The sequence below is a fragment of the Streptomyces sp. NBC_01142 genome (genome assembly GCF_026341125.1).
Lineage (GTDB): Bacteria > Actinomycetota > Actinomycetes > Streptomycetales > Streptomycetaceae > Streptomyces.
This window is the reverse complement of the sequence record NZ_JAPEOR010000002.1, coordinates 1,888,068-2,115,907: the sequence shown is the minus strand read 5'-3', so window position 1 is coordinate 2,115,907 and position 227,840 is coordinate 1,888,068. Positions and strand designations below refer to the sequence as shown.

Here is a 227,840-nt window from a genome sequence, read left to right as displayed (position 1 = left end):
CCCACGGACAAGCCGACCGGCAAGCCGACGGACAAGCCCACGGGCAAGCCGACGGACAAGCCGACCGGCAAGCCGACGGACAAGCCGACGGACCCGACCGAGGACCCGGACCCCACGGACCCGACCGAGGACCCGGACCCGACCGACCCCGGTAACGGTGCCGGCGGCAATGACAACGACGCCGACGGCGACGTCGGCACCTGCACCGTCGACCTCGACGGCGCCGAGTGCGCGGACAACACCGACACCGACAGCGCCGGCTCCAAGCCGGTCGAGCAGGGCAAGGCCAAGGAGGAGCTGGCGGAGACCGGCGCCGCCGAGACCACCTTCCTGCTGATCGGTGCCGCGACGATGATCGCCGGTGGCATCGGCTTCCGTATGCTGCCGCGTCTCGTCGGTGGCGGTCGCACCGTCGCCTAAGCGACAGCGCAAGCGATCGCAACAGCGACACAGCACGTGAAGGAGGGCCCCGGGTGCGCCAGCACCCGGGGCCCTCCTTCACGTGTGTTCGTTCTACGCGGTCTGGTGAGCCGCCAGCAGTGCCACTGCCGCTATCAGCACCACCAGCAGGGCCAGCAGTGCCACCGGGCTCAGTCCGGCCAGGGGGCCCTCCTGCTGCAGCCGCGCGCGGTTGGCCCGGCAGACCGGGCAGCGGCCCTGATTGACAGGGGCCGCGCAGTTGGCGCACACCAATCGGTCATAGGTCATGCGCTCTCCTCCTCCCGCGCGCCGGTAGCCGCAGATGCGGACCGTAAGCACAGTTCTCTCCCGACAACGCCCAGGGAAACGCAACTGTTCCCCTACCACTGTGCCAGCTCGCGCGCGTTTCGGCGCGCCCCGCCGGATTAACCCGTTCAGGGACCGGACAAAAGACGCAACCCCGGACGCCGACTGCGCGCGCCAGTCGGGTTCGCGTAAGGTCACGCACACCTACTCCCGGCCGACCGTGGTGCACCCGTGATCCGATTCGACAACGTCTCCAAGAGCTACCCCAAGCAGAACCGCCCTGCCCTGCGCGACGTCTCTCTCGAGATCGAGAAGGGGGAGTTCGTCTTCCTCGTGGGCTCGTCCGGTTCCGGCAAGTCGACCTTTCTGCGACTGGTGCTGCGCGAGGAGCGCGCCAGCCAGGGCATGGTCCACGTCCTCGGCAAGGACCTGGCCCGGCTGTCCAACTGGAAGGTGCCGCAGATGCGCCGCCAGCTCGGCACGGTCTTCCAGGACTTCCGCCTCCTCCCCAACAAGACCGTCGCCGAGAACGTGGCCTTCGCGCAGGAGGTCATCGGCAAGCCGCGCGGTGAGATCCGCAAGGCCGTGCCCCAGGTCCTCGACCTCGTCGGCCTCGGCGGCAAGGAGGACCGGATGCCCGGCGAGCTCTCCGGTGGTGAGCAGCAGCGCGTCGCGATCGCGCGGGCCTTCGTCAACCGCCCCATGCTGCTGATCGCGGACGAGCCGACCGGCAACCTGGACCCGCAGACCTCCGTCGGCATCATGAAGCTGCTGGACCGGATCAACCGGACCGGCACCACCGTGATCATGGCGACGCACGACCAGAACATCGTCGACCAGATGCGCAAGCGCGTCATCGAGCTCGAGAAGGGCCGTCTCGTACGCGACCAGGCACGCGGCGTCTACGGCTACCAGCACTGAGCCCGTACAGACTGAAAGGCTGAAAGCACGCCATGCGCGCCCAGTTCGTCCTGTCGGAGATCGGCGTCGGTCTCCGCCGCAATCTCACGATGACCTTCGCCGTCATCGTTTCCGTAGCCCTCTCACTCGCCCTGTTCGGCGGTGCGCTGCTCATGCGCGAGCAGGTCAGCACGATGAAGGACTTCTGGTACGACAAGGTCAACGTCTCGATCTTCCTCTGCAACAAGAACGACGCGGCGACCTCTCCCAAGTGCGCCAAGGGCGCTGTCACCGCCCAGCAGAAAGAGCAGATCGAAGGCGATCTCAAGAAGATGGACGTGGTCGACACCGTCCATCACGAGACGGCCGACCAGGCGTACAAGCACTACCGGGAGCAGTACGGCGACACGCCCATCGCCTCCACCATCACCCCGGACCAGATGCAGGAGTCGTTCCGCGTCAAGCTCGACGACCCCGAGAAGTACAAGGTCGTGGCGACCGCCTTCGCCGGCCGGGACGGCGTGCAGTCCGTCCAGGACCAGCGCAACATCCTGGAGAACCTCTTCTCCCTGATGAACGGCATGAATGTTGCCGCGCTCTTCGTGATGGCGCTGATGCTGGTGATTGCGCTGATGCTGATCGTCAACACGGTGCGCGTCTCGGCGTTCAGCCGCAGGCGTGAGACCGGCATCATGCGGCTGGTCGGAGCGTCCAGCTTCTACATCCAGATGCCGTTCATCATGGAAGCCGCCTTCGCCGGTCTGCTCGGCGGCGTGGTCGCCTCGGGAATGCTGCTGGTGGGCAGGTATTTCCTGATCGACCACGGTCTGGCGCTCTCCGAGAAGATGCAGCTGGTCAATTTCATCGGCTGGGACGCGGTGATCACCAAGCTGCCGCTGGTGATCGCGATCGGGCTGTTGATGCCTGCCATGGCCGCTTTCGTCGCATTGCGCAAGTACCTCAAGGTGTGACGCGCGTCCCGGGCGCCGTACGGCCAACGGCCGTACGGCGCCCTTTGCTTGTCCTAGAGTGGGCGCCATGCCGGGCCCGGAGTTCTGTCCTCGGCCCCGCCGCATTCGCCGCGGGGCGGCCCTGACGTTGGTCTTTGCGACCGTCCTCGCCACCGCGGCCGCCACCCACGCTCTGCCGCACGACGAGGAGAACACCCCCCGCCCGCTGTCCGCCCGCGTCGCCGGTGCAACCGCCGACAAGGAAGCTGTCGCCCGTGCCGCCGCCGAGGCGATGGCCGACGGAAAGTCCGGTACGGCAGCGGCCGAGGAGGTCGTCAGCCGCAGCGGGGACCGCTGGGGCGCGGTGTACGACCCGCGTGAGTACGAGGAGTTCGAGCAGGCCCTCGACGGCGAGTACACCGGTGTCGGTCTCTGGGCGAGACGCAGGGGCGACGGGCACGTCGAGGTGGCCAGGGTCCAGCCCGGCGGCCCCGCCGACAGGGCGGGCATCCGGACCGGCGACCGGCTCCGTACGATCGACGGCCGCCAGGTCGACAAGCGGCCCGTCACCGAGGTCGTGGCCCTGCTGCGCGGCGGGGATCGTACGAGCGTCGCCCTGGGCCTCGAGCGGGCCGGCCGCACCTGGACCCAGAACCTGCGCCGCGCCCGGCTGACCACCGAGGCCGTCACCGTCGACCGCCTCGACGGCGGGGCGGTCATGATCAGGGTCGCCTCCTTCACCAAGGGCTCGGGACGGCAGGTACGGGACGCGGTACGGGACGCCCCGGCGGGCGTCGGCGTCCTGCTCGACCTGCGGGGCAACGCCGGCGGCCTGGTCACCGAGGCCGTCACCGCCGCCTCCGCCTTTCTGGACGGCGGCCTGGTCGCCACCTACGACGTGCGGGGCGAGCAGCGCGCGCTGTACGCCGAGCCCGGCGGCGACACCGACCGGCCCGTCGTCGCGCTCGTCGACGCGGGCACCATGAGCGCCGCCGAGCTGGTCACCGGGGCGCTCAAGGACCGCGGCCGCGCGATCACGGTCGGCTCGCGCACCTTCGGCAAGGGTTCGGTCCAGATGCCCAGCCGGCTCCCGGACGGTTCGGTCGCGGAGCTGACTGTCGGCCACTACCGCACTCCGTCCGGTCACAGCGTCGACGGGCGGGGCATCGCGCCGGACCTCGCCACGAGCGAAAAGGCCGAGGAACGGGCGCAGACAGTATTGGGTGGCCTCGGAGGTGGGTCGTAGTGCGAAAATGACCGCACTATGGCTAAGGAAACAGGGCGCAAGATGATCGCGCAGAACAAGAAGGCGCGGCACGACTACCTCATCCTCGACACCTACGAGTGCGGTCTCGTGCTGACGGGTACCGAGGTGAAGTCGCTGCGTCAGGGGCGGGCCTCGCTGGCGGACGGCTTCGTCCAGATCGACGGTAACGAGGCGTGGCTGCACAACGTGCACATCCCCGAGTACAGCCAGGGGACGTGGACCAACCACAGCGCGCGGCGGAAGCGGAAGCTGCTGATGCACCGGGTGGAGATCGACAAGCTCGAGTCGAAGACGCAGGAGGCGGGTCACACGATCGTGCCGCTGTCCCTGTACTTCAAGGACGGCCGTGCCAAGGTCGAGATCGCACTGGCGAAGGGCAAGAAGGAGTACGACAAGCGGCAGACGCTGCGGGAGAAGCAGGACAGGCGCGAGACGGACCGGGCGGTCGCGGCGGCGAAGCGGCGGCAGCGGGCCTGAGGCCCGGCCTGCCGGTCAGGAATGCGCTGGCCACGTCGTGCGTTGGTCACGTACGATGGCAACCGCACCCCACGGGGTGTGGGTACCACCTTGAAAAATCAACATGGGGATGATCGGTTTCGACAGCGGATGTCGAAGCAGGGGAAGCGAGCCGAGGAAGCGACAATGATCTCGTTAACCATATGTCGCAAACAATAATCGCCACTTCTAAGCGCGATTCCTCCGCCTTCGCCCTCGCTGCCTAATAAGCAGCTAGCGAAGACTCTGCGGAGTGTCAGCCCGGGGCTGTTCCCGACCCGGATCCTGGCATCAACTAGGGAACTAAACCTCTAGACCCGGTCACGGGGTCGAGAGGGAAACCAAACAGTGACTGAGCCCGTCGGAGACTTGTTCGTGTGATCTCCGGGGCCGAGAAAATCGCAGCGAACTGCGCTCGGAGAAGCCCTGGTTCTGCACCGTTGGACGCGGGTTCGATTCCCGCCATCTCCACAATTCCCATGTGAGGCGAAGGCCCGGCTGTTTCGACAGCCGGGCCTTTGTCGTGTTCCCCGCCGGTCAGGCCGTCGGCTGGTATCCGGGGGCGAGCAGGCCGAGCATGTGGTCCATCTCGGTACGCCACATACGGTGCACGTTCATCCGGGTCGGCTGCGGCCTGCCGGGCAGCTGGAGGTGGAACGAGCTCCAGATGGTGTTGCGCCTGATGTCGTCGACCATGCCCACGACCTGGGCCGGCGGCAGGGCGAAGGCGATCTCCTGCGGACGGTTGCTCATCCGGCCCGCCTTGTGGACGACCACGGCCTGCTCGGTCACGGTGATGAAGTAGTACGTCAGAAAGGCCTGGCCTATCAGGCCGAGCATGCTCATCAGCCACACGCTGGGGCCTGCGACGGCCTGGATGGTGACAATCGGCCGGTCGGCCGGGTTGGTCTCTGCGATGGCGGTGGCCACCTGCTGCTGGATGGTTGCCTTCTTGATGGCCATGGGCCCTCCCCTGAGCGGAATACACGCCCCCGCTTCGGGGGCGGTGCAGCGTACCGTCCTGGCCGCAGCCGTATCCGCCCGGGGGTGGGCAGCGGTTTCAGGACAGCCGGGCCCTTGCCGCCGCCGAGAGCAGCAGTGCGGTGGCGGCGGCCGAGACGGGCACCAGGTATCCATACGCCGTGCTCGCGTGCTCCACCGTCCAGCCGCCCATTGCCGCGCCGGCCGCTATGCCGCCCAGCAGCGCGGTGACCGCGAGCGTCATGCCCTCGTTCAGCCGGCCCTCAGGGGTGAGGCGCTGGATCAGGGTCATGCCGGTGACCATGGTCGGGGCCGTTGCCATGCCCGCGATGAGCAGGGCACCGGCGACGGCGACCAGCGAACCCGTGGTGGCGGCCAGTAGCGGCAGGGACATCAGCGCGGTCATCGTGGCGACGCAGATCAGCAGACGGCGCGTGAGGCTGCCGGCCGGGCGGATCCTGCCGTACGCCAGACCCGCCATGCCCGATCCCGCCGCCTGGAGTGCGAGCACCGCGCCCCCGGCACTGGCGTGTCCACGGTCGTCCGCGAAGGCGATCGTGACGACCTCCATCGACCCGAACACCGCGCCCGTGGCGAGGAAGGTGGCAAGCAGGCCGGCCATCGGGGGCGTACGGAGGAGGGAGCGGGCGGCCGTGCCCGCCGCACGGGGGGCGACGGGCGGCTCCGTGGAGCGCTGGGCCGCGAAGATCAGCACGCCGGTCAGCAGAAGTATCGCGCCGGTCAGGGTGCCCGCCTCCGGGAAGAGCGCGGAGCACAGGAACGCCGCGAGCACCGGCCCGAGCATGAAGCACAGCTCGTCGGCGGCCTGTTCGAAGGAGTTCGCGGTGTGCAGGACGGCCGGGTCGCCCTTGTGGAGATGGGTCCAGCGAGCCCGGGACATGCCGCCGGTGTTGGGGGTGGTGGCGGTCGCGGCGTACGCGGCGAACAGCGTCCAGTCCGGCGCGTCGAAGCGTACGCACAGCAGCAGCGCCAGCGAGCCGAGCGCGGCGAGCGCCGTGGCGGGCACGGCGATACGGGCCTGCCCGTGCCGGTCCACGAGCCGCGCGGTCCACGGCGCGACCAGCGCGGTGACGGCGAGACCGGTCGCGGTGACCGCTCCGGCGAGGGCGTACGAGCCGCGCGACCCGGCGATCATGATGATGGCGCTCACGCTGAACATGCCCATCGGGAGACGGGCGAGGAGGTTGCCGGCGGTGAAGGCCCAGGCGCCTCGCGGCTCGAAGAGCTGACGGTAGGGGGCGAGGGCGCCGGACCTGCCGGGGTTCCGCCCCGGGGCGCTCCCCCTGCGCTCCGACGTGCGTGGGGAGACACCCGCCTCGATCGCCGGAGGGGCTTGAATTTCCGGCCGGTCGGGCGACCGAGGACCTCGGGAAGGGGCGGGGTGGGGAACAGGCCCGCCGCAGGCGTCGGCGGCAGTGGTGTGCGTCGAGTGGGGTGAATGCGGCATGGGTCAAACCGTCGCAGGGGAGTCCTCGCACGGTCCAACACCTGCTCCGGCGCCATTTACGCACCTGTGTTGTAAATTCGGGGGCGTGCCCCAGGACATCGACCCCCGGCTCCTCCGCGCCTTCGTCGCCGTCGCCGACGAGCTGCACTTCACCCGTGCCGCCGCCCGGCTGTATGTCGCGCAGCAGGCCCTCAGCCGCGACATCCGCCGACTGGAGAGGGAGCTGGGCGTCGAGCTGTTCGTACGGACCACCCGGCAGGTGACCCTCACGGCCGACGGCGAGCGGCTGGTGCCGTACGCCCGGCGGGCGCTCCAGGCCCAGGACGAGCTCGTGGCCGCCCGCCTCGGGAGCTTCTCGGCCGCTCCTGGTCGACCTCAACAGCGAGGGCATGGCGTCCGGCCGGGTGCTGGCGCGGGCGCGTGAGCTCGCTCCGGAGTGCGAGCTGATGGCCCGTTTCGAGAGCGGGCTGACCGGCGCGGCCGCCGAGATCGTCGCCGGGCGGCTCGATGTCTCCTTCGGGCGTTTCGCCGGGATCGAACCCGCCGTGCGCGCCCTGCTGTCCCACCAGCCCGTGCGGTACGAGCCGATGGCGGTACTGCTGCCGCACGACCATCCGCTCGGGAGGCTTACGCACATCCCGTTGAACGCGCTCGCGGGCGAGTCCGTATATGCCGGTGCGGGCAATCCGCGGACCCTGGAGTGGACGGATCTGGCGCGGCGGCTCTTCGCCGGGCGGGGGATGGACGTCGCGCCGCCCGCGCCCGTCGCGGTGGGCTTCGAGGAGTTCCGGAGGGTCATGGCCAAGACGCGCAACCCGGTTCTGGTCGTGGTGGACTTTCCGGCGATGCCGGACACCGTGCTGCGCCCGATCGTCGATCCCGTACCGCTGTCACCGCTCTCGATGGTGTGGCGCAAAGGGATGCGGCATCCGGGAGTGGAGGCGCTGCGAGCAGCGGCGTCCGAACTCGCTGTGCAGGAGAGGTGGCTGGAACGTGACCCATCCGCATGGTTGCCGGAATGTGACATGTCGCTGATGTGTGACAACCACTGACACAGGAGCGCGGGTGCCATCGGCGTGCGCTACATTCGTTGCTCGGGTGCGGTGGGGTTAGAGGACGTTCGGCTTGGTTGGGGATCCGGTCGGGCGGTATCCAGTCACTCTTGCGCGCAGTCGAATTCAGCCAGTGGGGGAAGTGCGTGCAGCTGTGAACAATTGGCAAGATGATGCCCAGATCGGGCATACGCATGAGCCGAACGAAGTGACAATCCAACTCGACGGAGCCGGCCGGAAATTGGCGGAACTGTCTGCTGATTCCGCTGCCCACGACGGCTCCGACGGACCGGTCTTCGTCGATGAGAGCGGTCGCCGCAGCAAGAAGTTCCGCCGTCTCGGCTGGGTCCTGGCCATCGCCTGCGCCTGCTACGCCGTGACCCTCGTCGCCGCACTCGTCGGCGGCAACTCCACCGCGCCCTGGCTGCCGGGCATAGGGCAGTCGGGCGAGAAACAGACCGACAAGGTCGAGATACAGCCCGCGCCCAGCGACCCCGCTGCCGTGGTGGCCACCCCCGGCGGCACGCCCGGCACTCCGGCGCCCACCGACTCCACCGGTGCCCTGCTGCCGCAGCCGTCCGCCGGTGCGCCGAGCGGCGCCGCGGGCGGACTGCCGGCCGAACCCGGGCCCGCCGCCTCCGGTTCCGCCTCCGCCAAACCGCCGGCCGACGGTGGCAAACCGGACCCCGGACCGCCCCCTGCCTCCACCGCCCCGGGCGGCGGCGGAAGCGCCCCCGGGCCCGACCCCGAGCCGGAGCCGAGTTCCCCCGCTCCCGAACCCTCCGACCCCGGCCCGACCGACATACCCACCGAGCCGACAGTGCAAGAAGGCGCGCGTTAGATGACACTCCCCGGCAGCATGGCCCCGCGGCAGCGGCGGAGGCCCCGGCGCGGCGTACGGCGCCGACTGCCCATGCGCTATCTGCTGCCTGTTCTCTTCCTCGTCGCGCTGCTCGCGATGCTGATGCTGCGCGGCTATGTGCACAGCGAGATACTCGCCGACCATCGCGTACGCCCCCCGGCCCCCACGGACCAGGTCCCCAAGGCGATACTCGCGGGCGGACCGGTCATCGACGCGCGCGACGAGTCCGCCCCCAAGGCGCTGAGTGTCCCCGACAAGAAGCTGGTGCTGACCTTCGACGACGGTCCGGACCCCGTCTGGACGCCGAAAGTCCTCGACAAGCTGAAGCAGTACGACGCTCACGGCGTGTTCTTCGTCACCGGGACCATGGCCTCCCGCTACCCCGAACTGGTGGAACGGATGGTGCGGGAGGGGCACGAGATCGGTCTGCACACCTTCAACCACCCGGACCTCTCGTTCCAGTCGACCTCCCGCATAGACCGTGAGCTCTCGCAGAACCAGCTGGCGATCGCGGGCGCGGCCGGTATCCGCACCTCCCTCTTCCGGCCGCCGTACTCCTCCTTCTCCGACGCCCTGGACAACAAGTCCTGGCCGGTCACCCAGTACATCGGCAGCCGCGGCTACATCACCGCCTTCAACAACACCGACTCCGAGGACTGGAAGCGCCCCGGCGTCGACGCGATCATCAAGCGGGCCACGCCCCAGGGCACCAAGGGCTCGATCGTGCTGATGCACGACTCCGGCGGTGACCGCTCGCAGACCGTCGCGGCCCTGGACCGGCTGCTGCCGCAGATGGAGGCCCGGGGCTATCAGTTCACCCACCTGACCGGGGCACTCGGCGCGCCCAGCGCCCACACCAAGGTCACCGGCCCCCAGCTGTGGAAGGGCAAGGCGTGGGTGGGCGCCGTCGCCGTCTCGGAGAACACCACCAGCGCCCTGGTCGCCGGCCTCGCCGTGATCGGTGTGCTGGTCTTCCTCCGCTTCGGGCTGATGCTGCTGCTCTCCTTCGCGCACGCCCGCAAGGTGCGCAGGGCCGGCTTCAGCTGGGGCGCGCCGGTCACCGAACCGGTGTCGGTGCTGGTCCCCGCGTACAACGAACGCGAATGCATCGCCAACACGGTGCACTCCCTGATGACCAGCGACCATCCCATCGAGATCATCGTCATCGACGACGGCTCCACGGACGGTACGGCCGACATCGTCGAGGAGCTGCGGCTGCCGAACGTCCGTGTCGTACGCCAGCCCAACTCCGGCAAGCCCGCGGCCCTCAACAACGGCATCCGGCACGCCCGTTACGACATCGTCGTGATGATGGACGGCGACACCGTCTTCGAGCCGGCCACCGTGGGCGAGCTGGTCCAGCCCTTCGGCGACATGCGCGTCGGCGCGGTCGCGGGCAACGCCAAGGTCGGCAACCGCGACAGCCTGATCGGAGCCTGGCAGCACATCGAGTACGTCATGGGCTTCAACCTCGACCGCCGGATGTACGAGGTGCTGGGCTGCATGCCCACCATCCCCGGCGCGGTCGGCGCCTTCCGCCGCGAGGCCCTGGACCGCGTCGGCGGGATGAGCGAGGACACCCTCGCCGAGGACACCGACATCACGATGGCCATGCACCGCGACGGCTGGCGGGTCGTCTACGCGGAGCGCGCCCGTGCCTGGACCGAGGCCCCCGAGTCCGTGCAGCAGCTGTGGTCGCAGCGCTACCGGTGGTCGTACGGCACCATGCAGGCGATGTGGAAGCACCGCCGCGCCGTGATCGAGCGCGGCCCTTCGGGCCGCTTCGGCCGCGTGGGTCTGCCGCTGGTCTCCCTGTTCATGGTGCTGTTCCCGCTGCTGGCCCCGCTGATCGACGTCTTTCTGCTGTACGGGCTGTTCTTCGGCCCCACCCAGAAGACGATCATGGCCTGGCTCGGCGTCCTGGCGATCCAGGCGGTCTGTGCCGCGTACGCCTTCCGGCTCGACCGCGAACGCATGGTCCATCTGATCTCGCTGCCGCTCCAGCAGATCCTCTACCGGCAGCTGATGTACGTCGTGCTGCTCCAGTCCTGGATCACCGCGCTGACCGGCGGCCGGCTGCGCTGGCAGAAGCTGCGGCGTACGGGAGTGGTGGAGGCGCCCGGCGTCATCCCGCCCCAGCGGCGCCCCAGCGATGAGCGCAGGCCCGTCGGATGAGCCACACCTCCGCCTCCGCGTCCGTCTCCGCTTCTGCGTCCGCTCCCGGCCCCGTCGCCGCCTCGGTGGCGACGGACCGGGCATCCGCCCGGCCGGCTTCGCCCCCCGGCCGCGACCGCTATCTCGACCTGCTGCGTTCCCTCGCACTGGTCCGCGTCGTCGTCTACCACATCTTCGGCTGGGCCTGGCTAACGATCATCTTCCCGTCCATGGGCGTGATGTTCGCGCTCGCGGGCTCGCTGATGGCGCGCTCGCTGTCGAGGCCCGCGCTCGGGGTGATCCGCGGCCGTATCCGCAGGCTGCTGCCACCGCTGTGGGCGTTCGCGGCGTTCCTCGTGCCGATGATGTTCCTGGCCGGCTGGAGCGCCGACAAGGAGCAGGGTCTGTGGTGGTGGGCGGACCTCCTCAACTACCTCGTCCCGGTCGGTGCCCCGCCGTTCCCCTGGTCCCTCGGCGACCAGGCCGGCCTGGTGGAGCAGACCTGGGCCGCGCAGGCCGGTATGCCGCTCTGGTACCTGCGCACCTACCTCTGGTTCGTGATCGCCTCCCCGCTGCTGCTGTGGGCCTTCCGCAAGGTGCCGTGGGTGACGCTGCTCGCCCCGCTGGCCCTGGTCGCCGTCGTGGGCACGGACCTGGTGAAGATCCCGGGCGAGCTGGGCAACGCCGTCGTCGACTTCGCGACCTTCGGCGCCTGCTGGGTTCTCGGCTTCGCCCACCAGGAGGGCCTGCTGCAGCGGATCCCGCGCCATCTCGTGGTGTCCTGCTCCGCCCTCGCGATGGCCTTCGGCCTCTGGTGGGCCTCGGGCCACCTCGGCCCGGACGGCTGGGACCTGAACGACATCCCGCTGGCCCAGGCCACCTGGTCCTTCGGGTTCGTGGTGATCCTGCTGCTGTACTCCCCGTCCTGGCAGGAACTGCCGGGCAGGCTCGCCCGGTTCGACAAGTACGTCACGCTGTCCAACAACCGGGCGGTGACGATCTACCTCTGGCACAACACGCTGATCATGGCGACCATCCCGCTGATCGACCTGCTCTGGCACATCCCGTTCGTGGAGACACAGTTCGGCGGCGTGCTCGAAGCGACGTACACGCTGTGGATGTTCGTACTGATCTGGCCGCTGATCGGGTTGATGATCATTGCTGTCGGCTGGATCGAGGACCTGGCCGCGAAACGGAGTCCGCGGTTGTGGCCGAACGGCAGCCGGAAGACGGTGAACGGCTCACACCGGCGCTGACGGCCGGGTGAGAGCAAGGTTTCGCTCCGGTCACCTCACACCACCGGGGCCGAAACGCGCCGTACATACCGTCGCTTCCACGACCCGAGGACCGTGGAGGCACGTGATGGCTGGCCGGTGGATCGAACAGTGGGACCCAGAGGACGAGACGTTCTGGGAGGCAGGGGGCGAGCGGATCGCCCGGCGCAATCTGATCTTCTCGGTCCTCTCCGAGCACATCGGGTTCTCGATCTGGACCCTGTGGTCCGTCCTGGTCCTGTTCATGGGACCGGAGTACGGGATCGACCCGGCCGGGAAGTTCTTCCTGGTGGCCATGGCCACCGTGGTGGGCGCCTTCATCCGGGTCCCGTACACCTTCGCGGTCGCCCGCTTCGGCGGCCGCAACTGGACGATCATCGCGGCGTCGATGCTGCTGCTGCCCACCGTCGCCGCGTTCGCGGTGATGGAGCCCGGGACGTCGTACACCACCTTCATGCTGGTCGCGATGCTCACGGGCGTGGGCGGCGGTAACTTCGCCTCCTCCATGACCAACATCAACTCCTTCTTCCCGCTGCGGAAGAAGGGCTGGGCACTCGGACTGAACGCGGGCGGCGGCAACATCGGGGTGCCCGTCGTGCAGCTGGTCGGGCTCGCGGTCATCGGGGCAGCAGGCGGACCGCGCCTGCTGCTGGGGATCTACGCCCCGCTCATCGCGGTCTCCGCGATCTGCGCCGCGCTGTTCATGGACAACCTCGCCCCGGTCAGGAACGACACCGGAGCGGCGAAGGAAGCCGCGCGCGATCCGCACACCTGGATCATGTCCTTCCTCTACATCGGCACCTTCGGGTCGTTCATCGGCTACAGCTTCGCGTTCGGTCTGGTCCTGCAGACGCAGTTCGGGCGTACGCCCCTGCAGGCCGCGTCCATCACCTTCATCGGACCGCTGCTCGGCTCGCTGATCCGGCCGGTCGGTGGCCGGCTCGCCGACCGCTACGGCGGCGCGCGCATCACCATGTGGAACTTCCTCGGGATGGGAGCGGCCACGACGGTCGTCGTGCTCGCCTCGGTAAAGGAGTCGCTGGCGCTGTTCACCACCGCCTTCATCGTGCTGTTCGTGCTGACCGGGCTCGGCAACGGCTCGACGTACAAGATGATCCCCGGCATCTTCCAGGCCAAGGCGCTGGCCAAGGGCATGACGGGCGAGGCGGCGGCCGCGTACGGGCGGCGGCTCTCCGGCGCCTCCATGGGGCTGATCGGCGCGGTGGGCGCGCTCGGCGGGCTCGGCATCAACCTCGCCTTCCGCCAGTCCTTCCTGACCGCGGGCACCGGCACCTCGGCGTTCGTCGCCTTCCTCGCCTTCTACGCGGCCTGCTTCACGGTGACCTGGGCGGTATACCTTCGCCGGCCCGCCACCTCCGCACAGCCCGTCACAGAGGCGAAGCCGCAACTCAGCTACGCAGAGGTGTAACACCGGGGAAATCTTGGCGAACCGAGCCTGTCACGCCCCCTTGGCAGGCTCGGTCGTCACATCCGTACAGGGTGGGACAGAGTAGGGACGATCACATGCAAGACCGCCAGCACGGACCTCTTGCCGGATTCACTGTCGGCGTCACCGCGGCCCGCCGCGCCGACGAGCTCGGCGCGCTCCTCTGCCGACGGGGCGCCGCCGTCCTCCATGCCCCCGCCCTGCGCATCGTCCCGCTCGCCGACGACACGGAACTCCTGGCCGCCACCAAGGAACTGATCGACCACGTGCCCGACGTGGTGGTCGCCACGACCGCGATCGGTTTCCGCGGCTGGGTGGAGGCCGCCGACGGGTGGGGGTACGGGGAGGAACTGCTGGCCCGGCTGCGCGGCGTGGAGCTGCTGGCGCGCGGGCCGAAGGTCAAGGGCGCCATCCGCGCCGCCGGGCTCACCGAGGAGTGGTCCCCGGCCTCCGAGTCCATGGCCGAGGTTCTCGGCCGGCTGCTGAACGAGGGCGTCGACGGCCGCCGTATCGCGCTCCAGCTGCACGGTGAGCCGCTGCCCGGGTTCGTCGAGTCGCTGCGGGCCGGGGGCGCGGATGTCGTCGTCGTACCCGTCTACCGGTGGATGGCGCCGGAGGACCTCACCCCGCTCGACCGGCTGCTGGACGCGACCCTCGCCCGCGGACTGGACGCCGTCACCTTCACCAGTGCCCCGGCCGCCGCCTCGCTGCTCTCCCGGGCCGAGACCCGGGGGCTGCTCCCCGAGCTGCTGCGCGCACTGGACCACGAGGTGCTGGCCGCCTGTGTGGGGCCGGTCACCGCGCTGCCGCTGCAGGCCCACGGCGTCACCACGGTGCAGCCCGAGCGCTTCCGGCTCGGCCCGCTCGTCCAGCTGCTCGGCCAGGAACTGCCCTCCCGCGCCCGTACCCTCCCGATCGCCGGCCGCCGTATGGAGATCCGCGGCCACGCGGTCCTGCTCGACGACGAACTGCGTCCCGTGCCGCCCGCCGGAATGTCCCTGCTGCGCGCGCTGTCGCGGCGCCCCGGCTGGGTCGTCTCCCGAGCCGACCTGCTGGGCGTGCTGCCGGGTGCGGGCCGCGACGAGCACGCCGTCGAGACGGCCATGGCCCGGCTGCGTACCGCTCTGGGCGCACCCAAGCTGATCCAGACCGTCGTCAAGCGGGGCTACCGGCTGGCGCTGGACCCGGCGGCCGACACGAAGTACGCCGACGCCTGACGCGTACGGACACCTGCCTGCCACAGGCACACCAGTGCCGCCGTCGACAGCACCCCGCGCACCACGTTCCAGGCCACCCACGGGTCCTCGAACTTCTCCCGGACGCCCGCCGGATCGGCGATCCGCGCCGGGTTCCCGGCCGCTGCCAGCTCGTCGTTGAGCGGCACGCTCACCGCCGCGGTCACCAGGAACACGGCGGAACACAGCACCAGCGCCGCAACCACCCACCAGCGCGCGCCGGTCCGGCGCTGCTGCCATGCCGCGATCGCCGTCAACGCCGGCGCGCCGAGGAACGCCGCGAAGAAGACGGGGCTCTCGATCACGTCGTTGATGTTCTGCATGACCTCGATGAAGGTCCGGTCGTCACTGCGCCCGAGCGCCGGCATCACGGAGCACGCGTAGGCGTACCAGACGCCCGCGATCAGACCCATCGTCACTGTCGCCGCCCCGAGGACCGCCCGGGCACCCCTGTTTCTGTGTCATGTCGCCCGTTGAACGCGGCCTGTTGGCGATCACCATGGGCGGGGGTCTCACGAGCATGTCCGAACGTCTTTGCAGCGGCCGGTCGATGGGCACGGCCGATGCCGACGCCGTGGGAAACACGCCCGAACTTTCCGCCCACGCATGCAACCTGACGGATCTCCGGTGCGTATATGCCATGTCCTGCGCCGTATACGCGGCGCGGCTCGTACCGGAACGGAGAAGATCCACATGGTCTCAGGCATGGTGGGCAGGGGCACGGCGCTGGGCGCGCTCCTGCTGTCCTTCCTCGCAGTACCCGCTCAGGCGTTACCCGCTCAGGCCGCACCCGCTCAGGCCTCACCCGCTCAGGCCGCACCCGCCGTCGCGGCCGGTGGGAGAGCGCCGGCCATCGCGAGAGCCGAGGGGGCGCCGGCACCCGACCTGGCCGCGCTGCGCCAGGTTCTGCGTACGGCGGTGGCCAAGGGTGCTCCGGGCGCGATGGCGCGGATCGACGACCACGGCACCGTGCACCGCATCGCCGAGGGCGTCGCGGACCGGGGCACCGGACGGGCCATCAGCACCGAGGACCGCTTCCGGGCCGGCAGCGTGACCAAGAGCTTCTCCTCGGTGGTGCTGCTGCAGCTGGTCGAGGAGGGCAGCGTCGACCTGGACGCCCCCGTCAACACCTATCTGCCCGGACTGCTCCCCGACGACCGCATCACGGTGCGCCATCTACTGAGCCATCGCAGCGGTCTGTACGACTACACCGACGACATGTTCGCGCAGACCGTGCCGGGCTTCGAGTCCGTCCGCAACAAGGTGTTCACCTTCCAGGAGTTGCTGGACCTGTCGCTCGCGCACCCGCCGACCGGCGTACCGGGCACCGCCTACCGCTACTCCAACACCAACTTCGTGGTGGTGGGACAGCTCATCGAGAAGGTCACCGGCCGCTCCGTGCACGACGAGTACCGCGACCGGATCATCGAACCCCTGAAGCTGCGCGACACCTCCTATGTGCACCCCGGCACCGCCCTTCCGGGCCGGCACACCAAGGGCTACCTCAGGCCCGACGAGGCCGGTGCGCCGCTGGTCGACTCCACCCGGCAGACCGCCTCCTGGGCGCAGAGCGCCGGCGCGATGATTTCCAGCACACGGGATCTGGACACATTCTTCTCCGCCCTCCTCCGCGGCCGGCTGCTCCCCGCCGGCCTGCTGACGCAGATGCGGCAGTGGGCGCCGGTGAACAGCACCCAGGGGTACGGGCTCGGCCTGCGCCGCCGCGATCTGTCCTGCGGCGTCTCCGTCCAGGGCCACACGGGCACCGTCCAGGGCTACTACACGTACTCCTTCACCTCGGAGAACGGCATGCGGAGCATCACCGCGGTGGCGAACACCTCGAACAACACCGATGTGTTGAATGTCATGTCCGGCACGCTCGAAGCGGCGTTCTGCGGGAAGCCGCCGGCCGCGCCCACCGCACGCGGCACGGCACGCGGCACGGCGCCGGCCGAGCGGCACGAGGACATCGCACCGGGCATCGCCCGCGACTGACATTCGCCGGTGCGGCCGGACCGGGCAGGAGGAGGGGGTTCCGGCCGCACCCGTCGCGGGGCACTCTGGTGGTGACACCCGACGGTGACCCCGAGGCGGTGACAGAGGCGTGGCAGCGGGCATGGGCGCGTACGAGTGGCGGTTCGACTCCGGGCGCGTCTGTCTGGACCTGGTGGCGACCTCGGAGGCGGTCTGCGGCGTGCCCGATCCGCTGGCAGGTGCCGGCCGGCTCGGGCGGTGGCTGACGGGTGCGGGGCTGCTGCCCGCGGGGACGCCGCTCCTGGACATCGACGACCGGTGGACGCCGCGCTTCATCGAACTGCGTGACTGCGTGGGTCAGTTGGTACGGGCCGAGATCGACGGCCGGTACGCCGAGTCCGCGCTGGAGCGGGTCAATGCCTTCGCTGCGGACCCGCCGCCCGGCATCAGAGCCGTACGTGACGACAGCGGCTCACTGGTACGGGCGCTGAGTGCCGGGCCCGAGTGCGCGGCGCTGATCGCGGCCGTGGCGAGGGACGCCGTGGAGCTGCTGACCGACCCGGCGGCCCGGGCCCGGCTGCGGCAGTGCGAGGGCGACAACTGCCGACGCGTCTACCTGGACACCTCCCGCGGACGGCGGCGCCGCTGGTGCTCGAGCGAGGTGTGCGGCAACCGCGAACGGGTCGCCAGGCACCGGCGCAGGGCCGCTGTCGCACGGGCCTGAGACGGCGCCGGGGGCGGTGAGGGGATCCCCCGTAAAAGATCTTGAAAGTTTTTCGGCGGATGTTGAATGATCCTCCGGCGGCCCCCGTAGTGATGGGAGAGAAGCCGTCAGCCGAAAACAGGGTCTCGACCGGGAGGTTCAGGTGCGCAAGGATGCCGCCGTGGCCGATGACCGTCCGCAAAGGGCCCGCCATCGAAGCGAGAAGCCACGCAACGACACCTCCGTACCTGACGAGGAGTTGATGCGCGCGCTGTATCGCGAACATGCGGGGCCTTTGCTTGCCTATGTACTGCGCCTTGTCGCCGGCGATCGCCAGCGCGCCGAGGACGTCGTACAGGAGACGCTCATCCGTGCCTGGAAGAACGCCGGTCAGCTCAACCGAGCGACCGGCTCTGTCCGACCCTGGCTGGTGACGGTCGCACGCCGCATCGTCATCGACGGTCACCGCAGCCGGCAGGCCCGGCCGCAGGAGGTCGATCCGTCGCCGCTGGAGGTCATGCCCGCGGAGGACGAGATCGACAAGGCGTTGTGGCTGATGACGCTCTCAGATGCGCTCGATGATTTGACGCCCGCTCACCGGGAAGTGTTGGTCGAGACGTATTTCAAGGGGCGCACGGTCAATGAGGCGGCCGAAACGCTGGGCATACCCAGCGGGACGGTGCGGTCCCGGGTGTTCTACGCACTCCGTTCCATGAAGCTCGCTCTGGAGGAGAGGGGGGTCACGGCATGACCATGTATGAGCAGGAATCCGTACACGATGCGGTCGGCGCATACGTGCTCGGCATTCTGGACGATGCGGACGCCTCCGCCTTCGAGGCGCATCTGGCGGGCTGCGACATCTGCGCCGTCCACCTCGAGGAGTTCTCCGGGATGGAGCCGATGCTGGCCATGCTGGCGGAGGCCCCGGCACCCGCTCCGGTGCGGCAGTCGAATGTGCTGAACATGCCCCAAATGCCCGGCATGGCATCCTTCCCGCCGTCCAAGCCCGTTCCTGTGGTGCCCACGGCCCCCAGCCCGCGGCTGCTCGGCGGCCTTCTCGACGAGGTCGCCGTCAAGCGGGCGGCCAAGCGCAGGCGGGGGATGTACATGGTCGCGGCCGCCGCGGCCCTGATCATCGGCGGGCCGGCCGTCGCGGTGGTCGTCACGGCGGACGGCACCGGTGGCAGCAGCAACCAGGCCCTTCCGCACCCCACCAGTCCCGCCGAGGACGCCTTCCTGCATCACATGGAGGAGAAGGTCCAGGGCACGGACGCGACGACCCAGGTCAGCGCGACCGTCGGCATGGAGAAGAAGGGCTGGGGCACCCACACCGTTCTCGAACTGAAGAACGTCAAGGGTCCGCAGAAGTGCAACCTGATCGCCGTCTCCAAGACCGGCGAGGAGGAGGTCGTGACCTCCTGGGCGGTACCGAAGTGGGGATACGGCATCCCGGACAGCCCCAACGCGATGGCCAAGAAGCCGCTCTATGTCCACGGTGGCGCGGCGATGGACCGGAACGACATCGACCACTTCGAGGTCCGTACGTTCGACGGCAAGCGATTGGTGGAGGTCGAAGCCTGACAGATACGCCCCCTTCGCGTACGGTTGACGGCTGCCCAGTGCACGTCAGAAGGGGGCCTCGGTGGCCGCGCAGGATGCCGCTGTTCATTCCGTGGTCGATACCGCCGTCGATACGGTCCGGGACCGCGAAATCGGTGTCGAGCAGGAACATCTCGACCAGGTGTACCGCCGTCTCGAGGAGAAGATCCACGAGGCGGAGTTCCTCATGAACGATGCCGCCAAACGGGGCCAGGTCGGCACGCCCGGCGCGCTCGCGGAGCGGGACGCCCAGGTCTTCCGGGCGGGTGTCCACCTCAATCGCCTGAACAACGAGTTCGAGGACTTCCTCTTCGGGCGGATCGACCTGCTCTACGGCAAGGACGGCAAGAAGGGCCCGGACGGTGCCTACACCTCCGTCGAGCCTGCCGACGACGCCGTCCGCACCGACGGAACCCGCCAGGTCGCCGAGATCGGCGAGACCCTGCACATCGGCCGCATCGGAGTCCTCGACTCCGACTACGCACCGCTGGTCATCGACTGGCGCGCCCCGGCCGCCGCGCCCTTCTACCGCTCCACCCCGGTCGATCCGGGCCGGGTGGTACGCCGCCGGGTCATCCGCTCCAAGGGCCGCAGGGTCCTGGGCGTCGAGGACGATCTGATGCGCCCGGAGCTGACCGCCACGCTGGCGGGCGAGGAGCTCCCGGTCATCGGCGACGGCGCCCTGATGGCGGCGCTCGGGCAGGCCCGTAGCCACACGATGCGGGACATCGTCGCCTCCATCCAGGCCGAGCAGGACCTGGTGATCCGCGCCCCCGCCGCCTCCGTCACCTATGTCGAGGGCGGTCCGGGGACCGGCAAGACCGCGGTGGCCCTGCACCGGGCGGCGTATCTGCTCTACCAGGACCGGCGGCGGTACGCGGGCGGCATCCTGATCGTCTCGCCGACCCCGCTGCTCGTCGCGTACACCGAGGGCGTGCTGCCGTCGCTGGGCGAGGAGGGGCAGGTCGCCATCCGCGCGGTCGGCCATCTGGTCGACGGGGCGGAGGCCACGGCGTACGACGAACCGGCGGTGGCCCGCATCAAGGGCTCCTCCCGGATGCTCAAGGTGCTCCGCCACGCCGCACGGGGTGCGCTGGACCTCTCCGGGCCTCCGCCGGTGCGGGGCGTCCAGGCGGCGGGCGGCCGGCAGGCGGACGGCCAGCTGGCCTTCGGCGAGGAGCCCGAGGCCGCCTCCGGGCCGCCGACCCGGCTGCGGGTCGTGGCCTTCGGCCGCCGGATCGAGATCGAGGCCGACGAGCTCAGACGCATCCGCCACAACGTCCTCGGCGGCACGACACCGGTCAATCTGCTGCGTCCGCGGGCCCGCAGAATGCTGCTGGACGCCCTCTGGTCGAAGTCCGGCTCCGCGGGACGTGCTCTGGGGGACCCGGAGCTCGCCGCCGAGCTGCGTTCCTCCTTCGACGAGGACATCACCGCCGAGGACAGCTTCATCACCTTCCTGGACGCGTGGTGGCCCGAGCTGACCCCGCGCGGCGTCCTGACGTCCATGTCCGACGAGCGGCGGCTGGGCCGCTGGGCGCGCCGCGTGCTCAACCCGGGTGAGGTGCGACGTCTCGCCCGCTCCCTCAGGCGCGACGCCCTCTCCGTGCACGACGTGGCGCTCCTTGACGAGCTGGGGACGCTGCTCGGCACCCCTGCCCGGCCCAGGAAGAGACGCGAGTACGACCCGCTCGACGCGCTCACGGGTCTCGAGGAGCTGATGCCGCACCGCGAGGAGACCCAGCGCGAGCGGGCGGAACGGCTGGCCCAGGAACGTACCGAGTACGCGCATGTCATCGTCGACGAGGCGCAGGACCTCACCCCGATGCAGTGGCGGATGGTCGGCCGCCGCGGCCGGACCGCCACCTGGACGGTCGTCGGCGACCCGGCGCAGTCGTCCTGGTCCACGCCGGACGAGGCCGCCGAGGCGCGCGACGAGGCGCTGGGAAGCCGCCCGCGCCGCCGCTTCCAGCTCACCGTCAACTACCGCAACCCCGCCGAGATCGCCGAGCTGGCGGCCAAGGTGCTCGCGCTCGCGATGCCCGGTATGGAGTCCCCGTCTGCGGTCCGCTCCACGGGCGTGCGTCCCCGTTTCGCGGTCGTACGGGACGGGGACCTGGGCGGGGCCGTACGTGCCGAGGCGCAGCGTCTGCTGGACCGCGTGGACGGCACGGTCGGCGTCGTCGTCGCGATGAACCGGCGCGAGCAGGCGGCGCGTTGGCTGGCCGGGCTCGGCGAGCGGGTGGTGGCGCTCGGCTCGCTGGAGGCGAAGGGACTGGAGTACGACGCGACGGTCGTCGTCTCGCCGGCGGAGATCGCGGACGAGTCCCCGGCGGGGCTGCGGGTGCTGTACGTGGCGCTCACGCGGGCGACGCAGCAGCTCACGGTGGTCTCGGACCGACGTGACGAGCCGGATGCGGACGGTGTGCCGGACCTGCTGAGGGACTGACCGGACGCGGCCGGTTCCAGGGCCATCCGGGCTGATTGCGAGTCAACCTGCGGTGCGGGATTCACTTACCGGGGCGGTTTGTTAGCCTGGTGGTGGCACCGGCTCGATCCAAGCCCCCGGGCCCAACCTTCGTCGCTCAGAGCGACCACTTGCCGCGAGGCGAGCATGGCGGGTCGGTGCCACTTACGTGTACGAGAGACAGGTCCGCGCCACCGGAAGGTGGCGCGGACCTGTTTTTTGCGGCGCTCGGCAGTGAGGGCTTCCACCGGGGACAGGGCATCTCGTATGGTGGAAAACACTTTCCGAAAACTAAATGACCACTATTACCTGCTACCCGCAGGTAGGTGCGAACATCGGAAAGCGTTGCCGGGCAGCAGCCACGGCCGCATGGCATTGAAGCTAGGGAAAGCAGAGGAACCCGGTCATGGCAACGGCGCCCAGCGTCTCGTACTCGATGACGGTCCGGCTGGAGGTGCCCGCGAGCGGAACCGCGGTCTCTCAGCTCACCACGGCCGTGGAGTCCTCCGGCGGCTCTGTGACAGGCCTGGACGTGACCGCTTCCGGCCACGAGAAGCTGCGGATCGACGTCACGATCGCGGCCAGCTCGACCACGCACGCCGACGAGATCGTCGAGGAGCTGCGCAAGATCGAGGGTGTCGTCCTCGGCAAGGTCTCCGACCGTACGTTCCTGATGCACCTCGGCGGCAAGATCGAGATGCAGTCCAAGCACCCCATCCGTAACCGTGACGATCTCTCGATGATCTACACGCCGGGTGTGGCGCGGGTCTGCATGGCCATCGCCGAGAACCCCGAGGACGCCCGCCGCCTCACCATCAAGCGCAACTCCGTTGCAGTGGTGACCGACGGTTCCGCCGTCCTCGGCCTCGGCAACATCGGCCCCATGGCCGCGCTCCCGGTCATGGAGGGCAAGGCGGCCCTCTTCAAGCGCTTCGCCGGCATCGACGCCTGGCCGATCTGCCTCGACACGCAGGACACGGATGCCATCGTCGAGATCGTCAAGGCGATCGCCCCCGGCTTCGCGGGCATCAACCTCGAGGACATCTCCGCGCCCCGCTGCTTCGAGATCGAGGCGCGGCTGCGCGAGGCCCTGGACATTCCGGTCTTCCACGACGACCAGCACGGCACCGCGATCGTCGTCCTCGCCTCGCTGACCAACGCGCTGCGCGTGGTCGGCAAGGGCATCGGTGACGTACGGGTCGTCATGTCCGGCGCCGGCGCGGCCGGCACGGCCATCCTGAAGCTGCTCATCGCGGCGGGCGTCAAGCACGCCGTCGTCGCCGACATCCACGGCGTGGTGCACGCGGGCCGCGGGGACCTGGTCGACGCCGCGCCCGAGTCGGCGCTGCGCTGGATCGCCGACAACACCAACCCCGAGGGTGCCACCGGCACGCTCAAGCAGGCGGTCGTCGGCGCGGACGTCTTCATCGGTGTCTCCGCCCCGAACGTGCTGGGCGCGCAGGATGTGGCCGCGATGGCGGACGGCGCGATCGTATTCGCGCTCGCGAACCCCGACCCGGAGGTCGACCCGGCAATCGCCCGCCAGACGGCCGCAGTTGTCGCCACGGGCCGCTCGGACTTCCCCAACCAGATCAACAACGTGCTGGTCTTCCCGGGCGTCTTCCGCGGCCTGCTGGACGCGCACTCCCGGACCGTCAACACCGAGATGATGCTCGCGGCGGCGGCCGCTCTCGCTGATGTCGTCACCGAGGACGAACTCAACCCGAACTACATCATCCCGTCGGTCTTCAACGACAGGGTCGCGGGAGCGGTCGCCGGAGCGGTCCGCAACGCCGCCACGGCGGCCGGCACGGCTGTGACAGGCCCCACGTCGGGCTGATACCCGGCGCGTCGCGGGTCGCGGGGCCGCGACTGCCGCTCTAGGGTGGCGGACCATGAGCCCCGCGCTCGAGGCTCTGCGGCTGCGCGGAGTCTCCAGGAAGTGGACGGAACGTCACCACGACGAGGCAGTGGCGCTTTTCGTGTGACTCCGGAGGGTGCCGGATTGGCTTTCCCGCCGCTGGTGGGGGCAGGATGCGTATTCGGGCGCGAGGGTCTGACAGCAGACCCGGGTCCGGGGACTGTCCGAGGGCCCTGGCAGCATCGGCTTCGATCTCACGCCTCACAGGCAAGAAGAACACGGGAGTAACAACATGAACCGCAGTGAGCTGGTGGCCGCGCTGGCCGACCGCGCCGAGGTGACTCGCAAGGACGCCGACGCCGTTCTGGCCGCTCTCGCCGAGACCGTCGGCGAGGTCGTCGCCAAGGGCGACGAGAAGGTCACCATCCCCGGCTTCCTGACCTTCGAGCGCACCCACCGTGCCGCTCGCACCGCTCGTAACCCGCAGACCGGCGACCCGATCCAGATCCCGGCCGGCTACAGCGTGAAGGTCTCCGCGGGCTCCAAGCTCAAGGAAGCCGCCAAGGGCAAGTAACCCCAAGGCACAGCAGTGAGGGCGGCCACCCCCTTCCGGGGAGTGGCCGCCCTTTCGCGTGTGTACGGGCCCTGGAGGGGCCGCCGGGCCCCTTGCCGGGGGCTTTTGGCCCCCAGGCTCCGTCCGCCCCTGGGGAGTCCCCCTGCGCCCGTACGGCGCAGGGGGAGTGTCCCCGATCGCCGGACGGGCGGCTTTCGGCCTCCCGGGGGTCCCCCCGGACGACGTCCGGGGGACCGGGGCGCGGGGCCGGGGCGGAAGCCCGGGTACGGGACGTGCGCCCCGGTCAGACGAGCTTGCGGCCCGGGAGTTCGACCTTCGCGCCGAGCTTCTCGAGCTTCTCCATGAAGTTCTCGTAGCCACGGTTGATCAGGTCGATGCCGTGGACCCGGGAGGTTCCCTGCGCCGCCAGCGCCGCGATCAGGTAGGAGAAGCCGCCGCGCAGGTCCGGGATGACCAGGTCCGCGCCCTGGAGCTTCGTCGGGCCCGACACGACCGCCGAGTGCAGGAAGTTGCGCTGGCCGAAGCGGCAGTCGGAACCGCCCAGGCACTCGCGGTAGAGCTGAATGTGTGCACCCATCTGGTTGAGCGCGGAGGTGAAGCCCAGCCGCGACTCGTACACCGTCTCGTGGACGATGGACAGGCCCGCCGCCTGGGTCAGCGCCACCACCAGCGGCTGCTGCCAGTCGGTCTGGAAACCGGGGTGCACGTCCGTCTCCAGGGCGATCGCGTTGAGCGAACCGCCCGGGTGCCAGAAGCGGATGCCCTCGTCGTCGATCTCGAAGGCACCGCCCACCTTCCGGTAGGTGTTGAGGAACGTCATCATCGAGCGCTGCTGGGCTCCGCGCACATAGATGTTGCCCTCGGTCGCCAGCGCCGCCGACGCCCAGGAGGCCGCCTCCAGGCGGTCCGGGAGCGCCCGGTGGGTGTAGCCGCCGAGCTTGTCGACACCGGTGATCCGGATGGTCCGGTCGGTGTCCATGGAGATGATCGCGCCCATCTTCTGCAGTACGCAGATGAGGTCCTCGATCTCCGGCTCCACCGCGGCGTTCGAGAGCTCGGTGACACCCTCGGCCAGCACGGCCGTCAGCAGCACCTGCTCCGTCGAGCCCACCGAGGGGTACGGCAGCCGGATCTTGCATCCGCGAAGCCGCTGCGGGGCCTCCAGGTACTGACCGTCCTCCCGCTTCTCGATCGTCGCGCCGAACTGGCGCAGCACCTCGAAGTGGAAGTCGATCGGCCGGCCGCCGATGTCGCAGCCGCCCAGGCCCGGGATGAAGGCGTGGCCGAGCCGGTGCAGCAACGGGCCGCAGAAGAGGATCGGGATGCGAGAGGAGCCCGCGTGGGCATCGATGTCAGCCACGTTCGCGCTCTCGACGTGCGACGGGTCGAGCACCAGCTCGCCCGGCTCCTCGCCGGGACGGACCGTCACACCGTGCAGCTGCAGCAGTCCGCGTACGACGCGCACATCACGGATGTCGGGCACATTGCGCAGCCGGCTCGGTTCGCTGCCGAGCAGGGCGGCGACCATCGCCTTGGGCACGAGGTTCTTCGCGCCGCGGACGCGGATCTCGCCCTCCAGCGGGGTTCCGCCGTGGACAAGCAGTACATCGTCTGTGCCGGTCATGAATCTCGCGTTCCGGTCGGGGTCCCCCCAGCGACGCGAGGGGGAGGTCGGACAGGGGGCCAGGGAAAAGGGTAAGGGGCTTCTGCCCCTGTTACGTAGGGCCAGGGGCCGTTCACAGGCGTAATGAATGCGGCACAACACGCTCAGCTCGCGCACTGTCGCCGACCGTCACCGCGGCTTGCTCTCGCCACGGATGCCCACGGCGCGCTCTGAGCTGCACTCGATCACACTGAGCCGTGTGCTCCCCGCGGAGGGCGAAGATGCGGGATCATGTCTCGCATGACCGAGGTGTCCTCGCTCACAGGGCGGCTGCTCGTCGCCACCCCCGCCCTCGTGGACCCGAACTTCGACCGGGCGGTGATTCTGCTGCTCGATCACGACGACGAGGGCTCGCTCGGCGTCGTCCTCAACCGGCCCACCCCCGTGGTCGTCGGCGACATCCTGGAGTCCTGGGCCGACCTCGCGGGCGAACCCGGCGTGGTCTTCCAGGGCGGTCCCGTCTCCCTCGACTCGGCGCTCGGCGTAGCCGTGATCCCCGGCGACGAAGGGCCGCTGGGCTGGCGGCGGGTGTACGGAGCGATCGGCCTGGTCGACCTGGAGGCGCCGCCTGAGCTGCTCGGCGGGGCGCTGGGATCGCTGCGGATCTTCGCCGGGTACGCGGGCTGGGGGCCGGGCCAGCTCGAGGACGAACTGGGCGACGGGGCCTGGTACGTGGTGGAGTCGGAGCCCGGCGATGTGTCGTCGCCGCGGCCGGAGAGTCTGTGGCGGGCGGTGCTGCGGCGCCAGCGCAGCGAGCTCGCGATGTTCGCGACCTATCCGGACGACCCGTCGCTCAACTGACCTCCGGGGCGGCCGGGCGCCCTGTCGCGTCGGCGCCCTCCACGATCAGCCGGCGGCTGACGGCTGACGGCCGGGGCGACCATGGCCGCGCGCGCGGCCACCACCCGTACCGAGGCGAGCAATTCGGCGGGCGGCGCGTCCTTGGGCAGGAAGCCGCCGGCGTCGGCGCGTGCTTCGCGGTGACGCTGCCCACCGCTTTCGCCGCCTTCGCCGGGGCCCGGACGGCGAGCGATGTCTGTGTCCGGGCGGGCCCATGGCCGACGGTACGCCGTCGGCGTGAGTACCCTTGGAGCTCATGAGCACTCTTGAGCCCGAGCGCGGGACAGGCACGGGGACCCTCGTAGAGCCGACGCCACAGGTGTCGCACGGCGACGGCGACCACGAGCGCTACGCCCATTACGTCCAGAAGGACAAGATCATGGCGAGCGCCCTCGAAGGCACTCCCGTGGTGGCACTGTGCGGGAAGGTCTGGGTACCGGGACGCGATCCCAAGAAGTATCCGGTCTGCCCGATGTGCAAGGAGATCTACGAGTCCATGGGCCCGGGTGGCGACAAGGACAAGGGCAAGGGCGGCAAGGACAAGAAGTAGGGCGTCGGCTCCGGTACACGCCGGAACTGTCGGTACCCGCCGGGACGGCCCCCGGGATGTGCATTCGTGCGCACCCCGGGGGCCGTTCGCGTTCTCTCCCGGGCCTCTGCCGGCCGTCTCCCGACTCTCTCCCGGGTCTGTGCCGGGTCTGTCCCGCGGTCTCCGGGCGTTGCACGGGGTGCGGCGGCTGGTCACAGAGTGGTTGAGACCTCTTGTCCGGCTCGTGTGCGCGGCTCTAGCCTCCTGCGTGTTGTGCATTACGAAACGCACGTTGCGCATGTTGCAACGCCTACTCGTAGTCTACTCGTAGGGGACCCCGCATGAAGCTGCTGACCGCCCGAATTGCCGCCCCGGCCGCGGCACTTGTGCTGGCGGGCCTCACCGCCGCCTGCGCCCCCCAGACCTCCGACAACAGCGCGAAGAAGGACGAGAAGAGCGGCACCCTGCGCGTCTGGCTCTTCCAGGAGGTCAACAACAAGCCCAAGGAGCAGGTCGTCGACGCCGCCGTCGCCGCGTTCCGCAAGGAGCACAAGGATGCGAAGGTCGAGATCGAGTACATACCGGTCGAGACCCGCGCCCAGAAGATCAAGGCCGCGTTCAACGACCCGAAGAGCGCGCCGGATCTGATCGAGTACGGCAACACCGACACTGCCGGTTACGTCAAGGACGGCGGACTCGCCGACGTCGGCGCGGAGTTCAACGCCTGGGACGAGGCGAAGGACACCGACCCGACCGCCAGGCAGTCGGTCACGGTCGACGGCAGGATCTACGGTGCACCGCTCTTCGTCGGCGTACGTGCGCTCTACTACCGCACCGATGTCTTCAAGGACCTGGGGATCGAGCCGCCCAAGACCCAGGACGAGCTGATCGCCACCGCCAAGAAGATCCACAAGGAGAAGCCGGATCTGTACGGGCTCGCGGTCGGCGGTGCGTACACCTATGGCGCGATGCCCTTCATCTGGGCGAACGGCGGCGAACTGGCCGAGGAGAGCGGCGGCTCGTACACGTCCGCGATCAACAGTACGGCCGCCCGGAAGGGCATCAAGGCGTACACCTCGCTCTTCGGTGACGACAACTGCCCGGCCGCCAAATGTGCCTCGATGGGCGGCAACGCCACGGTCACCGCCTTCGCCTCGGGCAAGGCGGCGATGGCGATCGGCGGCGACTTCAGCCACCAGGCGGTGGAGGCGGGCTCGGTGAAGGGCAAGTACGCGGTTGTACCGCTGCCGGGTCTGAAGGTGGGCGATACGGCCCCGGCCTTCGCGGGCGGCAACAACATCGGCGTACTGAAGAGCAGTTCGCACCGCACCCTCGCGGTGGACCTGATGAAGGAGTTCACCGGCAAGGAGACGCAGCGGGCGCTGTTCGACGCGATGGGCTTCCTGCCGACGTACACGGATGTGCGGTCGGAGGTGGCGAAGAAGGAGCCGTTCGTCGGCCCGTTCGTCACGACGCTGGGCGCGGGAGCGAAGTTCGTACCGGCCTCGCCGGGCTGGGGCCAGATCGACGCGTCACTGGTCCTGCCGACGATGTTCCAGGAGATCGTCAGCGGCAAGAAGGACGTGGCGGCGGCGTCGGACGACGCCGCGAAGAAGATGAACGCGGCGTTCGCCGACGCGAGCTGACCGGGATGACACACGGTACGAACCGTGGGCCGGAACCCCCCGAGCCCTCGGGCCACCGGGGCGAGGCGCGCGTCCGACACGGCCTGGGCGCCGGCGGCGGGGCGGGCGCTCACGACGGCCCCGGTACTCCCGGCGGGGCGGGCGTTCCCCGCCGCTCGGGCGTCAGTGGCTGCCCCGGCCCCGGCGGCGAGGCGGGCATTCCCGAGGGTCCGGGTACTCCCGGCAGCCCGGGTACCCCCGGCGGCCCGGGTACCCCCGGCGGCCCCGGTGGCGGTGGTACCCGCGTCGGCGGGGCAGGTGCGCCCGCGGTGGCCCCCGTTGCCGTCCGCGTGGGGGAGCGGCCCGCCGAACGGCCGACGCGCGTTCCCCGCGCCCGGAAGGTGCCCGGCGCTTCGCCGGGCGTCGCTCGCAGTCCCAGGCGCCCCCCGGGCCGCGGGGGCCGGACGGCCTGGCTCTATCTCGCGCCGGCGCTCGTCGTGCTGGCCGCGCTGCTCGTCTACCCCGTCTACCAGCTCGGCCTGATCTCCTTCCTCGAGTACACCCAGGCCCAGGTCAGCGGCGGCGAACCGACCACCTTTCAGGGCCTGGGCAACTACCGCACGCTCTTCGCCGACAACCAGTTCTGGCAGGTGCTGCTGGCGACCGTCGTCTTCGCGGCCGCCTGCGTCATCGCCACCCTCGCCGTCGGCTGCGCGCTCGCCGTCCTCCTGACGCGCGTACGGGCCGTACCGCGGCTCGCCCTGATGATGGCCGCGCTCGGCGCATGGGCGACCCCGGCCATCACCGGATCCACGGTCTGGGTCTTCCTCTTCGACCCGGACTTCGGGCCGGTCAACCGGCTGCTGGGGCTCGGTGACTTCTCGTGGACGTACGGGCGCTACAGCGCCTTCGCGCTGGTGCTCCTCGAGGTGGTGTGGTGCTCGTTCCCGTTTGTGATGGTGACGGTCTACGCAGGCGTCAAGGCGATCCCCGGTGAAGTGCTGGAGGCAGCCTCGCTGGACGGCGCGTCACAGTGGCGGATCTGGCGCTCCGTCACCGCCCCGATGCTCCGCCCCATTCTGGTGGTCGTCACCATTCAGTCGATCATCTGGGACTTCAAGGTCTTCACGCAGATCTATGTGATGACGAACGGCGGAGGCATCGCCGGCCAGAATCTCGTGCTCAATGTGTACGCCTATCAGAAGGCCTTCGCGTCCTCCCAGTACAGCCTGGGCTCGGCGATCGGCGTGGTCATGCTGCTGATTCTGCTGGCGGTCACACTCGTGTATCTGCGACTGCTGCGACGCCAGGGAGAAGAACTGTGAGCCACGTGCGCATCCGTCGTCCCTGGCGGCTGGCCGCCGAGGCATCGGCGCTCGTCGTCGCGGTCGTCGTTGCCTTTCCGCTGTACTGGATGGTGCTCTCCGCCTTCAAACCGGCGGGCGAGGTCCAGTCGACCGACGCCCGGCCATGGACGCTTTCCCCGTCCCTGGACTCCTTCCGCCGCGTTTTCGAGCAGGAGGAATTCGGCACCTATTTCCTCAACAGCCTGGTGGTGGCGGGCACGGTCGTGATCGCGTCCGCGCTGATCGCCTTCCTGGCCGCGACGGCGGTCACCCGATTCCGTTTCAGGTTCCGTACCACCCTGCTGATCATGTTTCTGGTCGCGCAGATGGTGCCCATCGAGGCACTGACGATTCCGCTGTTCTTCCTGATGCGGGACTTCGGCCAGCTGAACACCCTCGGCTCGCTGATCCTGCCGCACATCGCCTTCTCGTTGCCGTTCGCGATCTGGATGCTGCGCGGCTTCGTCAAGGCGGTCCCCGAGGCGCTGGAGGAGGCGGCGTACATCGACGGCGCGAGCCGGACGCGGTTCCTGTGGCAGATCCTGTTCCCGCTGGTCTTCCCGGGGCTGGTGGCGACGAGCGTCTTCTCGTTCATCTCGACGTGGAACGACTTCCTGTTCGCCAAGTCCTTCATCATCAGCGACACCTCGCAGTCGACGCTGCCGATGGCGCTGCTCGTCTTCTTCAAGCCGGACGAGAACGACTGGGGCGGGATCATGGCAGCGTCCACCGTGATGACCGTCCCGGTGCTGGTCTTCTTCGTACTCGTACAGCGACGCCTGGTCTCCGGCCTCGGCGGCGCGGTGAAGGACTGACGTGATGGATCTGATTCCGGCTCCGAAGAGCTTCTCCTGGGTGCCTCCCCCCGGTTACGTCCCGCTCGACGCGGAGACGCTGCTCGAGGCCCAGCCGGGTACCGAGGGCGTCGCGCGCTGGCTGCGCGCAACGGTCGGCGCAGCCACCGGTCTGCCCCTGGCGGACGGCAGGTGCGGCGACAACCGCGTGGTGCTGAGCATCGCGTCCGGCCTTGCCCCCGAGGGATATCGCATCGTCGTCGACGGGTACGCCCACCGCATCGAGGGCGGCAGCCCGGCCGGCGTCTTCTGGGGGGCCCAGACCTTCCGGCAACTGCTCGGCCCCGAGGCGTTCCGGCGGGCGCCCCTCACACCGGGCCAGGAGTGGGACCTTCCGATGGTCACCATCCAGGACAGCCCCCGCTTCGCCTGGCGCGGCCTCATGCTCGACGTATCACGGCACTTCCTCCCCAAGGACGACGTGCTGCGCTACCTCGACCTCCTCGCCGCCCACAAGCTCAACGTCTTCCACTTCCACCTCACCGACGACCAGGGCTGGCGCATCGAGATCAAGCGCTACCCGAAGCTGACGGAGGTCGGCGCCTGGCGGTCCCGCACCAAGTACGGCCACCGCGCCTCCGAGCTCTGGGACGAGACGCCGCACGGCGGTTACTACACCCAGGACGACATCCGCGAGATCGTCGCGTACGCCGCCGAGCGGCATATCACCGTCGTCCCCGAGATCGACATCCCCGGCCACTCGCAGGCAGCCATCGCCGCGTACCCGGAACTGGGCAACACCGACGTCACCAACACCGCCGCCGGGTCCGCCGACGCCACCCCCGCATCGGTCAAGGGGAGCGCCCGCCTCTCCGTCTGGGACAACTGGGGCGTCAGCCCGAACGTGCTCGCCCCCACTGACCACACCCTCCGCTTCTACGAGGGCGTCTTCGAGGAGCTCCTCGACCTCTTCCCCTCCACCTTCGTCCACGTCGGCGGCGACGAGTGCCCGAAGGGCCAGTGGAAGGCGTCCCCGGCCGCCCAGGCCCGTATCAAGGAACTCGGCCTGGCCGACGAGGACGAGCTGCAGTCCTGGTTCGTCCGGCACTTCGACACCTGGCTCGCCGAGCGCGGCCGCCGTCTCATCGGCTGGGACGAGATCCTCGAGGGCGGTCTCGCACCGGGCGCCGCAGTCTCCTCCTGGCGTGGCTACCAGGGCGGTGTCACCGCCGCCGAGGCCGGTCACGACGTCGTCATGTGCCCCCAGCAGCAGGTGTACTTGGACCATCGCCAGGACGGCGGCGCCGACGAGCCGATGCCCATCGGGTACGTACGCACCCTGGAGGACATCTACCGCTTCGAGCCCGTGCCCCCGTCGCTGCCGCCCGAGGCCGCCGCGCACGTCCTGGGCACCCAGGCCAACGTCTGGACCGAGGTGATGCAGGACCGCTCCCGCGTCGACTACCAGGTCTTCCCGCGCCTCGCCGCCTTCGCCGAGGTCGCCTGGTCCGCGCTGCCCGCCCCCGCCGAGCGGGACTTCGAGGACTTCGAGCGCCGAATGACCGCCCACTACGCGCGGCTTGACGCGCTCGGCGTCGACTACCGGCGCCCCGGTGGCCCGTTGCCGTGGCAGAAACGACCCGGAGTGCTCGGACGCCCGATCGAGGGGGCGCCCCCAAACGTGTGAGCCGGACGGAAACAACGGTGCCGTGCGCCCGGGACCCTGGGACTGTGGAAGACCGCAGGGGAATAAGTCGTACAAGGATCGCCGAAGAGTGGCAATCCGCATGTGGCGGTGACCGTATGCGAAATCGGACCATCGGCACGAGAAGGGGCATCCGGTACGGATGCGTCCTTCGCGGACCCTCTCGTCGGTCGGCTCGGAAGATGTGCCAGAGTTGCCACGTCCGGGCTGTGAGCACGTACGGTACGGCAACACAGGCGGGACAGCCGGGACACCGGGAAGGGGCAGCTGGGTGACCACGCACGCACCGCAGGCGGCGCAGTCGGTGACGCTGCCGGCCTCGCTCGACGAGGCCGTGGCGGCTCTCACCGCCATGTCCGCCGCCGTGCCCGTCGCCGGCGGTACGGACCTCATGGCCGCCGTCAACAAGGGCCAACTCCGCCCCGCGGGCCTCGTCGGCCTCGGCCGCATCAGCGAGATCCGCGGCTGGCGCTACCAGGACGGCCACGCGCTGCTCGGCGCCGGACTCACCCACGCCCGGATGGGACGGCCCGACTTCGCGGCCCTCATCCCCGCGCTGGCCGCTTCCGCGCGCGCCGCGGGCCCGCCCCAGATCCGAAACGCCGGCACGCTCGGCGGCAATATCGCCACCGCCGCCCCGACGGGCGATGCCCTGCCCGTGCTGGCCGCCCTGGAGGCGGACCTGGTGATCGCCGGCCCCGACGGCGCCCGCCGCGAGATTCCCGTCTCCCATCTGCTGGCCGGCCGCGAGATGCTCGGCCCCGCCGAACTCATCGGCTTCGTACGCGTACCCCTGCTGCACGCCCCGCAGGTCTTCCTGAAGGCGACCGGCCGCACAGGTCCGGGCCGCGCCGGCGCATCCGTCGCCGTCGTCCTCGACCCGGCACGTCGCGGGGTGCGCTGCGCGGTCGGGGCGATCGCGCCCATGCCGCTGCGCCCGCTGGAGGCCGAGCGCTGGATCGCCTCCCTGATCGACTGGGACGGCGAGCGGGGGCTGACGGGCGAGGCGCTCGCGGCCTTCGGCGAGTACGTCGCGGCGGCCTGCATCCCGGATCCGGATCCGGCCGCGCCCGGCGAGGAGCAGGCCGTGCTGCCGCCCGCCGTACTGCATCTGCGGCGCACCGTCGCCGCGCTGGCCCGACGTGCACTCGGGAGGGCGCTGTCGTGAGAAACGAGGAGAACCCGGAGAACCCGGAGAACCCGCAGGAGTACAACCCGCAGGAGTACGGGGGCTGGCAACCGACGCCTCAAGGCGGCGAGTACGACGCCGAGGCCACCGCGTTCCTGCAGTTGCCGCCCGAGGGCGCACTGGACGCCGCGCCGCTCGAGGCACCGGGCCACGGCTACGTACCTCCGATGATCACGCCACTGACGCCGACTGCCGCGTCCGATCCGTCGGCGACGGGCACCTGGGTGGTGCCGCAACAGGCGGGGGAGCCGACGATGGAGTCGGCGGCGTCGGCGGCGTCGGCGGCGCACTGGCCGGAGCCCGCGGCGGCCGACCCGCAGGCGACGGGTCAGTGGACCTTCCCGGATGTCGGGCAGGCGCCGGTCACGGGTGCCTTCCCCGGCCCCTTCGACCCCTCGGCCCCGTCCGGCCCTTCCTCTCCCTCCGGCCCTTCCGCTTCCTCCGAGTCTGCGGAGATGACCGGCCAGTGGGCGGTTCCGGTGGCGGACGGCGATCTGCCGGACGAGTCGGGGGAGTTCACCACGTCCTCGCTGCGGGAGCAGTGGGGCGGTACGACCCCGCCGGCGACGCTTCCGGGTGGCGCACCGGCCCCGTGGGCAACGCTTCCGGGTGGCGCTCCGGCGCCCTGGGCGACAGGGCCCGAGGAGCCGGCCCCCGAGCCGCAGCCGAGGGAAGAGGCGGCCGAGGCAGTCCCCCTCCCGGAGGACATTCCGGCCCAGGCCCCCGAGGAGGAAGCCCCCGCCCCCACCTCCTCCACGGGCAGCGCCGAACACCCGCCCACCTCCTACGTCCTGCGGGTCAACGGCACAGACCGCCCCGTCACCGACGCCTGGCTCGGCGAGTCCCTCCTCTACGTGCTGCGCGAGCGTCTCGGCCTCGCCGGCGCCAAGGACGGCTGCTCGCAGGGCGAGTGCGGCGCGTGCAACGTCCAGGTCGACGGCCGTCTCGTCGCCTCCTGCCTGGTCCCCGCCGCGACCGCCGCCGGCTCCGAGGTCCGTACGGTCGAAGGCCTCGCCACCGACGGCGAACCGTCCGACGTACAGCGCGCCCTGGCCGGCTGTGGCGCGGTCCAGTGCGGCTTCTGCATCCCCGGCATGGCCATGACCGTCCACGACCTCCTCGAGGGCAACCACGCCCCCACCGAGCTCCAGACCCGCCAGGCGCTCTGCGGCAACCTCTGCCGCTGCTCCGGCTACCGGGGCGTTCTCGACGCCGTACGCGAAGTGGTCGCCGAACGCGGAGCGAGCGCCGCGGCCGCGGCGGAGGCGAGCGAGGAAGCCCGCATCCCGCACCAGGCGCCCCCCGGCGCAGGTAGTGTGCAGCCCCACCCGCACGACGGAGGCATGGCGTGAGCAACGACGCGGCCACCACGACGACGCCCCAGGCGGTCGACGGCCCCCAGCCGGAGGCGCCCGCCCACGGTCTCGGCGCGTCCCTGCCCCCGGCCGACGCCCGAGCCAAGACCGAGGGGACGTTTCCGTACGCCGCCGATCTGTGGGCCGAGGGCCTGCTGTGGGCGGCGATCCTGCGCTCCCCGCACCCTCATGCCCGGATCGGCTCGATCGACACCTCGGCGGCGCTGGAGATGCCGGGCGTACGAGCCGTGGTCACACACCAGGACATTACGGGTGATTCCGCTTACGGCAGGCGTATTGCCGACCGTCCCGTCTTCGCCTCCGAGATCGTCCGCCATCACGGCGAGGCGATCGCGGCGGTCGCCGCGGACCACCCCGACACGGCCCGCCTGGCCGCTGCGGCCATCGCGGTCGAGTACGAACCCCTGGAACCGGTCACCGACCCGGAGAAGGCCTTCGCCGCCGAACCCCTGCACCCCGACGGCAACCTGATCCGCCACATCCCGCTCCGCTACGGCGACCCGGACGCGACGGGCGACGTGATCGTCGAGGGCCTCTACCGCATCGGCCGCCAGGACCCGGCCCCCATCGGTGCCGAGGCAGGTCTCGCCGTGCCGCGCCCGGACGGCGGTGTGGAGCTGTACGTCGCCTCCACCGACCCCCACACGGACCGTGACCTCGCGGCGGCATGCTTCGGCCTGGAGCCGGACCGGGTGAAGATCGTGGTCACCGGAGTCCCGGGCGCGACGGGCGACCGCGAGGACCCCGGTTTCCAGCTCCCCCTGGGCATGCTGGCGCTGAAGACGGGCTGCCCGGTCAAGCTGACGGCGACCCGCGAGGAGTCCTTCCTGGGCCACGCCCACCGCCACCCGACGCTGCTGCGCTACCGCCACCACGCGGACGCGGAGGGCCACCTGGTCAAGGTCGAGGCCCAACTGCTGCTGGACGCGGGCGCGTACGCCGACGCCTCCTCCGAGTCGCTGGCCGCGGCGGTCGCGTTCGCCTGCGGCCCGTACGTCGTCCCGCACGCCTTCATCGAGGGCTGGGCGGTCCGTACGAACAACCCTCCCTCGGGCCACGTCCGGGGCGAGGGCGCGATGCAGGTCTGTGCGGCGTACGAGGCCCAGATGGACAAACTGTCCGTGAAGCTCGGCCTGGACCCCACCGAACTTCGACTGCGCAACGCACTGGCGACCGGCGACATCCTCCCGACGGGCCAGACCGTCACCTGTCCTGCCCCGGTCGCCGAACTCCTCTGCGCGGTCCGTGACTTCCCGCTCCCTTCCCTCCCCAAGGACACCCCCGAGAACGACTGGCTGCTCCCCGGCGGCCCGGAAGGCGCCGGCGAACCGGGAGCGGTGCGGCGCGGCGTCGGCTACGCACTGGGCATGGTCCACATGCTGGGCGCCGAAGGCACCGACGAAGTCTCCACGGCGACCGTCAAGGTCCACGACGGCATCGCGACCGTCATCTGCGCCGCCGTCGAGACCGGCCAGGGCTTCTCCACCCTCGCCCGCCAGATCGTCCAGGAGACGCTGGGCATCGACGAGGTCCACGTCGCCTCCGTCGACACGGACCAGCCCCCGGCGGGCCCGGCGGCCCACGGCCGCCACACCTGGGTCTCGGGCGGCGCGGTGGAGCGCGCGGCCAAGATGGTCCGTACGCAGCTTCTCCAGCCCCTGGCCCACAAGTTCGGCATGTCCACCGAGCTGCTCCAGATCACCGACGGCAAGATCACGTCGTACGACGGCGTGCTCTCCACCACGGTCACCGAGGCGATGGACGGCAAGGAACTGTGGGCCACGGCCCAGTGCCGCCCCCACCCCACGGAGCCCCTCGACGAGGAGGGCCAGGGCGACGCGTTCGTGGGCATGGCGTTCTGCGCGATCCGCGCGGTGGTCGATGTCGACATCGAGCTCGGCTCGATCCGCGTGGTCGAAATGGCGGTGGCCCAGGATGTGGGCCGCGTCCTGAACCCGGCCCAACTGGCCACCCGCATCGAGGCGGGCATCACCCAGGGCGTCGGCACGGCCCTGACGGAGAACCTCCGCACGGCCCGCGGCCTGATCCGCCACCCGGACCTGACGGGCTACGCACTCCCGACATCCCTGGACGCCCCGGACATTCGCATCGTGAAACTGATCGAGGAACGCGACGTGGTGGCCCCCTTCGGTGCAAAGGCGGCGAGCGCGGTCCCGGTGGTCACTTCCCCGGCGGCGGTGGCTTCGGCGGTACGCGCGGCAACGGGCCGCCCGATCAACCGCCTCCCGATCAGGCCTCAGGCGGCGGTTGCGGTTCCCAACTCGTAACTGTGTGATGCTCATTGCATGTGCAATCCGGGGGTGCGGACTGTCACTCCGCCTCGGTACAGTGATCCCTGTAGACGTGTGTAAACGGGGAGGCGTACGTGGTACAGGACGGTGGCAGCGGCGGGGGAATGTCGAGCGACGAGCGGCAGTTGCGCATGGTCAACCCAGTGATGGCCGCGATGCTGTACGACCCTGAGTCGATGGGGGAGTTCAAGAAGCGGGTCGACAAGCTCGTTCTCGATCTCAATGGCTCGCCGGCCGGACCCAAGAAGATCGGCGACGACGCGATCGACCGCACGCAGTTCGGGGGCGGAGGCAACGGCTGGGTCGAAGCGTCCGGCCTCTTCAATGCGTACGACACCGTCATCACCCAGCTGAAGCAGCTCTCGCAGCTGCTTGCGGACTGCATGGAAGGCATGGGCATCGCTGTCGTCGCGTCCAAGGACGGCTATCAGGGCATGGACGACGACATCCGTAGGCGCATGCTGACCATCAGGCAGCGTACTGAGAGCAAGTACGACTACGAGAAGGACACCGTGGCCCAGGAGCTGGCCAGGGAACGGGCGAAGGAGCAGGCCGAGAAGAACAAGGCCCAGCAGCCCAGCGGTGAGGCGCAACAGCCGGGCGACACGGCCGGCGTCGGGAACACCCAGTAACGGCCACTGGGAACCACGGGGATAGAGGCGGGATAATGGAACCCAAGGAAAGCGGAAGCGGCGGCGGCACGACACCCTTCCACAGCATGTCTCACGAGGAAATGCTGGCGTGGCTCGACCAGGCCAGCAGCGTCCAGGTGCAGGCAGCCGCGGACCGGCTGTCCAGCGCCTACGTTGAGATAGGGAAGATCGCGCAGCAGCTGAAGTTCCGCCCAGAACGCGTGGAGTGGAAGGGCGAAGGCTTCCAGGCCTTCGTCGAATGGGGCGAGAGCCTGGCGAGCGCGACGCAGCGGCTGGCGGACTACAGCCAGAGTGCGTCGGAGTGGATGAGCAGGGCCGCCGAGGATATTGCCACCACACAGAAGGCGATCCCGAGGTACACCTCCAAGGAGCAGGCCTCGGCCAACTTGGAGGCGGCCAAGTCGGCGCCGAACGACACTGACTCGAAGACTGTGGCAGCGAATGCGACGGCTGCGCTGGCTGCGACCGAGGAGAAGAACCGGGTCGAAGCCGCTGACATGATGAGAGAACTGGCGGGTTCGTACAAGACGTCGTATGTGGAGATCGGCAAGCTAGAGGTCCCGACTTTCCAGCCGCCGCCGGATCAGTTCGTGCCTGACGGCGGGCGGGTGTCTGGTGGAGGGTCTCAGGATCTCGCGCGTTCAGGCAGTGACGGTAGCTCGTCCTCGGCGGAGCGCGCGTATGCGCCCGCTCAGGAGCGCACCGTGGCTCGTGACGAGGTGTCGCAGGCCAGAGTCGACACCGGAGCCGGTACGGGCGGAATCAGTGCGGGCGCATCGCGGCCGGTGGAAGGCCCTGTGGACATGGGGATCGACAGCGTTGCCACGCTGCCCGACCCGGCGCCCACCGCGCCCCCCGGAACGCCTGGCCCGCCGACCAGCAGGCCTGACGGGCTGGGCCCCGTCACGCCGGGCCCAGTCCTGCCGGGAAGGATCCCGCCTACGTTCGGCGGCAACCCTGCGGTACCCAATACCGGTGGACCCGGTGGTAAGACACCTCAGGGTGGGCGGAGTGTTGTCCCGTCCGGGCAAGCCGGCACCAACCCCAGGATGCCGCGCGAAAGTGGCATCGCCGGTGGCCGCCCTGTACCGCCGAGCACGGGCCGCTCCACTGGCGGAATTCCCCGTGGCACGGTAGTCGGCAACGAAGCCACCACTGCCCGCGGGCCAATGGGCCGCGGCGGCATGCCCGGCATGCCAGGGATGCCTGGCGGCGGACCTATGGGGGGCGCGAGTCAGGGCGGTATCTCCGGCGGGCGTCGCCTGGGATCCGAGATGGGTGGCATTGTCGGCGGTCGGCCTCAACAGCCTGGGCAGAACAGCGCCCGGCCCTTCACGCCCGGTGGATCAGGGCTGGTTCGAGGCGTGGACCCCAGCTCCACCGGTGGAGCAAACGCCGGACAGGCCGGCCGAACCGGAGCGGTGCCTCCAGGGTCGCAAGGTGCCAACTCTCGTCGTGACGACCGGAACGGCGAGCGTCCGGACTACCTGTCGGAGGACGAAGAGACCTGGCAGCAGGGCAACCGACGTGTAGTCCCGCCAGTCATCGACTAGTCCAGACCGAACCGTCAGAGGGAAGAGATGCGAGCCCCCAGCAGCAAGCGACTTGTCCGGCCTACTGTCGTTGCGTCGGCTGTGGGATTGCTGCTGGTGGGCATCGCAGCAACTCCAGCACATGCCGAGACGATCCGGTCCCAGCAATGGCACCTGGATGCCATGGGGGCTGAGAAGATCTGGCAGACCAGCACCGGGAAGGGCGTCACAGTTGCTGTCATTGACACCGGTGTCGACGCAACGAACCCAGACCTTCGGGGGCAGGTACTCAGGGGCAGCGATTTGGCACCGGACGAGCGGGGCGACGAGCAGACGGATTATGACGGTCACGGCACAGGCATGGCCGGGCTGATCGCAGGGACAGGCAAGAGCGGCGGGGGGGACGGTGCCTTCGGGCTTGCGCCGGGTGCCAAGATCCTTCCCATTCGAATGCCCAGGTCTGGTGATGAGAGCAATCGAGCTGAGGGCGACGAGGAGTTCAATAGATCCGCGCCGGAGGCCATTCGCTATGCAGTCGACGCGGGTGCCAAGGTAATCAATATTTCGATGGGCACGGAAAGCGGCAAACAGCGAATGTCGGATGCTGTGAGGTATGCCATCGAGAAGGGTTCGTTGATCTTTGCTGCAACAGGCAACGACGGTAGCCCAGCGCTCGACTATCCCGCTGGCACTCCCGGAGTTGTCGGCGTCGGTGCCTTCGGTAAGAATCTCAAGAAGACCAAAGAGTCCCAGTACGGCCCCCAAGTGGACGTAGCGGCACCTGGTGAGGAGATGGTCCACGCCTGTGGTGGCAAGACCGGCCTCTGCAACTCGCACGGAACCAGTGACGCCAGCGCAATCGCTTCCGCCTCCGCCGCCCTGATCTGGTCCAAGCACCCCGAGTGGACCAACAATCAAGTTCTGCGGGTCATGCTCAACACAGTCAGCGGCCCGACGAGCGGCAACAAGCGCAACGACTACGTAGGCTACGGCGCGGTGCGTCCCCTCCGCGCGCTGAGGACCCCGGGCGACCCCGGCCCCGCCGACGAATTTCCGCTCCCCGACCTCGCGGCCGCCGCCCCCAAGTCGCCCTCCCCCGAAGCCTCCAAGGACACGGCAGGCAGCGAGAGCAACGCGAAGGACGACAAGCCGGCCGTCGGCTCGTCCAGTGACGACAGCAACACCGGCCTCTGGATCGCACTCGGCGTCGGCGCGGCCGCCCTCCTCGGCGCCGCAGTCGCCGTCGTGGTCATCCGCTCCCGCCGCAGCAACGCGGCCCTTGCGTCGTCGACGCCTGCCTACGGATCCACGCCGCAACAGCAGCCATACCCGGCCTACGGTCCACCGCAGACCGGTCAGAGCCCGAACCCTGCCTACCCCCCGGGTCCGCCCGGCCCCGGCCCCGGCCAGCCCGGATGAGTCAGGGTCTCACCGTGATGTGAAACAGCCGCAGCACCGCTGCTCGTCAGCCTCCTGACACTGATGTCGCGCTCTCCCCCTGGAGCAGGAAGAGCTGATTGCGATCCGCCGTCAGTTTCAGGGACTTGGAGCGGTGCTGCTCGTGGCCCCAGGCGCGCTTGCCTGTTTCCTTGTGGATGGCCACCGCGTCGAAAGACTTGCCCTTGACTGTGATCCCACAGACAACCGAGTCGAGCACTGCCGGGGGTGTGTTGGCAACGTGGAACGTCTTCAGGTCGTACGCCCAGAGCTTCGCGCCGTTGCTCAGCTCACGACAGTGGAGCACCGTGTTGTCGACTGCGTAGACGCGTCTCCCGTCGACCGATGCCGAGCCCCATCCGAACGACTCGAGACCGGATTGGGAGGGCACGGACCACACGTCTTTGCCGTCGTCGAGCCCGACAGCCTTCAGCGAGTTGCCGCCGACAATGACGTTGTCGCCATGAACCGCCGGTATCGCGGTGTACGTGGCCAGGCCACGGCGTTCCCAGAGCTTCTTGCCCGAGCCGGTATCGAGGGCGCTGACGTCGCCGGTGTCGGTGTGGAGGACCAGGTGCCTCTTGCCGGCCGTTCCGTAGCCGGAGCCAAATGGTGAGGTGACAGTCCACAACGGCTTGCGCGTCTTTGTGTCGAGGGCGCGGATCTTCTTGTCCCGCGTCATGAGGAAGAGGGCGTCATCGTTCGCCGCGAGCAGTACTACGGCGTCCACATCCGCGGTCCACTGCTGTTTACCGGTGGACGGGGTGAAGGCGTGAACCGTCCCGCCGGCGTCCGCGGCCACGAGCAGGCCATCGGGCAGCGCGAGGAACTCGGAGGACGGGGTGATGTTGAGGGCTTCCCATTTCTTCTTGCCGTCGACCGCGCCGTGGACCACCAGGCCGCCGTCCTTGCCGCCGAAGACCACATTGCCGTCGATGACGAGTGCGGGAGGGCTCCAGGGGTCCGCAATCATGAGCGGGCCCCACATGCGTTTCCCGGCAGCGGGTACCGCGCCGTTCTTCGCCTGCGGCGAGGTTTTCTTCGCGCGGTCGCCGGATTCGTCGTCGCCCAGCAGCCAGGCGGCTGCCCCTCCTCCGGCCGCCAGTACCGCTGCCCCTGTCGCGATCCCGGTCAGGAACCGGCGTCGGTTCGGCGGCGCTGACACGACCGTTCCGGGGAGGGTGGTCAACTGCTTCGCGCCGACCTCGCGTTGTTTGATGTCGGTGGCCAGGGGGCCGTGCTGCCAAATGCGTTCGGCCCCCCGCGGCGGCGCGAAGGCAGTACGGATCTGGTCGGGGGAGGGCCTGAAGGCGGGATCCTTGGCCAGGCACGGACCGATGAGCGTCCGCAATTGCTCCGGTACCTGGCTCAGGTCCGGCTCCCCATGCACCACTTCGTACTGCACCGCGGCCACGTGGGCGCCGTCGTACGCTCGTCGGCCGCTCGCCGCATACGCCAGCACGGCGCCCAGTGAGAAGATGTCAGCTGCCGGACCGACGCGCTGGCCCAGTACCTGTTCCGGTGCGCCATAGCCGGGCGTCACCGGCACCTGTCCCGTAGTGGTCAGGGTGAGTCCGTGTTCGGGCCGCGCGATACCGAAGTCGATGATCCGAGGACCGTTCGACGTCAGAACGATGTTCTCCGGCTTGAGGTCCCGGTGGATCAGACCGACAGCGTGGATGTTCTGGAGCGCCTGGGCGAGAGACGCGGCCAGCGCGCGAACGGCCTGCTCGGAGAAGAGTCCGTGCGCCGAGACAGCCTGGTCCAGAGTGGGTCCCGCCAGGAACTCGGAGGCGATCCAGGGTCGGCCCCCCTCGGTCTGCGCCGCGAGGACGTGTGCGACACCCGGGCCGGTGACGGCACGCGCCGCTTCGGCCTCGCGGAGGAATCGCTGCACCAGGTGCTGGTCATGAGCCAGTTGGGGCAGGAGGACCTTGATGGCCGCAGCTCGTCCCTGACTGTCGTGGCCGAAGTACACCTTGCCCATGCCGCCGGCACCGAGCACGCCTGCAAGCCGGTACGGGCCGAGCCGGAGTGGGTCGCCGGGGCCGAGGGGATTCATCCTGAGTGTCCTTCTTGTTGAATTCTTAGAATGTGATGTCGAGGCGGATGGCTCTGGCCTGCTTACCGTCCGACATGATGAGGCGTTTGGCGCTTGCATGCAGGGCGAGGCTGGACGAGTGGGGTGTGAAGGACCAGGCCTGAGAACGCTTGGCGAGTTCAACCGCGCGCACGCTCGTGGCGGCCATGCAGAATGCGTAGTCCTTGTTGACGACAGGCGGGATTCGGAGGTCGGGGCTGTCACCCGTCTCGGCGATCCAGCGCAGCTCCCCGTCACCTGCGTCCACCACAACGATGCCCTTGTCCTTCTCGGCTGCGTACACCTTTCCGTCCCTCACGGCCGGCGTGCCGTATCTGCGTGGGCCGCTGCCCTCACCGAACGTCCAGGCGATGGAGCCGTCGGTGAGCCGGAACGCCTGGATGCGACCGGACCCGAAGTAGACGTGTTTGTCGTCCAGGGCGAGCCCGCCCGGCGTGAGCGGAGAGGAGTCGTCGCTGCCCTTGGCCACGGTCGCCTTCCACAGCTGGGCCCCCGAGCGTGCATCTCTGGCGCTGACTTCGAGGTCGTTGCTGCTCGTGGCCTTCCGGCACAGGATCAGACGTTTTCCGGCAAGGGCGGCGAGGATGACATCACCGGGAGCCTCGAAGTCGTACGACCGAATCGGCTCGCTCCACAGCTCCTCACCGGTGCGGCGGCTGACTGCCAATACGCACCAGCTTGCCGCTTTCACCTGGGAGGAGTCGTTCGGTGACCCCTTCCTGGCGGCCAAATAGACCGCATTGTCGGCGACATGGAGGAGTGCGGCCTGCTGCAGGGGCTTGTCGAATGTGCCGAATGAGACGGACGGGCTCGTCCGGCCGCCGACAGGGTCGACTGTATGGAGTGACAGCTGATGGCCGTGTGAGCCGCCGGGCAGCAGTGCGTAGATCTGCTTCCCGTCCGAATGGACATGCCGGGGCTGCTTCACCGTATCCACGAGCCAGCGACGCTCTCCACTCAGGGCGGCCAGACCGAGCAGTCCCTCGTCGGTCATCAGCACGGCAGTGTCACCCACCGGCATCGGCGTGAGCTGGAGGCCGCTGCTCTTGACGCTCTTGGCCCAGACCTGTCGTTTGTCCGCAGGCGTTGTCGACGGGTCCGTCGGCGACAGGTCTGCCGCGGACGGCGTGCTTGGTTTGGTGTCCGCTCCGGTGGCTTGGCCACCGGGGTTCTTGAACCATGACCACCCGCCCGCTCCAGCAGCCACTGCCGCGAGTGCTGAACCGCCCGAGATGGCCAGCAACTTGCGGCGGGACATGCCGGACGGAGCGGCGTCAGGGGTGGTCGAGGCCAGCGTGAAGTCGGTCGGAGCGGGAAGTCGGTGGGGCTGGTGTTGCCAGACTTCTGCTGCGCGGCGGGCTATTTCTGCGAGGAGGGTGTCGGGGAGGTGGTCGGCGAATTGGCCGTGGCCGTCGTGGAGTTGGGATGTCAGCTCGGTCGTGGTCGGTCGGTGTGTCGGGTCTTTGGCGAGGCAGCGGGTGAGGAGGGGGGTCAGGGTGTCGGGGAGGCCGGTGAGGTCGGGGTCGGCGTAGCGGACGCGGTAGATGAGGTCGGCGGGTTGGCCGGTGCCGAAGGGGCCGTGGCCTGTGGCGGCGAAGACGAGGACGCCTGCCAGGGCGAAGACGTCGCCTGCTGGGGTGTGTTCCTGTCCGGTGGCCTGCTCGGGGGACATGAAGGCGGGGGTGCCGGCGGCTGCTCCGGTGCGGGTGAGGCGGTCGTCTCCTGCTGCGTGGGCGATGCCGAAGTCGATGATTTTGGGGCCGTAGGCCGTGATCATCACGTTGGAGGGTTTGAGGTCGCGGTGGACGACGTCGGAGGCGTGGAGCTGGGCGAGGGCTCCGGCGAGTGCCGCGCCCAGTGCGCGGACGGAGGTTTCGGGCAGGGGGCCGGAGAGGGTGATCGCGTCGTCGAGGGGCGGGCCGAGGACGTATTCCGTTGCCAGCCAGGGGGTTTCGGAGATCGGGTCGGCGTCGACGACGGTGGCGCCGTGGTGGCCGCCGATGATTCGGGCGGCGTCGGTTTCCAGGCGGAAACGGGTGCGGGAGGCCGGGTCGGATGCGATGGCCGCGTGCATGGTTTTGAGTGCGACGGTGCGGCCGCCGGCGGAGCGGGCGAGGTAGACGGTGCCCATGCCGCCGCTGCCCAGGCGGGCGGTCAGGCGGTAGGCGCCGATCTCGGCGGGGTCGTCGTGGGTCAGGGGAGAAAGCACCGGTCAGATCCCGGGAGAGAGCGGGAGGCGGAGCTCCGCGGCGAGTACTTCCGCCGACTGGCGAGCCACCGCCGCCACGACGCGGCCCGGCAGCCAGCCGGGGGTGAGCAGCGATGCGGTCGAGTCGAGGACCGTGGCTGTCGGGGCGGCGGAGGGAGGCGGGAGCGCGCGCAGGGCCTCGGCAGCCGTGGGGCGGCCCGCGGGGTCCCGCGTCAGGCAGGCGGAGATCAACGAGCTCAGGGAGGCGGGGAGTTCCGAGCGCTCCGGGACCGTGTGGCCCGTCGACGCGTACGCAAGGACCGCTCCCAGTGCGTAGATGTCGCCCGGCGGGCGCGGGCGGCCGCCCGAAGCCTGTTCCGGGGCCAGGCTGCCCGACTCCAGGCCCGGGAGGCCGGTGCGCTGTTCGCCGTCGGGGGCTGCTGCGCGTACCGCGCCGAAGCACGTCAGGCGCGGGCCGTCCCCGGCCAGGAGTACGGCCGAGGGGGACAGGCCCGCATGCGTGATCCCCGTGGCGTGTGCGCCCGCGAGGGTCTCGGCCAGGGCCGCGCCCAGGGCCCGCACGGTGCGCTCGGGCAGCGGGCCGCCATGGACGGCCAGGGCCACGGGGAGCGGCAGCGCAGGGAGGTAGGGGGAGGCGTACCAGGGGGTCGAGGACGGCGGCGGGAGTTCGGTGACCGGGGACACCCAGGGGCCCAGCAGTCGGCGGGCAGCGTCCGCCTCGACCAGGAAGCGGCCGGGGTCGGTGGAGTCGAGCGGTGCACTGATCAGCACCGTACGGTCGCCGTCCGCGCTGCGCGCGATGAAGCGGCGCTGGGGGACGGGCGGGAAGCCCGGGCCGGTCGGATCGAGGCGGGTGATCAGGTGGTACGGGCCGATCTGGCGGGGTGTGTCCGCACGCGGCCGTTCCGTGTGTACTCGTTCCATCTGCGAATCCCCCGGGCTGGTCTGGAATGACAGGAGCCTACTCAAACAGCGGGGCCTGCCCGGAGGGCGGTCAGCTTGCGGTCGCGATCCCGGCAGCCACGGTGAGGGGACAGGGTCGGCGACCAAGCAGAGAAGGGCCGGGCGGGCGTGGGCGCGAACGCCCCCGTCACTCCGCCCGCCGTCTCGGGGTCGGATGCCGGAGCCCGCTACCGGAGGCGATGGCCGAGGCGTGGGCCGCCCCGACGGCCGAGGCGACGGCCGAGTACGAAGTTCCGGCCCCTCGTGGCCAGTTGTGCATCGACGTACCGCGGGACCCCGGTCGCGTAAGAGATGCGCAAGTGTTCGGTTCCAGTGCGTGCCTCGGACGTGTTCGCCTTCGTAACGTGTGCGGGTCCAGTAGTGATCACGGGCTCGGAACGGGGAGTGGCGCAGATGTCGTTCGAGCAGGAATGGGCCGCATTACGAGCAGAGTCCGCGACGCGGATCAACAGCGCCGGGCCTGGAGGCGCCGGTGGAGCCGGACCGGCCGGGGAGGCCGATCTGAAGACGGATCCGACGGGGACGGCCGTTGCTGTCAGGGCCTTGGAGGAGGTCGTCCAGCCGGGGACCAGGAAGGCCGGCGCCGCTGCGGACGACACCACGGGCAGCACCGTGCGCGAGTTCACCGGATGGCAGACCGGCACCGGGCTGAAGGACGCCCACGAGGAGTGGGGCCTGGGGGTCAAGTCGCTGGAGGCGCGCCTTGCGAACGACAAGGCCGCGTTGCAGGGGACCGCCAAGGACTTCGGGAACTACAACCAGCAGCTCACGGGCAGATGGGCGGCTCTGCTGCCGCAGGGCTCGGCCAGCCAGTAGGCGCCGGCGGGGGAATCATGCTTACTTATCAAGATGTCGTGACCGTCAAGGTGGATGCGCTCAGCACGGCGGCCGGCATGTGGGACGAGATGGCCTCGGGATTCGACGATCTCGAGGACGTCTACAAGGCCACGGTGCAGAGCGTCACATACGAGGACGGCTGGGCCGGCCTGAGCGCAGCTGCCGCTGCGGCTCAGTTCGCCGCGACGCGCAAGCAGTTCGCGGGCGCACAGGTGGAGGCGCGGGCGATCGCCTCGCTGCTGCGGGACGCGTACACGCAGTTCGCGAGGCTTGTGAAGGCCGTGAAGGACCTGGCCGCGGACGCGAAGGCGGACCACATGGCCGTGGACACGCAGGGAAAGGCGACGTACGACCTCACCCAGCTGGACGCGGGCCGGAAGGACACCGACTACAACAACGCCGTGCAGGAGCGGAGAGCCGCCGAGGCGGAATGGACCCGGAAGATCAAGAACGCGGTCCAGGCCGTGGACGACGCCGACCAGGGCGTCAAACTCGCGCTGCACGAGGCCGCAGGCGTCAAGGGCTTCTTCGACCGGATGCTGGACCCGTTCAACACGCACGACTTCAATGACCGGGCCGTGGGCGACATCGAGGTGTACGAGGCCCGGGAGGCGAAGCGGTACGCGGACCGGATGCTCGAAGGGGACAAGCTGTCGCCGGACGAGCGGGCCGAGTGGGTGCGGCTCAACCGGGACAACGCGGACGACAAGGCGTACAGCCGGACGTTCCTCAGCTCGCTCGGGCCCGAGGACACATTGAAGCTGAGCAACAAGTTCAATGATCTGGCGTACTTCGACGACACCCAGAACAGAAAGGACTATCTGGCGCTCGAGCGTGGGCTGGCCAATACGGTGGCCGGCGGCACCCGCGTACCGGATTTCAAGGACGCGAACGGCAAGAAACTTCCGTTCGGCAGCACGGGATACCGAGCGGCGTACGAGCAGTGGTCGAAGAGTCCCGACGCGAACTTCTACAACAGCTGGCGCGAGGGACTGCAGAAGGCCGGTGTGGAGAAATACGACCTCGATGTGACCGGCGACAAGATCGCGGTCGGCACGGGGCACGGCCAGGAGGCGCGCGGATACCAAAGTCTTGTGACGCTCTTGAAGCAGGGCGATGCCGACTACTCCCCGCAGTTCATGGCCGACATCACGGACGACATGATCGCAGCGGAGAAGAGGGATCCCGACATCTGGGATCTGCACGGGAAGTTCGAAGGCAAGGAAGACGGCTGGTTCGCCAACGATCCTGTGGATGGCGCCCTGAAGGTCATGAGCAAGGATGCCGAGACGGCCACCGGATACCTCGACCCCGGCGCCGGCGGAAAAGACGCTGAGAACCGTGGCAACGACCGGCTCCACTACCTGCTCAAAGAGCGGGATTGGGACTCCACCAACACCACGGAGTGGCGCGGGAACATCGAAACGACCGGCGACGACAAGGCGGACTCGGACGCCCGGGACGGACTGGGCGACGCCATCGCCGCCGCTTCGACGGGTACGGCCTCTGGAGACACGCAGACCCAGAGCGACGGCAAGCACACCGTCGAGCAGGCCCGCGTCATGCAGGACACCATCGCGCTTCTCGACAAGGGCGCCAAGGGGGACAGCATCGACGGAAACCTTCAGGACGGTTTGGCCAGGGCCCTGACCGACTACGCCCCGGACACGCACGGCATTCTCACCGACGACCAGCGGTTCGCGTACAACGGGGGCGGCGATGTGTTCCCCGACAAGGACGGCGCGCACATCAACGTCGACAGGACCAGCCTGACCCGGTTGCTCCGCGGCGCTGCCGACGAACCGGCGAACTTCGCGATGATGTATGAGGCCGAACGCGCCCAGGCGGCGCAGGGGCTGGCCGCGGCCGGTGCGAGCCCGGGACACGGTACCGAGAACTGGGACAACCCCGCACGTCGGGCCGGGATAGGAACGGGCACCTTCAACGCCATCGGCACCGACGTCATTCTCGACGACCGGGACGCCAAGAAGGGCTGGGCCGACGACGTGGCCAAGTACACCTACCACGCGGGTGGAACGCCCATCACGCTCATTCCCGGAGTCGGCGACGCCGCGCAGCGCCTGCTGGACACCGCGACCTACGAGTGGTCGAAGGACGTGAAGGCGGAGGCGGACCAGTTCGCGAAGGAAGGCGCTTCGAAGGATCTCGGAGCCAAGAACCAGGCGGCCCACGACCTGATCAACAGCTGGGCCGGGGGACGGGGATTGGACTACCGGAACGACCAGATGGTCATCAACATGCGTGATGAGTCGTCCCAGTCCTACATCACCTCCCGCACATCGGCGTTGGCGGCCCTGGGCAGGGACTGACAGGACCGGCAGGACCGGCAGGGCAGGCAGGACTGCCGGGATGCAGGCATCGAAGGTAAGGACTGGAGCATGGGCGGCAGCCAGGCATGGCGTCGTAAAGCGATGATCTCCGCGGCGGTGGTCCTCGGACTCGCCGTCGCGGGCGGGGGGATCGCCTACGGCACCGGGGCGTACGACGAATGGCAGGACGGCCGCTCGCTGTCCTCCGCGTGCGACGGTTTGCTGGACGGGGAGCAGGCGAAGGACCTGCTGGGCGCGGAACGGCTGCGGGGCAAGGAGGCGGGCTGGAACGGCTGTACCGCCTTCGAGCCCGGCCGCGGCAAGGCGTCCATGGTCGTACGGGTACAGCAGGGCTCGGATTCGGCGCGCATGCTCTCGCAGCTGGCCCGGATCGAGACCCATTGGAGCGGCCAGCTGGTGGGTCCGGTGGGCGGGGGCTGGCCGGCCGTGATCAGTCCGCGCGGCTACCTTGCGTACGCCGGGGCGTATCTGCCCTGCGGCAAGGGCCCCGGCGACGACCTGATCGTGAGCATCGCCGCCCACCGGGACGCGTCCGTTCCGTCCTTCGACGACCGCACCCAGCAGACGCGGCTGGCCCGGATCGTGACGCAGACGCTCACGAAGGCCGCGGAGAAGCAGGGATGCGAACTGCCGGACGGCGCGGACGTGAGCCAGGCGCCCGACGGCACGTTCAAGACCCTCAAGCGGGCGGCGGAGACGAAGGGCACCTGCCGGGGGACCGGCTCGGCCGGATATGAGGCGGCGGCGGACGGGGCGGCGCCGATCGAGGACTGCCTCCTCGCGGACGCGCAGGGCAAGAAGCTCTTCCGGCTGGCCGCCTACTACGGCCCGTATGTGAAGAGCGCCCGGCTGGAGACCCTCCGGGGCAAGACCTACCTCGGCCGCTCCGGCGGATCGCAGGGCGTGTACTGGACGACGGTCTCGTGCCCGTCCGGCGACGCTCTCTATGCGATCGAACCGCTTGACGACGGCGAGCGGTTCGCGACCGCCGATCCGGAGCTGGAGCGGCGGGCGCTGAAGGTGTTCGCCGCTGGGTCGGCGCAGCGGCATGGGTGCGGTGCCGTCGCTGACGCTCCCCGGAAGGCGGGTGGTGGGGAATGAGTACGGGTGCTCAGCCGCAGGACTGGCCCGGGCAGTACGGGCAGCCGGGACCGCAGGATGCGCGGCCGGGTTCGCCACGAATACCTCGGCAATACCTGAACCCGCCCAGGGGCCGGCCTCTCGGTAGCTGTGCTGGGTGTGTGGAAAGTTGGACTGATGAGCAATAGCCGTCGAACCCGGTCGGGGGTGATCGTCGCCGCCGTCACGGTGGTTCTGGCCCTCGTCGCGGCGGCGGTCGTCTTCTTCGGGGGCGGGTACGAACGGTGGCAGGACGGCCGTTCAGTGGCGCGCGCATGCGGAGGAGTCGTCCCCGGTGAAGCAGTGCGGAGCCTTCTCCGATCCAACAGCGCTTACGTGGACCGGGATTCGGAGGAGCATTCGGTCTTCGCAGGCGATGCGGGCTGGCTCGAGACCTGCGCGGTTACAGCCCGTGGCGCGGACGGCGGATCGGTCTCTCTCGGCGTCGGCCGGGCAGGGGAAGTCCGCGGGATCCTCGCCGGCCTCGGTCGGCAGAACCTGTTGCAGAGCCCGCTGCCGACGACGCCTGTCGGGTCCGGCTGGTCGGGGGTGGTCAGTTGGGTCGGCCCCCTGCGCAACGCGGTGGTGCAGTTGGACTGCAGGCGTACGGGGGTCCCGGATCTCGTCGTCAGGGCGAGTGCCCTGACGGACGGTGAGCAGGACTCCGCCGAGGCTGCCGCCGGCCTCACGAGGATCGCGCGCGTGGTCACCGAGACTGCGGGCCGGGCGAACGACAAGTGGGGGTGCGAGGCGGCTCTCGGGAAAACGGTCACCTCTCTCGCTGGACCGAAGCCGGGGAGGACGGAGGTGAAGGCCGTGGCGGAGGCCCATGGGACGTGCCGGGCGCTGACTGCTGTGCTGAGCGGTCTCTCCAGCCGCCGCGGCGCCTCTTCCGTGGGCGGCGTGGTCGAAGCCCCGGTGGACGCCGCGCCCCTCGAGGACTGCCAGATCGTCGACAAGGGAGGGGAGCCGCTGTTCCAGTTGACCGCGCTGTACGGGGCCCTCTCCGGCGATGTGCTCAGCACCCGTACGGGACGGGTCTTCGCGTCCGACGGACGCAGCGAAGGCGAGTGGGCCGATGCCTGGGCCTCTGCCAGGTGTGAGCAGCGGACAGAGCCGGCGCGCTACCTCGTTGCTGCCGCCGATCCGGCGAAGGGCCGTGACGCCGCGACCCGGGAGTTGGAGCGGCTGCTGCTGCGGGCGTTCGCGGCGGAGTCGGCAGAGCGGCACGGCTGCGGTGCCGTAGTGGACAACCGGACCAAGTAGACGGTCCGTTGGCCCTGTGGGCCGCAGCGTTCGGGCGATCAGTAACACTTGGCGCGGTCGCTTTCCCCGGAAGGCGGGCGGTGGCGAATGAGTGCGGGTGCTCAGGGCAAGTAGTGATCCATGCTCATCCGGGCCCGTGCCGGGACCGGCAGGGTTCGTACGAGATCCCCCCACGTGCGGGCGGCATGCCCGTGGAACGAGGTGCACTCCGATGAGTCAGCCGCCGTATCAGGGTCCGCAGGACTGGCCCGGGCAGTACGGTCAGCCGGGACCGCAGGATGCGCAGCCGGGTCCGCCGGTTCCCCCTCCGCCGCCGGCACAGCCGCCCCAGGCTCCTCAAGCTCCGCAGTATCCGCCGAATCAGCCACCGCAGTACGGGCAGTCGGGTCCGTACGCACAGCCGGGGCCTTACCCGCAGCCTGGGCCGTACCCGCAGCAGCCTTCGCCGTACGGCGGCTATCCGCCCCCGTCCCCGCCGCAGCGGGGCGGTCGGAAGACCCCCCTCGTCGTCGCCGCCGCGGTCGTGGCGGTCGCTGTTGTCGGGGGCGGGGTCTGGTTCGCCACGAATGGCACGGACAGCGACGACAAGAAGCCCTCGGCCGCCGGGAGTTCACCGGCCAGTGTGACTCCGTCCGCCGGCGTGCCGGAGAGCGGACAGCCGACGGCCGAGCAGCCGACGGCCGGGGCCGACGCGACTCCGAGTGAGGAGGAGTCCGACGGTATTGGGGCCGAGCCCACCGGGACCGGCCTGGTGGGTATGTGGAGGTCCGACTCCGGCGGCGGGATCCTCGGTCTGAAGGAGAGCGCGGACACCGACAAGCCGGACACGTTCTCGGTCATCCTGGTATCCAGTGGGCTCGAGTGCCGGGGTGCGCGGAAGGTCGAGGAGCCCGGCAAGAAGTACAAGGTCGCGTTGCTCTGCGAGCGGGGCGGCAAGCGGGTCGAGAACGAGGACCGCGGCGGGGACCTCTCGTTCGGCGGCGGGGACTCCCTTACCGTCAGGTGGTTCAACGGCAAGAGCGGTACGGAGACGTTCGCCCGCTATTCGGACTGGTCCGAGGGCTCGGACTGAGGGCTCGGACTGAGGAGTACAGACACGTATGACCGGCATGACCATGGGCATTTTCCTCGCGGCGGCCCTCTTCGTCGCTCTGGGCCTTGTCAACCAGCGCAGGCTCTACCGGCGTCTGTCCTCGTGGCGCTACCGCAACCCCGCAGCCCATGAGCCCTCCGACGCGGCGTACGCCTTCGGGCGCGTCGCCGCGCTCGCCCTCGCCGGTCTTCTGGTCTTCCACGGGTGCTCGGAACTCGAGGTCGCGGACAAAACCTCTTGGAACAAGAGTGAGTTCCGCGACGCCGTGCAGAGTGCGGCCGCCTCCCTGGAGGAGGAGCCGCACCTCGAGGATCCCTACGGCGACTACTCCCTCCTCATCGAGTCGGAGGTCAGCGATGCGGGCGAGGGGCAGGGGCCTTCGTACGCGGTCGATGTCGAGGCGGCCGGCGGGAGCGACGACGACGCCTACGAGATCACCGCGCGCGGCGAGGACTTCGCCTTCTGTATGCGCATCACCCGGGCGAAGTCGGACGAGGGCGGCCTCGCCGCCCCGCGAGCGGACGGGACGAGCACGATCGTGCCCAAGTACGACCTGACGGCCACTGCCGACGAGGGCGCCTGCTGACGACCTGTTGCTGGCGGCCAGCGTCGACGAGGGCGTCTGCTGACGACCTGTTGCTGGCGGCCGCCGTCGACGAAGGGTGTCTGTTGACGGCCGCTGCCGACGGCCAGCGTCGACGAGCGTGCTGCTGACGGCGTCCTGTGGACGACCGCGCATGGCCCGGGTTCCGGCCGGCCGGAACCCGAGGCGGTCGTTCCGGCCGGCGGGCGATGAGTTTTGTCCGCCCGCCGGGTCTACCCGACTGAGGCACTCACTCCCGGCCGGCAAGGAGAACGCGTCATGCAGAAGATCAAGACCTTCCTGTGGTTCGACGACCAGGCGGAAGAGGCCGCGCAGCACTACACGTCGATCTTCGACGACTCCCGCGTCGTCGACGTCCAGCGGTACGGAGAGGCCGGGCCGGGGAAGCCGGGAACGGCCATGACCGTCAGCTTCGAGCTCGCGGGGCAGCAGTTCATCGCGCTCAACGGCGGCCCGCAGTTCACGTTCACCGAAGCCATCTCGCTCTCTGTGGACTGTGCGTCGCAGGAAGAGGTGGACACGCTCTGGGCGAAGCTCAGCGACGGCGGGGAGGAAGGGCCGTGCGGCTGGCTCAAGGACAAGTTCGGGTTGTCCTGGCAGATCGTCCCCAGGCAGCTGCCCGAGCTGCTGAGTGACCCCGACCCGGTCAAGTCCCAGCGGGTCATGAAGGCCATGCTCGGGATGAAGAAGATCGACATCCAGGGTCTGAAGGACGCCTACGCGCAGTGAACGAAGAGCGGTGAGTGAACCAAGAGCTGAACTCCGCAGTTGTACGCGTCATCGGCCTCACCAGCGTCACCGGCGTCATGGCCTCCGGGTAGTCCACCGCCGCCCAGGCCCTCGCCGAGCGGCTGCCCCGGGCCGCACATGTCCGGGGCGATGCCTTCCGGCGGATGATGGTGCGCGGTGGACCGTCGGGGCGCTGGATCGGGTGCTGCGGGAGGAGAGGCCGCGGACAGGACTCTGGCAGGACTCGTCCGCCCAGGCCCCGGACGAGACGGTGGACGCGATTCTCGCGGGGTCGGCGCGGGCGAGGGTTCGAGGGGCGAGGGGCGAGGGGCGAGGGTTCAAGGCTGACGAACGTGACCTCCGCGCCCTGGCCACCCGGTGCCACGGTCCGGCCGGTCGTGGCTACCGTGCCTTGGTGATAGCGGGATCGATCCACACCCCGCGCCCGCCCGGCTCGGAGTAGGAGCAGCCGTCGATTCCCAGGCTGACGCGGAAGGCGCCGTCCAGGTCGACGTTCATGGTGTCCACACCGTCGCCGGGACCTTTGGTCATCTCTTTCTTACGGGTGCCGTCCACGTCGATGTAGAAGGTGAACGTCCGACCGGAAGGGGCGTCGTCACTGACCCCGAAACGAGTGGTCAGCGTCTTGTAGTCGCGGTCCAGCTGCCAGGTGCTCTTGCCGCACAGGGCGTTCAGCGTCGTGGGATGACTTCGGCCGTCGACCTTCTGCGACCCTGTGACGTAGTCGGTATAAGGGGCGCTTTCAAAGGGGATCAGGTCACGCACAAGGGAGAAGGGGCCGGCTGCGGACGCGGAGGGTGGCGGCACGGCGCTGCTGGTGGATCCCGGACCTGGCGTCGCGGCCGCCGGGTCCGGCGTGGCCGTGACGGTGACGGTTGCCTCGACCGTTTTCGTCACGGTCCTGGCTGTCGGTGAGTTCACGAAGGTGGGAAGCCCGAAGAACCCGAGGATGAGGCCGAACACGGCAGTGATCGCCGACACCAGGGCGGCCACTTCGCCCAAGCGCCTTACCGGCGCAGGAGATCCGGGCCCGCCACCCGGCCCGCCGGGACCGGGGCCCGGAGCCGGCACGGGTGGCCCCCCGGGACCAGGATCGGGGCGCGGAGCGGGCACCGGCGGCTCCCCGGGCGGTCGAGGGCTCCCCGATCCCGGTGGTGTGGCTCCAGCCATGGACTGCTCCTCCTGGATCTCGCCTGCACCGCCACAAGTACCGTGAACTCGCCCTGTGCACAGGCGTATTGATGTATTCAACGCGATCTCGTCCCGCGCCACCAGACGGGGAAGAGGGTGAGCAGAGGGCCTCGGATCTCCAGCGAGCCGTCATGCGCCGCGTGGGTGGTCGTCCAGCTCCATGGACGCGCGCCGTCGCGAAGCCGGAGGGAGACGGGCCGGACGGCGGTGGACGAAGGGTTCGCCGGAGCCGTCGTACGGGCAACCGGGACGCCGACTGAGACGAAAGATCACAAGGGGCGGTCCCGTTCGGGACCGCCCCTTGTCTTTGGGCAGTTCAGCCCTCTGCGGGCTTGGAGGCCGTGATCGGAATCGAACCGACGTAACTCGCTTTGCAGGCGAGTCCCTCAACCACTCGGGCACACGGCCGTGTGACTCCAGTTCCTCGACCGTAGGCGGGGCGGAAGCGGGCCTCAAGGGCGCGGCGCGGGCTGCAACGCGACTGCCATACGCCGTTCATGGTCGTACGACCAAGGGACCAGTCGGCACCCGACCGGCGACAGGTTCCAATTGGATGTATGCCCCTTACTCTGGGGCCCATGACCGCCCTCGAACCGCGTGACGCCGGGCTCACGCCGCCGTCCGACGACGTACCCGGAGCCTCGGACGCCGACGGGGGCGGAGTCCTCGCCAGGACGCATCGCGCGCTCAGTATCGGCATGGTCTCCGTCGTCGTGCTGATCGCCTTCGAGGCGACCGCCGTCGGCACCGCGATGCCGGTGGCGGCGCGGGAGTTGCGCGGTATCCCGCTGTACGCCTTCGCCTTCTCGGCGTACTTCACCACCAGCCTCTTCGCGATGGTGCTCTCCGGGCAGTGGGCCGACCGGAGCGGGCCGCTGCGGCCGCTCGCCGCCGGGATATCGGCCTTCGGTGCCGGGCTGCTGCTGTCCGGGACCGCGGGCACGATGTGGCTGTTCATCCTCGGCCGGGCGGTCCAGGGCCTCGGCGGCGGGCTGGTGATCGTCGCGCTGTACGTGGTCGTCAGCCGCGCCTACTCGGAACGGCTGCGGCCGGCGATCATGGCCGCGTTCGCCGCGAGCTGGGTGGTCCCCTCGGTCGTGGGCCCGCTCGCCTCCGGGACCGTCACCGAACACCTCGGCTGGCGCTGGGTGTTCATCGGCATCCCGGTGCTGGTCGTCTTCCCGCTGGCACTCGCGCTGCCCGCCATACGGCGGATGGCCTCCGGGCCCGCCGATCCCTCCGTGCCGCCGCAGCCCTTCGACGGGCGGCGGATCCGGCTGGCGCTGGGCATCTCGCTGGGGGCGGGACTGCTGCAGTACGCGGGCCAGGATCTGAGGTGGTTCTCGCTGCTCCCGGCGGCGGCGGGCGCGGCGCTGCTGGTGCCCGCCGCGCTCGGGCTGCTGCCGCGGGGGACCTGTCGCGCGGCCCGCGGGCTGCCGTCCGTCGTACTGCTGCGAGGAATCGCGGCCGGGTCCTTCATCGCAGCGGAATCCTTTGTACCGCTGATGCTGGTCACCCAGCGCGGGCTGTCCCCGACACAGGCCGGTCTGTCGCTGGCGGTCGGCGGGGCGACGTGGGCGCTGGGGTCGTACGTACAGTCCCGGCCGCGCCTGGAGCCGCACCGGGAGCGGATGATGGCGCTGGGCATGACGATGGTTGCGGCCGCCATCGCCACCGCGCCGAGTGTGCTGATCGCGGCGGTCCCGGTGTGGATTGTCGGGGTCGCGTGGGGCGTGGGCTGCTTCGGTATGGGCATGGTGATCGCCTCGACGAGCGTGCTGCTGCTGAAGCTCTCGGCGCCGGGGGAGGCGGGCACGAACTCGGCCGCGCTGCAGATCTCGGACGGGCTGTCGAACGTCCTGCTGCTCGCGGCGGGCGGCGCGGCGTTCGCCGCGCTGGGCGGCGGCGGGGTGGGCGCGGCCCACGAGGTGGCGGGCGCGTCGGGCTCGCACCCGGGGGCGTTCGCGGCGGTGTTCCTGCCGATGGCGGCGGTGGCGCTGGTGGGGGCGTGGGTAGGGACGAGGCTGCGGGCGCGGGACACCTAGTTCGGCTGGTTCGGCTGGTTCGGCATGGAGGCTCACACCGATCTCTTCGAGAAGGCCGCCGCTCTGCTCCCATCGCTGACCGTGAACCGTCCCCCGGTGGACGGAAACAAGCGGATGGCGTGGACGTCCACGGTCGTGTTCCTCGACTTCAACAGCACCGAAATGGTCGGCGCCGATCAGGACGAGTCGTACAGGTACAGAGATGAGTCGTACAAAGATGAGTCGTACAAAGTGGTCATCGAGGTGGCCACGTGCAGCCTCGATGACCCGGGCCGGATCGCTGGGCGTCTGCGCGCCTTGCACGAAGCGATGTGAGCTGAGTCGCACCCTGGGCGGACCCGGCCTCGTTTGGCCGGGCCCGCCCGCCGCTCACCGGTAGGGTGGCCCGGTTGTCGTATCTGAACCCGTGCTGCCGAGAGCTTTGAACCGGAGACCGTGACTACTACCGCCTCCCACCACCTCTCACCCGCCTTCCCCGGGCGTGCCCCCTGGGGTACCGCCAACAAGCTGCGTGCCTGGCAGCAGGGCGCCATGGAGCGATATCTCCAGGAACAGCCACGCGACTTCCTCGCCGTCGCCACCCCCGGCGCCGGCAAGACCACCTTCGCGCTCACCCTCGCCTCCTGGCTGCTGCACCACCATGTCGTGCAGCAGGTGACCGTCGTCGCGCCCACCGAGCACCTGAAGAAGCAGTGGGCGGCCGCGGCGGCGCGGATAGGGATCAAGCTCGACCCGGAGTACAGCGCCGGGCCGCTGAGCAAGGAGTACCACGGCGTGGCGGTGACGTACGCCGGCGTCGGCGTACGGCCCATGCTGCACCGCAACCGCTGCGAGCAGCGCAAGACCCTCGTCATCCTCGACGAGATCCACCACGCCGGTGACTCCAAGTCCTGGGGCGAGGCCTGCCTGGAGGCCTTCGACCCGGCGACCCGCCGGCTCGCGCTGACCGGTACGCCGTTCCGCTCCGACACCAACCCGATCCCCTTCGTCGCGTACGAAGAGGGCAACGACGGCATCCGGCGGTCCGCCGCGGACTATACGTACGGATACGGCAACGCCCTCGGCGACGGGGTCGTACGGCCCGTCATCTTCCTCTCCTACAGCGGCAATATGCGCTGGCGCACCAAGGCCGGCGACGAGATCGCGGCGCGCCTCGGCGAGCCGATGACCAAGGACGCCATCTCCCAGGCCTGGCGCACGGCGCTCGACCCGCGCGGCGACTGGATGCCCAATGTGCTGCGCGCCGCCGACAAGCGGCTGACGGAGGTCAGGAAGGGCATCCCGGACGCGGGCGGGCTCGTGATCGCCGCCGACCAGGACTCGGCGCGCGCCTACGCCAAGCTGATCCGCGAGATCACCGGCACCAAGGCGACGATCGTGCTCTCCGACGAGGCGGCGTCCTCCCAGCGGATCGAGGAGTTCAGCGAGAACGAGGACCGCTGGATGGTTGCGGTCCGCATGGTGTCGGAGGGCGTCGACGTGCCGCGCCTCGCCGTCGGCGTGTACGCCACGACGATCTCGACGCCGTTGTTCTTCGCGCAGGCCGTCGGCCGTTTCGTACGGTCCCGTCGCCGTGGCGAGACCGCGTCCGTCTTCCTGCCGACCATCCCGAACCTCCTCGGCTTCGCGAGCGAGATGGAGGTCGAGCGCGACCACGTCCTCGACAAGCCGAAGAAGGACGGGGACGAGGACCCGTACGCCGAATCCGAGAAGGAGATGGCGGAGGCCGAGCGCGAGCAGGACGAGGACACCGGTGAGCAGGACATGCTCCCCTTCGAGGCCCTCGAGTCCGACGCGGTCTTCGACCGGGTGCTGTACGACGGTGCCGAGTTCGGCATGCAGGCGCACCCGGGAAGCGAGGAGGAGCAGGACTACCTCGGCATTCCGGGGCTGCTCGAACCCGACCAGGTGCAGTTGCTGCTCCAGAAGCGGCAGGCGCGGCAGATCGCGCACAGCCGCAAGAAGCCGGACGACGAGGCCGACCTGCTGGAGCTGCCGGCCGAGCGGCGTCCCGTGGTGTCCCACAAGGAACTGCTGGAGCTGCGCAAGCAGCTGAACACGATGGTCGGCGCGTACGTCCACCAGAGCGGCAAGCCGCACGGGGTCATCCACACGGAGCTGCGGCGGGTGTGCGGCGGGCCGCCGAGCGCGGAGGCCACGGCCGGGCAGATCCGGGAGCGGATCAAGAAGGTTCAGGAGTGGGCCACCCGGATGCGGTGACCAGCGGGTGTGGTGACCAGCGGGTGTGGTGAGCCGCAGATGTGCTGCTCCGCAGATGTGCTGAGCAGTGCATGGGGTGAGCAGCGGTGCGGTGAGCGGGGCCCGGGTGCGTGTGCGCCCGGGCCCCGCTCGTACCGGGCGGGTGCGTGCATCCCCTCTGTACCGGGGGGACATATCTGCTCATTACCGGGCGGGGCGGCCCTGCTCGTACCCGGCGGGGTGGCCCGGCTCGCACCGCAGTCCGGACCCGGTTGTCCCGCTGTCCGGACGCACGTCCCGAACGGGGAGCAAGCGGCCGTCGGCGCCGCCGCCGCGCCCGGATTCTGGACGAGGTCTTCCGCTGAGCGGAGCCTGTCGCTACTGTCCCCCGCATTGCATACGCCCCGTGGCAGCGCCGCCGCGGAGCGCAGCCGGTGTGCCATCGCCTGCCGGCGGCCTCTGGGTGCGTCGCCGATGGGACCGGTGCCGCGGGTGCCTTGTGAGGACCGCCGTCACTCACTCCGAAGGAGAGGGCGTCGTGACCGCGGAGACTTCCCAGACGCTCGACCGGGGACTACGTGTCCTCAAGCTGCTCGCCGACACCGACCACGGGCTGACCGTCACCGAGTTGTCCAACAAACTCGGCGTCAACCGCACGGTCGTCTACCGACTGCTCGCCACTCTTGAGCAGCACGCTCTCGTCCGCCGCGACCTGGGCGGCCGCGCCCGCGTGGGCCTCGGCGTGCTCCGCCTCGGCCGGCAGGTGCACCCGCTGGTGCGGGAGGCGGCGATGCCGGCACTGCGCTCGCTCGCCGAGGACATAGGCGCGACGGCCCACCTCACGCTGGTCGACGGCGCGGAGGCCCTCGCGGTCGCCGTCGTCGAGCCGACCTGGACGGACTATCACGTCGCGTACCGGGCCGGATTCCGCCACCCGCTGGACCGGGGCGCGGCCGGCAGGGCGATCCTGGCGGCCCGTCAGGGCAAGCTCGACGAGACGGCCTACACACTCACCCACGGCGAACTGGAGGCGGGCGCGAGCGGCGCGGCCGCGGCGCTCGTCGGTGTGACGGGGATAGAGGGGAGCGTGGGCGTGGTGATGCTCGCGGACGCTGTGCCGGAGAGGGTGGGCCAGCGGGTGGTGGACGCGGCCCGCGAGGTGGCGGACGCACTGAGCTGAAGCGTGCGCTGAGCCGCACCGGCTCCTCCACAGCACCGGCCCTTCCACCGGCCCTTCCACCGGTCCTTCCACCGGCGCGGCAAACCCGCCGGGGTCCCGGTCCGGGCGCCCGGTCGGGGCCGGCGCGGCAACAGCGCCCAGATAGATTGACACCGTGCTCTCCAGTCTCACGCGCCCCCGTGCCCTCGCACTCTGCGCCCTCCCCGTCGTCGCTCTGCTCGTCGTCGCCGGGCTCGCGCCGCTGCCGTACTCCGTGGCGCAGCCCGGGTCGACCGCGAACGTGCTCGGCGAGGACAAGGACAGGCAGGTCATCACCATCACCGGTGCGCCCACACGTCCCACCAAGGGCGAGCTGCGGATGACGACCATCGTGGCGACCGGACCGTCCGTCGACATCGACTTCGGCGATGTGGCCGACGCGTGGTTCAGGACGGACAGCGCGGTCCTGCCGCGCGACTCCCTCTATCCGCCGGGCAAGTCCGACGAGGAAGTCTCCAAGCGCAACCTCGAGGACATGGAGAAGTCGCAGGACGTCGCCACCCGCGCCGCCCTCTCCTACCTCGGCGAGGACCCGGCGAAGGTGAAGGTCACCCTCAATCTCGCCGATGTCGGCGGCCCCAGCGCCGGGCTGCTCTTCTCGCTCGGCATCATCGACAAGCTCGAAGGCAACGGGGCAGGCGGCGACCTCACCGGTGGCCGCAATATCGCCGGTACGGGAACGATCACCGCCGACGGCCGGATCGGCGAGGTCGGCGGGGTCTCCCTGAAGACCCAGGCCGCCAAACGCGACGGCTCGACCGTCTTCCTGGTCCCCGAGGGGGAGTGCTCCGACGCGCAGGCCGAACTTCCCGTGGGGATGCAGCTGATCCCCGTCACGACGCTGAAGGGTGCGGTGGAGTCGCTCCATGCGCTGGAGAAGGGCGGGAAGGTTCCGAGCTGCTGACCACCCCGATCGCCACGCCGACTGACCGCGTCTGCTCACGGTGCCGTCCGCCGGCGCGGCCCTCCCCCGGCCGGCACCGGAGGACACCCTTCGCGGTCCTCAGCCTTCCCTGATGAATCCCTCCCGGATCAGCCAGTCCTTCGCCACCTCGTGCGGGTCCTCGCCCTTCACATCCACCCTCGCGTTGAGCTCCTGTGCGATCCGCGTCGTCAGCCTCGCGCTCAGCGGGTTCAGCAGCTTTGCGATGGCCGGCCATTTGTCGATCGTGGCGCTGTGGATCTCCGGTGCCGCGTTGTAGTTCGGGAAGAAGTGCCTGTCGTCCGCGAGCGTGTCCAGATCCATCGCCTTGATCCGGCCGTCGGTGGTGAACGCCTCGCCCAGCAGGCAGGAGTCGGACTTCGACACCTGGGTGTAGATGATCCCGGCGTCCATCTTCTTGATGTTCCCGGCCGGGATCTTCATCCCGTACGCCTTCTGCATACCGGGCAGCCCGTCGTCGCGCGACGCGAACTCGTTCTCCACACAGATCGTCACGGCCGACGGGTCTTCGTTCGCCAGCTTCGCGACGTCCGACATGGTTCTGAGCTTGTACTTCGCGTTGTTCTTCTTGCTGATCGCCAGCGTGTAGGTGTTGTTGAGGGTGGACTGCGGCAGCCAGGTGACGCCGTTCTGCAGATCCGTGTCGCGCACCGCCTGCCACTGCTTCTGCGGATTGACGATCGGCTTCTCGTGGCCCAGATAGGTGATCCAGGCGGTGCCGGTGTACTCGTACATCGCATCGGCGTCGCCGCCCACGATCGCCTCGCGCGCACTGATCGAGCCGGGCAGATTCGTCCGGTCCAGCACCTCCGCCCCCGCCGCCGTGAAGATCAGGCCGATCATGTGGCCCAGGATGATGTTCTCGCTGAAGTTCTTCGAGGTGACCGTCAGCGAGGCGCCCTTGAGCGGCTCGCCCTTGCCGACCGAGCCGGGCACCACGTTGTCCACCATCGGCGAACCGCTCTTGAGCCCGCAGCCGCTCATGCCGGCCATGCCGGTCAGCGTCAGAGTCAGCACGACCGCCCCGCTCAGGACCGTTCGCACGGTACGTGTCCGCACGTCACGCGTTCGCACGTCACGCGTTCGCACGTCACGCGTTCGCACGTCACGCGTTCGCACGTCACGCGTTCGCGCCTTGCGCCTTCGTACATCACGCATCACCCCGCCTCCAGTCCGCGCGGCGTCAGCAGCAGCTCTGCCAGCGAGGCAAGCCAGTCCACCAATAGCGCCAGCGCCACGGTGAGCACCGAGCCGACCACCAGGACGGGCATCCGCTGTGTCTGGATGCCCGAGGTGATCAGGTCGCCCAGGCCCCCGCCGCCGCCGAAGGTGGCCAGCGTGGCGGTGCCGACGTTGAGGACCAGGGCCGTACGCACACCCGCCAGGATCAGCGGTACGGCCAGTGGCAGTTCGACCTTCCTCAGCGTCCCCAGCGGCGACATGCCGATGCCGCGCGAGGCCTCCACCAGCTGCGGGTCGATCGCCTTCAGACCGGCCACCGTGTTGGAGAGCACCGGCAGCACCGCGTAGATCACCATGCCGACGATCGCGGTCGACGGGCCGATGCCCAGCCAGATCACCAGCAGCGCCAGCAGACCGATCGCCGGGGTCGCCTGGCCGATGTTGGCGACGGCGGTGACCGGCGGCGCGGCCCTGCGCATGCCTCGCCGGGTCAGCACGATGCCCAGCGGGATCGCGATGATCAGCACCCAGAAGGTGGAGATCACGGTGAGCTGGATGTGCTGCCAGAGCCGCAGCTGGACGTTGCCGCCGGACAGGGAGTTCTCGGCGATCGAGTCGAGAGGGATGCTGGAGATCCACAGGAAGGTCACCAGCAGGACGACTGCGAGAACGGACGGCAGCACCACCAGTTTCTGCCAGGTGATCCGCGGCTTCGGCGCGGCGGGCGGCGGAGCGGGCTCCTCCTCCTCGTCCCGGAAGGCATGGCCCAGGACATCGTGCTCGCCCGGCGGACGCTCGGGGGCCGTACTCATCCGTCCGCACCGCCCTCCAGCTCCACCTCGGTCCGGTGGTGGCGCAACTCCTCCAGGTCGTGCTGGTGCTCGATGGCGGCGAGCCGGTCGGCCTCGAGCATCTCGTGCACGGAGTTCATCAGCGTCTCCATGTCGACGACGCCGATGTACTCGCCGCGCCGCCCGGTCACCGCGACCCGACCGCTGGAGTCGGTGAGCACCGCCTCCAGCGCGTCGTGCAGGGTCGCGTCCCGGGTCACCGTGTCGTGCACCAGCTGCCCGGCCCGGGCCAGTGATCCCTTGGCGAGCATCAGATCGCCGCGTCGCAGCCATTTGTACGGGCGGTTCCTGCGGTCCAGCATCAGCAGCTCGTTGTGCCGCCCCTCGCGCAGCTTGTCGAAGATGGACTGGAGCGGGTCGTCCACCGTCACCGTCTGGAAGTCGGCGATCTCGACGTCTCGTACGCGGGTGAGATTGAGGCGCTTGAGTGCCGCCCCCGCGCCCACGAAGCCCGACACGAAGTCGTCCGTGGGATTGGTGAGGATCGCCTCCGGAGTGTCGAACTGCGCGATGTGCGAATGCTCCCGCAGCACGGCGATCCGGTCCCCGAGTTTGATCGCCTCGTCGAAGTCGTGCGTGACGAAGACGATCGTCTTGTGCAACTCGTGCTGGAGCCGGATCAGTTCGTCCTGGAGATGGTCCCGGGTGATCGGGTCGACGGCTCCGAACGGCTCGTCCATCAGCAGTACGGGAGGGTCGGCGGCGAGCGCCCGCGCGACGCCCACCCGCTGCTGCTGTCCGCCCGAGAGCTGTCGCGGATAGCGGCCGTGGAACTCCCGCGGGTCCATGCCGACCAGATCGAGCATCTCCTCGACCCGGTCCTTCACCCTCGACTTCGACCAGCCGACCATCTTCGGTACGAGGGCAATGTTCTCCGCGACCGTCATGTGCGGGAAGAGACCGGACGACTGGATCGCGTACCCGATCTTCCGCCGCAGCTTCACCGGGTCGATGTCGGTGACGTCCTCGTCGTCGATTCTGATCCGTCCGGACGACGGCTCGATCAGGCGGTTGATCATCTTCAGTGTGGTCGACTTCCCGCAGCCGGACGGACCCACGAAGATCACCGTCTCGCCGGGCCTGATCTCCAGCGAGACATTGTCCACCGCGGGGTTCGGACTGCCCGGATAGCGCTTGGTGAGATTCTCCAACTGGATCCGGGCGCCGGAGGCGGCAGCCCTCCCGGCCCCCGCCCCGCCCTCAACCTCGGACCCTGGCCCGGCCGCGATGTCGCTCTCAGTCACGGATCCCCCTGGAGATGGTCAGCCGTCCGATCAGGACGTACGCGGCGTCGAAGAGCAGGGCGAGAATGACGATGCCGATGGTGCCCGCCAGGACCTGGTTGATCGCATTGGCGCTGCCCAGCGAGGCGATGCCACGGAAGATCTCGTTGCCCAGGCCGGGACCGGAGGCGTACGCGGCGATGGCGGCGATGCCCATCAGCATCTGGGTGGAGACCCGGATCCCGGTCAGGATCGGCGGCCAGGCGAGCGGCAGCTCGACCTTGAACAGCCGGGCGGCACGCGACATCCCGATGCCCGTGGCGGCATCCACGAGCGAGGGGTCCACGCCGCGCAGCCCGACGATGGAGTTACGGACGATGGGCAGCAGCCCGTACAGGGTCAGCGCGATCACGCTGGGCGCCACACCCAGGCCCACCAGCGGGATCAGCAGACCGATCAAGGCGAGGGAGGGCACGGTGAGGAAGGTGGCGGTGGAGGTGATGGCCAGGCTTCCGCCCCAGGTGCTGCGGTAGCTCACCACGCCGATGAGGATGCCCAGCAGGGTGGCGACCACCATGCACTGGAAGACGGCGCTGGCGTGCTGGTAGGCGTCGGTGAGGAGTTGCTGGTGCCGGGTGGAGAGATACTCCAAGAAGCTCACAGCGAGTCACCTCAGACGTTTTCGTCCTCCGCAGCCTGCTCCACCAGCGGGATGATCCGCAAGGGCACCGGGTTCTCCATGACGATTGCGGTGGAGGCCCGCACGATGCCATCAAAACCGACAACGCGGTCGATCACCCGCTGGAGATCGGCGTTGGAACGGGCGACGAGGCGGCAGAGCATGTCGCCGTGACCGGTGGTGGTGTGCAGCTCGAGTACCTCGGGGACGCCGCTCAAATGGGTCCGTACATCCGCTCCTTGTCCTTGCTTGATCTCCAGGGTGGCGAAGGCGGTGACGGGATAGCCGAGTGCCGCCGGATCGACGTCCGGGCCGAATCCCCGGATGACTCCATTGGACTGAAGGCGGTCCAGGCGGGCCTGCGCGGTCCCACGGGCCACGCCGAGGCGGCGGGACGCCTCAAGAACCCCAATACGCGGCTCCCGTGCCAGCAGCACGATGAGCCGGCCGTCCAGATGATCGATCGCCATTGCGTCTCCCGGATGGTCATCATGTACAGATAGCCCCGCCATAGTCCCCAATTGCTGTGCAGTTTGCCCAGTGAAAAGGCGAACTATTGCGCACCTTGTGGATCGGGGAGAGTCTGCAGTTATGACTGAGACCATTGATCACACCCCGTCCACCGCGCGTAAGGCAGACCCCTTCCCGGTGAAGGGAATGGACGCGGTCGTCTTCGCTGTCGGCAACGCCAAGCAGGCCGCGCACTTCTACTCCACCGCCTTCGGCATGAAGCTGGTGGCCTACTCCGGACCGGAGAACGGCAGTCGCGAGACGGCGAGTTACGTCCTCACCAACGGCGCCGCCCGCTTCGTCCTCACCTCCGTGATCAAGCCTGCCACCGACTGGGGCCGTTTCCTCGCCGACCATGTCGCCGAGCACGGCGACGGCGTCGTCGACCTGGCCATCGAGGTGCCGGACGCGCGGGCCGCGTACAAGTACGCCACCGAGCACGGGGCCCGCGGCATCACCGAGCCGTACGAGATCAAGGACGACCACGGGATCGTCGTCCTCGCCGCCATCGCCACGTACGGCAAGACCCGCCACACCCTCGTCGACCGGTCCGGCTACGACGGCCCCTACCTGCCCGGCTACGTCGCCGCGGACCCGATCGTCGAGCCCCCGGCCAAGCGCACCTTCCAGGCCATCGACCACTGCGTCGGCAATGTCGAACTCGGCAGGATGAACGAGTGGGTGGCCTTCTACAACAAGGTCATGGGCTTCACCAACATGAAGGAGTTCGTGGGCGACGACATCGCCACCGAGTACTCCGCCCTCATGTCGAAGGTCGTCGCCGACGGCACGCTGAAGGTCAAGTTCCCGATCAACGAGCCGGCGATAGCGAAGAAGAAGTCGCAGATCGACGAGTACCTGGAGTTCTACGGCGGGGCAGGTGTCCAGCACATCGCGCTCGCCACGAACGACATCGTCGCGACCGTGCGGAGCATGCGGGCGGCGGGAATTTCGTTCCTGGACACGCCCGACTCGTACTACGACACGCTCGGCGAGTGGGCGGGCGAGACCCGCGTGCCCGTCGAGACGCTGCGCGAGCTGAAGATCCTCGTCGACCGTGACGAGGACGGCTATCTGCTGCAGATCTTCACCAAGCCGGTTCAGGACCGGCCCACCGTCTTCTTCGAAATGATCGAGCGGCACGGTTCGATGGGCTTCGGCAAGGGCAACTTCAAGGCTCTGTTCGAGGCGATCGAGCGCGAGCAGGAGAAGCGCGGCAACCTGTAGCACCGCGCCTGGAGAGTGCCCGGTTTCCTGCGGCCCCACGGATCCTGACCCGTGGGGCCGCAGGACTGCCGACGGTCGGCGGCGAACCTGCTCGGGAGCCTTCGACGAACAGGGCAGGCCACCCGGAGGACAACCTCGTCGTCCGCGCCTCCCTGCGCTCACGTCCGCGCCACCCTGCGCTGACGTCCTGCGGCACCCTGCGCTGACGTCCGCGCCGGACGCGCCGGACGTGCCGGACGTGCCGCGGCGCACTAGTGTGCCGCCATGGCCAGGATGAACGATGTGGGCGGCATGGAGGGCTTCGGCCCGATCGACACCACGGACGACACCGAGCCCTTCCACGCCGACTGGGAAGCCAGGGTGTTCGCCCTCAACCGCGCACTCATCGCCGAGAAGGTCTTCAACCTCGACGAGTTCCGCGACGCGATCGAATCCATGCCGCCCTCGGAGTACTTGGCGGCGTCCTACTACGAGCGCTGGTTCCACGCGATCGTCACCCTCCTGGAGCGCAAGGGCGTCATCGAGGCGGGCGAGCTCGATGCCTGACCGCTTCGCGCCCGGCGCGGCGGTCAGGACCGTGCACCACGACCCGCCGCACCACACCCGGCTTCCGCGGTACGCCCGCGGCAAGCGCGGCACGGTCGTCGAACCCGAGGGGCCGGCGCCCCTCGCGGACATCCGCTCCCAGGGACGCGAGGACGCCCCCGTCGAGCAGGTCTACGCCGTGCGGTTCGCGGCCCGGGACCTGTGGGGCGACGGTGACCACCATGTCGTACTGGACCTGTTCGAAAGCTACTTGGAGGACGACCAGCCGTGACCGGATCCCACGCCGACGCCCTGATCTCCCGCCGGGTACGCCGCCTGGAGACCCTCCTGGAGGAGCGCGGCCTCGTCGCGGGCGCCGCGCTGGACGAGGCCATCGACGCCTTCCTGACAGGCGCGTCCCCCGCGAACGGGGCCCGGGTGGTCGCCAGGGCCTGGACCGATCCGGACTTCCGCGCCCGGCTGCTGGCGGACGGAACCGCCGCCGTCGCGGAACTCGGACTGTCGGCCGGGGGAGTCCAGCCGCAGCGGCTGCGCGTCGTGGAGAACACCGAGCACACGCACAACGTGATCGTCTGCACGCTCTGCTCCTGCTACCCGATCCGTCTCCTCGGCCCGTCCCCGAGCTGGTACAAGAGTGAGGCCTACCGCTCCCGGGTGGTGCGCGACCCCCGCGCGGTGCTCGAGGAGTTCGGCCTAAGCCTGCCGGCGGACACCGGGATCACGGTCTGGGACTCCACCTCGGAGACCCGCTACATGGTGCTGCCGCGACGCCCTGTGGGCACGGAAGCCCTGCCGGAGCCGGACCTGGCTGCACTGGTGACGCGCAATGCGCTGATCGGCACGGCGGCGGTCTGACGGGCGCGGGCGGCTCACCGGGAGTGCGGGAGTGCAGCGTGCCCCCACGCTCCCGCCTCTCATCCGGCCGGCTTCCATACCGTCGGCGTCGGCATGGGCGGCGGTGCAGGCTGCGGCACTGCCGGCTGCGCAGCCGTACGCTGCGGCACACTCACGGAACCGGAACCGGAGCCGGAACCGGAGCCGGAACCTGAGCCCGTACCTGTACCTGAGCCCGTACCCGTGCCCGTACCTGAGCCCGTACCCGTACCTGTACCCGTGCCCGTACCTGAGCCCGTACCTGTACCTGAGCCCGTGCCCGAACCCGTACCCGTACCCGTGCCCGTACCCGTGCCCGTACCCGCCCCCACGCCGCTCTCCGGCGCATCGGCCTCCGCCGGCACGTCCCCGTTCAGCCCCTGAGGGCCGCCCGCCGGTGGCTCCCCGAGCGTGTTCAGCGACTCCCGTGCCACCACGGCCAGCAGCGGTGAGAAGCGCGGATTCGTCCGCAGCGCCTCGGTGAGGTGCCTGCGCGCCGGACCGTGCATCCCCAGCGCACGCTCGATCTCGCCCCGGTGGTACGCGAACAGCGCGCTCCGCAGCCCCTGGTCCATCGCCTTCTTCGCGAACGGCAGCGCCGCCTGCGCCCTCCCCGCCCGGTACAGCGCCCACCCCATCGCGTCCGCGACGTACATGCTGCGGTGGCCCCGGCGCCATTCGCGCTGCAGCCGCCGTACCGCCACCGCCGCATCCCCGTGGTCCGCCTCGAAGCGAGCCAGCACGAGCTCCTCGTTCACCCCGTGCGACTCCGCCCGCACCACATGCTCGCGCAGCAGCTCGTACTGGGTGAGGGCGTCCCCGTCCAGCCCCAGCGACTCGTACAACTCGCCCGCCTCCAGGTAGTACTCGGGCAGTGGCACCTGTCCGAGCGCCGCCTGGTAGTCGTGGAAGGCCTCGTCATTACGCCCCAGCGCCGCCAGTGCCCGCGCCCGCCCCACCAGCGAGGGATGGTGATCGCTCGCCGCCCGCAACGCCGCGTCGTACTGGCCCACGGCCTCGGCCGGCTCACCCCGCTCCCAGGCCAGTTCACCCAGCCGGTGCAGCGCGGACGCCTTCTCCGTGGGTGCGTCGGCGTGCGACATCGCGTCGTACGCCATCGCCGCCGCGTCCTCGCGCCAGCCCTTGTCCCGGTAGACCTCCGCCGCCCGCCCCAGGACCGGCGGGAGCGAGTTCAGCTTCAGGAGCCTGTCCATCGCCCTGCTCACGGCCTTGTGGTCGCCGAGTCCGCTGTACGCGTCGATCAGTACCGGATACACCGTCCACCGCTTCGGCTTCTGCTTCATCGCGCTCTCACCGAAGGTGCGGGCCCTGGTGAAGTCGTGCCGGGCGTTGGCCAGCGCCGCAAGACCCACCAGCGCGTCGACGTTGCCGTCCTCGGCGGGGAGCACGTTCAGCGACCGCCGCAGCGCGTCCTCCGCCTTGGGGTAGTACGTCGTGTCCGCGAGCCGGCTGCCCCGTTCCACGTACGCCGATCCGAGCACCGCCCATGACTCCTCGTCACGAGGGTGCGCCCGCAACCACCTCTCCCGGTCCCCGATGAGCGCGGCCAGCTCGGCCAGGGAAGCCGGCGCCCCCGAGCCCGCCGCCGCGACCGCCCGCGCGGCCGGTCCCGGCGCGGGCGGCGGGGCCTGATCCCCCCATCCGGGCGCAAGGAAGATCACGCCGGTGACCAGCGTCGCGCCGACCAGTGAGCTGACCGCAGCGTTCTTCAGGGTTTCGCTCTTCATGGCGCTCACTGTGCGTCAGCGCGCAGTCAATACGAAGAAAGGGCTCGGCCCTGCGACGCGGAAGCCGGACGGGTTCACACCGATGGCCCCCGGTGCGACGCTGGGATCATGCTGCATCTTCCCGGGGAACAGCCCCCGGACCCCCGACGCCTCCTTGAGCGGCTGAGCGCCGGACTGCCGGCCGAAGCCTTGATCACCGACCCGGACGTCACGGCTTCCTACGCGAACGACATGGCGAGCTTCTGCGAGGCGGGCACCCCCGCCGTGGTCGTCCTGCCGCGCACCGTCGAACAGGTGCAGCACGTCATGCGCACAGCGACGGCGCTGCGCGTCCCCGTCGTCCCGCAGGGTGCCCGCACCGGCCTGTCCGGCGCCGCCAACGCCTCCGACGGCTGCATCGTGCTGTCGCTGACCAAGATGGACCGGATCCTGGAGATCAGCCCGGTCGACCGGATCGCCGTGGTCGAGCCGGGTGTCATCAACGCGGTGCTGTCCCGCGCCGTGGGCGAGCACGGCCTCTACTACCCGCCGGACCCCTCCAGCTGGGAGATGTGCACCATCGGCGGGAACATTGGCACCGCGTCGGGCGGCCTGTGCTGTGTGAAGTACGGCGTGACGGCGGAGTACGTGCTGGGCCTGGACGTCGTCCTCGCCGACGGACGTCTCCTCAGCACCGGCCGCCGCACCGCCAAGGGCGTCGCGGGCTACGACCTGACCCGGCTCTTCGTCGGCTCGGAGGGCAGCCTCGGCATCGTCGTCAAGGCCGTGCTCGCGCTCAGGCCGCAGCCGCCCGCGCAGCTCGTCCTCGCCGCCGAGTTCGATTCCGCGGCCGCCGCCTGCGAGGCCGTCTGCGCGATCATGGAGCGCGGCCACACCCCGTCGCTCCTCGAGATCATGGACCGTACGACCGTCCGGGCCGTGAACGCCATGGCGAACATGGGGCTGCCGGACACCACCGAGGCGCTGCTGCTGGCCGCCTTCGACACCCCGGACCCGGCCGCCGACCTGGCCGCCGTCGGCGAGTTGTGCAGCGCGGCCGGCGCCACGCAGGTCGTCCCGGCGGACACGGTCGCCGAGTCCGAACTCCTCCTCCAGGCGCGGAGGATGTCGCTCACCGCGCTGGAGACCGTCAAGTCGGCCACGATGATCGACGACGTCTGTGTGCCGCGCTCGAAGCTTGCCGCGATGATCGACGGTACGGCCGCCGTCGCGGAGAAGTACGACCTGACCATCGGCGTCTGCGCGCATGCCGGCGACGGCAACACCCATCCCGTCGTCTGCTTCGACCACACCGACCCCGACGAATCCCGGCGCGCCCGCGAATCCTTCGACGAGATCATGGCGCTCGGCCTGGAGCTCGGCGGCACGATCACCGGCGAACACGGCGTCGGCGTGCTGAAGAAGGAGTGGCTGGCGCGCGAACTCGGCCCGGTGGGCGTGGAGTTGCAGCGAGGCATCAAGCAGACCTTCGACCCGCTCGGCCTGCTCAACCCCGGCAAGATCTTCTGAGTCTCCATCCCGGACCCCGGACCTGAACCCCGGACCCGGACCTGAACCCCGGACCCCGGGCCCCGGACCTGGCTCGAAACCGCTGGGTCCTCAGGCGTACGGCGAAAGCCCGATGGTACGGGCACGGCAGCCCGCCTAGCGTGAAAGGTGCAGATCAACCAGAAACCGCCTCACTTCAGAGGAGGAGCCGTGCCCGCACGTCTTGATCACACCATCGTCCACAGCCGTGACCGCTTCGCCGGCGCCCGCTTTCTCGCCGAGCTGATCGGGGGGCCCGAGCCCAAGCCGTTCGGCCCCTTCGCCAGCCTCCCGCTGGAGGGCGGCGTCACCCTCGACTACCTCGACGCGGACGCCGCCATCACCTCGCAGCACCTGGCCTTCCTGGTTTCGGAGGACGAGTTCGACGAGATCTTCGGCCGGATAACCGATCGCGAACTCCCGTACTGGGCCGACCCGATGCATGCCAGGCCGCAGCAGATCAACCACCACTTCGGAGGCCGCGGGGTGTACATCGACGACCCCGACGGGCACTCCATCGAATTCATCACGCATACGTACGTCACCGACTGACATCAGCGGGCCACCGCTCAGCTGTCACCGTCCGCGGACTCGTCCGACGGCCAGGGGTCCCGCAGCCACAGATCGTCGGCCGGGGCGGGCGCGAGCAGCTCGGCGAGGCCGTCGTCGATGGCGAGCCGCTCGGACTCGGAGCCCGGAGGGACCACCCGTAGTGTCCGCTCCAGCCACGCGGACACCACCGCGGACGACGCCTCCAGCAGGGCGTCGCCCTCCGGGGAGCTGAGCGCGATCATGACCACGCTCCGGCCCTCCAGCTTGGTCGGCCAGATCCGGACATCTCCGTGCCCGCCGGGCCGGAACACTCCTTCGACCAGAACTTCGCGGGCGAAGGTCCATTTGACGGGGTAGTCCGAGCCGACATGAAAGGTGATCTGCACGGCATACGGATCGTCTGTGCGGTAGGTCAGCCTGGCGGGGACAGGGATGCTGAGTTCGGGCGACAGCACCAGCTTGAGCTCCAGCTCGCGTTCCACCACGGTGTGCATGAGAGTGCTCTCCTTTCTTGTGCGAGGCCCTGTGAGCGGGCCGCACAGGGAGAGAGCGCCTTCCCCGCCGGCTATGACGCGACTTTCGCCGATAACTTTTCGCTACTTTCTGTGCGGTGACAGTGACCGGATAGTGGTCGTTAACGCAGGACCGGCCCAGGGGGGCGCGAGGGTCTGATAGATGTGGTGCCTTGAATTGAGGCCTCGAGCAGATACGGGACCACGGTGATGAGCGCCCCAACCCCGGCAACCGGTGACGGCAGCCCCACGCCCGGCTATTACCCCGATCCGTCCATTCCTGGATATGTCCGGTACTGGAACGGTGCGGCGTGGGTGCCCGGTACGAGCCGGCCTGCGCCCACGTCGGGCGAGGCGATGCCCCCGGCGCCCCACTCGGGGGCGTCCGCCCCCGTTCCACCCCCTTCCCCGCTGGAGGAGACAGGACCCGTCTTCCTCGACGAGGAGCCGTTCGACGCGCCGTCCCGCCCGGAGGCGGCCACCGCCTGGCAGGCCGACACCTCGCGCCAGACCGGGTTCGGCGGCGAGCGGGACCATCTGGTCTCCTGGGGCGGTGGCGGCCAGGACCCGCGCACGCCCGCCCGGACGGATACGTCGGGTGCATCGGGTGTAGCGGGTACGTCCGGTGCGCCGGCCGATCCGCGCCGCCCGGCCAACCCTGCCGACCCGACGGGCGGCGCCCTGCCCGGCGTCCGCTCGCTGGGACCGGCCGGCGCGGGCGAGCCTCCCGTGGACGGCACCGTCGCGATCCGCGCGCTGCGCCGCCCCGGCAGTGCGTCTTCCGCTGCCGGCGCGTCGGACGCCGCACCGGCCCCCGGGGGTGAGAGCCCCGGCCGTCGTCACCCCCAGCCGCAGGGGCAACCGCAGCCTCCGACCGAGGGCACCGCCGCCATCCGTGTCCCGCGGGCCGGTCGCGGCGCACCCGCCGAGCAGGCCGAGGGCACCATGACGATCCGGTCGCTGGCTCCGGGCGGCCCCAAGGCAGCCGCAGCACCTGCGGCACCCTCCGCGCCCGCGCAGCCCCAGCCCCAGCCGCAGGCCCCGGCTCAGCGCCAACCGCAGCCCCAGGCGCCCGCCCAGCCTCAGCAGCCCCAACCCCAGCAGCCCCATGTGCCCGACCCGTCCCAGCAGCCCGTCACCAACGGCCCCGGCGGCGGCGCGGCTTCCTGGCCGCAGCAGGTGCGCCAGCTGGCCCAGAGCCCACAGTCCGGCGCCGAGGCCGAGCAGCCCGTCGTGCCCTGGAAGCCGCCGGTCAACGATCCCTTCCTGCAGGCCGCCCAGGCCCAGGCGGCGGCCAGGCCCGCATCCCTCGGCAAGCGGCTCGCCGCCCGGCTCATCGACACCGTGCTGCTCGGCGTGCTCGTCGCCGCCGCCGCCGTACCGGTCGTGTCCCAGGCGCGTGCCCATATCGACGAGAAGATCGAGGCGGCCAAGCAGTCGGGCGAGACGGTCACCGTCTGGCTGGTCGACGGCACCACCGCCGGCCACCTCGGCATCATCCTCGGTGCTCTGCTGGTCCTCGGTGTGCTGTACGAAGCCCTGCCGACCGCCAAGTGGGGCCGCACCCTCGGCAAGAAGCTCTGCGGCCTGACCGTCTGGGGCATCGAGTCCCGCGAGCCCCCGTCCTTCGGGGCCGCGCTGCGCCGCTGGCTCGTCTACGGCGTGCTGGGCATCCTGGCCGTCGGAGTGCTCAACGTGCTGTGGTGCCTGTTCGACCGCCCGTGGCGGCAGTGCTGGCACGACAAGGCGGCGCACACCTTCGTGGCCGGCTGACAGGGCCGACCGGGGGTCCCCCGAACGGCGTGCGAGCCGTTGCGGGGCCCCTCGGGGCGGGATGCACTGCCCCCATGAGCAACGACCAGCCGACGCCCGGCGAGCCGCCAGAGAACGACCCGTTCCGCAAGAAGCCGCAGCAGCCCCCGCCGGCGTCGGCGGGCGGCCCTCAGGAGCCTCCCCAGGAACCCCCGCAGGGTCCACCATCGGGCTCGCCGTACGGCTCTCCCTACGGCGGCGGTGGCAGCTCGGATCCGTACGGCGGTAGTGGCGGCCAGCCCCCTCCGTACGATCCGAACGCCTTCGGCGGGGGGTACGGCGGCGCCGACCCGCTCGCCGGGATGCCGCCGCTCGCGGACTTCGGCAAGCGGTTCCTCGCCCGAGTCATGGACGCGCTGATCGTCTTCGTGCCGCTCTTCCTGATCTCGCTGCTCTTCGGCGGCTGGGGCGTCGCGACCAACGGCGACGACAGCTGGGACGACATCACCGACCAGATGAACACCGGCAGACAGTGGCTCTGGTCGCTGCTCTCCCTGATCGCGTACGTCGGCTACGACACGATCATGGTCAAGCGGAGCGGTCAGACGGTCGGCAAGCGTGTGATGAAGCTGCGGGTCGCGATGCTCAACGACGGCAGCGTGCCGGACACCAGCTCCTCGCTGATGCGTGCCGCGGTGCTGTGGGTGCCCGCACTGGTGTGCTGCTTCTGCATCTGGTGGCTCGTCATCATCGTGACGATCCTGACCGACAAGCCGTACAAGCAGGGGCTGCACGACAAGGCGGGCAAGACGGTGGTGGTCTCAGCGGCGTAGTGAGTGCTCGCCGATCCTGACCTCGGCGCCCGCGTGTGCGCGGACTGTGGGCACCCGGGTGGTGAGGCCGTCGGAGGAGGCGGCGGAGGCGACAGTGCTCTCGGCGGCGGCACGGTTCGTACGGACCGTGTGCGCCGCTTTCGCTGTCCGGGCGCCGTACGCGGTCCGGCCCATGGGCAGAGCGACCGCGACCAGCAGGCCGAGCGCCATTGAGGCAACTCCGACGGCGGCGACTCCTGCGCTGTGGGTGGTGCGGGTGAGCAGCAGCAGGGCGAGGGTCGAGAAGACCACGGTGGCCGAACCGTAGGCAAGCTGTGCGGCAGTCGGACGCGGCATGACGGTATCCGTCCTCGGGACGTGGTCAGGGGGTGTCTCTCAACTCGGTCGCACTGTCAAATAACTCTACGACGGTGGATGCCCGAGAGGAACCGCCGGTAAGCGTGACCTAACCCACGGTGCCGGAGCATCGGGGGCGCACGGATTCATGGTGTCCACCAAGTGGTCGCTCGAATGCGCCCGTTGTCCGGTTTGACCGCGTCCTCGGTGGCCCTCCGTGACGTCCGGATACCGGAACTGAGCTCCTGCATAGTGCAGTTGGTCTGTTCAAGTCAAGGTCTGTCTTTTCTCCCGCGACTCCGGTCGAATGTCGTCACTTGTGACGCGTCACCGCGCGCGGACGAACCCCACATCCGGTCCGCTGCGACGGAGCGCCGGGGAGGACTGCATCAAGTGACCACCAAGCGACGGACGATCAGAGCATCTGCGGTGCTCGTGGCTCTGGCCACGACCACCGCGACGGCCGCGGCGTTCACCAGCGCCCAGGCCGACAACCAGGGGACGTCGGATCCGGCCGGTATCGAGCGCCATGATCCGGCTCCGGGCAAGGGCCATGTCGAGCACGACCTCGAGGGTCCGTTCAGCAAGCAGCAGGAACAGCAGCGCCAGGCGGCGCTGGAGCAGGTCATAGCCGGCGACGCGACCGTGCAGCAGCGCGGCGCGTCCAAGGTCGTCAAACTCGACAACAAGAAGTACGTCGAGCTCGGCCGGGAGAAGACGGACAAGATCTTCACGATCCTGGTGGAGTTCGGCGACAAGGTCGACGACACCACGATGTTCGACCCGGACGGTCCGGAAGGACCCGAGGCGCCGGTCAAGAAGTACGCCGGTACGCCCGGCCCGCTGCACAACAAGATCGCCAAGCCGGACCGCAAGACGGACAACTCCACGGCCTGGCAGGCGGACTACAACCAGAAGCACTTCCAGGACCTCTACTTTGGCACCGGCAAGGACAAGAAGGGCAAGCCGAAGGAGTCGCTGAAGACCTACTACGAGAAGACCTCCTCGGGCCGGTACTCGGTCGAGGGCAAGGTCTCCGACTGGGTCAAGGTCGACTACAACGAGGCCCGCTACGGCTCCAACTACTGCGGCGACACCAACTGCTCCAACGTCTGGGACACGGTCAAGGACGGCGTGACCGCCTGGGCCGCCGACCAGAAGGCCAAGGGCCGTACGGACGCGCAGATCAAGGCGGACCTGTCCGCGTACGACCAGTGGGACCGCTACGACTTCGACAACGACGGCAACTTCAACGAGCCCGACGGCTACATCGACCACTTCCAGATCGTCCACGCGGGCGAGGACGAGTCGGCCGGCGGCGGTGCCCAGGGCACCAACGCGCTGTGGGCGCACCGCTGGTACGCGTACGGCACGGACGCCGGCAACACCGGCCCGGCGAACAACAAGTCCGGCGGTACCCAGATCGGCTCCACCGGCATCTGGGTCGGCGACTACACCATGCAGCCCGAGAACGGCGGCCTCGGTGTCTTCGCCCACGAGTACGGTCACGACCTGGGTCTGCCCGACCTGTACGACACCTCGGGCAAGGGCGAGAACTCGACCGGCTACTGGTCCCTGATGTCGGCCGGCTCCTGGCTCGGCACCGGCAAGGACTCCATCGGCGACCTGCCGGGCGACATGACCGCCTGGGACAAGCTGCAGCTGGGCTGGCTCAACTACAGCAAGGGCAAGGCGGCGACGAAGTCCACCCACAAGCTGGGTGTGGCGGAGTACAACACCAAGAACCCGCAGGCGCTCGTCGTCGAGCTGCCGAAGAAGCCGGTCACCACGACTGTCGTGAAGCCCGCAGAGGGCTCCAAGCAGTGGTGGAGCGACATGGGTGACGACCTCAAGAACACCCTGTCCCGCCCGGTGGACCTGACCGGCAAGGCGAAGGCGTCCCTGGAGCTCTCGGGCTGGTGGGACATCGAGGCCAACTACGACTACCTCTACGCAGAGGTGTCGACGGACGGCGGCGCCAACTGGACGCCGGTGGACGGCACGGCCGACGGCAAGCCGGTCACCCGTGACGCGGGCGACAAGCCGGCACTGACCGGTGCGTCGGGTGCGTACAAGAAGCTGGCGTACCCGCTGGACGCGTACGCAGGCAAGAAGGTCGACGTCCGCTTCCGCTACCAGACGGACGGCGGCGCGGGCGGCAAGGGCTTCGCGGCGGACGCGCTGAGCGTGGTCGCGGACGGCAAGCCGCTCTTCAGCGACAACGCCGAGGGTGACGACGCGGGGTGGACGTCGAAGGGCTTCTCCCGCATCGGCGAGTCCTTCACCAAGGAGTACGAGCAGTACTACCTGGCCGAGAACCGTCAGTACGTGTCGTACGACAAGACCCTCAAGGTCGGTCCGTACAACTTCGGCTTCAAGGCGCCCAAGGACGGCTGGGTCGAGCACTACCCGTACCAGAACGGCCTGATGGTCTGGCTGTGGGACACCTCCCAGAAGGACAACAACACCAGCGCCCACCCGGGCCAGGGTCTGATCCTTCCGGTCGATGCCCACGCCAAGCCGCTGAAGTGGGCGGACGGCAAGCTGATGCGGAACAAGATCCAGTCGTTCGACTCGCCGTTCAGCCGGTACCGGACGGACGGCTTCACGCTGCACAACGCGGACACGGCACTGCGGATCAAGCCGCAGTCGGGCAACCCGGTCTTCGACGACCGCAAGGGCGTGTACTGGGACGCGGAGAACCCGACCGCGAGTGTGAAGGTAACTGACACCAACACCAAGATCTCGATCGTGAACGAGCCGGCGAGCGGCCAGACGATCACGGTCAAGGTTGGTCCATCGGTCAAGTAATTCGTGTTATCGCAGGTCAGACCATGATCGGCCGTCGCCCTCTAGCGGGCGGCGGCCGATCGTGTTTAGGTGCGTCTACGAGGTCCTTATTGACATGCCATCTCACGGGGGAGTGGTTCAGCATGCCCGGCGGAGGTTTCAGCAAGTTGCCGAACGGCAGTGTGGTGGTCGCGCTCAGCCTGCCCAGCCCGGTCGGCGACGGCGCGACGGCGCGGTTCCTGGTGCATGCCGTGAACCGGGCGAGGGCGCTGACGCGGCTGCGGAATCTGGGCATGCGGGCGGTGTATCTGCGGGGCAACGCGGAGCCGCCGACGCCGGACGAGATCACGGCGGTGCTGCACCATCCGGACGGCCTGCTGTGGCGCACGCAGCCGGAGGAACTCTGGCACCCGATAGGCGCACTGCTCCGCCCGGCTCCCCAGCCCCAGCCCTGACCCGGGCCCGTGGCGCGGGGTCCTGTCCGGTGCGGGCACCCGGTTCGGGAAGGGCCGGGGTGAGGACCCCGGTCACACCACCGGCTTGCCGGTGAGCTCCACACCCGCGCGCCGCATCTCCTCCAGTGCCCTCTCCGTCGTCTCCACCGACACCCCCGCCGTCAGGTCCAGCAGGACATGCGTCGTGAAGCCCTCCCGCGCCGCGTCCAGCGCCGTCGCCCGCACGCAGTGGTCCGTCGCGATGCCGACCACGTCGACCTCGGTGACCTTCCGCTCCCGCAGCCACTGCGCCAGCGTGGAGCCGTTCTCGTCCGAGCCCTCGAAGCTGCTGTACGCGCCCGTGTACGCCCCCTTGTCGAAGACCGCGTCGACCGCGCCGGACGCGACCGCCGGCGCGAAGTTCGGGTGGAAGCCCACTCCCTCCGTACCGGCGACGCAGTGGGGCGGCCAGGAGCGGACGTAGTCCGGGTTGTCGGAGAAGTGGTCGCCCGGCTCGACGTGGTGGTCGCGGGTGGCCACCACATGGCTGTAGCCGGGCTGGGCCTGTCCGATCAGGTCCGTGATGGCGGCAGCGACATCGGCACCCCCCGACACCGCGAGGCTGCCGCCTTCGCAGAAGTCGTTCTGAACGTCCACGACGATCAAGGCGCGGTGCATGGCGGGTGTCCTTAGGTGGGGAGAGACCGGCGGGCGGCGAGCGATTGTATGAGCGTAGAGACTGGGGCGGCCGTGCGGGAGAGGGCTTCGGGCGCGTTCATACATACTCCGTGGGGATGACCGGCTCGCCCTTGGAGAGCTGGATCGCCGACATGGGCAGCCCGGCGAGCGCCGCGATGTGGCGCTCGCGCGCCGCGTCCAGCGACTCCCGGGCGACGACCTCGCCGCCCTTGACCAGCTCCACCAGCAGCTGCTGGTCCACAAGCCCGGACGGGACGGTGTCGACACCGATCACCTCGGCCTCGGCGACCCCGTACGCGTCCGGGCGCCGCGCCGCCCACTTGCGGCCCCCCACCGAGGTCTTCGCGCCCAGCGACTTCTTCGCCACCGGCTGAAGCGGCGCCTTCGGGTCTGTCGACCGTGCGCGGGCGACCAGCTTGTAGACCATCGAGCAGGTGGGGTGCCCGCTGCCGGTGACCAGCTGTGTCCCCACGCCGTACGCGTCCACCGGCGCCGCGGCGAGCGAGGCGATCGCGTACTCGTCCAGGTCCGAGGTCACCACGATCTTGGTGTTCACCGCGCCGAGTTCGTCCAGCTGCTGCCGCACCCGGTGCGCGACCAGCAGCAGGTCCCCGGAGTCGATGCGTACGGCTCCGAGCTCGGTCCCCGTGATCTCCACGGCGGTGCGGACGGCCTCGGCCACGTCATAGGTGTCGACGAGCAGCGTTGTCCCTCGTCCGAGTGAGTTCACCTGCGCCTGGAAGGCGTCGCGCTCGCTGTCGTGGAGCAGGGTGAAGGCGTGCGCGCTGGTGCCCACCGTCGGGATGGCGTAGCGGAATCCGGCGGCCAGGTCCGAGGTGGAGTGGAAGCCGCCGACGTACGCGGCGCGCGAGGAGGCGACCGCGGCGAGTTCGTGTGTGCGCCGGGCGCCCATCTCGATCAGCCTGCGCCCGCCCGCCGCGGCCGACATCCGCGAGGCCGCCGCGGCGATGGCCGAGTCGTGGTTGAGGATCGACAGGATCACGGTCTCGAGCAGCACACACTCGGCGAAGGAACCCTCGACGCGCAGGATCGGCGAGCCCGGGAAGTACACCTCGCCCTCGGGGTAGCCCCAGATGTCGCCGTTGAAGCGGTACGACGCGAGCCACTGCAGCGTCGGCTCGTCGACGATCTGCTGCTCGCGCAGAAAGGCCAGTACGCCGGCGTCGAAGCGGAAGTTCTCGACGGCGTCGAGCACCCGGCCGGTGCCCGCCACGACGCCGTAACGACGTCCCTCGGGCAGCCTGCGCGTGAAGACCTCGAAGACGGAGCGCCGGTCCGCGGTGCCCGACTGCAGGGCGGCCCGCAGCATCGTGAGCTCGTACTGGTCCGTGAAGAGCGCTGTCGAGGGAACATCCACCGGCAGGCCCAGGTCCGCAGTGTTCATGGCGAGGATGCTACTCCACATCTCGTCAGACTGACGAGATGTGAGGGTCGTTTGTGCGATGCGCCCTCCCGGGTGGCAGCATGGACCAGGTGAGTGTTGCTCCCGTAGAGATCGAACGCCCCGAGTCGGCCGAGGAGACCTTTGCCGTACCCGAGCCGGATGTGCCCTGGGTGACGCTCGTCCACAACGACCCGGTCAATCTGATGAGCTACGTCACCTATGTCTTCCAGGCCTACTTCGGCTACTCCAAGGACAAGGCGCACAAGCTGATGCTCGACGTTCATCACAAGGGGCGCGCCGTCGTCTCCAGCGGCAGCCGCGAGGAGATGGAGCGTGACGTGCAGGCGATGCACGGATACGGACTGTGGGCGACGCTCTCCCAGGACCGCAACTGATGTCCGGGCACTTCGAGCAGATCCCCGGCGGCGGCGCTGCCGTCGCGCTCGACGACGTCGAGATCTCCATCCTGCGCTCGCTCGCCGTCCAGCTGCTCGAGCTGATCGGGCCCGGCGACGAGCGGGTCGAGGGCGAGGACCCGCTCGCCGCGCTGTTCACCGAGGGCCCCAGCGAGCCGCCGTCCGATCCGGCGCTGGCCCGGCTGTTCCCGGAGGCGTACGGCGGCCCGGACGCCGATGCGGAGGACGACGAACTGCGCGCCGCCTCCGCGGAGTTCAGGCGCTTCACCGAAACCGACCTGCGCTCCCGCAAGCGGGATGACGCGCTCGCGGTCGTCCGCACCCTGGACTCGACGACCGCCGCGGGCGAGGGCGGTGCCGTCCTCAAGCTGACCGCCGACGACTGCCTGCACTGGCTCGGTGCGCTCAACGACCTGCGGCTGACCATCGGTACCCGCCTCGAGGTCAGCGACGAGGACGAGAGCGGCGATCTCTACCGGCTGCCGGACTCGGACCCGCGCAAACCGATGGTGATGGCCTACCTCTGGCTCGGTGCGCTCCAGGAGACGCTCGTCGAGACCCTGATGTCCTGAGAGACGTCAGAGATGTCGGAGTCGTCAGAGACGTCCCGGGACGTCTCCCGAGAGGCCTCCCGGAGATGTCCTGAGACCGACGTCCCGGTGTCCTGAAGTGTTCGCTCAACGGACACTCAAATCCGGATAACGATCCCGTCACCACAACGGCATGGTTTGCGATGCCGAGAGCCCTTTGTCCGCTTCTTTCTGTGGCGTACGCCACATCGCCCCCCGTGGATCATGTGACGGCCGTGATAAATCTTCACGACCGCCGGGGACGCCACCCATGTTCCTGGGGGCGCTTGGGCCGGCAGACCGCCGGTAGCACTCCATTCACATCCGGGGGGATCAGGACCTGGTCCGCAGTCGCGCGGCAGATGCAGCGGACGCGGATCGGCATGGAGAAAGGGCGCATCACCATGACCTCACTGCAGGTCGACAAGCACGACGGCAATGAGGCCGCGGGGTCCGCGGCAGGCGCGGACGAGGGTTACCAGCGCGGACTGGGTGCTCGTCAGATCCAGATGATCGCGATCGGCGGCGCCATCGGCACCGGCCTCTTCCTCGGCGCGGGCAAGGGCATCTCCAAGGCCGGCCCCAGCCTCATCCTGGCCTACGCCATTGCGGGCCTGGTCATCTTCTTCATCATGCGGGCCCTGGGCGAGCTGCTCATGTACCGCCCCGTCTCGGGATCCTTCGCCGAGTACGCGCGTGAGTTCGTCGGTCCCTTCGCGGGCTTCGTCACCGGCTGGACGTACTGGCTCTTCTGGGTCGTCACCGGCATCACCGAAGTCACCGCGGCCGCCACGTACATGACGTACTGGTGGGACATTCCGCAATGGCTCTCCGCGCTGGTCTTCACCATCATCCTGTACGGCGCGAACCTCATCTCCGTGAAGCTCTTCGGTGAGCTGGAGTTCTGGTTCTCGATGGTCAAGGTGACGGCCATCATCGGCATGATCCTGATCTGCGCCGGTGTGCTCACGATCGGCTTCTCCGACGCCGGTGACACCGCGTCCGTCACCCACCTGTGGGCCGACGGCGGCTTCTTCCCCAAGGGCATCGGCGGCACGCTGATGACCCTGCAGCTCGTGATGTTCGCCTTCCTCGCGGTCGAGCTGGTCGGCGTCACCGCCGGCGAGTCCAAGGACCCGGAGAAGACCCTCCCCAAGGCCATCAACACCGTTCCGTGGCGTATCGCCGTCTTCTACGTCGGCGCGCTGATCATGATCCTGTCGGTGGTGCCCTGGACCCACTTCCAGCCGGGCATCTCGCCGTTCGTCGCCGCCTTCGAGAAGATGGGCCTCGGCATCGGCGCCGCGATCGTCAACTTCGTCGTGCTGACGGCCGCACTCTCCTCCTGCAACTCCGGTATGTACTCCACCGGCCGCATGCTGCGTGACCTGGCGCTCAACGGGCAGGGCCCGAGGGCCTTCACCAAGCTGACGAAGAACGGCCTGCCGCTGATCGGCACGACCTTCTCCGCCGCGCTGATGCTGGTCGGCGTCTGGATCAACTACAAGGCTCCGGGCGAGGCGTTCAACTACGTCGTCTCCTTCGCGACCATCTCCGGCATGTGGGCCTGGATCATGATCCTGGTCAGCCAGATCCGCTACCGGGCCAAGGCGGACCGCGGTGAGCTGCCGCAGTCGACCTTCAAGGCGCCCGGCGCCCCGTACACCAGCTGGTTCGCACTGCTCTTCATCGGCATGGTCATCGTGATGATGGGCATCGACAAGGACGCGCGGATCTCGCTGTACTGCGCGCCGCTGTGGGGCCTGCTCCTCGCCGTGTCGTACCTGGTCCTGAAGAAGCGCAACCCGCAGGGCGCGGCTTTCGCCAAGCGCTGACGCGTAAGCGTCCCGTCCAGCATTCGGGCCGGTCCGTACCACTCCTCGGTACGGGCCGGCCCTTCTGTTTATCCTGATCCCCATGCTGACCCTCACCCAGGCCCTGTTCGACCAGATCGTCGCGCACTCCCGCGCCGACCACCCCGACGAGGCCTGCGGCATGGTCGCGGGCCCCGAGGGCAGCGGCCGGCCCGAACGCTTCATCCCCATGCTGAACGCGGCCCGCTCACCCACGTTCTACGAGTTCGACTCCACGGACCTGCTGAAGCTCTACCGCGAGCTGGACGACCGCGACGAAGAGCCGGTGATCATCTACCACTCGCACACCGCGACCGAGGCGTACCCGTCCCGTACGGACATCAGCTACGCCAACGAGCCGGGCGCCCACTACGTCCTGGTCTCCACCGCCGACACCGATGACGCGGGCCCCTTCCAGTTCCGCTCGTTCCGCATCGTGGACGGCGAAGTCACCGAGGAAGAGGTCAAGGTCGTAGAGGCATACTGAGCACGACCTTTGAGGCGGCAGGACCCAGGAAGCCGGTGTGAATCCGGCACGGTCCCGCCACTGTGACCGGGCGCTGCCCGGAAGCCAGGAACTGGCCTGCCGCCTTTTCTTCCACCACCCAGGGGACGCGGAAATCCCCGGAGGAGGCCACGCCATGTCCAGGCGTCATGCTGCGCTCATAGCCGTCACACTCTTCCCGCTCGCCGCCTGCGGCGGCACCACCACGGAGGCGAAGCCCGACGCGAAGGCCGCGCCCGGCTTCCCGTACACCGTCTCCAACTGTGGGGTGAAGACGACCTACCAGGCCCCGCCCGAGCGGGTCGTCACCATGAACCAGCACGTCACCGAGGTCATGCTCGAACTGGGCCTGGCGAAGTCCCTGGTCGGCACGGCCTATCTCGACGACCGTGTGCTGCCGCGCTACGAGAAGGCGTACAAGAGCGTCCCCGTGCTCGCCAAGGAGTACCCCGCCAAGGAGAAGCTCCTGGCCGCCAACCCCGACTTCGTCTACGGCGGTTACGCCAGCGCCTTCGACGCCAAGGACGGCCGCAGCCGCGACGACCTCAAGGCCGCCGGCATCAACACCCGCCTCAACCTGGAGAACTGCGCCAACGGCAGCACCTCCATGGACGACGTCTACCAGGAGGTCGCGGAGGCCGGCCGCACCTTCGGCGTTCCCGACCGCGCCGGGAAGTGGATCGCCGCGGCCCGTGGGACCGTCGCGGCCACCGCCACCGAGCTCAAGGACGTCAAGCCGGTCTCCGTCTTCGTCTACGACAGCGGCGACAAGACCGCCTTCACCGCGGGCGGCAAGGGCATCGGCAACGAGATGATCAACCGCGCCGGGGGCCGCAACGTCTTCGCCGACATCGACAAGTCGTTCGGCGACGCCACCTGGGAGCAGGTCGTCGCCCGCAAGCCCGAGACCATCGTCATCTACGACTACGGCTCCACCACCGTCGAGCAGAAGAAGCAGCGGCTGCTGGACGACCCGGTGCTCAAGGACGTACCCGCGATCAAGAACAAGCGCTTCGCGGTGCTGCCGCTGTCCGACGCGGTGCTGGGGGTACGGGCCCCGGCCGCCATCGCAAAGCTGGCGCAGCAGATCCACCCCGAGCTGAAGAAGTAGCGCCCGCCGTGGGCCGCGCGACCCCGCCCGCACGCGGGCGGCTCCGCTACACCCTTGTCCTGGGCGGGCTGGCTCTCGCTCTCGCCGCCGCCGTCGTCGCCGGTCTCGCACTCGGATCCGTACGCATCCCGCCCGCCGACGTCCTCACCATCCTCACCGGCGGCGCGGACCCGAGCCCCTTCCGCACGATCGTGCTGGACGTACGGCTGCCGCGCGTGCTGCTCGGCGCGGTCGTCGGCGCCGGGCTCGCCGTCGTCGGCACGGTCCTCCAGGCGCTCGTACGCAACCGGCTCGCCGACCCCTTCCTGCTCGGCATCTCGTCGGGGGCCTCGGTCGGTGCGGTGCTGGTGCTCGTCCTCGGCATCGGCGGCGGGATCACCACCACGGTCGCCATGCCGGCCGCGGCGTTCGTCGGCGCGCTCCTTGCGATGGTGCTCGTCTACACCCTGTCCCGCACCGGCGGCACGATCACCGGCGGCCGGCTCGTGCTGGCCGGGGTCGCCGTCTCGTACATCCTCTCCGCGCTCACCACCCTCGTACTGGTCGTCTCCGGCCGCCCTGAGCACTTCCAGGAGGCGATGTTCTGGACGCTCGGCGGACTCGGCAGCGCCCGCTGGGAAAGCCTGCTGGTGCCCGCCGCCGTACTCGCCGTCGGCATCACCCTGCTCACCGCGCTCGCCAGGCCGCTGGATCTGCTGCTGGTGGGGGAGGAGGGCGCGACGGTCCTCGGCCTGGACACCTCACGCTTCCGCGCCGCCGTCTTCGTCCTCGCCTCGCTGCTCACCGCGGTGATGGTGGCGGTGAGCGGGGCCGTCGGCTTCGTCGGGCTCATGGTGCCGCACGCGGCCCGGATGGCGGTCGGGGCCGGTCATCGCACGCTGCTGCCCGTGGCCGCGCTCGGCGGGGCGGTGGCCCTGGTGGTGGCCGACCTCGCCGCCCGTACGGTCGCGGCCCCGCAGGACATCCCGGTCGGCGTGCTCACCGCGCTGACCGGCGGCCCGCTGTTCCTGTGGCTGATGCGCCGCCGCCCGGAAGGATCCCTCGTATGACCTCCCGTACGACTGCTCGCACGACCGCCGGGCTCTCCGCCGGGCTCTCCGCCGGGCTCTCGGCCGAGGCGGCCGCCGGGCCGACCGCCGCCCTGAGTGTCGAAGGCCTGTCGTACGGGATCGACGGTCGCACCCTCGTCGACTCCGCCGACCTGACGGCGGCCCCCGGCGAGACGGTGGGCCTGGTCGGTCCCAACGGCAGCGGCAAAACGACACTGCTGCGCTGCGTGTACGGCACCTTGCGCCCCACCCGCGGCCGCGCCCTCCTCGACGGTGACGATCTCCACACCATGGGCCCCAAGGCCCGCGCCCGGCGTATCGCGACCGTCCCGCAGGAAGGGCAGGCGGAGTTCGAGCTGACCGTCCGCGAGGTCGTCGCCATGGGCCGCTCCCCGCACAAACGCTTCTGGGAGGCTGACACGGCGACGGACGCGGATCTGGTGAGCAAAGCCCTCGCCCGGGTCGGCATCGAGCCCGCCGTGGCCGACCGCGCTTTCCGCTCACTCTCCGGCGGGGAGCGGCAACGGGCCCTGGTGGCACGGGCGTTGGTGCAGGACCCCGCCCTCGTCGTCCTCGACGAGCCGACGAACCATCTCGACATCCGCTACCAGCTCGAGATCCTCACCCTGATCCGCACCCTGGGCACGACGAGTCTGCTGGCGCTGCACGATCTGAACCTCGCGGCGTACTACTGCGACCGTCTGTATGTGCTGCGGGCCGGCCGGATCGTCGCCTCGGGCACTCCCGCAGACGTCCTCACGCCGGAGCTGCTGTCGGCCGTCTACGAGGTCAACGCCGAGGTCACCACGCATCCGACGACGGGCTGCCCCTCGATCACCTATCTCCCGTAGTCCAGCTGGTGAGCATGAGATGTCCACCATGCGGGATCACATTCCGGAACACGGACCGGGAATCGATACGATGACCGCATGGTTTTCCACGACGTGAGCGACAAGACGCCGAGCACTGTGCTGCTCGTGGCGCGGCTGCACGTCGACCTGTGCCGCCTCGCCAGCGCCATGTGTACGTGCCCCGCCGCGTTCTGACCACGGACGGCCCGAGCGCACCACCGCACCACCCCTCGCGCGGGGGTCCCAGAGCCGCGCGCCCCTCATGCCCCCGCCACACGCCCGACAGGAGCCCATGCCATGGCCATCGAGGTCCGCATCCCGACCATCCTCCGCACCTACACCGACGGCGCCAAGGCCGTCGAGGGCAGCGGTGACACCCTCGCTGATCTCTTCGCCGACCTCGAGTCCCGCCACACCGGCATCCGGGAGCGCATCGTCGACGGCGGCCAGCTGCGCCGCTTCGTGAACGTCTACCTCAACGACGAGGACGTCCGATTCCTGGACGGCATCTCCACCAAGCTGACCGACGGCGACAGCGTCACGATCCTCCCGGCAGTGGCCGGCGGCATGGTCTGATGCGGTACGACTCCCCGCTGGCGGCGGTCGGCAACACGCCGCTGGTGCGCCTCCCGCGGCTGTCCCCGTCGGACGACGTCCGCATCTGGGCCAAGCTGGAGGACCGCAACCCCACCGGCTCGATCAAGGACCGCCCGGCGCTCCACATGATCGAGCAGGCGGAGAAGGCCGGCCGTCTGAAGCCGGGCTGCACGATCCTGGAGCCGACCAGCGGCAACACCGGCATCTCGCTGGCGATGGCGGCGAAGCTCAAGGGCTACCGCATCGTGTGCGTCATGCCGGAGAACACCAGCGAGGAGCGCCGTCAGCTGCTCGCCATGTGGGGCGCGGAGATCATCCCCAGCCCGGCGGCGGGCGGCTCCAACACGGCGGTACGCGTCGCCAAGGAGATGGCGGCCGAGCACCCGGACTGGGTGATGCTCTACCAGTACGGCAATCCGGACAACGCGGGCGCGCACTACGCCACGACGGGCCCGGAGATCTTCGCGGATCTCCCCTCCATCACCCACTTCGTGGCGGGCCTGGGCACCACGGGCACGCTGATGGGCGTGGGCCGCTTCCTGCGGGAGCACAAGCCCGACATCAAGATCGTCGCCGCGGAGCCGCGCTACGACGACCTGGTCTACGGCCTGCGCAACCTGGACGAGGGCTTCGTCCCCGAGCTCTACGACGCCTCGGTCCTGACGACCCGCTTCTCCGTGGGCTCGGCGGACGCCGTCACACGCACCCGTGAACTCCTCCAGCAGGAGGGGATCTTCGCCGGCGTCTCGACGGGCGCGGCCCTGCACGCGGCGATCGGCGTGGGCAGGAAGGCGCTCAAGGCGGGCGAGCCGGCGGACATCGTCTTCGTGGTCGCGGACGGTGGCTGGAAGTACCTGTCGACGGGCGTCTACACGGCAGCGACGACGGAAGCGGCCATCGAAACGCTCCAGGGCCAGCTCTGGGCGTAGGGGCGTAGGGGCGTAGGGCGGGGGCGCGGAGGTGCAGCCCCTGCCCGGAACACGGCGCCTGTCCACCCGCCCGTCCCTCGGGAGGTGCGGGGCGGCGCCCGCTGCCACCCACCCGCCCGTTGCTCTGGGGTACGGGCGCCCGGAGGGCCGGCCGCCCCACCCCGTCACACCGCGAGGTGCCGGACCTGGTCCCAGACCGTGGGGTCCACCACGCCCACCCGGCGCCGGAACTCCCACATCGCGACCTCGCGCAGCTCCGCCGTCTCCAGGAAGCTCGGCCTGCCGTGGGCGTCGCCCACCGTCCCCGGCGGCAGCGAGATCACTCCCGCCTTCTCGTCGCGGTACTTGCTCGTGATCTTCGCGACCAGCGCCGTGCCGTTCTGGGCGCCACGTACGCCCCGGACGCCGCGTACCCCGCGCGCGCCCCGTACCGACAGCACCAGGCACGGCCTGTCCTTCGACCCGTGCCCGTCCTCGTACGGCACATCCGCCCACCAGATCTCGCCCGGCTGCGGCCTCCGTTTCGGCCCGCGCCGCGGGCCGGTCGGCCGGCCCGGCGGACGGGCACGCCCGCCGGGCCGGCGGCTCCCGCTCCGGCCCCGCCCGTCCACCACCGCGGCGACCAGCGCGATCACCACCACGGCAAACACAGCGAGCCACCACGACGTGTCCATACCCAGACGGTACCGGCGCACCGGTCGGCATGCGCGCCTTCCGCACCGCCTCCCGTCCCGGCCCGCGCACGCCGTCCCACCCGCGCCCCCCGAACCGGTGACAACGCAGGTGAGTTCCCCCACAACAGCCTGCGACCAAGGAGCGACCAGGCCTTTCGCGCCTTACGCTCGACAGACCGCACGACCTTCCCCCAGCCCTCCTCGTCAACGGAGGTTCAAGCTCCATGAAGCTCACCGTCGTCGGCTGCTCGGGGTCGTTTCCGTCCGCGGAATCGGCCTGCTCGAGCTACCTCGTAGAGGCCGACGGCTTTCGGCTGCTCCTCGACATGGGCAACGGCGCCCTGGGCGAGCTCCAGCGCCATGTCGGTCTCTACGACCTCGACGCCATCTTCCTCAGCCACCTCCACGCGGACCACTGCATCGACATGTGCGGGTACTTCGTCGCCCGCTACTACCGCCACGACGGCGGCCGCTGCGACCCTCTCCCGGTCTTCGGCCCCGAGGGCACCGAGCAGCGGCTCATCACCGCCTATGCGGACACCCCCTCCCCCTCCGCCATGAGCGAGGTCTTCGACTTCCGCACGCTGAAGTCCGGCAGCTTCGACATCGGCCCGTTCTCCGTCCGTACGGAGAAGGTGCACCACCCGGTCGAGGCGTACGGCATCCGTCTGGAGCACGCCGGCAAGGTGCTCACGTACTCCGGTGACACCGGTGTCTGCGAGGCCCTGCACGAACTCGCCGACGGCAGCGATCTGTTCCTGTGCGAGGCGTCCTTCACGCACGGCAAGGAGGACATCCCCGACCTCCACCTCAACGGCCGCGAGGCCGGGGCGCACGCGCAGCGCGCGAGGGCCGGCCGGCTCGTGCTGACCCACATCCCGCCGTGGACCGACCCCCGGCAGAACCTGGCCGACGCGCGCGCGGTGTACGGAGGCCCGACCGAGATCGCCGTTCCGGGCGCGGTCTACGAGGTCTAGCGCTGTGACCGCATGAGCTCGCCGGGTTGGCGGTTGGAGCGGTTGGAGCGGTTGGACGGGCGGTGACGTCGTTCCGACCGCTGGAGGTGTGGTGGCCGAGCCTGTGCGGGTGTGAAGACTGACCGATCAGGAAGGGCAGAAGCTTCAGCAGATCGTGCGCCGGGGCAGTACCGGCTCGGTGCGCTGTCGCCGGGCGATGATGCCATTGGCATCTGCCGGCGGGAACCGGGTGCCGGTGATCGCCCGGCTTGTCCAGGCCGACGAGGACACGTGCGGGATGTGATCCACCGGTTCAACGAGATCGGCCTGGCCCGCCTGGACCCTCAGTGGGCGGGAGGCCGTCCCCGCCTGCTCACCCCTGACGACGAGGGCTTCGTCGTCCAGATGGCCACTACCCGCCCCACCGAGCTCGGCCAGGGCTGAGCCGTCATCTCTGCTCGTGGCGAATCTGCGGCGGGCAGAGAAACCGCATCCGATGATCTCCCGAGGTCAAGAGTGGAGCCGACAGCAATCCTGCCTCGACAAGGAGACCAGATGACTCCACTCACCACGCTCCGGCCCCGCGCGGAGGAGGGCGACACACCGCCCAGCCGCTTCGACGACCATCTCGCGGCACAGCTGCTCGCCCAGCGGATCGTCCTCCTCGGCTCACAGGTCGACGACGTGTCGGCCAACCGGGTGTGCGCGCAGCTGCTGCTGCTGTCGGCGGAGGACCCGCGCACCGACATCAGCCTGTACATCAACAGCCCCGGCGGGTCGGTCACCGCGGGTCTCGCCATCTACGACACCATGCGGCTCATCCCGAACGACGTCTCGACGCTGGCGATGGGGTTCGCCGCCAGCATGGGCCAGTTCCTGCTCACCGTGGGGGCGCCCGGCAAGCGGTTGGTGCTGCCGAACGCGCGGATCATGATGCACCAGCCCTCAGCGGGCATCGGTGGCACCGCCGCGGACATCGAGATCCAGGCGGAGAACCTCCAGTTCACCAAGAAGGCCGTCGAGCGGATCACCGCCGAGCACACCGGGCAGAGCGAGGAGACGATCGCGCGGGACGGCGACCGGGACCGCTGGTTCACGGCCGAGCAGGCCAGGGAGTACGGGATCGTGGACCGGGTGGTGGAGTCGCTCGCCGACATCCGCCCGGCCGCGTCGCGCCGACGGATGGGGTTGTGACATGGGGTCGTACACGGTTCCCTACGTCATCGAGCGGACCGCGCAGGGTGAGCGGTCCTACGACGTCTTCAGCCGGCTGCTGAACGAGCGGATCATCTTCCTCGGCACCGAGATCGACGACGGGGTCGCCAATGTGGTCATCGCGCAACTCCTGCATCTGGAGTCGGCGAACCCGGAGCACGAGATCTCGATCTATCTCAACTCGCCCGGTGGATCGTTCACTTCGCTGATGGCGATCTACGACACGATGACGTTCGTGCAGGCGCCGATCTCCACGTTCTGCGTCGGTCAGGCGGCGTCGACGGCGGCGGTGCTGCTGGCCGGCGGAGATCCCGGGCGACGGTTCGTGCTCCAGCACGCGCGGGTGCTGCTCGGCCAGCCGGCCAGCGACGGCCGGCAGGGGACGGTCTCCGACCTCAGCCTCGCGGCCAAGGAGATGGTCCGCATCCGCTCGCAGGTGGAGGAGGTCCTGTCCCGGCACACGCATCACGACGTGGCGACGCTGCGCGCGGACATGGACCGGGACAAGGTGCTCACCGCCGAGGAGGCCGTCGCCTACGGGCTCGCCGACGAGGTGCTGAGCCGACGGCTCGCGTTCGTCTGACCCCGCGCGGCCGTGGCCGAAGGCCGGCGAGCCGGCCGGTACGGCGGTGGTGCGCCCCGTCGTACCGGCCGTCGGTTCGGTCAGGCCGCTCTACCTTCTTGATCGGGTTGGTCCTCCCATTCGTAGGGTGAGGACACCCAGGGGTGTCGGGTGTGGCTATCAGGCTGCTGCCGACGGTGGCTTCCCTCGCTTCGCCGCCCGGCGCCCCACGACGACTCGGCCGCCGATTAGGAAGTGCGAACAAGTCGCTGAGTAGAGCAATGCCGGCGAGGTCGTCCGTGGTACGAACCGTACGAATACGCATGGCAGGAGCGCGATGAGCCGGATATGGGTGGGCATCGACAGCGGCAAGGGCCATCATCACGGCCTTGCGATGGACGCCGACAGCAAGACATTGCTCTCGCGGCGGGTCGCCAACGACGAGCCCGAGCTGCTGAAGCTGATCGGTGACGTCCTCGACCTGGCCGACGGCCGTCAGGTCACCTGGGCCATCGACATGACCGGGGGCGAGCCCGCGCTGCTGCTGGCCCTGCTGGTCAGCCACGGCCAGGAGGTCCTCTACATCCCCGGCCGCCTGGTCAACCGGGCCTCCGACGGCTACCGCGGTGAGGGCAAGACCGATGCCCGCGACGCCTACGTGATCGCCGACCAGGCCAGGATGCGCCGCGACCTGCGGCCCATCCGCCCCGGCGACGAAGCCGCCATCGAGCTCAAGCTGCTGACTGGACGCCGTGCCGACCTTGTCGAGGACCGCACCCGCGTGGTCAACCGCCTTCGCGGCACCCTGATGAGCATGTTCCCGGCCCTGGAACGGGCCCTGGACGTGACCAACGCCGGACCGCTCAAGCTGCTGACGGGCTACCAGACCCCGGCCGCGATCCGCCGCACCGGCACCTCGCGGCTGACCAAGTGGCTGGCCAACCGCAAGGTCCGTAACGCGAGGGCCCTGGCCGAGGCGGCGGTCGGGGCCGCCGAGCGCCAGCACACCTCGATCCCAGGGGAGAAGACCATCGCCAGGCTGGTCCACACCCTGGCCGAGGAGGTGATGACCCTCAACGAGCAGATCTCCGAGATGGACAAGCTCATCGAGGGCCGGTTTCGCGAGCACGAACTCGCCGACATAGTCCAAAGTGTTCCGGGCATCGGCACCGTGCTCGGTGCGGAGTTCCTCGCCGCCATCGGCGGCAGCCTCGACGAGTTCGACTCCCCGGACGCCCTGGCGGCCTTCGCCGGTGTCGCTCCCGCGCCGCGTGACTCGGGCAAGGTCAGCGGCAATCTCCACCGGCCCATGGCATACCACCGGCGATTGCAGCGGGTGTTCTACACCTCCGCGCTGGTCAGCATCCGATGCGATCCCAACTCCCGGAAGTTCTACGACCGCAAACGCGCCGAGGGGAAGAAACACGTCCAGGCCGTGCTCGCCCTCGCCCGCCGACGCGTCAACGTCCTATGGGCCCTGATCCGCGACCGACGGTGCTACCAGGTCGCACCCCCAGTGACACCGGCTGCTTGACAACAACATTAGGAAGCGAGGCAGAGGCCGTCGTACTGCGCCGTGGGCGACGTGCGGCCCCGGCCCACCCGGCTCCGGGCGTACCGGGCCAGCTCGTCCTGGGCGAGCGAGAGCAGGTCGGCGAGGCCGAGCCCGAGGGCCTGGGCGGCGGCCGCGAGCACCTCGGAGGAGGCCTCCTTGCGTCCGCGCTCCAGCTCCGACAGGTACGGCATCGAGATCCGGGCCGCCTCCGCGACGTCCTTCAGCGTGCGCTCCTGGGCGAGCCGCTCGCGCCGCAGCACACCGCCGACGAGGTCGCGCCACAGGGTTTCCCTCGGCGCGGGTGTCTGTGGGGCTCCCGCCGGTCGCTGCGGGGCGCGGGTCGCCCCACCGGAACCGGGCGGCGAGGTCTGCGGGCGCAGGGGGATGACACGGGCTTCGTTCGGCGCATGAGTGCTCACCCCTTCAGCCTAGGGATCCGGGGCGCCGGGGGAGCGGCGTTCTGCCCTGGGTGAAGCCGTGCGGGCGGACTGGAGGTGTCGCGAGCCGGTGAACTTTCCGGTCACAGCACTGGACGCGGGGCTGGGCGCGCTCTGCGAGATCCGAACACGGCCTGCGAGGCCTGCGAGGCCTGCGAGGCCTGCGAAGCCCGCGAGGTCCGGCGACCGGCGCGAAACGCGGGAACAGACCGAAGCCCCTGCCCTCCGTACGGAAGGCAGGGGCTTCGTGCGCGGTGCCCGAATGCCTGAGGCCTACTTCGCCTCGGCCTTCTGCAGCTCGGCGAGCTCCTCGTCGGACTCCCGGCCCGGCGTCGGAAGGTTGAACCTGGTGATCGCGAAGCGGAAGACCACGTAGTAGACCGCCGCGAAGCAGAGGCCGACCAGCGCGAGTCCCCATGGGTTGGACGCGATGCCCAGGTTGAGGAAGAAGTCCACCGCGCCGGCCGAGAAGCCGAAGCCGTCCTTCATTCCCAGCGCCCAGGTCAGCGCCATCGAGACTCCGGTGAGCACCGCGTGGACCGCGTACAGCACCGGGGCGATGAACATGAACGTGAACTCGATCGGCTCGGTCACGCCGGTGACGAAGGAGGTGAGCGCGAGGGAGAACATCATGCCGCCGACGACCTTGCGGCGCTCCGGGCGGGCACAGTGCACGATCGCGAGGCAGGCCGCCGGGAGGGCGAACATCATGATCGGGAAGAAGCCGGTCATGAACTGTCCGGCGCTCGGGTCGCCCTGGAGGAAGCGGGCGATGTCGCCGCTCTTGCCCTCGTAGGAACCGGCCTGGAACCACGGGAAGGAGTTCAGCAGGTGGTGCATGCCGATCGGGATCAGCGCACGGTTGGCGACACCGAAGATGCCCGCGCCGACAGCGCCGGAGCCCACCAGCCACTCACCGAAGTTGTGCAGCCCCGCGCCGAGGACCGGCCAGATCAGGCCGAAGATGATGCCGACGATCAGACCGGCGAAGGCGGAGAGGATCGGGACGAGACGGCGGCCGCCGAAGAAGCCGGCCCAGTCGGGCAGCTTGGTCCGGTAGAACTTCTGGTACAGCAGGGCGACGACTATGCCCATCACCACGCCGCCGAGAACCTTGGCGTCCACCGGGGCCTCGGTCATGACGATCTTGCCGTCGACGACCTTGGCGACCTTGTCCAGGTTGGGGTCGGTGAACGTGGCCAGCACGTGCTTGAAGACCAGGTAGCCCGCGACGGCCGCAAGAGCGGTCGAGCCGTCCGACTTCTTGGCGAAGCCGATTGCGATGCCGACGGCGAACAGCAGTGGCATATTGTCGAGCAGCGCACCGCCGCCGGCTGCCATGTAGCCGGCGAGCTTGGTGACGAAGGCGGGGAACGACTCCTTGCCGAGCATGTCGGGCTGGCCGAAACGCACCAGGAGCGCGGCGGCGGGCAGCACGGCGACCGGCAGCATGAGGCTGCGGCCGATGCGCTGCATGACAGCCATCGCGCCGGCGCCCGTCTTCTTCTTGTCCGCCTCGGGGGCGGCGCTAGCCGTGGACATCAACTTCCTCCTGGGAGTCCCCCCGGCCGGAGGCTGGGGGAGGGCAAGGCGCCGCCAGGGGACATGACACGGGGAGGGCGGCGTCTCAAGGGGAACGCGGCGACCGCCGCGTGGTCTACACCACTCAGTGGTGTAGACCAGTTGTAGCACGTGAGGGTTCTATAAGGAACCTTCGATTTCTGTGGCCTGGATCATAAATTGACATGTACGACATGAGGCCCCGGGTCATGGGGGCCGAGGGTCTTGCGGGGGGTTACGGGGCGGGAGCGGGTGGCTACTTGGTGCTCTCCCGCTCCAGCTCCTGCTCGACCTCCTCCGGTTCGCGACCGGGAGTGGGGATGTCGAACTTCGTGATCGCGAAGCGGAACACCACGTAGTACACGACGGCGAAGCACAGGCCGATCGGAATGATCAGCCATGGCTTGGTGTCCAGATGCCAGTTGACGACGTAGTCGATCAAGCCGGCCGAGAAGGCGAAGCCCGCATGCACCCCCAGCGCCCAGGTGATCGCCATGGACGCACCCGTCAGCAGCGCGTGCACGCCGTACAGCAGCGGCGCCGCGAACATGAAGGAGAACTCCAGGGGTTCGGTCACACCCGTGACGAACGAGGTGAGAGCGACGGAGATCATCAGCCCCATCACCCTCTTGCGGTGCTCGGGACGGGCGCAGTGCGCGATGGCGAGGGCGGCGGCCGGGAGTCCGAACATCATGATCGGGAAGAAGCCCGACATGAACTGGCCCGCCGAGGGGTCCTCGGCGAAGAAGCGCGTCAGGTCACCCTGGACGACCTTGCCGTCGGCCGCCGTGTACTCGCCCGCCTGGAACCAGAAGAACGTGTTCAGGAACTGATGCATGCCGATGGGGATCAGCAGCCGGTTGGCGACACCGAAGATGCCCGCACCCCATGCGCCCAGATCGATCAGCTGCTTGGAGAACCAGGTCAGCGCGTCACCCACTGGCTCCCACAGCAGCCCGAACAGCACCCCGAGGATCACGCAGAGGAACGCCATGATGATCGGGACCAGCCGTCGGCCGTTGAAGAAGCCGAGCCAGTCGACGAGCTTGGTGCGGTGGTAGCGCTGCCAGATCACCGCGGTCAGCAGGCCGATGAGGATGCCGCCGAGGACGCCCGGGTTCTGCGGCTTGCCGTCCGGGAGCAGCTCGGTGACCGTGCCGTCGATCGGGAACGCCTTCAACACATTGCTGTAGACCAGGAATCCGGCAACCGCGGCGAGGGCCGTCGAACCGTCGGCCTTCTTCGCGAAGCCGATCGCGACACCGATGCAGAACAGCAGCGGCAGACCGAAGGCGCCGTCCAGGATCGCCCCGCCGCCCAGCATGAGGACCTTGGAGGTCTTGTCCCAGAACGGTCCGTCCAGAGACGCCGAGAATAGGTTGCCGAGGCTGACGAGCAGACCGGCGGCAGGCAGAACCGCCACCGGGAGCTGGAGGCTGCGGCCGACCTTCTGCAGCCCCTGGTACAGCCCGTTCCGCCACGTCCGCTGCGGCGCGGCAGCGCTGTCGGAGCTCATCGACGTCCTCCCGGAACGAGCCAGGTTTGGCAGCTGTAGCAGACTGGTGTAGACCAGTCGGGGCACGGCCCCGGAACCGCTCGCGGGACAGGGCTCTGGTGATCGTCATCATTCGGTATGAGACGGTTACCCGCCCGCGAAGATGGGCCAACCGTGCGTTACCGTGACGAAGCGGACCAATGGTGGGCCGAGGCAGCGCTCAGCGCTCTTGAAACGCAGGGAGAAAGACATGGCCAGCAAGGCTGAGAAGATCGTCGCCGGGCTCGGTGGAATCGAGAACATCGAAGAGATCGAGGGCTGCATCACCCGCCTCCGTACCGAAGTTGTCGACCCCGGCAAGGTCGACGAAGTCGCCCTCAAGGCCGCCGGCGCACACGGCGTCGTCAAGATGGGCACCGCGATCCAGGTCGTCATCGGCACCGACGCCGACCCCATCGCCGCGGACATCGAAGACATGATGTGACCTCAGCCATGTCCGACTCAGCCCGTATGAGCCGCTGAGCTCAGCCGCCGGAGGGCCCCGTTCAGGCCGGAACGGGGCCCTTCCGCACAGCCGCTAGGCTCGACGGCATGTCTCGAATCGACGGCCGCACCCCCGAACAGCTCCGCCCGGTCACCATCGAACGCGGATGGAGCAAGCACGCCGAGGGCTCCGTCCTCATCTCCTTCGGCGACACCAAAGTCTTCTGCACCGCGTCCTTCACCGAAGGCGTCCCGCGCTGGCGCAAGGGCAGCGGCGAAGGCTGGGTCACCTCCGAGTACTCGATGCTGCCGCGCTCCACCAACACCCGCGGCGACCGCGAATCCGTACGCGGCAAGATCGGCGGCCGCACCCACGAGATCAGCCGTCTCATCGGCCGCTCGCTGCGCGCCGTCATCGACTACAAGGCCCTCGGCGAGAACACCATCGTCCTCGACTGCGACGTCCTCCAGGCCGACGGCGGTACGCGTACGGCCGCGATCACCGGCGCGTACGTCGCCCTCGCCGACGCCGTCGCCTGGGCCCAGGGCAAGAAGATCGTCAAAGCCGGCCGCCAGCCGCTCACCGGCACCGTCGCCGCCGTCAGCGTCGGCATCGTCGACGGCATCCCGCTGCTCGACCTCTGCTACGAGGAAGACGTGCGCGCCGATACCGACATGAACGTCGTCTGCACCGGCGACGGCCGCTTCGTCGAGGTGCAGGGCACCGCCGAGGCCGAGCCCTTCGACCGCAAGGAGCTCAACGCCCTCCTCGACCTGGCCACCGGCGGCTGCGCCGACCTCGCCGCGATCCAGCGCGAGGTGCTCGGGTAAGCAGGCCGGGCAATCAGGCCGGGCAATCAGGCCGGGCAATCAGGCCGGGCAATCAGGCCGGGCAATCAGGTAAAGAAGCAACCAAGAGCGCCCCGTCGGGCGTCGTTACACTCACGGGCGCACGGGCCGAACCGTGCGCCCGTCCGTATTTGGGGAGGACCGTTCCATGTCTGCGCGCCGCCGCATAGCCCTCACGCTCGCCACCGCCGCTCTGGTCGTACCGATCACCGCCGGCTGCGGTGCTCTCGACAAGGCCCTCGACTGCGCCCGTACCGCCGACGCGATCGCCACCAGCGTCGACAAGCTCCAGCAGTCCGTCTCCAGCGCCGCCGAAGACCCGCTCAAGGCCGAGCAGGCCCTCGACGACATCGACAAGGAGCTCAAGGACCTCGGCGACAAGACCGACAACGCCGACCTGAGCAAGGCCGTCGACGACCTGGGCACGGGTGTCGACAACGTCCGCAAGTCGATCGAGGGCGGCGACAGCACCCCGGACATCACGCCGGTCACCGACGCGGCGACGGAGATCGGCAAGGTCTGCACGCCCGGATAATCGAGGGCATGACCCGTCTGATTCTCGCCACCCGCAACGCCGGGAAAATCACCGAACTCAAGGCCATCCTCGCCGACGCGGGCCTGCCCCACGACCTCGTCGGCGCGGAGGCCTACCCCGACATCCCCGATGTCAGGGAAACCGGCGTCACCTTCGCCGAGAACGCACTCCTCAAGGCCCACGCCCTGGCCCGGGCGACCGGCCTCCCGGCCGTCGCCGACGACTCCGGCCTCTGCGTCGACGTCCTCGGCGGCGCGCCCGGCATCTTCTCCGCGCGCTGGGCAGGCCGTCACGGCGACGACACCGCCAACCTGAACCTGCTGCTCGCCCAGCTCGCCGACATCGACGAGGCGCACCGGGGAGCCCACTTCGCGTGCGCGGCGGCCCTGGTGCTCCCGGACGGCACGGAGAGGGTGGTGGAGGGCCGACTGCTCGGCAGCCTGCGGCACAGCCCCTCGGGCACGGGCGGCTTCGGCTACGACCCGATCCTCCAGCCGGAGGGCGAGACGCGTACCTGCGCGGAGCTGACTCCCGCGGAGAAGAACGCGATCAGCCACCGGGGCAAGGCGTTCCGGGCACTGGTCCCGGTGGTACGTGAGCTGCTGGGCTGAACGCTGACACGCAACAATGGCCTGCGAATCGAACCTCTTGATTCGCAGGCCATTCATCGTGCGGCGGAAGGGATTCGAACCCTCAAGCCCTTTCACAGGCCACAGATCCTAAGTCTGCTGCGTCGCCGTTGCGCCACCGCCGCCAGCCGCCTGCCATGGTACCGGGGCAGGCGGCCGAAGCAGATCGAGGTACGTCAAAGGGCTCTTCGGCGCCGGCCTCCCCGACACCACGTGCTGGTGACGGCGTGGCAGTTGGGGCAGAGCAGCCGAAGGTTCTCGACCCTGTCGTCGCTCCAGTCGCCGCTGATGTGGTCGACCTCCAGGGTCATGGGCATACCGTTCCAGACTGGGCCGGTACCGCACATGGCGCACTGTTCGGCAACGCCGATCTCGTGCAGTGCTCTTCGCAGCATCGCTGCGCGGGGGCGGCGCTTGCCGTTGTGCTTGACCAGCACATCCGTGGCGGCCCTGACCGGGGTTGGGCCGGCCTTCCCCCGCTGATGGGCCTGGCCCAAGAAGTGCCCCGTGTCCAGCCCGTCCCCGGTCGTCCAGCGGTGCAGCAGAGCCCGTTGGCTCCGGTTGTCCGGGCGGCCGAGCAGTCTCAGCGTCTCGGCGATGGAGACAGACTCGGCCACGGCCTGTCTCAGGTCCGCTGTGGAGGGCCGTTGGCCCCCTCCTGCGGGTGAGAAGTGCGAGACGTCGATGCCGTAGTGGCTGAAGCGGCTCATCAGATAGCGGCCGAGACGTTCATACGGAGTGGTGCCGAAGAACGCGATGACCTCATCGGCGTCGCTGCACTGTGCTGCGGCTTCGGCCAGCAACTCTTGCGTGTACTGCCTGCGTTGCTTCATCGGTACTCGTCGCCGAGACGCGATGGCCGGGGAATGCCGGCTCTGCGCACCTTGCCGCGCCCCCGGTAGGTGTCCGTGGTCGAGTGGCAGTTTGGGCACAGGAGCCGCAGATTCTCGATGCGATTGTTTCGCCAGTTGCCATCGACGTGATCCACCTCGAGCGGCAGCGGGCGGCCCAGCCATTCGGACTTGATTGCACAGATGGCGCAGGATTCGGCGATGCCGAGTTCGAGCAGTGCTCTCTTGAGCCGCTCGCCGGGTACGCGGCGAGCGGTCGCTGATTGTTCCTCGACCAGGATTTCGGCGGCTGTCCTGCGGCGCCTGTCGTTCCGCGTTCGCTCTGTTCGCGCATGCGGTGTGAAGTGGGACGTATCGATCCCAAGGGCTCGTATGCGACGGCTGATATGTGTGTGCTGACCGCCCACGACATCAAGACCGAGCCGCCGCAACACCTCGTACACGCTGGTCGACACGGCGACAGTGGACTCCAGGATGTCTCTCGTCCAGCGCGTGCCTTCGCGCTCGAAGTGTGAGGTGTCGATACCCAACTTCCTCATGCGCTCGCGAACGTAGGAACGGCGCGAGCCCTTGGGGTCCACCCCGAGTTTTGTCAGCGCCTCGGACAGTGTCCGCGACGAATCGGCGGCCTCGGCCAGGCGCTCCCGTGTGTATGGACTGACCACCATCGTCCCCCCGTCCTCCGGCTGCGCGTTCGCAGCCTCGCACTGAGTAACGAACCGTTTATCGGATGGTCACGTCCGGAATGCGGAAGGGCCCGCACCGCCTGACGGTACGGGCCCTTCCGGGAGCACGGGGCTCAGATGCCGAGGTCCTTGATGATCTTGGCGACGTGGCCGGTGGCCTTCACGTTGTACAGCGCGCGTTCGACCTTGCCCTCCTCGTCGACGACGACCGTCGAGCGGATCACGCCCGTCACCGTCTTGCCGTACAGCTTCTTCTCGCCGAACGCGCCGTACGCCTCCAGCGTCTCCTTCGACGGGTCGCCGACCAGCGTGACCTTCAGGCTCTCCTGCTCGCGGAACTTCGCCAGCTTCTCCGGCTTGTCCGGGGATACGCCGATCACGTCGTAGCCCGCGCCCGTCAGCAGCTCCAGGTTGTCCGTGAAGTCACAGGCCTGCTTGGTGCAGCCGGGCGTCAGGGCCGCCGGGTAGAAGTAGACGATGACCTTCCGGCCCTTGTGGTCCGCGAGCGAGACCTCGTTGCCGTCCGCGTCGGGCAGGGTGAAGGCGGGGGCGGTGTCGCCGGGCTGGAGTCGCTCGCTCATGGTTCTCCGTAATCGTGTCGGGCGCGCGTGAGGTGTGTACGTCATCGAGCGTAATAGGGGTGCCGTGGGGTGCGGGCGCTGCCGAGCTGACAGACTGTCGACGAAGGACTACCGGAAACGACCACGGAGGCAGCGCGGTGTCGGATGCCAGGACCCCTGCGCAGATCGAGGCGGACATCGTCCGCAGGCGCGACCAGCTTGCCGAGACGCTCGACGAGATCGGGGTGCGGATGCACCCGAAGACGATCATGGGTGACGTCAGGGCCAGGATCGCCTCGAGCGTGGACCAGACCGCCGGGCGGGCGTTCGTCGCCGTGAACCGCACGGTGTCCGACGTCAGGGAGAAGTTCGTGGCGGAGGACGGGGCTCCCCGGCTGGAGCGGCTGGTGCCCGTCGCGCTGGTGGCCGTGGGGCTGGTGGGGCTGCTGGCCGTGTCGGCGCGCAGGCGCCGCGGGTGACCCAGCGGCGTACGGGACGCTTCACGCCAGGTAGGTTCGAGGCGTGAGCGACAACACCCACGACGACAAGCTGCCCATCCGGATGCTGCACGACCGTGTGCTGGTCCGGACCGACATCCCGGAGGGCGAGCGGCGTTCCAGCGGCGGCATCGTCATCCCGGCGACCGCGGCGGTCGGCCGGCGTCTCGCCTGGGCCGGGGTGGTCGCGGTCGGGCAGAACGTACGGACCGTGGAGCCGGGGGACCGGGTGCTGTACGACCCCGAGGACCGCGCCGAGGTCGAGGTGCGGGGCGTGGCGTACGTACTGATGCGGGAGCGCGATCTGCACGCTGTCGCCGCGGACCGTTTTGAGGGATCCGAGGACTCGACCGGGCTGTACTTGTAAGAACCGCAGGTGAGAGGGCTGGTGGCGGACGCCATCAGCCCTTTCCTTGTCACGTGACCCTTGCACCGCATTTGCTATCTTTGACTGATCCCGACGAGACGCGTCGTACCGGGTCAGGCAAAGACGACGCACCCCGCTGAAGTTCCGCGTCTCGGAGGTGCCGTCATGGCCTGGGTTCTGCTTGTTGTCGCCGGTCTGCTCGAGGTCGGCTGGTCGATCGGGATGAAGTTCACCGACGGGTTCACCCGGCTGTGGCCGAGCGTGTTCACCGGTCTCGGGATCGTCGTGAGCATGTTGCTGTTGTCGCATGCCGCCAGGACTCTGCCGATCGGTACGGCCTACGGCGTCTGGGTCGGCATCGGTGCGGCCGGTGCGGCGGTGGTCGGCATGCTCGTGCTGAACGAGCCGGTGACCGCGGCCCGGATCTTCTTCGTCTGTCTGCTGCTGGTCGCGGTGGTGGGGCTGAAGGCGACCGCGGGTCACTGAGGCGGGTCACTGCGGCCGGGTCACTGGGCCGGGGCGGCGGCCGGGTCACTGAGGCCGGATCACCGGCGGGGTCGCCGCGGCCGGGTCACTGCGGCGGGCGGCTTGTGCCCGTGCCCGTGCCGGTGCCGCGGCTGTCGGTCGTGCCTCTGCCCGTGGTGCCGTCCGTGCCTCCGCCGGTGGCTGTTCCGTGGTCGGTCGTTCCTCCGCCGGTGTCCGTGGTGCCGTTGGTCAGGCCGTCGATGGTTCCGCCGATGGCTCCGCCGCTGGTCCTGCCCTCGGTCCTGCCCCCGGTCCGGCCCTGGGTGTCCGCGTCCTGCGACGGGCTCGGCTCGCCGGGCCGGGCCGGCTGGGACGGCTCGGCCGACGGGGACGGCTCGCTCGGTTCGGCCGGCTCCTCCGGCTCCTCGGACTCCTCCTCCTCCTCCTCGGGCCGCTCCTCCTCCGCGCCCTCCCCCAGCGTCAGATCGAACTCCTCGATCTCCTCGTCCTCGAGCGCGGCGGCCGTGAACTGGCCCCAGATCTTCGCGGGCGCCCCGCCCCCGTTGATCCGCGACAGCCCCAGCGCCCCGTACAGCGGCTTCTGCACCCCCGTGACCGGGTCCTGGCCCATCACCGCGACCACGGTCGCCAGGTTCGGGGTGTAGCCCGCGAACCACGCGGCCTTGTCCTCCTCCGCCGTACCGGTCTTGCCGGCCGCCGGACGGCCCGCGGACCGGGCCGCCGTGCCCGTGCCGTCCTCGACCACGCTCTGCAGGATCGAGGTCGTGGTGTCGGCGGCCTCCCGGCTGACGACCTGCTCCTCGTCCTCCTCGGGCAGCTCCACGTCCACGCCGTTCTTCGTGACCTTCTCGACGAGCGTGTACGTGCCGTGCCTGCCGTGGTTGGCAAGGGTCGCGTACGCCTCCGTCATGTCGAGGACGCTGGCGGTGGCGGGGCCCAGGGCGATGGAGGGTGAGGCGTCCAGGTCCGGGGTGTTCTCGGGGATCCCGAGGTCGATCGCGGTCTGCTCGACCTTCTCGGCACCGACGTCGACGGCCATCTGGGCGTAGACCGAGTTGACGGACCTGTCGGTGGCGGCACGGACGGTGATGGGGCCGTACGAGGCCTCGTCCTCGTTCTCGGGGGCGTACGGCGGCCCGCTCCAGCCCTGGACCGGCCTCTGGTTGCTGCCGTCGTAGTAGGTGTTGGGGGTGATCGCCACGCCGTCCTCGGTGGTGGATCCGTTCTCGACGGCGGAGGTGAAGACGAATGGTTTGAAAGTGGAGCCGACTTGGTAGTCGCGGCGGGTCGCGTTGTTGACGTACTGCTTCGTGTAGTCGATGCCGCCGTACAGGGCGACGACCTTGCCGGTGGCCGGGTCGATGGAGGCGCCGCCGACGCGGACGTTGCGGTCGGCGGCGCGCTTGCTCTTCAGCTTCGACATCACCTGCTTGTCGACGGCCTTGACGAAAGCGTCCTGTTTCGGCTTCTGGAGCGTGGTGGTGATCCGGTAGCCGCCGGTGGCCAGGGTGTTCTCGTCGATGATGTGGTTGTTGGTGAGGTAGTCCTCGACCGCCTGGACGATGTAGCCGCGCTGCCCCGACAGGCCGGTCGCGGGCTTCGCCGTCAGCGGCACGGGGAATTCCGTGGCCGCGCGCTCGGCGGGACTGAGCCACTTCTCCTTGACCATGCCGTCGAGTACGTAGTTCCAGCGGGCGAGAGCCGCCGCCCTGTTCTCGGGGTGGGTGGCGACGTCGTAGGCGCTGGGTGCGTTGAGGAGCGAGGCGAGGTAGGCGCCCTCCGCGGTGTCGAGGTCCTTGATGTCCTTGCCGTAGTACGCGTGGGCGGCGGCCTGGACGCCGTAGGCGTTGCGCCCGAAGTAGCTGGTGTTGAGATAGCCCTCGAGGATGTCGCTCTTGCTCTCCTCGCGGCCCAGTTTCACCGCGATGAAGAACTCCTTCACCTTTCGGGTGATGGTCTGCTCCTGGCCCAGGTAGTAGTTCTTGACGTACTGCTGGGTGATGGTGGAGCCGGACTGCTTTCCCTTGCCGGTGAGGGTGTTCCAGGCGGCGCGGACCATCGCCTTGGGATCGACGGCGGGCTGGGAGTAGAAGTCCCGGTCCTCGGCGGCCAGTGCCGTGTGCTGCACCGTCAGGGGGACCTGCGCGAGGGCCACGTTCTCGCGGTTGACCTCGCCGTCGCGGGCGATCTGGGTGCCGTCCCGGTAGAGGTAGACATTGGACTGGGCGGTGGCCGTGGCGTTGGCGGGCGGGATCTCGACGAGCATGTAGCCGGCGGAGAAGCCGCCGATCAGCAGCAGCGCGATCAGCAGGGACGTGCCGAGCACCATCCGCCAGGTGGGGATGAGCCGGCGCCAACCGGTGTGCTCGCGGCGGGGCTTCCCACCCTGCTTGCCCATCTTCCGGGGTGCGGGCGCCGACTGGACGGCGGTCGCGTCCCTGACTGTCCAGACCGGCTGCTGTGGATCGTCGCTCATGTCACCCATACTGCACTTTTCGTGCGGTCAACCCCTGGACCCGTCGGGCCGAAATACGGTCGCGGCGGCCTTCGCCGCTGGGCTAAGGTCGTGCGCTTTGGTGCCCGGCGGCAGAGGGGGGTCCCAGTGCGGCTGTACGTGGCCGTCGCGGCGGGTGGGTTCCGGCGCTATGCGACGTACCGGATGGCGACGGCGGCCGGAGTGTTCACCAACACCGTCTTCGGCTTCATCATGGCGTACACCTATATCGCCCTGTGGGACGAGCGCCCGCAGCTGGGTGGGTACGACCTCTCGCAGGCGCTCACCTATGTGTGGCTGGGCCAGGCGCTGCTGATGACCTGCGCCATGATGGGCGGCGGTTTCGAGGACGAGCTGATGGAGCGGATCCGCACCGGCGACATCGCGATCGATCTGTACCGGCCGGCCGACCTTCAACTGTGGTGGATGGCAGGAGACCTGGGCCGGGCTGCCTTCCATCTGGTGGGACGTGGGATGGTGCCGATGATGCTCGGAGGTCTCGCCTTCGATCTGGCGCTGCCGCTGTCCCCGCTGACCTGGATCGCCTTCGTGGTGTCGGTGGCGCTGGGGGTGGTGGTGAGCTTCGCGGTCCGTTTCCTGGTGGCGCTCTCCGCGTTCTGGCTGATGGACGGGGCCGGGGTGATGCAGATCTGCTGGCTGGCGGGGATGTTCTTCTCCGGGATGCTGCTGCCGCTCAATCTGTTCCCCGGCGCGCTGGGCGAGGTGGCGCGGGCGTTGCCGTGGTCGTCGTTGCTGCAGGTCCCCGCGGATGTCCTCCTCGGGAAGTACACGGGGTGGGGACTGGTGCGGGCGTATGCCTTCCAGGGCGGCTGGGCGCTGGCGCTGCTGGCCGCCGGGCGGGCGCTGCAGTCCGTCGCGACGCGCAGGGTGGTGGTTCAGGGTGGCTGACGGACTGCCGGGGCGCACGGGCCCCGCGGGGCCTCGGGAGCTGCCCGGGGGGCCTGGGCTCCCTGGGCTCCCTGGGATTCAGGGGATTCCTGGGCCGCCGCGATTGTCGCGGCTGTCGGTGCTGTCGAACGGACTGCGCGCGTACGGTCTGATCGCGATGATGTGGATCCGCTCCACGATGGCGTACCGCGCCTCGTTCGTGATGACGGCGCTCGGGAACTTCGTGGCGACCGGCTTCGACTTCATCGCGATTATTCTGATGTTCCAGCACGTGAACGCGCTGGGCGGCTACTCCCTCGCCGAGATCGCCTTTCTGTACGGGGCGACGGGCGCCTCCTTCGGCCTCGCCGACCTGGTCATGGGGTCGATGAACCGGCTGGGGCGGCGGGTGCGCGACGGGACGCTGGACACGCTGCTGGTACGTCCGGTGCCGGTGCTCGCGCAGGTGGCGGCGGACCGGTTCGCGCTGCGCCGTCTCGGCCGGATCACCCAGGGGATGCTGGTGTTCGGCTACGGCGTGCTCGTTCTGAACATCGACTGGACTCTGCTGCGGGTGCTGATGGTGCCGATGATGGTGCTCAGCGGGGCGGCGATCTTCTCGGCGCTGTATGTGGCGGGGGCGGCGTTCCAGTTCTGGGCGCAGGACGCTTCCGAGGTGCAGAACTCCTTCACGTACGGCGGTAACACGCTGCTGCAGTATCCGCCGACGCTGTTCGCGAAGGATCTGGTGCGCGGGGTGACGTTCGTGGTCCCGCTGGCCTTCATCAACTGGCTGCCGGCGCTGTACGTGCTGGGCCGGCCGTATCCGCTGGACGTGCCGCAGTGGCTGGCCTTCCTGCCGCCGGTGGTCGCTGCGGTGTGCTGCTGGTTGGCCTCTCTCGCCTGGCGGGCCGGACTTCGCTCCTACCGGAGCACAGGGAGCTAGGCAGCCCGGAAGCCCGGAAGCCCGGAAGCCCGAAAGCCCGAAAGCCCGAAAGCCCGAAAGTCAGGAAGCCACGAAGTCAGGGAGCGAGGGAGCTACTGCATGGACTTCATCGAGCTCGACGGTGTCGAGAAGGTCTTCGACGTACGGCGCAAGGCGGGCAGGCTGCGCCGCGAGAAGCATCAGGTCCGGGCGGTCGACGGGATCAGCTTCCGCGTGCCGCGCGGCGAGATGGTCGGCTACATCGGCCCGAACGGCGCCGGGAAGTCCACCACCATCAAGATGCTGACGGGCATCCTGACGCCGAGCGGGGGGCGGCTGCGGGTCGCGGGTATCGATCCGTCCCGGGAGCGTACGAGGCTGGCGCAGCGGATCGGGGTGGTGTTCGGGCAGCGTACGACGCTGTGGTGGGACCTGCCGCTGAAGGATTCGTACCGGCTGGTGCACCGGATGTACCGGATCCCGGACAAGCGGTTCCGGGAGAACCTGGACCGCTGTGTCGAACTGCTCGACCTCGGCGCGCTGTTGGAGGTGCCGGTGCGGCAGCTCTCACTCGGTCAGCGGATGCGCGGGGACATCGCGGCGGCGCTGCTGCACGATCCCGAGGTGCTGTATCTGGACGAGCCGACCATCGGGCTCGATGTGATCTCCAAGGCGAAGGTGCGGGAGTTTCTGCGGGACCTGAATGCCGAGCGGGCGACGACGGTGCTGCTGACGACGCACGATCTGACCGATATCGAGCAGCTGTGCAAGCGGGTGATGGTCATCGATCACGGTCGGCTGATGTACGACGGGGCGCTGGCGGGTCTCCATGAGGTGGGGGAGAGCGAGCGGACGCTGGTGGTGGACCTGGAGCGCGTGCTGCCGCCGATCATCCTGGACTCCGCGCGCACGGTGCGGGTGGAGGGGCCGCGGCAGTGGCTGGCGTTCCCGGCGGCGCAGTCGGCGGCGCCGCTGGTGGCCGAGCTGGCGGCCCGGTATCCGCTGGTGGACCTGTCGGTGCGGGAGCCGGACATCGAGGCCGTGATCGCGAAGATGTACGCGGAACGGTCGGGCCTGTGAGATCCGGCCTGTGAGATCGGACCTGTGAGATCGGACCCGTGAGATCGGACCTGAGATCGGGTCTGGCGGATGAGGTCTGCGAGGTCGGAGCCGTGAGATCAGGTCTGTGAGGGCGGGGCGGTCTTGACTAGGCTGCCGTTATGACGAGCGAACTCCCTGAGATGCGTGCCTCCGACTCCGAGCGTGAGCGGGTGGCCGAGCGGCTGCGTGACGCCGTGGCGGAGGGGCGGCTCGACATGGAGGAGTTCGAGCAGCGCCTCGACGCCGCCTACAAGGCGCGTACGCACGGCGAGTTGGAACCTCTGGTCAGCGACCTTCCGCTGACGGGCGCCTTCACCACGTCCCCGGCGGCCGCCACCGGCTCCGGCCGCTGGGCCGAGCGCATCGGAGGGCCCGGCACCTCCAAGGGCGCGTTCGCCTTCTGGGGCGGCTTCAGCCGCAAGGGCACCTGGACGGTCCCCCGGCTGTTCACCAGCTTCACGCTGATGGGCGGCGGCGAACTCGACCTGCGCGAGGCCCGGTTCGAGGACCGTGAGACGGTGATCCGCTGCTTCGCCGTCATGGGCGGCGTCCACATCGTCGTACCGCCCGACCTGAACGTCGACGTCAGCGGCATCGGCTTCATGGGCGGCTTCGGCGAGGAGGGCGAGGGCGACGCGGAGCCCGATCCGACGGCGCCGCGCGTGAAGATCACGGGCTTTGCGCTGATGGGCGGCGTGGGCGTCGAGCGCAAGCTCAGGAAGGCCGAGAAGCAGCGGATCAAGGCGGAGCGCGCGGCCGAGCGGGAGCGCCTGGAGAGGGGCGAGCGCGGCCGGCTGGACAAGGGCGACCGCAAGGAGCTCGGCTGAGCCCGGTAGGGTCCCGTCGGTCAGTGGTTCGAGTCCGGCGGGTACGCCCGTAGGCCGGGGACGCCGGTACGCCCGGTAGGCCGGGTACCCCGGGACCCGGTAGGCCAGGTACGCCAGGACGCCGGGTACGACGGTTGTGACGGGGGCGGGGATGTTGCCGCGGTGGGTCAAGGTCGGCGTGATCGCCGCGGTCGTGCTGGCCGCGGTCGGCTACTTCGCGCAGCCGTACGCCAAGGACTGGTGGCTGGCGCGCGAGGCCTGCGGCGGTGCGCTGCCGGACGAGGCGGTCGACGCGCTGATGCCGGACGACGAGCATCTGACCTCCGAGTACGAGTACGTCAGCAAGGAGATGGGCGCCTACTCCTGTGCGCTCGGCTACAGCGACGACTTCCGGAACAGGGGCATCACCGCGGTCGCGTACACCGACCGCGACAGCCAGGACCTGATGATGAGAAGCGCCTTCCACCGCGGGACCGCCCAGGAGGTCGGCGCGCTGCCCGAAGGTCTGCCGGGGTTCGTCGACGAGGGCCGCCGCACCGTGCGGCTGCTGCAGACCTGCCCGGACCTCGGCAAGGACGCGGAGGGCCGGCCGCGGCGCCTGCTTGTCCGTACGTCGGCTTCCGGGGCTCTCATGAAGGAGGCGCCCGATGCCCTCCTGCGGACCGCCGTCGCCGTGACCAACGAGGCTTCCAGGAAGCTCGGTTGCGGGGCGGAGCCGGTCAAGGCCCCGGACCGAGCGCTGTCCCAGCGGCCTGAGCCCGTACGGATCTCGGCCTCGGCCGGCACCCCCTGCGGCTGGCTGGCCGGCGCGAAGCTGCCCCGGGAAGCGGAGTGGAGGGTGGGCATCGACGCCAACGACGCCGCGCCCGTCAGCCGCTGCGAGCTCTACCGCAAGGGTGACAAGAGCCCGGCGATGCGCTTCAACGCCTGGTACGGGGACTGGAGCGAGGTCCCCTTCAAGAAGGTTGCCGCCGAGCGGGTGAGCCTGGCGGGGGACGGCGGGGAGACCCGGCCGCTGCTGACCGCCGACTGGGGCCGGGCAAAGGCCCGGTGCGATGCCGAGACCGCCAACTTCGAGGCATCTTCGGGCGGGGTGCCCGGCATCGGGGGGCCACAGCTGAGGGCGCTGCTCACCACGTTCGCGCAGGACCAGGTGAAGCGGCACGGCTGCACGGATCTTGCACTCCCCGGCCGTGAAGTGCCTGCCCCCAAGCACTAGTGCCGCATCGGGCAACCTTCGCCTCGTATGCCCCTGACTGAGGGTGTAGGGCTTCGCGCTGCGCGTCCATGTGCACCGCGTAGCCTCACCGCGTGACGCACTCCCACCGCACGTTCGAGAATCCCCCCGCGCTGCCCCATGACGTCGTCGCCGAGGCAGTGGAAAGGGCACTCGATGACAGCGCGCTGGAAGCCCCGGCAGCAGTCGCATTGGTCGGCATCGCCTTGAACGACGACGATCGAGCGTTCATCGAGCATTGCTGTATCGAGGTGGGGTCGAGGGCGGCGCCCGGGAGCCAGCTGCTCGGGCTGGCCGGCCTGTGCTTGGGGCATACGGCCCGCAGGTTCGGACGACTCGGCAATCGAGCGGTTGCGCTGGCCGAGTCTCTGGCGACCCGGGCCGAGCTGGACCCGTCGGATGTCGACGGACGAGCCCTCGACGGCCTCGATGACATCCGCTCTTACCTGCGCCGCGACGACGCCGAATAGCTTCGCTGGTGCTGTGACCGCATAGGTTCGCCGGGTTGGTGGTCGTGACGGTTGGATGTGCGGTGACGTCTGATCCGACCGCGAAGAACTGCGTGACATCAGGGTGCACACCGGCGGACGCCTCCGGCGGCCGCGCGCCGAGGGTGGCAACCCGGCGGCGGGCGCGGCCGCGGACGGTGCGGCTGGACGCACACCGAAGGTTGGGGCCGATGCGATGTCCAGAGCCAGAGGATCAGTCGAGGGCCGACCGCAGCTGATGGTGGTCTCACACCCCGACAGCAGGGCGCGGCGTGCCTGCGAGGGCGCATGGGATCCGACGCCCACAATGCCAATGAATATCCGATTCATGAGAAAAGTCCATGCCGAGTTCTTGACACAGGAGTGCGTGCCGATGGATCTGGAGCTCACCGACAAAGTCGTCGTCGTCACCGGCGCCAGCAAGGGCATCGGCCTGGCCATCACCGAGGCGTTCCTGCGTGAGGGCGCGCGAGTGGTCGCCGGCAGCCGTTCCGAGACCCTTGAGCTGGCCGCGTTGCGCGAGACGTATGACGTGGCCTTCGTCACCGGCGATCTGGCTACCGGCGAAGGCGTGGATGCACTGATCCAGGCGGCGATGGAACGTCATAGCAGGATCGACGTCCTGGTCAACAACGTCGGAGCCACCGAGCCCCGCACCGATTTCCTCGCCGTCGACGACGCACAGTGGCAGCGGGGCTTCGACCTGAACTTCTTCAGCGCCGTCCGCGCCAGCCGCGCCGCGTTGCCGCACCTGCTCGCGGACGGCGAAGGCGCGGTCGTCAACATCAGTTCCCTCAACGCCCGGATGCCCTTCCCCACCGTGGTGGACTACTCGGCGGCCAAGGCCGCGCTGACCAGCCTCACCAAGGCGCTGTCGGAGGAGTTTGCGCCGCGCGGCGTACGGGTGAACGCCATCGCTCCGGGACCGGTCCGCACCCCGTTCTGGACCGCCCCTGGCGGCTTCGCCGAGGCCGTGGCGGCCGGCGCAGGGACCACTGCCCAGGAGGCCGTGGACGTGGTGGTGCCCCAGCAGATGGGCATCACGACGGGACGCTTCACCGAACCTCAGGAGGTCGCCAACCTCGCGCTCTTCCTGGCCTCGCCCCGCGCCGCGAACATCACAGGCGCCGAATTCCTCATCGACGGCGGCCAGACCAAGACGACCTGAGCCCTGGCGCGACGGTGCCGCGGGGAATCCTGCTCGGGGCTTCATGGCATACCCGGGCTGGTGAACGTCACCTCGGCGATCTTCGTCACCGGCATGCGCTGCGCGGACAGCAGCACCATCTGAGCCCGCCGCCAGGTCACCACCGAGCCAGTGCCCCGGCGGACGGTCCGCAGCAACCGCCTGCCGTCGTCATCGATCTCACGGACCCGCACGCGTTCAGCCACGTGATCATTCTGACCATCCGGTGCCGCCCGGTGCCGCCCGGTGCCGCCCGGTGCAGCAACCGGACGACACGTCACATCGGGGCGAACGTTGCCTGATACGGCACTGGTTGAGCCCAGAGGTCTCCGGTCCCGACGATCCCCCGCGGGTCAGAGCGCTTCCCGCATCCCGTTGACGTACGACTCGTCGATCTCGACGCGCAGATCGGCGATCCGGCCCTCGGACACCTTGCGGTCCTTGCGCCACTGCTCGAGTACGCCGAACAGCTGGTGGCGGCCGTCCAGCAGGGTCGCGGCCGGCGGCTTCGCGCCGCCGCCCGCCGCGCGCCTGGCGATGTCGCCCATCGGCGGTGTGCTGGTGACGGGCCCGGACGCCGCGGGGAAGGCGCCCCTGCTGTGCTTCCGTACGGCCGAGTTGAAGGCCGCGGCATCGCGGATCGTGCCGTCCTGCGCCGCCTTGGCGCGCAGCTGCATGAGCGTGCCGATGCCGCGCGCGGCGATGCCCAGATCGTGGTCGGCGGCGTGCTTGGCCCCGTTGTACTTCTCGCCGCGCCTCGCCGGGACGGCGCCGTCGCTGTCCAGGCGTTCCAGGTAGTACGCGAAATAGGCGCGGTAGGCGTCGTAGAGGACGGCGAAGGCCTCCGGGTCGGCGGCGATCCGCCCGATGACCCGCTCGAGCATCACGTCGGTGTTCTCGGCATCGTTAGGGATACTGAAGGCGGCCGTCGCATCGCGCCGGTCCGGGAACTCCCCGGCCCACACCCGGCTTTCCTCGTACGTCCCGGCAGGACGGAAGAACTCGTTCCTGGCGGGCCTGCTGTACCAGGTGCGCTGGACGTCGATGATGTAGTCGGCGAGGATCCGCGCGACGTACGGGCTCATCCCGGCGGGCAGCGGATCGCTCTCCTCGGACAGCGCGGAGGCGGCCGCGTACGCGGCCCGTGCCTGCGCCAGGGTGTGCGGCTCGCCCGCGCCGCCGGTGGCCGCGTTCAGCACGACCTTGCCGAGGATCGCGCCCTGCCCGTCGCACGTGTGCAGATGCTCTTCGCTCAGCAGCTCCGTCATGACCGGGTAGCGGGAGAGGTCGTCACGGGGGTCCAGTGCCTTGGTGGCCGCCGCCGGGTCGTCGGCCAGGGCCGCGGTCGCCACCGGAACCTTCCAGCAGGGCTGTTCGTCGTCCTGGCGGCCCGCCAGCGCGACAGCTGTTCCGGCGGCCGCTGCCACCACGACCGCGACCGGCAGCGCGACGGCGACCGCGCGCCGCCGCCCGCCCCTGTTCACCCATTCGCGCATCCGACGAGGTTAGCGAGCGCGCGTCGTCACAGCCGCGCCGGGTCCACGGCCCTGCCCATCCGCCGGTATCCGATGTCGCTGGGGTGGAGATGGTCCCCGGAGTCGTAGACCGCACGCATCCGGTGGGGCGCGTACGGGTCGCGCAGCGCCCGGTCGAAGTCGACGACCGCGTCGAAGATCCTGCCCGTCCGTACGGCGGTGTTGACCTTGGTGCGTGCGGCTTCGACCGCCGGGGTGCACAGGGCGTGTCCGCCGCAGGGCAGCAGCGTCGCGCCGACGACGCGCAGTCCGCGCGCGTGCGCCCGGCGGGTGAGCTCGGCGAGCCCGGCGGTGACCCGGTCGGCGGTGGGCTCGTACGGCGCGCGCAGCAGGTCGTTGATGCCGATGGCGACGATCACCGTTCTGGCCCCGGACTGGTCGAGCACATCGCGCTCGAATCGGTCGAGCGTGCTGGGGCCGCGTCCGTACATGAGCAGGCGATTGCCGCTGATGCCCTGGTTGAGCACGCCGTAGCGGCCGCTGAGGCGGTCGGCGAGGACGTCGGGCCAGCGGCTGTTGGTGTCGGGGGTGGAGCTCACGCCGTCGGTGATCGAGTCGCCGATGGCGACGATCGTGCCGCGTGCTTCCGGGGTCAGTACGTCGATGCCGGTGAGGTGGTACCAGGACGGGGTCAGCCGGGTGTACGCGGTGCCGAGCACGTCCTGTGTGCGGTCGCCGTCCGCGAGGTAGGAGGTCTGGCGTGCGTGCGGGTGGAAGGTCAGGGGACCGCCGGGGGCGGGGGTGTGGACGGTGACCAGCAGATCGCCGTCGTCCGGGACCCGGAGTACGACCGGGTCGCTGACCAGTTGCCCGCCGGCCGTGATGGTGGCGCCGGGCGCCCCCCGGAACGTGATGCGGCGCAGGGTGCCCGGCACCGCGGCGGGCCCGTTGTCCGCGCGTACGGCGAGCGAGACGCGGGCGATCGTGAGCGGCTTCGCGCCGAGGACGTTGGAGAGGGTGATGCGGGCGGCGGAGCCGCCGATGCTGGTGTGCACCACGTTGCGCACGGAGCGTCCTGCGGGCCCTGCCGCGTCTATTCGGCCGATGGGGTCGGCGGGACCGGCGGGTGCGGCCATCACCGGGGCGGCGGACCAGGTGCCGACCCAGACGGGGGCGGGTGCGACGGACGTACGGGCGGCGGTACGGGCCTTGGTGGCCCCGACTCCGAGGTATATGGCGCAGCAGATGAGAGCCACTACGGCCATGAGGGCAGCGAGGGTCGCATACCCGTGACGCTTGTTCATGAACACATCATCCGACATGGCGCGGGAACTTGATGTGCACCCCAGGAGTACCTCAGGTAGGGACAATGCGTAAATGCGTACGGTATGCGCGCGGACGGGTGGAGCGGATGGAACGTACAGAACCTGAACGGGCCGAACCCGAACAGACCGAGGGTACCGGCTTCGGCGTGCCCGGAACGCCCGGCGGGCCCCGTGCGGGTGCGGCGGGAGGAGCGGCGGCGCGGTCGGCGGCACGCTCGGGCCTGCCCTCGTTCGCGTACACCGAGGCGGACGAGGAGAAACAGCGCGGCGTACGCCGAATGAAGGCGACGGCGACCTGCATGCTGCTGCTGGTCGCGCTGATCTTCGCTCTCGCCACCTGGGGGAAGAACGCCGGCCTGGGCGGCTGGACCGGCTACGTCGCGGCCGCGGCGGAGGCCGGCATGGTGGGCGCGCTGGCCGACTGGTTCGCCGTCACGGCGCTCTTCCGCCACCCGCTCGGCCTGCCCATCCCGCACACCGCGATCATCCCGAACAAGAAGGACCAGCTGGGGGCCTCACTCGGCACGTTCGTCGGGGAGAACTTCCTCTCCGGCGATGTCGTACGGGACCGGCTGAGCGCACTGGGCATCGGCGGCCGTCTGGGCAGCTGGCTCGCGGAACCCGCGCACGCCGACCGGGTCACCGCCGAGCTCTCCACCGCGCTGCGGGGCGCGCTGCGGGTGCTGCGCGACTCCGACGTCCAGGCGGTCGTCGGTGAGGCGATCACACGCCGCGCGGACCACGCGGAGATCGCCCCCGGCGTCGGCAAGACCCTGGGGAAGGTCGTCGCCGAAGGCGCCCACCACCGGGCGGTCGATCTGATCTGCGGCCGCGCCCACGACTGGATGGTCCTCCACGCGGACTCGGTGATGGACGCCGTCGAGGGCGGGGCGCCGGGCTGGACCCCGCGCTTCGTGGACAGGAAGGTCGGCGAGCGCGTCTACAAGGAGCTGCTGCGCTTCGTCACGGAGATGCGGGACATGCCGGGCCACCCGGCGCGCCATGCGATCGACCGGTTCCTGACGGACTTCGCGGTCGACCTCCAGTCGGACACGGACACCAGGGCCCGGGTGGAGCGTATGAAGTCGGAGCTGCTGGCCCGTTCCGAGGTGCAGGACGTGATCGCGTCCGCCTGGGCCGCCGTACGCGCCATGATCATCTCGGCGGCGGAGGACGACCGCAGCGAACTGCGCCTGCGCGCCCGCGCCTCGCTGCTGAAGCTGGGCACCCGGCTGGCGACGGACGGCCGGCTCCAGGCGAAGGTCGAGGGGTGGGTGGAGGACGCGGCGGTGTATGTGGTGACGACGTACCGCACCGAGATCACCTCGCTGATCTCGGACACGGTCGCGAGCTGGGATGCGGAGCACACCTCGCGCAAGATCGAGGCGCACATCGGCCGGGACCTGCAGTTCATCCGGATCAACGGCACGGTGGTCGGCGCGCTGGCCGGTCTGCTGATCTACACAGTGGCCCATGCGCTGGGCGCATGACCGTTCCCTGCCTGCCGGTCACACGCCCAGCCACCTTTGGGGAGGTGCTGTGGAGTACGTACGGTGGGGCTCAGCTGTTCAGTGGAAGAGCTGCCCGCGTACGGCACCGTCGGGGAACTCGGCGGTGTGGGTGTTGGAGTAGTAGTTGCCCGGGTTGGCGCGGACGCGCTTGACCACGTCGGGGTTCTGGCTCTCCAGCCGTCCGGAGACGGCGAAGAGCCCCTCCGGCACGGGCCGGTTGAAGAAGTTGAAGACGACGTCGCCGTTCTTGCCGAACCTGCCCTTGTGGATGTGGCCGTTGGTGGGGCTCTTGATGTTGATCCAGGCGAGGGAGTAGTCGACGGACGTGCCCTTGGGGTGCAGGAAGGTCACCGCGTGCCCGTCCGGGTCGCCGACCTTGGAGGCGTCGTTCTTGGGGACTTCCTGATCGCCGTTGGACAGCGCCCGCAGTTTGCCGCCCTTGATGATGTCGAGCGGGTTGACGCTCTTGTGGAGGGGCTGCAGCTGGCCTCGTACGGCCCCGCCCGGGAACTCGGCGCTGTGCAGGTTCACATAGAAGCCGTGGGGGTCGGTACGGATGCTCTCGGCGAGCTTGGCGTCGGTGAGGGCCACCTGCCCGGCCGCCGAGTGGACACTGTCGGGCATGGCGGTGCCGAAGAGGGGGACCTTCACCTCGCCGTTCTTCCCGGCGGCCCCTTGGTGAATGTGCCCGAGGCTGGGCACGAACCCCTTCCACTGGAGCGCGAAGGTCACCCGGTCGCCCTTCACCTTGACGAGGGCGACGGCCTTGCCGTCGGGGTCATTGACGGCGGGCCCTCCCTGGACGGGCACCTCGTTGGCGCCGGAGAGGCTGGCGGCGAAGGTGAGGGCGCGCCCGGAGGCGGGCTTGCTGAACGTACGGGCGCTCTCCGAGTCGTGCGCGCTGCTGCCGCTGCCGTGGGTGCTGCTTCCGCCGTGCCCGCTGCTTTCGCTGCTTCCGCCGTGCCCACCGTGCGCGAGGGCCGGAGTAACACCGGCAACACCAAGCACAATTGCCGTTGCGGTCACAGAGATATAACGCTTCTGCATTGTTTCTGTCCTCCCGTTTGGCCGACTCCGTCTCGGGCCGGTCGCAAGAAAGTACGGGCCGGGGGATCGGCTTGTTCAACGGGGAAATTCTGAATTCAGTTGAACCACTGGTCAGTTGGACCCGTACAACCCGGCGTGGGCATCACTCGCTCACACTCACTCACACCCACTCATCAAACCGGGGGAACGACATGCGCAGCACCCGTAGGAAAGCTCTGCTCGCGGCGCCGCCGACGGCGGCGGCCTTGCTGGTCCTGGCCGCCTGCGGCGGCTCGGCCGACGAGGCGAAGGACGGCGCCGCACAGCCCGCGGCGAAGCCCGCGAAGGAGGTCTCGGTCGCGATGGCGGACTCGGAACTCGGCAGGATCCTCGTCGACGATTCGGGCCGTACGCTGTACGGATTCACCAAGGACAAGCCCGGCGCGAGCAACTGCGACGCCGACTGCATCGCGGTCTGGCCGGCCCTCACCTCGGCGAAGGACGTGACGGCGGGTCCGGGGACCGACGCCGCGCTGCTGAAGGAGACGAAGCTCGGCGAGGGGGCGGAGCAGGCCAGGTACGGGGACTGGCCGCTCTACTACTACGTGGGCGACGCGGCGCCGGGGGACGTCAACGGGCAGGGCCTGGACGGCGAGTGGTTCGTGGTCGCGGCGGACGGCAAGCTCATCAAGAAGACGACCTGACGCGTCCGGACACCGTCCGGCACGTTCCGACAACCGGAATTCATGCGTCGTTCATAAAGCCGGGACTTTATGAGAATTTCACTTCTCTGTCCCGTTCCACTTCATCCTGTCCCACCCACCCCATAAGCCTGCGGCGGCCGTAACCCGTCTCAACGGCCGCCGCAGAGTGCCCATTCCCGGTAGTCGTCCGCTCACATCCCCCGCGGTGGGCGGCTGCCGGGAATGCGGTACGGGGGCACGGGGTCACGGGTCACTCGCAGGCGACGCCGTCCCCGTCACGGTCGAGGTGCGGCCCGTAGCCGGGATCCCCGGTGTGGATCGGGGCGGCGCCCGCAGCCCGTACCGCAGTGCAGTTGGTGTACGAAACCCTGGGCGGAGCGGGCTTCTTGGGCTTGGCGGGTGTCGGCGTCGGGGTGGGCGTCGGCGCGGCCACCGTGATCCGCACGACGGCGGTTCCGGTCAGCGGCTCGGCCCCCTTCGCATCGAGCCGGTAGGTGAACTCGTCCGCGCCGCCGTACCCGCGGGAGGGGGTGTAGACGATGGTGGAACCGTCGACGGTGGCGGTGCCGTGCCCGGGCAGGACGTCGACAGCAAGGCTGAACTCTCCTGCGTCCAGGGCGGCTTCCACACTCTCCGCCGTGCTGCCGGCCTTCGTCAGGGTGTCGTTGCTCAGGACGTCCACGACGATCGGCTTCCCGGCGTCGGCGCTCTCGTCGTCATCGACGAGGTCGAGGACCGGCGTGGGTGTGGGCGAGGGCGTCGGCGTGACGGCCTTCTTGACCGCCGGACTCGATGCGGCCGCGACGGACTTGCTGTCACTGGACGTGCCCCCGCACCCCACGAGCCCGACCGCGACCGCGACGACGGCGCAGGCGGCCAGCGTGCTGTTCCGGTGTGTACTGCCTCTCCCTGACATGTGCCCCCCAAGGCTTTCTGGATCCGGTTGAGAGGGCCTGAGCATGGCACTCCGCTTGCGGTCCATGCGGGGTAAATGTGGGGGAAGGTCATCCAATTGTGATGAAAATGTGTGTGCGTCCCGAACGGACCGTCCCCCCTACCCGGCCGCGTGGCGGGTCCGGGGACTCTGTGCAACTCCGTTGCGTAATCAAGTATGCGCATAACGTGATCGATATGGCCTGAACCCTTCTTGAGTCCGGCCGGGGAGCGGCAAAAGACTGCTCCTGTGCCAGAGACAGGCAGGGACCGGGGAGGGGCCCCGCGCACATCAGCCATGCTCGAAATCTGAGGAGACCACCACATGTCCGACACCGGGCATCGAAGTAGCGCACACCCGATCACGCTTACCGACGGCACTGCCACCCGGACCCGTGAAGTGGCCCACGCTGACCTCGCCCCCATCCAGGCGCTGCACCGCCGTTGCTCGCTGGGCAGCCGTGCGCTGCGCTATCACGCGGGCAAACTCGAGCTGTCCCGGGCCGGATGGCGGGTGCTGTCCGACCCGGAGCGCGGCACCACCTTGGTCACCACCACCACCCAGCAGACGGACCGCATCATCGCCATGACCAACGTCATGCGCACCGATCAGCAAGGGGTCGGCGAACTCGCCGTGCTGATCGAGGACGCATGGCAGTCCAAGGGACTGGGCACCGCGCTGGCCGCGCACGCGGCCGACGTGGCCCGCCGGGCCGGCCACCACACCCTCACCGCGTCGGTCGCCGCGGTCAACGCGCCCATGCTCCACGTCCTGGAGAGCCTGGATGCGCCGCCCGCCCGCGCGACAGGGCCCGTCCTGGACATCCATATCCCGCTGTAGCGGACCTCGGGCACCGGTCCGAGCCGACCCGCCACCCGGGCAGCCTCTGAGGCCGACTCAGGCGACCACCTCGCTCGCAGCGTTGACCAGCGCGTCCAGCGAGGAGTGCAGCGTCTGCCACCGCTCGTCCGGCAACTTCGGATCGACGGTCAGCACGCCGGTGCCAAGAGGTGCTCCCGGCAGGAGTTCCGTCTCGTCGGCCGCCACATTGCCGCGTCGCCCGCGTCCCGCCAGGCCACACCCGAGTACAAAGTGGGTGGGCAACACCATCCAGCAGCGCGGCCCAAGTCCCGGGTCACTGGGCCGGTGACCCGGAACAGCCTGCCCAATCGCCTGCTGCTGGGCCGTATCAAGGACCTGATGCGCGCCCACGCGCCGCCCACGCGCCGCCCGCGCGGTTGAGCCGGCAGCGCCTGACGTCCGCCGGCCGACCACGTGACCCACCAGCCGTCCACCGCCTTGAGCGGGACCCGCAACACCGCGGCGACAACCTCGCGGTCCCCGGGCTCAAGCGGTGCGCCTACCCGTTGTCGCAGGCGGCCGGCCGGGATCGCGTGCCGGTTTGCGTCTCGTTGGAGACACCATTGACGATCATCGACGTCTTTCCCGTGAGCGTGTCGCACACGCCCACCGGCCGGGTCGGCGCATAGCAGATCAGGCTGTACTGGCCGAGGTACCGCTCCTTGGTGCAGAGAGCGCTGCTGCCGAAGTTGCTGCTGAGTGCACCGCTGATGTCTACGGCCTTGGAGGTGTTCAGGGTCGCAATCAGCGCGATCTGCGCTCCACCACTGCGGTTCGTCACGAGGCAGCCCCGGTATTGCACGTGGTCGGAGACGGAGTGGGTCTTCGAAGCCGAGCAGTACCAGTTCGACTCGCCGAGGTACCGTCCCGGCTGCCAGGTACCGGCGGCCGAAGCCGAACCTGAGGCGAAGATGACGCCGACGGCGGCGGCGGCCAGCGTCGCCAGGCCACGATGGACACGAAGCATTGGTTCCCCCATATGCAAGCCCGCGCATGCGCAATGGCGTGAGCAAGGATCAGATCGCGACCGCACTGTATCTCGACAGTTGCCGCACCGGCCCTACCGTGTTCGGCGATGAGCGGACGCATCCCGCGGGCGGCCCGCAGCAGTCTCGGGAAGTTGCCTCCGCAGGCTGACTGAGCGCCACGGCTGGCCACTGAGCGGTTCGGTCGGCCGGGGCCGCGCCGAGTATCTGGCGTTGGATGCCGACGCACTTCAAGCAATGTGCAGATCTGTGCGTACCCATCCTCTACGTCGGGTGATGGCCGCTTTGCGCCCTTGACGGCATATTCTGTCTGTTCCACAGTGGTGCACACAGCCGCACAACTCCTTGCTGGAAATTGACATGCCATCAGGTTCATCGGAATCGATCCCCACACCGATGACAAGCAAAGTCCCACCGTGTGGGCCGACGTTGAGAAGCAGGACTCGTTTTCCAGGGCTGGAAGCCGATCCTCGAACTCGAAGCGACCACGAGGCAGTGATCCGGATCCCCGCCACGATGGTGCACATGATCAGGGAGGCACGCGATGCCGTCGCGCGTTCCGACATTCGATGAGCTGATCCACGGCTGCACGCGTTCCGCCGTGCACCTGGAGATGCGCGACTCCTACGCCGTCGACTACGAGGCGGGCCCGTTCGCGGCCTGGAAGAACGGCTTCCGACACGATCCAGCCGACCGGGCGTCCTGGTGGCGGCCGTGGCTCGACCTCATGTCCGAGACGGTGTCCCGCGGTGTCGTCGTGCGGCGAGCGCGCCTCGTGTCCGAGCCAGTGAGCGAGTACATCCGCTACGAGCACTCAGGCACCTTCACCAACGTGGCGGCCGGGGAACAGGTGAGGTGGCTGCCCCGGCGCCAGGCATCGGATATTGCCCTCCCGGGCAATGACTTCTGGCTCTTCGACGAACAGCTGGTGCGCTGGAACCACTTCGCGGGTGACGGATCGTCCATGGGCGGGGAGATCAGTGACGACCCGGCCGCCGCGAAGCTGTGTGCCCACGCCTTTGAGGCCGTGTGGTCGCGCGCGATCCCGCACGACCAGTACGAGATCCACTAGCAGGAAGGACAGACCGGCTCATGCCCATCTCCCCATCGTCGTCCGCTCGGTCTGCCCGCGAAACGGTCGCGCGGCGGTTGCGTGACTTGCGCAAGGCGTCAGGGTTGACGGTTTCCGAGCTGGCCGACCGATGTGGCTGGCACCACGCGAAGACGTCTCGCATCGAGAACGCCCGCACCGCACCCTCAGCCAAGGACATACGCCTGTGGTGTCGTGCGTGCGGTGACGCCGATCAGGCAGACGACCTCATCGTTCAGTCCCTCAACGCAGAGTCGATGTACAGCGAGTGGCGCCACCAAGTGCGCAGTGGGCTGAAGCAACTTCAGGACAGCTGGGTGGAGTTCTTCCACGAGACCCAGCTGTTCCGTGTCTACTCATCGACGCTGGTTCCAGGTCTCCTGCAGACCGAGGGCTACGCAGCGGCGTTGCTGAGTACCATCGCCGACTTCCGCGAAATCCCCAACGACGGGCCGGAGGCTGCGGCCGCCCGGGTCCAGCGGTCCCGCGTCATTCACGACCCCGGCCATCGGTTCGTCCTCCTTGTCGAGGAGGCTGCGCTGTACTACCGGCTCGGGGAGGCAGACGCGATGGCTGCGCAGCTGGGCTACCTCCTGACCGTCGGCGCACTGCCTTCCGTGTCCCTCGGAGTGATCCCGATGGCCACGCAACAGCGTCGGCTCTGGCCGCAGGAGACGTTCCACATGTACGACGACACACTCGTGTCGGTGGAGCTGCTGTCGGCCCAGGTGAACATCACGCAGCCCTCTGAGGTCGCCCTGTACTTGAAGGCGTTCGAGGAGTTGCGGACCATGGCCGTGTACGGGCAGGCGGCACGGGCGCTGATCGTGAAGGCGATCGACGCTCTGAACTGACCCAGGAGGCATGAATGGCGCCGCTTCCTACCCGAAGGCGAGTCCGCTCTCGGCTTCCCCGAGCCAACTCCGGGACAGCCCTGTGGAGAACACAGCGGCGTTGGCCATCAATCCGCCTGAAGCTCCTGCACAATCCGTGCCGCCATGTGTCGGGCCGGGTCGGCGCGGGGGTCCTCGGGATGAGCGTCGGGGGCCAGGATATTCGAGCAGACAAACAGAGTCATCAGCCTGCCGTCCCGGCTTTCCAGATCGTGGCGTCGTTCACGGCGTACGCGGGGTCAGCCAAGAGCCGGCGCGGCCACATTGCGACGGCCTCAGAATGGCGCCCTGGCGGTCTGTGGCCCCCGTCCTGGACGGACGGGGTCTGGGTAGGCGGGTCCCAGCCCGCATGGTGCATAGCCCAAAGGGAGGTATGCGATGCCGTCGAACGTCCCGACGTTCACTGACCTACTGGCCGGAGCCAAGAGGTCGGCCGTCCATCTGGAGATGCGAGACACTTACTACAGCAATCCTCGCTTCGAGTCATGGCGGCAGGGGCACTGTGTCGACTGGAACGACCGCGCCTCGTGGTGGCGTCCCTTCCACCAGGAGATCGCCGACGCGGTCGCCCGCGGGGTGACGGTCCGCCGGGCTCGGGTCGTCTCCGAGCCGGTGACCGAGTACATCCGCTGGGAGCACTACGTCACCCACGCCAACGTGACCGCGGGCGAGCAGGTGCGCTGGCTGCCGCGGCGGCTCGCATCGGATCTGCTGCTGCCGGGCAACGACTTCTGGGTCTTCGACGACACTTCGGTGGAGATTCACCACTTCTCCGGCGACGGTGACTCCATCGAGGATGAGATCCTCAGCGATCCGAAGTTGATCGAACTGTGCGCCTCCGGCTTCGAACGCATTTGGGAGCGAGCCATCCCGCACGAGCAATACGAGATCCACTAGGACGGGCGCGACAGAACAGCTATGCCTCCCGTATCTCCGTCGTCCAGCGTGCAGGCCAGATAGCGAAAGAGATCGAGGCCCTGACTGAACTCCCGCCGGTGCCGTCAAGGCGCTGGTCAGCTGAGTCGGTTGTCTCGCAGCGCGGCCAAAAAACTGGCCCAAGCGTGGGTGTCGAAAGCGATCTGGGGGCCGTACGGATACTTGCTGTCTCGGACAGCCGCACCGTCAAGCACGGCCGCTGCCTCTACACACTCGCTAGTGTTCGCCCCGCTGTACGAGGACTTGAACCAGGCTTCGGCCGGTATCTCAGGGGTGCGGCTCTGCATCACATCTCCTCACGGACACGCTCGATCATGGCTGATGAGGCAGCCATATCCAACGCTTGTGCGCGGAGGTAGTCGAACGCAAGTCGGTATCGATCCAGTTCTTCCTCCTTCTCCATGAAGAGCGAGCCAAGGTGAATGTCGACGTAGACGACATCCAGGCTGGGCTCCGCGCCCCCGAGGATCACGAAGCTGCCCATCGCCGCCGAGTGGGCACCCTTGGAGAACGGAAGCACCTGGAGCGTGATGTCCGGGGACTCGTTGGCCTGGAGCAGATGGCTGAGCTGCTCCCTCATGACATCGCGCGAACCGACCACGCGGCGGATCACTGACTCGTCGAGGATGGCCCAGAGGTGCAAGGGTTTGGCCCGGGTGAGGATCTCCTGGCGCTTCATCCGGATGTCAACGAGGCGCTCGATCTCTTCGGGCAGCAACCGCATCTCGGAGGCATGCTGCACGGCCTCCGTGTAGCTGCGGGTCTGCAAGAGCCCGGGTACATAGAGGCAGTTGAAGTGATCCTCGCGAATAGCTTCGTCCTCAAGCGTCAGCAGGAGGTTCATAGTTTCCGGGATGGAGTCGGCGAACGAGCTCCACCACCCCTGCTGCTTCGCTTCTTTGGCGAGTGCGACTACAGCCTTACGCTCGGCCTCGCTCGCGTCGTACTCACGACAGAGCGCGTCCACGATGGGCCACTTCACGGGTCCTTCTTGTGTCTCGTACCGGCTGACCGTGGCCTTCGAGACCCCAACCAGGCGGCCGGCTTCCTCCAGGGTCATGCCCTTCCGGGCGCGCAGCTTGCGCATCGTCACGCCCAGCTGGCGGCGACGTGTGGTGGCCCTCGCTGACATGGCAGACCTTCCGTTACATACGGGCCAGCCCTCTGGCCACCAACAAGGCTATGCACGGGTGGAGTTGAACAACCGCAAGGATCACCCGATCGATTCTCGTGAGAAGTTACATCGTGAGACTTCTCAGTGTCATACTCCAGTCGTATCGCTACGCAGCGCAGTCGTATGGACACGGCGGGCGCAGTGCTGCTGTGGCGCAGGAGGGAGTGCGGCTATGTGCGGCAACGAACTGACCATCAACCAATCCAGACTCCGCTGTGTGCTGCCCTTCGAGGCAGAACCGGCCAGGGTGCGCATCCTGCGCAGGTACGTGAGGGATCAACTCACCCAGTGGGGCTTCCCTGCTCTGGCCGACGAGGTGCAGCTGGCGGTCACTGAGCTCGCGACCAATGTAATCAAGCACGTCGGTGACGGAGCGGTGGCGACCCTTGTCATGGAGCCAAGGGAGGGCTCACTTCGCGTAGAGATCCACGACCAGAGCCATGCTGTGCCGGGGGCTGTGGAGCAGGAGTGCGGCGCCGAGCGTGGCCGGGGACTTCACCTGCTGGCAGGTATGTCCGCAGACTGGGGCACCATCGTGACGGCGACAGGCAAGACAGTGTGGTGCGAGTTCGTCCTGGGCGATTCCGGGCAATGCCTCCGCATCCAGCGTGCAGCGGCTGCACTAGAGGGTTATCAGGTGGCCGGCGAGAGCCCGGGACGCCTCAGTGTCGGCCGCCTGCCTGTCTTGGAGACATCGGCGACTGAACTGATCGCGGACTTGCTGCACTGGCTAACCGCAAGGGGCGGCGACCCGGACGCGATCCTGGAGCGGGCTCAGATGCACTTCGAGGCTGAGGCTGTCTGAACTGCGCATGTAAGTCTCCCGTCGCGGGCCTAGTGGCCAGGTGCTTGCCGGCGTGGATGCGCAGGTCTCAGGAAGATCCCAGTCCGGGCTTCTGTACCGGCTCCGAAGCTTGATCACTGGACGGCTGAGCGCAGGAGCGCGACAGCATCGTCGGCCATTCCATGCTTGTGGAGCTCGAGGGCGATTCGGATCACGTCCCTCTCGGGGTGCTCTCGTCCGTACATGTGCACCAGAGCGTCCGCGAGTTGAGCCTGCTGCTGCGCCCGCAGAACGGCGAGGGATGCGGCCCCTTCGAGCGGCGTCAGAGTGCCGACGGTGTCGACCAGCATGGCTAGAGCCGCATCGGCTCTCCCCCGGTCTCGGAGCTGTCCCGCACTGTTGGCGATGTGTCTCGCACCCGCAACATCGCTCTCCTGTCGCTGCCGGTCCCCTCTCGCGGGGGGGACCGGCAGCGACATCGCTCGTCGTCTAGCCTTGGCCAACGCTTTTGACAGGCCGGCTTCGCTGTCCTTGAGCCGAAGGTTTTCCCTGCGGAGATCGCTGTTGTCACCGTGCAGCGTTGAGCATGTCTTGCAGAGACTCTTCTCGGCATGCTTGTGCGCTTTCACCACGTCTTCCCTCGTCAGCCCGACGGCAGCAGCAGAGCCCATCCGGTCGACCGCCATGGCGTGCATGAGCGTGACGAAGTTCAGAGTCGGGACGCGCTTGCCGTTCAAGTAGCGGGATATGGCGTCACGGTCCGTCTTGTAGCCCCGCTCCTGGAACAGGCGAGCTGCCGCCGCAAGTGTCGGAGTACCCATCCGGCCGTGCAGCACTTTGAGAGTGCGGGCGAGGTGATGCCTCCCGGGAGGGAGGTTGGGGTCGATCCTGGTGCCTACTTGTCCGGCGCGCATTCCGTTGCCTCTCCCTTGTTCAGGTCGCAGTCGTAGAGCAGGGCCAGCCGCAGGAATCCGCGGTGTCTGCAGTGTCGGCGTCTTCGAGCGCAACATGCGTTTTCGCTGGACTTCAGTTCGGCCGTGCGTCATCAATTGACTCACTCAGGGCAACCCTGGGCCTGCACAACAGGGGGACCACATACGGCACATCACGCCTGACTGTACGACGCAGTCGGTGTCATGTGCAGGTGGTCGTGGCTGGCTGTTGGATCGGAGACACCTATGACGCTGCCTTCCTGGCAGAACGAAAAGTTCGGCGGCAAGATCCGCGCTGCGCTGTGGCTGGAGACCGAGGTGGGGGAGGGGAACACCTTCACCAAGGCCGAACTGCGCAAGGCTTTCCCCGAGTCGGCACAGATCGACCGAAGGCTGCGCGACCTTCGGGATCACGGCTGGCGGATTGACACGAGCCGCGACGACCCTGCCCTGAAGCAGCAGGAGCAGCGCTACGTGACCAAGGGCGCCGAGGTCTGGCTCCCCGGCCAGGCGAAGGTCGCCAAGCACAAGAGCAGCCTGAGTGCTGCCCAGCGAGCCAAGGTCTGGCAGAACGATAACTTCCTGTGCCGTACCTGCGGGATCGGAGCAGGTGAGCCGTATGGCGACAACGGCGATGTTCTTTCCCAGCTGAACATTGCCCGTCGCAAGGTCGTGCTTGCTGACGGCACTGTGGACCACCAGATGGTTACGGAGTGCAGGCGGTGCGGGACCAGGGGAGAGCGGGAAATCGACCTGGGCGTCCTTCTCAGCCAGGTAGCGGGTCTCTCGTCTCTGGAGAAGGAGGTCTTGGCGGGCTGGATCGAAGCGGATCAGCGTACGCAGGGGACCTTGGAGAAGCTCTGGGGCCATTACCGGACGCTGCCGGTGGCGTCCCGGGAGGCTGTCCGGCAGGCAACGTCCGGAGAGGACAAGTAAGCAGGGTGAAGGGGATCGGAGTCAGCGTGTTTCAAGAGTTCCAGCCGCCGCCGCGTGCAGACCAGTTCAGCGAGCTGATCAAGAAGAGGTTGGAGGAGGTGAAGTCTTCGGGAGGGACCAGGGAGACCGTTACGGTCGATTGGAACGGTCAGGCTGTCCATGTCGAGGTCATCGATCTTCCCCTCGAAAGCCTCTACTTCAACCCCGGCACCCATCGAATCCGCGCCCAGCGAAGCCATGATCCAGTGAAGGACCAGGCGCTGCATCGTGATCCTTGGAGCGCGGAAAGCCAGGGGTATCTGAAGTATCTGCTCCAGGCTGAGCCGGCCAATCCGAATCTCCGCGACACGGCTTTCGACAAGCTCAAGGAGAGTCTGGAGCAGTTTGGCCAGAACGATCCGGGTCTGGTGACGCACCACGGCGTGCTCGTCAACGGCAACACCAGGGCTGCCGCGCTCAGAGAGAGTGGCGTGCAGTCGATGCGTGTGGGCGTGCTGCCGGCCTCGTTCACCTGGGCGGACATCAACGCCGTCGAGCTGTCGCTGCAGCTGCGCAAGGATCACCGTCGCGACTACTCGTACATCAACCGGCTGCTTGCGATGGAAGAGCAGGCGGCGCTGGGTCGGACTCCGGACCAGATCGCCAGGGAGTTCAGGGTCTATCCCAAGACGTACCACCAGGAGCGGTGGATCCTCAGCACCATCCGGGAACTGATCGAGCGGAGCAGGAGCGGCGCTGCCGCGCTGCGACTGGTCGACTTCGAGGACGACCAGGAGAAGTTGAAGGAACTCGAAAGGCTCTACAAGAAGCTCTCGACGGTCGAGCCTGATGAGGCCGAGGTCATCAAGGAGTGGCGTCTCGCCGCGATGCTGCTGGACTTCGCCAAGACGGATGTTCGCCACATCGACGAGCACTTCGCGAAGGCCGACTACCTGGCAAGGAGCCTTCCGGCGAGCCTCAGCGACGCCGGACAGAGCGTAGGCCCTGAGCCGGAAGCTGTGATGGTTCCCGGTCTTGGTGTCGCGGTGCCCGGGACGACATCTCGTGTGGCCGCGGCCCGCGCGCTCAACGATCAGATTCTGAGGGCAAAGGCTGTCGTTGGCGCTACGGCGACGGATGTGCCGGATGCTGACAAGCAGGCGGCTCGTGCGCTCTTTGATAGCGCTAAGGATGCGTTCGACAAGGCGATCGACGACGCCGGCCGGGACGCACGTGTACGCAAGCGGAAGCAGCTCGCTCCCGCTCGTCTCGCGGACGCCTGCGCCGACATCGACCAGTGCGTAGTCGAGCTTGTGCAGGCGCGGACGGCTCGAAGCCTCGATGAAGAGGCGTTCGACGATGCCGTGCTTCAGCTGCGGGAAAGCCTCAGCAAGCTTGCCCAGCAGGCGAAGCGGATTCAGGGGGAGCCTGGCGACGGCGTTTCCTGGCTCGTTGAGGCCGTCGCGGAGGGTCGGCCGTGACAATTGGTACGGCAGCCGAGGTCACGCTGAGCCTCGGATTCGACGAGACGCGTACCAAGGTAGTTCTCGGGACCACGGAGAACTACCGAGGGGAGCTCGTGCAGCTGGCCGCTCGTTTCCGGACGGGCGGCCAGCTCGGCCCTCTGACAGCTGCGGTTGATCTCGATGACTTGCTTGCCAGTGTGGGTGAGGTCGCAGGCTGGTCTGATCCAGAAGGGGTGGAGTGGGCTCCAGACCTGAGAGCCCTGATCCTTGGCAACCTTCAAGATGCAGCGACGGTTGAGAGGAGGCTCAGCACTCCGGACCACACGGGCGAGGTCCTCTCGGATGACGTGCCTCACTTGCTCGGCGATGAGTGGATCGCGGAGCTGGGTGAGTTCCAGCGGCGTGACATAGCGAAGCTGCTCTCCCTCCAGCATGGGGCGAACTTCAGCGTCCCGGGTGCGGGGAAGACTCGGGCAGCTCTTGGCGTGTACTCGGCACAGAAGACGATGGGACACGTCAATCGACTGCTCGTTGTGTGTCCGAAGTCGGCCTATGAGTCGTGGAAGTACGAGACGGCGGTGTGTTTCCGACACAGGCTCCGCCCACATGTGCTGGACGGTTCACTGGATGAGTGGGCGGAGGTTCTGATCGTCAACTACGAACGACTGGACCGGTCGCTCGCGACACTGGCGGCGTGGCTCAAGGCCGAGCCCGCGATGCTCATCCTTGATGAGGCGCATCGGATGAAGCTCGGGGCCCGAGGCACCTACGGAGCTGCCTGTATGGCTCTGGGCCCCCTGGCTCAGAGACGGCTGATTCTCACGGGTACTCCAGCTCCCAATGGATCGAAGGACTTGGAAAACCTTTTGGGCTTCGTCTGGCCGGGACACGGACAGCGATCGGTCACCCGCGCCGTGGCCGGCGGGAATCTGGCCCAGGCCAGTGTCGCGCTCAAGCCGCTTTTCACGCGGACGACGAAGCTGGAGCTTGGTCTGCCGCCGGTAGAGCTTCGGATGCGGTACGTGGATATGCCGCCCCTACACGCCGACATCTACGGCTCTCTAGTGGGCGATCCTGACTCCCGCGCTGCAAACGACGACCTCAGTGGTCTGGGCAAGACAGCCCTTCGCTTGCTGATGGCCGCGACGAGCCCGGCGCTACTGCTCGACGGCGCCAGCCGATACGAGCCCCTGGCATACCAGTTGCCACCGCTCGAGATTCCTCAGGGGCACTCGCTCTACGCGCTCATGCAGAATCTGCCTGACTACGAGCTGTCGCCCAAGTACAAGGAGACAGCCGCGATCGTTGCCGAGAACGCCAGGCAGGGACGCAAGACTCTGATCTGGACGACGTTCGTTCGCAGCCTGACCACTCTCGAACGGCTACTGGAGAAGTACGCCCCCGCGACCGTGTACGGCGGGACCCCAGACCGGGATGAGCAGTTGCGACGCTTCCGGGAGGATCCGGCATGCATGGTGCTGCTCTCTAACCCGGCGACGCTCGGTGAAGGCATCAGCCTGCACCAGGTCTGTCATGACGCTGTGTATGTCGACCGAGACTTCGTCGCTGGACGCTTCCTCCAGAGCCTTGACCGTATCCACAGGCTCGGGCTTGACCCAGATACCGAGACTCGTGTGACGGTGCTCGCTGTCCGAGACACGATCGATGAGGTGGTAGAGGCTCGCCTTGATCAAAAATTGGAGTTCATGGGCAAGATCCTCGATGACCCCTCTGTCCAGCAGTTGGCTGACTTGCAGGAGGAACCCGCTGTGGCCGCCGGCCTCGCTCCCGGCGATGTAGAAGCCCTATTGAGGCATATGGGACGAAGCTAGTCAGGTCGCATCTGGTTGTGCCGTCTGTTGCAACTCCCGCAGCAGGCGGCGCGCTGCCGTGCTGCTAGGTCGTGTGAGGATGGTGTGATCCCTTGCTCTCTCTGCGAGACTTGGGCAGCTTTTTCGCGCCACACATGAGGAGTCCCAAATGGCCGCCCGGCGGAAGCGACCGCAGTTCGACGAGCCTCTTCTCTCAGTCGAGATCTGTGCCGGGGCGGGCGGGCAAGCCCTCGGACTGCACAAGGCCGGGTTTGATCATCTGGCGCTCGTGGAGTGGGATCGGCATGCTGTCGACACCCTCAAACGGAACGTTGGATCTTGGCCAGGGTGGAGCAAGAAGAAGGCCGAGGCGCTCACTCCAAGTGACGTTAAGGATTTCCTGAATTCTCCAGAGTGCAAAGAAATCAAGGCCAGCGGCAGGCGAATCGACCTATTGGCTGGTGGTGTTCCATGCCCGCCATTTTCGCTAGCCGGTAGGCAGCTTGGACCCGACGACGAGCGGGACCTTTTTCCGGATATGCTTAGAATTGTTGAGGAGCTTAGGCCCAGGGCCATTATGATTGAGAATGTGCGAGGGATTTTGGAGCCTCCGCAGGTTTTCATTGAGTATCGCCGATATATCATCAACGAACTGCACCGGCTCGGATATCGGGTTCCATTGATCAATGCTAGCTGGTCAACGGAGAAGAAGAACTCCGAGATGAAGCGGGTATGGCGTCGCGTTGATGCCAAGCAGTACGGTGTTCCGCAGCTGCGTCCCCGAGCCATCCTCGTTGCTATTCATAAAGATGTGCCTGAAGAGTCTGAGTTTGTTTGGCCAGTTGAATTGCGCAACGGCAGCGCATCGGCCTTCGATAAGCTGAAGCCGTCCATGCTCAGGCGGTGTGAAAAATACTGGACGCTAAACAAGGATGGTCAGCCGGCCGGTGCGGGAGAGCGGACAGGTAAAGACGTCTTCGAAGACTGGGAGACGAACGCTCTCAAGGCCCATCGCGGGGTCACCCAAGGTGTCGCGCCCACGCTGGTTGGTGGCTCCAAGAAGCACGGAGGCGCTGATCTTGGCCCCAGTCGAGCCAAGCGTGCCTGGGAGGCGCTGGGTGTCGATGGCAATGGGGTGGCAAATGATGAAGATCTGTGCGACCCGAAGCGGGACCTTTTCCGTCCAGCAGGACCCATGCTCACCGTGGAGCAAGCGGCCATGATCCAAGGTTTTTCGAATTGGGATTTCGAGGGCGGCAAAACGGCCCGGTACCGGCAGATCGGCAACGCTTTCCCCCCGCCCGTTGCCGAAGCTGTGGGGCGGGCCATCGCTGCGGTGCTGAGGCCAGCAGAGCGTTCTGAGCTCCTGCGGGACTATGTCATGGACAAGAGTGCCGCCGAACCCGTGGCGGATCCCTCTGAGCTAGTCATCTTTGAGTCGGACGCTCTCGGGGATGGCTCTCCTAGCGAGGACCGCAGCGGCGATCTCGTCCGCGCATGAAGCTGAAGGCTCGTGCTCCCAGAAGCGGAGCACGAGCCAACCGGCATCGGTCAGCTGTCTATCGGTATCGCGGTCCCGTTCTTTATTTCGCAGAACTTTTTCGGACCAGTATCCAGGGTTCGTTTTCGGGGATACGTAGTGCTCCGGGCAGCCATGCCAGTAGCAGCCGTCGATAAACACCGCCACCTTTGTGGGGCGGAATACGAGGTCTGCTGTTCGGCGGAGGTCTGGAAGCGGCCTGCTGCAGACGCGATAACGCAAGCCCCGGGCATGCACAAGTCGGCGGATAACCTGCTCCGGCTTGGTGTCCCGGCTCCGGATAGCCTGCATATTGCGGCGGCGCGCGGCAGACGACGCCCAGGATCCGTCCGGGGCCGTCCACTCAGCGTTCTCTGACATGCCTCCGAGGTTAGCGGTGACTGATGAGGCTTGATGAGCCGCTTGCGGTCGACCTGCGCCAAGACCAGATATCGCGGCTCGCCTGAGCGTTGGGGGCGTCGGCCAGCCGGCTCACATCGCCCGAGCGGGGCTCAGCCCTGAGCCGCGCCCCCGTGGCAATCCCGGTACGCCGCCCCCGTCCCGCACCAGCAAGCCGCCCCCTTCGCCGGCGGCCATGCCACCGCCCGGCCCCTTGCCGCCAGGGTCGTCGCGTACTGCGGGAGCAGGTCCGCGTTCCTCGGGGAGGACTGTTCCGAGGCTGCGAACGCCTCGTACGACGGGACCGTTGCCCTCACGATGCCCAGGTTCCCCGTGCCCGTCGACGACAGGTCGCGCAGTGAGGCCTCGATGTCCGTCAGGTGGGCCGTCTGCGTGGGGTATTCCGCTTCCAACTCGGGGTACGCCGCCAACAGTTCGTTCAGTTCGTCCTCCGGCCAGTGCAGCACCGCCACCGGGAACGGGCGGGACAGCGCCGAGCGGTACGAGCCCAGTTCCGAGCGGAGGCGGGCGATTTCGGCCTGGAGTTCGGCCGGGTTGTCGGAGCCCAGGGCCCACAGGCGCTTCGGGTCGTGGAGTTCGTCCAGGGAGATGTCCGCCGTGTGGGACGTGTGGACCCTGTCCGCCAGGGCGTCCCACTCGTCGTGCGGCCGGCCCAGGAGGCGGCGGACGCGGTGGCGGCCCGTGAGGAGGGACTGGGTGGCGTACGCGACCTCGTCGTCGTCCGGGGTGAGGAGCAGGGTGACCGCCGTCGTGAAGCACTCGTGCGACGCCTCGAGCTCGTCGTGGGACTCCAGCGTCTCGGCGATGATCTCCCAGGGCGCGGCGTCCGACGGGGCCGCGGCGCGGATGCCGTCGATCAGGGCGCGGGCCTCCGCCTCGTGGCCGTACTCCCAGAGGTTGGCCGCCTGGAGCGCCTTGATCAGCAAGGGGCGTTCGGGGGAGGCCGCGAGGAGGCGGTCGTAGAGGGTGGAGGCCTGCTCGCGGTCGCCGGACAGTTCCAGGTGGGCCGCTGCCTGGAGGAGCAGGGGCTCGTGGTCCTCGGGGTACTGCGCGGCGGTACGCAGCAGGCGCTCGGCTTCGGTGGTGTGGTCGGCAGGCGTGTCGGGGCGCATGGTGGACACCGTACTGCTGTACGGCGGTTCGAAGACATGGGCCGATCTCACGAGTGCAACGACCTGGTGAGTTGGCGGGGCAGCCCCTATCGTGCGCCCGTGCGGGAGCGGACACGGGAACGGATGCGCGAGCGGTCACGGGAGCGGACGCCGGGGCGGTCACGCGAGCGGGTCCCGGTCGTGGTGCAGGGGCGCGGCTCGCGGAGGCGGCTGTCGCTCGCCCGTGCGCTGTGGGCGGGCGCCGAGGTCACCGTCACCCTCGGGGTCGTCGTCCTCCTCCTCGTCGTACATCAGCTGTGGTGGACCAGCCGGCAGGCCCGGCAGGGCGCCGAGCACCAGGTCCAGGCCCTTGAGCGGGAGTGGGGCCGGGAGTGGGGGCAATCACATCCGCAAGAGCGCCGAGAAGGGCGTCCTCGACAAGGGGTACGTCGGGCACTACCCGCAGACCGCCCAGCCCGGCGAGGCCGGGAACTTCGCCGTCGCCGGGCACCGCAACACGCACGGCGAGCCCTTCCGGTACATCAACCGGCTGCGCGCAGGCGACGAGATCAAGATCGAGACGCGCGACGCGGTCTTTGTGTACGCGGTGAGCAAGGGCCTGGCGCAGACCTCGCCGCGGGACACCGGGGTCATCGCGCGCGTGCCGCGCAGCATCGTGCAGCCCGGTGCCGGTTACAGCGATCCCGGGTACTACCTGACCCTCACCACCTGCACGCCCGAGTACAGCTCCCGGTACCGTCTTGTCGTATGGGGGACGTTGAAGTCGATGAGCCCGCGCTAGGCTGAGGGTTCGGCACAACGAGCGAAGCGAGGGGGGAGCATGATCGGACGTACGACGCGGCTGCTCCGGCCCGCCGCGCTGCTGCTCTTCGTCCTCGTCGAGGTCCTCCTGATCGACGGAGGCAGCCTCACCGCCGCCGTCGCTCTCGCCGCGACCGCCACCGCCGCCGCCGGTTCCGCGCTCGTCGTCTGCGCCGTCATCAGTGCCCGCTGTGCGCCCGCCGTGCCACGCACCAGGGTCCGCACCGCCATCCGCGACCGCGAGCAGCGCACCGCGTTCCTGCCGCAGCGCGATCCCGATGCCAGGGGCCGCACCAGGCCCCGAGCCCCCGGCCGTCCCCTCCTGACGGCCGCGTAGGGGCACACCCTCGTACGAAGTACCCCTCGCGGGTCGTCATGCCGCCATGTCCGCATCCCGGCACGACGAGACCCCCGGAGGGCTCACCCATGTCCGTTTTCGCCACCCTGGTCGAGCAGCTCGCCGACCTGCTCCAGCCGCTCTTCCACACCACCGCCACCGCCGCCGCGATCATCGTCTTCACCGCGCTCGTACGGCTGGCCGTCCACCCCCTCTCCCGGGCGGCCGCCCGCGGCCAGAAGGCCAAGGCCAAGCTCGCGCCGCAGATCGCGGAGCTGCGGAAGAAGCACAGCAAGAACCCGGACCGTCTGCAGAAGGCGTTCATGGAGCTGCACGCGAAGGAGAAGGTCTCGCCGTTCTCCGGCTGCTTGCCCAGCCTGCTGCAGCTGCCGGCGTTCTTTCTGATGTACCACCTGTTCTCCAGCGCGGAGATCGGCGGCGAGCCCAACGGCCTCCTCTCCCACACCCTCTTCGCCGCGCCGCTCGGCGACCGCTGGACCGACGCCCTCGCGCACGGCGGGATCTTCGGCGGGGCGGGCATGGTGTACGTCGCCCTGTTCGTGATCGTCGCCGCCGTGGCGACCTTCACCTACCGGCGTACGAAGCGGCAGCTCGCCGCGGCGCCCGTGCAGGAGCAGCCTCCGGGCATGGGCGCGATGACCAAGGTCATGCCGCTGCTCTCCTTCGCCACGCTCTTCACCGTGGGCTTCGTGCCGCTCGCCGCCGCGCTCTATGTCGTCACCAGCACCACCTGGACCGCGGTCGAGCGGGTCTTCCTCTACCGGGACATGCCGGTCGCGGGCGCGCTTACTACTGTCGCGTAAGGGTCCAGGTTGTGAACGGGGTCTTGCGGAGTGGTCCGCCGTCTTGGAGGATCAGCCAATCCTCCGATGCTCCCGATGGCCGCTCCCATCGGCCGGGCTCGCACTCGACAAGGGGAGACTGACCATGAAACTGCTGCGAGTCGGTACGGCCGGCGCCGAGCGCCCGGCCCTGCTCGACCAGGACGGGACGACCCTGCGGGACCTGTCCGGCCTTGCCACGGACATCGACGGGGAGCTGCTCGCCGACGCGTCCGCCCTCGCCCGGATACGGGCCGCGGCCGTCGCCGGCGAGCTGCCCGTGCTGGATGCCGCCGGGCTCCGGGTCGGGCCGCCGCTCGCCCGTATCGGCAAGGTCGTGTGCATCGGGCTGAACTACCACGACCACGCCGCCGAGACCGGCGCGGTGACTCCGGCCGAGCCGGTCGTCTTCTTCAAGGCCGCCGACACGGTCGTCGGCCCGCACGACACCGTGCTCGTACCGCGCCGCAGCCGCAAGACCGACTGGGAGGTCGAGCTCGCGGTGGTCGTCGGACGTACGGCCCGCTATGTGGAGGACGACGAGGACCCGCTGTCGTACGTCGCGGGCTACGCCGTCTCCCACGACGTCTCGGAGCGCGAGTTCCAGATCGAGCGCGGCGGTACCTGGGACAAGGGCAAGAACTGCGAGACGTTCAACCCGCTGGGGCCGTGGCTGGTGACGGCGGACGAGGTGGCCGACCCGCAGGCGCTCTCGCTCAGGCTCTGGGTCAACGGCGAGCTCAAGCAGAACGGCACGACGGCGGACCAGATCTTCCCGGTGGCGGAGGTCGTCCGGTACGTCAGCCAGTTCATGACGCTGTACCCCGGAGACGTCATCAACACCGGTACGCCGGCGGGTGTGGCGATGGGGCGGCCGGAGCCGAAGCCGTATCTGCGGGCCGGTGACGTGGTGGAGCTGGAGATCGACGGGCTGGGCCGCCAGCGTCAGGAGCTCAAGGACGCGTAGCCGCCCCTGCGGGCGACCGTGAGGGGGGGTGCCGCATCCCGTGCCGGGGGGACGGCAGCGGGATGCGGCGGGAAGGGGCCGCAGGGGTACGGGGGTTGCCCCTGCGGCCCCGGTCTCAGGTGGCGATGAAGCGCTCCAGGGCCTCCACCACCATGGCGTGGTCCTCGGCCTGCGGCAGGCCGGAGACCGTGACCGAGCCGACGACGCCCACGCCGTCGACCGTGATCGGGAACGAGCCGCCGTGCGCCGCGTACGTGTCCGGGTCGAGACGCGAGGACTCCTCGAACGTCGTGCCCTTGGCGCGGTGCCGCGTGCCGACGAGGAACGAGCTCTCGCCGTACCGCTCGACGACACGGCGCTTGCGGTCGATCCAGGCGTCGTTGTCGGCGCTCGATCCCGCCAGCGCGCAGTGGAAGACCTGCTGCGTACCGCGGTGGATGTCGATCGCGACGGGCGCGTGGCGCAGATGGGCCATTTCGACCAGCATGCTGCCGAGCGCCCAGGCGTCGTCGTACGTGAACGTGCGCAGCGTCAGCCGGCGTTCCTGGGCGACGAGCTCGTCGACGGAGAGCGGTGCGGGCGCGGGTGCGGTCTCCGGCGTGGGTGCGGGGCCGGGGGTGGACGCGGGTACGGGTACGGGTACGGGGCCGTGGCCTGCAGTGGTCATGCGGAGACCTCCACGGTGACGCCCTCGCGGGCGGAGCGGTGCGCGGCCTCCAGCACGTCCAGCGCGGCGGCCGCCTCAAGGGCGGTGACAGGCGGGGCGGTGTTCTCGCGCAGGGCGGTGGCGATGCCCGCGTAGTACGCCGGGTAGTCGCCCGGCAGGGTCTCGACCGGGCGTCCGCCGCCGGTCAGCGGCGACTCTCCCGCGCCGAGCGTGCCCCACAGCGACTCGGGCTCCACGCCCCACTCCGCCCCGGGCTGCGGGCGCTTGCCCTCGCGCAGGTCCGCCTCCTGGGGGTCCAGGCCGTGCTTGACGTATCCCGCGACCGAGCCGAGGACCCGGAAGCGCGGGCCGAGCTGGGCGGTGACGGCGCTCATGTACAGATGTGAGCGGACGCCGTTCGCGTGGGTGAGGGCGATGAAGGTGTCGTCGTCGGTCTCGGCGCCGGGGCGGCGGACATCGGCCTCGGCGTACACCCGCACGACCGGGCCGAAGAGGGCCAGCGCCTGGTCGACGACATGGCTGCCCAGGTCGTACAGCAGGCCGCCGATCTCCTGCGGGTCGCCCGACTCGCGCCAGCCGCCCTTGAGCTGCGGGCGCCACCGCTCGAAACGGGACTCGAAGCGCTGTACGTCGCCGAGCTCGCCGTCCGCGATGAGCTTCTGGAGGGTGAGGAAGTCGTTGTCCCAGCGACGGTTCTGGAAGACGGAGAGGAGCAGTCCGCGCTCCTCGGCGAGGGCGGCGAGTTCACGCGCCTCGGCGGCGGTGCCGGCGATCGGCTTGTCCACGACGACCGCGAGGCCGGCCTTGAGGGCGGCGGTCGCGATCGGGACGTGCGTCTTGTTCGGGGACGCGATCACGACCAGATCGAGATCATCCGCACGCTCCCACAGCTCGTCGGGCGAGCCCGCGAAACGTACGTCCGGGAAGGCGGCGCGGGCCTGCTCCTGTCGCTCCGGGCTGGAGGTGACGACCGTGTCGAGGGCGAGGCCTTCGGTGGCGGCGATCAGCGGGGCGTGGAAGACGGAGCCCGCCAGGCCGTAGCCGACGAGCGCGACGCGGTGGGGGCGGCCGGTGCCTGTCATGCCTCCACTTAAGCAACGCTGTTGCCAAAGTGCAAGCGGGGGAGACAATGGCCTGGTGAACAGGACGGACAGAAGCGGTGTGAACCTGCTGGCGCTGCGCAGCCACAATGCGGCGCTGGTGCTCGATCTGCTGCGTGCGGCAGGTGAGGGCGGCATCAGCAGGCTCGAGCTCGCCGAGCGCACCGGGCTCACCCCGCAGGCGGTCAGCAAGATCACCGCGCGGCTGCGCGAGGAGGGCCTGGCGGAGGAGGCGGGCCGCCGCGCGTCCACCGGCGGCAAGCCGCGCACCGTACTGCGCATGGTCCCCGCGGCCGGCCACGCGGTGGGGCTGCATCTGGACCGCGACGAACTGACGGCGGCCCTGCTGGACCTGGCGGGCACGCGGGTCGCGTCCCGCACGGTGCCCCTGGACCTGGGCGCGGGAGCGGAAGTGGTCGTGGAGGCGGCGGCGCGGGAGGTGGAGGCGCTGCTGGCAGCGGACGGGGACCCCTCTCCCCGCACCCGTCCCTTCCCGGCCGCGGCCGACTCCGCCGTCCCTGGGCGCGTGCTCGGCGTCGGGGTCGCCATGCCCGGGCCGCTCGATCACCTCAGGGGTGTGCCGCAGCGCGTGACCGGGTTTCCGCAGTGGGCCGGGTTTCCCCTGCGTGACGCGCTCGCCGCTCGCCTCGGGCTGCCCGTCGTGCTCGACAAGGACACCAACGCCGCCACCCTCGGGCTCGCCCTGCGCGGGCCCGGCGGCTCCTTCGCGTATCTCCACCTCGGTACGGGGCTCGGCGCCGGCCTTGTCCTCGGCGGGGCGCTCTACCGCGGCGCCCGCACCGGAGCGGGGGAGTTCGGGCACCAGGTCATCCAGCTGGACGGGCCCGAGTGCAGCTGCGGCAATCGCGGCTGTATCGAGGCGCTCTGCCTCGCCGCCGTCGCCCGCGGCGACCTCGCCCTGGCCGCGCGGGTCCTCGGCGCCGGCGCCGCGAACCTCGTCGAGCTCCTCGACATCGACCGGGTGCTGCTCGGTGGCCGTGTCGTCGCCGCGGCCGAGGAGTCGTTCGTACGGGGAGTGGGAGCCGCCCTCGCCGAGCGCGGACGGGGAGTGGGCGCTGCCCTCACCGAGCGCGCCCGGATTCCGGTGCTCCCGGCCGGAGGCGGCCCCTGCGTCGTCGCCGAGGGGGCGGGCCAGCTGGTCCTCGCCCCCCTGTTCGGGCGGGCCGAGGTGGCGTTCCCCGCTGGTCGTATATGACAGAAAATAGGCTGATAGGGCGGAGTTGTCGCACTGTTCGGCCGTATGGGCTCGTGGCGCGCAGCTCCGGGCACGCGCGCGTGGCAGGGTCTCGGCTCACAGCCGGGTGATCCCCCGGTGGTACGCGAGCAGCAAAGGCCACCCATGCGACTGCGCAATGCCCTCGCCATCGGCACCACCGCGGCCACGATCGTGACCGTGGCGCTGACCGGTCCGGCCGCGATGGCCACCGCCGTGACCGCGCGCGCCGGAGCCGACAGCATCGCGGGGCGGCCTGCGGGGCCGTACGGGGAGTCGCACGCGGGGCGGCCCGCGGGGCCGATCGCCGGACAGTCCGCCGGGCAGCTCGCCGGACAGGTCGCCGGACAGGTCGCTGCCGGGCCGATCGTCGGCAACGTCGCCGGACAGTCCGCGGGGCGGCCCGCCTCCGGGCCTGTCGCCGGCAGCATCGCCGGGCAGCCTTGGGTGCTGTCCGCGGGGCAGCTCCCCGCCGGGCAGCCCGCCGACAGCATCGCCGGGCCTGTGCCTGTGCCCGTGCCCGTCGCCACGCCGTCCGCCGGGGCCCGTCCCGGGCCCCGGACGCCCGAGGACCGGCAGCCCACCTGTGGCAAGGCCTCCGACCCCGACTTCCCCATCGCCACTCGCATCCACGGCGGCCCCGCCGTCCAGCACCCCGGCGGCGACTCCCGCCAGTGGTCCGTGGACCTCACCAACACCACCGACGAGACCTGCAGCAACATCCACCCGGTGATCGTCTTCACCGGGCGCGACAAGGGACTCACCGCGCCCCGGATCCAGTTGGAGTTCCGCGACGAGGACACGGACCGCTGGCTTCCCGTCGTCATCGAGACGACCGCCGAGGAGGAGGTCGTCGGGGTTCTCGACGGCGTCGGGTTCTCCGGCTTCGCCGTCCCGGCCCGCAAGTCGCTCACCGTCGACGTCCGGCTCGCGCTCGCCGCCGACACCCCGCCCAACGCGGTCACCGTCAACGCCGCGATCGTCCAGCGGAAGGGCGACGACGGCGAATGGGTCGGGGAGTCCGGCGACTACCGCTTCGACGTCGTCGAAGCGGAGCGCGAGAAGAAGAAGAAGGAGGAGGACGGTTCCGGATCCGCCACCGCCCCCGACGGGGCCGGCGACCTCGACGAGCTCGACGGGATCGGCGAACTCGATGCCCTCGACGAGCCCGACGAGCTCGCCACGACGGGTATGGACTCCGTGCTCCGCCTCGCCGTCGGTGCCGGCGCCGTCCTTCTGTGCTGCGGGGGCCTGGCACTGGCGGCCCGCCGCTTCCGCGCCGCGCGACGCTGAGCGGGTTCCTTATCGTCCGTTGGTACACGTCACAGCCTCAGGCAACGATGACAAGCACCCGCGCCCCTGAGTCGGGTGCTGTCACCACACCCGCCGCCGCGCGCCACCTCGGCGTTCCACCTGATACCGGGTGGCTGTTCCGCCACCGGTATTCATCGCAGGGTGAGCGGGGTCTCGGATTCGACGCGCAACAGCTTCTCGGGGTTGCGGACGTAGTAGAGGCCGGTGATGCGGGCGTCCTCGACGCGGATCGCCATGATGCCGTCGATCTCGCCGTCCAGGTGTACGAGGAGTGCCGGGTTGCCGTTGACCATGGCGGGGCCGACGGTGATCGGGAGTTCGTTCTTGCCGAGACCACCGATCATGAAGCGGGCCACCTTCCAGGCACCGGTGATCGGCCGCGGCGCGGCCTGCTTGATGCCGCCGCCGTCGCTCATCAGAACGACCTCCGGGGCGAGCACGTCGAGGAGGCCCTGCAGGTCTCCGCTGTCGAGCGCGCGCTGGAACGAAGCCAGAGCCGCCCGGGTCTCGCTCGCGGAGACCACCTGGCGAGGGCGGCGGGCATCGACGTGCCGGCGGGCGCGGTGCGCGATCTGGCGGACGGCCGCGGGGCTCTTGTCGACGGCGGCCGCGATCTCGTCGTAGCCGACGTCGAAGACCTCGCGCAGCACGAAAACGGCGCGCTCGGTGGGCGACAGCGTCTCCAGGACGAGCATGACCGCCATCGACACGCTCTCGGCGAGCTCGACGTCCTGGGCCACGTCCGGCGCGGTGAGCAGCGGCTCGGGCAGCCAGGGGCCGACGTAGGCCTCCTTGCGGCGCGACATCGTGCGCAGCCGGTTGAGCGACTGGCGGGTTGTGATCCGGACCAGGTAGGCGCGCTGGTCGCTCACCTGTCCCAGGTCGACCTTGACCCACCGCAGCCAGGTCTCCTGGAGGACGTCCTCGGCGTCGGCCGCCGATCCGAGCATCTCGTAGGCGACGGTGAAGAGCAGGTTGCGGTGGGCGACGAAAGTCTCGGTCGCCGGGTCAGTGGTGTGGTCGCTCATATCCCGACCCCTCTCCTTCGCGGCCGGCCCTGGTTGCCGAAGGCCTTCGAGCGTGCATCCACAGCAAGGTCCTTTTCGTTGGCGGCCGTTCGATCCGACCCACCTGTCCGGTGCGATCGAGAGTAGGACACCACCCGGCGCACGGCTGTGACACGCCAAGCATGAACGCATGCGTGAGGCGGCGCCCCCCAACAAGGGCGTACAAGGGCGTCGCCGCACGTCATGCAGTCCAGATCCGTTGATAGGTGACAGTCGACCGCACCGACCACGAATGCCTGGCTAGGCTGCTTGTTCAGCGGTGGCCGGCGCCTCCCCGCGCTTGGCCTGCAGCAGTTGCCGGCGCTTGTCATCCTTGGTCCACCAGGTGCGCGCACCGGGCTTGCGTGCCTCGTACGCCAGCTGCCAGACGGTGGCCTTGCAAATGAACTCCTTGAGCTTCGCGCTCGGGCGGCCGCCGAGGTAGTACCTCTTGGCGGTGTCGTCCTTGCCGGCGAACTGAAGGATGCCGGAGCGACGACCCAGGCTGATGCACTGGCTGACGAACCCCACCTCGATGGGGGCGGGTTGCTCACCGGCGATCCGGCTGAGCACTGTCTCGGCGGCCTGCGGGCCCAGCTGAACCGCGGCCTGGCAGCTCATCCGGAACGGCAGGTCCGACGGCGCCGCCGAATCCCCGGCCGCGACGATGCGTTCGTCGTCCACGCTCGTCAGCGTCTCGTCCGTGAGCAGGCGGCCCAAGGCGTCGGTGCTCAGCCCGCTGCGCGCGGCCAGGTCCGGCACGCCGAATCCGGCGGTCCAGATGGTCACCTTGCTCGGCAGCTTGCGGCCGCCACTGAGCTGCACGCTGTCGCGAGTCACAGCCGTCACCTTCGCGTCGGGGCCTTCGAGCACGGTCACACCGAGTGCGGCCAGCCGCTGGGCAACCGAGCGTCGACCCCGGGGATGCAGATACGGGCCGAGCACCTCGCCGCAGACCAGGGTCACGGTGCGGCCCTCCTCCGCCAGCTCGGCGGCGGTCTCGATGCCGGTCGGACCGGCTCCGACAACCGTCACCGCGGCTGTTGCAGGTGCGGCGTCGACGACCGGCCGCAGCCGCTGCGCCTCCTCCAGAGTGGCAATCGGGTAGGCGAACTCGGCCGCTCCGGGCACGCGCGGGTCGGCGCTGCCACTGCCCACTGCGTAGATCAGGTAGTCGTAGCCGACCGTGCCGCCGGTCGCCAACGTCACGCTGCGCTCGGTCGCGTCGATCCGTGCCACGGTGTCGACCACCAGCCGGATGCCCTTGCCCAGGACTTTGCGGTAGGCGACGACCGCGTCGTGGGACCCACCCACCAATTGGTGCAGGCGGATCCGCTCGACGAAGGTCGGGCGCGGGTTGATCAGCGTCACTGTCACGTCGCCGCGCTGCGTCAGACGATTGGCCGCCATGACGCCGGCGTATCCGCCGCCGATCACGACCACATCGGTGTTCTCGGTCATGGTGTCTCCTTCGGTTCCAGGGGCTCGACCTCAAGACACCGCGTGATCGATTGTTGTGACAGCCTGTGAGGCAGGTCACTCCACAGGCGTGGGCTCGTGGGCCCGGCACGCGGAGTCCGCACGGTCGGAGCTGAGGCTCCGGGGATGCGCGCCACCCCAGGGGGCGGGGGTGCGGGGCGAACACGAAGGCCCGGCGGCGCCCGCGCTCAACGCACCTCACCTCGTCCGAACGCTCGTGGGCGACGCCGAACGTTCATATCCGTCTGCGAGCATCCCTTGGTGGACTACCCGAACGACCAGGCGCCCGGCGCCCCTGTCCGCTCCGGCATCCCGGAGCATGGACGCATCCCCAAGTACTACGCCGTCAAGGCCCATATCTCGCTCCTGACAGAGGAGTTGGGCGAGGGGGGACTGCTGCCGACCGAGCGCGATCTCGCCGTACGGTACGAAGTCTCGCGCGAGACCGTGCGCCAGGCGCTGCGTGAACTCCTGCTGGAGGGCCGGCTCCGCCGCCAGGGCCGCGGCACGGTCGTCGCCGGCCCCAAACTGGAGCAGCCCCTCTCGCTCGCCAGCTACACCGAAGGCGTACGCCGCCAGGGGCGCAGGCCGGGCCGCAGCCTGATCACGCTCGACCGGTTCCCCTGCTCGGCCGCGCTGGCCGCCGAGATCGGGACGGAGCGCGGCGACCCCGTCTGGCACATGGAGCGGGTGCTGCTCGCGGACGACGAGCGGGTCGGCCTGGAGAGTACGTACGTCGCCGTCGCCCGAGTGCCGGACCTGGACGCCGACTTCGACCCCGACTCGTCCTTCTACTCCTATCTGCGTGAGCGCCTCGGAATCTCCTTCGGCGACGCGGACGAGCGGATCGAGACGGTACTCGCGACGCCGCGTGAGGCGCTGCTGATCGGCGCGCCGCCGGCCCTGCCGATGCTGCTGATCCACCGTGTCTCGCGGGACACGGCAGGCAAGCCGCTGGAGCGGGTGCGCACCCTCTACCGCGGCGACCGCTTCAGCTTCACGACGCATCTGGGCGCCGGGGCGTGAGGGGCCGAGCCGGGGGCTGAGTCCCTGGCGTACAGCGAAGCCGGACAGAGCAAGAAGATAACGAGAAGATAACGGGTCTGGTCCAACCTTGGGTGCCCGTTCACCCTCCCGTTGCCGTCCGGATCCGTCCGGGTCACCGCCCCCCACGAGCGTTGCCGCCGTGAGAGTCATCGTCGTAGGAGCCGGCGTGGTGGGAACCATGCACGCCTGGCACGCAGTGGAACGCGGCCACGAGGTCGTACACATCGAGCGCGAGACCGAGGCCCGGGGCGCCAGCCTGCGCAACTTCGGCCAGATATGGGTCAGCGGCCGCGCCGGAGGAGAGGAGCTGGAGACCGCACTGCGCGCCCGCGAGCTGTGGGAGTCCATCGGGGAGCGGGTGCCCGGACTCGGCTTCCGGGCGATCGGCTCGCTCACCCCCGTACGTAACGACCTCGAGCTCGCCGTCGCCGAGGCGGCCGTGGCCCGCCCCGACGCGGCGGCCCGCGGCTACCAGCTGGTCACCGCGGGCGAGGCCCGCCGGATCAACCCCGCCCTGCGCGGGAAGTTCGAGGGGGCGCTGTGGTGCGAGCGCGACGCCGCCGTCGAGCCGCGGCCCGCCCAACTCGCCCTGAAACAGGCCCTGCTGGCCTCCGGCCGGTACACCTACCTCGGCGGCCGCGAGGTCCGCGACGTCATCGGTGAAGGATCCGTCCGCGACGACCACGGCGAGGTGCACACCGGCGACGCCGTCGTCCTCTGTACGGGCGCGTCGCTCTCCGGTCTCGTACGCGAGCTCGCCCCCGACCTGCCCGTACGCCGCGTCCGCCTCCAGATGATGCAGACCGACCCGCTCGGCGAGCCGCTCACCACCTCCGTCGCCGACGCCGACAGCTTCCGCTACTACCCGGCGTACGCGAGCGAGGCGCTGGACGCCCTGAGCGCCGGGCAGGCCCAGACGCCGACCGCCGCCGCGCACAAGATGCAGCTGCTGATGGTGCAGCGGCTCGACGGCGGACTGACCATCGGCGACACCCACGAGTACGAGCACCCCTTCGCCTTCGACACCCTCGAGGACCCGTACGAGCACCTCATCGAGGTCGTCGAGTCCTTCCTCGGCAGGCCGCTGCCGAGGATCCGCCGCCGCTGGGCCGGGGTGTACGCGCAGTGCACCGACACGAGCCGCGTGGTGCACCGGCAGCAGGTGCGCGACGGGGTGTGGCTGGTGACCGGGCCGGGCGGGCGCGGCATGACCTGCTCGCCCGCCATTGCCGAGACGACCGCGAACGAACTGGGCTGGTGACAGCAATGACGACGACGAACCGCAGCAACCTCGTCGTACTGGACATGGCCGGTACGACCGTCGCCGACGGGGGACTGGTCGAGCAGGCCTTCGCCACGGCCGCGGAACGGCTGGGCGCCGAGCCGGAGTCGATGCCCGGCATGCTCGACCACGTCCGCGCCACCATGGGCGAGTCGAAGATCTCCGTCTTCCGGCATCTGTTCGGGGACGAGGGCCGTGCCCGGGCCGCGAACATCGCGTTCGAGGAGGCGTACGGGGAGCTGGTCGACGGCGGACGCATCGCCCCGGTTCCCGGCGCCCGCGAGGCCATCGAGGAGCTGGCGGACCAGGGCCGGACCGTCGTGCTGACCACCGGCTTCGCCCGCACCACACAGGACGCGATCCTGAGGGCCCTGGGCTGGCAGGACCTGGTCGGTCTGACCCTGTGTCCGGCCGACGCGGGCGGTCGCGGGCGGCCCTACCCCGACATGGTCCTCGCCGCCTTCCTGCGTACGGGGGCGGTGGACGGCGTCCGGGACATCGCGGTCGCGGGCGACACGTCGTACGACATGCTCAGCGGCGTACGTTCCGGAGCGGGCATCGTCGCCGGGGTGCTCACCGGCGCCCACGACGAGGCCGCGCTGCGGCGGGCGGGGGCGAGTGACATCCTCGCCTCGGTCGCCGAGTTGCCCGGGCTCCTCGCCGGGGCGGCCCGATGACCGGCGGCATCCGCTTCGAGAACGTCTCGGTCTCGTACGGGGGGGCGCGGCGGGACCACAGCGCTCGACTCGCTCGACCTCACCGTCGAACCGGGCGAAGTCATGGCGCTGCTGGGGCCCTCGGGGTCGGGGAAGACCACCGCGCTGCGTGCCGTCGCCGGCTTTGTGCAGCCCGTTGCCGGGCGGGTGTTCATCGGCGAGCGGGACGTCACCGGGCTGCCTCCGCACCGGCGCGGCATCGGCATGGTCGTGCAGCAGTACGCCCTCTTCCCGCACATGCGCGTCAAGGACAACGTCGCCTTCGGCCTCAAGGCGCAGAAGGCGCCCAAGGGCGAGATAACCGGCCGGGTCGCCGAGGCGCTCGAGCTGACGGGCATGGCGGCGTACGCGAAGCGCTATCCGCGCGAACTGTCCGGAGGGCAGCAGCAGCGGGTCGCCATCGCGCGGGCGCTGGCGATCCGCCCGGGGGTGCTGCTGCTGGACGAGCCGCTCTCCGCGCTGGATGCGCAGCTGCGCTCCGGGATGCTGGCGGAACTGGCGCGGCTGCACCGGGAGTTGCCGGACGTCTCGATCCTGTATGTCACGCACGACCAGGTCGAGGCGCTCACACTCGCGGACCGGATCGCGGTCATGGACAGGGCGCGGCTGCGGGACTGCGGGACACCGCAGGAGCTGTACCGGCGGCCGCGTACGGAGTTCACGGCGTCGTTCGTGGGGAACGCGAATCTGCTGCCGGTCACGGTGGGCGCCGGGTCGGTGTCCTTCGCCGGGACGGACCTCGGGGTGACTGTCGGCGAGGCCTCGGCCGGGGCGACGGCGACCCTGTGCATACGCCCGCACCTGGTCGGACTCGGCGAAGGGCCCAACGCCCTGCGCGGCACGCTCGCCGAGGTCCAGTGGCGGGGGTCCACCCACCGGCTGTACGTCGACGTGGCGGGCCACCGCCTCAAGGCGGACCTGCGGGAGCTGCGGGAGACTCCGTCGCTGGGCGACGAGGTGACGCTGCACTTCGCGCCGGAGGACGCGGTGCTGCTTCCCGCGGGTGCGGGCCCGGGTCCGGGTCCGGGGGCCGGTGCGGTTTCGGGGCCGGGGGTGTCCGATGGCTAGCGCGACGCCGTCGCCCGCGGACCGCGGTGGGCTGCGCCCGGCCTCCGGGGCGGGGGTTCCCACCGGCACGACGTGTGCGCAGGGCGGGTCGGGTGCGGGTCCTGCGGTGGTGGGTCCCGCGCCGTCGCCGTCGCTGTCGGCGTCCGCGAGCGTCGCAGACGGGCGGGACCGGCCGGAGGTTGGAATGTCCGCGGGTGACGGGTCGGCCGTGCGGTCACCGGTGGTGGGCAGTCCGCTGTCGGTGTCTGCGGGCGCCGCGGACGGGCCGGGCCGGCCGGAGGCCGACGGGCAGCGCGGCGGGCGTCCCATGCCCGGCGGGGTGCGGCAAGCCGGAGACCGGCACGCGGGCGTGCCCGCCGATCGCGCCGCGGGCCTGCCGGAGGGCGCATCGCCCCGTGCCGGGCGCGGCCCTCACACCGATCGCGCCGCGGGTCGGCCGGACGGCGCATCGCCCCGTGCCGGGCGCGGCCCTCACACCCCCGCGCGCGGGAAGCCCCGTCGCCGCGTACCCCGCTTCGTCTGGGCCCTGCCACCCGTCGCCGTGCTCGGGGTCGTCTTCCTCTATCCCCTCGGGCTCGTCGTGCAGGAGTCCCTCGCACCCGGTGCGTACGCCGACGTCTTTGCGTCCACCGCCTTCCGGGACGCCCTCGTCACCACCGTCTGGCTCGCGGTCGGGGCGACCGTCGGGTGTCTCGTACTCGGCTTCGCCCTCGCCCTGATCATCGCCTTCGTACCGTTCCCCGGCGGCAGAGCGGTCTCGAAGTTCATCGACGTCTTCCTCTCCTTTCCCTCCTTCCTCATCACGCTCGCGCTGCTCTTCCTCTACGGCACCGTCGGCATGGCCAACGGCCTCTGGAGCGACCTCACCGGCGCGGCCGAAGGCCCCTTCCACTTCCTCACCACCCCCTGGGGCGTACTCCTCGCGGAGATCACCTACTTCACGCCCTTCGTGATGCGCCCGCTGCTCGCCGCCTTCTCACAGCTGGACACCGCGCAGCTGGAGGTCGCCTCCTCGCTCGGGGCCAGGCCCGCGCGGATCGTGCGGCGGGTGATTCTGCCCGAGGCACTGCCCGCCCTCGCGGCCGGCGGGAGTCTGGTGCTCGTCATGTGCCTCAACGAGTTCGGCATCGTCCTGTTCACCGGGGCGAAGGGCGTCACGACCCTGCCGATGCTCGTCTACAGCAAGGCGATCCTCGAGTCCGACTACCCTGCCGCCTGCGTCGTCGCGGTCGTCAACATCGCGATCTCCGTCGGCCTTTACAGCCTCTACCGGGTGGTGAGCCGTCGTGCTGGTGCATAGCAAGAAGGGCCGCTGGGCCACCTGGGCCCTCTTCTTCGCCCTCTTCCTGCCGCTGTTCGCGGTGCCGCTCCTCGTCATCGTCGCCGCGTCCTTCTCGACGAACTGGTCCGGCGCGTTCCCCTCCGGGCCGACCACCGAGCACTACGGCGCGGCCGTACGCGGAGAGTCCCTCCAGGCCCTGACCACCAGCCTGGTCACCGCCGTCACCGCCAGCCTGCTCGCGCTCACCGTCGGCAGCTGGGCGGCGCTCGCGGCCTCCGCCCTCACCCGGCGCGGGCGCCGCGCCGTCGACGCGCTGTTCATGCTGCCGGTCGCCGTCCCCTCCGTCGTCGTCGGCCTCGCCATCCTGGTCGCGTTCTCCCAGCCGCCGATGCTGCTCAACGGCACGCGCTGGATCGTGATCCTCGCGCACACCGTTCTTGTCACGGCGTTCGCCCACCAGTCGGTCGCGGCGGCCATCATGCGCCTCGACCCGATGTACGAGCAGGCGGCGGCGAGCCTCGGCGCCCGACCCTCGTACGTACTGCTCCGAGTGAAGCTCCCGCTTCTGCTGCCGTCCCTCAACGCGGCGGCAGGGCTCTGCTTCGCCCTGTCCATGGGCGAGTTGAGCGCCACGATGATGCTCTACCCGCCGGACTGGATGCCGCTGCCGGTGCAGATCTTCACCGCCACCGACCGCGGGTCCCTCTTCACCGGGTCGGCCGTCGCGGTCGTCCTGATGGGCACGACGCTGCTCGTGCTCCTCGCCGTCTCCCGTATCCGTACCAGAGCCTCGTTCCGCTAGGAGATACACAACGTCATGCGAAGCCACCTCAAGCCGATCGCCGCCGTCACCGGCAGTCTCGCCCTCACCGCCTCCCTCACCGCCTGCGGCGGCTCCTCCGCCGCCTCCGACGAGAACGTCGTCACCGTCTACAGCGCCGACGGCCTCAAGGGCGAGAAGGGCGACGGCTGGTACGACCAGGTGTTCAAGGACTTCGAGAAGGAGACCGGCATCAAGGTGAAGTACGTGGAGGGCGGCTCCGGCGAGATGGTGCAGCGCGCCGCCCGCGAGAAGGCCAACACCCAGGCCGATGTCCTCGTCACCCTGCCGCCCTTCATCCAGCAGGCCGACTCCAAGGGCCTGCTCCAGGCGTACGTCCCCAAGGGCGCCGACAAGGTCAACGGTGGCGACAAGTCCACCGACGGCAAATGGACTTCCGTCGTCAACAACTACTTCGGCTTCATCTACAACAAGAAGGAGCTCACGGAGGCTCCCACCACCTGGGAAGAGCTCCTCGACTCCAGGTACAAGGACAAGCTCCAGTACTCCACGCCCGGCGTCGCGGGCGACGGCACCGCCGTCGTCATCAAGGCCATGCACGACTTCGGCGGCAAGGAGCCGGCGATGGAGTATCTGAAGAAGCTCCAGGACAACAACGTCGGCCCGTCCTCCTCCACCTCCAAGCTCGCGCCCAAGGTCGACAAGGGCGAGATCCTGGTCGCCAACGGTGACGTACAGATGAACTTCGCGCAGTCCCGGTCCATGCCGAACCTGGGTATCTGGTTCCCGGCGAAGGACGGTGGCAGGCCCACCACCTTTGCGCTGCCGTACGCCGCCGGGCTCGTCACCAAGGCCCCGCACACCGAGAACGGCAGGAAGCTGCTCGACTACCTGCTCAGCGAGAAGGCACAGAAGCAGGTCAGCGCGGTCGGCGGCGGATTCTCGGCCCGCAGTGACGTCAAGGCCACCGATGCGAACGCCATCGAGCTCACCAAGCTCATCGACGGCGTCGACGTCTTCGAGCCGGACTGGCAGGACATTGACAAGAACCTCCCGTCGTACGTCGACGCGTGGAAGTCCGCGACTGGCAGCTGAGAGTTCACTGCCGCAGCCTGTTGCGCGGAGATCTGTCGCGGAAGGATAACGGGTATGGACCAACTCCCCTGAAAAATCAGGGGAGTTGGCCGTAGGCCGACACTCCACCGATCTCCGACGGAGGAACCCGTGCCGATCAACGGCATATCCCGACGCACCGTGCTCGCCGCCGGCGCAGCGACAGCCGCGGTCACCGCGACCGGCGCCCTCGCGGCCCCCGCCCAGGCCGCCCCCACCCTGCCCAACGGCACCAGCAAGGACAAGGTCCTGGTCGTCGGAATGGACGGCCTGCGCCACGACAGAATCGACGCGGCAAGCGCTCCGCATCTCAAGTCGCTGATGACGAACGGGACATACGGACTCTCCCTGCTGTACACGCCCCCGATGGCCGCCACCTCCTCGGGTCCCGGCTGGTCGACCATCGCCACCGGCGTCTGGCCCGACAAGCACGGCGTCAGGGACAACTCCTTCGCTGGCAAGAACTACGGCAAGTACCCCGGCTTCCTGGCCCGTCTCGCCCAGGTGCGGCCCGACCTGTCGATGTACGCCGCCGTCGACTGGAAGGCGCTCGACGACCACGGCACCGTCACCGGCGCCGACGCCAAGCTCGTCCTCGACGGCGACCGCGACGGCTACCCGGGCCATGACGCGACCATCGCGAACGAGACCGAGTCGATCCTGCGCTCCCAGAACCCGGACGTGCTCTTCGTCTATCTCGGCAACACCGACGCCGTCGCCCACCACTCCGGCACCGGCCAGAAGTACCTCGACGCCATCGCCGTCCAGGACGGATACGTCGGACGCTTCCTGGCCGCCATCAAGGCCCGGCCCTCCTACGCCTCCGAGCGCTGGACCGTCATCGTCAGCACGGACCACGGGCACGCCGACGCGGGCGGCCACGGCGGCAGCTCCATCGAGGAGCGGCGTACGTTCGTCCTCGCGCAGGGCCCCGGCATCGCCGCCGGCGCCCGGCCCGCCGACACCCGGCTCGTTGATGTCGCCGCCACTGCCTTCCAGCAGCTCGGCGTCGCCGTCGACCCCGCCTGGGGCCTGGACGGCAAGCCGATCCAGCAGCGCTCCACCGACCCCTTCGACAGCCTGCAGTCCTCCCTCCGCGGGCGGGTCGACGAGACCGGCATCCCGGCCGGGGTCCTCGGCTTCACCCACACCGCGCCCAGCGGCTGGTCCGTGATCAACAACGCCATGGGCACCGGCGGTGTGACCGAGTGGCGCGGCTGGGCGTTCGCCACCGACGAGTTCTGGAGCCGTACCCAGCGCGACCAGTCCCGTGAGCTCAACATCCGTTCGCGGGGCGTCTTCGCGGTCGCCGACTCCGACGAGTGGTCCGACAGGGCCTTCTCCGGTACGTACGACTCGACGCTGGTCACCCCGGCGTACGGCGTCGGCGGCCGGACGAAGGCGCAGCTCGACTTCACCACCTTCTACCGCCAGGAGGGCAGCCAGAGCGCCGAGGTGTTCGCCTCCTTCAACGGCGGCGCCCCAGTTCTCGTCAAGCGCTACACCTCCGACGTGATCTCCCAGCCCCAGTTGCTCACCGTGAACGTCCCGTCCGGGGCCTCCAGCGTCAGCTTCCGCTTCCGCTACACGGGCTCCAACCACTGGTACTGGGTGATCGACGGGGTCAAGGTCACCGCTTCCTGATTAGGCTGGTGGCGCCGGGGCGGCACAGAGTCGTGCCCCCGGCGTCCCCAGCACAGCTGCGTACGGCAGGAGCCCGTCTGATGGCAGAGCGCAAGCCGATCGAATCCTGGCTCACCGACATGGACGGTGTTCTGATCCACGAGGGCGTGCCGATCCCCGGCGCCGACGCCTTCATCAAGAGGCTGCGGGAGACCGGGAAGCCGTTCCTGGTGCTGACCAACAATTCCATCTACACCGCGCGCGATCTGCACGCACGGCTCGCCCGGATGGGGCTGGACGTGCCCGTGGAGAACATCTGGACCTCGGCACTGGCCACCGCGCAGTTCCTGGACGACCAGCGTCCGGGCGGCACGGCGTACGTCATCGGTGAGGCGGGTCTGACCACCTCCCTGCACGACATCGGCTATGTCCTGACCGACCACGACCCCGACTACGTGGTGCTCGGTGAGACCCGGACGTACAGCTTCGAGGCTCTCACCAAGGCGATCCGGCTGATCAACGCCGGAGCGCGGTTCATCTGCACCAACCCCGACGAGACGGGCCCCTCCGCCGAGGGTCCGCTGCCCGCCACCGGCTCCGTCGCCGCGCTGATCACCAAGGCGACCGGCAGGGACCCGTACTTCGCGGGCAAGCCGAACCCGCTGATGATGCGGACCGGGCTGAACGCCATCGGTGCCCACTCCGAGACCAGCGCGATGATCGGCGACCGGATGGACACCGACGTGCTGGCGGGCCTGGAAGCGGGTATGGAGACGTTTCTGGTGCTCACCGGGCTCACCGGGCCCGACCAGGTCGACCGGTATCCCTTCCGTCCCTCCACGGTCGTCGACTCGATTGCGGATCTCGTCGATCGCATTTGAGCACGTCAGGGGCCCGTACGGCCGACTGAACCGCTCCTGCGGATGCGGAAACGCCCGGCGCGCGTGAATCTTTCTCTATCAGGAGGTTCACGATGCGTTCAGGCTTGATTGCTCTCCGTGCCGCAGGAGCGGCCACCGTACTCGTCCTGGCGCCCGCCGCCACGGCCGCGTACGCCGATGACTCCGTCAAGGCCGAGGTCGTCCCGTCCTCCGTTGCCCCTGGGGGCAGCGTGAAGGTCCACGTCTCGGGCTGTACCGGCACGACGGGCGCCGTGAAGTCCCGGGTCTTCGTCGCGGCCGCCGAGCTGTCGCGCCAGGACGGTGGTGACAAACAGCTGTTCGGTGACACGACCGTCAAGACGGCCATGGTCGTCGGCACGTACGACCTCGACATCACCTGCGACGGCCGTGACCACCCGGCGTCGGGCAAGGTCCGGGTCGTCGACGAGAAGAAGCCGGACGGGGCGGACGAACCCAGCTCCCCGGACGAGCAGAAACCCTCTGACGGGCAGGCCGAGCAGGGCGGGCCGGACGAGCAGAAGCCCTCCGACGAGCAGGGCGGGCAGGCTGAGCTGAAGCCGCCCTCTGACGGGCAGGCCGGGCATGCCGAGCCGGAGGCGCGGGACGAGCACGACCAGGCGGCCCAGCCGGCCGACCAGGACCACGCGAGCCCCGTCGCCCCGGTGCAGGCGGGCGGTGGTGGCACCGCCTCTCTCGCCGCCGAGCACGCGGTGCAGGAGAACCGGGGCCCAGGAACCCCGCACACCGTGATCGGCCTGCTTCTCGCGGGTGTGGCCGCGGTCGCCGTGGCCTTCCGCAGCGCGCGCCGCCGCCGGACGGATGCTGATTGACATGACCTCCGCCGATCGCCCGGCCGGTACCGGCCGGCTGTTCACCGGAGTGGCCTGGGCGGTACTGCTGGTAGGCCTGTGGATGTGGGGCCGCGAGGTCACCGAAGGCCCCACGGGCAACTCCGCGCCCACCACGGGCGATGTCGCGGCCGTCGGCCGCCCCCTGGGCGTGCCCCTGCCGCCCGCCCACGACCCGCTGGAGGCGGTGGCCGCGCCGCACCGCGTGGACATTCCCTCGATAGGCATCACCGCCCCGGTCGTCCCCCGCGGACTGGATGACACGGGCGCGATCGACCCGCCTCCGTACGCAATGCCGCAGAGCGTCGGCTGGTACGACGAGGGTGCCCTGCCGGGTGCGAAGGGTGCGGCCCTGATGGTCGGCCACGTCGACACCAAGACGAAACCGGCCGTCTTCTACGGTCTGAGCGCCGCCCGGCCCGGCGAGAAGGTCCGCGTGACCAAGGCCGACGGCTCGGTCGCCGAGTTCACCATCGACGATGTCCAGGTCTTCGACCGGAGCCACTTCGACGCCGAGAAGGTCTACGGCCCGCGCGAGGAAGGACGCGCGGAGCTGCGGCTGATCACCTGCGGCGGCGCATACGACCGCGCGACGCGTACCTACACCGCGAACGTGGTGGTGTCGGCGTATCTGACCGGGGTCGCCGACAAGTGAGCCGCAGAGGACATCCCGGAATCCGGAGGATCCGGGGGAGTCGAACCGGGGGAGTCGAGGGCCCAACCTGACTCGACCGACGACGCGCTCCCCCCGGAGCCGCCGGCCGAGCCGGTCCTCTACCGCGGGTGTCCGGGCTGCGGGAGAAGCCCGGAGTTGGCGCGGGAGGCTCGGGTTGGTCCGGTGGAACTCGGGCCGGGGGCCGGGGCCGTTGCCGCCACTGTAGAGCGGGGTGACCGGTCCGGCCTAGAGGAAGGATGACCCCATGTCGCCACGCTGTCGCCCTCGGTTCCCACCCGCTCCTCGCCCGCGGCGTCGGAAGGCGGCACGGACTCGTGGCCGTCGGCGGCGGTGTGCCAGGATGGATTCGACCGGTCTTGTCCGGAGAGGTGCCTGGGGGGCGGACTCGGGCACAGTGCACCCAAGGGGGAGTGGATGTACGGCAGTTGGCTGAGCCGGCGTGCCCGAGCAGGAGTGGCAGTCGCCGCGACGGGGGCGGTGCTGCTGATGGCGGGCTGCTCCTCCGACGACGGGGACAAGGACAAAAAGCCCGCGGTGGGCCAGCAGCCCAAGGGGAACGATCCGTACTGGGTCAACCCCGACGGGAACGCCGCCAAGCAGGTCACCTCCTACCAGGAGGACGGCGACGACAAGAACGCCGGACTGATCAAGAAGATCGCCGAGCAGCCCGTCGGTGAGTGGATAGGCCCGGACAATCCCGAGGCCGGGGCCAAGGGCTTCACCGAGGCGGCCGCCAAGGCCGACCGGGACGCGCTGCTGGTCCTCTACAACATCCCGCACCGCGACTGCGGACAGTTCTCCAAGGGCGGCGCGGCCGACGGCAACGCCTACCGTGACTGGGTCGACAGCGTCGCCAAGGGCATAGGCGACCGGCGGGCCACGGTGATCCTGGAGCCGGACGCGGTGCTGCACCTGGTCGACTCCTGCACACCCCAGGAGTTCCACGAGGAGCGTTTCGACCTCCTCAAGGGCGCGGTCGAGCGGTTGAAGCAGCAGCCCCACACCAAGGTGTACCTGGACGCGGGCAATGCGGGCTGGTCCAACCCCGACGCACTCTTCGACCCGCTCAAGCGGGCCGGCATCGACAAGGCGGACGGCTTCTCCGTCAATGTCTCCAACTTCTACCCGACCGCCGCGAGCAAGGAGTTCGGCAAGAAGCTCTCGGCGAAGGTCGGCGGCAAGCACTTCGTGATCGACACCAGCCGGAACGGCAACGGGCCGTACACCGGCGGCGATCCGAAGGAGAACTGGTGCAACCCGCCGGGCCGCGCGCTCGGCGAGGAGCCGACGACCAGGACCGGCGATCCGCTGGTGGACGCCTATCTGTGGGTCAAGCGCCCCGGTGAGTCGGACGGCGAGTGCCGGGGCGGCCCGCGGGCAGGCGAGTGGTGGCCCGAGTACGCGCTCGGTCTGGCCGGCGCCACGAAGTAGGCGGCCCCCGGGCCCTCGCGGGCCCCGGAACCTCGAACGCCGGACGGGCTGATGTCAGCCGTCCGGCGTTCGAGGAGCGGTTACGGGACCGGAGCCCCGGTTACGGGACCTCGACCCACACACCCTCCGACGGAGTCCCCTTGTCGTCCGTCACGAAGAGCATGTACCAGCCGGACGGCACCAGCGCCCGGTTCTTCGGCACGGTGACCTCGATGCCGTCCGCCGTCTTCTTCATGTCCAGCGCGATGGAGCGCTGGTCGGTGTCGGTCACATGCGTGACGGCGCTGGGCCGCATCAGCTTCGCCGTCTTGACCGACGCGGCGTCCTTGGTCTTGAACGTCCCCTTGCCCCCACGGGTGAGGGACTTCGGGCCGCCGCCCAGCTCCGGCTTGGAGTCCCGGTAGAGATACGGCGGGGTGTAGATCTCGATGCGCTGCTCGAACACACCCGGCTTGGTGTTGGCCTCGTCCGCGAAGAGCGAGTCCGAGCCGAAGATCATGACGCGTCCGTCGGGCAGGAGTATCGAGCCCGAGTGGTAGTTGCGCCCCACCTCGGGGTCGGCCACCCGCTTGTACGTACCGGTCTTCGGGTCGTACGTACGCGCCTGAAGGACGTTGGTGCCGCCGCGCCCGCGGTAGTCCTCGGAGCCGCCGGTGACCAGGACCGAGTCGTCCGGCAGCAGTGAGGCGCTGGGATAGCGGGTGCCCTTCTCCAGCGAAGCGCTGTCCTTGAAGCGGGGGTTGGCGTCCTTGAGGTCGACCAGCCGGGACTTCTCGCTGGACTTCTCGGACTCGCCGACCCCGCCACCGCCGATGACCATGAACCTCTGGTCCTGGGCGGGCGGCAGCATGACCGTCGCCGAGGTCTCCAGTTTGTCCGGGTCGCTCAGACCGGGGATCTTGTCGAACTTGTTGGTCTCCAGGTCCCAGACGCCGGGGTCACGGCCGATGTCGGCGGGCCCGTACCCGGCGTTGGAGCCGGAGTAGAAGAGCTTGCCGTTGTCCATCAGGAAGATCGCCGGGTACGTGGGGAACTTCCGGACGATCCCGGTGTACTCCCACGTCTTGGTCTTCGGGTCGTAGATCTCGTCCTTGCCGGGGACGATCTGCCCGATCTCGTCGAGGCCGGAGAGCGAGAGGACCTTGCCGTCCTTGAGCGTGGTCAGCGTCGGGTACCAGCGGGCCTCGTTCATCGGGTCGACGGTGATGTACTTCTCCGCGACCGGATCGAACTCGTAGGCCTCCTTGATGCCCTGGAAGTCCTTCTTGTCGAGCGCGAGCTTCTGGGCTATGCCGTAGATGTTGCGGGAGTCCGAGCCGCTGAGGCCCTGCACCCGGTAGTTGTCCTCGGTGCCGGTCTCGTGCTCCTTGCCGGACTCCTCGGCCTCGACATAGATCCGGCCGAGGCCGGGGTCGTTGCGCAGGAACTGCCCGGTCTTCGGGTCGAAGACCTTCTTCGCCTTCTCCACCAGGACCGGGTCCTTGGAGACGAACGTCTTGCCGTTCTTCTTGCCGGTGAACTTCGTGCCGGCGGGCAGCGTCTTGGGCGCGTCCGGGTCCTCGTTGTGGACGATCATCAGGCCACCGGCCTTGGAGACATCGCCCTTGAGCTTCTCGTACCGCTTGGTGCCGCCCGCGACCAGCAGCTTTCCGTCGGGCAGCTGGGTGTGCCCGGCGCAGAACATGTCCTTGGGGGTGGGGATCTTCTTGTACTTGTCGGTCGCCGGATCCCAGAGCACCGACTCGAACTTCTTCGCGTCGAAGTACTTCTGGTTGTTGCCGGAGCCTGCGATGAGCAGCACCTTGCCCGTGTGCAGCAGCGCGGCGTGGATCGAGTTGATCCGGTACTCGGACGGGACGTCCAGGTAGTCCCAGTGTCCGTTCGCCGCCTTGTACTCCGGCTTGTTGATCTTGTAGTCGTGGTACTTCTCCGAGCCGATGCGCCACAGCGCAGGCCCGTTGAACCCGGCCACCACGACGACCACCGCCGCGCCGATCGCTATGCGACGGGCACGGTTCTTGCGGTGGTTTTGCCGCACGGGCATCGTGCTCATTTCTTACGTCCCCCAAGGGCGATCTGTATGGTCTGGTCGGCTGCGTGACTGGGCTTCTGCTGCGGCACATGGGTTTCCGGCGCCGGGGCGGGCGGCTGCCCGCCGCTTCCGTGCCGCCCCCGGCGCTTCTTCTTCTCCGCGCGCATGCCGTGCCGCCACGCGAAGATCGGTGCCGCCGTGATCAGCATGGCCAGCGTGGCCCAGGTGATCATCGCCGGGTGATCGTGCCCGAAGTAGAAGGAGGAGCCGAGCGATCCACCGAAGACGAGGATGAAGAAGAGATGAATCCGGAAGGTGCCGAAGAGGGTGTCCGGACTGGACGAGTCGCCCTTGGGGGTCACCACGAACTTGCTCTTGCGGCGCAGCACGGCGTCCATCAGCGAGCGTGCGTAGATCGGCGCGGAGAGCGCGGACATCACCATGCCCGCGAGTCCGCCGGAGCCCTCGGGTTCGTGCGGCGAGACGTTGTGGCGGCGGTTCCAGATGTAGAGACCGATCTGGAGGGCCGAGGCGTTGCCGTACAGCATCATCCAGATCGCCGGGTCGATCTGCACACCCGAGGCGCCCATGCCCAGGAACAGCGCACAGCTCAGCGCCGCCAGAATCCAGTTGAGGGCCGACATCGGGTAGAAGATGATCATCATCGTGTAGTTGAAGAGCTTGCCCGGCGGCAGGGAGTAGAAGCCCTTCCAGTACTGCTTCATGATCGTTTCGTATGTGCCCCGCGACCAGCGCAGCTGCTGGGTGAAGAAGTCGGTCCAGGCCGTGGGCCCCTCGCCGACGGCCAGCACGTCCGGGGTGTAGACCGAGCGCCACCTGTTGCCGGTGTCCGGGTTCTTGGCGCGGTGCATCTCGAAGCCGGTGGCCATGTCCTCGGTGATCGAGTCGTACAGGCCTCCGATCTGCTTGAGCGCCTTGATACGGACGGCGTTGGAGGTGCCGACGAACATCGGGGCGCCGTAGCGGTTGCCCGCGCGCTGGATCAGGGCGTGGAAGAGGAACTGCTGCGACTCGGCGGCCTTGGTGACGAAGGTGTCGTAGTTGCCGTAGACCTGCGGGCCGATGACAAAACCGACGTCGGGGTCGCGGAAGTAACCGAGCATCCGCTCCAGATAGTTGGGCAGCGGGATGTGGTCGGTGTCGACGGAGGCGAAGAAGTCGTAGTCGCTGCCGTGCGCCTCGAGCCAGGCGTTGTAGTTGCCGTGCTTGGTCTTGGCACGGTGTGCGCCCGTGGGCTGGTTCCACCGTGCGATGCCCTTGCGGGAGAAGTGGTGGACGCCGAGCCGGGCGCACACCTCCTTGACGGCCGGGTCGTCGCCCTCGTCGAGAAGCCAGACGTGCATGAGCCCGCGGTGCCGGATCTTCACGGCCGCCTCGAGCGTCTTCGTCACCATCTCCAGGGGCTCCTTGCCCGGTACGAAGGAGGTGAGGAAGGCGACCCTGGTGCCGGTCTCGGGCACCACGGGGACGGGGTCGCGCGCCACCAGGGTGGCGTGCGCGTTCGACAGGACGTTCATCGTGCGGAAGAGCTCGATCAGACCGATCGAGACGAGCATGACGATGTCGAGGATGAGCAGCGTGTCGTTCTTGAGGTTGGGATCGCGCTCGGTCCAGTGCTGAGGCTGCATCAGCCAGGCGAACAGGCCCAGCGACAGCAGGGGCGCCGCGCCCAGCAGCAGGGCGGCCCGTATGCGGTGCGGCTCCTGCGAGAGCAGCGAGCGGTACTGCACCTTGTAGGGCTTGTTCGGGTCCGGCTGGGTGAGGGGACCTGCGAGCCGGCTGTAGTGCTCGTAGTCGTACCGCGGCAGCGCTTTTTTGGGGCGCAGGCGGGCGGCACCGCTGCGCATATGCGCAGGTACCCGGAGCTGGGTCGTCCGGGATGGGTCGTTGGGCTGCCGGGCGCCGTCTGGCGTCGACGTCATGAGTCATCCCCCCGCACGCATGCTGGCTGCGTGATGTGGTTGGTCGCTTCGTCCTGGCGGCGATCCCCCTCGACCGCCCGCTGCGGACACATCAGTGGATGGCCACCGTTTCTACAGACATGAAACGGTCACCTTCCGGTTGCATGATGCCCGTTGTGTGTTCGGTCCGTGAACGGGCCCCCCGTCCCGTATTCCGTACCGGGAGCCTTCCCCTCCAACCATCCCCAACTGGGCGAACCTGATGCCCCATTGGGGACATTGGCTCCAGGATAGGGTCTACGACCCATGCCATGATCGCAAGGGCGAAACGGACCGTTAACCGGTCATACGCACGAATTGGGGCGCTCTTGCGGAAGGGGCGAATGGTGCTGCGGTGTGGCCGAAAACGACTGTATGTACGACCGAAGCCCCCTCACTCGCGGTGAGAGGGCTTCGGTTATGCGTGCGCCGCCAGGGACTCGAACCCCGGACCCGCTGATTAAGAGTCAGCTGCTCTAACCAACTGAGCTAGCGGCGCCTGCTGACCTGGAGAACTCTACCGGACGGCAGGGAGTGCTCCTGACCATTCTCTGATCGTTCCGGCCTGTCGCATGGTCGTTTCTTACCCTTAATCGGTCAAAATGCGATGAGTCGTGACAGTTGGGCAGGGGCGCCTGTGCAACAGCGCCGAGAGATCTTGACGAGTCCGGAGGGGACGCGTATGACCGTGCCGGTTTTCGAGGAGTACGAGCCCGCGGCCGACTGCGACTGCGCGGGCTGCGTCCAGCAGCGCCGTTTCCTTGCCGCCGGCGGGCACCCCGCAGGGCGCGGCTGCCGCCGGGCCCTGGTCGTGTTCACCGCGGCCGGCATGGCGCTGAGCAGCGCAGGGGCGGGCTCGGCCGGCGCCGTCGGCCATCCGGACAAAGTGGCGCGGTCGGACGGAGTGGCGCGGTCGGACGTGGCCGCGCGTGTCGTGGCCGGGGGAGCTGTGATCGAGGGAGTCGCAGGTGGCGGAGCAGTGGTCGGCCCGGGCAAGGCCTTCGAACCGGAACCGATCACCGAGCAGGGTGATCCGGGACCGCTGTACGGCCCGCCCCTCGGCGGCACCCCCGGCAACCCCGGCCCCCTCCCGACGGCCCCGCTGCGCAAGATGACGCGGGCCGAGATCATCAACCGCGCCAAGACATGGGTGAAGGCGGCGGTCCCGTACAACATGGACAGGTACTGGTCCGACGGGTACCGCCAGGACTGCTCCGGCTATGTCTCGATGGCATGGAATCTGGCCGGTAACGAGTGGACGGGAAGCCTCGCCGGGTTCGGCACCCGGATTCTCCGCGAGGACCTGCAGCCCGGTGACATCCTGCTCTTCCACAACCTCAGCAATCCGTCCAAGGGCTCGCACGTCACGATCTTCGGCGGCTGGGTCGACTACACGCACACGTACTACAACGCCTACGAGCAGACGCCGCCGAACGCCCGCAAGCAGGCGACGCCCATGGCGTACTGGAACAACTCCGCCGGCTATGTGGCCTACCGCTACAAGGGCCTGACCGCGAGCAGCAGCGCCGGCGTGACGGGTACGACCGTCCCCGACGACCCGGCGGGCACGACCGTCCCCGACGACCCGGCCGGCACCACCGTTCCCGCCGGCCCGACGGGCGCCGTCACCTCCTTTCCCGGCCCGCGGTCCTTCGGGCCCGGTGCGGAGAATCCGTACGTCACCCAGCTCGGCGAGATGCTCGTCGCGCGCGGCGGCACGCGGTTCTACCCCGACGGGCCCGGGTCGCGCTGGAGCGAGGCGGACCGGCTGGCCACCCGGGCCTTCCAGCTCGCCCAGGGCTGGCAGGGCACGGACGCGGACGGCATGCCGGGCCCGAAGACCTGGCGGCTGCTGGCGACCGGGCAGGGCGAGAACATCCCGGCGGCGGGTGCGGGCGGCCCCGCCGGGACAAGCGCGGGGACGGGCGCGGGTACGGGTGCCGCGGCCCCGCGGTACCCGGGGGGCGGGTACTTCCGGCCCGGCCGCTCCAGTACATACGTCACCCAGCTCGGCCGGCAGCTGGTGCAGCGCGGTTACGGGAGGCACTACGCCATCGGGCCCGGGCCGCAGTGGAGCGAGGCCGACCGGCGCAATGTCGAGGCGTTCCAGCGGGCCCAGGGCTGGCGGGGCGCCTCGGCCGACGGCTTCCCCGGCCCGGAGACCTGGCGGCGGCTCTTCCTCGCCTGACGGCCCACCGAAGAACGACCAGCAGAGGCGGCAGTCATGAACACCACGACGCCGGAGCCGGAAGGCACCGTGCCGTACGACGGACCGCGGCACACCCCGGTCATCGCGCAGGAGGCGACCACCGAGATCCCCGTGCACCTCCTCTTCCGCGACGACACCCAGCCGATCGCGCTGCGGCCCGCCGTCGTGGCGCGACGGCAGGGCACCGGTGAGCAGCCGAAGATCGGGCGCAGACCCGGCGCGTCCCGGCCGCCGGTCCCCCCGCTCCGGCCCGCGCCGCCCGCCGACCCGGAACTGTTCGAGCGGCCCGGACCCGCGCTGCCCGGCTGGATCGGGCTGGTCGCCGGGGCGTGCGCACTCGCCGGGACCGGCGCGGTGCTGTGGGGGGCAGGGGCGTTGCCCGGCGTGGTGGCGATGCTGCTGGGGCTGACCCCCCATCCGTACAGCGGACTCGGCTTCGGGCTGTGGTGTCTGCTCGCGCTCGGCGTGGCCCTGGTGCTGTTCGCCTTCGGCGGGCTCGGGCGCGGGCACGTCGGGTACGCCCTGGTGCTGACGCTCTTCGGCGACTACCGGGGGAGTGTGCGGCGTACGGGACTGATGTGGGTGAGCCCGCTCGTGCTGCGCCGCCGGGTCGACGTACGGCTGCGGCACTGGCGCAGCGAACCGATGCCGGCGGTGGACGCCGACGGTACAGCCCTGCGTGTCGTGGTGATGGTGGTGTGGCGGATCGGGGACACGGCGCGGGCGGCCCTCGGCGTCGCGGACCATGAGCAGTATCTGCGCGAGCAGGTGGAGGCGGCGATGGCGCGGGTGCTCTCGCAGTTGCCGGCGGACGCCTTCCATGAGGACGCCCCGACCCTGCGCAATGCGGAGGCGGTCGGCGACGCGCTGACGCGCATGCTGTCGGCGGAGTGCGCGCCGGTGGGGATCGAGGTCTTCTCGGCGCAGCCGACGGGGATCGAGTACGCGCCCGAGGTCGCGGCCGCGATGCGGCGCAGGCGGATCGCGGCGATCGACGCCAAGCACCGGGACACTGTCCTGACTTCGGTGGTTGACGCGGTGCAGGACACCGTGGACCGGCTGACCGCGTGCGGACTGGTCGAACTCGACGACTACGAGCGCAAGGCTCTGGTGAAGGACCTCACCGTTGCTTTCTGTACGGGGCACTCGGCAGCGGCCGAGGGTTCGTGACGGGGCTGGGCCGTGATTGGTCTGGACATGATGAACTCCCGTCAATACATTGGGACTTGGTCTAGACCGGAATAAGCCTTCCGCACGCGTGCAGCACGGCTCACAGAACTCCCCCACGTTCTCCTGGAGCGAAGCATGCGCAAACAGATAGGTGCGGCCCTGGTCGGCCTTGCCGTGACGGGCGCCACCCTGCTCGCCACCGGCAGTGCCAGCAGCCATGGTTACACCGACTCACCCATCAGCCGCCAGAAGCTCTGTGCCAACGGCACGGTCGGCAACTGCGGCCCGATTCAGTGGGAACCGCAGAGTGTCGAGGGCCCCAAGGGGTTCCCGGCCGCGGGTCCCGCCGACGGAAAGATCTGCTCGGCCGGCCTCGGCCAGTTCGCGCAACTCGACGATCCGCGCGGCGGGGCATGGCCCACCACCAAGGTCTCCTCGGGTCAGAACTACACATTCCGCTGGCAGTTCACGGCCCGGCACCGGACGACCGACTTCACGTACTACATCACCAAGAGCGGCTGGAATCCCCACCAGCCGCTGACCAGGGCGGCGCTCGAGTCGCAGCCGTTCCTGACCGTCCCGTACGGCGGCAACCAGCCGCCGGCCACCCTGTCGCACTCCGGAAATCTCCCGCAGAGGTCCGGACGGCATCTGATTCTGGCGGTGTGGACCGTGCACGACACGGCGAATGCCTTCTACGCCTGCTCGGATGTTCAGTTCTGACAGATAGTCAGTTACTGTGCGGAGCCCGCGACGATGACCGTCGCGGAGCTCGTACGGCGCCAATGGGGCGACCATCGGGTGGGGCTGAGCTGCCAGAGCCGCGCGCTCAGCCACCATCAGACCGCCGCGGGCGCCGCCGCACGGGCCGCGCTCCTCGTGGGCCTCGTGCCGCGAGGAGCCGAGCCGCACTTCGGGGTGGATCTCGACTGCACCCCGGGGTATCCCCTGTGGCTCAGCGCGGCGGCCCCGGCCGGGGCCGCCGCGGCGCACATCGATCCGCCCCCGGTCGCTGCGGCGCGAATCTGCCACATCGGGGTGGGACAGCAATCCACCCCGGCGCCGCGGTAGGGCCAGGCGTACCCCGCACACCCCCACTGCGCCGATGGTGCGGCAAGCGCCTGCGCGTCTAACGTGGCCGGCATGGACGCCCGCACCCCCTGGCAGGCCCTCACCAGGGGCAACTACCTCCGCAGCGCCTGGCCCTGGCGCTCCGCCGGGTATCTGGCGAGCAGTGCGCTCACCGGGATCGCCGCCCTCCTCGCCCTTGTCGTCCTCGTCGTCTTCTCGCTGATACTCGTCGGCCTGCCGCTGCTCGTCCTCGCCGGGGTCGCCCTCGCCGTTCTCGAGCGGCGCAGGCTGAGGCTCGTCGACCTCGAGCCCGCCCCCAGCCCCCACCGCACCCCCGCCGAACCGGGCTTGGGCGCCTGGCTGCGGCTGCGGCTCACCGAGCAGGCGACCTGGCGGGAGCTCGCGTACGGACTGCTCCACGCTCTCGTGCTGTGGCCGCTCGACGCGCTGGCCGTGGCCGTCGCGATCGGCGTGCCCGCCGCGATGACGGCCGCACCCGTCCAGTTGGCGCTCGACGGGGAGGAAGCGAGGGTCGTCAAGGGGCCCCTGGTCACGACCTATCCGCAGGCGTTCGCGGCGGCGGTCGCCGGGCTCGTACTCCTGGCCGTACTGCTCCATCCGCTCGCCGCGCTGGCCGGCGCGCGCGCCCAGCTCACCCGGCTGCTCCTCGCACCCCGCGAGAGTGAGCTGCGCGACCGGCTCACCGAGGTGACCCGGTCCCGGGCCCGGCTGGTCTCCGCCTTCGAGGCCGAACGGCGGCGTATCGAGCGGGACTTGCACGACGGGGCCCAGCAGCGACTGGTCGCCCTGACCATGACGCTCGGGCTGGCGCGGCTCGACGTAACCGCAGGTCCCCTCGCCGACCGGCTCGCCACCGCGCACGACGAGGCCGGTCAGGTCCTGACCGAACTGCGCGAACTGATCCACGGCATCCATCCGCAGGTGCTCGCCGACTACGGCCTCGGCGCCGCCCTCGCCGACGCCGCCGACCGGTCCGCCGTGCCGGTCGACACCGCTGTCGAGCTGCCCCGGCTGGACCGGTCCGTCGAGACCGCCGCGTACTTCGCGGTCTGCGAGGCGCTCGCCAATGTCGCCAAGCACAGCGGCGCGGACCGGGCCGGACTCACGGCCCGGCACCGGCACGGCATGCTGGAGATCTCGGTACGGGACGACGGCGCGGGCGGAGCCGACCCCGCGCACGGCAGCGGCCTCACCGGGCTCGCCGACCGGATCGCCGTCCTCGATGGCACACTGACGATCACCAGCCCGCCGGACGGGCCGACCGTGCTGCGTGTGGAGATCCCGTGCGAACCGACAGAGAGCCGGCCGACAGAGAGCCGACCGGCAGCCGGCGAACTGGCAGCGGGCCGACCGGCAGCGAGCGAACCGGCAGGCCGCTCACGGTAGTTCTGGCAGAGGACAGCGTGCTGCTGCGCGAGGGCCTGATCGGCCTGCTCGCCCGCTTCGGCCACCAGACCGTCGCGGCCGTCGGCGACGCGGACGCGCTGCGCGACGCCGTCGCCGCGCACGACCCCGACATCGTGGTCACCGACGTCCGGATGCCGCCCGGCTTCCAGGACGAGGGCCTGCGCGCCGCCGTCGCCCTGCGCGCCGAACGCCCGTCCCTGCCCGTGCTGGTCCTCAGCCAGTACGTCCAGCGCTCGTACGCCACCGAACTGCTGGACGTGGGCGACGGCACCGGCGTCGGTTACCTCCTCAAGGACCGGATCGGCCACATCGAGGAGTTCCTGGACGCGCTCACCCGGGTCGCCGCGGGCGGCACGGTCGTCGACCCCGAAGTCGTACGCCAGTTGCTGCGCCGCCGCCGCGACCCGCTTCAGGCGCTGACCCCGCGCGAGCGCGAAGTCCTCGCCCTGGTCGCGGAGGGCAGGTCGAATGCGTCGATCGCCCGCGCGCTGGTGGTCACGGAGGCGGCCGTCGGCAAACACATCGGCAACATCCTGGGCAAGCTGGACCTGCCACCGGCCGAGGACACCCACCGCCGGGTGCTCGCGGTGCTCGCCTTCCTCCGCGCCTAGGCGTTTCGGATCTTGCACCGGGCTTGCGTGCCCCGGCACGGCACCGCGACGGCTGCTGTGGCCGAAAACACATCTGGGGCTCCTCGGATGACCGAGAAGCCCCAGATGATCAGTTGTGCGCCGCCAGGGACTCGAACCCCGGACCCGCTGATTAAGAGTCAGCTGCTCTAACCAACTGAGCTAGCGGCGCCTGCTGACCCGTAAATAATACCTGCTCGCGGGCGGTGCTCCGAACCTGCTCTAGATCGCCAGCGACAGCACTACCGGGGCCGCCCTGCGGTTCAGTGTGTCCGCCGCCGAGCGCAGCCGGTGGGCGTGCTCGATCGGGAGGGACAGGGCCAGACACCCCACCGCCGCACCCGCCGTCAGCGGGACCGCCGCGCAGACCGTGCCCACCGCGTACTCCTGGAGGTCCAGCATCGGGACCGTCGGGGGCTGGCTGTCCAGCTTCGAGAAGAGCAGCTGCTCGCTGGTGATCGTCCGCGAGGTGAGGCGGGCGATCTTGTGGCGGGAGAGGTGGTCGCGGCGGCCGTTCTGGTCGAGCTGGGTCAGCAGGCATTTGCCGACCGCGCTCGCGTGGGCCGCCGAGCGGAAGTCCACCCACTCGTTGACCTTCGGAGTACGCGGGCTGTCGGCGAACTGCATGATCTTCACCTCGCCGTCGATGTACCGGCTGATGTAGACCGCCGCGCCGACCGAGTCGCGCAGCTCGGTGAGGGTGTCCTGCAGCTTTGCCTCCAGAGCCTGCTTGCGGGTGACACCCGATCCGAGCAGTATCAGGGAGTCACCTATGACATAGGCGCCGTCCACGACCTGCTCCACGTAGCCCTCACGGCGCAGCATCGCCAGCATGGGGGCCAGATGGCCGGTCGGCAGACCGGTCTCTCGCGCGATCTGGACGTCGGTGACGCCACCCCCGTGCTTGGAGATCGTTTCAAGGACGCGCAGGACGTATTGCACCGAGTGGAACGGCGCGGTTGGCTCTGGCTTCAGCGCCACGGTTTCCCCCTAGCAGGTTGTGACCGCAAGCTTCCGTACCACGATAGCGGCCAAGAGGCGTTTCAGGGGCGGCTGTTGGCGAGAATGATGGCGCGCCCCAGCCTCATACGCTGGGGCGCATCACCGTGACATATGCCAGAGTCACACTCTTGGAGTGGAGTGAGAGGTCAGAGCACCGCACCGAGAAACTCGCGAGTACGATCATGTGCCGGGTCGGAGAAGATTTTCTCCGGAGATCCGGACTCGATGACCTTCCCCGAGTCGAACATCAGCACCTCGTCGGAGATGTCCCGGGCGAAGCTCATCTCGTGCGTGACGCAGAGCATCGTGATGTCGGTGGAGCGGGCGATGTCGCGCAGCACGTCCAGCACCCCGGCGACCAGCTCGGGGTCGAGTGCCGAGGTCACCTCGTCGAGCAGCAGCACCTGCGGCCGCATCGCCAGCGCGCGGGCGATCGCCACCCGCTGCTGCTGGCCGCCCGAGAGCTGCGTCGGCTTCGCGTCGCAGCGGTCGCCCAGGCCCACCAGGTCCAGCAGCCCCTTCGCGCGCTCCGCCGCCTCGTCCTTGTCCATGCCGAGCACCCGTACCGGAGCCTCGGTGATGTTCCGCAGGGCGGTCATGTTCGGGAACAGGTTGAACTGCTGGAAGACCATGCCGATCTGCTTGCGCGCCTCGCGGCGCTCCTTCTCGGCGGCCGGAAACAGCCGTTGGCCGTTCACCTGGATCGTGCCCTCGTCGGGCGACTCCAGCGTCATCAGCAGCCGCAGGATCGTCGTCTTGCCGGACCCGGACGGGCCGATCAGCGTGACGTGCTTCCCGGGCTTCACCGAGAAGCAGAGGTTGTCCAGGACGGTGTTGTCGCCGAAGCGCTTCGTCACGTTCTCGAAGCGGATCAGCTCACTGGGCGTGTCGGTGGTCAGGTCAGCGGACAAGGCGGCGCTCCAGGGTTCGTACGAGAAGAGAAGCCGGGTAGGCGATGAGGATGAAGGCGATACCGATCACCGTCAGAGGCTCGGTGTACTGGAAGGTCGCGGCGCTCTCCAGCCGCGACTGCTGGAGCATTTCCAGCACGCCGATCGCGGCGACCAGCGGGGTGTCCTTCAGCATCGCGATGACGTAGTTGCCCAGCGCCGGCGTGATGCGCCGGAACGCCTGCGGCAGGATCACCGCGAACCAGGTGCGGTGGGCGGGCAGGCTCAGCGCCTTCGCCGCCTCCCACTGACCGGCCGGCACGGCTTCGATACCGGCCCGGTAGACCTGTGCGGTGTACGTCGAGTAGTGCAGCCCGATCGCGAGGGTGCCTGTCGTCAGCGCCGAGAACTGCACGCCCCACTCCGGCAGTACGAAGTAGAGGAAGAACAGCTGCACCAGCAGTGGCGTGGTGCGGATGAACTCGGTGACGACGTTCACCGGCCACCGGATGAAGCGGGTCGGCGCCCTGAACCCGATCGCCCAGACCAGGCCGAGCGTGAAGGAGATCAGCGAGCCGAGCGCGAGGATCTGCAGCGTGATGAGCACGCCGTCCCAGAAGCGCGGCATGAAGTCCGCGACCGCGGACCAGTCCCAGTTCACTTCGCGCCACCTCCGGAGACCGCGACGCCGATATTCCTCTTGGTCTTCTTCTCGAGTGCCTTCATGGAGCGGGTGATGCCGAACGCGAGCACGAAGTAGATGACCAGGCTGATGGTGTAGATCTGCGCGCTCTCCTGGGTGGCCAGGCGCACCAGATAGGCGGCGAAGGAGACATCGCCGACGCCGAGCAGCGACACCAGCGCCGTGCCCTTGAGCAGCTCGACCAGCAGATTGCAGAAGGACGGCATCATCTCGGGCACCGCCTGCGGCAGCAGGATCAGCCGCATCCGCTGCCAGGGCGTGAAGCTGAGCGCGACCCCCGCCTCGCGCTGAGCCGGAGCCACCGAGTTCAGCGCGCCACGCACGATCTCGGCGCCGTACGCCCCGTAGGACAGGCCGAGCGCGAGCACCGCCGCCCACATCGGGACCAGCTGCCAGCCCAGCAGCGGCGGCAGTACGAAGAACAGCCAGAACATCAGGATCAGCGCGGAGGTGCCGCGGAAGATCTCGGTGTAGAAGCCCGCCAGGAAGCGGACGAAGCGGGAGCTGTGGGTGCGGGCGATGCCGACCGTGAAGGCGACGGCGGCGGCCAGCGCCGCGCTGTACACCAGCAGTTGGACGGTGATCCAGATGCCCGGGAGGACCCAGTTCTGCCAGAGTCCGGCTGTCATCGGCACAGCTCCTCGGCAGTGAGCGTGGTCATCTCGTTCTTCGTGAAGCCGAACGGCTCCAGAATGCGGAAGAGTTCGCCGCTCTTCTTCATCTTGTGGATCTCGACGTTGAAGGCGTCACGCAGTTCGGTGTCGGTGGGGCGGAAGGCGAAGCCCCCGCCGTCGATCTTCTTCTTGCCGTCGACCACGGCCGCGAAGGGCTTGGTCGCCTCGGCCTTCCTGCTCTTCCTCACCACATCGCGGGCGGTGAGTGCGGTACCGGCGAAGACGTCGACCCGGCCCGACTCGACCGCGTTCAGCCCCGCCACCTGGTCCTGGAGGATGACGATGTCCTTCTCCGGGAAGCCGGCGGCGACCGCGTAGTCGATCTCCGCATAGCCGGTTCCGGTGGCGAACTTCGCCTTGGACCTCACCACGTCCTCGTACGTCCGCACATTCTTCGGATTGCCCTTGCGCACGATGAAAGAGTCGAGCATCTGGTACTCGGGGTCGGCGAAGATGACCTGCTCGCAGCGCTCCTTGTTGATGTACATCCCGGCCGAGACGACGTCGAACTGCTGGGAGTTCAGCCCGGGTATGAGCGAGGCGAAGTCGGTGGCGACGGGCTGGACGTCGGCTATGCCCAGCCGCTTGAAGATGACGCGGGCCAGTTCAGGTGCCTCGCCCGTGAACTCGCCCTGTTCGTCGACATAGCCGTACGGCTTCTCGCCGGCGATGCCCAGGCGCACGGTGCCCTGGGACTTGAGCCGGGCCAGAGCGTCGCCGGAAGGGACCCGGCTGCAGCCCGCCGTGCCCACGGCACCGAGCGTGCCGACGGCCGCGGTGCCGAGCAGCAGTGTGCGTCTGCGTATCGATCCTGCTTGTCTTGTACGAGCCATGGCCGCGCGGCTACCCGGCTCCGAGCGGGGTATGCGTACGAGATGGCCGACCGATACGTGACTGTAGCCCTCGACAAGCGCGGTGTGCGCTGCACCGCGAAGCTTCTGGACGACAAGGCCCCGCTGACCTGTGCCGCAGTGTGGGAGGCACTGCCGCTCGCCGGGGATGTCTATCACGCGAAGTATGCCCGTAACGAAATCTATGCCCTGGTCCCGGCGTTCGCGGAGCAGGAGCCTCCGCTGGAGAACCCGACGGTGACTCCCATTCCGGGCGATCTCTGCTATTTCACCTTCGCCGACGTGGAGCTGGGCACGGCGTCGTACGGATACGGCGACAAGGCCACCCACGCCGGCCGCCGCACCGTCGTCGACCTCGCCCTGTTCTACGAGCGCAACAACCTGCTGCTCAACGGCGACACCGGATGGGTGCCCGGGATCGTCTGGGGCACGGTGGTCGACGGCCTCGACCGGATGGCCGAGGCCTGCCAGGACCTGTGGCGGGCGGGCGCGCTGGGGGAGACCCTCAGCTTCCGGCGGGCGGAGTAGGACCCGGGATCCGGGCGGCGCCCGACTCGTAGAGCGCATGCGCCGCCCGCAGCACCAGCGCGTCCGCATGCCGCGCGCCGATCAGCTGGACGCCGACCGGCAGCCCGTCCTCGTCCACCCCGCACGGCACCGTCGCGGCGGGCTGCTGGGTCAGGTTGAAGGGGTAGGTGAAGGGAGTCCACCCCGTCCAGCGGTGGTGCCCGGAGCGCGCCGGGGCCTCAACACCCGCTTCGAAGGCGGTGATCGGCAGGGTCGGGGTGACCAGCAGGTCGTACGAGCTGTGGAACCGCCCCATGCTCCGGCCGAGCGCCATCCGGGTGTCCACGGCCGCGAGATACTCCAGCGCGCTGTACCGCGCTCCGATGCCGCAGATCTCCCGCAGCCCCGGGTCCAGCGACTCCCGCTGCTCCTTGCCGAGATGCTGCACCAGCCGGGCCGCACCGCTGAACCACAGGGTGTGGAAGGCCTCCACCGGATCGGCGATGTCGGGGTCGGACTCCTCGATGTACGCCCCGAGGTCCGCCAGCGCCCCCACCGCCCGCCGCACCGCGGACGCGACCGCCGGGCGCACCGCCACCTGGCCGCCGAAGGACGGTGAGTAGGCGATCCGCAGGCCCTTCACGCCCTCGCGGAGGGTGTCGCGGACGCTGTCCGCCGGGCCCAGATGCGACCAGTCCCGCCAGTCCTCGCCGCTGATCACATCGAGCAGCAGCGCGGCGTCCGCGGCGTCCCGTGTCATCGGGCCCGCGTGGGCGAGCGTCCCGAAGGGGCTGGAGGGGTACAACGGCACCCGTCCGTACGTCGGTTTCAGTCCGAAGATCCCGCAGAAGGAGGCGGGGATACGGACCGAGCCGCCGCCGTCCGTGCCGATCGACAGTGGCCCCGCGCCGAACGCCACGGCGGCCGCGCTGCCGCCGCTGGAGCCGCCGGCCGTCCGCCCGGTGTCGTACGGATTGCGCGTCACTCCGTGCCGCGGCGAGTCGGTGACGCCCTTCCAGCCGAACTCGGGGGTCGTCGTCTTGCCGAGGAAGACGGCGCCGTGCGCGCGCATCCGGGCCACGGACGGCGCGTCCTCGTCCCAACTGCCCTGCGTGCTCGTGGTGCGGGAGCCGCGCAGGGTCGGGGCGCCGCGCTGCAGAAGCAGGTCCTTCACGGTGACGGGCACCCCGTCGAGCAGCCCCTGCGGTTCCTTTCTGCGCCACCGCTCGGCGGAGATCTCCGCCTGGGCCAGTGCCTGTTCGGCATCGACCCGCACGAAGGCATTGACCAGCGGCTGCACCACTTCGATCCGTTCCAGCGCCGCGCGGGTCGCGTCGACGGGGGAGAAGGTGCCCTTGTCGTAGCCGGCCAGCAGTTGACGAGCGGTCAGGTCCGCCAGGGAATCGGGGGAATCCATGGGATCGGTCCGGGAATCGGTCGGGGAGTGGGTCCGGGGGTCGGTCGTGCGGGGATCAGTCATGCATGGGGACGTACCCACGTTTCTTGTCCACCACGTTCAGAAGAGGCTTTCCGGCCATCCACAGTTCGTACAGCTCGACGAACTGCTCACCCAGCCGGTCGCGCCAGCCGACCGTGTCGCCGCTCATGTGGGGCGACACGATCAGCCCCGGAACGTCCCAGAGCGCGTTGTCGGGGCTGAGCGGTTCGGAGACGAAGACATCCAGGGCCGCCCCCGCGATCCAGCGCTTCTTCAGCGCGGCGACGAGATCGTCCTCCACGACCAGCGGACCGCGCCCCACATTGATGAAGCGGGCCGACGGCTGCATCAGGCCGAAGCGCCGCTTGTCGAACATCCCGCGCGTCGCCTCGGTGAGGGGCGCGGCACATACGACCCAGTCGGCGCGGGAGAGCAGCGGATCGAGGTCCTCCGTACCATGGATACCGGTGCGGGCGGTGCGTCCCACGACCGCCACGGTGACACCGAGCGCCTCCAGCGAGCGGGCCACGGCCCGGCCGATGGGGCCCGCGCCGACGACCGTGGCCCGGGTGCCGGCCACGCGCAGCCCCTCGCGGTGGCGCCAGCGCCGCTGCCGCTGGAGCTCGAGCGTCCCGGTGAGGTCCTTCGCCATGGCGAGCACCAGTGCGGCCACGTATTCGGCGATCGGCTCCTCGAAGACGCCTCGGGCATTGGTCAGCACCGTGTCGGAGGCGATCAGCTCGGGGCAGAGCAGCCGGTCCACGCCCGCGCTGGGGGTGTGCACCCAGCGCGGTCTCGGCCCCTCGCCCGGCCAGGCCAGACGTACCGCGTCGGAGGTGAAGTCCCATACCAACAAGACGTCTGCGTCGGGGAGTTGGGCCGCGAGCGACTGCTCGTCGGCGTAGACGACACGGGCCCGTCCGGTCAGCCGGCCGAGGCGCGGCGGGGGGTCCGCCGCCAGTACGAGGAGGGTCGGTTCAGACATCAAGCGGAAGCCGTTTCGTAACGTCTGACATGTACGGATTGACCCACGCTCGCACCCGAACCTAACGTCGTCAACAACACGCTAAGGGGGCCTGCGATGGATGTCTCCTTTCTCGGCGGACCGCAGCCGCAGCACGGTGTTGGTGTGGTCGCTCCGTTCGATTTCGCCCTGGACCGGGAGCTGTGGCGCTGGGTCCCCGACGATGTCTCGCTGCGTCTGACCCGTACCCCGTTCGTGCCCGTGGAAGTCTCGCTGGACCTGGCCCGCCTGGTGAGCGAGCACGAGACGCTGCGTGACGCGGTACGGGCGCTGGGCGCGTCCGAGCCCGAGGTGGTCGCCTATGCCTGTACGTCGGGCAGTTTCGTGGGCGGTCTGGCCGGGGAGCGGGCCATGTGCGAGGCAATGAGCTCGGCGGGGGAAGTGCCCTCGCTGACCACCTCGGGCGCCCTGCTCGCCGCACTGGACGAGCTGGGCGCCCGTCGTATTGCCCTGGTCACGCCCTATACGGAGTCGGTGACCCAGTCATTGGAGGAGTATCTGGGAGAAGCTGGGGTAACGGTCACGGGCCGCGCCTTTCTCGGACTGACCCGGCACATCTGGAAGGTGCCGTACCGCTCGGTGGTGGACATGGCGCGGCAGGCGGTGGTGGGCGCGGCGGACGCGCTCTTCATCAGCTGTACGAACCTGCCGACGTACGACGCGATCCCGCAGCTGGAGGCCGAACTGAGAATGCCGGTGCTCTCCGCGAACCAGGTGACGATGTGGGCGGCGCTGCGCGCGATCGGCGTGCACGCGGTCGGCCCGTACCAGGGACTGCTGCTCCAGCCGGAGACCCAGCCCGAACTGCCCGCGGCCGCACAGGCCGCACAGGCGGGCCAGGCCGCGCAGCCGCAGATCCCGCAGGCCATCCAGGCTCAGTCCGAAGAACAGGAAGGCTGGACATGACGACAGTCGGACTTCTCTACCCCGGCCACTCCGCCGAGGACGACTACCCCCGGCTCGAAGTGCTCCTCAACAGCGACATCAGAGTGCCCGTCGTCCACACCGACATCGGCGAGGACGCGCACCGCGTCGACGCACTGCTGGAGATGGGCTCGGCGGACCGGCTCGCCGCTGGCGTGGAGGAGCTGCGGCTCGCGGGAGCGGAGTCGGTGGTGTGGGCCTGCACCAGCGGGAGCTTCGTGTACGGCTGGGAGGGGGCGCACGAGCAGATCCGCTCGCTCGCGCTGGCGGCGGGGCTGCCCGCGTCGAGCACGTCGTTCGCCTTCACCCACGCCGTACGGCAGCTGGGCGCCGAGCGGGTCGCGGTCGCCGCGACCTATCCGCAGGACGTCACGGCGCTCTTCACCGCCTTCCTCAAGGCGTCCGGGGCCGAGGTGGTCGCGGACCGGGCGAGCGGCATCGTCACGGCCGCCGAGGTCGGCACCTGGGGCCGGGCGGAGGTGCTGGAGCTGGCGCGCTCGGGCGACCACCCGGACGCGGAGGTGGTGCTGCTGCCGGACACGGCCCTGCACACGGTGGCGTACCTGGACGAGCTGGAGGAGGCGCTGGGCAAGCCGGTCCTCACCGCGAACCAGGTGACGGTGTGGGAGGGGCTGCGGCTGGCGGAGCGGCGGGCCTGGGGAAAGAAGCTGGGCACGCTCTTCGCCCGTCCGGAATAGCCTGCCGGGAATAAACCGGAGTTACCCTCCTGTTTGCCTGGGTCGAACGTACTTCTTGGCGCAGGAGGGCTTGACCGGTGGACGACGCAACGCACGGTGACGCACGGCACGGTGACCCGGTACGGGGTGACGCGATACAGGGTGAACCGATGCAGGGCGACGCGGCACAGGGTGACGCGATTCGGGGCACGGCGAACGGAACCGCAGCCGTGCCCCTGTCCGTACTGGACCTGGTCACGGTCGGCAGCGGCCGTACCGCGACCGATGCCCTGCGCACCAGCGTGGACATCGCCCGGCTCGCCGAACGCCGTGGCTACCACCGCCACTGGGTCGCCGAGCACCACTCCATGCCGGGCGTCGCCTCGTCGTCCCCGGCCGTGATCCTCGCCCATCTCGCCGCCCACACCGAGCGCATCCGGCTCGGCTCGGGCGGCGTGATGCTGCCCAACCACGCCCCGCTGGTGATCGCCGAGCAGTTCGGCACCCTGGAGGCGCTCGCCCCGGGCCGCGTCGACCTGGGTCTGGGCCGGGCCCCCGGCACCGACGGCGCCACCGCCGCGGCGCTGAGGCGCACCGACCGGCTCCACGAGGGCGCCGACGACTTCCCGCAACAGCTCGCCGAGCTGACCCGGTTCCTGGACGACGACTTCCCCGACGGGCATCCGTACGCGCGTATCCACGCGGTACCGGGACCGGTGCAGGGCCCCTCGGCCCGTCCGCCGGTCTGGCTGCTCGGCTCCTCCGGCTTCAGCGCCCGGCTGGCCGGCGTGCTGGGACTGCCCTTCGCCTTCGCCCACCACTTCTCCGCGCAGAACACCGTCCCGGCGCTGGACCTCTACCGCGAGTCGTTCCGTCCCTCCGCCGTGCTGGATGCGCCGTACGCGCTGATCGGCGTCGCCGCGCTCGCCTCGGACGACGAGAAGGAGGCCCGCCGCCAGGTGCTGACCGGCGCGCTGTCCATGCTCCGGCTGCGCACCGGCCGGCCCGGACTGATCCCCACGCCCGAGGAGGCGGAGGCGTACGCATTCAGTTCCGCGGAGCGGGAGTTCGTGGACGGCTGGCTGGCGAACGTCGTCCACGGCACCCCGGACGCGGTGCGCACCGGCCTGGACGATCTCCAGAAGCGCACGGGCGCCGACGAGTTGATGATCACGGCCAATGCGCACGGCGGCGAGGTGCGGCTGCGCAGCTACGGCCTGATTGCGGACGCGTACGACCTGCCCGCCTGACCGAGTGGTTCATCGAGTGGTTCATTCCTGAACTGCCCGAACTGGACGCCCTTAATGGAATCTTAAACCGCTCGTCACCGATGGTGGCGAGCGGCTTCGTGCGCCGGGTGTGCGCCGGATGTGCCTGTGACAAGCGATTTCCTCGCGAAATTGGTCTAGTCCTCAATTTGGTTCAGACCATTGACGCGGTACTGGCCGAATCGCTATCACTTCACCAACCACCGTTCCGCACACCCCCCTCGGAGGCTGTACGTGCGCTCCCGCAGACCCTTGCTCGCGGCCCTGACGACCGCCGCGCTCGCCGCCGGCGTCCTGGCCGGTGTTGCCGCCTCAGGACCCGCAGGTGCGGTCGGTGACGACATCAGGACCGCCGCCGCGTCCACCGGCGGCGTGAAGATCGCGTACTACGACCAGTGGAGCGTGTACGGCAACGCCTTCTACCCCAAGCACCTGGACACCCGGGGCATCGCGGGCAAGCTCGACGTCATCAACTACTCCTTCGGCAACATCCACCCCACCGAGCTGACCTGCTTCGAGGCGAACAAGGCGGCGGGCGACGACAACAACCCCAACGCGGGTGACGGCGCGGGCGATGCGTACGCCGACTATCAGAAGTCCTTCGCCGCGGCGGACAGCGTGGACGGCGTCGCAGACACCTGGAACCAGCCGATCGTGGGCGTCTTCAACCAGTTCAAGGAGCTGAAGGCGAAGCACCCCGAGCTGAAGATCAATATCTCGCTGGGCGGCTGGACCTACTCGAAGTACTTCCACGACGCGGCCAGGACGGACGCGAGCCGCAAGAAGCTGGTGGCGTCCTGCATCAAGCAGTACATCGCCGGCGACCTGCCGGTCGAGGGCGGCTACGGCGGCCCCGGCGCCGCCGCCGGGATCTTCGACGGCATCGACATCGACTGGGAGTACCCGGGTTCGCCGGGCGGCCACCTCGGCAACCACTACGGCCCCGAGGACAAGGCCAACTTCACACTCCTGCTGGCCGAGTTCCGCAAGCAGCTCGATGAGTACGGCACGGCGCACGGCGGCAAGAAGTACCTGCTGACGGCCGCTCTCCCGGCCGGTCAGGACAAGATCAAGTACATCGAGACGGACAAGATCGGCGCGTACCTCGACTACGCGAACATCATGACGTACGACATGCACGGCGCCTGGGACGCGGACGGCCCGACGTACCACCAGTCGCCGCTGTACTCGCCGGCGTCCGACCCGACCGACCCGATCGCGCCCGGCACGCAGAAGTACTCGATCGACAACGCCATCGACTCCTGGCTCGACGGCAATGCGGCGTACGGCATCGCGGGCGGTTTCCCGGCGAACAAGCTGACGCTGGGATACGAGTTCTACTACCGCGGCTGGAAGGGCGTCCCGGCCGGCGCGAGGAACGGCCTCGCGCAGAGCGCGACCGGCGCCTCGGGCGCCCGCCCGGTGAGCCAGCAGGCGGGCATCGCCCACTACAAGGAGCTCGGCGGCATCGTCGACAACGCGGCGACGACGTACTGGGACGACGAGGCCAAGGCGTCGTACTTCTACCAGGACGGCGAGTTCTTCACCGGCCTGGACAAGCGGGCGATCCAGGCCCGCGCGGACTATGCGCACAGCCGGGGCCTGGCGGGCGCGATGATGTACTCGCTGCTCGGCCTGGACGCGAACACGACGCTGTTCAACGACATCGTGACGGCGGTCGGCGGCACGCCCGGCCCCGGCCCGGACCCGACCGGCCCGACGCCTTCTCCGTCGAACCCGACGCCCTCTCCCTCCGGCCCCACGCCGTCCCCGTCCGGCCCGCAGCCCGGCTGCCCGGCCCCGGCCTGGTCCGCGACCCCGGCGTACACGGGCACGACCCAGGTGTCCCACAAGGGCCACCTCTGGAAGGCCAGGTGGTGGACCCAGGGCGAGGAGCCGGGCACCACGGGCGAGTGGGGCGTCTGGCAGGACCTGGGCGCCTGCTGACCCCCTGGCTCTCCGCCTCCCTGCCCCCCCCACAGGCCGCCGCCCCCACCCGGATCTTCCCGGGTTGGGGGCGGTCGGTTCCGGTGGCCGGGCACCCGGCGAGGGCGGGCACCCGGCGAGGCAGGGTGCCCGCAGGCCGTCAGGCCGACAGCGCGCTGACGGCGATCAGCTCCGCGATCCGCTCCGGAGCCACCGCCCGCGAGTACAGCCACCCCTGGCCCGTGTCGCAGCCGATCCGCCGCAGGCGGGACGCCTGGCCCGCCGTTTCCACGCACTCCGCCGTGACCGTCAGACCGAGCCGGTGCGCCAGTTCGACCATCGCCTCCACGATCGTCTCGTCCGCCGGGTTGGGATGCGCCTCGTCCTGGAAGCCGCGAACAAACGATCCGTCGAGTTTCAGTACGGAGACGGGCAGCCGGCTCAGATACGCGAGGTTGGAGTATCCGGTCCCGAAGTCGTCGATGGCGATCTGCACGCCCATGTCGCTGAGCGCCTGAAGCGCCTGGAGCGGGCGGCCCGCCGAGCCCATGACCGCGGACTCGGTGAGCTCCAGCTGCAGCAGATGTGGCTCCAGCCCCGTCTCGGCCAGGATCTCCGCCACGTCCGCGACCAGGTCGGAGTCCCACACCTGGCGTACGGCGACATTGACGCTGACGAACAGCGGCGGGGTGTCCGGGTGGTCCTTCTGCCACTGGCGGGCCTGGCGGCACGCCGTACGGAGCACCCACTGCCCGAGCTGGATGATCGAGCCGTCCTCCTCGGCGATTGTGATGAACCGATTCGGCGCAAGAGTGCCGAACTGCGGGTGGTGCCAGCGCACCAGCGCCTCCACGCCTCGCGTGACTCCGTCCGCCATCCCCACCAACGGCTGGTACTCCAGCGCGAATTCCCCGCGCTCCACCGCCGGCCGTAGCGTGCTGGCCAGCGCCTGACGGGTCATCCGGTGCGCGTTGCGCTCGGGGTCGAAGAGGGTCCAGCGGGCCCTGCCGTCCGCCTTTGCCCAGTACAGCGTGGTGTCCGCGGCCTGCATCAGACCGGTCGCGCTCGTGCCTGTCACCGATCGCTCCACCACCCCGATCGAGGCCGAGACCGAAAGCCGCTGTCCGGACAGGTCGAACGGCTGCTGGAGCGAGGCCAGCACGCGCTGGGCGAGAGCGGCGAGCTGCTCCGTACCGGTGGAGTCCTCGACGAGGAGCGCGAACTCGTCGCCGCCGAGCCGGGCCACCAGATGACCGCCGCTGTGGCCGTCGCTGTCGGCGCACTCGGTGAGCCGGTCGGCGACGGCGGCGAGCAGCCGGTCGCCGACCCGGTGGCCGAGGGTGTCGTTGACCGCCTTGAAGCCGTCGAGGTCCAGGTAGCACAGCCCGATCCGCCCGGTGGAGCCATGGTCGTACGGCGATGACTCCAGCGCCGCCGACAGCCGCTCGAAGAAGAGCGTGCGGTTGGGCAGCCGCGTCACCAGGTCGTGCATCTGGAGATGGCGCAGCCGTGCATGCAGCTCGCGCCGCTCGCTGATGTCCGCGACGGAGAGCAGCACATTCCGGCTGTCCGGTACGGGCGCGACGGTGACCTCGGCCCACAGCGAGCGCCCGTCGGGGTGCTTGAGACGCCGGGTGCAGCGGAAGCGGGAGCGGCGGCCGCGCAGCACTTCGCGGTACGCGTGCCAGGTGCGGCCGTCCGAGGCGAGGTCGACGAGCTCGGCCGCGGACTGCTCCTGCAGATCGGTGGGTTCGGTGTCGAGCAGCGCGGCGAGGGCGTCGTTCGCGGTCACCACGAGGCCTCTGTGGTCGACGACGGCCATCGCGAGGTGCGCGGCGTTGAACGCGGCCCGGTAGTCACGCAGCTCGGCAGCGGTCCGGCCGACATGGTGACGCTCAGTGACTGACGGCAGGGTGTTACCGGTCATTGCGACTCCCGCGGGCCCTGGTCCTTCGGAGGTTCCGCTCACCGCTCACTCCCGCAGTGCAGTTGTGTCGTACAGGTTCGTACGCATGTGGTCGGGGACAGCCGGCCAAGGCAGTCGACGAAGAAGTCCTGGATGAAGTCCGGGAAGAAGCCGGGGAAGACGTCGGGAAAGTGTGCCGATCATAGAGGCTGCCCCTCGGCCGTTCCAGCTATGCCGCTCTGGAGAGGCCCGCTGATGACCCACGGACGATCGTTTCTGCACAGGTCTGAGCCCTGGTCGATTCCGTCCTGACCGGTTGTGACGTTCCGTGAGCCTTCGGAGTGTCGGCCGCGACCCGGTGGATATCGGGTCGGTGTCGGCCCGGTGTCGGGTCGGTCACCCGAGTGGGGCAGCGGAACAGGGCGTACCACCTCAAAACGTCACAGGGTGGGTGAGGTGTCCCCCATTCCGTAGCCGGAGGTCCACGTGGAGGGTCAGCAGTCACCCCAGGGAACACCCGGGGGAGTGGAACGTGGGCGCCTCCGCAGCGCCGCGGCTGCCCTCACCTCTCTCACGGCGCTCGCCGCCACGTCCCTGGTCGCGGGTCCCGCGGTGGCCGAGTCGGCGGCGGGGCCCTGCGCGCTGCCCCGCACCCCCGCCCACCACTCCCTGGGCCTCGACACCTGGAACGGCTCCTATCCGCGCCCGGTCACCCGTCTCGACGCGGTCATGGTCTTTCTCTCGTTCCCCGACTCCGTGCCGCTGAACGGGCCGGACGTCCTCGCGTCCGACCACTTCCCGGCCACCAGCGAGTTCTTCCGGCAGGCCTCGTACGGAAAGTTCGCGCTGCGCCCGCACCCGGAGCGCGAGTGGGTGGAGATGCCGAAGGCCTCGACGTCGTACGGGATAAGGCGGGACTGGGAGGCCGGGCAGCGCTCCACGTATCTGCGTGACGCGATCGCCGCGGCCGACCCGGCGGTCGACTTCTCCCGCTACGACGTCGTCTATCTGGTCGCCGACCCGGACGCGCCCGGCGTCGACTCCGACGCGACGAAGGTGGTCAACTTCGACAAGGCGCTGCACGCCGACGGCGTCGACATCAGGCGCGTCGTCACCGTCTTCGAGCGGCATCCACCGGACCGCAATGTGCTGGCCCACGAGACCGGGCATGTCTTCGACCTGCCCGACCTCTACCACCGGCCGACGGACGGCAAGGGCGACTGGGACACCTATGTCGGGGACTGGGACGTGATGGGCAGCCAGTTCGGACTCGCGCCCGATCTCTTCGGCTGGCACAAGTGGAAGCTGGGCTGGCTGGACCGCAGTGAGGTGCGGTGCGTGACGGATGGCGGGCTGGTCACCCTGGAGCCGGTCGCGGCGGCGCCGGTCCCGGGCGCGAGCATCGGCACGAGGCTCGCGGTCGTCAGGACCGGGCAGAACACCGCGCTGGCGATCGAGGCGCGCGGATCGACCGGGAACGACGAGAACACCTGCACCGAGGGCGTGCTGCTCTACCGCGTCCAGGCCGAGACGGCGTCGGGCGGCGGCCCGATCGAGGTGGTGGACACCCACCCGGAGACCGAGGCGTGCTGGGACACCTCGGTCTACCCGCAGCTGGCGGACGCGCCGCTGGGGGTCGGGGAGACGTTCACGACGCCGGGGACACCGGGCCAGCGGACGAGGGTGGAGGTGGCGGACCGGACGCGTACGGGCGCATGGACGGTCAAGATCTCCACGGTGTAGGGCCGGGGTGGCCGGTGTCGCTGCCGCGGGAACGAAAAAGCCCCTCGCTCTCGCGAGGGGCTTTCTCCGTCTGTGCGCCGCCAGGGACTCGAACCCCGGACCCGCTGATTAAGAGTCAGCTGCTCTAACCAACTGAGCTAGCGGCGCCTGCTGACGTCGTAGACCTTAGCATCCTGATCGGCGGGAGGAAAAATCGATATACGGCCGCTGGGAGAGGAGCTCGCGCGGGCCGCGCGGGCGGCCCGCACACAGGCCCAGAGCAGCACCTCGGGCCCGGGCAGCCAGGGGCGCCGGGTGTCGGGAGCCACCAGCCAGCGCGGTCCGGAGGGGGTGCGGCCGGGGGTCAGCGCCGGGACGGTCACCGCGTCGCCGATGCCGTGGCAGATCAGGGGCGGTACGGAATCTCCCCACTCCTCCCAGCCGAGCAGCGACGGCAGGCGCTGGGCGGTGCCGGGGGCGGCGAAGAGCATCATCCGGCCGAGATGCATGGCGACGGGCCCGGAGCCCGGCCCCTCCGTCCAGAGCCGGTCGAGCATCCGCCGCCCGAAGACCGCGGGCACGTTCACGGCGTCGAAGACGGAGCCGCAGGGCAGTACGGCCGGTGCGGTCGGGCGGGTCTCCCAGAGGGCGAGCATGGAGCGCGGACGGTCCCCTGCGGACGTGAGCCAGCCGGCGCCGGGGGCCGTGACGTGTGCGACGTGGTTGCGGCCCTCCTCCCGCAGGGAGGCGAAGATGTCCGGACGACGCTCGGTCTCGGCGGCGCCGGAGTTCAGCAGGGTCTCGTCTCGCAGCCATGCGGTCATGTCTCCAAGATCTACCCGGAGTGACGACGCGGTTTCTGAGGGTTTGCGGAAATGGGTGCAGCGCGGGGTGGGAGGGGGTATCTTGCGCCCCGGCATATGCCAGGCGGGGTATCGACCGCGCCCGGTGGTCTACGGGGTGTTGTTGCGCAGCAGGTCGCTGCCGAACTCGATCATCTTCCGGGCGTAGTCCTCGGTCCACTCCGCCCGGCGGGCGATGTCCGCGGGGGTGAGGCGGTCGAAGTGCCGCGGGTCGGCGAGCTGGGCCGCCGCGATCGCCTGGAACTCCAGGGCCCGGTCGGTCGCCGCGCGGAATGCCAGGGTCAGTTCGGTGGCCCGGGTCAGCAGCTCCCGCGGGTCCTCGATGGACTCCAGGTCGAAGAAGTGCTCGGGGTCGGCGGCAGCCTCCGACGGCTCGAAGAGCAGCGGGGCCGGTCGCAGCCGTCGCTCGCTCCGCTCGGGTTCCGCCATATGGGTCTCCTCCTCGCACGTGTGCGGCCCGCGTTCGGGGCCGCCATCCATTCTCCCGCTCACCGCAAGTGGGTCTACGGCCGCCAGCTCACCCGGTGTTCCGCCAGATGGGCCATCACCGCGTGATTCGCCTCCCAGCCGTCCGGGAACTTCACCGTCACGCCCAGCTGGACCGGCTCCGTCGAAGGGTGCTCGTCCAGCAGGTCCGTGACGCCCGCGCGGCACACCACGATGCACGCGTGCCGGTGACGGGACGCGAGCACACACAGGCGCCCCGTCTCCAGGTGGAACGCCGTCGCGTCCGGGCGGCCCGAGAGCGGGTGCAGGACCACCGTGACGTCGTACTCCCGCCCCTGGAGGCGGTTCGCCGTGTCCACGGTGACGTCGCGCACCCCCACCTCGGCGAGCGCCGCCCGCACCGCCGCTGCCTGGTCGCGGTGGGCCGTGCCGACCGCGATCCGGTCGGCGGTCACCGGGACCGGCCCCTCGGAACGTTCGCTGGTCGCCACGCCCCCGCGGTCCAGCAGCCGGCGGACGACCAGGGCCACGGCCCGTACCGCCTCGGGGTCCGTACGGGGCGTGCGGCGGGCGGGCAGCTCCAGCAGGCCCCACCCCGACTGAGCCGCCTCGTCCAGCACCCGGTCGGGACCCGAGCCGTCCGACGGCACCCCGAAGGCGAGCCGCCGGTCGTCCGGACCCGTACCGCTGCGAAAGGGGGTGTACGGGTAGAAGGCGTCGGACACCAGGGGCGCGGCGGACGCCGGGAGCCGCCAGGAGACGGGCAGCCGGTGCTGCGGCAGCTCCGGGTTGTGCGCCAGGAGTGTCGAGACCGCGCTCGCGGAGGGGTCGTACGACAGCCCGGCCCACTGGTCCGCGCCCACGATCGAGAAGGGGTCCAGCTGGCCCGGGTCGCCGACGAACAGCGCGCGTTCGAAGAGCCCGGCGACGGCGAGCAGCGCGTCGGAACGCATCTGGTACGCCTCGTCGACGATGGCGTGCCGCCAGGGTTCGACGCCCTGCACATGCGCCCACTTCGCTGCCGTCGAGATGACGATGTCCAGGCCCGCAAGGTCCCCCGCCTTGGCGGACGTGCGGACGTTGTCCAGCTCGTCGAGCGATGCGTCGTACGGATCGGGGTCGTTGCTGTGCAGCCGCCCGACCGGCAGCCGGGGGTCCTTCTCGGCGAGCCGGACGACCAGGTCGTCCACCTGCGCGTTGGTCTGTGCGATGACCATCAACGGCCGCCCGGCCGCGGCCAGTTCGCGTGCGGCGTGCACGACCAGCGTGGACTTGCCGGCACCCGGCGGGGAGTCCACGACGACTCCGCGGTGCGACCCGTGCAGCGTGTCGGAAAGGATCGCTTCGGTGGCCCGCGCGGCCTCGCCGGACGGATCGAAGACGCCCGTCACAGGGCACCTCCGCGGCTGAGCCCCCGCTGCGCGAAGCAGCCGTGCCCCGAGGGGGGCCAGACACGCGCGCCCGGGCATTCAGGGGTGGACGGGTGGGAGAAGCCCACCCGGTTCACGGATGGCCGGGTCACAGGACGTCCTCCGGGGTCACGGGGTCGGGGTTCTCCCCGGACGCGCCCGGGGGGCCGCCGTGCGTCCATGGGGTTTCCTCCGGGTCCGGGAGTTTCGGGCCGCCCCGCTGATCGTGCTCGAACAGGGTCCAGGCGATCCGGTCGCCCTTGACCGGTACGGTCCCTTCCGCCGGGTCCTTGGAGCGGCCCATGCGGTCCAGCAGCCGCAGCACCAGCGCGCCGTCGCCGTCGTACCGTACGAACTCCGCCGACTGCGGCCTGCCCTCCAGGGAACGGTAGACCTTCACCCGCTCACCCAGATGCGGGCGGTCGTCCGTGCGGACCGTGACCAGGGGGCGCGGGCTCGGCCGTTTCGACTCCGACCAGGCCGGCACGACCTCCGTCACCTCACCCGTGAACGCCTCGCCCGCCAGCCTGCGCCCCGCCAGCACCAGCGGGTCGTCCAGCGCCTCCTGGGCCTCCAGTTGCGCCTGGGCCGTCTCGCGTGAGGCGAGCTTCTGCGCGGCCGTCACCGCGTCGTCGCGGCGCGGCTGCGGCGGCTCGCCCGCCCGTACGCGGTCGCGGTGGGCCGTGAACGACCAGCGGTCGCGTGTCCAGCGGTCCGCGACCCGGGACCCCTGCGGCAGCTCCCGCAGCAGGTCGAGGGAGCGCCACACCGCGTCCCACGTCGGCCGCATCCGGCTCTCCAGCAGCCCCCGGATCTCCCGCTCCGCACCGGCCAGCCGGGCCAGCTGCTCGTCCGCCGCCATCCCGTCCTCGGCCGCCGACAAGGCCGTACGCGCCCGGTCGTAGCGCTCCATCGCGGGCGCCAGCAGCCTGTTGTCGAACGCCGGGTCGGTGGCCGGCCCGGCCGGCGGGCACACCAGCTGCCCCTCCCGGTCCCGCGCCAGCTCCGCCCGCAGTGCCGCCTGCGCACCCGATGCGCCGTCGGGAGGGGCGATCCAGGCGAGCAGCGCACCCAGATGCTGGTCCTCCAGGCTGGACTGGCCACTGGCCCAGTGCCGGTTCAGCAGATCGGTCGCGGAGAGCAACAGGGACGAGCCCGGCACCCTGGCCCGCTCGCCGTAGTGCGTCAGCCAGCGCCCCAGCAGCGGAACGCGCGGCGGCGCCGGGAAGGGCGTGTCGGGGTCCTGCTCGGCCGTACGACGGAACCGCATCGAGCGGCCCAGCAGCCGTACGAAGTCGATGCCCGCGCGGCTCGGAACGATCAACTGCGGTGCGTCCGCGCACAGCTCGACCTCGACCTTGACCCTCTTGCCGGTCTCCGGGTCGGTTTCGTTCCGCTCGGCCGGCTCGACGTCGTCGGCGTACGCGTCCAGATACGGCAGCACCGCCTCCGCCAGCTCGCCGAGGAACGCGAACCGCAGATCGCGGTCGCGCGGCTGCGCGACGGCAAGCAGCCGCGGCGCGTCCCGGTCCGTGCCGACGAGCGCGCCCAGCGGAGCGCCCGCCTCACCGGCGGTGGTGAGCGGTACGAGAACGAGCGGCCGGTCGCCCAGATGCCGGTGGAGCACGGTGGTGAGAGGCGTCGCCCGCCCCGACTCCACGGCCTCCAGCCGAGCGAGGGTGGAGATCAGCGACATCCGGCCCCCTCCAGTGCCTCGGCCCGCAGCGCCGCCGCTCTGCGCAGGGCCGCGACCGCCGGGTCGTCCGGGTCCCCGGCCGCACCCCTGGCCGCCGCCAGGACGTCGCCGATCGTCGTCAGGCCGCCCAGCTCGCCCCGCACCCCGCGCCCCAGCACCTCCACGGCGCCCGACTCGCGGGCCCGGTCGCGGCAGTGGAAAGCCAGCTCGCAGGCGGCCAGGCACTCGGGGGCGTAGGCCGCGGACACCGACTCGACCGCCGCCGTCAACTCCTCAGCCGGGCGCTCCAGATCGAAGGTGGTGCCCCCGGGCAGCAGGTCGGCGATGTCCTCGACACGCGTCAGCCGGGCCAGCTGGCGCCGAGTCACCGACAGCTGCTTGCGAACGTCGACGACGGACGCGGTCGGCAGATTGGAGAAGTCCTTGGGGCACACGAGCAGCACGCTGTGCGCCACCCGCGCGCCGTCCGTCAGCGCGGCGACCCGCTCCAGCGCCAGGACGTACACCGCGGCCTGGCGCGCCGCCGCGCCGACCTTCGCCGCGTCAGCCGAGGCGTCGATCATCGGGAAGGACTTGATCTCGACGACCGTCCACCGGCCGTCGGGGTGGACGACGACCGCGTCCGGCTCCAGATAGGCGGGGGAGCCCGCCACCTCCAGGGCGAGCATGGGGTGGTCGAGCAGCGACCAGGCCCCGGCCGCGGTGGCCTCGCGCAGTGCCAGCGCGGTGCGGGCCGCGCGGCCCTCGGGACCGGCGGCCGCCAGATCGGGAACCCGGACATCGGCCGGCGTGTCCAGGCCCAGCAGTCGCATCAGCTCCGTACCGCCGTCGGCCTTGACCTTCGCCTCGAAGGCATTGCCGCGCATGAACGCGAACTGCGACTGTCCGAAAGCGGCCGGGGACCCCAGCGCGGTGGCGAGCGCCGCCTTGTCCACCCCGGCGCCGTCCAGCAGCGCACGCCGCTTGCAGCCGGGGTTGGCGGCGAGGGCGGCCAGCGCGCGGGCGTCGAGCGGATGGGGCTGGGCAGCAGGGCCGCGCAGCTCAGCGAGCCGCTGCCGTAGTGCTGTCGTCGGCGCCTGCGGAGGAGGTCCGCTGTCCAGGGATTCGCTCACCCGCGGAAGTCTCGCATCCGGCACTGACAATCGAGGGCTTCACGCCGGAACCGGAAGGAACCCAGCGCGTCCGCACCCGGTCGGCGAGCCGCATCGCGGGCCTGGTCAGCAGCGCGCCGATGCCCATCACGGCGGCCCCGGCGACCGCGTCCAGGAAGTAGTGGTTCGCCGTTCCCATCACCACGAGCGTGGTGAGCAGCGGGTAGGCGACGCCGAGGGTCTTCATCAGCGGCGTACGGCCGTGCCGCCACAGCATCACGCCGCACCACAGCGCCCAGCCGACATGCAGGCTCGGCATGGCGGCGTACTGGTTGGTCATGCCGCCCATGCCGCGCGGCGCGCTCGCCTCGCCGCCCCACCAGCCGTACGAGCTGTACTGGGCCATCGTGTCGACGAAGCCGTGCGAGGCGGCCAGCAGCCGGGGCGGGCAGGTGGGCATCAGCGTGAAGCCGACCAGGCCGAGGAGGGTGGAGAGCATCAGCCAGGTGCGGGCGGCCCGGTAGCGGGCGGGGCGTCGTCTGAAGAGCCAGACCAGCACGGCCGGGGTGACCAGATAGTGCAGGGAGGCGTAGGCGAAGTCGGCGGGTATGCCGAGGGCCGGGGTGTCGGTGAAGAGCCGGTTGAGCGGGTGCTCGGCGTTGAGGAAAAGGGCCTTCTCGGCCCGGAGTATCGCCAGGCCGTGGTCGACCGCGGTCGTCACATCGCCGCGGGCGAGCAGCCGGCCGCCCGAGTACGCGGCGTAGACCACGACGAGCAGCAGCAGTTCGGTCCACCAGCGGGGCCGACGGCGCGGCGCGGTGTACGGCATCCGTACGTTCTCCCTCTTTTGTTCAAGTGGCCTTCGGCTGTTCGGGCGGGCTTCGGCCACCGGTCAACCGTACGGTGTATAAGGCTGGGCTCTGCTGGCGGGTACCGGCCTGTACAAGACGCCGAGATCGTTCCGGAGGTTGCCCGCCGTTCAAGTGCGGGATGATGGAACGCCACCGGATGGTGACCTTCAGGACCTCGGCACGTGCGGACCTCGGCACGTCAGCACTTCAGGGAGAACTCCCATGGCACCGCGCATCCTGCTCGCCCGGCACGGCCAGACCGAGTGGTCACTGCTCGGCAAGCACACCGGCAGGACGGACATCCCCCTGATCGACGAGGGCCGACGCGGAGCGAAACTGCTGGGCGAACGGCTGCACCGGTCCCCGTGGTCGGGCCTCGAGGGCGTCGAGGTGCGCACCAGCCCACTCGTCCGGGCGAGCGAGACCTGCGCAATTGCGGGCTTCGGGGACCGGGCGCAGGAGTGGGACGCGCTGATGGAGTTCGACTACGGGGCGTACGAGGGCATGACCCCGGCAGAGATCTGGGCGGACCGCCCCGACTGGTTCATCTGGCGCGACGGCGTTCCCGTGGGGTCCCCCCTGGCGAAGACGCGCGGGGAGACCCTGGCCGAAGTCGGCGCCCGCGCGGACGAGATCATCGCCTGGGCCAAATCGGCCGACCGGGACGTCATGATCTTTGCGCACGGCCACATCCTGCGGGTGCTCGGCGCGCGCTGGCTGGACCGGGAGCCGTCCTTCGCGGCCCGGATCCGCCTGGATCCGACGAGCCTCTCGATCCTGGGCTGGGCGTACGGCGCCCCGGCAATGGACCGCTGGAACGACACGGGCCACCTGGAGTCCTGAGCACCTGGAGTCCTGAGCACCTGGAGTCCTGAGCCCCCGGAACCGGGCCGGACCCGCGGACGCCGGGACGTTACGTCCTGCGGTTCAGGCCGTTACGTCCTGCGGAGTGCCCCCGCGTGGCGGTCCAGGAAACCGGACACGCCTCCCGTCCGGCGCTGAGGGAGCAGGACACGGGCCGTGTCCGACAGCATCGTCTGGATGCGCGACGACTGGACCTCGTCCAGCAGGTCCAGCACCTGGTGGCCCGCGGCCGCCGCCTCGTCCGGAGCTCCCGCGTGCGCGAGGTCCATCGCGAGTTCCGCCCGGTACAGCGCCAGGTTCCGGGTGAAGCGGTGATCCTGGAGCACCGTCGCCCGCCGGGCGTGGCGGGCCGCGCGGGCCCATTCGCCCAGCGCCGCCCAGCACTGCGCCTCCAGCGCCTCCCGTTCCGGCTCCCCGAAGAAGGACATCCACTCGGGGTCGGCGTCGGACGGGCCCCGGTCGAAGAGCGTGTGCGCCCGGGCCATCGCCTGCTCGCAGGCCGTACGGTCCGCGAGTCCCGCCCAGCCGCCCGCCTCCCGCATGGCCAGCAGGCACAGCAGCCGGGGAGAGGACAGCCGGTGCGCCGCCCGCTGGCCCGCCTGTGCCGAACGCACCGCCTCCCGGTGCCGGCCGGCGTCCCTGGCCAGGAACGACGTATTGCAGAAGGCATGCGCCTCGAGTGCCGGGTCGCCCGCCACCCGGGCGGTCGCCAGCGCCTCCGCGTAGTGCGAGCGGGCGTCGTCGCAACGGCCCGAGTCGTGAGCCAGCCAGCCCACCGAGATGGCGAGTTCGCCCGCCCCGGCGTGCAACCGGTCGGCCGTGGATCTGCGGGTCGCGGTCCCCGCGTCGAGCAGGGCGTACGCGGCCCGCAGCGGCTGCGCGGCCTGCCGGTAGAGCCCGTCGGCGCCGTGCCGGTCGTCGAGCAGCCGGATGCGTCGCACGGCCGATTCGACGGCGCTCACCTCCGCCTCGCCCACTCGCCGCTGTGCGGGCATGGTGCCGAGCCCGAGGGAGACGGCCGCCACCGTGGCGGAGCCGCTCGTCATGAATGCGCGACGCAGCACGTCGCTCTCCTCGTCGATATCGCTGAAGCTGGTGCAGGGGGTGGTGCTGTCGAAAGGGCAGAAGGGGTGGGCCTGTTCGAGCTGCCGGGCGGCAGGAGCCCCCGCGCCCCGGCCGCGTACCCTCTCCCGCGCCGTGAAACCGAGGTCCTCCAGCGCCAGGCCGGGGAACATGTGCAGGAACACCCGCTCGTAGGCGTAGTTCGGACAGCGGATCTCACCGGCCTCGACGCGCCCGATGTAACGGGCGTCGCACGAGACCTGCTCGCCGATCTCCCGGGCGGCCTTGCGAACCGCCGCCGCGAACTCCCCCGGCGAGCGCTGTCCGCGCAGCCTGCGGAAAGCGAGGTTGGGAACTGCCCGTGATGCCTGTGACGATGACGTCATGGCCGAGCCCTCTCTTGGTGCAGCCGTGTTCCGGCGGAGCAAGAACGTACCCGCTGTGACCGGGTGCGCACACAGGGTTTAGTTACAAAAGGGATATCTCACCCACGATCTGCCATGAACTGCCATCCTTTGCGGCGGCGTGCCGCCGTAGCCATTGACGAGAACGGGCGTTGAACCATGTGGAGACCCGGAACGTGTCTCCACTCGAGCGAGGAGGGGATCCCCTTGTTGGAGGTCGGCATGGAGACCAGCGCCAATAACGGCTCACGGACGACTGCGACGACTGCAACGACTGCTCGGCACAGGCCCACCCAGGACAGCAGCGCACCACCCGGGGACGGCGCCGCGGCCGAACCCTGCGATCTGGTGACCGTCCCCGCCCGGCAGGGGCTGGAGGCGGTGGACATTCTGCGCCGTGCCTCCTCTCCTGCCGTCGGCCCTGTGCTCCACGACGGCACCTGCGACACCCTCGGCTTCCTTGTGCCGCCCGGCACCGCGGACGGCTGGGACATGCCGGGCAGCGCCTGTACGCAGACCTCGGGGCGCGGTCTCCGTATCCCTGCCGAGGTCCCGGTCACCGGCTCCGGCTGGCTGCTGCCGCCGGACGACGGGGGGCTGGTCACCGACCCTGCGGTCCTGCGCGAGGCCCTCGATGAGGCGGCCCGCCTCATCGAGGCCGCCGACAACTGTTGCTGAACACCTTTGCCGCCGGACTCCTGCTGTCCGGCTCCTGCCTGCTGTCCGGCTGCTTCCTGCTGTCCGGCTCCTGCCTGCCGGCCGCGCGGGGGCCGCCACCGGGCCGGGGTCCGATAATGGGCGCGTGGCAAAGAGCAAGCGGCGCGGCCGTACGGACGGGGGCGGCTCCGAAGCTGTCCTGGAACAGGTGGACGGCGGGATGGCGGAGCTGATACCCGACCGGGAGCGGCCGCACGGCTGGACGCTGCTGATCGACGGCGCCCCGCAGTCCCATGTCGACCTCGACGACCCCACCCATCTCTCCTTCGAGTACCAGCGCCGCCTCGGCCACATCGCCGATCTCGCCGCCCCGCCCGGCCGCCCCCTCCAGGTCGTCCATCTCGGCGGCGGGGCCTTCACGCTCGCCCGCTACATCGCCGCCACCCGCCCCCGCTCCACCCAGCAGATAGTCGAGCTGGACGCAGCCCTGGTCCAACTGGTGCGCAGAAAGCTTCCATGGGACCCGAACGCCCGTATCCGGGTCCGGTCCATCGATGCCCGCGACGGGCTCGGCAAGGTCCAGGACGACTGGGCGGACCTGGTGATAGCCGACGTGTTCAGCGGCGCCCGCACCCCCGCACATCTGACCAGCACCGAGTTCCTCGGCGAGGTGCGAAGAGTCCTGAAGCCGGGCGGGTACTACGCCGCCAACCTCGCCGACGGCCCGCCGCTCGCCCACATCCGCGCCCAGGTCGCCACCGCCGCCGCCGTCTTCCCCGAACTCGCGCTCGCCGCCGACCCGACCGTGCTGCGCGGCCGCCGCTTCGGCAACGCCGTGCTGCTCGCCTCGGACGTCACGCTGCCTGTCGCCGAACTGACCCGCCGCATCGCGGGCGACCCGCACCCCGGCCGGGTCGAACACGGCAGGACGCTCACCGACTTCACAGGCGGCGCGGCCGCGGTCACCGATGCGAGCGCCAAGCCCTCACCGGCACCGCCGCCGGCCGTCTTCAGGTAGGGGTACGGGGTCCCACGCCGGCCGTTGCACCGGCGTCGTCGCCCTCAATGCTCGTCGCCCCAGGTGCTCGTCGCCCCAGGTGCCCGTCACCGCCGGCGCCCGTCGCCCCAGCGCCCGTTGCCCTCAGCGCTCGTCGAACTGGACCATCGGCGGGTGGCCGTTCCAGGTGCAGAAGACCGAGACCTCGCGGCCGTCCTGGGTGAAGGTCACCCGGATCCATGTCGGTTGCTTCCAGACCTGCATCTGCCAGCCGGCCGCCGGGGTCGCGGAGACCAGCTCCGCCGACGACTTGCCGATGTCGAAGACCACCCGGCCGCCCGAGACCGTGTAACCCTTCACATTCCCCGGCGCGGGCGGCGGGGACGAGGAAGGCGGGGCGGACGACGGCGCCCTGGTACCGGGCTTCCCTGCCGGGGCAGTTGGCGACGGCTTGTCGTTCTTGTCCGGCGTGCCGGGCGTCGACGACGAGGGGCTCGGCGGGCGTTGCGTGGAGGCGGACTGCGGCTTCGAGTCCTGTCTGGTGGCGCTGTCCGCGGTGATGGGCAGCGCGCGCGGACGGTCGTACGCCGTCCCGGACATGACGGTGTGGACGCCCCACCAGGACAGCGTCACCGCCGCGCCGGTGGACAGCGACCACGCCATGGCATGTACGAGTCCTCGATGCATCCCGGCCATATTGCACCACACACGTCACGTCTGTCCCAGGAGGGACCGGGGTACTCCGGATGGCGTACGGTGCCGCCCATGGCAAGTGTGCTCGTGGTCGAGGACGACCAGTTCGTGCGCTCCGCCCTCATCAGGCACTTGACCGAGGCCTCCCACACCGTACGGAGCGTCGGCACGGCCCTCGAGGCGCTGCGCGAGGTGGCCCATTTCCGATTCGATGTCGTCATCCTCGACCTCGGACTGCCCGATCTGGACGGGTCCGAGGCACTGAAGATGCTGCGCGGAATCACCGACGTACCGGTGATCATCGCGACCGCGCGGGACGACGAGACGGAGATCGTGCGGCTGCTCAACGACGGTGCCGACGACTACCTCATCAAGCCTTTCTCCGTGGAGCATCTGTCGGCACGGATGGCGGCCGTACTGCGCCGCTCGCGCGTCGCCGCCGGGGAGGCTCCGCCGAGCCGGGTCATCCAGGTCGGCGGGCTCTCCATCGACCCGCTGCGCCGCCAGGCCGAGTTGGACGGGAACGCCCTCGACCTCACCCGTCGGGAGTTCGACCTGCTGGCCTTCCTGGCCGGGCGGCCCGGCGTGGTCGTGCCCCGCAAGGAGCTGCTCGCCGAGGTCTGGCAGCAGAGTTACGGCGACGACCAGACCATCGACGTCCATCTGAGCTGGCTGCGCCGCAAGCTCGGTGAGACCGCGGCACGGCCCCGCTACCTGCACACCCTGCGCGGCGTCGGCGTGAAGCTGGAGCCGCCGGGCCAACCCGGTTCCCACGGGCACGGTCCTCACGGGCACGGTCCGACGGGACACCGTCCGAACGGGCATCAGCCATGAGATGGGCGCTGATCAAGGTCTCCCTGGCCGTCACCGCCATGGTCGTACTGGCCTTCGCGCTGCCGCTGGGCCTCGTCATCAAGGAGATGGCCAGCGACCGGGCCTTCTCCAACGCCGAGCGGCAGGCCGCCACCATCGGCCCCACCCTCTCCATCACCGCCGACCGCGGCCCGCTGGAACGGGCCGTGATGTCCACACCGGCCGGCTCGGCCGGCCGGATGGCCGTGCACATCCCGGCCGCCACCGAGCCCGGCAGCCGGCCGCTGGAGATCGGCACCCGCCGGGCCGCCAAGAAGGACATCGCGACCACCCAGCGCCTCGGCCGCGCCACCATCACCGAGGTGACCGGCGGCTCCGCGCTGCTCCAGCCCACCGCGATCGGCACCGGCCAGATCGCGGTCATCGAGGTCTTCGTTCCCGAGGGCGAGGTCTCCAACGGCGTCGGCACCGCCTGGCTGGTACTCGCCGGCGTCGGCATCGCGCTGATCGTCGGCTCGGTCGCCGTCGCCGACCGGCTCGGCGTCCGGATGGTGCAGCCCGCCCAGCGGCTCGCGGGCGCCGCGCACGACCTGGGGGAGGGCAAGCTGGGCGCGCGCGTACCCGAGGAGGGACCGACCGAACTGCGCTCCGCCGCCATCGCCTTCAACTCCATGGCCGACCAGGTGGTCCAGCTCCTCGCCAACGAACGCGAACTGGCGGCGGACCTCTCGCACCGGCTGCGTACGCCGCTGACCGTGCTGCGCCTCAATGCCGCCTCTCTCGGCAGCGGCCCCGCCGCCGACCAGACCAGGGCAGCGGTCGAGCAGTTGGAGCGCGAGGTCGACACGATCATCCGTACGGCCAGGGACGCCAAACCGCAGACCGCGGCGACCGGCCCCGGCGCGGGCTGCGACGCCTCCGAGGTCGTCCGGGAGCGGATGGAATTCTGGTCGGCGCTGGCGGAGGACGAGGGCCGCAAGGTGCGGGTCGCGGGCGTCGACCGCCCCGTACGCATCCCGGTCGCCCGCCCCGAACTGGCCGCCGCACTCGACGCGCTGCTCGGGAACGTCTTCCGCCACACCCCCGAGGGCACGGCCTTCTCGGTGGACGTGCACAACGGCGACGACGCGGTCATCGTCCTGGTCTCGGACGCGGGCGCCGGTATCGCCGACCCGGAGGCGGCGCTGGCCCGCGGCAACAGCGGGGCCAGGGACGGTTCGACGGGCCTCGGACTGGACATCGTGCGCCGGGTCGCGGAGTCGACGGGCGGAGACGTACGGATCGGCAGCTCGGTGCTCGGCGGCACAGAGGTACGGATCTGGATCGGCCTCGATCCCCGCGAGTACGCGGCCGCGGAGCGACGGCGGGGCCACCGCGGGACGGTCAAGCGCCGCAAGCGCGCATCCGCCTGATTCCGGTTTCGTGATTCCGGTTCCTGATTCCGGTTCTACGACGCCGGTTTCACGATTCAGTGGTCTCAACCATTAATCGGTTCCGATGCCTTCCTTAAGGGCGGCCTAAGAAGCCCAACGGCAGTCCCGAACCGGTCATTTGTCCGGTTCGGGGTCGCTAGCGTGCTGCCACACCCCCACTTCCGTAACACAGAGGCAGGCACGCAATGGGCAGTAGTACGCACCGGCGCAGGGCGAGCGGCAAGGTCAAGTCCGTCGGCGCGGTCGTCGCGGCAGCGGTGATCGGCGGCGCGGCGTTCGCGTTCACCGGCACCGCGCAGGCCGCGGCGGTCGGCGCCGCGTACACCAAGACCAGTTCCTGGACCGGCGGGTACACCGGCCAGTACGTCATCACCAATGGCACCGACAAGGCGCAGTCGGACTGGACGCTCGAATTCGACCTGCCCGCCGGGACCACGATCGGTTCGCTCTGGAACGGCGAGCACACCGCCAAGGGGCAGCACATCACCGTGAAGCCCGCGAGCTGGAACAAGGAGCTCGCCCCCGGCGCGTCGGTGACCGTCGGCTTCGTGACCGCCGCGAGCGGCACGGCGACGGCAGCCGACCCCACCTCCTGTGTGATCAACAAGATCAAGTGTTCGGTCGACTCCGGCGCGACGCCACAGCCGAGCGGCCGCCCCACCGAGCAGCCCAAGCCCACCCCGACGGCGACGGCCACCCCCACGAAGCCCCCGACGTCCACGCCGACGTCCGCGACGCCGACGCCCACGCCCACCAAGACGCCGTCCCCGACGCCCACCGAAACCCCCGGCGGCGGCACCGGGACCGGCGCGGGCTACGCGCCGTACATCGACACCTCGCTCTTCCCGGCGTACGACATGGTGGACACGGCCACCAAGACCGGCGTGAAGGAGTTCAATCTCGCCTTCATCACCTCCGGCGGCAGCTGCGCCCCGCTCTGGGGCGGCGTCACCGACCTGGCGAGCGACAAGGTCGCGGCCCAGATAGGCGCGCTGCGCGCCAAGGGCGGTGACGTCCGGGTCTCCTTCGGCGGCGCGGCCGGCCATGAGCTGGCGCTGAACTGCTCCTCCGCCGGCGAGCTGGCGAAGGCGTACGGCAAGGTCGTCGACGAGTACAAGCTGACCAAGGTCGACTTCGACATCGAGGGCGCGGCCCTGCCGGACACCGCCGCCAACTCCCGCCGCTCGCAGGCCATCGCGCAGCTCCAGAAGTCCCACCCGGGGCTCGATGTCTCCTTCACGCTCCCCGTCATGCCCGAGGGCCTGACCCAGCCCGGCGTGGACCTGCTCGCCGACGCCAAGAAGAACGGCGTGAAGGTCGACGCGGTCAACATCATGGCGATGGACTACGGGCCGGCGTACAGCGGTGACATGGGCGAGTACGCCATCCAGGCCGCGACGGCGACCCAGGCGCAGATCAAGGGCGTGCTCGGGCTCTCGGACGCCGCCGCGTGGAAGGCCGTCGCCGTGACCCCGATGATCGGTGTCAACGATGTCGTGACCGAGATCTTCAAGGTCGACGACGCCACGCAGCTGGTGGACTTCGCGAAGTCGAAGGGTCTGGGCTGGCTGTCGATGTGGTCCTCGACCCGCGACAAGCAGTGCGCGGGCGGGGAGAAGCCCGCCGCGGACGCGACGTGCAGCTCGATCCTCCAGGAGCCGCTGGCCTTCACCAAGGCGTTCTCCGCCTACAAGTAAGCCGCCTACGAGCAGGCCGTCTGCAAGCAGGCTGCCTGCGGACAAGCCGCCACCCCCCACCCCACCCCCCACGCGCGTGTCCCGGCCGGACTTCCCCCACCCGGCTGGGACACGCGTTCAGGCCGAGGAGCTCACGGCCTTTCCCGGTGGCCGAGTACGGCTACGGCCCGGTCGAAGGCCGAGTCGCGGCCGTACTCGAACTCCTCGTCGGTGAAGACGGGTTCAGCCAGCTGCGGTGGGATCCCCGGGCCGTCGAAGGTGCGGCCGGAGCGGGTGAGGAATTCCTCGTTGGGCAACCACACCTGCCAGCCGCCGGGGAGCTTGCGCTGCATCACGTCCGAGAAGACGCCCTGCGTGTGCTCCCCGATCCGTACGGTCCGGCCGGGCCGGTCGATCAGTGCCTGGGTGAACGACTCCCCGGCGCTGATCGTCATGCCGCTGGTCAGCACCGCGACCGGGCCGGTGTAGCGGGGCGCGTCCGCGGGCTGTACGTACAGCGGCTGCGGCCGGGTGAAACGGCTCGGGTCGGCGGGGTTGTTCCGGGCCCGCTTGGCGTACGCGAAGTAGGGGCGGTCGGTGAGCCGCCCGGCGAGCTGGAGGCCCAGCTGGTCGGAGCCGCCGCCGTTGATCCGCAGATCGATGATCAGGCCCCGCAGGCGCTCGGTACTTTCCCGGGCGAGGATCGCGTCCATGGCCTCGTCCAGTGCGGCGCTTTGTGCGGCGAAGCCCTTGGTCTTGGAGTAACCGGCGAATCCGGAGATGCGCAAGTAGCCCTGACCGCCCGGCAGTTCGGCGTAGCTGATCCTTCCGCCTGCGAACTGCCGGAGCTTCGCGCCCTTCAGGTCGCGCTTCTCGATGTGCGACGTGACCTTCGCGTCCAGCTCCTCGGTGGGCATGGTGGTGCCGGGCCGGACCATGACGAAGCGTCCGGTCTTGCCGGCCAGCACGGCGACATGCGCGTCGTGCAGGGGAGCCACCATCTCCCGGAAGACCGCGAAGAGTTCGGCGTCGGTCGTGCGGGGGTTGACCCGGGGGCGGTAGCGGTCCCGTACAGCGTTCCAGTCGATGCCCTTGGCATCGAAGAACGGGTAGTTCTCGTGGAGGGTCTGCCAGAAGATGTCGAAGGCCGCGACGGGGCCGCCGGGGGCCTGTGTGAGGCAGTCGGCGGGCAGCGCGTCGATGCGCCGCAGCCCGCGGTCACCGGGCGAGCCGTCGATATGCACGGACGCCCGGTCCGGCCGCGCCTTGGACCGTACGGTGTAGACGTCGCCGTCGCCGTTGGCGTACCTGGCCGCCGCGGGGCTGCCGCCCGCCCTCTTGGCAGAGGCGCCCTTGATACAGCTGACACCGGTGACCTGGTACTCCTGCAGGAGCCCGCCGTCCAGTGACAGCACGGTGCCGTAGCCGTCCATCTGCCAGACCCCGCCCACCGGCGGCGGCGCATGGGCCCCGGCCGGTGCGAGGGGCAGGGCCAGGCCCGCGGTGACGGCCAGCAGGGCGGCCGCCGCGACGGTCCTGCCGATGGTGCCCGAGCCACTCCTGAATTGCATGTTCATGCCTTCCCCGTTGGGTCATCGATCCGGTACCTCGATGATCGACTCGATGATCGACTCGATGACCTCGCGGGGACATCCGGCTGTCCGGTCAGTCAGGGGTGGGGGCAACCCCCGCTACTTCTGAGGGATTCGAGCAGCGCGGCGGGGGCAGGGCCGGGGCGAGGGCCACCTGGTCCGCACCGGGTCACTGCGTCCTGGAGCGTCGCCCGACCAGGAGAAGCGCGCCGATGCCGGCCGCGAGGACCGTGCCACCGAGGGCCCAGGACGCCACGGGCGCAGGCGAGCTGTCGGCGGCCAGGGTGTGGCCGACGGACCCGCAGTCGCCCGTGCCGGGGACCACGCGATAGCGCGCCCAGACCGTGCGACGGGCCTCCGGCCGGGGGTCGTTCCTGTCGTCCTGGTAGACGGCGTACAGGCCGGGCTCGGTGTCGCAGGCGATCGTCGCGGTGGCCGTGAGGACGTTCTTTCCGCCACGCAGCACGGGTTTGCCGGTGAACGCGGGGGAGTTGAGGGTGACCGCACCGTCCGCCGCCGTGCTGTCGCTCGCCACGATCCGGCCGCCCGCCGGGACCTGCCGCACGTCCCAGGCGTTCTGCGGCCAGGGCGTGCCCTTGTCCCAGTGCTCTTCCTTCGGCGTGGGCGGCAGGTCCTTCAGGCGGGTCCGGCACTCGCGCAGTGCGGCGGCATCGGCCTTCTCGACTCGTACGTTGGTGAAGAGCGAGCCGCCGGTGCCGAGCTCGACCGGGTAAGTGCCGGGACTCGCATCGCACTTGACGGCCACGGTCGCGGTCAGCCGGGGGGCGTTCATGCGCAGGGTGCCCTCGGCGAGGAAGGCTTCCGAACGGATCGCGAGTCCGTTCGCGACCTCACCGGCGCGCAGCGTCACCGTGAGGATGTCGCCGGGCTGGACCGGGCGGGTGTCCTCGGGGGCGTACGGCAGAGGGCGGGCCCCTGCGGCCGTCTCGACAGCCTCCGCCGGAGCGGCCATGGAGGCCGTGCCCGCCACACAGGCGAGGGACAACGCCAGGGCGGCTGCGGTGCGGAAGTGGTTCATGGCAACCCCCTGATTTTGTGGCGTTTACACCCTTTGTTGCGTACATGTGTGCGAGTGTCGCGTGGTTACGGACGTTTGGCCCTCTACTAGAGAGACAGTGTGTTGCGTTCACGTTGGTTGCCTGCTCTTGCGCTCATTCTCTGCGCGGGAGCACTCAGCACCGGTCCTGCTACGGCGGCGACCGGCACTCCCCCACCCAGCCCACCCTCCGCCTCGACGAGCGCGACCTCCCCGGTGGCCGCCCCGTCGCCGCCGCCCTCCGCGCCGGTGACGGATCCGCCGTCCGCGCGGCCCTCGCCCCCCGCGACAGCCACCGCAGCACCCTCGTCCTCGCCTTCGCCCTCGTCCTCCGTGGCACCCACCGCCCCGTCCGCCCCCGCCCCTCCGCCCCCGCCGACGCTGACCGAGGAGGAGAAGTTCTGGACGGCCGAGCGCATGGCGGAAGCCGTGCCGGTCGACTCCGCACGGGGGGAGGGGCCCTCCAAGGCGTCGAAGGCGTCGCGGGCCCCGGCGCGGTCAGGGCTGCGGGCAGCCGACGCGCCTCCCGGCACCAAGAAGGGGGAGTACTTCGGCGGCCTGCCGATGGTGGGCACGTTCTTCCACGACGGGACGCCGTTCGGCGGTAAGTCGACGTCGTGCACCGGGAGCGTCGTCCGCAGCGGCAACAAGGATCTCGTCCTCACCGCCGCTCACTGCGCCAACGGCCTCAAGGGCGCCACCCACCGCATCTTCGTACCGCAGTACCGCCATGGATCCTCCACCGCCGACCAGCCCAGCGGCGTCTTCCCCGTCAACAGGGTCTTCATCGACCCGAGGTACAAGCAGAACACCAAGGAGCCCGTCTCCGACCTGGACTTCGCCTTCGCGCGGGTCGCGCCCAACAGCAAGGGCAAGGCCGAGGACGTCACCGGGGCACTGACCTTCACCCGGTCCGCCGGCTACCGCCACAACGCCACCGTGATCGGCTACCCCCACAGCGAGGAGGTCAACAAGAAGCACCAGGCGCTCCGTTGTGATGTCGCCACCTCGCGCCTGCACGGCTTCCGCCAGATGCAGATGACCTGCGGCGGGTTCTACGGCGGGGTCTCCGGCGGCCCGTGGATCACGGACTACGACGCGGCCACCCGCACCGGCAAGATCATCGGCAACACGGGCGGCTACAACGGCGGCGGCAATGACCAGAACGTCGACTGGATCAGCTACTCGCCCCTCTACGCGCAGGACGCCCAACTCCTCTACGACGACGCCGTCGCAGGCACGAAGGACGCGGACATCAAGCGTCCGCCGTACGTGCCGACGACCGACAGCCCCTATTTGCCGGGCAGCGGGGACCTCTGGACGCACGCCAAAGTGATGACCTCCGGTGACTTCTCGGGCACCGGTCACAGCGACCTGATCGTCATCTGGACCGACGGCGAAGTCAGCCTGTACCCCGGCAACGGCAAGGGGGGCTTCCACGCGGAGCGTCGGCTGCTGGCGAAGAACAGCCTCTGGGGGGCGCACGCCGCAACCGTCACAGGCGGCGACTTCACCGGCTCCAACCAGTTCGACCTGCTGGTGCGCTGGTCCGACGGCGAAGTCACGCTCTATCCCGATGTGAGCGCCAAGGGCCTCGGCCACGCCGGGACCCAGATGGCCAAGAAGGACTCGGTCTGGAAGCACGCCACCCAGATATCGGCGGGCCGTTTCAATGCCGCCACCTATGTCACCGACCTGATGGTGCGCTGGAAGGACGGCGAGCTCAGCCTCTACACCAATGTGAGTTCCGGGACCTTCGGCCAGGAGCACAAGCTGCGGGCCGCCGACCCGCTGTGGGAGCACGCCACCCTGCTCACCAGCGGGCAGTTCTCCGGGAATCACAAGTGGGACCTCATGATCCGCTGGTCCGACGGTGAGGTCGACAACTACGTCGGCACCACGACCGCGGGGCTCGGCGTGGAGAAGCGCGTACTGAACGCGAACGACCTGTGGGGGAAGCACGCGTCCGTCATCTCCGCCGGCAACTACACCGCCAACGGACTGGCCGACGACCTCCTCGTCCGCTGGTCGGACGGGGAGACCACGATGTATACGGACTCCCGCTCCGACCGGCTGGGCGCGGAGGTGATGCTCGTCGCGCCCTGATCCGGACGTGACGCCGGCCGTCCCCCGCGGAAGCGGGGGGCGGCCTCGGCCGTCAGGCCCCGGGCAGCTCCGGCAGCTCCGGCGGCTCGGGCGCCTGCGGCAGCTCCGGCAGTTCGGGCGCCTGCGGCAGCACCCCGGTCCGCGCCAGCTCGGCGTACCAGTGCGCACTCGACTTGGGCGTACGCGTCCGGGTCTCGTAGTCGACGTAGACCGCGCCGAAGCGCTTGCCGTAGCCGAAGGACCACTCGAAGTTGTCCAGCAGGGACCAGAGGAAGTAACCGCTCACATCCGCCCCGTCGGCGATGGCCCGGTGGACCGCGGAGAGGTGGCCGTGGAGGTAGCGGATGCGGTCGGGGTCGTGGACCGAACCGTCGGCGGCGGGCTTGTCGTCGTACGCCGCGCCGTTCTCGGTGATCATCAGAGGCAGGCCGGGGGCCTCGCGCGTGTAGTGCAGCAGCAGGTCGTACAGGCCGCTCGGGTCGACCGACCAGCCCATCTCGGTGCGGTCGCCGGGCGGCTGGTGGAAGGAGACCGAGTCGGCGCCGGGCCAGGGGGAGTGGTCGGTGGCGCGGTGGCCGTCGGTGCGCCGGGGGTGACTGTCAGTGGCGTCCGATACAACTGTGGGTGCGTAGTAATTCAGGCCGAGCGAGTCCAGGGGGTGCTTGATGACGGCCAGATCGTCGCCGTGGACGAAGGACCAGTCGGTGAGGGCCGCGGTGTCCGCGAAGAGGTCCTGCGGGTACGCGCCCTTGAGCAGGGGGCCGGTGAAGACGCGGTTCGCGAGCGCGTCGATGCGGCGCCGGGCGTCCAGGTCCTGGGGTGCCTGGCTCCTTGCTCTGACCACGCTGGGGTTGAGACTGATGGAGAGCTGGGCGCGGGCGGGGAGCTGGGCGCGCAGCGCCTGGGCACCCAGGCCGTGGGCGAGGTTGAGGTGGTGGGCGGCGCGCAGGGCGGCAACCGGGTCGGTGCGGCCGGGTGCGTGGACCCCGGAGCCGTACCCGAGAAAAGCGCTGCACCAGGGCTCATTGAGGGTGGTCCACATATCCACGCGGTCGCCGAGCGCGCCGGCGACGATACGGGCGTAGTCGGCGAAGCGGTGCGCGGTGTCCCGCTCGGGCCAGCCGCCCGCGGACTCCAGCTCTTGGGGCAGATCCCAGTGGTAGAGGGTCAGCACCGGCCGGATGCCGTGGTCGAGGAGATCGTCGACGAGGGCGCGGTAGAAGTCGAGGCCGCGCTCGATGGCGGGGCCCCGCCCGGTGGGCTGCACGCGCGGCCAGGAGACGGAGAAGCGGTACGCGTTGACGCCCAGGTCCGCCATCAGCGCCACGTCCTCGGCGCGGCGATGGAAGTGGTCGGTGGCGATGTCGCCGGTGTCCCCGTTCTCGGTCCGGCCGGGGGTGTGGCTGAAGGTGTCCCAGATCGACGGGGTCCGGCCGCCCTCCCGTACCGCACCCTCGATCTGGTACGCGGCGGTGGCGGTGCCCCACAGGAAGGCGGGCGGAAAGGTCAGAGGCGGGACGGACATGCGTGGACTCCCAACAGAGGTGTAGATGGGCAATGGTGAGGAAGCGTCAGCCCTTGACCGCGCCCTGCATGATGCCGCCGACGATCTGCTTGCCGAAGACGACAAAGGCGATCAGCAGCGGCAGCGTGCCCAGCAGCGCGCCCGCCATGATCACCGACTGGTCGGGGATATAGCCGCGGCCGAGGCCGGTCAGCGCCACCTGCACGGTGGGGTTGCCGTTCTGGGTCAGCGCGATGACCGGCCAGAAGAAGTCGTTCCATGCCATGACGAAAGTGAGCATTCCCAGCACCGCCATCGCGGGCCGCGCGGCGGGGAAGACGATGTGCCACACGACGCGCCAGCTGTTCGCACCGTCCACGCGGGCCGCCTCGATCAGCTCGGTGGGCAGCGCCTCGGTCAGGTACTGCCGCATGAAGAACACCCCGAAGGCGCTGACCAGGGTGGGCAGGATGACGGACTGCAGCTGGTCGGTCCAGGACAGCTCGGCGATCAGCATGTACAGCGGTACGACGCTGAGCTGCGGCGGCACCATCATCGTGCCGATCACCAGCAGCATGAGGAGGTTCTTGAAGCGGAAGCGGAGTTTGGCGAAGGCGAAGCCGGCGAGCGTCGAGAAGAGCACGGTCCCGGTCGCGATCGACCCGGCGACGATCGTGGTGTTGAGCAGGGCGGTGCCCATATTGGCGTCGGTCCAGGCGATCTCGAGGTTCTTGAAGAGATTGCCGCCGAACCAGAAGGGCGGGGGAGTCTGTGCGAGGCGGGAGTTGTTGCGGGAGGCCGCGACGGCCGTCCACACCAGGGGGAAGAGGGAGCCGATGGTGAAAATGATCAGTACGGCATGGGTGATCCGTCCGCCGTGCAGATGGCGTCCGGCCCGTTCGGCGCTCAGCAGTTTCGTCATGTCGTCCCCTATGAGCTCTTGCTCAGACGGCGGGCGAGCAGCCAGTTCACCGCGCCGATCACCAGCAGGATCAGGAACATCGCCCAGGCGATCGCCGAGGCCCGGCCGAGGTGGAGATTCACCCAGCCCTGCTCGTACAGATAGAGCCCGAGCGTCTGGTACTGGTGATCCGCACCGCCTGTCGCGCCCGCGCCGCCGTTGAACAGCAGCGGCTCGCCGAACAGTTGCGTTGCGCCGATCGTCGAGACCACACAGGTGAACAGGATCGTGTGCCGCAGCGAGGGGACGGTGACATGGCGGAACTGCTGCCAGCGCGAGGCGCCGTCCAGCGCGGCCGACTCGTACAGATCGTTCGGGACGGCCTGCATCGCCGCCAGATAGATCAGCGCGTTGTACCCCGTCCACCGCCAGATCACGATCGTGGAGACGGCGAGCCGTGAGGTCCATTCGCCGTTCTGCCAGTCGATGTTGTCGATGCCGGCCAGGCCGAGAGCCCAGTTGATCATCCCGTAGTCGCGCCCGAAGAGGAGTACGAAGACGAGCGTCGCGGCGGCCACCGAGGTCGCGTACGGAGTCAGCGCGGCCACCCGGAAGAACATCGAGCCGCGCAGCCGGTAGTTGAGCAGATGCGCGATGCCCAGCGCCATGAGGAGCTGCGGGACCGTGGAGATCAGCCCGATGGTGACGGTGTTCCTCAGCGCGTTCCAGAAGAACTCGTCCTCCAGCAGCCGGGAGAAGTTGCGCAGTCCCACCCACTCCATGTCGGTGGGCGCGGTCAGCTCCACCCGGTGCAGCGAGGCCCAGCCGGTGTAGAGCAGCGGAAACAGCCCGAAGGCCAGGAAGAAGACGAAGAAGGGGGCGACAAAGGCGTACGGGCTCCACTTCACGTCCAGCCGGTAGCGGCGGCTGCGCCGGGCGCGGCGGCGCTCGGCGCAGAGCCTGGCCTGCTGCTCCGGCGGGCGCGGCCGCGCCGCGCCCCCCTCCCCGGAGGAGAGCGCGGCGGCTTCCGGAGCGGTGAACTTCATGCTCAGTGGTCCAGAGCGTTGTCGATCGCCTTCACCGCGGCATCCCAGCCCTGCTGGGAGGACCGGCCCTTCTGGTCGACCTGGAGCATGCCGATGTCCGCCAGGTTCTGCGCGATGATCAGGTCCTTCGGCCCCACGATCTGCACCGGCACACCCTCGGCGGCCTTCGAGAAGATCTGCCCGATGGGCGCATTGCCGAAGTAGGCGTGCTTGGCTCCGGAGACTTCGGGCAGCGCGTACGCGGCCCGGGCGCTCGGGAAGCTGCCGCGCTCGGCGAAGAGCTTGGCCTGCTGCTCGGGAGCGGTCAGCCAGGCCACGAGCTTCGCCGCCTCTGCCTTGTTCCTGCCCGCCTCGGGGACGGTCAGGAAGGAACCGCCCCAGTTGCTGGGCCTGGGCGCGGCGGCCACATCCCACTTGTCCTTGCCGGTGGCGCCGGCCTTGTCCTGGATATAGCCGAGCATCCACGCCGGGCAGGAGACGGTCGCAAAGGTGGCGTTCGCATAGCCCTGGTCCCAGGCCGGCGTGAACTGCTGGAGCTTGCCGGTCAGATCCTCCGTCGCGAACTCCGCGGCGATGTCCCAGGCCTCCTTCACGGCCGGATTGGTCTTGTAGACGACCTTGCCGTCCGTGTCGTAGAAGCGGTTCTCGTTGCTTCCGGTGATCGCAGCCATCACGCCGGAGGCGGAGTCGACGAACGCCTTGCCCCTGGGTGCCTTGGCCTTGAACTGCTTGCCCGCGTCCAGGTACTTGTTCCAGTCGCCCGCCCACAGCCTGCCGACCGCCTCACGGTCGGTGGGCAGCCCAGCCTGGGCGAACAGGTCCTTGCGGTAACAGATGCCCTGCGGCCCGATGTCGGTGCCCAGCGCGACCGTCCTGCCGTCCTCGGAGGTCGCCTGCGCCCACTTCCAGTCCAGGAACGCGCCCTTGTCGACCCCCTCCGTCTTCCCCAGGTCGACCAGCTTGCCCGCCTGGGTGGCGGTGATCTCGGCGATGTTGTTGACCTCGACGGCCTGGATGTCGGCGAGTCCGCTGCCGCTGCCGAGATGGGTGAGCAGCTGCGGGTAGTAGTTCTCGTTCCGCTCGATCGAGGTCTGCTCGATCACGATGTTCTTGTGGAGCTTCATGTACTCGTCGTAGAGACCGGCCTCCTTGAGGCCGAAGGCTCCGAACACCCCTACGGTGAGCGTGGTCTTTCCCTTGCCCCCACCGCTGCCGCCGTTCGAGGCACTGCCGGTGGTGTCGTCGCCGTCCTCGGCACAGCCGGCCAGCAGACCGGCGCCGAGCGCGGCGACGACCGCGAGGATTACTGTCCTGCGCACTGCGTCCTCCTTGTGCCCTGACGTGCCGACCCCCCGGCCAACTGGCGTGCAGTGCCCGTACGTTGATCTCTGCGGCTCGGGCGGGGAACGTGCGGGTGGTGTATGAGTCAGGTACGGTGGGAGCGCTCCCATGTGTGATGTGTTGAAGGGTCGCGGCTCCCTGAGGGGGTGTCAAGGCAACGGACACGTTATGTTCTCGGCCTGAAAAGCCTGGGGAGGCGGACATGGTGGCTCGGACAATCCGGACGCGGAACGGGGGACGGGGCGCGGGCAGGCCCACCCTCGAAGAGGTGGCCGCACGCGCCGGAGTGGGACGCGGCACGGTGTCCCGCGTGATCAACGGATCGCCGCGGGTCAGCGACCACACCCGCGCCGCCGTCGAGGCGGCCGTCGCCGAACTGGGCTACGTACCCAACCGGGCGGCCCGGGCGCTGGCCGCCAACCGTACCGACGCGATCGCCCTGATCGTCCCGGAACCGGAGGACCGGTTCTTCGCCGAGCCGTACTTCTCCGACATGGTCCGCGGCGTCGGCGCGGCACTCGCCGACACGGAGATGCAGCTGCTGCTCACCCTCGCCGGCAGCGACCGCGAGCGCCGCCGCCTGGCCCAGTATCTGGCCGCCCACCGGGTCGATGGCGTCCTGCTGGTCTCCGTGCACGCCGACGACCCGCTGCCCGACCTGCTGGAGCAGCTCGCCATCCCGGCCGTGATCAGCGGCCGCCGCTCCGCGCGCGAGACGCTCGCCGCGGTCGACTCCGACAACTTCGAGGGCGCGCGCGCCGCCGTCGACCACCTCTACGCCCGCGGCCGCCGCTCCATCGCGACGATCACCGGACGCCTCGATGTGTACGGCGCACAGTGCCGCCTCGACGGCTATCGCGCGGCACTCGCCGCGGCCGGCCAGGCTCCCGACGAGCGGCTGATCGCCCCCGCCGACTTCACCGAGGAGGGCGGCCGCCGCGCGATGCGGGAGCTCCTCGATCGCTGCCCGGACCTGGACGCGGTCTTCGCGGCCTCGGACGTGATGGCGGCGGGCGCCCGTCAGGTGCTGCGCGACGCGGGCCGCCGGATACCCGAGGACGTGGCGCTCGTCGGCTTCGACGACTCGGCGGTGGCCCGTCATATGGACCCGGCGCTCACCAGCGTGCGCCAGCCGATCGAGGAGATGGGCCGCACGATGGCCCGGGTGCTGCTCCAGGAGATCGCGGGCCGCGCGGCGGAGCGCCCGCAGATCGTGCTCCCGACGGAGCTGGTCGTCCGCGAGTCGTCGTAGAGCACCGTCGTGGCGCACCGCGTCGTCGTGGCGCACCGCGCACCCGGGCGTTCGAGCACGTCCGTCACGATCAAGCGTCACCCGGAAAAGATCAAGGGCCCCGGTCCGAAGACCCCCCTGCGTCTCCAGCGTCTCCAGCCCCGTCAGACGGCCGGTCAACTCTGGTGCCAGGTCGAGCCGGCCGACCGCATGCGCCCACTCGGCCAGATCGGCACGGGACGGGGTCTGCTTGCCGGTCTCCAGACGTGACACCTTCGAGCGCTGCCAGCCGAGCCGCTCGGCGATGCCCTTGCCGTCCAGGCCTGCCTCGGTGCGCAGCTCGCGAAGCCGCGCACCGAGGACACTCCTGGCCTGCTGGAAATCTGTGCTCACACGGTGGAACGTACCTGCCTGGCGAATTCGGCGGTACGGGTTGCGTGATGCCAGGCTCTGTCGCGGGCCTGGCAAGCGGCGAGGACTTCGGCCGGGTCCTCGCTGACGATGACACCAAGGGTGGTGTCGTCCTCGTCGAAAACGAACCGCACCAGTGTGCGGGAGTCGAAGAGCCAGAAGTCCCAGTCCGGCAGGCCGTACCGTTCGGCGCTGGCCCGGGTGAGGTTGCGGATGTCCTCCCCGGCGGCAACGTTGCCGAGGCCGGAGGCGAGGAGGAACCGCTGACCGTCGGTGGGCGGGTCGTCGACGAGGCGGACCCGCTCGAACCGCTTCCCCTGCGCGGTCTGCTCTGCGACGTTCGTGCGCCAGTCATCGAACGGCTCTGCGACGATGTCCTCGCCCGCCTGCCAGCGCTGCCACTTCGGGCTGTTGCGGTCGGAGGCGTAGCTGCGGCGGGTCTCCAGCCGCCACGCGGTGTGCTTGAAGCTGCGGAAGAGGTGGGCGATTTCCGCGAACGGCACAAGGTCGGCCGGCTCATGCAGCGGGGCGAAGCGGGTGAGGAGATCGCGCGGCACGATGACGAACGTCTCGGACGGCTTCACGTCGCGGAGTCTGGCCAGGTGCTCGGGGTCGGTCACGCGCTCGCCCTGGACGAGGATGTCGCCGCTGGCCTCGATCTCGTAGAGGGTGGGGCAGTCGCCGGCGTCGCTGGTGGTGCCGATGAACCTGAGCGGCATGTGGCCCTCCATGCTGGCTGGTTGGGCGTCCAGGATGCGCCGGACAGCTGGAGGGCGTCCTCGGATTGCGTGAGATTGCAGAGCTCTGCCGGGCCTTGCTGGTTGCGCGCAACCGGAAACGATGGGCCTTCTCGATTCGGCGACGACTGACCCAGGACGCACGAAAGCACCCCCTGCCCGGCCCGAAGGCCAGACAGGGGGTGCAGTACGTCGGGAGTACTGGCGGCGGTTCGGATCGAGGGCGACCGACGAGAGCAGGCAAGCGCTGCTCCGGGGGCGGGGGCGGGGGCGGGGGCGCGCCGTCGCGCCGGCAGACCTTCGCGTCGGGGTCGTCGGCCGGCGTCTGCCGACTGTAGTGCTCCGGACATGATGAGCCAGGAGGACCCTGCTCGCCCTGCGGGCCCTCGGGTCTCTGAGGTCCCCGTGGGCCCTCGGGTCCTTGCGGCCCCTGCTCTCCGGGGGCGCCCTTCTCCCCCTGCGCCCCATCCTGGCCGGCCGCGCCGTCTCCGCCAGGGGCTCCGCGTTCGCCGTCGACACCGGAATCTCCGGGGGCGCCTGGCTTGCCGTCCCGGCCTGGCTTCCCTGCCGGGCCAGGAATCGGGACCGGCACCTCGGCCCGGTCGGGGAGATCCTCGACCGCCCGCGCCGGATCGGGGGCCGTCGGAGTCTTCCCCACGGCCTGGAGCTGCGATCTGAGCTGGCGCACGTCGGTCGCCAGCCTGCTCACAGCGTTGCCGCGGAGATCGGCCTCCGTGGCGATCGTGTCGGCCTTCGCCGCGGCCTGGTCTGCGCGCTGCTCCGCGCGGTCGATCTGCAGGAAAGCCAGGCCGACCGCGCCGCCGAGAAACAGCAGTGAGGCCACGACCCACAGCAGCGTGCGCCAGCGATAGAAGAGCTGCTCGGTACGCGTCATGGCGCGCCCCGAGCTGCGTGACGAGTAGCCGAAGGCGCACGACCTCAAGTTCCAGCGCCTGGACGCGTTTCTCAGCAGTGTCCTGGTCTTTCTCCGCCTTATCCCGCTCGGCCGTCAGCCGGACGGCAAGGCTGTCGTATCCGGTGATGACCCGCCCTCCCGGGCCGCCCGAGATGCGCCGCGGGTGCCGTAGACGGCCGCCGCCGCGGCCATCGGTGCGCCGATCAGTGCACCGATGGCCGTGATCATGGCGGCGTCCATGAGCCCTCCCGGTCGCGTGCAGGGGGCAGGGTCAGAGGCCCTGAGGGCCGGCGGTGCGGAGACTGTCCTGCGCCTTGCCGGCCACGCCGGTCGGCTTCCACAGGCCGAAGTGGGCGAGGACACCCATGGCGAAGGCAACGAGGGTCAGGACTGCCACGGTGGCCACGTCGTAGCCCCCCCACGGGACCCCCGTGGTTTCGGACATGACGAAGGCCCGACCTGTTCTCACAGGTCGGGCCTTGATCATTCAGGGTGAGTAACGGGACTCGAACCCGCGACATCCTGGACCACAACCAGGTGCTCTACCATCTGAGCTATACCCACCACGACCGGTCTTTTACTGACCGGCCGAGAAAAAGTGTACAGGGTCCAGGAGGGTGCTCGCGCCCGGGTTATCGAGGCCCTGACGCGAGGCTCATCCCCGCCTCATTCCGCAGGCAGGACGTACTTCGCCGCGATCCCCTTCGCGGTGTCCGAGTCGGGTCCGGGCTGTGGCACGAAGACCGCCTCGCGGTAGTAGCGCAGTTCGGCGATGGATTCGCGGATGTCCGCCAGCGCCCGGTGGTTGCCGTTCTTCTCCGGACTGTTGAAGTACGCCCTCGGGTACCAGCGGCGCGCCAGTTCCTTGACCGAGGAGACATCGACGATCCGGTAGTGGAGGTAGTCCTCCAGCGTCGGCATGTCGCGCAGCAGGAAGCCGCGGTCGGTGCCGACCGAGTTCCCGCACAGCGGGGCCTTGCCGGGTTCCTTGACGTGCTCACGTACGTACGCCAGGACCTGCTCCTCGGCGGCGGCGAGCGTGGTGCCTCCCGCCAGCTCGTCGAGGAGGCCCGAGGCGGTGTGCATCTGCCGCACCACCTCGGGCATCGTTTCCAGCGCCGCGTCCGGCGGGCGGACCACAATGTCCACCCCTTCGCCGAGCACGTTCAGTTCCGAGTCGGTGACCAGCGCGGCCACCTCGATGAGTGCGTCTTCCGTCAACGAGAGCCCGGTCATCTCGCAGTCGATCCACACCATGCGGTCGTTCATGCGTCCTACCTTATGGCGCACTCCGCTGTCCGGGCAGGCTCGGGCGTCCGTGACCTGACGCATATGCGTCGGAATGGTGCTTGGTCAGCCCCAGCTCCGGTGGCGCGGCCGAGGTTGCGGCAGGGCCGGAGTGCCCCGCTGCCGCCGCGGCCCGCCTGGCCTGGGGGGACGCCTGGGCCGGCAGGACCGCCTCCACCACCGCGGTCGCGGTGGGCTCGCTCTGCGGGCGCCGGATCCGGTAGGCGGCCCGGTACGCGGCCGGCGAGGAGCCGAGCTGCCGCCGGAAGTGGCCGCGCAGCGCCACCGGGGACCGGAAGCCGCACCGGCCCGCGACCTCGTCGACCGAGTAGTCGGAGGTCTCGAGCAGCCGCTGTGCCTGCAGCACCCGCTGGGTGATCAGCCACTGCAGCGGCGCGCTGCCGGTCAGTGAACGGAAGCGCCGGTCGAAGGTGCGTCGGCTCATGTACGCCCGTGCCGCCAGCGTCTCCACGTCGAACTGTTCGTGAAGATGCTCCAGCGCCCACGAGACAACCTCGGCCAGCGGGTCCGACCCGATTTCCTCAGGTAAAGACCTGTCCAGATAGCGCTCCTGCCCGCCACTGCGCCGCGGCGGTACCACCAGCCTGCGGGCAAGCGCCCCGGCTGCCTCGGTGCCGTGGTCCGTACGCACGATGTGGAGGCAGAGGTCGATTCCGGCCGCCGTACCCGCGGAGGTGAGCACATCGCCGTCGTCGACGAAGAGCTCACGCGGATCCACATGGACGGACGGATAGCGCTTGGCCAGCGTCGGTGCGTACATCCAGTGGGTGGTCGCCGGGCGGCCGTCGAGCAGGCCGGCCGCGGCGAGCACGAACGCACCGGTGCACAGTCCTACGATCCGGGCACCCTCCTCATGTGCGCGACGCAACGCGTCGAGCGCCTCGGGCGGTGGTGGTGAAGTGATGGACCGCCACGCCGGTACGACGACGGTCCCCGCCCTGCTGATCGCCTCCAGACCATAGGGCGCGGTCAGTTCGAGGCCGCCGGTGGTCCGCAGCGGTCCTTCCTCGCCACCGCAGACAAGCAGGCGATAGCGGGGAACTCCGGCGTCCTGACGGTCAATTCCGAACACCGAGAGTGGAATGGAACTCTCAAAGATGGGGCCGCCGCTGAACAGCAGCACCGCGACGACCTCCCGGCGCCGACGCCCGGAGAGTTTCCGAGCCTCCGGTGCGGCGGAGTCCTGACTCATGACGCTAAGCCCCCCTCGGTGTTCGCGTCTCCCCGTTCCTTTTGGGCCTTTCGCTCCTGCACGTTTCCCCTCGGTTTTGCACGAGTCCCGAGCCTTCGATACTCATGATCGAATCTACTGCGTCCCGTGGCGCCGCCGTGACAAGTTCGTCATGCCCCGCTATGTCGACTTGGCAACTTGGCGCGAAGCATTCGATCACGAAGGGTTCCACTCACGGGCCGCGCAGGGAAGGCCGCCTCGCACGCATGGCCCGTCCCCGTAGGGTGCAAGCGCCGCGAATGGTCCTTTCCTTGCAGGTGACAAGGGGGTTGGCAGGCCATTTCGACAAGGACCGGCCGGTAGGCCGAAGTTGGCTGAAATCATACGGGTGAGAGCGCGTGAACCCGTCAGTCTCCGGGCGTACTTCCCGGCCCACGCCGACCGCCCCTGTGCGCCCCGGGGCCGGTCCTGGCGCGCCGGACGCGGGGTGGCGCCTGCTCCTCGGCGCGGGCGCGGGCGCGGGCCGCGGTGCGTTCCGAGTGGCGCAGCAGTACACGGCAGGCCGCGGTCACGGCCGCGAGGCCCAGGGCCGCGGCGGCCGCCCCGCCGACGGACGTTCCGTAGACGACCAGCACCACAGGGACCAGCACACAGCTGAAGGCCGCCCAGCGGACCACGTCGCTCGCGGACTCGGACGGGGGGAGAGCGTGCGCGCCGGCTGTGCCCGGTGACGGGCTCGGCGCCCGGTGCCGTCCGTGGTGGTGGGCCGGAGAGGGAACGGGGGCCGGGGCGGACGGTCGTGCGGGCACGGAAGCTCCCTGGTGGCGGCGGGGTGACCGAGGTGCCAACGAGGGGCGGAGCCTTCCGGTCACTGTGCAGACGGCTTACGGGCGTCCGGAGGTGGCGGGTAGACGCCTGTAGGTGCCAAGTGGCATTGCCATCCGGGGCGGGCTCGGGCATGCTCCCTGGAACGCCGCGTATGGGGCGGCGGGCTCTGGGCAGGAGAGGAGTGTCGCCGTATCCTTGGGGGTATGGGCTTGGGAAGATGATTCCCGGACACAGCTCCGCTGCGACGCCAACCGACGCACCCACCCTTGACGATCCCTCCCAAGAGGACCTCCTTCGCCGAGACACCGATGGCCGGTCACGAAATCCCCGAACCCGCGGACCGCAAGCAGGTAGCCGACCCCTCGTCGGATCTGCAAGCGGCCGAAGAGACATGTCATTCCTGCGATCCGGCCTTCCGGCACGGAGTCGTCGTCGGCTTCGACGGATCGACCTCCAGTGAGCGGGCGCTCGCGTACGCCATCGGTATGGCGAGACGGTCCGGTTCGGGCCTGATCATCGTCCATGTCGCGAACCGGCTGCCGACCACGGTCTGGGCGGGCTGTGAACCCCCGGTCTTCGTGGACGTCCCGGACCACCGCACCGAGGTGCTCGGTCTCGAGCTGGCCTGTGCGGACTATCTCACCGAGGTGCCGTGGATCCTCGTGGAGCGCGGCGGCGACATCTGCCACGAGCTCGAAGAGGTCGGCCGGGAGTATTCGGCCGATGCGATCGTGGTCGGCTCGACGCACGGCATCGTCGGACGGATCTTCGGCTCGGTCGCGGGACGGCTCGCGCGGCGCGCGCAGCGCCCGGTCGTCGTGATCCCGTAGCTCCTGCCGCTCCTGCCGCTCCTGCCGCTCCCCGTAGCCCCTGTCGAACCCCGCAGCCCTGTCCTGATCCCATCGGCTCCGCCCTGGTCCCATCGGCGCCGTCCTGGTCCTGTGACCCCGCCCTGCGGCTCGGTAGCTCTCCGTGCCCCTCTGGTCGCTGATCGTCGTCATCTCCCTGACGCCCTGCCGTGTCCATCCCGCAATCCCCGGCGTCGGTCCAGGTGAGGCAGCGTCAACTCCCTTTGTGTGCAAGGAAATCTACCGGTGCGTAGAGGTGGGTTGTGCGCTTGTGAAGGGTACATAACGGTCGCTGGGTAGCAGCACAACGGCACATGGACACGAAGGGAGCCCGCCGTGGACAACGACGTCTCTGCGGGAAGCGGTACTCCGTCAACTCAGACTCTCGGCCATCTCGCCCTCGGACTGACCCTGCTGGCGTTCGGCGTCGGCCACACCGGTGTGATCGACAATGTCGCGGCGGCGGACGCCTCCGCCCTCGCCACCTGGGTCGGCGGGATCGTACTGTTCATCGCCGGACTGCTCGAGTTCCGCGCGGGCAATGCCGGTACGGGCACGGCGTTCGCGGGCCTCGGCGCCTTCTGGTTCACCTGGGGGACCGGGGTCGGCTCCGCGGTCTCGGCCGAGGCGGCAGGGCTGTTCCTGCTGCTGTGGGCGCTGCTCGCACTGACGCTGACCGTCGCGTCCGCGGGGAGCGGACTGTTCGAGCAGGGCGTGTACGGGCTGCTGTTCGTCTCGCTGCTGCTGCTCGGCACAGCGGCGTTCGCGGAGAGCGACGGGCTGGCCAAGGCGGGCGGCTGGGTCGGCGCGGTGGCGGGTCTGGCGGCCTGGTACGGCGCGACGGCGGCGCTGGCCAAGTGGCCGACCTTCTCCGGTCGCGCTGCCGGCCGGGGTGTGACGGCCACCGGCTGAGGCAGCCGCAGGCCGGCGCTGGGCAGCGCCGGCTCGTGAAAAGACGGTCCCCCCGCGCGTTTTGGTGGCAACGCGCGGGGGGACCGTCCGTGTTCGGAGCCTCTGTCCGGGCGGGCTGCTACTCGACCGTGACGGACTTCGCCAGGTTACGCGGCTTGTCGATGTCCCGGCCCAGCGCCAACGCCATGTGGTAGGCGAGGAGTTGCAGCGGAATACCCATCAGGATCGGGTCCAGCTCGTCCTCGTTCTTCGGGACGACGATGGTGTGGTCGGCCTTCTCCTGCTCGCGGTGCGCGACCGCCAGGATCCTGCCGCTGCGGGCCTTGATCTCCTCCAGGGCCGCGCGGTTCTTCTCCAGCAGGTCGTCGTTCGGCACGATCGCGACCGTCGGCAGCGCCGGCTCGATCAGCGCCAGCGGGCCGTGCTTGAGCTCCGAGGCCGGGTACGCCTCGGCGTGGATGTAGGAGATCTCCTTGAGCTTCAGGGAGGCCTCCAGCGCCACCGGGTAGCCGCGCACCCGGCCGATGAACATCATCGACTTGGCGTCCGCGTACTCGGCGGCCAGCTTCTTGATCTCGTCCTCGGTCTCGAGGATCTCGCTGATCTGGCCGGGCAGCTTGCGCAGGCCCTCGATGATCCGCTTGCCGTCGGAGACCGAGAGGTCACGGATCCGGCCCAGGTGCAGGGCGAGCAGCGCGAAGGCGACGACCGTGTTGGTGAAGCACTTGGTGGAGACGACGCAGACCTCGGGGCCCGCGTGGACGTACGTACCGCCGTCGGCCTCGCGGGCGATCGCCGAGCCGACGACGTTCACCACGCCCAGAACGCGCGCGCCCTTGCGCTTGAGCTCCTGGACGGCAGCCAGCACGTCGTACGTCTCACCCGACTGGGAGACCGCGACATAGAGGGTGTCGGGGTCCACGACCGGGTTGCGGTAGCGGAACTCGGAGGCGGGCTCCGCGTCCGCGGGGATACGGGCCAGCGACTCGATCAGACCGGCGCCGATGAGGCCCGCGTGGTACGAGGTGCCGCAGCCGAGGATCTTCACCCGGCGGATGCCGCGTGCCTCGCGGGCGTCCAGGTTGAGGCCGCCCAGGTGCACGGTGGAGAACCGGTCGTCGATACGGCCGCGCAGGACGCGGTCCACCGCCTCGGGCTGCTCGGAGATCTCCTTGTGCATGTACGTGTCGTGGCCGCCCATGTCGTACGACTCGGCCTCCCACTCCACGGTGGTCGGCGTCGCGGTCGTCGTCGAGCCCTCGGTGGTGTACGTACGGAAGTCGTCGGCCTTGAGCGTGGCCATCTCGCCGTCGTCGAGGGTGACGACCTGGCGGGTGTGGGCGACCAGCGCGGCGACGTCGGAGGCGACGAACATCTCCTTCTCGCCTATGCCGAGGACGACGGGGGAGCCGTTGCGGGCGACGACGATGCGGTCGGCGAAGTCGGCGTGCATGACGGCGATGCCGTACGTGCCCTCGATCAGCTTCAGCGTCTGGCGGACCTTCTCCTCCAGCGTCTCGGCCTGGGAGCGGGCGATGAGGTGGGTCAGCACCTCCGTGTCGGTCTCGGAGAGGAAGACGACGCCGTCGGCGACCAGCTTGGCGCGCAGCTCGGAGGCGTTGTCGATGATGCCGTTGTGGACGATCGCGACCTTGTTGTCGGCGGACAGGTGCGGGTGCGCGTTCTCGTCGGACGGGGCGCCGTGGGTGGCCCAGCGGGTGTGGGCGATACCGGTGGTGCCGGCGAAGCGCTTGGGAACACGGGCCTCCAGGTCACGGACGCGGCCCTTGGCCTTGACCATCTTCAGCCCGGTGGACTTGGGGCTCGTGATCACGATGCCCGCGGAGTCGTACCCCCGGTACTCCAGCCGCTGCAGGCCTTCCAGCAGCAGTGGAGCAACGTCACGCTTGCCGATGTATCCGACAATTCCACACATAAAGTCTCTGCCCCTCCATAGATCCGTGTGTGCTCGGCCGCTCGGCCCCCGGCCGGCCGGTCAGCCGTAGACGATGCGGCGCAGCTGGCGGAGCGAGAGCTCCGGCGGCGCCACGGCGCGGTGCGGCAGCTCGGCCGCGATCCGCTCGAAGATCTCCGGGTTCGCCAGGCCGCCGGACTGCAGCTCGCGGTGGCGGCGGCGGACGAATTCCTCGGTCTTCTCGTCGAAGTACGCCAGCACGTCGAGCACCACCCGGGCTGCCTCACCGCGCTGGAGCGCGGTGCTGCGCACCAGGTGGTCGACGAGGTCGTCGTGTGACGACGGGCGGCGTTCGAGCACTCGTAGATATTGCGGGGTCACCGGGCGCGATTGCAAGAATCCTGCCCGCTTCCGGGCAGGAAGGGCCCGAAGAGGCTCAGAGGTGCTTCAGTACGGCCTGTTTGGCGGTGGCGAACTCCTCGTCCGTCAGTATCCCGGCCTGACGCAGCTCGCCCAGCTCCCGCAGTCGGCGCAGCAGCGTGTCATGATCGGCGCCGCCGGATGCCGAGGTGAGCGCGGCCGGCTCCTGCCGCGGGAGGGCGTCGACGGGCGCGGGGGCGTAGGGATGCGGCATACGGGCCACCACGGCCGCCCCGACCAGCGCCATCAGCGGGTCCTTGCGGAAGCCCCACAGCTCCACCGCGTACGGGTCGTACTTGGGCGGAACCTTGGTCGGGGCATTCGACACGGCGAAGCGCAGATAGCCGTGCTCCAGGCCGATGGACGGCAGCCACTCCACCGCCTCCACATCCTCCAGCCCGAACGTGCGGGAGCCGCCCGAGGTCTTGGACTCCTCGGTCTTCCAGTTCCACTCCAGGCGGATCCGCTCACCGTCGAAGGTGGCGGTGCCGTCGCCGGCGCCCACGGTGATCGGCAGGGCGGGCCCGGGCAGCAGATAGCCCTCGACGGGGCCGGTCTCCACCTGATCCAGCAGCAGGGCGTTGCGCACCTCGTCCACGAAGTACTCGGCGACCCCGGTGCGGTCGTTCTCCACGGTCAGCCGGTACGGGTCGGAGCCGTCCTCCAGCCTGCCCCCGGTGATCTGGAGCAGCGGGTCGGCGCCGTCGCGCAGCCGCAGCCGCAGCCGACCGGACTTCCTGCCCGCCTCGAAGGAGATCCCGGCCAATGCCCCCAGCGGCAGGGCGACTTCGCCGAGCGTCTTGCGCAGCAGGCTCACGCTCTTGTCGCTGCCTGGAACGATCCGGACAGTGTCCCCGTCGAAGGTCCAGGTTCCGTCCTTCTGGATGATTTCCGCCATGCGGGGATTCTCGCACCGGGGTACTGCGTACGGGGTCACGAGGGTGGAGTCCCGGCCGGGGTCCGGCCCGCGGCGGAGCCGCTGCCGGGCACGGCGCCCCCGGTGGGCAGCCGCATATGGAGACCGTTGCGGTGGGCGGGTGGTGCGCGCGGGTGGAGTCTGGGCCGGAGGCCGTGGGTTGTCCTCCGGGTGGGCACAGTGTGGTCTGCACCTTGACCGGAGTTGAGGCGCGCGGTACGCAGGTGACCGTTCGGTTGCCCTGCACCACAGTTGTGACGCCCGTTGAAGGGACACCCGCCTGTGAGTCAGCCCAGAACGTCTCCCCCTCGTCCGTTCCGTTCGCTGCTGCTCGTCGCGGCGGCCGCTCTCTCGTGTGTGGCGGCCTCCAACGGCGCGGCCGTGCCCGTCGGCGCCGGCAACACCCCCGCCGACGTCCCCCGCGCCGTCCGCCCGCTCGGCCAGATCGTCCCCGCGCCCGCGTCCGTACGGCCGGGCGGATCGCCGTACACCCTCACCCCCGCCACCGGGATCCGGGTGGACGACGGCTCCAGTGAAGGGCGCAGGATCGGTACGTACCTCGCCCAGGTGCTGCGGCCCTCCACCGGCTACGCCCTGCCCGTCACCGACGGCCATGCCCCCGGCGGCATCCGGCTGCGACTGAGCTCCTCCGAGCGCGCACTGGGTGAGGAGGGCTACCGCCTGGAGTCCGGGAGCGGCTCGCTCACCCTGACCGCCCGCAAGCCCGCCGGGCTCTTCCACGCCGTCCAGACACTGCGTCAGCTGCTGCCCGCCTCGGTGGAGAAGGGCACCCGGCAGCCCGGGCCGTGGCAGGTCGCGGGCGGCACCATCACCGACACCCCGCGCTACGCCTACCGGGGCGCGATGCTCGACGTCTCCCGGCACTTCTTCACCGTCGACCAGGTCAAGCGCTATATGGACCAGCTGGCGCTCTACAAGATCAACAAGCTGCATCTGCACCTCTCCGACGACCAGGGCTGGCGGATCGCCATCGACTCCTGGCCGCGGCTCGCGACGTACGGCGGCTCGACCCAGGTCGGCGGCGGGCCCGGCGGCCACTACACCAAGGCGCAGTACAGGGAGATTCTGGGCCACGCGGCCTCGCGGCATCTGGAGGTCGTCCCCGAGATCGACATGCCGGGACACACCAACGCGGCCCTCGCCTCCTACGCCGGACTGAACTGCTCCGGCATCGCCCCGCCGCTCTACACCGGCACGTCCGTCGGCTTCAGCTCGCTGTGCGTGCCCAAGGAGGTGACGTACGACTTCGTGGACGACGTGATCCGTGAGCTGGCCGCGCTCACCCCCGGGAAGTACCTGCACATCGGCGGCGACGAGGCCCACTCCACCAGCCATGAGGACTATGCCGCCTTCATGGACAAGGCCCAGGCAGTGGTGAACACGTACGGCAAGACCGTGGTCGGCTGGCACCAGCTGACCGGTGCCCGGCCCGTGAAGGGCGCCGTCGCGCAGTACTGGGGCTACGACCGGACGAGCGCCGCCGAGCGCAAGCAGGTGGCGGACGCCGCGAAGAAGGGCACCCGGCTGATCCTCTCCCCGGCCGACCGGGTGTACCTCGACATGAAGTACACCAAGGACACCCCGCTGGGTCTGGACTGGGCGGGCCTGGTCGAGGTTCAGCGTTCGTACGACTGGGATCCGGCGACGTACCTCGACGGCGTCCCGCAGCAGGCGCTGCTCGGTGTCGAGGCACCGGTCTGGACGGAGACGCTGTCCACCAGCGACCACATCGAGTACATGGCGTTCCCGAGGCTCCCCGGCGTCGCCGAGCTCGGCTGGTCGCCGGCGTCCACGCACGACTGGGAGACCTACAAGGTGCGGCTCGGGGCCCAGGGGCCGCGAATGGCGGCGCTCGGGATCGACTTCTACCGCTCGCCGCAGGTGCCCTGGGCCGACTGATCGAGCCGGCCCGGCGATCGGGGGCAAGAAGGAGTTGTCGAGGACAGGAAAAGAGCTGAGGACAGGAAAGGAGAGACGGGCGCCCGTGAGGGACCGTATTCACGGGCGCCCGCCTGTCAGTGGGAGAACCGCGCGATCGGGTTCTCGAGCGAGCCGACGAGCTGGAGCGCACCCGACGGGTCGGCGAGGTCCACCATCTGCTTGTTGTTGCGCAGCTGGAGCCGGTTGAGGCAGGAGAGCGCGAACTCCCCGGCGAACATGTCGTACTCCGCGAACTTGTCGGCCAGATGCGGCGCCGACTCCTGGTACCCGGTGACGCACTCGGCAACCGTCCGCCAGAACGTCTCCTCGTCCAGCCGGCCCTCGGCGGCCAGCGCCGCGCCCAGGAAGCGGAAGAAGCAGTCGAAGACATCCGTGAAGAGGGAGAGCAGCTTCATGTCGTCGGGGACGTCCACCCGGACCCGCTCCACGGCCGGCGGCAGGACCGCGTCCGCGTCCATCACCGCGATCTCCTCGGCGATGTCCTTGAAGATCGTCCGCTGGACCGTGCCGTCCTCGCCGATGACCAGGATGACGTTCTCGCCGTGCGGCATGAACACCAGGTCGTAGGCGTAGAAGCTGTGCAGCACCGGGACGAGATACGCGTCCAGGTAGCCGCGCAGCCACTCGGCGGGAGTCAGACCCGACTGGTCGATCAGCGCACCGGCGAACGACGCGCCCTCGTGGTCCACATGGACCAGCGACGCCATGGTCGCCAGCCGTTCGCCGTCCCGCACCGTGGGCACCGGGCTCTCGCGCCAGAGCGCGGCCAGCATCTTGCGGTACGGGGAGTAGCGGTCGGTCGCCCGCTCGTACTGGCGGTGGTGGTAGCCGATCGCCGCCCGCTCCTTGATGATCGAGAAGCGGGCCGCCTTGAGGAGGTCGTCGCTGTCGATCAGGGCCGCGAGCCAGTCGTTGATCGCCGGGGTCGCCTCCATGTACGCGGCCGACAGGCCCCGCATGAAGCCCATGTTGAGGACGGACAGCGCGGTCTTGACGTAGTGCTTGCCCGGGTCGCTCGTGTTGAAGAAGGTACGGATCGACTGCTGGGCGAGGTACGCGTCGTCACCCGCTCCCAGGCAGACCAGGCGCTGCTGGGCGACCTCGGCGGCGAAGGTGACGGAGAGCTTGTTCCACCACTGCCAGGGGTGCACGGGCAGCAGGAAGTAGTCGGCCAGGTCCAGGCCGAGTGCGTTGAGCTGACCGCCGAAGCGGGCGAGAGTGGCCTCGCCGAGCTCGGCGCGGATCAGCGACTCGTAGTCCAGTCCGGCGCCCGAGGTGAAGGTGGCGCGGTCGCGTCGCGCCGCCAGCCAGACGAGGCGGACCTCGCTCGCTGTCTCGGGGGCGTACGAGAGGTACTCGTGCACCCCGAAGCCGAGCCGGCCGTTGTTGGCGACGAAGCAGGGGTGGCCCTCGGTCATCCCGGTCTCGATCGCCTGGAAGCCCGCCGTCACCAGCTCGGCGGAGGTCACCTGCTTCTTGGTGAGCTTGTACGCCGTGCCGGAGAGGGTGGAGGAGATCTCCTCCAGATAGACCGGCAGGATCTCGTCGCTCAGGCCGAGCGCACCGCGCAGCTCGATGAAGAAGTCGAGCGCGTCCAAGGGCTGCTCGGAGCCGTCGCGGTGGCAGGTGATCGATTCGGCGGAGACCTGCCAGTGGTCGAGGGCGAACCGGCGTGCGGTGAAGCGGTACTCGGTGGCAGAGTCGTCGCTGAGGACGCGGTAGCGGTCCTCCTGGCCGAGCGCCTCGGGGGTCAGCAGCCGCTCGTGGGAGAACTCCGCGAGCGCCTTGCGGACGAGCAGCCGGTTGGCCTGCTCCCACAGTTCGGGGGTCAGATGCGATACGGCGTCGGCGAGGCTCATCGGGCCACCTCTCGCGCAGCCATGAACTGCTCGCGCGTGCACACGCTCAGATACGCGTCCTTCTCCGGCTTCTCGATCTTCTCGACGATCTCGAAGCCCACCGCCTCGTTGAGGGCGTGGACGGCCTTGTTGCGCACATCCGGCTCGACCACGACACGCTGGGTGGTCTCGTCCGCGAACAGCTCCTCCATCACCGCGGTGATCACGTCGCGGGTGAAGCCGTGCACAGGCGTGTCGGTCGGCGCGACCAGGAAGTGCATGCCGACGTCGCCCGGCCGGGCGTCGTACAGACCCTTCAGCTCGACATGCGCCGGGTCGTAGCGCTCCATCAGGAAGACGGGCTCACCGTCCTTGAGGCCTATGAAGGCGTGGTGGTGCTCATGGGCGGATATCGCCATGTACTCGCGCTCCACGTCCTGGAGCTTTGCGTCCTGCATCATCCAGAACGCGGCCTTGGGGTGGGTGACCCACCCGTGCAGCAGCTCCGCGTCGGAGAAGGGGTCGAGGGGGCGGACGGAGAAGGTCATACGGAGAACTCCTGGAACGCGATGGACTTTTCTACGGGGTAGTACTCGGTCCCCAGCAGCTCACCGATGATGTACGCGTTGCGGTACGCGCCCATGCCCAGGTCGGGCGAGGTGATCGAGTGCGTGTGCACGCTCGCGTTCTGCAGGAAGATCTCGTGCCCGGCGGTGTCGATGGAGTAGTTGCGGGCGACGTCGAAGCGGCCTTGGCCGTCCCGGCGGATCCGGCCGGCGACGGGCTCCAGGAACGCGGGAGTGACGTACTTGTACCCGGTGGCCAGGATCAGGCCCTCGGTGCTCAGCTCGAACTCCTTGCCCTGCTCCTCCTGACGCAGCCCGAGGGTGTAGGTGCCGTTCTCGTAACCGGCGCTCAGCAGCGCGGAGTTGGTCAGCAGCCGGGTGGGGACCGGGCCCTTGAGGCTCTTCTGGTAGAGCAGATCGAAGATCGAGTCGATCAGCTCCCCGTCGATGCCCTTGAACAGGCCCTTCTGCTCCGTCTCCAGCCGGTAGCGGGTGGTCTCCGGCAGTGCGTGGAAGTAGTCGATGTACTCCGGCGAGGTCATTTCCAGCGTGAGCTTGGTGTACTCCAGCGGGAAGAACCGCGAGGAGCGCGTGACCCAGTTGAGCCGGTAGCCGTGCACATCGATCTCGGAGAGCAGGTCGTAGTAGATCTCCGCCGCGCTCTGGCCGCTGCCGACGAGAGTGATCGACTCCTTCTGCTGCAGCGCTTCCTTGTGGTCCAGGTAGCGGGAGTTGTGCAGGAAGTCGCCGCCGAGGTCCTGGCAGGCCTCGGGGATGTAAGGCGGGGTGCCGGTGCCCAGGACGAGACGGCGGGCACGGAATACGTCGTCGGCGGTGCGCACGACGTACACCTCGCCCTCTGCGTCGTACGACACCGAGGCCACGGTCTGGTGGAAACGGACGCTGCGCAGCTTGGCGGCGGCCCAGCGGCAGTAGTCGTTGTACTCGGTCCGCAGCGGATAGAAGTTCTCGCGGATGTAGAAGGAGTACAGCCGCCCCGATTCCTTCAGGTAGTTCAGGAAGGAGTAGGGCGAGGTGGGGTCGGCGAGGGTGACCAGGTCCGACATGAAGGGAGTCTGGAGGTGGGCGCCCTCGAGGAACATCCCCGAGTGCCATTCGAAGTTCGGCTTGGATTCCAGGAACAGGCCGCTCAGTTCGTCGATCGGCTCGGTCAGGCAGGCGAGGCCGAGATTGAAGGGGCCGAGCCCGATCCCGATGAAGTCGTACGTCTCACGGGGTTCAGGAAGCGTGGACAAGGTTCTCTCCAAGGTACTGCTCGGCGTGACCGGCAATCAGCTCGAGGACGGCGGCGATGTCTTCGGTAGTCGTCTCAGGGTTGAGCAGGGTGAACTTCAGGTACTGGCGGCCGTCGACCTTGGTGCCGGCGACCACGGCCTCGCCGGACGCGAAGAGCGCCTTGCGGGCGTGGAGGTTGGCGCGGTCGATCAGCGTGGGACTGGTGAGGGCCTCGGGGATGTACCGGTAGACCAGGGTGGACAGCTGAGGCTGGACCACGACGTCGTAGCGCGGGTCGGCGGCGAGCATCTCCCAGCCGGCCGCGGCCAGGTCGCAGACCTCGTCGAAGAGCTGTCCGACACCGTCGGCGCCCATCACGCGCAGTGTCATCCAGAGCTTGAGCGCGTCGAAGCGGCGCGTGGTCTGGAGGGACTTGTCGACCTGGTTGGGGATGCTCCCCCGCAGCCCTTCGGGCACGGGAGGTTCCCCCACTTCGAGCGTTTGCCGCGGGTTGAGGTAGTCCGCGTGGTACGTGGCGTGCCGGAGCGTGGCCCCGTCCCGTACCAGGATCGCGGACGAGCTCACCGGCTGGAAGAAGGACTTGTGGTAGTCCATGGTGACCGAGTCCGCGCGCTCGATGCCGTCCAGGAGGTGGCGGCGGGTGAGGGAGGCGAGCAGTCCGCAGCCGTACGCCGCGTCCACGTGCATCCAGGTGCCGTACTGCTCGGCCAGCTCGGCGATCTCGGGCAGCGGGTCGATGGAGCCGAAGTCGGTGGTGCCGGCGGTGGCGACGACGGCCATGGGGGTCAGGCCCTCGTCCGCGCAGCGCGCCAGCTCGGCGGCGAGCGTGACCGTCTGCATCCGCTTGTTGCGGTCGGCGGGGATCGAGACGACAGCATCGGGGCCGAGTCCGAGCAGCTTCGCCGACTTCTGCACGCTGAAGTGGCTGCACTCCGAGGTGAAGATACGCAGTTTCGCGAGGTCGGAGGTCTTGGCCTCCTCACGGGCGAGCAGCAGCGCCTGGAGGTTGGACTGCGTACCGCCACTGGTGAACACACCGTCCGCGGCCGGGCCGAAGCCTATTCGCTGCGAGGTCCAGTCGATCAGGCGGCGCTCGATGAGGGTGCCGCCGGCGCTCTGGTCCCAGGTGTCGAGCGAGGAGTTGACGGCGGAGAGCACGGCCTCGCCGAGAACGGCCGGGATGACGACCGGGCAGTTGAGGTGGCCGAGGTAGCGGGGGTGGTGGAAGTAGACGGCGTCACGGAGATAGACGGTCTCCAGCTCGTCGAGGGCGGCGGAGGCATCGCCCAGGGGCTGGTCCAGGTCGACCGCGGAGACCACCGGAGCGAGCTCGTCGGGGGTCACGCCCGTGAACGGCCGTCGGGTTGTGGCGAGTCGGTTCGCCACCCGCTCGACTCCTTCGGTCACGGAGCGTCGGTAGTGCTCCGCCGTTGCGTCATTGAGCAGGTGCGAGCGCATTGCAATGTCCTCCCAGGTACGGGGACTTGGTCGCTTCCTCAGGGGACAGGAGAGGGGGGTGAGGGGCGACTCGAGGTAAGGTTAGCCTAACCTAAGTTTCGATGTCAGCGGACCATCACCCCCCATGGGGCCTATCTGTTGTGCCGTTGTTCACATGTCCGTCGACCGGGTGAACTCGTGGGCCGGGGTAGCCGGTTCGGCCTCATCGGCCTGGTCGGCTCCTCCGCCTGGCCTGCTTCCTCGGGCCTCCAGGCGGCTGCCTCCGCCCGGACGGCCTCTTCGGCCTAGTCGGTTTCTTCGGCCGGGGTTTCCTCGCGCAGTCCGTCCTCGCTCACGCCGCGCCGCCAGTAGCCGACGAACGTGACACGGCGGCGGTCGATCTGACGGTCGCCCACGAGATGACGGCGAAGGGCCTTGACGCTGCCCGACTCGCCGGCGATCCATGCGTACGGAGTGCCGTCGGGGAACTCGGCGGCACCGACCGCCTCCGGGGCGGACGGGGCGCCCTCGTCCCGCACGAGCCAGGTGATGGCGGCGTCCGCGGCCGTCTTCAGCTCCTGGCGGTCCTCGGCGTGCTGCACCTCGAGCCAGACCCGGGCCTTCAGGCCGGCCGGGAGCCACTCCAGGATCGCCGCGGCGGCGGGAAGCGCCGTCTCGTCCGCCCAGATCAGCACCCAGTCGGTGTCCTCGGGCGGCCGGCAGCGTACGCCGGTGTTGTCGGTGACGGCGGGGCCGAGCACCTTCACACGGTGGCCGGGCGCGGCCTGGCCCGCCCAGTGGCAGGCCGGTCCGACGCCGGCCGCGTCAGCGGCCGACGGCGCAGCGTGGAGCGCGAAGTCGATGTCGACCTCGTTCGGTTCGCGCCGCTGCTCCCGCACGGTGTACGAGCGCATGACGGCCCGTACGTCGTCGGGCATGGCCCGCCACGCGCCGAGCGTCGCGTACATGTCCCCGCCCGGGTCCACCGGTACGACCGGTTCGTCCTGGCCGGGGTGCGGCAGGAAGAGCGAGAGGGACTGGTCGCGGCCTCCGGCGGCGAAGTCCTTGAGGTCCTCGCCCCCGAAGGTGATCCGGACCATGGACGGGCCGAGCCGCCGGGTCCGTACAACCTGAAGGTCGAAGAAGCGGAACGGGGCGAGCTCGGCCGGCGTCGTCATGGTCAGGCGACCTTCTTCGCGGTCTCGATGGCCTTCGCGAGGTCCTCGAGGATCGGCGCGCA

Annotated in this window: 211 protein-coding genes, 6 tRNA genes, 1 other RNA gene, 11 pseudogenes and 2 riboswitches (2 of these 231 cut by a window edge); of the genes and pseudogenes, 137 read left to right on the top strand and 92 right to left on the bottom strand. The window is 69.6% G+C overall.

Annotation, left to right across the window (positions count from 1 at the left end; all coding sequences use genetic code 11):
• On the top strand, window positions 1-420 hold the 3' portion of the coding sequence (locus OG883_RS27095; RefSeq protein ID WP_266545788.1) for a hypothetical protein. 276 nt of this gene lie to the left of the window's left edge; 420 of the gene's 696 nt are visible here — the last part of the coding sequence; its start codon lies beyond the left edge, outside the window; it ends in the stop codon at window positions 418-420.
• 93 nt (window positions 421-513) lie between these two features.
• On the opposite strand, the gene OG883_RS27090 is transcribed toward OG883_RS27095, so the two are convergent.
• Entirely contained in the window at window positions 514-708 is a 195-nt protein-coding gene (locus tag OG883_RS27090; protein WP_266545785.1) for a hypothetical protein, read from the bottom strand.
• A gap of 249 nt (window positions 709-957) precedes the next feature.
• On the opposite strand from OG883_RS27090, the gene ftsE reads away from it, so the two are divergent.
• The 5 genes from ftsE (at window position 958) to ssrA (ending at window position 4,812) form a co-directional block, all read left to right on the top strand.
• Window positions 958-1,647, top strand: coding sequence for a cell division ATP-binding protein FtsE (gene ftsE / locus OG883_RS27085; RefSeq protein WP_266545782.1), 690 nt, complete (start codon window positions 958-960; stop codon window positions 1,645-1,647).
• Window positions 1,648-1,679: 32 nt separating this feature from the next.
• The gene (ftsX, locus tag OG883_RS27080) at window positions 1,680-2,597 is read left to right on the top strand and encodes a permease-like cell division protein FtsX (protein ID WP_266545779.1); all 918 of its coding nucleotides are present in this window, start codon (window positions 1,680-1,682) and stop codon (window positions 2,595-2,597) included.
• 67 nt (window positions 2,598-2,664) lie between these two features.
• Window positions 2,665-3,822, top strand: coding sequence for a S41 family peptidase (locus tag OG883_RS27075; protein ID WP_266545776.1), 1,158 nt, complete (start codon window positions 2,665-2,667; stop codon window positions 3,820-3,822).
• 18 nt (window positions 3,823-3,840) lie between these two features.
• Window positions 3,841-4,320 (top strand): SsrA-binding protein SmpB, encoded by a 480-nt coding sequence (smpB, locus tag OG883_RS27070; RefSeq protein WP_266545774.1) that lies wholly within the window; start codon window positions 3,841-3,843, stop codon window positions 4,318-4,320.
• A gap of 105 nt (window positions 4,321-4,425) precedes the next feature.
• Window positions 4,426-4,812, top strand: a transfer-messenger RNA (tmRNA) gene (gene ssrA / locus OG883_RS27065).
• 63 nt (window positions 4,813-4,875) lie between these two features.
• On the opposite strand, the gene OG883_RS27060 is transcribed toward ssrA, so the two are convergent.
• Window positions 4,876-5,301, bottom strand: a complete 426-nt coding sequence (locus tag OG883_RS27060; protein ID WP_266545771.1) for a hypothetical protein — start codon at window positions 5,299-5,301, stop codon at window positions 4,876-4,878.
• Between the two features lie 97 nt (window positions 5,302-5,398).
• The gene (locus tag OG883_RS27055) at window positions 5,399-6,787 is read right to left on the bottom strand and encodes an MFS transporter (RefSeq protein WP_266545768.1); all 1,389 of its coding nucleotides are present in this window, start codon (window positions 6,785-6,787) and stop codon (window positions 5,399-5,401) included.
• An 85-nt stretch (window positions 6,788-6,872) separates the two neighbouring features.
• Here OG883_RS27055 and OG883_RS27050 point away from each other — a divergent pair.
• The 6 genes and pseudogenes from OG883_RS27050 (at window position 6,873) to OG883_RS27025 (ending at window position 14,793) form a co-directional block, all read left to right on the top strand.
• Window positions 6,873-7,839: pseudogene (locus OG883_RS27050) on the top strand (LysR family transcriptional regulator).
• Between the two features lie 241 nt (window positions 7,840-8,080).
• Window positions 8,081-8,680 (top strand): hypothetical protein, encoded by a 600-nt coding sequence (locus OG883_RS27045; protein WP_323180992.1) that lies wholly within the window; start codon window positions 8,081-8,083, stop codon window positions 8,678-8,680.
• A 72-nt stretch (window positions 8,681-8,752) separates the two neighbouring features.
• Window positions 8,753-10,876 carry a bifunctional polysaccharide deacetylase/glycosyltransferase family 2 protein gene (locus tag OG883_RS27040; RefSeq protein ID WP_266549477.1) on the top strand — a complete coding sequence of 708 codons (2,124 nt, stop codon included), beginning with the start codon at window positions 8,753-8,755 and terminating at the stop codon, window positions 10,874-10,876.
• A complete protein-coding gene (locus OG883_RS27035) occupies window positions 10,873-12,111 on the top strand; it encodes an acyltransferase (protein ID WP_266545763.1) in 1,239 nt (412 codons plus the stop codon). The genes OG883_RS27040 and OG883_RS27035 overlap by 4 nt, the downstream gene beginning before the upstream one ends.
• Before the next feature lie 106 nt (window positions 12,112-12,217).
• Window positions 12,218-13,558: a NarK/NasA family nitrate transporter gene (locus OG883_RS27030; protein ID WP_266545761.1), complete on the top strand. Its 1,341-nt coding sequence runs from the start codon at window positions 12,218-12,220 to the stop codon at window positions 13,556-13,558.
• A gap of 95 nt (window positions 13,559-13,653) precedes the next feature.
• A complete protein-coding gene (locus OG883_RS27025) occupies window positions 13,654-14,793 on the top strand; it encodes a uroporphyrinogen-III synthase (RefSeq protein WP_266545758.1) in 1,140 nt (379 codons plus the stop codon).
• On the opposite strand, the gene OG883_RS27020 is transcribed toward OG883_RS27025, so the two are convergent.
• On the bottom strand, window positions 14,742-15,224 hold the full coding sequence (locus tag OG883_RS27020; protein ID WP_266549474.1) for a DUF1772 domain-containing protein: 483 nt from the start codon (window positions 15,222-15,224) through the stop codon (window positions 14,742-14,744). The two genes, OG883_RS27025 and OG883_RS27020, sit on opposite strands and share 52 nt — an antisense overlap.
• A gap of 280 nt (window positions 15,225-15,504) precedes the next feature.
• Here OG883_RS27020 and OG883_RS27015 point away from each other — a divergent pair, with 280 nt between their 5' ends.
• The 7 genes from OG883_RS27015 to OG883_RS26985 all read left to right on the top strand — a co-directional run bounded on the left by OG883_RS27015 (window position 15,505) and on the right by OG883_RS26985 (window position 23,989).
• Window positions 15,505-16,806: a serine hydrolase gene (locus tag OG883_RS27015; protein ID WP_266545755.1), complete on the top strand. Its 1,302-nt coding sequence runs from the start codon at window positions 15,505-15,507 to the stop codon at window positions 16,804-16,806.
• Between the two features lie 109 nt (window positions 16,807-16,915).
• On the top strand, window positions 16,916-17,509 hold the full coding sequence (locus OG883_RS27010; RefSeq protein ID WP_266545753.1) for a CGNR zinc finger domain-containing protein: 594 nt from the start codon (window positions 16,916-16,918) through the stop codon (window positions 17,507-17,509).
• 142 nt (window positions 17,510-17,651) lie between these two features.
• Window positions 17,652-18,239: a sigma-70 family RNA polymerase sigma factor gene (locus tag OG883_RS27005; RefSeq protein ID WP_266545750.1), complete on the top strand. Its 588-nt coding sequence runs from the start codon at window positions 17,652-17,654 to the stop codon at window positions 18,237-18,239.
• Entirely contained in the window at window positions 18,236-19,069 is an 834-nt protein-coding gene (locus OG883_RS27000) for an anti-sigma factor (RefSeq protein WP_266545747.1), read from the top strand. The genes OG883_RS27005 and OG883_RS27000 overlap by 4 nt, the downstream gene beginning before the upstream one ends.
• A 61-nt stretch (window positions 19,070-19,130) precedes the next feature.
• Entirely contained in the window at window positions 19,131-21,536 is a 2,406-nt protein-coding gene (locus tag OG883_RS26995; protein ID WP_266545745.1) for a UvrD-helicase domain-containing protein, read from the top strand.
• Between the two features lie 424 nt (window positions 21,537-21,960).
• Window positions 21,961-23,394, top strand: coding sequence for an NAD-dependent malic enzyme (locus tag OG883_RS26990; protein WP_266545742.1), 1,434 nt, complete (start codon window positions 21,961-21,963; stop codon window positions 23,392-23,394).
• Between the two features lie 313 nt (window positions 23,395-23,707).
• Window positions 23,708-23,989, top strand: a complete 282-nt coding sequence (locus tag OG883_RS26985; protein WP_004571953.1) for an HU family DNA-binding protein — start codon at window positions 23,708-23,710, stop codon at window positions 23,987-23,989.
• Between the two features lie 283 nt (window positions 23,990-24,272).
• On the opposite strand, the gene murA is transcribed toward OG883_RS26985, so the two are convergent.
• Window positions 24,273-25,613: a UDP-N-acetylglucosamine 1-carboxyvinyltransferase gene (murA, locus tag OG883_RS26980; protein ID WP_266545739.1), complete on the bottom strand. Its 1,341-nt coding sequence runs from the start codon at window positions 25,611-25,613 to the stop codon at window positions 24,273-24,275.
• A 279-nt stretch (window positions 25,614-25,892) separates the two neighbouring features.
• Here murA and OG883_RS26975 point away from each other — a divergent pair, with 279 nt between their 5' ends.
• A complete protein-coding gene (locus OG883_RS26975; RefSeq protein ID WP_266545736.1) occupies window positions 25,893-26,453 on the top strand; it encodes a YqgE/AlgH family protein in 561 nt (186 codons plus the stop codon).
• Window positions 26,454-26,497: 44 nt separating this feature from the next.
• Here the strand turns inward: OG883_RS26975 and OG883_RS26970 are convergent.
• Window positions 26,498-26,623 (bottom strand): annotated as a pseudogene (locus OG883_RS26970) (DNA-binding response regulator); the annotation flags it as partial.
• A 125-nt stretch (window positions 26,624-26,748) separates the two neighbouring features.
• On the opposite strand from OG883_RS26970, the gene OG883_RS26965 reads away from it, so the two are divergent.
• The 11 genes from OG883_RS26965 (at window position 26,749) to mycP (ending at window position 40,972) form a co-directional block, all read left to right on the top strand.
• On the top strand, window positions 26,749-27,042 hold the full coding sequence (locus OG883_RS26965) for a DUF3039 domain-containing protein (RefSeq protein ID WP_266545733.1): 294 nt from the start codon (window positions 26,749-26,751) through the stop codon (window positions 27,040-27,042).
• Window positions 27,043-27,362: 320 nt separating this feature from the next.
• Window positions 27,363-28,667, top strand: coding sequence for an extracellular solute-binding protein (locus OG883_RS26960; protein WP_266545730.1), 1,305 nt, complete (start codon window positions 27,363-27,365; stop codon window positions 28,665-28,667).
• Window positions 28,668-29,047: 380 nt separating this feature from the next.
• Window positions 29,048-29,971: a carbohydrate ABC transporter permease gene (locus OG883_RS26955; protein WP_266549472.1), complete on the top strand. Its 924-nt coding sequence runs from the start codon at window positions 29,048-29,050 to the stop codon at window positions 29,969-29,971.
• On the top strand, window positions 29,968-30,807 hold the full coding sequence (locus OG883_RS26950; RefSeq protein ID WP_266545727.1) for a carbohydrate ABC transporter permease: 840 nt from the start codon (window positions 29,968-29,970) through the stop codon (window positions 30,805-30,807). Before OG883_RS26955 ends, OG883_RS26950 begins: the two co-directional genes overlap by 4 nt.
• Before the next feature lie 4 nt (window positions 30,808-30,811).
• Window positions 30,812-32,473, top strand: coding sequence for a beta-N-acetylhexosaminidase (locus OG883_RS26945; RefSeq protein ID WP_266545725.1), 1,662 nt, complete (start codon window positions 30,812-30,814; stop codon window positions 32,471-32,473).
• Between the two features lie 289 nt (window positions 32,474-32,762).
• Window positions 32,763-33,659: a xanthine dehydrogenase family protein subunit M gene (locus OG883_RS26940; protein WP_266545722.1), complete on the top strand. Its 897-nt coding sequence runs from the start codon at window positions 32,763-32,765 to the stop codon at window positions 33,657-33,659.
• Window positions 33,656-35,032 carry a 2Fe-2S iron-sulfur cluster-binding protein gene (locus OG883_RS26935; protein WP_266545719.1) on the top strand — a complete coding sequence of 459 codons (1,377 nt, stop codon included), beginning with the start codon at window positions 33,656-33,658 and terminating at the stop codon, window positions 35,030-35,032. The genes OG883_RS26940 and OG883_RS26935 overlap by 4 nt, the downstream gene beginning before the upstream one ends.
• Window positions 35,029-37,344, top strand: a complete 2,316-nt coding sequence (locus tag OG883_RS26930) for a xanthine dehydrogenase family protein molybdopterin-binding subunit (RefSeq protein ID WP_266545717.1) — start codon at window positions 35,029-35,031, stop codon at window positions 37,342-37,344. Before OG883_RS26935 ends, OG883_RS26930 begins: the two co-directional genes overlap by 4 nt.
• 98 nt (window positions 37,345-37,442) lie before the next feature.
• Window positions 37,443-38,000 (top strand): hypothetical protein, encoded by a 558-nt coding sequence (locus OG883_RS26925; RefSeq protein WP_266545714.1) that lies wholly within the window; start codon window positions 37,443-37,445, stop codon window positions 37,998-38,000.
• A 35-nt stretch (window positions 38,001-38,035) separates the two neighbouring features.
• Window positions 38,036-39,574, top strand: coding sequence for a WXG100 family type VII secretion target (locus tag OG883_RS26920; RefSeq protein WP_266545711.1), 1,539 nt, complete (start codon window positions 38,036-38,038; stop codon window positions 39,572-39,574).
• An 81-nt stretch (window positions 39,575-39,655) separates the two neighbouring features.
• Complete coding sequence (gene mycP, locus OG883_RS26915; protein ID WP_323180989.1) at window positions 39,656-40,972, top strand: type VII secretion-associated serine protease mycosin; 1,317 nt, start codon at window positions 39,656-39,658, stop codon at window positions 40,970-40,972.
• A gap of 46 nt (window positions 40,973-41,018) precedes the next feature.
• Here the strand turns inward: mycP and OG883_RS26910 are convergent, their stop codons facing one another.
• Genes OG883_RS26910 through OG883_RS26900 form a run of 3 tightly spaced genes read right to left on the bottom strand, consistent with a single transcriptional unit; the run spans window position 41,019 to window position 46,224 of the window.
• A complete protein-coding gene (locus OG883_RS26910; protein WP_266545705.1) occupies window positions 41,019-43,052 on the bottom strand; it encodes a PQQ-binding-like beta-propeller repeat protein in 2,034 nt (677 codons plus the stop codon).
• A 25-nt stretch (window positions 43,053-43,077) separates the two neighbouring features.
• Window positions 43,078-45,300 (bottom strand): PQQ-binding-like beta-propeller repeat protein, encoded by a 2,223-nt coding sequence (locus OG883_RS26905; RefSeq protein WP_266545702.1) that lies wholly within the window; start codon window positions 45,298-45,300, stop codon window positions 43,078-43,080.
• Between the two features lie 3 nt (window positions 45,301-45,303).
• Complete coding sequence (locus OG883_RS26900; protein ID WP_266545699.1) at window positions 45,304-46,224, bottom strand: serine/threonine protein kinase; 921 nt, start codon at window positions 46,222-46,224, stop codon at window positions 45,304-45,306.
• A gap of 432 nt (window positions 46,225-46,656) precedes the next feature.
• Here OG883_RS26900 and OG883_RS26895 point away from each other — a divergent pair, with 432 nt between their 5' ends.
• The 8 genes and pseudogenes from OG883_RS26895 to OG883_RS26860 form a co-directional block, all read left to right on the top strand.
• Window positions 46,657-47,079 carry a hypothetical protein gene (locus tag OG883_RS26895; protein WP_266545696.1) on the top strand — a complete coding sequence of 141 codons (423 nt, stop codon included), beginning with the start codon at window positions 46,657-46,659 and terminating at the stop codon, window positions 47,077-47,079.
• A gap of 38 nt (window positions 47,080-47,117) precedes the next feature.
• Complete coding sequence (locus OG883_RS26890; RefSeq protein ID WP_266545693.1) at window positions 47,118-49,430, top strand: hypothetical protein; 2,313 nt, start codon at window positions 47,118-47,120, stop codon at window positions 49,428-49,430.
• A gap of 69 nt (window positions 49,431-49,499) precedes the next feature.
• Window positions 49,500-50,552, top strand: coding sequence for a hypothetical protein (locus tag OG883_RS26885; RefSeq protein ID WP_266545690.1), 1,053 nt, complete (start codon window positions 49,500-49,502; stop codon window positions 50,550-50,552).
• A gap of 156 nt (window positions 50,553-50,708) precedes the next feature.
• Window positions 50,709-51,836, top strand: coding sequence for a hypothetical protein (locus OG883_RS26880; RefSeq protein ID WP_266545687.1), 1,128 nt, complete (start codon window positions 50,709-50,711; stop codon window positions 51,834-51,836).
• A 211-nt stretch (window positions 51,837-52,047) separates the two neighbouring features.
• Window positions 52,048-52,908 carry a hypothetical protein gene (locus OG883_RS26875; protein ID WP_266545684.1) on the top strand — a complete coding sequence of 287 codons (861 nt, stop codon included), beginning with the start codon at window positions 52,048-52,050 and terminating at the stop codon, window positions 52,906-52,908.
• A 28-nt stretch (window positions 52,909-52,936) separates the two neighbouring features.
• Complete coding sequence (locus OG883_RS26870) at window positions 52,937-53,515, top strand: hypothetical protein (protein WP_266545681.1); 579 nt, start codon at window positions 52,937-52,939, stop codon at window positions 53,513-53,515.
• Window positions 53,516-53,791: 276 nt separating this feature from the next.
• Window positions 53,792-54,262: a VOC family protein gene (locus OG883_RS26865; protein ID WP_266545678.1), complete on the top strand. Its 471-nt coding sequence runs from the start codon at window positions 53,792-53,794 to the stop codon at window positions 54,260-54,262.
• A gap of 77 nt (window positions 54,263-54,339) precedes the next feature.
• A pseudogene (locus OG883_RS26860) lies at window positions 54,340-54,554 on the top strand (phosphotransferase); the annotation flags it as partial.
• 110 nt (window positions 54,555-54,664) lie between these two features.
• Here OG883_RS26860 and OG883_RS26855 read toward each other — a convergent pair.
• Window positions 54,665-55,276, bottom strand: coding sequence for an NPCBM/NEW2 domain-containing protein (locus OG883_RS26855; RefSeq protein WP_266545675.1), 612 nt, complete (start codon window positions 55,274-55,276; stop codon window positions 54,665-54,667).
• 531 nt (window positions 55,277-55,807) lie between these two features.
• Window positions 55,808-55,882 (bottom strand) — tRNA-Cys (locus OG883_RS26850).
• Between the two features lie 170 nt (window positions 55,883-56,052).
• Here OG883_RS26850 and OG883_RS26845 point away from each other — a divergent pair.
• The 5 genes from OG883_RS26845 (at window position 56,053) to OG883_RS26825 (ending at window position 61,841) form a co-directional block, all read left to right on the top strand.
• A complete protein-coding gene (locus tag OG883_RS26845) occupies window positions 56,053-57,519 on the top strand; it encodes an MFS transporter (RefSeq protein WP_266545673.1) in 1,467 nt (488 codons plus the stop codon).
• A gap of 24 nt (window positions 57,520-57,543) precedes the next feature.
• Window positions 57,544-57,834 (top strand): Fic family protein, encoded by a 291-nt coding sequence (locus tag OG883_RS26840; RefSeq protein ID WP_266545671.1) that lies wholly within the window; start codon window positions 57,544-57,546, stop codon window positions 57,832-57,834.
• A 120-nt stretch (window positions 57,835-57,954) separates the two neighbouring features.
• The gene (locus tag OG883_RS26835) at window positions 57,955-59,739 is read left to right on the top strand and encodes a DEAD/DEAH box helicase (protein ID WP_266545669.1); all 1,785 of its coding nucleotides are present in this window, start codon (window positions 57,955-57,957) and stop codon (window positions 59,737-59,739) included.
• Window positions 59,740-60,256: 517 nt separating this feature from the next.
• Entirely contained in the window at window positions 60,257-60,898 is a 642-nt protein-coding gene (locus tag OG883_RS26830) for an IclR family transcriptional regulator (protein WP_266545667.1), read from the top strand.
• Window positions 60,899-61,052: 154 nt separating this feature from the next.
• Complete coding sequence (locus OG883_RS26825) at window positions 61,053-61,841, top strand: S16 family serine protease (RefSeq protein ID WP_266545664.1); 789 nt, start codon at window positions 61,053-61,055, stop codon at window positions 61,839-61,841.
• 99 nt (window positions 61,842-61,940) lie between these two features.
• On the opposite strand, the gene OG883_RS26820 is transcribed toward OG883_RS26825, so the two are convergent.
• The 5 genes from OG883_RS26820 to OG883_RS26800 all read right to left on the bottom strand — a co-directional run bounded on the left by OG883_RS26820 (window position 61,941) and on the right by OG883_RS26800 (window position 66,285).
• Entirely contained in the window at window positions 61,941-62,873 is a 933-nt protein-coding gene (locus tag OG883_RS26820) for a glycine betaine ABC transporter substrate-binding protein (protein ID WP_266549470.1), read from the bottom strand.
• Between the two features lie 164 nt (window positions 62,874-63,037).
• Entirely contained in the window at window positions 63,038-63,874 is an 837-nt protein-coding gene (locus OG883_RS26815; RefSeq protein WP_266545662.1) for an ABC transporter permease, read from the bottom strand.
• The gene (locus tag OG883_RS26810) at window positions 63,871-65,142 is read right to left on the bottom strand and encodes a betaine/proline/choline family ABC transporter ATP-binding protein (RefSeq protein WP_266549467.1); all 1,272 of its coding nucleotides are present in this window, start codon (window positions 65,140-65,142) and stop codon (window positions 63,871-63,873) included. Before OG883_RS26810 ends, OG883_RS26815 begins: the two co-directional genes overlap by 4 nt.
• 7 nt (window positions 65,143-65,149) lie before the next feature.
• Window positions 65,150-65,797, bottom strand: a complete 648-nt coding sequence (locus tag OG883_RS26805; RefSeq protein WP_266545659.1) for an ABC transporter permease — start codon at window positions 65,795-65,797, stop codon at window positions 65,150-65,152.
• 11 nt (window positions 65,798-65,808) lie between these two features.
• Window positions 65,809-66,285 carry an Lrp/AsnC family transcriptional regulator gene (locus OG883_RS26800; RefSeq protein WP_266545656.1) on the bottom strand — a complete coding sequence of 159 codons (477 nt, stop codon included), beginning with the start codon at window positions 66,283-66,285 and terminating at the stop codon, window positions 65,809-65,811.
• Between the two features lie 121 nt (window positions 66,286-66,406).
• Between OG883_RS26800 and hppD the strand changes: the two genes are divergently transcribed.
• From hppD to nthA, 4 genes are all read left to right on the top strand, one after another.
• Window positions 66,407-67,552, top strand: a complete 1,146-nt coding sequence (gene hppD / locus OG883_RS26795) for a 4-hydroxyphenylpyruvate dioxygenase (RefSeq protein WP_266545653.1) — start codon at window positions 66,407-66,409, stop codon at window positions 67,550-67,552.
• 264 nt (window positions 67,553-67,816) lie between these two features.
• Complete coding sequence (locus tag OG883_RS46850) at window positions 67,817-68,098, top strand: hypothetical protein (protein ID WP_323180987.1); 282 nt, start codon at window positions 67,817-67,819, stop codon at window positions 68,096-68,098.
• Complete coding sequence (locus OG883_RS46845) at window positions 68,091-68,369, top strand: SH3-like domain-containing protein (protein ID WP_323180986.1); 279 nt, start codon at window positions 68,091-68,093, stop codon at window positions 68,367-68,369. Before OG883_RS46850 ends, OG883_RS46845 begins: the two co-directional genes overlap by 8 nt.
• Window positions 68,366-68,953 (top strand): nitrile hydratase subunit alpha, encoded by a 588-nt coding sequence (gene nthA, locus OG883_RS26785; protein WP_266545651.1) that lies wholly within the window; start codon window positions 68,366-68,368, stop codon window positions 68,951-68,953. The genes OG883_RS46845 and nthA overlap by 4 nt, the downstream gene beginning before the upstream one ends.
• A 59-nt stretch (window positions 68,954-69,012) precedes the next feature.
• On the opposite strand, the gene OG883_RS26780 is transcribed toward nthA, so the two are convergent.
• The gene (locus OG883_RS26780; RefSeq protein WP_266545648.1) at window positions 69,013-70,719 is read right to left on the bottom strand and encodes a hypothetical protein; all 1,707 of its coding nucleotides are present in this window, start codon (window positions 70,717-70,719) and stop codon (window positions 69,013-69,015) included.
• 108 nt (window positions 70,720-70,827) lie between these two features.
• On the opposite strand from OG883_RS26780, the gene OG883_RS26775 reads away from it, so the two are divergent.
• Window positions 70,828-72,228, top strand: coding sequence for an FAD-binding oxidoreductase (locus OG883_RS26775; RefSeq protein ID WP_266545646.1), 1,401 nt, complete (start codon window positions 70,828-70,830; stop codon window positions 72,226-72,228).
• 189 nt (window positions 72,229-72,417) lie between these two features.
• The gene (locus OG883_RS26770; protein ID WP_266545644.1) at window positions 72,418-72,798 is read left to right on the top strand and encodes a VOC family protein; all 381 of its coding nucleotides are present in this window, start codon (window positions 72,418-72,420) and stop codon (window positions 72,796-72,798) included.
• 17 nt (window positions 72,799-72,815) lie between these two features.
• Here OG883_RS26770 and OG883_RS26765 read toward each other — a convergent pair whose 3' ends face one another.
• Entirely contained in the window at window positions 72,816-73,292 is a 477-nt protein-coding gene (locus OG883_RS26765; RefSeq protein ID WP_266545643.1) for an SsgA family sporulation/cell division regulator, read from the bottom strand.
• Between the two features lie 228 nt (window positions 73,293-73,520).
• Here OG883_RS26765 and OG883_RS26760 point away from each other — a divergent pair, with 228 nt between their 5' ends.
• A complete protein-coding gene (locus tag OG883_RS26760; protein WP_266545640.1) occupies window positions 73,521-75,083 on the top strand; it encodes an RDD family protein in 1,563 nt (520 codons plus the stop codon).
• Between the two features lie 74 nt (window positions 75,084-75,157).
• On the top strand, window positions 75,158-75,895 hold the full coding sequence (locus OG883_RS26755; RefSeq protein ID WP_266545639.1) for an RDD family protein: 738 nt from the start codon (window positions 75,158-75,160) through the stop codon (window positions 75,893-75,895).
• On the opposite strand, the gene OG883_RS26750 is transcribed toward OG883_RS26755, so the two are convergent.
• The gene (locus OG883_RS26750) at window positions 75,884-76,231 is read right to left on the bottom strand and encodes a hypothetical protein (RefSeq protein WP_266545638.1); all 348 of its coding nucleotides are present in this window, start codon (window positions 76,229-76,231) and stop codon (window positions 75,884-75,886) included. The genes OG883_RS26755 and OG883_RS26750 overlap by 12 nt on opposite strands.
• Window positions 76,232-76,624: 393 nt before the next feature.
• On the opposite strand from OG883_RS26750, the gene OG883_RS26745 reads away from it, so the two are divergent.
• Together OG883_RS26745 and OG883_RS26740 are read left to right on the top strand one after the other, a co-directional pair.
• On the top strand, window positions 76,625-79,042 hold the full coding sequence (locus OG883_RS26745) for an immune inhibitor A domain-containing protein (RefSeq protein WP_266545636.1): 2,418 nt from the start codon (window positions 76,625-76,627) through the stop codon (window positions 79,040-79,042).
• Between the two features lie 122 nt (window positions 79,043-79,164).
• Window positions 79,165-79,476, top strand: a complete 312-nt coding sequence (locus tag OG883_RS26740; protein ID WP_266545633.1) for a hypothetical protein — start codon at window positions 79,165-79,167, stop codon at window positions 79,474-79,476.
• A gap of 72 nt (window positions 79,477-79,548) precedes the next feature.
• Here OG883_RS26740 and OG883_RS26735 read toward each other — a convergent pair whose 3' ends face one another.
• Window positions 79,549-80,133, bottom strand: a complete 585-nt coding sequence (locus tag OG883_RS26735) for a nicotinamidase (protein ID WP_266545631.1) — start codon at window positions 80,131-80,133, stop codon at window positions 79,549-79,551.
• A gap of 97 nt (window positions 80,134-80,230) precedes the next feature.
• The gene (locus tag OG883_RS26730; RefSeq protein ID WP_266545629.1) at window positions 80,231-81,559 is read right to left on the bottom strand and encodes a nicotinate phosphoribosyltransferase; all 1,329 of its coding nucleotides are present in this window, start codon (window positions 81,557-81,559) and stop codon (window positions 80,231-80,233) included.
• A gap of 80 nt (window positions 81,560-81,639) precedes the next feature.
• Between OG883_RS26730 and clpS the strand changes: the two genes are divergently transcribed.
• The 10 genes from clpS (at window position 81,640) to OG883_RS26685 (ending at window position 89,439) form a co-directional block, all read left to right on the top strand.
• The gene (clpS, locus tag OG883_RS26725) at window positions 81,640-81,954 is read left to right on the top strand and encodes an ATP-dependent Clp protease adapter ClpS (RefSeq protein WP_266545628.1); all 315 of its coding nucleotides are present in this window, start codon (window positions 81,640-81,642) and stop codon (window positions 81,952-81,954) included.
• Window positions 81,954-82,547, top strand: coding sequence for a DUF2017 domain-containing protein (locus tag OG883_RS26720; RefSeq protein ID WP_266545625.1), 594 nt, complete (start codon window positions 81,954-81,956; stop codon window positions 82,545-82,547). The genes clpS and OG883_RS26720 overlap by 1 nt, the downstream gene beginning before the upstream one ends.
• A gap of 401 nt (window positions 82,548-82,948) precedes the next feature.
• Window positions 82,949-84,379 (top strand): amino acid permease, encoded by a 1,431-nt coding sequence (locus OG883_RS26715; RefSeq protein WP_266545623.1) that lies wholly within the window; start codon window positions 82,949-82,951, stop codon window positions 84,377-84,379.
• 82 nt (window positions 84,380-84,461) lie between these two features.
• Window positions 84,462-84,884 (top strand): M67 family metallopeptidase, encoded by a 423-nt coding sequence (locus OG883_RS26710; protein ID WP_266545622.1) that lies wholly within the window; start codon window positions 84,462-84,464, stop codon window positions 84,882-84,884.
• Window positions 84,870-84,999, top strand: a riboswitch (cobalamin riboswitch). It overlaps the preceding gene by 15 nt.
• Before the next feature lie 39 nt (window positions 85,000-85,038).
• Window positions 85,039-86,013: an ABC transporter substrate-binding protein gene (locus OG883_RS26705; RefSeq protein WP_266545619.1), complete on the top strand. Its 975-nt coding sequence runs from the start codon at window positions 85,039-85,041 to the stop codon at window positions 86,011-86,013.
• Between the two features lie 8 nt (window positions 86,014-86,021).
• Window positions 86,022-87,062, top strand: coding sequence for an iron ABC transporter permease (locus tag OG883_RS26700; protein WP_266545616.1), 1,041 nt, complete (start codon window positions 86,022-86,024; stop codon window positions 87,060-87,062).
• Entirely contained in the window at window positions 87,059-87,913 is an 855-nt protein-coding gene (locus tag OG883_RS26695) for an ABC transporter ATP-binding protein (RefSeq protein ID WP_266545615.1), read from the top strand. Before OG883_RS26700 ends, OG883_RS26695 begins: the two co-directional genes overlap by 4 nt.
• A gap of 78 nt (window positions 87,914-87,991) precedes the next feature.
• A complete protein-coding gene (locus OG883_RS46840) occupies window positions 87,992-88,108 on the top strand; it encodes a putative leader peptide (RefSeq protein WP_323180983.1) in 117 nt (38 codons plus the stop codon).
• 102 nt (window positions 88,109-88,210) lie between these two features.
• Window positions 88,211-88,489, top strand: a complete 279-nt coding sequence (locus tag OG883_RS26690) for a MoaD/ThiS family protein (protein ID WP_266545613.1) — start codon at window positions 88,211-88,213, stop codon at window positions 88,487-88,489.
• Window positions 88,489-89,439, top strand: a complete 951-nt coding sequence (locus tag OG883_RS26685) for a PLP-dependent cysteine synthase family protein (protein WP_266545610.1) — start codon at window positions 88,489-88,491, stop codon at window positions 89,437-89,439. Before OG883_RS26690 ends, OG883_RS26685 begins: the two co-directional genes overlap by 1 nt.
• A 164-nt stretch (window positions 89,440-89,603) precedes the next feature.
• Here OG883_RS26685 and OG883_RS26680 read toward each other — a convergent pair whose 3' ends face one another.
• Window positions 89,604-90,113, bottom strand: coding sequence for a type II toxin-antitoxin system PemK/MazF family toxin (locus OG883_RS26680; protein WP_266545607.1), 510 nt, complete (start codon window positions 90,111-90,113; stop codon window positions 89,604-89,606).
• A gap of 224 nt (window positions 90,114-90,337) precedes the next feature.
• On the opposite strand from OG883_RS26680, the gene OG883_RS26675 reads away from it, so the two are divergent.
• The 5 genes and pseudogenes from OG883_RS26675 to OG883_RS26655 all read left to right on the top strand — a co-directional run bounded on the left by OG883_RS26675 (window position 90,338) and on the right by OG883_RS26655 (window position 94,380).
• Entirely contained in the window at window positions 90,338-91,090 is a 753-nt protein-coding gene (locus tag OG883_RS26675; RefSeq protein ID WP_266545605.1) for an MBL fold metallo-hydrolase, read from the top strand.
• A gap of 118 nt (window positions 91,091-91,208) precedes the next feature.
• A pseudogene (locus OG883_RS26670) lies at window positions 91,209-91,507 on the top strand (transposase); the annotation flags it as partial.
• A gap of 117 nt (window positions 91,508-91,624) precedes the next feature.
• Window positions 91,625-92,263 (top strand): ATP-dependent Clp protease proteolytic subunit, encoded by a 639-nt coding sequence (locus OG883_RS26665; protein ID WP_266545603.1) that lies wholly within the window; start codon window positions 91,625-91,627, stop codon window positions 92,261-92,263.
• 1 nt (window position 92,264) lies between these two features.
• The gene (locus OG883_RS26660) at window positions 92,265-92,867 is read left to right on the top strand and encodes a ClpP family protease (protein ID WP_266545601.1); all 603 of its coding nucleotides are present in this window, start codon (window positions 92,265-92,267) and stop codon (window positions 92,865-92,867) included.
• Between the two features lie 316 nt (window positions 92,868-93,183).
• Window positions 93,184-94,380, top strand: coding sequence for an IS110 family transposase (locus tag OG883_RS26655; protein WP_266539015.1), 1,197 nt, complete (start codon window positions 93,184-93,186; stop codon window positions 94,378-94,380).
• Between the two features lie 8 nt (window positions 94,381-94,388).
• Here the strand turns inward: OG883_RS26655 and OG883_RS26650 are convergent, their stop codons facing one another.
• From OG883_RS26650 to OG883_RS26640, 3 genes are all read right to left on the bottom strand, one after another.
• Window positions 94,389-94,820, bottom strand: a complete 432-nt coding sequence (locus tag OG883_RS26650) for a helix-turn-helix domain-containing protein (protein WP_266545599.1) — start codon at window positions 94,818-94,820, stop codon at window positions 94,389-94,391.
• A 291-nt stretch (window positions 94,821-95,111) separates the two neighbouring features.
• Entirely contained in the window at window positions 95,112-96,380 is a 1,269-nt protein-coding gene (locus OG883_RS26645; protein ID WP_266545598.1) for a PTS transporter subunit EIIC, read from the bottom strand.
• Between the two features lie 274 nt (window positions 96,381-96,654).
• Window positions 96,655-97,914 (bottom strand): PTS transporter subunit EIIC, encoded by a 1,260-nt coding sequence (locus OG883_RS26640; protein ID WP_266545597.1) that lies wholly within the window; start codon window positions 97,912-97,914, stop codon window positions 96,655-96,657.
• 142 nt (window positions 97,915-98,056) lie between these two features.
• Between OG883_RS26640 and OG883_RS26635 the strand changes: the two genes are divergently transcribed.
• The 4 genes from OG883_RS26635 to rdgB all read left to right on the top strand — a co-directional run bounded on the left by OG883_RS26635 (window position 98,057) and on the right by rdgB (window position 100,371).
• A complete protein-coding gene (locus OG883_RS26635) occupies window positions 98,057-98,377 on the top strand; it encodes a PTS glucose/sucrose transporter subunit IIB (RefSeq protein WP_323180982.1) in 321 nt (106 codons plus the stop codon).
• Window positions 98,378-98,484: 107 nt separating this feature from the next.
• Complete coding sequence (gene rph, locus OG883_RS26630; RefSeq protein ID WP_266545594.1) at window positions 98,485-99,207, top strand: ribonuclease PH; 723 nt, start codon at window positions 98,485-98,487, stop codon at window positions 99,205-99,207.
• Between the two features lie 166 nt (window positions 99,208-99,373).
• Window positions 99,374-99,760 (top strand): hypothetical protein, encoded by a 387-nt coding sequence (locus OG883_RS26625; RefSeq protein WP_266545593.1) that lies wholly within the window; start codon window positions 99,374-99,376, stop codon window positions 99,758-99,760.
• Between the two features lie 8 nt (window positions 99,761-99,768).
• Window positions 99,769-100,371 carry an RdgB/HAM1 family non-canonical purine NTP pyrophosphatase gene (gene rdgB, locus OG883_RS26620; RefSeq protein ID WP_266545592.1) on the top strand — a complete coding sequence of 201 codons (603 nt, stop codon included), beginning with the start codon at window positions 99,769-99,771 and terminating at the stop codon, window positions 100,369-100,371.
• Between the two features lie 59 nt (window positions 100,372-100,430).
• On the opposite strand, the gene OG883_RS26615 is transcribed toward rdgB, so the two are convergent.
• The 4 genes from OG883_RS26615 to bcp all read right to left on the bottom strand — a co-directional run bounded on the left by OG883_RS26615 (window position 100,431) and on the right by bcp (window position 102,507).
• Window positions 100,431-100,514, bottom strand: a tRNA-Leu gene (locus OG883_RS26615).
• Between the two features lie 51 nt (window positions 100,515-100,565).
• The gene (locus OG883_RS26610; RefSeq protein ID WP_266545589.1) at window positions 100,566-101,222 is read right to left on the bottom strand and encodes an HNH endonuclease; all 657 of its coding nucleotides are present in this window, start codon (window positions 101,220-101,222) and stop codon (window positions 100,566-100,568) included.
• A complete protein-coding gene (locus OG883_RS26605) occupies window positions 101,219-101,908 on the bottom strand; it encodes an HNH endonuclease signature motif containing protein (RefSeq protein WP_266545588.1) in 690 nt (229 codons plus the stop codon). Before OG883_RS26605 ends, OG883_RS26610 begins: the two co-directional genes overlap by 4 nt.
• A gap of 131 nt (window positions 101,909-102,039) precedes the next feature.
• Entirely contained in the window at window positions 102,040-102,507 is a 468-nt protein-coding gene (gene bcp / locus OG883_RS26600) for a thioredoxin-dependent thiol peroxidase (RefSeq protein WP_266545587.1), read from the bottom strand.
• A 137-nt stretch (window positions 102,508-102,644) separates the two neighbouring features.
• Here bcp and OG883_RS26595 point away from each other — a divergent pair, with 137 nt between their 5' ends.
• The 3 genes from OG883_RS26595 to OG883_RS26585 all read left to right on the top strand — a co-directional run bounded on the left by OG883_RS26595 (window position 102,645) and on the right by OG883_RS26585 (window position 103,836).
• A complete protein-coding gene (locus tag OG883_RS26595) occupies window positions 102,645-102,965 on the top strand; it encodes a DUF3618 domain-containing protein (protein ID WP_266545584.1) in 321 nt (106 codons plus the stop codon).
• 43 nt (window positions 102,966-103,008) lie between these two features.
• Window positions 103,009-103,350, top strand: a complete 342-nt coding sequence (locus OG883_RS26590) for a co-chaperone GroES (RefSeq protein WP_266545582.1) — start codon at window positions 103,009-103,011, stop codon at window positions 103,348-103,350.
• Window positions 103,351-103,419: 69 nt separating this feature from the next.
• Window positions 103,420-103,483: riboswitch (guanidine-III (ykkC-III) riboswitch) on the top strand.
• Between the two features lie 32 nt (window positions 103,484-103,515).
• A complete protein-coding gene (locus OG883_RS26585; protein ID WP_266545580.1) occupies window positions 103,516-103,836 on the top strand; it encodes a multidrug efflux SMR transporter in 321 nt (106 codons plus the stop codon).
• Window positions 103,837-103,921: 85 nt separating this feature from the next.
• Here the strand turns inward: OG883_RS26585 and OG883_RS26580 are convergent, their stop codons facing one another.
• Window positions 103,922-106,234: a transglycosylase domain-containing protein gene (locus tag OG883_RS26580; RefSeq protein ID WP_266549464.1), complete on the bottom strand. Its 2,313-nt coding sequence runs from the start codon at window positions 106,232-106,234 to the stop codon at window positions 103,922-103,924.
• Window positions 106,235-106,438: 204 nt separating this feature from the next.
• Between OG883_RS26580 and OG883_RS26575 the strand changes: the two genes are divergently transcribed.
• From OG883_RS26575 to OG883_RS26545, 7 genes are all read left to right on the top strand, one after another.
• Window positions 106,439-107,239 carry an ABC-2 family transporter protein gene (locus OG883_RS26575; RefSeq protein ID WP_266545570.1) on the top strand — a complete coding sequence of 267 codons (801 nt, stop codon included), beginning with the start codon at window positions 106,439-106,441 and terminating at the stop codon, window positions 107,237-107,239.
• A gap of 76 nt (window positions 107,240-107,315) precedes the next feature.
• Window positions 107,316-108,164, top strand: coding sequence for an ABC transporter permease (locus tag OG883_RS26570; RefSeq protein ID WP_266549461.1), 849 nt, complete (start codon window positions 107,316-107,318; stop codon window positions 108,162-108,164).
• A gap of 99 nt (window positions 108,165-108,263) precedes the next feature.
• Window positions 108,264-109,223, top strand: coding sequence for an ATP-binding cassette domain-containing protein (locus tag OG883_RS26565; protein ID WP_266545568.1), 960 nt, complete (start codon window positions 108,264-108,266; stop codon window positions 109,221-109,223).
• A gap of 140 nt (window positions 109,224-109,363) precedes the next feature.
• Entirely contained in the window at window positions 109,364-110,071 is a 708-nt protein-coding gene (locus tag OG883_RS26560; protein WP_266545565.1) for a DUF1707 domain-containing protein, read from the top strand.
• 151 nt (window positions 110,072-110,222) lie between these two features.
• Complete coding sequence (locus OG883_RS26555) at window positions 110,223-111,290, top strand: hypothetical protein (protein ID WP_266545562.1); 1,068 nt, start codon at window positions 110,223-110,225, stop codon at window positions 111,288-111,290.
• Between the two features lie 92 nt (window positions 111,291-111,382).
• Window positions 111,383-111,778, top strand: a complete 396-nt coding sequence (locus OG883_RS26550) for a hypothetical protein (RefSeq protein WP_266545560.1) — start codon at window positions 111,383-111,385, stop codon at window positions 111,776-111,778.
• A gap of 391 nt (window positions 111,779-112,169) precedes the next feature.
• The gene (locus OG883_RS26545) at window positions 112,170-112,964 is read left to right on the top strand and encodes an SDR family NAD(P)-dependent oxidoreductase (RefSeq protein WP_266549458.1); all 795 of its coding nucleotides are present in this window, start codon (window positions 112,170-112,172) and stop codon (window positions 112,962-112,964) included.
• A 56-nt stretch (window positions 112,965-113,020) separates the two neighbouring features.
• Here the strand turns inward: OG883_RS26545 and OG883_RS26540 are convergent.
• The 3 genes and pseudogenes from OG883_RS26540 to OG883_RS26530 all read right to left on the bottom strand — a co-directional run.
• Window positions 113,021-113,188 (bottom strand): annotated as a pseudogene (locus tag OG883_RS26540) (IS630 family transposase); the annotation flags it as partial.
• 147 nt (window positions 113,189-113,335) lie between these two features.
• Window positions 113,336-114,478: a hypothetical protein gene (locus OG883_RS26535; protein ID WP_266545555.1), complete on the bottom strand. Its 1,143-nt coding sequence runs from the start codon at window positions 114,476-114,478 to the stop codon at window positions 113,336-113,338.
• Window positions 114,479-114,504: 26 nt separating this feature from the next.
• The gene (locus OG883_RS26530; RefSeq protein WP_266545552.1) at window positions 114,505-115,761 is read right to left on the bottom strand and encodes an SGNH/GDSL hydrolase family protein; all 1,257 of its coding nucleotides are present in this window, start codon (window positions 115,759-115,761) and stop codon (window positions 114,505-114,507) included.
• Between the two features lie 65 nt (window positions 115,762-115,826).
• Between OG883_RS26530 and OG883_RS26525 the strand changes: the two genes are divergently transcribed.
• Window positions 115,827-117,272 carry a DUF445 domain-containing protein gene (locus tag OG883_RS26525; protein WP_266545549.1) on the top strand — a complete coding sequence of 482 codons (1,446 nt, stop codon included), beginning with the start codon at window positions 115,827-115,829 and terminating at the stop codon, window positions 117,270-117,272.
• Between the two features lie 78 nt (window positions 117,273-117,350).
• Here the strand turns inward: OG883_RS26525 and OG883_RS26520 are convergent, their stop codons facing one another.
• Complete coding sequence (locus OG883_RS26520; RefSeq protein WP_266545547.1) at window positions 117,351-118,340, bottom strand: CHRD domain-containing protein; 990 nt, start codon at window positions 118,338-118,340, stop codon at window positions 117,351-117,353.
• A gap of 191 nt (window positions 118,341-118,531) precedes the next feature.
• On the opposite strand from OG883_RS26520, the gene OG883_RS26515 reads away from it, so the two are divergent.
• Complete coding sequence (locus OG883_RS26515; RefSeq protein ID WP_266545544.1) at window positions 118,532-119,023, top strand: hypothetical protein; 492 nt, start codon at window positions 118,532-118,534, stop codon at window positions 119,021-119,023.
• A 250-nt stretch (window positions 119,024-119,273) separates the two neighbouring features.
• On the opposite strand, the gene OG883_RS26510 is transcribed toward OG883_RS26515, so the two are convergent.
• Complete coding sequence (locus OG883_RS26510; protein ID WP_266545542.1) at window positions 119,274-119,939, bottom strand: excalibur calcium-binding domain-containing protein; 666 nt, start codon at window positions 119,937-119,939, stop codon at window positions 119,274-119,276.
• A 417-nt stretch (window positions 119,940-120,356) separates the two neighbouring features.
• On the opposite strand from OG883_RS26510, the gene OG883_RS26505 reads away from it, so the two are divergent.
• Window positions 120,357-120,797, top strand: coding sequence for a GNAT family N-acetyltransferase (locus OG883_RS26505; RefSeq protein ID WP_266545540.1), 441 nt, complete (start codon window positions 120,357-120,359; stop codon window positions 120,795-120,797).
• Between the two features lie 57 nt (window positions 120,798-120,854).
• On the opposite strand, the gene OG883_RS26500 is transcribed toward OG883_RS26505, so the two are convergent.
• Window positions 120,855-121,061, bottom strand: coding sequence for a hypothetical protein (locus OG883_RS26500; RefSeq protein WP_266545538.1), 207 nt, complete (start codon window positions 121,059-121,061; stop codon window positions 120,855-120,857).
• Window positions 121,062-121,317: 256 nt separating this feature from the next.
• Complete coding sequence (locus OG883_RS26495) at window positions 121,318-121,785, bottom strand: hypothetical protein (protein WP_266545535.1); 468 nt, start codon at window positions 121,783-121,785, stop codon at window positions 121,318-121,320.
• A 384-nt stretch (window positions 121,786-122,169) separates the two neighbouring features.
• Here OG883_RS26495 and OG883_RS26490 point away from each other — a divergent pair.
• From OG883_RS26490 to OG883_RS26480, 3 genes and pseudogenes are all read left to right on the top strand, one after another.
• Window positions 122,170-122,377 (top strand): annotated as a pseudogene (locus tag OG883_RS26490) (hypothetical protein).
• Window positions 122,349-122,876, top strand: coding sequence for a DUF6879 family protein (locus OG883_RS26485; protein ID WP_266545534.1), 528 nt, complete (start codon window positions 122,349-122,351; stop codon window positions 122,874-122,876). The pseudogene OG883_RS26490 and the gene OG883_RS26485 overlap by 29 nt, the downstream one beginning before the upstream one ends.
• Before the next feature lie 20 nt (window positions 122,877-122,896).
• Entirely contained in the window at window positions 122,897-123,748 is an 852-nt protein-coding gene (locus OG883_RS26480) for a helix-turn-helix transcriptional regulator (RefSeq protein WP_266545531.1), read from the top strand.
• Window positions 123,749-123,855: 107 nt separating this feature from the next.
• Here OG883_RS26480 and OG883_RS26475 read toward each other — a convergent pair.
• Window positions 123,856-124,053: pseudogene (locus tag OG883_RS26475) on the bottom strand (hypothetical protein); the annotation flags it as partial.
• 112 nt (window positions 124,054-124,165) lie between these two features.
• On the opposite strand from OG883_RS26475, the gene OG883_RS26470 reads away from it, so the two are divergent.
• Complete coding sequence (locus OG883_RS26470) at window positions 124,166-124,684, top strand: DUF6879 family protein (RefSeq protein WP_266545529.1); 519 nt, start codon at window positions 124,166-124,168, stop codon at window positions 124,682-124,684.
• 116 nt (window positions 124,685-124,800) lie between these two features.
• Here the strand turns inward: OG883_RS26470 and OG883_RS26465 are convergent, their stop codons facing one another.
• Entirely contained in the window at window positions 124,801-125,010 is a 210-nt protein-coding gene (locus OG883_RS26465; protein ID WP_266545526.1) for a DUF397 domain-containing protein, read from the bottom strand.
• Window positions 125,010-125,855, bottom strand: a complete 846-nt coding sequence (locus OG883_RS26460; protein WP_266545523.1) for a helix-turn-helix transcriptional regulator — start codon at window positions 125,853-125,855, stop codon at window positions 125,010-125,012. Before OG883_RS26460 ends, OG883_RS26465 begins: the two co-directional genes overlap by 1 nt.
• Before the next feature lie 259 nt (window positions 125,856-126,114).
• Between OG883_RS26460 and OG883_RS26455 the strand changes: the two genes are divergently transcribed.
• Complete coding sequence (locus tag OG883_RS26455) at window positions 126,115-126,702, top strand: ATP-binding protein (protein ID WP_323180981.1); 588 nt, start codon at window positions 126,115-126,117, stop codon at window positions 126,700-126,702.
• A gap of 113 nt (window positions 126,703-126,815) precedes the next feature.
• On the opposite strand, the gene OG883_RS26450 is transcribed toward OG883_RS26455, so the two are convergent.
• On the bottom strand, window positions 126,816-127,595 hold the full coding sequence (locus OG883_RS26450; protein ID WP_266545521.1) for a hypothetical protein: 780 nt from the start codon (window positions 127,593-127,595) through the stop codon (window positions 126,816-126,818).
• 264 nt (window positions 127,596-127,859) lie between these two features.
• Between OG883_RS26450 and OG883_RS26445 the strand changes: the two genes are divergently transcribed.
• The 4 genes from OG883_RS26445 to OG883_RS26430 all read left to right on the top strand — a co-directional run bounded on the left by OG883_RS26445 (window position 127,860) and on the right by OG883_RS26430 (window position 133,306).
• Entirely contained in the window at window positions 127,860-128,549 is a 690-nt protein-coding gene (locus OG883_RS26445; RefSeq protein WP_266545519.1) for a hypothetical protein, read from the top strand.
• A gap of 5 nt (window positions 128,550-128,554) precedes the next feature.
• Entirely contained in the window at window positions 128,555-130,009 is a 1,455-nt protein-coding gene (locus tag OG883_RS26440) for a ParB N-terminal domain-containing protein (RefSeq protein WP_323180980.1), read from the top strand.
• A 2-nt stretch (window positions 130,010-130,011) separates the two neighbouring features.
• Entirely contained in the window at window positions 130,012-131,826 is a 1,815-nt protein-coding gene (locus OG883_RS26435) for a DEAD/DEAH box helicase (protein ID WP_266549450.1), read from the top strand.
• A gap of 148 nt (window positions 131,827-131,974) precedes the next feature.
• Window positions 131,975-133,306, top strand: coding sequence for a DNA cytosine methyltransferase (locus OG883_RS26430; RefSeq protein WP_266545516.1), 1,332 nt, complete (start codon window positions 131,975-131,977; stop codon window positions 133,304-133,306).
• Here the strand turns inward: OG883_RS26430 and OG883_RS26425 are convergent.
• Entirely contained in the window at window positions 133,229-133,705 is a 477-nt protein-coding gene (locus OG883_RS26425) for a very short patch repair endonuclease (protein WP_266545513.1), read from the bottom strand. The genes OG883_RS26430 and OG883_RS26425 overlap by 78 nt on opposite strands.
• 131 nt (window positions 133,706-133,836) lie before the next feature.
• Window positions 133,837-134,856: a hypothetical protein gene (locus tag OG883_RS26420; RefSeq protein WP_266545510.1), complete on the bottom strand. Its 1,020-nt coding sequence runs from the start codon at window positions 134,854-134,856 to the stop codon at window positions 133,837-133,839.
• A 123-nt stretch (window positions 134,857-134,979) separates the two neighbouring features.
• On the opposite strand from OG883_RS26420, the pseudogene OG883_RS26415 reads away from it, so the two are divergent.
• From OG883_RS26415 to OG883_RS26400, 4 genes and pseudogenes are all read left to right on the top strand, one after another.
• Window positions 134,980-135,637 (top strand): annotated as a pseudogene (locus tag OG883_RS26415) (class E sortase).
• A 39-nt stretch (window positions 135,638-135,676) separates the two neighbouring features.
• Window positions 135,677-135,994 carry a DUF6412 domain-containing protein gene (locus OG883_RS26410; RefSeq protein ID WP_266545507.1) on the top strand — a complete coding sequence of 106 codons (318 nt, stop codon included), beginning with the start codon at window positions 135,677-135,679 and terminating at the stop codon, window positions 135,992-135,994.
• Window positions 135,995-136,083: 89 nt separating this feature from the next.
• A complete protein-coding gene (locus tag OG883_RS26405; RefSeq protein ID WP_266545504.1) occupies window positions 136,084-136,818 on the top strand; it encodes a YidC/Oxa1 family membrane protein insertase in 735 nt (244 codons plus the stop codon).
• Window positions 136,819-136,942: 124 nt separating this feature from the next.
• Window positions 136,943-137,803, top strand: coding sequence for a fumarylacetoacetate hydrolase family protein (locus OG883_RS26400; protein ID WP_266545502.1), 861 nt, complete (start codon window positions 136,943-136,945; stop codon window positions 137,801-137,803).
• 115 nt (window positions 137,804-137,918) lie between these two features.
• Here the strand turns inward: OG883_RS26400 and OG883_RS26395 are convergent, their stop codons facing one another.
• Both OG883_RS26395 and OG883_RS26390 read right to left on the bottom strand, forming a co-directional pair.
• A complete protein-coding gene (locus OG883_RS26395) occupies window positions 137,919-138,470 on the bottom strand; it encodes a heme-degrading domain-containing protein (protein ID WP_266545499.1) in 552 nt (183 codons plus the stop codon).
• Complete coding sequence (locus OG883_RS26390) at window positions 138,467-139,552, bottom strand: Gfo/Idh/MocA family oxidoreductase (protein WP_266545496.1); 1,086 nt, start codon at window positions 139,550-139,552, stop codon at window positions 138,467-138,469. The genes OG883_RS26395 and OG883_RS26390 overlap by 4 nt, the downstream gene beginning before the upstream one ends.
• Before the next feature lie 55 nt (window positions 139,553-139,607).
• On the opposite strand from OG883_RS26390, the gene OG883_RS26385 reads away from it, so the two are divergent.
• Both OG883_RS26385 and OG883_RS26380 read left to right on the top strand, forming a co-directional pair.
• Window positions 139,608-140,786 carry an ROK family transcriptional regulator gene (locus OG883_RS26385; protein ID WP_266545494.1) on the top strand — a complete coding sequence of 393 codons (1,179 nt, stop codon included), beginning with the start codon at window positions 139,608-139,610 and terminating at the stop codon, window positions 140,784-140,786.
• Between the two features lie 144 nt (window positions 140,787-140,930).
• Complete coding sequence (locus tag OG883_RS26380; protein ID WP_266545492.1) at window positions 140,931-142,097, top strand: hypothetical protein; 1,167 nt, start codon at window positions 140,931-140,933, stop codon at window positions 142,095-142,097.
• A gap of 152 nt (window positions 142,098-142,249) precedes the next feature.
• On the opposite strand, the gene OG883_RS26375 is transcribed toward OG883_RS26380, so the two are convergent.
• Window positions 142,250-143,146, bottom strand: coding sequence for an RNA polymerase sigma-70 factor (locus tag OG883_RS26375; protein WP_266545489.1), 897 nt, complete (start codon window positions 143,144-143,146; stop codon window positions 142,250-142,252).
• Between the two features lie 279 nt (window positions 143,147-143,425).
• Complete coding sequence (locus tag OG883_RS26370; protein ID WP_266545486.1) at window positions 143,426-144,625, bottom strand: NAD(P)/FAD-dependent oxidoreductase; 1,200 nt, start codon at window positions 144,623-144,625, stop codon at window positions 143,426-143,428.
• A gap of 279 nt (window positions 144,626-144,904) precedes the next feature.
• Between OG883_RS26370 and OG883_RS26365 the strand changes: the two genes are divergently transcribed.
• From OG883_RS26365 to OG883_RS26310, 12 genes and pseudogenes are all read left to right on the top strand, one after another.
• Window positions 144,905-145,669, top strand: a complete 765-nt coding sequence (locus OG883_RS26365; RefSeq protein ID WP_266545483.1) for a GntR family transcriptional regulator — start codon at window positions 144,905-144,907, stop codon at window positions 145,667-145,669.
• A 160-nt stretch (window positions 145,670-145,829) separates the two neighbouring features.
• The gene (locus OG883_RS26360; RefSeq protein ID WP_266545480.1) at window positions 145,830-146,951 is read left to right on the top strand and encodes a TIGR03364 family FAD-dependent oxidoreductase; all 1,122 of its coding nucleotides are present in this window, start codon (window positions 145,830-145,832) and stop codon (window positions 146,949-146,951) included.
• A gap of 5 nt (window positions 146,952-146,956) precedes the next feature.
• Entirely contained in the window at window positions 146,957-147,649 is a 693-nt protein-coding gene (locus OG883_RS26355; protein ID WP_266545477.1) for a phosphonatase-like hydrolase, read from the top strand.
• A pseudogene (locus OG883_RS26350) lies at window positions 147,646-148,756 on the top strand (ABC transporter ATP-binding protein). The gene OG883_RS26355 and the pseudogene OG883_RS26350 overlap by 4 nt, the downstream one beginning before the upstream one ends.
• Window positions 148,757-148,940: 184 nt before the next feature.
• A complete protein-coding gene (locus OG883_RS26345) occupies window positions 148,941-150,056 on the top strand; it encodes a 2-aminoethylphosphonate ABC transporter permease subunit (RefSeq protein WP_266545475.1) in 1,116 nt (371 codons plus the stop codon).
• The gene (locus OG883_RS26340) at window positions 150,043-150,840 is read left to right on the top strand and encodes an ABC transporter permease (RefSeq protein ID WP_266545472.1); all 798 of its coding nucleotides are present in this window, start codon (window positions 150,043-150,045) and stop codon (window positions 150,838-150,840) included. Before OG883_RS26345 ends, OG883_RS26340 begins: the two co-directional genes overlap by 14 nt.
• Before the next feature lie 15 nt (window positions 150,841-150,855).
• The gene (locus OG883_RS26335) at window positions 150,856-151,914 is read left to right on the top strand and encodes a 2-aminoethylphosphonate ABC transporter substrate-binding protein (protein ID WP_266545470.1); all 1,059 of its coding nucleotides are present in this window, start codon (window positions 150,856-150,858) and stop codon (window positions 151,912-151,914) included.
• A gap of 129 nt (window positions 151,915-152,043) precedes the next feature.
• Window positions 152,044-153,576 (top strand): alkaline phosphatase family protein, encoded by a 1,533-nt coding sequence (locus OG883_RS26330; RefSeq protein ID WP_266545468.1) that lies wholly within the window; start codon window positions 152,044-152,046, stop codon window positions 153,574-153,576.
• An 80-nt stretch (window positions 153,577-153,656) separates the two neighbouring features.
• Window positions 153,657-154,436: an HAD-IIA family hydrolase gene (locus OG883_RS26325; RefSeq protein ID WP_266545465.1), complete on the top strand. Its 780-nt coding sequence runs from the start codon at window positions 153,657-153,659 to the stop codon at window positions 154,434-154,436.
• Between the two features lie 92 nt (window positions 154,437-154,528).
• A complete protein-coding gene (locus OG883_RS26320) occupies window positions 154,529-155,287 on the top strand; it encodes a hypothetical protein (RefSeq protein ID WP_266545462.1) in 759 nt (252 codons plus the stop codon).
• 1 nt (window position 155,288) lies between these two features.
• Window positions 155,289-155,960, top strand: coding sequence for a class F sortase (locus tag OG883_RS26315; RefSeq protein ID WP_266545459.1), 672 nt, complete (start codon window positions 155,289-155,291; stop codon window positions 155,958-155,960).
• Between the two features lie 435 nt (window positions 155,961-156,395).
• Window positions 156,396-157,412: a glycoside hydrolase family 6 protein gene (locus OG883_RS26310; protein WP_266545457.1), complete on the top strand. Its 1,017-nt coding sequence runs from the start codon at window positions 156,396-156,398 to the stop codon at window positions 157,410-157,412.
• A gap of 100 nt (window positions 157,413-157,512) precedes the next feature.
• Here the strand turns inward: OG883_RS26310 and OG883_RS26305 are convergent, their stop codons facing one another.
• From OG883_RS26305 to OG883_RS26295, 3 genes are all read right to left on the bottom strand, one after another.
• Entirely contained in the window at window positions 157,513-159,465 is a 1,953-nt protein-coding gene (locus tag OG883_RS26305) for a kelch motif-containing protein (protein ID WP_266545454.1), read from the bottom strand.
• Window positions 159,462-161,387, bottom strand: coding sequence for a cellulose synthase catalytic subunit (locus tag OG883_RS26300; RefSeq protein WP_266545451.1), 1,926 nt, complete (start codon window positions 161,385-161,387; stop codon window positions 159,462-159,464). The genes OG883_RS26305 and OG883_RS26300 overlap by 4 nt, the downstream gene beginning before the upstream one ends.
• A 443-nt stretch (window positions 161,388-161,830) precedes the next feature.
• Window positions 161,831-161,904 (bottom strand) — tRNA-Lys (locus OG883_RS26295).
• 183 nt (window positions 161,905-162,087) lie between these two features.
• Here OG883_RS26295 and OG883_RS26290 point away from each other — a divergent pair.
• The 6 genes and pseudogenes from OG883_RS26290 to OG883_RS26265 all read left to right on the top strand — a co-directional run bounded on the left by OG883_RS26290 (window position 162,088) and on the right by OG883_RS26265 (window position 167,894).
• Window positions 162,088-163,593: a peptidoglycan-binding protein gene (locus OG883_RS26290; RefSeq protein ID WP_266545449.1), complete on the top strand. Its 1,506-nt coding sequence runs from the start codon at window positions 162,088-162,090 to the stop codon at window positions 163,591-163,593.
• 36 nt (window positions 163,594-163,629) lie between these two features.
• Window positions 163,630-164,784 (top strand): SPFH domain-containing protein, encoded by a 1,155-nt coding sequence (locus OG883_RS26285; RefSeq protein WP_266545446.1) that lies wholly within the window; start codon window positions 163,630-163,632, stop codon window positions 164,782-164,784.
• Between the two features lie 135 nt (window positions 164,785-164,919).
• Entirely contained in the window at window positions 164,920-165,507 is a 588-nt protein-coding gene (locus OG883_RS26280; protein WP_266545443.1) for a lytic polysaccharide monooxygenase, read from the top strand.
• 33 nt (window positions 165,508-165,540) lie between these two features.
• A pseudogene (locus OG883_RS26275) lies at window positions 165,541-165,786 on the top strand (acyl-CoA synthetase); the annotation flags it as partial.
• A 141-nt stretch (window positions 165,787-165,927) separates the two neighbouring features.
• The gene (locus tag OG883_RS26270) at window positions 165,928-167,262 is read left to right on the top strand and encodes a sensor histidine kinase (RefSeq protein WP_266545440.1); all 1,335 of its coding nucleotides are present in this window, start codon (window positions 165,928-165,930) and stop codon (window positions 167,260-167,262) included.
• Window positions 167,263-167,279: 17 nt separating this feature from the next.
• A complete protein-coding gene (locus OG883_RS26265) occupies window positions 167,280-167,894 on the top strand; it encodes a response regulator transcription factor (protein ID WP_266545437.1) in 615 nt (204 codons plus the stop codon).
• 116 nt (window positions 167,895-168,010) lie between these two features.
• On the opposite strand, the gene OG883_RS26260 is transcribed toward OG883_RS26265, so the two are convergent.
• The 6 genes from OG883_RS26260 to ehuB form a co-directional block, all read right to left on the bottom strand.
• Window positions 168,011-168,084, bottom strand: a tRNA-Lys gene (locus OG883_RS26260).
• Window positions 168,085-168,134: 50 nt separating this feature from the next.
• Window positions 168,135-168,893, bottom strand: a complete 759-nt coding sequence (locus OG883_RS26255; protein WP_266545434.1) for an IclR family transcriptional regulator — start codon at window positions 168,891-168,893, stop codon at window positions 168,135-168,137.
• 167 nt (window positions 168,894-169,060) lie between these two features.
• A complete protein-coding gene (locus OG883_RS26250; protein ID WP_266545431.1) occupies window positions 169,061-169,825 on the bottom strand; it encodes an amino acid ABC transporter ATP-binding protein in 765 nt (254 codons plus the stop codon).
• Window positions 169,815-170,465 (bottom strand): ectoine/hydroxyectoine ABC transporter permease subunit EhuD, encoded by a 651-nt coding sequence (gene ehuD, locus OG883_RS26245; RefSeq protein WP_266545428.1) that lies wholly within the window; start codon window positions 170,463-170,465, stop codon window positions 169,815-169,817. Before ehuD ends, OG883_RS26250 begins: the two co-directional genes overlap by 11 nt.
• A complete protein-coding gene (gene ehuC / locus OG883_RS26240) occupies window positions 170,462-171,136 on the bottom strand; it encodes an ectoine/hydroxyectoine ABC transporter permease subunit EhuC (RefSeq protein WP_266545426.1) in 675 nt (224 codons plus the stop codon). The genes ehuD and ehuC overlap by 4 nt, the downstream gene beginning before the upstream one ends.
• On the bottom strand, window positions 171,133-172,014 hold the full coding sequence (ehuB, locus tag OG883_RS26235) for an ectoine/hydroxyectoine ABC transporter substrate-binding protein EhuB (protein ID WP_266545423.1): 882 nt from the start codon (window positions 172,012-172,014) through the stop codon (window positions 171,133-171,135). Before ehuB ends, ehuC begins: the two co-directional genes overlap by 4 nt.
• A 42-nt stretch (window positions 172,015-172,056) precedes the next feature.
• On the opposite strand from ehuB, the gene OG883_RS26230 reads away from it, so the two are divergent.
• Complete coding sequence (locus OG883_RS26230; protein WP_266545420.1) at window positions 172,057-172,560, top strand: DUF3830 family protein; 504 nt, start codon at window positions 172,057-172,059, stop codon at window positions 172,558-172,560.
• On the opposite strand, the gene OG883_RS26225 is transcribed toward OG883_RS26230, so the two are convergent.
• Together OG883_RS26225 and OG883_RS26220 are read right to left on the bottom strand one after the other, a co-directional pair.
• Window positions 172,538-173,956, bottom strand: a complete 1,419-nt coding sequence (locus tag OG883_RS26225) for an amidase (RefSeq protein ID WP_266549447.1) — start codon at window positions 173,954-173,956, stop codon at window positions 172,538-172,540. The genes OG883_RS26230 and OG883_RS26225 overlap by 23 nt on opposite strands.
• Before the next feature lie 55 nt (window positions 173,957-174,011).
• Window positions 174,012-174,962 carry a D-2-hydroxyacid dehydrogenase gene (locus tag OG883_RS26220; RefSeq protein WP_266545417.1) on the bottom strand — a complete coding sequence of 317 codons (951 nt, stop codon included), beginning with the start codon at window positions 174,960-174,962 and terminating at the stop codon, window positions 174,012-174,014.
• 96 nt (window positions 174,963-175,058) lie between these two features.
• On the opposite strand from OG883_RS26220, the gene OG883_RS26215 reads away from it, so the two are divergent.
• From OG883_RS26215 to OG883_RS26200, 4 genes are all read left to right on the top strand, one after another.
• Window positions 175,059-175,907, top strand: coding sequence for a decarboxylase (locus tag OG883_RS26215; protein WP_266545414.1), 849 nt, complete (start codon window positions 175,059-175,061; stop codon window positions 175,905-175,907).
• Complete coding sequence (locus tag OG883_RS26210) at window positions 175,904-176,623, top strand: decarboxylase (protein WP_266545411.1); 720 nt, start codon at window positions 175,904-175,906, stop codon at window positions 176,621-176,623. Before OG883_RS26215 ends, OG883_RS26210 begins: the two co-directional genes overlap by 4 nt.
• A 149-nt stretch (window positions 176,624-176,772) precedes the next feature.
• On the top strand, window positions 176,773-177,852 hold the full coding sequence (locus OG883_RS26205; protein WP_266549444.1) for an LLM class flavin-dependent oxidoreductase: 1,080 nt from the start codon (window positions 176,773-176,775) through the stop codon (window positions 177,850-177,852).
• 252 nt (window positions 177,853-178,104) lie between these two features.
• Window positions 178,105-179,817: a glycosyl hydrolase family 18 protein gene (locus OG883_RS26200; RefSeq protein ID WP_266545408.1), complete on the top strand. Its 1,713-nt coding sequence runs from the start codon at window positions 178,105-178,107 to the stop codon at window positions 179,815-179,817.
• A gap of 139 nt (window positions 179,818-179,956) precedes the next feature.
• Here the strand turns inward: OG883_RS26200 and OG883_RS26195 are convergent, their stop codons facing one another.
• Window positions 179,957-181,723: a bifunctional diguanylate cyclase/phosphodiesterase gene (locus OG883_RS26195; RefSeq protein WP_266545405.1), complete on the bottom strand. Its 1,767-nt coding sequence runs from the start codon at window positions 181,721-181,723 to the stop codon at window positions 179,957-179,959.
• Between the two features lie 465 nt (window positions 181,724-182,188).
• Between OG883_RS26195 and OG883_RS26190 the strand changes: the two genes are divergently transcribed.
• Window positions 182,189-183,445 carry a M6 family metalloprotease domain-containing protein gene (locus tag OG883_RS26190; protein WP_323180979.1) on the top strand — a complete coding sequence of 419 codons (1,257 nt, stop codon included), beginning with the start codon at window positions 182,189-182,191 and terminating at the stop codon, window positions 183,443-183,445.
• A 73-nt stretch (window positions 183,446-183,518) separates the two neighbouring features.
• Here the strand turns inward: OG883_RS26190 and OG883_RS26185 are convergent.
• From OG883_RS26185 to OG883_RS26155, 7 genes are all read right to left on the bottom strand, one after another.
• Window positions 183,519-183,592: transfer RNA gene (locus OG883_RS26185), tRNA-Lys, on the bottom strand.
• Window positions 183,583-184,248, bottom strand: coding sequence for a hypothetical protein (locus tag OG883_RS26180; protein ID WP_266545399.1), 666 nt, complete (start codon window positions 184,246-184,248; stop codon window positions 183,583-183,585). The genes OG883_RS26185 and OG883_RS26180 overlap by 10 nt, the downstream gene beginning before the upstream one ends.
• Before the next feature lie 129 nt (window positions 184,249-184,377).
• Complete coding sequence (locus tag OG883_RS26175; protein ID WP_266545396.1) at window positions 184,378-184,716, bottom strand: hypothetical protein; 339 nt, start codon at window positions 184,714-184,716, stop codon at window positions 184,378-184,380.
• 74 nt (window positions 184,717-184,790) lie between these two features.
• Window positions 184,791-186,125, bottom strand: coding sequence for an AAA family ATPase (locus OG883_RS26170; RefSeq protein ID WP_266545393.1), 1,335 nt, complete (start codon window positions 186,123-186,125; stop codon window positions 184,791-184,793).
• 127 nt (window positions 186,126-186,252) lie between these two features.
• Window positions 186,253-187,839: a hypothetical protein gene (locus OG883_RS26165; RefSeq protein WP_266545391.1), complete on the bottom strand. Its 1,587-nt coding sequence runs from the start codon at window positions 187,837-187,839 to the stop codon at window positions 186,253-186,255.
• Complete coding sequence (locus tag OG883_RS26160; protein WP_266545388.1) at window positions 187,830-188,951, bottom strand: hypothetical protein; 1,122 nt, start codon at window positions 188,949-188,951, stop codon at window positions 187,830-187,832. The genes OG883_RS26165 and OG883_RS26160 overlap by 10 nt, the downstream gene beginning before the upstream one ends.
• Entirely contained in the window at window positions 188,881-189,759 is an 879-nt protein-coding gene (locus tag OG883_RS26155; RefSeq protein WP_266545385.1) for a phosphatase PAP2 family protein, read from the bottom strand. Before OG883_RS26155 ends, OG883_RS26160 begins: the two co-directional genes overlap by 71 nt.
• A 244-nt stretch (window positions 189,760-190,003) precedes the next feature.
• On the opposite strand from OG883_RS26155, the gene OG883_RS26150 reads away from it, so the two are divergent.
• Complete coding sequence (locus OG883_RS26150) at window positions 190,004-190,624, top strand: histidine phosphatase family protein (protein WP_266545382.1); 621 nt, start codon at window positions 190,004-190,006, stop codon at window positions 190,622-190,624.
• A gap of 92 nt (window positions 190,625-190,716) precedes the next feature.
• On the opposite strand, the gene OG883_RS26145 is transcribed toward OG883_RS26150, so the two are convergent.
• Window positions 190,717-192,093, bottom strand: a complete 1,377-nt coding sequence (locus OG883_RS26145) for a tetratricopeptide repeat protein (protein ID WP_266545379.1) — start codon at window positions 192,091-192,093, stop codon at window positions 190,717-190,719.
• A 240-nt stretch (window positions 192,094-192,333) separates the two neighbouring features.
• Between OG883_RS26145 and OG883_RS26140 the strand changes: the two genes are divergently transcribed.
• Complete coding sequence (locus tag OG883_RS26140; protein WP_266545377.1) at window positions 192,334-192,789, top strand: hypothetical protein; 456 nt, start codon at window positions 192,334-192,336, stop codon at window positions 192,787-192,789.
• A 124-nt stretch (window positions 192,790-192,913) separates the two neighbouring features.
• A complete protein-coding gene (locus OG883_RS26135) occupies window positions 192,914-193,786 on the top strand; it encodes a spermidine synthase (protein ID WP_266545374.1) in 873 nt (290 codons plus the stop codon).
• 123 nt (window positions 193,787-193,909) lie between these two features.
• On the opposite strand, the gene OG883_RS26130 is transcribed toward OG883_RS26135, so the two are convergent.
• Window positions 193,910-194,461, bottom strand: coding sequence for a hypothetical protein (locus OG883_RS26130; protein WP_266545371.1), 552 nt, complete (start codon window positions 194,459-194,461; stop codon window positions 193,910-193,912).
• Between the two features lie 69 nt (window positions 194,462-194,530).
• Between OG883_RS26130 and OG883_RS26125 the strand changes: the two genes are divergently transcribed.
• The 3 genes from OG883_RS26125 (at window position 194,531) to OG883_RS26115 (ending at window position 198,401) form a co-directional block, all read left to right on the top strand.
• A complete protein-coding gene (locus OG883_RS26125; RefSeq protein ID WP_266545368.1) occupies window positions 194,531-195,292 on the top strand; it encodes a response regulator transcription factor in 762 nt (253 codons plus the stop codon).
• The gene (locus OG883_RS26120; RefSeq protein ID WP_266545365.1) at window positions 195,289-196,683 is read left to right on the top strand and encodes a HAMP domain-containing sensor histidine kinase; all 1,395 of its coding nucleotides are present in this window, start codon (window positions 195,289-195,291) and stop codon (window positions 196,681-196,683) included. Before OG883_RS26125 ends, OG883_RS26120 begins: the two co-directional genes overlap by 4 nt.
• A gap of 206 nt (window positions 196,684-196,889) precedes the next feature.
• Complete coding sequence (locus OG883_RS26115) at window positions 196,890-198,401, top strand: cellulose binding domain-containing protein (RefSeq protein ID WP_266545362.1); 1,512 nt, start codon at window positions 196,890-196,892, stop codon at window positions 198,399-198,401.
• Window positions 198,402-198,532: 131 nt separating this feature from the next.
• Here OG883_RS26115 and OG883_RS26110 read toward each other — a convergent pair whose 3' ends face one another.
• The 3 genes from OG883_RS26110 to OG883_RS26100 form a co-directional block, all read right to left on the bottom strand.
• Complete coding sequence (locus tag OG883_RS26110; RefSeq protein WP_266549441.1) at window positions 198,533-199,951, bottom strand: S41 family peptidase; 1,419 nt, start codon at window positions 199,949-199,951, stop codon at window positions 198,533-198,535.
• A gap of 190 nt (window positions 199,952-200,141) precedes the next feature.
• Entirely contained in the window at window positions 200,142-201,011 is an 870-nt protein-coding gene (locus tag OG883_RS26105) for a hypothetical protein (protein ID WP_266545359.1), read from the bottom strand.
• A gap of 86 nt (window positions 201,012-201,097) precedes the next feature.
• Entirely contained in the window at window positions 201,098-201,373 is a 276-nt protein-coding gene (locus OG883_RS26100) for a hypothetical protein (protein ID WP_266545357.1), read from the bottom strand.
• On the opposite strand from OG883_RS26100, the gene OG883_RS26095 reads away from it, so the two are divergent.
• Window positions 201,363-203,135, top strand: coding sequence for a trypsin-like serine protease (locus OG883_RS26095; protein WP_266545354.1), 1,773 nt, complete (start codon window positions 201,363-201,365; stop codon window positions 203,133-203,135). The genes OG883_RS26100 and OG883_RS26095 overlap by 11 nt on opposite strands.
• Before the next feature lie 52 nt (window positions 203,136-203,187).
• Here the strand turns inward: OG883_RS26095 and OG883_RS26090 are convergent, their stop codons facing one another.
• Genes OG883_RS26090 through OG883_RS26075 form a run of 4 tightly spaced genes read right to left on the bottom strand, consistent with a single transcriptional unit; the run spans window position 203,188 to window position 207,905 of the window.
• A complete protein-coding gene (locus OG883_RS26090; protein ID WP_266545352.1) occupies window positions 203,188-204,660 on the bottom strand; it encodes a GH1 family beta-glucosidase in 1,473 nt (490 codons plus the stop codon).
• A gap of 46 nt (window positions 204,661-204,706) precedes the next feature.
• Window positions 204,707-205,561 carry a carbohydrate ABC transporter permease gene (locus OG883_RS26085; RefSeq protein WP_266545350.1) on the bottom strand — a complete coding sequence of 285 codons (855 nt, stop codon included), beginning with the start codon at window positions 205,559-205,561 and terminating at the stop codon, window positions 204,707-204,709.
• Between the two features lie 8 nt (window positions 205,562-205,569).
• Entirely contained in the window at window positions 205,570-206,586 is a 1,017-nt protein-coding gene (locus OG883_RS26080) for a carbohydrate ABC transporter permease (RefSeq protein WP_266545347.1), read from the bottom strand.
• Window positions 206,587-206,588: 2 nt separating this feature from the next.
• Window positions 206,589-207,905 (bottom strand): ABC transporter substrate-binding protein, encoded by a 1,317-nt coding sequence (locus OG883_RS26075; protein ID WP_266545344.1) that lies wholly within the window; start codon window positions 207,903-207,905, stop codon window positions 206,589-206,591.
• Window positions 207,906-208,129: 224 nt separating this feature from the next.
• On the opposite strand from OG883_RS26075, the gene OG883_RS26070 reads away from it, so the two are divergent.
• Window positions 208,130-209,179, top strand: a complete 1,050-nt coding sequence (locus OG883_RS26070; RefSeq protein WP_266545341.1) for a LacI family DNA-binding transcriptional regulator — start codon at window positions 208,130-208,132, stop codon at window positions 209,177-209,179.
• 129 nt (window positions 209,180-209,308) lie between these two features.
• Here the strand turns inward: OG883_RS26070 and OG883_RS26065 are convergent.
• Window positions 209,309-209,551 (bottom strand): annotated as a pseudogene (locus OG883_RS26065) (helix-turn-helix domain-containing protein); the annotation flags it as partial.
• On the bottom strand, window positions 209,548-210,288 hold the full coding sequence (locus OG883_RS26060; RefSeq protein WP_266545333.1) for a DUF6879 family protein: 741 nt from the start codon (window positions 210,286-210,288) through the stop codon (window positions 209,548-209,550). The pseudogene OG883_RS26065 and the gene OG883_RS26060, both read right to left, overlap by 4 nt.
• 439 nt (window positions 210,289-210,727) lie before the next feature.
• Here OG883_RS26060 and OG883_RS26055 point away from each other — a divergent pair, with 439 nt between their 5' ends.
• A complete protein-coding gene (locus tag OG883_RS26055) occupies window positions 210,728-211,144 on the top strand; it encodes a hypothetical protein (RefSeq protein WP_266545331.1) in 417 nt (138 codons plus the stop codon).
• Between the two features lie 171 nt (window positions 211,145-211,315).
• On the opposite strand, the gene OG883_RS26050 is transcribed toward OG883_RS26055, so the two are convergent.
• The 6 genes from OG883_RS26050 to OG883_RS26025 all read right to left on the bottom strand — a co-directional run bounded on the left by OG883_RS26050 (window position 211,316) and on the right by OG883_RS26025 (window position 214,510).
• Window positions 211,316-211,462 carry a hypothetical protein gene (locus tag OG883_RS26050; RefSeq protein WP_266545328.1) on the bottom strand — a complete coding sequence of 49 codons (147 nt, stop codon included), beginning with the start codon at window positions 211,460-211,462 and terminating at the stop codon, window positions 211,316-211,318.
• Window positions 211,463-211,493: 31 nt separating this feature from the next.
• Entirely contained in the window at window positions 211,494-211,667 is a 174-nt protein-coding gene (locus OG883_RS26045) for a hypothetical protein (RefSeq protein ID WP_266545326.1), read from the bottom strand.
• A gap of 46 nt (window positions 211,668-211,713) precedes the next feature.
• Window positions 211,714-211,786: transfer RNA gene (locus OG883_RS26040), tRNA-His, on the bottom strand.
• 102 nt (window positions 211,787-211,888) lie between these two features.
• On the bottom strand, window positions 211,889-212,491 hold the full coding sequence (orn, locus tag OG883_RS26035; RefSeq protein ID WP_266545323.1) for an oligoribonuclease: 603 nt from the start codon (window positions 212,489-212,491) through the stop codon (window positions 211,889-211,891).
• Window positions 212,492-212,501: 10 nt separating this feature from the next.
• Entirely contained in the window at window positions 212,502-213,722 is a 1,221-nt protein-coding gene (locus tag OG883_RS26030) for a helix-turn-helix domain-containing protein (protein ID WP_266545320.1), read from the bottom strand.
• Between the two features lie 386 nt (window positions 213,723-214,108).
• Complete coding sequence (locus tag OG883_RS26025) at window positions 214,109-214,510, bottom strand: hypothetical protein (protein ID WP_323180978.1); 402 nt, start codon at window positions 214,508-214,510, stop codon at window positions 214,109-214,111.
• Between the two features lie 327 nt (window positions 214,511-214,837).
• On the opposite strand from OG883_RS26025, the gene OG883_RS26020 reads away from it, so the two are divergent.
• Window positions 214,838-215,359 carry a universal stress protein gene (locus OG883_RS26020; RefSeq protein WP_266549437.1) on the top strand — a complete coding sequence of 174 codons (522 nt, stop codon included), beginning with the start codon at window positions 214,838-214,840 and terminating at the stop codon, window positions 215,357-215,359.
• Between the two features lie 354 nt (window positions 215,360-215,713).
• The gene (locus OG883_RS26015; RefSeq protein ID WP_266545318.1) at window positions 215,714-216,289 is read left to right on the top strand and encodes an acetate uptake transporter; all 576 of its coding nucleotides are present in this window, start codon (window positions 215,714-215,716) and stop codon (window positions 216,287-216,289) included.
• 118 nt (window positions 216,290-216,407) lie between these two features.
• On the opposite strand, the gene glmS is transcribed toward OG883_RS26015, so the two are convergent.
• The 3 genes from glmS to OG883_RS26000 all read right to left on the bottom strand — a co-directional run bounded on the left by glmS (window position 216,408) and on the right by OG883_RS26000 (window position 219,522).
• A complete protein-coding gene (glmS, locus tag OG883_RS26010; RefSeq protein ID WP_266545316.1) occupies window positions 216,408-218,225 on the bottom strand; it encodes a glutamine--fructose-6-phosphate transaminase (isomerizing) in 1,818 nt (605 codons plus the stop codon).
• Between the two features lie 60 nt (window positions 218,226-218,285).
• On the bottom strand, window positions 218,286-218,564 hold the full coding sequence (locus tag OG883_RS26005) for a hypothetical protein (RefSeq protein ID WP_266545314.1): 279 nt from the start codon (window positions 218,562-218,564) through the stop codon (window positions 218,286-218,288).
• A gap of 76 nt (window positions 218,565-218,640) precedes the next feature.
• Window positions 218,641-219,522, bottom strand: a complete 882-nt coding sequence (locus OG883_RS26000; RefSeq protein WP_266545312.1) for a DUF4429 domain-containing protein — start codon at window positions 219,520-219,522, stop codon at window positions 218,641-218,643.
• A 300-nt stretch (window positions 219,523-219,822) separates the two neighbouring features.
• Here OG883_RS26000 and OG883_RS25995 point away from each other — a divergent pair, with 300 nt between their 5' ends.
• Window positions 219,823-221,460, top strand: coding sequence for a beta-N-acetylhexosaminidase (locus OG883_RS25995; protein ID WP_323180975.1), 1,638 nt, complete (start codon window positions 219,823-219,825; stop codon window positions 221,458-221,460).
• 116 nt (window positions 221,461-221,576) lie between these two features.
• On the opposite strand, the gene OG883_RS25990 is transcribed toward OG883_RS25995, so the two are convergent.
• The 6 genes from OG883_RS25990 to OG883_RS25965 all read right to left on the bottom strand — a co-directional run.
• Window positions 221,577-223,361 carry an IucA/IucC family siderophore biosynthesis protein gene (locus OG883_RS25990; protein ID WP_266545309.1) on the bottom strand — a complete coding sequence of 595 codons (1,785 nt, stop codon included), beginning with the start codon at window positions 223,359-223,361 and terminating at the stop codon, window positions 221,577-221,579.
• The gene (locus tag OG883_RS25985) at window positions 223,358-223,888 is read right to left on the bottom strand and encodes a GNAT family N-acetyltransferase (protein ID WP_266545306.1); all 531 of its coding nucleotides are present in this window, start codon (window positions 223,886-223,888) and stop codon (window positions 223,358-223,360) included. The genes OG883_RS25990 and OG883_RS25985 overlap by 4 nt, the downstream gene beginning before the upstream one ends.
• A complete protein-coding gene (locus tag OG883_RS25980) occupies window positions 223,885-225,162 on the bottom strand; it encodes a lysine N(6)-hydroxylase/L-ornithine N(5)-oxygenase family protein (protein ID WP_266545304.1) in 1,278 nt (425 codons plus the stop codon). The genes OG883_RS25985 and OG883_RS25980 overlap by 4 nt, the downstream gene beginning before the upstream one ends.
• Window positions 225,146-226,621, bottom strand: a complete 1,476-nt coding sequence (locus OG883_RS25975; RefSeq protein WP_266545302.1) for an aspartate aminotransferase family protein — start codon at window positions 226,619-226,621, stop codon at window positions 225,146-225,148. The genes OG883_RS25980 and OG883_RS25975 overlap by 17 nt, the downstream gene beginning before the upstream one ends.
• Before the next feature lie 284 nt (window positions 226,622-226,905).
• Window positions 226,906-227,778, bottom strand: a complete 873-nt coding sequence (locus OG883_RS25970) for a siderophore-interacting protein (protein ID WP_266545299.1) — start codon at window positions 227,776-227,778, stop codon at window positions 226,906-226,908.
• A 2-nt stretch (window positions 227,779-227,780) separates the two neighbouring features.
• Window positions 227,781-227,840, bottom strand: partial view of an ABC transporter substrate-binding protein gene (locus OG883_RS25965; protein WP_266545297.1) — the final stretch only. It continues 966 nt past the right edge of the window; only the last 60 of its 1,026 coding nucleotides appear in the window; its start codon lies beyond the right edge, outside the window; its stop codon occupies window positions 227,781-227,783.

Coding starts and splice junctions, on each gene's coding strand:
- OG883_RS25970 (WP_266545299.1), bottom strand. CDS start 227,778: ATGACGACGCCGGCCGAGCTCGCCCCGTTCCGCTTCTTCGACCTTCAG.
- OG883_RS26155 (WP_266545385.1), bottom strand. CDS start 189,759: ATGCCGTACACCGCGCCGCGCCGTCGGCCCCGCTGGTGGACCGAACTG.
- OG883_RS26510 (WP_266545542.1), bottom strand. CDS start 119,939: ATGTCAGGGAGAGGCAGTACACACCGGAACAGCACGCTGGCCGCCTGC.
- OG883_RS26680 (WP_266545607.1), bottom strand. CDS start 90,113: ATGGACACGTCGTGGTGGCTCGCTGTGTTTGCCGTGGTGGTGATCGCG.
- OG883_RS26105 (WP_266545359.1), bottom strand. CDS start 201,011: ATGAACCACTTCCGCACCGCAGCCGCCCTGGCGTTGTCCCTCGCCTGT.
- OG883_RS26720 (WP_266545625.1), top strand. CDS start 81,954: ATGTCCGGGCACTTCGAGCAGATCCCCGGCGGCGGCGCTGCCGTCGCG.
- OG883_RS26685 (WP_266545610.1), top strand. CDS start 88,489: ATGCGGTACGACTCCCCGCTGGCGGCGGTCGGCAACACGCCGCTGGTG.
- OG883_RS26310 (WP_266545457.1), top strand. CDS start 156,396: ATGTACGGCAGTTGGCTGAGCCGGCGTGCCCGAGCAGGAGTGGCAGTC.
- OG883_RS26460 (WP_266545523.1), bottom strand. CDS start 125,855: ATGTCAGCGAGGGCCACCACACGTCGCCGCCAGCTGGGCGTGACGATG.
- OG883_RS26665 (WP_266545603.1), top strand. CDS start 91,625: ATGACTCCACTCACCACGCTCCGGCCCCGCGCGGAGGAGGGCGACACA.
- OG883_RS26080 (WP_266545347.1), bottom strand. CDS start 206,586: ATGAAGTTCACCGCTCCGGAAGCCGCCGCGCTCTCCTCCGGGGAGGGG.
- OG883_RS26870 (WP_266545681.1), top strand. CDS start 52,937: ATGACCGGCATGACCATGGGCATTTTCCTCGCGGCGGCCCTCTTCGTC.
- OG883_RS26760 (WP_266545640.1), top strand. CDS start 73,521: ATGAGCGCCCCAACCCCGGCAACCGGTGACGGCAGCCCCACGCCCGGC.
- OG883_RS26605 (WP_266545588.1), bottom strand. CDS start 101,908: ATGGTGGTCAGTCCATACACACGGGAGCGCCTGGCCGAGGCCGCCGAT.
- OG883_RS26625 (WP_266545593.1), top strand. CDS start 99,374: ATGTCTGCGCGCCGCCGCATAGCCCTCACGCTCGCCACCGCCGCTCTG.
- OG883_RS26315 (WP_266545459.1), top strand. CDS start 155,289: ATGACCTCCGCCGATCGCCCGGCCGGTACCGGCCGGCTGTTCACCGGA.
- OG883_RS26410 (WP_266545507.1), top strand. CDS start 135,677: ATGATCGGACGTACGACGCGGCTGCTCCGGCCCGCCGCGCTGCTGCTC.
- OG883_RS26045 (WP_266545326.1), bottom strand. CDS start 211,667: ATGTCCGAAACCACGGGGGTCCCGTGGGGGGGCTACGACGTGGCCACC.
- OG883_RS26675 (WP_266545605.1), top strand. CDS start 90,338: ATGAAGCTCACCGTCGTCGGCTGCTCGGGGTCGTTTCCGTCCGCGGAA.
- OG883_RS26545 (WP_266549458.1), top strand. CDS start 112,170: ATGGATCTGGAGCTCACCGACAAAGTCGTCGTCGTCACCGGCGCCAGC.
- OG883_RS26865 (WP_266545678.1), top strand. CDS start 53,792: ATGCAGAAGATCAAGACCTTCCTGTGGTTCGACGACCAGGCGGAAGAG.
- OG883_RS26390 (WP_266545496.1), bottom strand. CDS start 139,552: ATGACAGGCACCGGCCGCCCCCACCGCGTCGCGCTCGTCGGCTACGGC.
- OG883_RS26975 (WP_266545736.1), top strand. CDS start 25,893: ATGACCGAGGTGTCCTCGCTCACAGGGCGGCTGCTCGTCGCCACCCCC.
- OG883_RS46845 (WP_323180986.1), top strand. CDS start 68,091: ATGCCTGACCGCTTCGCGCCCGGCGCGGCGGTCAGGACCGTGCACCAC.
- OG883_RS26020 (WP_266549437.1), top strand. CDS start 214,838: ATGGCCGGTCACGAAATCCCCGAACCCGCGGACCGCAAGCAGGTAGCC.
- OG883_RS26195 (WP_266545405.1), bottom strand. CDS start 181,723: ATGACCGGTAACACCCTGCCGTCAGTCACTGAGCGTCACCATGTCGGC.
- OG883_RS26000 (WP_266545312.1), bottom strand. CDS start 219,522: ATGGCGGAAATCATCCAGAAGGACGGAACCTGGACCTTCGACGGGGAC.
- OG883_RS26885 (WP_266545690.1), top strand. CDS start 49,500: ATGGGCGGCAGCCAGGCATGGCGTCGTAAAGCGATGATCTCCGCGGCG.
- smpB (WP_266545774.1), top strand. CDS start 3,841: ATGGCTAAGGAAACAGGGCGCAAGATGATCGCGCAGAACAAGAAGGCG.
- OG883_RS26125 (WP_266545368.1), top strand. CDS start 194,531: ATGGCAAGTGTGCTCGTGGTCGAGGACGACCAGTTCGTGCGCTCCGCC.
- OG883_RS26220 (WP_266545417.1), bottom strand. CDS start 174,962: ATGTCTGAACCGACCCTCCTCGTACTGGCGGCGGACCCCCCGCCGCGC.
- OG883_RS26740 (WP_266545633.1), top strand. CDS start 79,165: ATGCCCGGCGGAGGTTTCAGCAAGTTGCCGAACGGCAGTGTGGTGGTC.
- OG883_RS26730 (WP_266545629.1), bottom strand. CDS start 81,559: ATGAACACTGCGGACCTGGGCCTGCCGGTGGATGTTCCCTCGACAGCG.
- OG883_RS26215 (WP_266545414.1), top strand. CDS start 175,059: ATGGATGTCTCCTTTCTCGGCGGACCGCAGCCGCAGCACGGTGTTGGT.
- rdgB (WP_266545592.1), top strand. CDS start 99,769: ATGACCCGTCTGATTCTCGCCACCCGCAACGCCGGGAAAATCACCGAA.
- OG883_RS27030 (WP_266545761.1), top strand. CDS start 12,218: ATGGCTGGCCGGTGGATCGAACAGTGGGACCCAGAGGACGAGACGTTC.
- OG883_RS26370 (WP_266545486.1), bottom strand. CDS start 144,625: ATGACCGAGAACACCGATGTGGTCGTGATCGGCGGCGGATACGCCGGC.
- OG883_RS26845 (WP_266545673.1), top strand. CDS start 56,053: ATGACCGCCCTCGAACCGCGTGACGCCGGGCTCACGCCGCCGTCCGAC.
- OG883_RS26815 (WP_266545662.1), bottom strand. CDS start 63,874: ATGAGTACGGCCCCCGAGCGTCCGCCGGGCGAGCACGATGTCCTGGGC.
- OG883_RS26480 (WP_266545531.1), top strand. CDS start 122,897: ATGCCCATCTCCCCATCGTCGTCCGCTCGGTCTGCCCGCGAAACGGTC.
- OG883_RS27020 (WP_266549474.1), bottom strand. CDS start 15,224: ATGGGTCTGATCGCGGGCGTCTGGTACGCCTACGCGTGCTCCGTGATG.
- OG883_RS26485 (WP_266545534.1), top strand. CDS start 122,349: ATGCCGTCGCGCGTTCCGACATTCGATGAGCTGATCCACGGCTGCACG.
- OG883_RS27055 (WP_266545768.1), bottom strand. CDS start 6,787: ATGCCGCATTCACCCCACTCGACGCACACCACTGCCGCCGACGCCTGC.
- OG883_RS26210 (WP_266545411.1), top strand. CDS start 175,904: ATGACGACAGTCGGACTTCTCTACCCCGGCCACTCCGCCGAGGACGAC.
- OG883_RS26875 (WP_266545684.1), top strand. CDS start 52,048: ATGAGTCAGCCGCCGTATCAGGGTCCGCAGGACTGGCCCGGGCAGTAC.
- OG883_RS26380 (WP_266545492.1), top strand. CDS start 140,931: ATGCGACTGCGCAATGCCCTCGCCATCGGCACCACCGCGGCCACGATC.
- OG883_RS26555 (WP_266545562.1), top strand. CDS start 110,223: ATGTTGCCGCGGTGGGTCAAGGTCGGCGTGATCGCCGCGGTCGTGCTG.
- OG883_RS26290 (WP_266545449.1), top strand. CDS start 162,088: ATGACCGTGCCGGTTTTCGAGGAGTACGAGCCCGCGGCCGACTGCGAC.
- OG883_RS26715 (WP_266545623.1), top strand. CDS start 82,949: ATGACCTCACTGCAGGTCGACAAGCACGACGGCAATGAGGCCGCGGGG.
- OG883_RS26120 (WP_266545365.1), top strand. CDS start 195,289: ATGAGATGGGCGCTGATCAAGGTCTCCCTGGCCGTCACCGCCATGGTC.
- OG883_RS26750 (WP_266545638.1), bottom strand. CDS start 76,231: ATGCCGCGTCCGACTGCCGCACAGCTTGCCTACGGTTCGGCCACCGTG.
- OG883_RS26635 (WP_323180982.1), top strand. CDS start 98,057: ATGGGCCAACCGTGCGTTACCGTGACGAAGCGGACCAATGGTGGGCCG.
- OG883_RS26840 (WP_266545671.1), top strand. CDS start 57,544: ATGGAGGCTCACACCGATCTCTTCGAGAAGGCCGCCGCTCTGCTCCCA.
- OG883_RS26115 (WP_266545362.1), top strand. CDS start 196,890: ATGGGCAGTAGTACGCACCGGCGCAGGGCGAGCGGCAAGGTCAAGTCC.
- ftsX (WP_266545779.1), top strand. CDS start 1,680: ATGCGCGCCCAGTTCGTCCTGTCGGAGATCGGCGTCGGTCTCCGCCGC.
- OG883_RS26140 (WP_266545377.1), top strand. CDS start 192,334: ATGGAGACCAGCGCCAATAACGGCTCACGGACGACTGCGACGACTGCA.
- OG883_RS26585 (WP_266545580.1), top strand. CDS start 103,516: ATGGCCTGGGTTCTGCTTGTTGTCGCCGGTCTGCTCGAGGTCGGCTGG.
- OG883_RS26205 (WP_266549444.1), top strand. CDS start 176,773: ATGCAGGGCGACGCGGCACAGGGTGACGCGATTCGGGGCACGGCGAAC.
- OG883_RS27015 (WP_266545755.1), top strand. CDS start 15,505: ATGGTCTCAGGCATGGTGGGCAGGGGCACGGCGCTGGGCGCGCTCCTG.
- OG883_RS26560 (WP_266545565.1), top strand. CDS start 109,364: ATGACGAGCGAACTCCCTGAGATGCGTGCCTCCGACTCCGAGCGTGAG.
- OG883_RS26655 (WP_266539015.1), top strand. CDS start 93,184: ATGAGCCGGATATGGGTGGGCATCGACAGCGGCAAGGGCCATCATCAC.
- OG883_RS26880 (WP_266545687.1), top strand. CDS start 50,709: ATGAGCAATAGCCGTCGAACCCGGTCGGGGGTGATCGTCGCCGCCGTC.
- OG883_RS26535 (WP_266545555.1), bottom strand. CDS start 114,478: ATGCGCGAATGGGTGAACAGGGGCGGGCGGCGGCGCGCGGTCGCCGTC.
- OG883_RS26375 (WP_266545489.1), bottom strand. CDS start 143,146: ATGAGCGACCACACCACTGACCCGGCGACCGAGACTTTCGTCGCCCAC.
- OG883_RS26920 (WP_266545711.1), top strand. CDS start 38,036: ATGGAACCCAAGGAAAGCGGAAGCGGCGGCGGCACGACACCCTTCCAC.
- OG883_RS25990 (WP_266545309.1), bottom strand. CDS start 223,361: ATGAGCCTCGCCGACGCCGTATCGCATCTGACCCCCGAACTGTGGGAG.
- OG883_RS26270 (WP_266545440.1), top strand. CDS start 165,928: ATGGACGCCCGCACCCCCTGGCAGGCCCTCACCAGGGGCAACTACCTC.
- glmS (WP_266545316.1), bottom strand. CDS start 218,225: ATGTGTGGAATTGTCGGATACATCGGCAAGCGTGACGTTGCTCCACTG.
- OG883_RS27035 (WP_266545763.1), top strand. CDS start 10,873: ATGAGCCACACCTCCGCCTCCGCGTCCGTCTCCGCTTCTGCGTCCGCT.
- bcp (WP_266545587.1), bottom strand. CDS start 102,507: ATGAGCGAGCGACTCCAGCCCGGCGACACCGCCCCCGCCTTCACCCTG.
- OG883_RS27025 (WP_266545758.1), top strand. CDS start 13,654: ATGCAAGACCGCCAGCACGGACCTCTTGCCGGATTCACTGTCGGCGTC.
- OG883_RS26335 (WP_266545470.1), top strand. CDS start 150,856: ATGCGAAGCCACCTCAAGCCGATCGCCGCCGTCACCGGCAGTCTCGCC.
- OG883_RS26990 (WP_266545742.1), top strand. CDS start 21,961: ATGGCAACGGCGCCCAGCGTCTCGTACTCGATGACGGTCCGGCTGGAG.
- OG883_RS26960 (WP_266545730.1), top strand. CDS start 27,363: ATGAAGCTGCTGACCGCCCGAATTGCCGCCCCGGCCGCGGCACTTGTG.
- OG883_RS26145 (WP_266545379.1), bottom strand. CDS start 192,093: ATGACGTCATCGTCACAGGCATCACGGGCAGTTCCCAACCTCGCTTTC.
- ehuC (WP_266545426.1), bottom strand. CDS start 171,136: ATGACAGCCGGACTCTGGCAGAACTGGGTCCTCCCGGGCATCTGGATC.
- OG883_RS46840 (WP_323180983.1), top strand. CDS start 87,992: ATGGTTTTCCACGACGTGAGCGACAAGACGCCGAGCACTGTGCTGCTC.
- OG883_RS26530 (WP_266545552.1), bottom strand. CDS start 115,761: ATGAACAAGCGTCACGGGTATGCGACCCTCGCTGCCCTCATGGCCGTA.
- OG883_RS26985 (WP_004571953.1), top strand. CDS start 23,708: ATGAACCGCAGTGAGCTGGTGGCCGCGCTGGCCGACCGCGCCGAGGTG.
- OG883_RS26180 (WP_266545399.1), bottom strand. CDS start 184,248: ATGACCGCATGGCTGCGAGACGAGACCCTGCTGAACTCCGGCGCCGCC.
- OG883_RS27060 (WP_266545771.1), bottom strand. CDS start 5,301: ATGGCCATCAAGAAGGCAACCATCCAGCAGCAGGTGGCCACCGCCATC.
- hppD (WP_266545653.1), top strand. CDS start 66,407: ATGACTGAGACCATTGATCACACCCCGTCCACCGCGCGTAAGGCAGAC.
- OG883_RS26775 (WP_266545646.1), top strand. CDS start 70,828: ATGCTGCATCTTCCCGGGGAACAGCCCCCGGACCCCCGACGCCTCCTT.
- OG883_RS26945 (WP_266545725.1), top strand. CDS start 30,812: ATGGATCTGATTCCGGCTCCGAAGAGCTTCTCCTGGGTGCCTCCCCCC.
- OG883_RS26305 (WP_266545454.1), bottom strand. CDS start 159,465: ATGAGCACGATGCCCGTGCGGCAAAACCACCGCAAGAACCGTGCCCGT.
- OG883_RS26495 (WP_266545535.1), bottom strand. CDS start 121,785: ATGCTTCGTGTCCATCGTGGCCTGGCGACGCTGGCCGCCGCCGCCGTC.
- OG883_RS26450 (WP_266545521.1), bottom strand. CDS start 127,595: ATGCGCGCCGGACAAGTAGGCACCAGGATCGACCCCAACCTCCCTCCC.
- OG883_RS26130 (WP_266545371.1), bottom strand. CDS start 194,461: ATGGCCGGGATGCATCGAGGACTCGTACATGCCATGGCGTGGTCGCTG.
- OG883_RS26150 (WP_266545382.1), top strand. CDS start 190,004: ATGGCACCGCGCATCCTGCTCGCCCGGCACGGCCAGACCGAGTGGTCA.
- OG883_RS26285 (WP_266545446.1), top strand. CDS start 163,630: ATGAACACCACGACGCCGGAGCCGGAAGGCACCGTGCCGTACGACGGA.
- OG883_RS26520 (WP_266545547.1), bottom strand. CDS start 118,340: ATGCAGAAGCGTTATATCTCTGTGACCGCAACGGCAATTGTGCTTGGT.
- OG883_RS26175 (WP_266545396.1), bottom strand. CDS start 184,716: ATGGCGGAACCCGAGCGGAGCGAGCGACGGCTGCGACCGGCCCCGCTG.
- OG883_RS27000 (WP_266545747.1), top strand. CDS start 18,236: ATGACCATGTATGAGCAGGAATCCGTACACGATGCGGTCGGCGCATAC.
- OG883_RS26910 (WP_266545705.1), bottom strand. CDS start 43,052: ATGAATCCCCTCGGCCCCGGCGACCCACTCCGGCTCGGCCCGTACCGG.
- OG883_RS25975 (WP_266545302.1), bottom strand. CDS start 226,621: ATGCGCTCGCACCTGCTCAATGACGCAACGGCGGAGCACTACCGACGC.
- OG883_RS26280 (WP_266545443.1), top strand. CDS start 164,920: ATGCGCAAACAGATAGGTGCGGCCCTGGTCGGCCTTGCCGTGACGGGC.
- OG883_RS26420 (WP_266545510.1), bottom strand. CDS start 134,856: ATGCGCCCCGACACGCCTGCCGACCACACCACCGAAGCCGAGCGCCTG.
- murA (WP_266545739.1), bottom strand. CDS start 25,613: ATGACCGGCACAGACGATGTACTGCTTGTCCACGGCGGAACCCCGCTG.
- OG883_RS26465 (WP_266545526.1), bottom strand. CDS start 125,010: ATGCAGAGCCGCACCCCTGAGATACCGGCCGAAGCCTGGTTCAAGTCC.
- OG883_RS26425 (WP_266545513.1), bottom strand. CDS start 133,705: ATGTCAGAGAACGCTGAGTGGACGGCCCCGGACGGATCCTGGGCGTCG.
- OG883_RS26565 (WP_266545568.1), top strand. CDS start 108,264: ATGGACTTCATCGAGCTCGACGGTGTCGAGAAGGTCTTCGACGTACGG.
- OG883_RS26395 (WP_266545499.1), bottom strand. CDS start 138,470: ATGACCACTGCAGGCCACGGCCCCGTACCCGTACCCGTACCCGCGTCC.
- OG883_RS26230 (WP_266545420.1), top strand. CDS start 172,057: ATGGCCGACCGATACGTGACTGTAGCCCTCGACAAGCGCGGTGTGCGC.
- OG883_RS26820 (WP_266549470.1), bottom strand. CDS start 62,873: ATGGCCGGCATGAGCGGCTGCGGGCTCAAGAGCGGTTCGCCGATGGTG.
- OG883_RS26050 (WP_266545328.1), bottom strand. CDS start 211,462: ATGGACGCCGCCATGATCACGGCCATCGGTGCACTGATCGGCGCACCG.
- OG883_RS26660 (WP_266545601.1), top strand. CDS start 92,265: ATGGGGTCGTACACGGTTCCCTACGTCATCGAGCGGACCGCGCAGGGT.
- OG883_RS26780 (WP_266545648.1), bottom strand. CDS start 70,719: ATGAAGAGCGAAACCCTGAAGAACGCTGCGGTCAGCTCACTGGTCGGC.
- OG883_RS27090 (WP_266545785.1), bottom strand. CDS start 708: ATGACCTATGACCGATTGGTGTGCGCCAACTGCGCGGCCCCTGTCAAT.
- OG883_RS26645 (WP_266545598.1), bottom strand. CDS start 96,380: ATGTCCACGGCTAGCGCCGCCCCCGAGGCGGACAAGAAGAAGACGGGC.
- OG883_RS26735 (WP_266545631.1), bottom strand. CDS start 80,133: ATGCACCGCGCCTTGATCGTCGTGGACGTTCAGAACGACTTCTGCGAA.
- OG883_RS26710 (WP_266545622.1), top strand. CDS start 84,462: ATGCTGACCCTCACCCAGGCCCTGTTCGACCAGATCGTCGCGCACTCC.
- OG883_RS25985 (WP_266545306.1), bottom strand. CDS start 223,888: ATGACCTTCTCCGTCCGCCCCCTCGACCCCTTCTCCGACGCGGAGCTG.
- OG883_RS26090 (WP_266545352.1), bottom strand. CDS start 204,660: ATGTCCGTCCCGCCTCTGACCTTTCCGCCCGCCTTCCTGTGGGGCACC.
- OG883_RS26325 (WP_266545465.1), top strand. CDS start 153,657: ATGGCAGAGCGCAAGCCGATCGAATCCTGGCTCACCGACATGGACGGT.
- OG883_RS26300 (WP_266545451.1), bottom strand. CDS start 161,387: ATGACGTCGACGCCAGACGGCGCCCGGCAGCCCAACGACCCATCCCGG.
- OG883_RS26470 (WP_266545529.1), top strand. CDS start 124,166: ATGCCGTCGAACGTCCCGACGTTCACTGACCTACTGGCCGGAGCCAAG.
- OG883_RS26705 (WP_266545619.1), top strand. CDS start 85,039: ATGTCCAGGCGTCATGCTGCGCTCATAGCCGTCACACTCTTCCCGCTC.
- OG883_RS26610 (WP_266545589.1), bottom strand. CDS start 101,222: ATGAAGCAACGCAGGCAGTACACGCAAGAGTTGCTGGCCGAAGCCGCA.
- OG883_RS26225 (WP_266549447.1), bottom strand. CDS start 173,956: ATGGATTCCCCCGATTCCCTGGCGGACCTGACCGCTCGTCAACTGCTG.
- OG883_RS26320 (WP_266545462.1), top strand. CDS start 154,529: ATGCGTTCAGGCTTGATTGCTCTCCGTGCCGCAGGAGCGGCCACCGTA.
- OG883_RS26640 (WP_266545597.1), bottom strand. CDS start 97,914: ATGAGCTCCGACAGCGCTGCCGCGCCGCAGCGGACGTGGCGGAACGGG.
- OG883_RS26345 (WP_266545475.1), top strand. CDS start 148,941: ATGTCCGCGGGTGACGGGTCGGCCGTGCGGTCACCGGTGGTGGGCAGT.
- OG883_RS26355 (WP_266545477.1), top strand. CDS start 146,957: ATGACGACGACGAACCGCAGCAACCTCGTCGTACTGGACATGGCCGGT.
- OG883_RS26895 (WP_266545696.1), top strand. CDS start 46,657: ATGTCGTTCGAGCAGGAATGGGCCGCATTACGAGCAGAGTCCGCGACG.
- OG883_RS26405 (WP_266545504.1), top strand. CDS start 136,084: ATGTCCGTTTTCGCCACCCTGGTCGAGCAGCTCGCCGACCTGCTCCAG.
- OG883_RS26580 (WP_266549464.1), bottom strand. CDS start 106,234: ATGGGCAAGCAGGGTGGGAAGCCCCGCCGCGAGCACACCGGTTGGCGC.
- OG883_RS27040 (WP_266549477.1), top strand. CDS start 8,753: ATGCGCTATCTGCTGCCTGTTCTCTTCCTCGTCGCGCTGCTCGCGATG.
- OG883_RS26085 (WP_266545350.1), bottom strand. CDS start 205,561: ATGACGAAACTGCTGAGCGCCGAACGGGCCGGACGCCATCTGCACGGC.
- OG883_RS27075 (WP_266545776.1), top strand. CDS start 2,665: ATGCCGGGCCCGGAGTTCTGTCCTCGGCCCCGCCGCATTCGCCGCGGG.
- OG883_RS46850 (WP_323180987.1), top strand. CDS start 67,817: ATGGCCAGGATGAACGATGTGGGCGGCATGGAGGGCTTCGGCCCGATC.
- OG883_RS26965 (WP_266545733.1), top strand. CDS start 26,749: ATGAGCACTCTTGAGCCCGAGCGCGGGACAGGCACGGGGACCCTCGTA.
- OG883_RS26030 (WP_266545320.1), bottom strand. CDS start 213,722: ATGAGTCAGGACTCCGCCGCACCGGAGGCTCGGAAACTCTCCGGGCGT.
- OG883_RS26525 (WP_266545549.1), top strand. CDS start 115,827: ATGCGTAAATGCGTACGGTATGCGCGCGGACGGGTGGAGCGGATGGAA.
- clpS (WP_266545628.1), top strand. CDS start 81,640: ATGGACCAGGTGAGTGTTGCTCCCGTAGAGATCGAACGCCCCGAGTCG.
- OG883_RS26445 (WP_266545519.1), top strand. CDS start 127,860: ATGACGCTGCCTTCCTGGCAGAACGAAAAGTTCGGCGGCAAGATCCGC.
- ehuB (WP_266545423.1), bottom strand. CDS start 172,014: ATGGCTCGTACAAGACAAGCAGGATCGATACGCAGACGCACACTGCTG.
- OG883_RS26690 (WP_266545613.1), top strand. CDS start 88,211: ATGGCCATCGAGGTCCGCATCCCGACCATCCTCCGCACCTACACCGAC.
- OG883_RS26755 (WP_266545639.1), top strand. CDS start 75,158: ATGAGCAACGACCAGCCGACGCCCGGCGAGCCGCCAGAGAACGACCCG.
- OG883_RS26900 (WP_266545699.1), bottom strand. CDS start 46,224: ATGGAACGAGTACACACGGAACGGCCGCGTGCGGACACACCCCGCCAG.
- OG883_RS26515 (WP_266545544.1), top strand. CDS start 118,532: ATGCGCAGCACCCGTAGGAAAGCTCTGCTCGCGGCGCCGCCGACGGCG.
- rph (WP_266545594.1), top strand. CDS start 98,485: ATGTCTCGAATCGACGGCCGCACCCCCGAACAGCTCCGCCCGGTCACC.
- OG883_RS26400 (WP_266545502.1), top strand. CDS start 136,943: ATGAAACTGCTGCGAGTCGGTACGGCCGGCGCCGAGCGCCCGGCCCTG.
- OG883_RS26800 (WP_266545656.1), bottom strand. CDS start 66,285: ATGGCGATCGATCATCTGGACGGCCGGCTCATCGTGCTGCTGGCACGG.
- OG883_RS26110 (WP_266549441.1), bottom strand. CDS start 199,951: ATGCAATTCAGGAGTGGCTCGGGCACCATCGGCAGGACCGTCGCGGCG.
- OG883_RS26695 (WP_266545615.1), top strand. CDS start 87,059: ATGACCTCCCGTACGACTGCTCGCACGACCGCCGGGCTCTCCGCCGGG.
- OG883_RS26070 (WP_266545341.1), top strand. CDS start 208,130: ATGGTGGCTCGGACAATCCGGACGCGGAACGGGGGACGGGGCGCGGGC.
- orn (WP_266545323.1), bottom strand. CDS start 212,491: ATGAACGACCGCATGGTGTGGATCGACTGCGAGATGACCGGGCTCTCG.
- OG883_RS26165 (WP_266545391.1), bottom strand. CDS start 187,839: ATGTCGCTGATCTCCACCCTCGCTCGGCTGGAGGCCGTGGAGTCGGGG.
- OG883_RS26430 (WP_266545516.1), top strand. CDS start 131,975: ATGGCCGCCCGGCGGAAGCGACCGCAGTTCGACGAGCCTCTTCTCTCA.
- OG883_RS26060 (WP_266545333.1), bottom strand. CDS start 210,288: ATGCCGCTCAGGTTCATCGGCACCACCAGCGACGCCGGCGACTGCCCC.
- OG883_RS26765 (WP_266545643.1), bottom strand. CDS start 73,292: ATGCACACCGTGGTGGAACGCGAGCTGGAGCTCAAGCTGGTGCTGTCG.